Here is a 230,686-nt window from a genome sequence, read left to right as displayed (position 1 = left end):
ATTGATAAATCCCAAAAGATAATTAATATCATGTGATCCTTTTGGAAAGATTAGTGGAGCGTCATTGTCAAACATATTTCCTTCAGGTACATATCGGAAAGAGGCACCCTTCGAGCTTGATCCTGAGAAGTTCACACCTTCTTTTAAATACCCTTTTGTAGGTACTGAAGAGTTAGTTTCCAATACGTTAACTGTGGTCCACAAATTCCCAAACCATTTATTATGCGGGCCACCTTTACAGTACAGCACCCATTTACTATTCTCAGAATAACTAACTTTATTAGAGGCTATTTCCCACCAAAAGCGTAAGAATCTATTGTTATTGCCTGTTTGAAGGCCATTTTTTATATTGAAATATTTACCTAGTGAGTCAGCTCCAAACTTCTCTCTAAAATCATCTGAAATCCAATATATAAATGGCCAAGTCTCAATAACTTTTAATTTTGATTGCGGAATGCTATAAATATTAGAATTTCTAGTATTTTTAATTAAGCTATCATATGCCACAACAAAGCTGTCGTATCGAATTCCTTCATATATATTATTTAGTTTTATGAATCGTGACTCAGTATCACTCTTAACTTTATTCAAGATGTACATAACTGAATCTACACGTGCAGAAGGATGAAACATGTGAACCGCCCCGACTTTATCGGAGACTTATTTACTTGAGTCAGGCAGCTTCACCTGACAAGGTTAAATTATCATAATACCGCTTTTCAAACTCAAAGGGTGACACATATCCAATCGTGCTATGCAATCGTGTTCTATTAAACCAATCCACCCATTCAAGGGTTGCTAGTTCAACATCGTTCACACCAGTCCAGTTCTGTTTTAAATAATGAATCACCTCAGACTTATAAAGCCCGTTGACCGTTTCAGCTAATGCATTATCGTATGAATCGCCTGTCGTACCGACAGAAGCTATAACACCGCATGTAGCCATTTTATCAGTATAGCGAATGGATAAATACTGAACCCCTCGATCACTGTGATGAATCACATCTTTGGGATAGTTTCTATCTGCTATTGCTTGATTTAACGCCGCCATCACCATATCTGTGTTCATACGATTAGATACTTTCCAGCCCACAATAGCGCGAGCAAACACATCAATAATAAAAGCGGTATACACCCAGCCGCTTATCGTCTTGATATAAGTAAAGTCTGCCACCCAGAGCTGGTTAGGGCGATGAGCGCTAAAGTTACGATTGACTAGGTCATCAGCACGCTTTTGATCATCACGGCTGTGAGTTGTTATTTTACCCTTACCGCGCCAGACACCTTGTAGGCCATGCTGTCTCATTAAACGCTCTATGGTACAACGAGCAACCTTTAACCCGTCAGCTTTCATCTGCTGCCATACTTTACGAGCGCCATAGCGGCATTTGCTGTCCTGCCAGATGCGTTTAATCTCGCTGATGTAAAAGTCGTCATGTTGACTGCGCAGTGAGCATTTTTCAGGGTAGCTCTCCAAGTCTTTAGCACGGTGATAGGTTGATGGGGCAATCGGTAATACTCTACAGATCAGCTCGACCCCATAATTATTCTTATGATCGTCGATGAATTGAATCATGATTTTAGTCAGCGGTCGAGCTCCGCCTGGGCGAAAAAAGCGGCAGCCTTACGTATGATCTCATTGGCTTGCTTGAGCTCTCTGCATTCGCGTTCAAGCTCCTTGATGCGCTCTTTATCACTTTGCGCTTGCACCGATGCAGGAATAGTTTGATCGATGTGTTTTTTATGCCACGACCGCAGGGTTTCAGGCGTACAGCCAATCTTAGGGGCAATGGCTTGAATCGCTGACCATGTGGAGGGATAGTCGCCCAACGCTTCTATCAGCATGCGAACGGCGCGTTCTTTAATCTCAGGAGTGTAGTTTCGTGTTTTCATTGTCGTATTCTCTCAGAATGTTGAGTCTCCGACAATCCCGGGGCGGTTCAATGCCTAAGTAACCCCATTCTACGAATAAATCGAGATGAGTCTTTTCTACCATAAACTCTCGTACATCACTAAAAGTTTTAATGTACATAAATGTTTGAGGGTGAACTAAAGCTAGGACACCATAATCATTTGTAAGATCATAACAACGTTTAATAAAGGTTGCATATAAGTTAGTACTAAAGTTATAAGGTTTTTTATAATTATCGTTAACAAACTTCTTTAAGTCTGGTCCGAAGTCAGTACTGTCTGTATAAGGTGGATTTGCTGTAGCCACATCATATTTAGTCGTTAAAAGCTCAAGGAACGTAATGGCATCCTGAGTTTGACTGGTTAAAAAGGTATCACTGCTTGTACGTGCATACTGCTCGACGGCTTCAGACAAGTTCTTAAAGAAAGTTTCAGCAAAGCTTTGATGCTCAGCCAAGTCCGCTGCTGCAAACAGATCATCATGAGCTCGCTCTTCGACAGCTCGTAGCTGATCTTGTATCTGCTCATCAATTCTAACTAGAGAACCAAATTTATAAGCGTTCTGTAGGTCACTCCATACCTTCTCTATCAGCTCTTTTTGGTTTTTATTTAGTGTATTGCCTTGCTCGAATATTTGGCGGACACGATCATATTCAGGCAGGTAGAAATCAGATGAGACGACGTTATAGTTTATTTCACCAATACTGCTGCGCTTCTTCTTAGCTTTGATAAACAACCCAAGCTGAGCTAGCTGAATGGCTCGATCATCAAGATCAATACCATGCAGGTTGTTTTCTATAATAAGCTTGGCTATATCACTTTCTTCATAGTCAGCGCCATAGTTTTCTATCTGATCGATATATAGCTCGTAGAAGAAGTCAAAGGCGTACAGTAAAAAGTTACCTGAGCCACATGCTGGATCAATGATTTTGACTTCATGTAATGGCTTGGGAATGCGAGCCTGAGTAGAAGGTGCGTTGGCAATTTTATGATTGTCTTTAATCTCAGAATCTGGGTACATCTCGAGATACATCTTGCCTAGTGAGTTCTCGACGAGAAACTGTACTACCCAGCGCGGCGTATACACTTGCGATTGCAGTGAGACCTTGTGGTATTCGGTCTTATCTTTGCTGTCTTTGTGGGCTTGTTTCTTTTGATTGTTATAGCTCTCATACATCCAACCTAAGACATCATCACTGTTCCAAATACCTTCTACATATTCTTTAGTGATTTGTTCATCTATCTCGACTGCGTTAAACCGATCAATGATGTCGTTGAGACTGATAGTGTCTGGTAGTAATGCATAAGCGTACGCTTTACTATAGAGCGGTAGAGTCCCACCTAGCTCATCAAAGGCAAACTTAATATAGTCTCGGATTCCTTCAAGCTCTTCGTCACGCATGTGGGAATATATCTCTAGCCACATTTTATGACCAAGTGAGCGGTCTCCATGCTCTACCTGCTTGATTAGAACTGGTGGGAACAAGTTAGCCGCTTCCATGACTTTAATAGCAGCTAGGCGGTTAAACAGGGTAAAAGTTAGCTCATCTAACAGCTTTTCACGACCACTCTCGTAGCTACCTGTCTCACTGATATGATTATCCAGCATAGCGATAAAACGCTCACGCTTAGCTTTAATCTCGTCAGGTAGGTTGGCAACTTTGTCGTCGTCCATTTGCTTAGTCTTACCAAAGCCTAATCGAGCAAACTGTTTGTCAAAAGACGCTTCTATCAATTCTCTTATTTGCTCTACGTGATCAGCTAACTTCATTCCGTTTCTACCTTAGTCTTGTATTTCTATTTCGAGTTCAATTTCATCTTCGGGCTTTGCACTCGCCAATGCTCGCAGTTGATCACTTAAAAACGTCTTATAGTCCTGCACAGTCATTACTCGGCTAGGTATGTTAAAAGCAACCTTGCGAGGTTTTTTAGGTGCTGGTGGTGTGTATTGATCAGAGTCACTCTCGTTATTACTATCTATATTAGAGACAAGCTCTGAAACGTCTGGCTGTGGTGGCAACTCTTTAATAAAGCCACTCTTTAGGATCAGTAGCTCATTGTCTTTCAAAGGTGCTTGAATAGTGTAATTCAAAATATCAGATAACGAATAACCACTATTTGAGCAATTGGTACTATAGCCTAGAGCAGGTTCACCAACCACACGTTTGTCTACATAATTCTTTATTGAGTCTAATTGTTGCAGGTTTCGTTGATTAGGTTCAGCAGGATACTTTTGAAGCTCACGCTGCGCTTCGTCCACCTTACCTTGAAGTAATCTATACTCGTGGCTCATTGCTTCTGAAGCCGTTTTAACGAGCTTATAGTAAGCATCCTTCACTACCTGCACTTGTTGCTGGAGCTCACCGAAGTTTTTGACTATATCTTGCTTAAATAGACGATCAAAATTTTGAGACGAGTCTTCGATATCGACGTTCTTACGATCCGCTTTCTCAAGCTCTTGTTTGACATCATCAATAAACTGTTGGAAACCTTTTACTTTTGGGAGATTATTTTTGACAAACTTCTGCGTTTTTAAAATCGTTTTAATAGCATTACTAAACTCATCTTTATTACCTAAAAGCAATTCAACCTTATCGATATAGTTACTCTCTATCACCTTTCCAGAAAAGGGCTGTAATATGGTTTTTAGTTTAACTACTGCTGGGAAAAGCCCATCGAAATTATCTTCAGTACTATGAAGGCTGTTGATTGCGCCAATAAAATATGTTGCCAAAGCGCTGATACTTTCAGCTAAATCAAAGTCATTAATATTCCAGTCGACTTTCTTATCAATATAGTCCTGAGCTGATAGATCCATTAGCAACTGCACAGCTTGACTCTTTTGTGTGGCCGTTAAATTAGCGGTAATTGACTTAAAAGAAGCAGATTTAAACTTAGTGGTATTAGTAAAAGCCTCATGCACTGCTTTCTCATCGTGTGAAAAATAGGTATCGTTATTAAACTTAACAGACAAGCGGCCAGCACGAAGTAAAGCTGCAAGCGAAGCCGCTAAAGTACCATAGCTATAGCCCCACGGCGCTCCCGAAAATTCACTTTCTAAGGACTTGCCATCTATGTAACGAGCTTTGATTTTAGCGTTTAGCTCTTCAACAACTTTAAGATTATCACCAACGAAGTTACCGTTTTTATCAAAAAACTGAAAGTCGTTCGCTGTAAATAAATCGCTGATGCTTTCCTTGTGTGTACTAAATATTTTAGGGACTAAGTTTTCAGAAAGCTGATTAGATAAGCGCTTGGTAAAAACATTCTTCACTGCACTCTGTTGATTGGTATTTATAATACTTTTAAATCCATCGATATTTAGTAGCTCGTCACTGTACATATAAACCAAAGTGGCGTTGTAATAGGCATCCTCAATCAGCCCTCTTAAAGCTCTTTGTTTTTCTTCTCGAATAATTTGAAACTGTCGAACAATTTGGCGTTTGTTGATATCTTTTTCGTTTGAGTACTTATCTTCAATATGCTTATAACGCTCTACTTCACCTATTAACTTATCTATTTTAGAAAAGTCAGATGTTTTAGGTATCAGAGTAATAGTATCTTTTTGATATTGTGTATCTAACTTCAACTGCTCCACAACATCCTGTCTATCTTCATTGATATTGAATAAGCTATAAATAATGAGTTTTAGCGCTTTATCATTAGATGCAACTAACACTTCCCCAGAGTCTGTTTCTACATTGAACTTAAAGGAATCGCTACCGTCACTGTAAGATGCCACCGGACTAAATATTTTATAATCAATTAAGTGCTTAGTAAGCTCGCGTTTTTTTCTAAACAACTCGATATCAAAGCTATTCATCTCTTCTAACATCTTACCTTCAAGATCAGAGGTAATCTTGTAGTTATTATTAGAGGACAGTAGAACTTTCGCATCAAGCAATAGACCTAAAGCTGATTCAATTTTAGGCTTATAGTCGTAATAACTGGTTATATCCGAAATAAAGCTCTTGGTAATATTATCTAGGTTCGGTTCAACCACTTCTGAATCAGAGAGTAAATGTATGGTTTTTAGTAACTGTTCGCCATCAACTTCGATATCACTATTTCTAAGTGTCTTTTTCGCTGTATCGTATTTATTGACTAAATCAATTGGCGGTGCAGTTTGAGCCTGATCACAAATCTCAAACCCTCGAGTAAAAGCATACAACTCTTTATCTCGCATCTGCTTTCGTAATATGTCAAACGTAGTAATAATCATCCCACGAGCAGCGACCTGTGTGGCTACTAAAGCATTTGAACTGAACAGGAATTTTTGTAAGATATCAAATTGATACTTATGGAAAGGATAATAAATAGCGAAGTCATCGGCTGACTCTGTTATTGTTGGGAATGAAGACTTTAGGTTGGTAGCATCGCTAATAAGGCCCTCGTTTTTCTTATAGTAAGCAAGCAGGTCTGCATTAGCTTGCTCCGTTTTCTTTAGTAGGCGGCTTCGAATGATAATATCTACTTCGGTCGATTCCAGATGAATCTTGGTCTTAAAGCGATCCGTTACTTTTATTAAGTTACTTCGACTTATATTTGCGTTGTTAATAACGTCATCAAGCTTTTCTTGGGCAATAGCAATCGTCCAAACTTTATTACTAACACTTGAAAGCGCTTCACTAATACCCTCTAGGTCTAATAGTGTGAATTTTCTTTGACTAATAGCTTCACTGGCTTCATCAAAAATAAAAACCAAAGTCTCGTCAGAGTTAAATTTAAAATAACGGTTTAAAGCCTCTTTAAACTTACTGGCTGAGAAATCATCTATCGCAGCACTATATATATTTTTAGTATCTTCATAATCGTCCTCGCTATCACCCATTTCGATATAAGCTCTGCGCATGACTCCAGCAACTCTACGGTTGCTTTTTTTAAGCTCATCCCAAGGCTCTGACTCAAGCCTCTGTACTACAGCTTTAAGCTCATCGAGCTTACCATCAATCAGAAGATCAAACTCCATGTAGCCATAGATATCGTCTCTTAAACCCAAGTTCTTTAATAGATTAGCGAATAAGGTAAAAGCTAGACCACGCTCCGTATTTTGTTTTGCAACATCTAAAAAAACGACACGGCTATTAATCTTATCTAAGTTTCGAATGGAGTTCTCGATAAGACTCGCGTCAGTCACACCTTTTAGTCTAGGTATAAAACGCTCTCGTGCAGGGGTACCATTAATGATAGGGTTATCGATAATATAACCTAGCATCTTTCCGAAATAAGACTTACCAGAGCCATAGAAGCCCGATAACCAAACCCCCGTCTCTTTGATATTTGATGTGAACTCATCAGAAAACTCACCTAAATGCTTACCAATCCCTTCAGTAACAATATAAGACTCAATTTCTTGCTGGATCTCTGCCTCTGACCGATCCTCAAGATCAATAACGTTCTTAATATCTTCATTAAGATCTAATACAAGTATGTCTTTTATAGTTGTCATGTTTTTTCCTTACATTACCAAAGTGCAGCGGTACTTAGATGCTGGCTTAAAGTTTAAAAAGTGAATATTGTCTTCAGAAACTGCTGATGGATAAAATATGACTAAAGGATGCTGAAGGCTCATGACATCTCTGTGTTCCATAATATTTACGTTTTCAATTCCAGTACCATAGAGGCAGCCGCTCCGTATTAAAAACGGTATCCTACCATTAGCACTAGCTGTTTTAATCGCTTTTATAATCAAGTCAAACAGGTCTTCTTCTGGATCATCTGATTTAAAAACAATGTGGCTAGGCTTCATGTCATTATAGTAAGCGGAGAAATCCTCCCAACCATCCCTATCAATAAAAGTAACAAGCAGTTTACTAATATCGATAAACTCTACTTTGAACTCAGATTGATCACCACCATAGTGCTGTCTGGCACCTGAGATATACTCTTGCTCTTTTTCTGGGAGGTAAGAGAACAAGATGCTGTTGCCACCATTAGCCTTTCTAACGATTTGATCACTATTTCTAAGTGCATCGTCTAAGCTTGCAAATCTGGCTTGATAGTTACCCGTATAAGACATCAATTACTCTCTCAATATCATCATTCAATTTAAATGCTAAGGCTTCACCATTAAAGCTCATATCAAACAATCCATTTTTTGACAGTTTCTTATATTTATGAATCAAGTCATTTTGTGAGATGAAGCTTAGCTTTGCTAACTCATTGGATAAAACACTACTACTTCCAGACGGATAAAATCTAGAAAAATACAGTGCTATAACTTGTAGCTCAGGCGATAAAGTGGCATATACAAAAATTCTTTTTCTACCTTTTTTTTCTAAGAATCCAAATTTAGCCATCAGGTTAAGATATTTATTAGCTATTATTTTTATCGTGCTCTCAGACCAGTCTACTGTCTCATTTTTATTTTTAAGCTCTACAACATACCCTAAAACGTCATCTGTATCGATATGTACCCGACCTTCAAAATAATACTTAACAAACAGTCCCTTGGTTATCTCTCGAAAGAGTGGGTTTGTGACTAAAAGCTGCCAATACAATATAAATGACATATCGGCTTTATTAATATCTTTACTAAATATTTTATGAAAAAACTGTTCATGCTCCTCACTAACGAAAGACAAGAAAGCTTTTTTGACGCCATGCTCAACTCTTGAAATACTCTTTTCAGTTCTAATCCCAAGCTCTCGCTTAACCAGCTCTATATCCATGGTGTCTGGATATAACTCAGCTTTAATCAGATTAGAGATCGTATCTAGCTCTTTAATACTTCCTATGATATTTATAGAAGTATCATATTGCTGTTCGTAGCTATAAGATTCAGAATCCATATGCACCTTCACTTATTATTAGAATTCTATAAACTTTGTTATGAAAGCTGGCTGTAGATAATAATTCGGCTCATATCTTAACAGCATCTTAGAACGGAGCCTAATATATAGTCGCTGTTCCTTACTATTAAAGATTTAGAGTTTATCAGATAAGTAGTTCGGCACACCTAAAAAGTACCCCTTCATGCTCATTCTATCAAAGCTATAGACATGTGCATGAGGCGCTTCTCTACAGCGCCCTACTAGCGGCTGTTTTTGATCCGGCTTGCCATTAGCCAGCTCTATCAATCCTGAGCAAATTGGGCAAGTTGCAGTAAACTCTGTCACTCTAGCGACGTTCAGCCTGTTTTTGTCTCTGTACATTTCGATATCAGCATTATCAACATTCACGTTGGCAAAAAACATAGGCGCTTTAATCACACGATGATAAGGCAGCAAGTATAACGGCATGAAAAAGTAGCGCCAGCTGATATAAGCAAAAGGGATCATTGCACTAAATAAAATGGCCTGCCACAAGCTAATCGTAGGTAAGTCATCGAGCAGTAAAAGCACCAAAAAGGCGTATATCGCTATTAAAACATCGAATACGAATACTGCCATCAGTAGTAGCATAAGAAAGATTCCTTTCACGCTAAGTATTTTAAGCTCACCTTGATTAAAAAACAGCTTGGTAAATAGTGACGGCTTAACATCAGATGTGGCTTTACGCTCGTACGTAATAGTACTTAAGTCCTCATCCTCTTCAATATCGCTATCGGCTTCAACGGTAGCCAACTTATCTATCTGCTCTTGCTCTGACTGTTCACTATCGATAGTTTGAATATCCATCCATAGTAGCGTCTTATTTTTCGAGCCTCCTCCTGAAGCCGATGTGACAATTATTGGCTTATACCCTAAATTGATAAACGCCTTTTTACAGTCTGGATGATCATCAATAAATGCTTTTAAAGTTGCTTTTAACTTTGTCGTTTTAACCGCATTTTTGGCGGTTTGACTATCTACACTTTTTTCATCGATGTTTTTCGCTTTCGCATAAATTCTTTGTCTTGATAACTTTTCAGGCTTAAACCCATCGTCCGAATACTCAATTTTTCTAAGCTGCTCGCTGACGATAATGCTTAGATACTTATTCCAAAGCGTATCACGGGGATAATTTAATAGCTGATCATGCAGTTCACTGAATACTGCTAAGTGATTATTTTTCATATAAATTTACCGATTAAAACCCTATTAACATCCCTATAGCAGCCTGTTTCAAGATCAAATTTTATCGCATAGTTACCTCACTCCTAACCAACTAACAAAAGGATGGTAACTATGTCTATGTCAATTGCTGTTAATGAGCAGAAGCAAATCGTCAATGTTAAGCAAGTCGATCGAGGGCTGGCTTGTATGTGTTTTTGCTTTGAATGTGGCGAGCCTGTGGTGGCTCGTAAAGGTGAGAAAAATGAGCATCACTTCTCGCATCTAAGTAATAAAGAAAGCTGCACGATTCATCCTGAAAGTATCCTACACAAGTTTGCTAAGCAAGTCATTATGGAAGAGAAATATTTAACACTACCAGCATTACCTGATGATGAACACAATGAAGAAAAAACATGGCAGTTTGATCATCTGGTCGCAGAACAAGCTATCGGCTCTATACGACCTGATCTAGTAGCGACTATCGATGACGAAATAATGTTTATCGAAGTGGCAGTAACGTCATTTATCGATGCGGATAAATCTGCATTTATTAAGCAGCTCGGTATAAAGACGATAGAGATCGACTTGCGTGAGATTATTAAACAAGATATGGAGCTGCCAAGCACTGAAGCGAAAGACTACATTTTAAACTGTGTGAGTAATAAACAATGGGTGTTCCCTGAAGCAAGTACTTTAACAGCACCTACTCTATCAGTTGAACCTATCTATAACTGCCAAACAATCACTGAAGAGGATGATAATGAAAGCTTTGATAAGGGCTATAGCACTTATCGCTTTACGATCAAGCACAGTTGGGTAGATGTAAGAGTATTTAATTCAGGCATGGTGTCGGTAAAATGTGTGACCTATAACCACGATGTCATCGAAATATTAAAGCAGTGGCGTAACGAAGGCGGCGGTAAGTATAACCAAAAATACAAATCATGGAATTACTTTAAGCCGTTCTCAGATACTGTCTTTGCTCGATTGCAAGAAATGGATATGACGCCAAAGCAATAGCCAGATGCCTAGACACATTTACTATATTTTACTTAGGAACCGATTATGAACAATACTATTTTACTACTTATCATTCTTGTTGCTTTGGTTTTGCTGGTACTTGCCGTCCGAAAAATCTTAGCGCAAGACAAAACTATTTTACAGAACGAGCGTGATATCGCCAATATTCAAACCGCGATAACCCAGCAACAAGCTTATTTTGAAGTTGAGCTTGCTCAAAAAATTAAGGACGCTAAAAAGCGCTCTAATAACATGCAGCGTAATGTACTAAAGGGTCAAATCGGTGAACAGTTCACTCCCTTTATCGCTGATTTTCCTTACAATCCATCTGATTGCCGCTTCTTAGGAGAACCAATTGATTATATGATTTTTCAAAATCTTCATGCATGCTCAGAAGGGTTGGCTGATGTAGAAGATGTACAGATCATTATTGCTGAGGTAAAAACAGGTAATGCTAGATTAAATGTGCGTCAGAAAATTATTAAGCAAGCGATCGAAAATGGTCAAGTCAGTTTCAAGGAGCTTCGAATCAAGCATTGCAAGGACACTGAAAATATGACCATCTTGACAAGCTAAACTATACTACATGATCATTATTATGCTATCGTAGCCTATAAACCACAAAATATCGTTAAAAACGGTTGACTATGATCACTTATACTCGTTTCGATAATTTCTACTCTTACCCAGGATCAACGGAAGTATCGTTTACGCTAGGTAAGCAACCAACTGAGTCTAACTATGACTTTTACATCGATACCGCGCATGACCAGTATCGGCTCAATAAAGTCACAGCGATCTTAGGTGCGAATGGCTCTGGTAAGACACAGCTGCTCAAAGCAGTGTCGTTTTTGCGCTGGTTTATTTGTGGCTCTACTAGCAGCCTTGATTCAGAAGACAGTATCCCGTATAGCCCCTTTGCGCTGAACCAAAACAAACCTTCTGAATTTGAGATCGGTTTTTTACTCAAAAATGCTGATGGTGTTTATGAGGAGTATCGCTACGAGCTAACGCTTAGCCAAAGCCGCGTGATCAATGAAGCGCTATATAAAAAGACCAGTCGCTTATTTAGCTACGTTTTTAGCCGTCACTATGATGGTGATGAGATGGTTTATAAGCATCGCAGCTTTGTCATCCCATCACTTGCAGATGACGTGAAAAAAAACGCCTCTTTGATCAGTTATGCCAATTTGCTTGATGAACCACTGGCAGAAGCAATCATTGAGATGTTTGAAGGCTATAAAACCAATGTCGTCTCAATGGGTAGGCTTGGCAGTCTTAGCCAGTCTATACCTGAGATGACTGAATTGTTTGCTAAGGATGATGGTTTAAAACAAACCGCTGAAAAGCTACTTTGTCAGTTTGATACGGGCATCGATGAAATTAATATAAAAAGCGTTATGATGGTCAATGAAGGAAAGCAGCAAGAAGTACTGCTGCCCTTTGGTGTTCATAAAGTCGGTGATGACTCATTTGAGCTTATGATTTATGAAGAGTCTAATGGCACACAATCTGCTTATAGCTTGCTTGGCCTAATACTACCTGTGCTTAAAAATGGTGGCGTAGCTATTATCGATGAGCTTGATAACGACTTACACCCCCTACTATTACCCGCCATTTTTGATTTGTTTCGCTCATCGCATCATAACCCTCATAATGCTCAGCTTATTTTTAGTTGCCATACGCCCGAGGTGTTTAATTTGTTAAATAAGCATCAAATTTATTTGGTCGAAAAATACGAGCAGGCTTCAGAAGCTTGGCGGTTAGATGAGATGGAAGGGGTTCGTAATGACGATAACCTTTATGCGAAATATATGGCTGGCGCGTTTGACGCGATACCAAATCTATAAGGGGGTTGGGTTATGGCAAAGCGTAAACCTCGGTCAGTCAACAAAACTACCTTGCTTGTTATGGGTGAAGGTGAGCATGACAAAGCATTCTTGAGTCATATGAAAGGTATCTATCATGAAAGGCGCTCTGGTAGTAAAATCACTTTAGACTTTTCAAGTGGTGGATCTCCGCACGACATCATTAAAGACACCGTCAAAAAAAGCCGTCATGTTGGTTATGATAAAAAGTTCATTTTGATGGATAGCGACGTTCCTGTTAATCAACAAGATATTAAAGCCGCTAAAGATTCAGAAATTACCATCTTATATTCAAAGCCGTTATGCCTAGAAGGTATGTTGCTGAACGTGCTAGGCCAAAACACTCCCCATACTGCGCAAAAATGTAAAAGCTCGCTGCATCCGCAATTATCTGATAACCCTGCTCTACCAAAGAGCTATGAGCCTTTATTTGCAAAACCTGTACTTGATCAAAGCATTCATGCCACGATTAAACAGCTGCGCTTATTGCTTGGCAAAACACAAAAAAAATAACCGCTTTACCTTTGTATAAAGCGGTTATTTAAACGACTATATTCAAACGTTATTTACTAATTTCGTATCACAAACAGCGTATGATTAGACCACTATACAAAAAGGTTTTCGATAGCACATACTTTGTATAGCTCAAAACTATCTGTCTGTATAATAAGGGTCACTATAATCATGACCCATGCCTTCAACCACCCCACTATCTTCACCTTCATAATATTCTTCACCAGGGAGGGTATTGGGATTAGTTGGTACGTTGGAGTTATTGAGTTTTTCTGCATGCTCATTCAATTCAATATCACCGTCTTCATAAAGCAAGCTATGTCTATTATCGTCACGGACACTCTCTTCATCATCTTGGTTTCGACCATACAACTCATCAGTGGTCGGAACTTTTTTGCTAGGTTGCCATGCTTCAACAGGCTTAGATTGCGGAGTAGCTGACGCTTGATTTGCAAAAGAGAAAACATTGTCAACAAGCTCTATATAATAATCATCTCCTTGATCCGTAATAGTAATATCAATCTTTTTACCATTACTAAGGATGGCAGTAGCCGCATAAAGCTCGTCTGTTACTTCATGGTCAATATTTACTTTCACGCATGTAGCGGCAGATGATGATATATTTTCAGCGATAATATCTGTAACTACATTACAGTAACCATCATTTACTCTCTTATCAGAGCCATAGACAAGAAAGTTTACTACCAATAAAAGAGCGATCACACTAACGATCCAGTCTTCTGCATATCTTTTACGACTAGATAACTTTTTTGAACTATCCCATAAGTAGAGAGGAGGGATATAAATGTACCAATGCTTGGGTTTATTAAGATCATGATCTATAAGATACTGTCTGTCAAAATAGCATATAGCTATCGAAGGCATCAGATAAAGCGCAAATATTGACAAAAGCTCAATATGCAAGTTATACGTCAATATAGCGATGAACACGTACATTAACAGTGGATAAAGTTTTGCTAAAAACCATACATATTTATCCCTACTTTTCACTCGGCTATCTACAGATTTTTCATTACTAGCTTTATCAAGATTTGGTTTCATCAATGTAGCCTTACGATAATTTTATTTGAAAAATTCGTTCTGATAAAAGTATAAATTGCTGCACAATATTTCATAAAAACGATAAAAAAACAACAGTTAGCAAAAAATAAGTCACATTACGTGACTTATTTTCGTACCAACCTTAATTAATACGAGCAGCTATCTTACTCTCAATCCACTCTGCAATCTCGCTTGCTACCCACACGACCCTTACCTTCGTAAGTTGCACTTTTTTAGGGAACGTTGGATCGTAACGGTCAGATTCCTCATTGATCATCTCATAAATGGTCGAACGGCTAAGCCCAGTATAGTGCCCAACGTCTTTAATGCTTAGCAGTTGTGGAATGTGATTGCATTGCTCGATGGCTGGTTGTGTTGCGTTTAAATTTTCCATGATTATCTCCTTGTAAGTGAACGAGAGCATCACCTCTCATATACTTACCGAGTCCCATATTTTTTTATGGCATCCTATGCAGTCCGAGCGTTAGCCTTTGATGCAGGTAATAAAAAAAGGAGCTGATCTGATCAACTCCTTTTTATGCCATTATTTATCTGTCACGAGTTAGCTCACCGCTGTCACACTTTGGCGTAAGCCTTGCGCAATACTGCGTGTGTTTGGCTGCATCGCTTCCTCTACCTTGCTAGGCATTTGATTGCTGTCGTCTGCCACATCAGACATCTCATCGCCATCAACTTCAAAGCACGAATTGGCATAACCAAGCGTGGCAGCTTGCTCCAATGCCGCTTGATCAAAACCGTTCTCGCTAAGCTCACTATCAATTGCCTTAGCTTGCTGTACCGCATCTTTGAGTGTCACTCCATCACGCAGGGTTAAATCCACAAAGTAAATGGGTGTGCGATAGCTTTGCGTGGTACTTTTACCTCTAAGCGTTAATTGTAGTGGCAAGCATGACAGCTTATTACCTGACACTGCGGCAAAGTAGCTTAGCCGTGCTGCAAGCGTACGAATACTATTAAAGCCTGTGGTACGAAAGATAAACGTACCTAGCTCATCATCTTCACTTAAATTGACGTACAGTCTGCCATAAGGCTTACAAGCACCGCCTTGCGCGAGTGGGCAACGATCAGGCGATGGACAAGGTAGTTGCTCAACGCCATTATTGGTGCGACGCTGACAGTGTTCGCCATCGCCCACGCATAACGGTCGACCTGTCTGCCGATCAAATAATGTGTACTGCGCGCGCAAATTAAGATCAGGATCATTAAACAGCATGCGTACGGGTATTTGCCGAAGCTTACCTTCACTACGTGCGCGAAGCTTTTCATCAAGCGGATGATTGACCCAGCCGTCTTTATTTTGCACTTGGCTGGTAATGGTGAATTGATCGTCTTTGGCAGGTAGACGCTTGCCGTCCTTTTGGATGACGCAACCAATGCTGATACGACCTAAAACGGGCGGGGTAATAGTGAGACCTTTAATCATGATGATATTCCTTGTATGTTTAATAATTCGAATAAATCGACATAAAAAAGCCCACCTATCACAGGTGGGCTTTATGCGTTTGGTTAATGAGATTAGCTGTCTTGGTTTAATTATCATTTAAGATGACGAAGCGACGACTGCCTTGACGGGTTTTGCTAAACTTATCCATCAGCTCTGGATGGGCTTTAGTGACGGCTTTACTGTCTAAGCTCACGCTATCTTTAGAGCGCTTCCATGAGATCGCGCCTTTATCGAAAACAGCCACTTCATTGTCTTGAATCAAGCTTTGCAGTTGATGTTTGATTTGGTCATGCTGCTTTTGTAGCTCACTCATTGAGTCACGGTGATTCAGTAACTTAGTGAATAGCTTATTAGCCCCAGCGTCTTCGCTGAAATCGATTTTACTGGCAGGCTTAGGGTAAAGCTGCTTTAATGCGCGTGCGGCTGACTCTGAATGATCGGGCGTTGGCGGTGTATCCGTTTCCACATATTGCCAAAACAGACGCTCATGCTCCATGATAGACGCAATCAAGCGCTCATCGCGCTCAACCTTATAGATCTTTGCCTCATGTCCGCAAAGCAATACACAGATATGCGCGGCTTGTTTGCCTGTGACCGCCAGTTGATGCTGTACTTGGCACGTGACATATAACGGTACACCATGTTTCCAAAGCTTAGCGCCATGCTCTCCTGTAGTTTTGCATTCTAAAATCTGCACTTCATCGCTACCAGTGATTGCATAATCCAAGTTCGCCAACATAAAGTGCTGCTCAGGATCAGGGTGCTGCAAGATGGCATTGACGCGCCTGACTTTATTACCTGTGTGCTCTTGGTAGTATTTAGCCACCATTGGCTCTAAAGTGTTGCCCCAATACAGTGGTGAATACCCTTCGATACCCTCATCAAGGTTTGATTCCATACGCCCTGTTTTAATCATCCACAGCTCCAGCATCGATAGATACGGGTGAATACCGCAAGCGGCGGCAGCGTCACTACTACCAATGCCTTGCTTACGTATCTCAAGCCATTTGTCACGGCTGAGATGTTTCGTATTCACCAGACGTTTTGCTGTAGTTTTGACGACCTTGTCTTTCTTAGTGGTGTTTTTCTCGGTTGGCTGAATTTTCTTAGCGTTAATTTTAGCAGTCGGTTTGGTGTGTCTAGCTTGCAATGCTTTACGCTTACGACGTCTCGTTTGAGCGGTGTTGTTTAAAGCGATGGTTTCCATGATAAATTCCTTATAAATGGAGTAGTGAATGTGATTGGTTAAATAATCGGCATAAAAAAACCACGCCCTAAGACGTGGTTATTGTTGGTGTAATAAAACAACTAAGACCGCTAAGCGATTAAAGCTCGCGCATCTTGTAAGCCTTTCTCCTTCAGCTTAGCCCCAGCACCGAACCATGCTGAATTAAGTCGATTGTCGGTATTCATTGCACGGCGTTCATGATCGACGTATTCAGTGATACTACAGAGCAAACCATAAGCGGTGTCTTTAGCCGCATCGAGATCAGCACCGCGTCCTTGACCGTTAAACATCTGCATCACTTTATTCATTGCGCGAGCATTGGGCACAGCGTCTTTCTCTTTCTTAGCGCTATTAAATAAAATGATGTCATTGTCCTGATCGTTAAACACACGGCTTAGATAGTTAGCCGCTTCCGCTTGGGTCACACGGCGCTCAGATAACTGCTTCATCTCATAGATATGCTCATCCCACTGTTTAACCGACACGCCTAATTGCTGTTTGACCTTGTCCGCATCAAAGGAAGTGGAGTGCGGTACTTTCACCACGCCACCACTACCATCAGCGAGGCTTACCGCAAGCGTGTTATTACACACCACACGGATATTGGTAAACTGTGCTGTGGTCGCAAGCGTGCCATCACAAGCGGTAGCGAGCAATAAATAGCCGTGACTGACATCACCGCCACGTAAAGACGCTGATTGACCTGTACGAGCAAGCGCCCACAGCTTACGGCCACCCTTTAACACACCTGCTGTTTCAAGCTCAAAGTCTGCTTGCTCAGTGAGATCACGATAGAACTCTAGGATCTCTTCAGGTTGCACTTCTTGATAGCGCTGACTGACTACGGATAACGGATCAAAGGTATCTGAGCGATACAAGACCTTTTGCTCAGCAAAGGGCAAAATAAGGTTATGCCCTCGATCGTTCTCAGCCATGAAATTGACGTCTGATGATTCAATACGCCAATCCATTCCTGCCTCACGCGCCCATACCTCAAGCGGCTGTTTAGGGGATAGCTCACTGCCAAGGCCATGCCAAGGGGTTTCGCCAACGTATGCCATACTCTCGATTAAATGTGCCATGATAATTTTCCTTTTGTATTATGATTAAATTGAGTTTAAGTGAATGAGTGAAAGGTGGTGAAGACATGCGAGCAGTCATCACAGCGATATTGCTTATTGACCAGCATTGGCAGCGCTTGATGAGACTGAGTGATCTCAATAAGCGCTGCTACCGTTGTTCCTGCAACCACACCTATAGCAGGATGTACTTTAAGTGCTTTGCAAAGACTAACGCCAAGGCTGACTAATACCGCAGGGGATAACAGCTGATCAATAAGATTGATTTGACTACCATCAGTCATTTCGTAGACCAAAGATGACTGACAGCTAGGACATAGGGTTTTCATATATACTCCTAAATTTTGCGCATAAAAAAGGCCTGCTAGAAGCAGACCTTGTCACAGGATGAAAGCATGCACTGGTAGGCTATGCTCCATCTCGTGGTAATAGTATATATCTGAAATTATTTTGATATGGGCGGTAGTCCTCGGCGGTCGGATGTGCGGTATCGACCATGTGCAAAGGTGTTCATGTTTGGGAGCCATACTTTTAAGTGCTGATCTTCCTTGCTTGGCTTTGTTAGGTATAAAGCTGAATCTAAAGCATTTTCAACCTCTTGAGGTTCATTACGATGAATCATACCGATACCTAATTTACCGTTTCGCTCATAACCCTGCTTAGTCTCTTTATCGTGATAACTATAGCACTCGCCTAGACCACCAGTAATGACCTTCCACTTTTCACCAACCTCTTTTGCGATATACCAATCATTTTGTCTCTTATTACCGTCATATATCAGCAACAAATGACAATGTAATCCGCCCTCGATGCCTCCCTGCTCAAGCGCCCATGCATAACCTTGTAAGCATCTAAAGCAAGTGTCTTCATTTCTTATCATCTGACATAGCTTTTTTATATGGTCGTGAAAGTCTTCGATAGTAATCAAGTGGCTACAATCTTTAGCGTATTTGAGATCGACACGAACAAATATCAGCCGTGCATGATGATTGAATAATTGAGTGATGTACAGACCTAACGACTCCTTATTTTTCCCTTCTTCATATTTTAAAACACATTTCTCACGATTAATCTCTCTTTTATAGCAACGTAATCTATCGATCAGCTCAGCTACGTTGCTATTATCCCAAATCACTTCATTAGGATATTGATCACCGACAATAAGCTGCGTACTAATAAAAAAAGCGTTGATGGGCATCGAGTAAACCAGCTCAGTATCAGGCTCATAACAATACATGAATGGTTGATACAAGTTGTTCAGCTCATTAATGAACGAGTCAGAAATAATAGAGTCTGATTTAGCTCGACTGGAGATAATATTGATGACTAACTGATGGACTTTAGTCATTAGAAAATTTTGATTATGGTTACTGTATTTCATGATGTTTCTCCTATGTGGTTTGTCTTGCACATAGTAGAGCTACACCATATTTTTTTATTCTGACTACTGGTGGTTTAGTGTGAAGATAGTCAGCGTAGTGACGCTGCTACATATAATAATATAAATAACCTGCTAGTGGAGCATGTGAATACTAGCGGTATAGTCGATCCTATTTGTGTGAAATATACCGTGTATCAAGGTGTTATTCGAATCATGCATTTAACTGATATTTTTCGTAATCAAGGCACTAGAAATTATAAACAAAAGCTTTAGTGCATATAGAAGAATTCACAAGCATATCTGTGATAGGCGGCAGATGATAATAAAAACACCTGAACAAATATTCTTTATATTTATTATTTAATTTTCTTTATTTAACATACTAACGCTAATATACTACCCTACACTAGTAGTATCGAGGGTTTAGCTAAAATTTATTTATTAAATTATTACTATATTATTACTATAAATTTATTTAAATATTATTGTTAAATTATGGTATCGTTAGTAAAATATTACTTAAAATATTGAAGAGAAGATGTAAAATGACTGATACTAATGATGTGATTAAGCTTAATCCAGAAAAGAATATAAAGTTAAAATTAACTCAGAGGCAGGTTAATATTGCGTTAAACGAATTGATTTCAGATGGATATAACGTGGACCTTCCTAACGATTTAGAGTATCTAAACACTGCCTGTAATAGCCTTGAGTTAACAGAAAGTTATAGAGAATCACTTGCTATTTTTTCTAAAGCTAATGTGTTACCTGATGAGTCTATAGTTTGGCTACAAGATGATTTGAGAGCAGCATTATGGTTTGATCATTACTCGTATAAATATAAGCATAATCTTTCATTTTTCTGGGGAAATTACTCCGCTGACTTTCAAAACAACTTGATTACGTGTTTTGATTTGACAAACATAATTTCATTAGACAGGGATGGATCTGAGTATCATGATTATAATATTGAATGGAAAAGGAACTTTATGAACGAAGCTAAAAGCTTGTATAATAAAGTACTGACTACACCGCAAGACCTAGAATGGTTAGATAGAAAAAGTGAGAAACAAATTTTTTGGGCGCATAGCTACTTAAGTAAATATGGATATCTTATCGAGAACCCATTATTCCTAAGTAATGATCTGAGCACTTACTATATACAGATCTGCGCATCTCTAGACGCGCTAGATATTTTTGGTCATAGAAATAATCATCCATATAGGATGAGCCTACATAAAAAAGAAATAATCAGAAAAATGCGTAATGCATGGACTCAAAGAAGATTTCAAGGTAAGAGAGACGCCGAGACTGCTCAAGAGCACTTCTTAACCAGACGCCATATGAATAGGCTTAAAAAATTAGCTAGCGAGTATGGAGTAAGTAGCGCAGAGTATCTTCAGCAACTGATTGATGAAGCTTACAATAGTACTGAATAAAAAATAGTAGTAGTAATATGAAAAGTGAATTCCATGTACACTGCTATGTACACTAAACAACACTCAACTTAAAAATTTTAATAAAATCAATACCTTAATATACGTATATCGTTCCGGCTCCGGGTACCATTATAGAAGTACGAAAAACCGCAAACCAACTATGGTCTGCGGTTTTTTTGTGTCTGTTATTTTTTAAGCAGCCTTCTTAGAATGACGCTCCTCCCCTCCCTATACGTTAAGTCAGAAAACCTCTTTCTCCATGCGACGCTCAATGTCGGACACTGATACAATGGCGATAGACTAAAGCGTGTCAGTAAACTAATATAGTGCGCAAGATGCATTAAACCAATAACACGATAACTATCAGTTCCTACTACTATCAATCCTTCAACTATAAATCATAGACTCATTTAAGGAAACATCCTGACATGGCTGCAACTCCTATCTCCCCTATCAGTCAAGCTGAGATCAACAAAGCGGTTTGGAACGCCTGTGACACCTTTCGCGGTGTGATCAGCGCCGATACTTATAAAGACTTTATTTTGACCATGCTGTTTTTGAAGTATCTATCGGATGTGTACCGTGATGAATACAACAGCCTAATGGATGAGTATGGCGATGCCGATTTGGTCAAAGAGCTGATGAGCAACCAACGCTTCGTGTTGCCTGATGGTGCCAGCTTTTGGGATTTGTACGAGCAGCGTCATCAGCCCGGCAATGGTCAGCGTATCGATGAAGCGCTACACGCGATAGAGGAAGCCAACGGTAATAAGCTCAAAAACGTCTTCCAAGACATCAGCTTTAACACCGATCGCTTGGGCAATGAGAAAAAGAAAAACGAGCTGCTGCGGCATTTGCTTGAAGACTACGGTAAAGAGGTGATGAACCTTAGCCCGTCGCGGGTCGGTAGCTTGGATGTGATTGGTAATGCCTATGAGTATCTGATCAAGCACTTCGCGGCAGATGCGGGCGCCAGTGCGGGCGAGTTCTACACCCCGCCTGAGGTGTCGAGCCTGTTAGCGACTATTCTAAACCCTGTCGCTGGTGATGCGATATGTGACCCAGCTTGTGGCTCAGGCTCTCTGCTCATCAAATGCGGGGCGATGGCACGCAAAAACTCAGGCAGCAAAAACTATGAGCTGTTTGGGCAAGAGGCGATTGGCTCAACGTGGGCACTGGCGAAGATGAATATGTTTTTGCATGGTGAGGACAACCACCGTATCGAATGGGGCGATACCTTGCGTCATCCGCTGCTGCTTGATGATAAAGGCTCGCTACTGCGCTTTGATGTGGTGACTGCCAACCCGCCATTTTCGCTAAGTAAATGGGGTTATGAAGATGCCGCCGATGATGAGCATGGCCGCTTCCATCGTGGTCTACCGCCGAAGACCAAAGGCGACTATGCGTTTATCACCCATATGATTGAAACACTAAAGAATGACACCGGTCGTATGGGCGTGGTGGTGCCGCATGGCGTCTTGTTCCGTGGCTCAAGTGAGGGCAAAATCCGTCAGCAACTGATTGAGGAGAACCTGCTTGATACGGTGATTGGCTTGCCGGAAAAGCTGTTCTTTGGTACGGGGATTCCTGCGGCGATATTGGTGTTTAAAAAGAACAAAACCGACGATACGGTATTATTTATCGATGCCAGTCGTGAATATGAATCTGGCTCGAACCAAAACAAGCTGACGGATGAGAATTTGGCAAAAATCATTGAGACTTATAACAAGCGTGAGTTTGTCGATAAATATGCCTATGTTGCCAGCCTTGATGAGATTAAGGAAAACGACTTTAACCTCAATATTCCGCGTTATGTCGATACCTTTGAGCCTGAGGCAGAGATTGACCTTGTGGCGGTACGTGAAGAGCGTTTGGCACTCAAAGCAGAGCTTACCAGCTTAGAGTCTGAGATGGAAGGCTATCTTAAGGAGCTTGGTTATGGTGCCTAATGGATGGGAGAGACACTTAGTTGGTAAAATTTGTAGCTCGATAGTTCCCGGTAGAAACAAACCAAAGTCATTTGGTGGAGATATTGCATGGGTTACAGTTCCAGAGATTAAAAGTAGATATATCCCTTCAAATATTCAAGAAAATTATGTTAGCGAAGATGTAATTAATGAATGTGGTGGAAAAATTGTACCTGAAGGCGCTGTTGTAATGTCTGCCGTTGGCGACCTAGGCTTAGTTGCTATTACTAAAGAACAAGTTGTATTAAACCAACAGCTGCATGCATTCGTTTGCTCTCCTAAAATTGATAATGAGTATTTAGCATATTGGCTAGTGACTCAAAAACCTTTGATGGAAAGCATTGCATCTAGAACGACTATACTTTATTTAAATAAATCAAACTGTGAGAGTATTCCTGTTTTAGTCCCACCCCTACCCGAACAACAAAAAATCGCCAAAATCCTAACCACTTGGGATAAAGCGATTGATACCACTGAGCGTTTGATTGATAACAGCAAACAGCAGAAAAAAGCGTTGATGCAGCAGTTGCTGACCGGTAAAAAGCGTTTGCTTGATGACAATGGTGAGCGGTTTGAGGGTAAGTGGGAGGAAAAATCTTTATCAGAATTGGGCGTTGTCGTAACTGATGGAGACAGAGGTAAAGAGTATCCAAAATCTTCAGATTTGCTTACGAATGGATATTGTCTGTTTTTAAGTGCCAAAAATGTGACTAAAAGAGGGTTTGTTTTTGATGAAATTCAATTTATTACTAAAGAAAAGCATGAGAAACTAAGAAAAGGAGTTGTGAATAGAGGAGATATTATTCTAACAACTAGAGGTACTGTGGGTCAGACAGCTTATTACGATGACTCAATATCTTATGATTGCATTAGAGTTAACTCTGGCATGGTAACTCTGAACTGCTATAAGTCTAGTTTAGAAAGTGATTTTTTCTACAAGGTGACTAATTCATCATCATTTAAACAGCAAATTGAATCATTAACATTTGGTTCTGCTCAACCTCAATTAACTATTAAAATAATTAAAGCACTTAAAGTACCTACACCATCAAAACGCGAACAACAAAAAATCGCTGCGGTATTAACCAATGCTGATAAAGAAATCGAATTGCTCGAACAACAGCTTGCCGATTTACAGCAAGAGAAAAAGGCGTTGATGCAGCAGCTTTTGACGGGTAAGAAGCGGGTTTTGGTTGATGGGGGTACCGCATAGTGCTGGCATGGCTACTCAAGTTTTTTGTACCGCCCTTGGTAGGCGCGGTGTTTTTGGCGTTGGCTTATACTATCTTTACATTTGATACCGTGCTTTGGGGATATGCCACGCTGTTTGAAAATATCAGGATAGTTATAACTCTATTGGCAGGAACTATAGTGACCTTTTATGTTTATTACACCTTGGCCTATGTGGTATTTTTTATTTACCTCGTCATTTTACAAAAAATAGATAAACTGAGTTTATCCCTTGCCATGATCAGCGGTTTTTTGTATGGGCTGATACCACTCATGTTTGATCATAATACTTGGCTTTCTATCTGGATCAGCTTGGCAGTCGGTATCAGCGGTGCGGTGTGTGCAGGATGTTATTATTATTTGGATAGGCGACTTAAAGCGACAAACAATAACAGACTGTTATACTGACAAAGCACAAAGAACTTTATTGATCGGGTACACAAAAAAGCGACTGGATACACTCATGGATATAAAAAAACTTACGCTCAGTCATCTAGGACGCTTTGACAGCCTTGAGGTGGATGTTGCGCCCACGGCTGAGCATCCTTCAAACGTCACGATATTCATTGGTAACAATGGCGCTGGCAAGACCTCGATACTCGAGGCACTGGCAACATCGCTCAGCTGGTTTGTCGCGCGCTTACGAAATGAAAAAGGCAACGGCAATACGATTAATGAACTGTCTATCCTCGATAATGCACCCGCCGCTAGCATCACATTACAGCTATCCGATCAGGCTCAGAGCAGCAATGATAGCGAGCTGTCACTCTATGAGTGGACACTTGCCAAAGCACGTAAGGGTCGCAAGAGCGACAAATCTAGCGCTTTGAGTCAGCTCAATAAACTCGTAGACAGCTATCGGCAGCAGCTTACCGATAATGACAATGCCAGTCTGCCACTGATTGCGTACTACCCTGTTGAGCGTTCAGTTTTAGATATTCCCCTAAAGATCAGAAACAGGCATAATTTTGACCAAATAGACGGCTACGATAGTGCGCTCAATCAAGGTGTGGACTTTCGGCGGTTTTTTGAATGGTTCCGTGAGCGCGAAGATATTGAGAATGAGGAGCGGCTCAGGTATCGCGAAAACTCTTGGTCTGAACAGATACAAGAAGTTAAACGACAAGAAGAGCTGACAGAGATATATAAGAAAAAAGCGGAGGAGTTAAGAAAGCGTCAAGATGAAAATTTAAGTACTGAAGAAAGAATTAATAATTTAAAAGAGTTGACGAAATTCATTGAAGAAGTAACGACTTTTCGTGAAAATTTTAAAAATATAGATAAGATAAATGACAGTCGAATTGAAGACAAACAACTAACCGCTGTTAGAACTGCCATTAGCGCGTTTATGCCTGATCTCAGCAATATCCGCGTGCAGCGTAAACCGCGATTGCATATGGCAATCGATAAAGACGGCAAATCGCTAAACGTCATGCAGCTCTCGCAAGGTGAGAAATCACTCATGGCATTGGTGGGTGATATTGCTCGGCGTTTGGCGATGATGAATCCTGACTTGGAGGATCCGCTACAAGGCGATGGTATCATCTTAATCGATGAAGTGGACATGCACTTGCACCCCAGTTGGCAGCGTAATCTTGTACCACGCTTTACCGCTACTTTCCCCAATTGTCAGATTGTGCTTAGTACCCACTCGCCTTTGGTCATCAGTGATCAAAAAGACATCTTAGTCTATCTATTAGATGATGGTGAGATTGGTGCCTTGCCGCCTTTATATGGTGCAGACGTCAATACTGTACTGCTCGAGGCGATGGGCACAGACGTCCGTAACCCCGATATTAATGATCAGCTTAATGATTTATTAGATGCCATTCAAGATGGCGACGTCGATGACGCCAAGGCGCTTATGCAAACACTAGAGTGCGAGCTGCCAGCAGGCAATATGGGGCTTGCCAAAGCAAGATTACTGCTTCGTAAAAAGGAGCTACAGCTTGCGAAAAATAGATAAGCAGGCAGGTTTTGAGCCAACAAGCTTGCGTCAGTTTAAGCGTCGTCATAAACAAGGCAATTATAGCGATCTGACATCTGAGATAAGATAGGATATCCGTTTGGCCTGTACCACAGAGCAGTTTTATTTGTGTGCTTATTGCTGCAAGCCAATCTCTGGTGACAGTCGTGACACGATGAATGAGCATGTTGAAGCAAGAAGAATCGCTCCAAACAGAAGCCTTGATTACACCAATATCGTTGCCAGCTGCACAACGCCCAATCAGTGCGATGATGCCCATGGATCTCAACCACTGCCGTTAACGCCTTTTGACGCTGAGTGTGAGACGGACTTAGTGTTTAAGCTCAGTGGTAGAGTGACGGGTCTAACTGATGATGCCAAAGAGACTATTCGTGTTTTGAACTTAGATAATAAGTCTTTGATTGAACAAAGGAGTCAGTTTGTACAAGCTTTGCTATTAGGAGGAGGCGTTGATCCTGATGACGTCATAGATGATAGCGACTTGATTCAAATGGTTATTAATGATTTAGCACAGCCACAAGATGGCAAGCTTGAAGCCTTTACACCTGTGGTTATCAACATATTACGAGGGTGGTTAGATGACTAACAGTATTAATTTCGCCGAGGAATTTAGCGCAAAAATCCCCGCTCTTACCCTACTGATGAATTTGGGCTATCGCTATCTATCCCCGCAAGAGTGCTTACAGCTACGCAGTTCTAAAAGCTCAAGTCTACAGACATCAGCCAATAGCAGCAATCAAGTGATGCTATTGACTGTGCTGCGTGAGTTTTTAACCACTCAAACCTTTCCTTTTGAAGGTCAGCAGCATCATCTATCTGACGCTGGTATTGACAAGATCATCAGCGAGCTAAATCCTGCGATGAACCTAGGGCTCACTCGTGCTAACGAAAAGCTTTATGACGCCCTACTCTATGGCGTCAGCGTCACCGAATTTATCAATGGTAAAAAGGCCTCGCCGACTATTCAGCTGATCGACTGGCAGCATATCGAAAACAATGCCTATCACGTGACCGAAGAGATGGTCGTGCAAAACGCTGATGCGACTGGCAATGTCATCCCCGACATTGTCTGCTTTGTAAATGGCTTACCGCTAGTGGTCATAGAAGCCAAACGCCCCGACTCAAACAATCCGCATCAATCCACCAATAGCCAAGCCATCTCGCAGCACATCCGCAATCAAGGGCAAAAGTACATTCCGCATCTCTTTGCCTACAGTCAGCTGCTCCTTGCTATCAATGGCCACGAAGGTTTGTACGGTACTTGCGGCACCCCTGAAAAGTTCTGGTCTAAATGGATCGAAGAAGAAATCAGCGAGGCTGAGTTCCATCAATTAAAAAACCAACGCTTAGATGATCCTCAAATCGACCATTTGTTTGCACAGCGTAGCGCTGATGATAAACGTGCATATCAGTCGCTGCTTGCTGCAGGCTCGCTTGCCGTGACCGATCAAGACCGTTTGATTATCAGCCTGCTGCGTCCCGACCGACTGCTAGATATGACTCGCTACTACACGCTGTTTGATAGTAAAGCAGGTAAGATCGTGGCGCGCTATCAGCAAGTCTTCGGCATCAAAGCCTTAGTTAAGCGCATCAGTCATTTTGACGAGCAAGGAAGCCGTGAGGGTGGCGTGATTTGGCATACCACCGGTAGTGGTAAGTCCTTTACCATGGTATTTTTATCCAAAGCGCTGATTTGGCTTGAGGATCTTGCCAAATGCCGTGTGTTTGTCGTGACCGACCGAATAGACTTGGAAAACCAAATCGCCCGTACCTTTATCTCCGCCGGTGCGCTGAGTGATAAAGATCGCCGCCTAGCCAAAGCGCTCTCTGGGCGTGACCTAGCCAAAAAAATCGGCAAGAGTAACGAGCGTATTGTGTTCTCTATCATCAATAAGTTTGGTGCAGCGGCGCAGTACGATGAGTTTTATAACCCTAGCGAGAATATCATTGTCTTGGTTGATGAGGGTCACCGCAGTCAAAACGGTGAAAACAATATTCGTATGCAGCAGGCTCTGCCTAATGCCGCCTTTATCGCCTTTACGGGTACACCACTACTTAAAGACGATAAGACCGAAAACAAGTTTGGCACCATCATCCACTCCTATACCATGCAGCAAGCGGTAGCCGATAAAACCGTCACGCCCCTACTCTATGAAGAGCGCATCCCTGAGCTGAACACCAATGATGTCGCAATTGACAAATGGTTTGAGCGTATTACCCAAAAGCTCACCAGTGAGCAAAAAGCGGATCTTAAACGTAAGTTTTCCAAAAAAGGCCAAGTCTATCAAGTCGAAGGGCGTATAGAACTGATCGCCCATGATATCTCCGACCATTTTCAAAACTTCAAGCAGCAAGGCCTAAAAGGTCAGCTGGCTTGTGATTCTAAAGTATCTGCCATTCGCTACAAGCACGCTTTAGACGCTATTGGTAAGGTCAGCTCAGTCGTGGCTATGTCACCGCCTGACACCCGTGAAGGTCATGAAGTCGTCGACGCCGAGAGTAAAGACATCGTTCAAAACTGGTGGCAGGATAACGTCGCGCTCAAATACGGTATGGACGATACCCAATATACCAAAGACATCATTGACGCTTTTGGTGAGGATGCTGGTCCAGATATTATGATCGTGGTGGATAAGCTGTTGACGGGCTTTGATGAACCAAAAAACACCGTGCTATATATCGACAAACCGCTAAAGAGTCATAACTTGATTCAGGCCATTGCTCGCGTTAACCGCTTACATAACAAAAAGCAGTTCGGTTATTTGATTGATTATCGTGGCATCCTAAAGGAGCTCGATACCACGATTGAAAAATACCAAGATTTGGCTGAGCGTACCCAAGGTGGCTTTGACATTGAAGACTTGGCGGGTATGTACCATGCTATGGACTCTGAATACAAAAAACTGCCCATGCTACACAAAAAAGTCTGGGCGATTTTTGCTGATGTGGCCAACAAACAAGATGGCAATGCCCTGCGTCAGTCGTTATCACCTAAAATAGAAGAGCGAGAGGGCACATTCGTCGATACGCGCCTGAAAAAGCGTGATGATTTTTATGCCGCTTTGACTGAGTTTGCTAATGTGATGAAAGTCGCACTACAATCGGCCTCCTACTTTGAAGATAGCTTTTTTGAGGGTAAGCGAGAGCGTTATAAAAAAGACTTAAAGGCCTTTGTGGAGTTGCGTAAACAGGTACGTGAAGATGCCAATGAAACCGTCAACTTTGATGAATTTGAGGATGACATTCGTAGCCTGCTCAATAAGCATATCGCAGGTATAGAAGTCAGAGAGCCTAAAGGCGCTTATCTAGTCGGTAATATGGGTAAAGACATTAAGCCTGAAGCACTAAGTGATGACGAAGCGCGTAACCAAACGGACAAAATCACCAGCCGCGTCACTAAGATGATTGAATAGGATTTGGCTGACGACCCTTATGCGCAAGAGCACTTCTCCAAACTGCTAAAAAAAGCCATTGAGGACGCCAAAGCCATGTTTGATGCACCAGTCAAGCAGTACATGATGTTCGCAGACTTTGAGCAAGACGTTAAAGCTCGCAAAGTACCTGATGTGCCAAACGAGTTTATCGATGAGTCAGGTAAGCATAACAAACATGCACAAGCCTATTATGGACTGTTCAAGCACTTATTTGATCCAAGTCTTCTAGAAGAAAATGGCCTAGACAAGGACACACTCGTTAGCTTCGCTTACGCTATTGATGACGTTGTCGATAAAGCGGTAGCAGTCAACTCCTTAAACCCGTCACAGATGGAAAAAGACATCAAAGTTGGGCTACTAAAGCTACTGTTTAAAGCCATCGGTACCGACAATGCCAAGAAGCTGTCTGATGAAGTGATCCGTATCACTCGCCATGGTATCTCTCGGAGTCACTAGTCATGGCAAACCGATCAGAGCATAAGACAGTGAGCAATAATGGCGTGTCTGCTACTCGTGTGTCTAACCATAGCGCGCCTAGCAATAGTACGCTTACTAGAACTAATGATACACTGCATCACCTCTACTACGGTCAAGACAAAATCAGCTATGAAGTGATACGGAAAGACAAAGCTCGTAAGCTACGTATTAAGGTGCATCCTGATCAGCGTGTAGTGGTCAGTGTACCGATGCAGGTGACAGATGAGTTCATACATCAGTCAGTGCAAAAACGGGTGCGCTGGATATGGCAGCACCTGCAAGAGTTTGCCAAGCAAAAAACTGACGTGTTGCCAAAACGCTATGTCAGTGGTGAGCCTCAGTTTTATTTGGGTCGCAGATATGTGCTCAAAGTACTTGTCGACCCTGAGCAAGCTGCTAATGTAAAACTGATTCGTGGCAAGCTGACCGTGACTTTGACTCATAGTAGCAATGCTGCTGATGATACCGATGGTAGCGACCGAGCTACTAAAGTTAAGGCACTGTTAGATAGCTGGTATCATTCCAAGGCTAAAACAGTATTTGCAGAGCGCCTTGCCTCTGTACTGCCGCAAGCTAGTTGGGTAAATAGCTCCCCTACTTTCAAAATACTATCGATGAAAAAACAATGGGGCAGCTGCTCGGCTCAAGGCAACTTAGTCCTCAATCCACACTTGGTGAAAGCCCCTAAAGACTGTATCGACTACGTGATACTGCATGAGCTGTGTCATATCAAAGAGCACAACCACAGTGAGCGGTTTTGGCGACTGCTGTCGCAAGTTATGCCGCATTGGAAAGCGGTCAAAACTGAGCTTGATAGCATGGCTGAGCTTTATTTGAATGAGTGATAGCTTTGAAAATGCCCCCAATCATTATTATACTTATCTCAATAGTTAACTTTAATAGTAACTGTATCAGAGTAGTTGTCTGGTCTAAAATCAGCGCTCGGTACAGTAACAAATACCTCGTGTGATTTGGGTGATCCAGTACCAATACCTGCCACACCATTCCCTACCATAGTAGAGGTGGCAGTATTACCCCATATCGTGCCACCAATACCAGCACTAGAGCGCAATTGGTACGGCACCTTATCAGTATTGCCAGTAGTAAGCCCGCTCATAACTCCAGCACCATTTATATTATTGTTAGAAGGTTTTAAACCAATATAGTAAGAGCCACCATTAGTACAATTGACTGTAATTGCACTACTATTACTGTCAGTAATATTAGTCGCACTTGCTGATCGAGCTCCTAAGTTAACGTTGGAAGTAGCGGTGATCGTACAGCTGGGTTCAATAGCAGCTTGAACGATAAATGGAAATCGACCTAGCCCCTGTGATCCTGTTGCGCAGTTTAGACCAGCTGAGTTCTCGCTGGCTCTAAAGGTTAAGGCAGTATGGTTGCCATTGCCAAAGTTATTGGTATAGACTCCTTGTGTAGCATTATTATTATTCCTATTCATAGAGAAATTAATAACCTCACTACCTGTGATGGTTGAGTTTGCACCGATGGCGAGTTGTCCTGAATTATATTCTGAGCCAGCGGCACTACGAGTACCCCAAGTCTGCCCTCCAGACAAAGTCATAGTAAAATTAAGACGACGTCGGCTACTAAAGTCAAAAATCCCATTTCTCGGTCTTTCCATATAGCGTCTATCAACGGCGGTATTATTATATTCACCACCATCAGCTGCTAGGCAAACTGCCACATAGCCCGCGGTATCACCAGTGTTAGTACAACTATAGTTCAGCGTACCTTTAATATTCTCATTGTTGGCGTTAGCTGAATTGATTGTTCCAAAGTTCACGATGCCAGCACCTCCCGGTGCTGTATTCATACCTGCTTCGCATGTCACAGTTACTGCAGCCTGCGCATTAACTGCTGGTACCCATAACACCAGTAACATTAAGAGTGGGCTATATCGCCATTGAAAGATATTTATGTTCATTACTGTACCTTACGACAAATTAGCGGGCCAATAAGTGGAATATCATCACCTGATTTTTGATAATTAAAACTGACTTTGCATGCCTCACCAGAGGGCTTAATCACCTCTAGAGAGTTGTACTTATCGAGTGTATCTAGATAAACCTCACCATCAAATCCAACTACTGCTGCTGGCGTATCCTTTTTGCTGATTAAGCGTGCTTGGCTGCCTAACGGTATAAACTCATCGTTGCTGTCTTTTAAGATAACAGAGGCAGAGCGCGCTTCTGTAATGTCGAATGTCACCAAAGTACCAGCGCGGTCAGACGGTGTAGCGTCAAGAGCCACTTTGTCTATACGCAGGTCAGCGGGTAAGTCCATAGGATCAATACCAATCTTGTTCTCTTGATAAGCATTCAGCGGTGATATCAGCAATAGACCACGCTTATTAGTGGTACCAATAACATTGTTCTGTAGCAACACAGGTACATCGGCGACGCCATCAGTGGATACTACGGCAAAGCCATCATTAATTTGGCGTGCGGCAAATAAACCGCCACCCATCATAACTAGAGAGCCTGTGCCACTAGCAAAGGTAGAATGATTGCCATCGTAACTACTGATGCCTGCTTGTACCTGACCATAACGCCCAAGATAATTCAGTTCTGCTAATCCACCACTGCTAGTATTATCATTTATGCCGTTATCGATACTGTGCCTAGCCTGTGCTCGCCATCCGATACCACCTACGCTCGGAGCTGACTGTGATACATCAGCCACAAAATCATTACGATTGTCAGTATGCTGGAGACTGCTGTTGAGCGAAATATTACGATCTAGCGAGAATGAGGCACCGATTGTGGCACTGTTATTAGCAGAATTATTGAGGTCGTGGTTGTAGCTAGCATTTAGGCTGAGGCGTTGCCCCAAATACTTGCTCCAGTAGGCGCTGGCAAATTTTGCAGTATCTTCTTCAGCATAGTCCACTTCGTTATAACTTACTCCAAAACTACCTAGAGATTGCGTACTATAACCTGTTGAAAATTGATTGCTTTGACGTATGGGCGTTGATCCGTATTGAGTTGCTACATCACGGTAATGACCACTGGTACCTAAGGTGTTGAGACCGATATTAAAGCGATTGTTACTCCATGAGTAGCTGGCGCTATATTGTGATCCGCCTTTCCCTTGGCTTTCACTGCCTGCTAATGATGCAAACAAGACACCACCTTGCCCTCCTAATACCCATGTGCCGCCAATCCCTGCATTAGCAAGATCCTTAGTCACTTCGGCATGGGTCTCAGCGGTGAATCGGTTATTTATCCCATAACGCCAAGTGCCACTAGCAGCGATATCGCTGCCGTAATCGAAAGACTTTATACCATAGTTTTCACGCACAGCACCAAGCTCTACTGACCAATCAGAAAGACCTGGCTGTAATAATCGGTGAGTATCATAAATCGAGAAATTAACGGTGGAACTTTGACCTAATGCATCGGTCAATACAAGCTGAGCATTCCCTGCTCCACTGATGCTAGGGGCTGTATTTATCTCAAAAGGGCCAGCAGGCACGTCACCGCTATATTGCTTTAACCCATCGACATAGAGCTCTACTGCAGAGGGCAGAGTAGCTGAACCAAAAAATAACGGCAATGGAGTAGTCGTCATATAAGGTTGCAAATCAAAATTGCTACCAATCTGTAGACCACCCAAACGCGTAGACCGCGTCCATGACAGTGCCCCTGTAAGTATGTCACCAGCACGAACCGTAATTAACTTGTCAGGAAATGACTGACTCCAACTGGTATCTAGACGTACTGTACGACTATCCCAGTCTCGGTTTTTATCACCATTATTAGCACTGCTATTAGAAAAACGGTTACCTGTCGTCAGTGCAGTGGAGCTCAAGACACCACGGGAGTTGAAGGCGCGTACCTCAGTATAAGCGCTTAGATTGGTTGAACTATTCTCTGTTTGTGAGCCATAGAGATCATAATTCAATAATACCCCAGGCGAAGAGCTGGCTTGAGTGCGACGGTTATCGAGGGTATTTAACACCGTAGTGTTTAGATTAAGGATGCTTAAAGGGGCTACAATATTCACCGACTGCATGCGGGCGTTATAGTCTACTTTGATATTAGCGAAACTATTTAGTAGTACTGGGTCTGTAGTACCTGGCGGCACTATAAAACCGAGCTGCTGCAATACTGCAATACTTGCCCATAATTCGCCATCACGATAATCAAAGTGAGCTAAACCAACGTTAGCTCCGTTGAGGGTAACGTCTAAATATAAATCTAAGCCTTGTGCCCTACTTGCACCTTCATCGAGGTTGAGTTGGGTAGCTCTAGCATCAGAAGAGTTAGCTATGGTTTTCGTAGCAGGTGCGGTGGTAGACCTAGTGTCGTTAAAGGTGACAGCATGGCTCAATGAGACGGTTATACTCTGTAGTACAAGTACTTTAACGAGTGGAATTGTCCAACGTGACATCTTGCGTAGTCTGAGTTCCATTAATCATCACCTTGAATTTACCACTTGTCTTCATTGAAGATGGCAGTGTTTTCAGTGTCCAGTTCATGGTGGCGCCTGGTAAAACATAACCCAGCAATCCTTGATGTAAGTCAATACTATCGCCAGCATCATCTATAATGCTCAAATCAGCCAACTGGGCATGACCATTCCCACTATTGCTAACTCTTAAGTTTATCTGCTTCCCGTCTGGTTGTAGACTATAATTCCATTGCAATCTTGGAGTGGTTTTAGTAATCCCAACCGGATTTACAAACACAGGCAGCGAGTAGCTCAGCGCAAATTGTAGGCCACTTTTTTGTTCGGCAGATTTGATAGGCAGTTCATCAATCGATAGTCGATAGCTGCTTTCCACAGCTCCGACGCCGCTTGGCGGAGCGGATGCGCGGATAATCCGAATGAGCTGTTTTTCACCCGGCTGCAATTCAATCATTGGCGGACTTGCCAATAAGCCTCGTGATGTGGTGAGCTGATCGCCCTTTTCGTCCTGAGACCATTGGTACACACGCACTTGCGCATGTACCGCATTGTCACCAGTATTACTCAGGGTCAGTCCACTAGCATTTTGTTTGGCTTGTAAGCTGAGGGAAATGGGAGAGACCTGAAGGCCGCTCGCCATTGCCACACTACTAGACAGAAGCAAACCAGAAAAAATACCACGTATCGCCATGCGGCTTAGCAAGAGTCTTAACATTATTATTAGTAAGTTACTTTTACAGTTACGGTGTCTTTATAGATGCCAGGTGCAACGTCTGTGGCAGCAGCAGTAGCCGTTGCATATACAGTGTGAGTAATGGGACTATTTACACCTAGTCCAGTGCCAGCTATACCATTACCTTCTGTAGTTAGAGTTCCCTGACTACCCCACTCTTCTGCGGACTCACCTTCAGCTTTTCTAAGTTGATAAGGGATCAACGTAGTTCCGACTCCTAGGCCTTTCATTTCCCCTAAACCGTTTACGTTAGCATTTGATGGCGTTAAGTTGACGATATAAGGTGTGTCCTTAGAACAGCTTACGGTAAGCGGGGTGGCTGCCTGAGCTGTCGCCGCAGTACCCGCAACAACTTGACCAAAATTAACATCATTGGTACCTATAGTAGCATTTACAGTACACACAGACGTGATTTCAATTTTAACATCAAATTGTTTACTAACATCTGCAGCATTTGCAGAAACAGCAGTCAAACTAGCAATAGCAAATAAAGTAGCAGCCAATAGGTTTTCTTTGAATTGCATAATGATACTCCAATTATTTAAAATTTATATATGTTTCGATGGAAGAAATAGTGTGGACATATTTTAATATTGCTTAGGGCGTGTTGAACATTGGGTATAAATTGATGGCAAAAAAAAATAGCGAACGGTTAATCTTTAAGTTCTCACACAAAAAAGATATCGTTCGCTATGCCTCGCACCATGCTCAAAGATGAACACTGGACAAGACTGAAACCTATATTACTAGAACTTAATATCTATGACAAAGGAAATCTTAGACAAACGGTTGAAGGCGTGCTTTATCGCATGCGTGTTGGCTGTCCTTGGCGCGACCAAGATTCACTTAGCAGTAGATGCTCATGGCAATCCGATTACTTTTATCTTGTCAGATGGTACAACCCACGATGTTAAAGTCGCACCTGATTTAGTAGACAAGGTTGATTTGAGTGATACAGAGGTTTTATGTGCCGATAAAGGCTATGATTCTGATGCACTACGAGCCCATATTGAACAAGCAGGGACGCATGATAACATCCCTCGAAAATAAAACACCAAGTCTTCTAACGACCATATGGACTGGGACTTGTATAAAGCCAGGCATCTAGTAGAAAACGCTTTCGCTAAGCTAAAACAGTATAGGGCGGTTGCCATCAGATTTGATAAGCTCGAGCAGAGTTATGAAAATATGGTCGCTCTTGCTTGTGCTTATATCTGGCTCAAATTATGGATGTTCAACACGCCCTATATTACGTAAACACTACACTTAAGCAATCATGTTCCGATGAACAGCAATTTTAGATAGATGAACGGTTGAGCCTATCCCAGATTCTGTGTAATTGCCATTTAGATTAAATGCTTACTAATACGATTATCAAACATAATCATAAAGCGACTCAAAGCAGACGTCCAGTGTTGACTCGGCATCGACCACCTCGAAGATGCCTGCTGGGTGGCTAAGTACACCACTTTGAATGCTGCTTGATCAGAGGGGAATACTTTACGCTTATTCACCGCTGTCCGAATTACGCTGTTTAGCGACTCTATCGCATTGGTGGTATAAATCACTTTTCTGATGTCTTTAGGGTAGCCAAAGAACACCGTTAAGCCCTCCCAGTTATTACGCCAAGAGGTAACTGAGCTATGCTGAATAAACCGTAGAGATAAACTTGGTAAACTAAGCGTATTAATCGGAGTTTATCATGGTCAAGAAAATTAGAACTTATAGTGAAGAATTCAAAGCCGAAGCCGTCAAGAAGATGTCAGACAACAACGGCAATATTTCAGCGACCGCAAAGCAGCTTGGTATCGCCATGCAAACCTTATCGAACTGGAACAACAAAGCTAATCAAGGCAAACTTGTAGAAACAGCTCAATAAGATCCTGATCTTATGACGGCTCTTCAAGAAATAAAGCAGCTCAAGCGACAACTTAAAGTTGCCGAAGAGGAGCGCGAAATACTAAATGAGGAGGGATAAATCGAAGCACTGCTTCGCCCCGACGCAAGGGGAGAGCTATGCTCGAGTTGGCCACGGCGTACTTCGTCAATGAGGAACGTTAAGAAACAGTCTGGGAGACTGTTTTAGTGACGCAAGGCGAAGGGCTATGCCCGCAGTGACAGCTAGTAAAGTACGCCTTTATCAAAGACAACCAGCAAGTCTTTAGCATTAGTAGCATGTGCCGCGTACTAAAGGTCAAACCCTCAAGCTATTATGACTGGATAAATCGTGACATCAGCGAGCAACAGATACATCGCAACCAGTCTGAATTACTGGTTAAAGCCGCTCACAATGAAACGAAAGAACGTTATGGCGTAGATCGACTGTATGCTCATCTAAGCAAGGCCATGATATTAGCTTATACATGGTTAGAAGCATTAAAGAGGAACATGATATCAAATGTCGTCGTCATAAGCGCTTTAAAGTCACCACCGACTCTAATCACAACAAGCTGGTCTATCCGAATGTGCTGCATCAGCAGTTTGATGCCAATCGCCCTAACCAAGCATGGGTAAGCGATATTACTTATATCTGGTCACATGAGGGCTGGCTGTACTTAGCAGGCGTTAAAGACTTATACACCAAAGAGCTGGTCGGTTACGCCATTAATAAGCGCATGACCTCAGATTTAGTTTGCAATGCACTGAACATGGCAATCAAGAACAAACGACCTGCCAAAGGGCTAATAGTCCATTCTGACAGAGGCAGCCAGTATTGCAGCCATGCCTATCACAAGATCATCAAGCAGAATCAGTTTACAGGCTCAATGAGCGCTAAAGGCAATTGTTTCGACAATGCTCCAATAGAGAGCTTCTGGGGCACTTTAAAGAACGAGCTGGTATATCATCAAGACTATAAAACAAGGTTCACAGCCATCAATGATATTATCAGTTATATCGAGCTGTACTACAATCAGACGAGGATTCAAAAGGGTTTGGGCTATAAATCGCCAAGACAGGTGTGGTTTGATTATTATCGTCAGGCTGCGTAATTAAAATCTCCCAAGTTTATGTCTACGGATTTGACGGCAGGGGTCAAACAGATCGCCCTGCTCCCTCAATAACAGGCATGGGTATCAAAAAGTCGGTAGCTTGGTATGCGTAACCGTGTTGGCTTATTTTTACACATTCCCTTTGGTTTTTTGGCCGCCGCTGTAACAAAGTACCAAGCTGATTTATCACCTCGCGCACTACGACCTACTTGGCACGCAGGCCATGCAAGACAAAACCAAGGAAACGGTCGTCTGTCAGCCAATCATTTCAAAATCATGTCATAAAAAAAAGCCAGCTACCTAAGTGACTGACTTTCTTTAAAATATTTGGTGGAGATGGCGGAAACTAAACTATATTAGTAAACTGTTGATTAATATAGCTATTTAAAATTAAAAATAAGACAATACCAACCATAATACCAACAATCGTTTTTTATTTTGCTGTTATTTAGTGCATAACCTATCAATCAAAAATTATTTTGTAATTATTCACTGTTTACCGTTTCAACATTTCTCAACATGCAGACATTTCTATAATTAGTATTTTTTAGTATTAACCAATGGGTTATTTACTCTTAGGTTCATTCTATATATTCGGTTATCCAATTATTACTTAATCAATACTATGATGATCTTGCACTTTGTTTACATGGGGTTGTTTTGCTAATCAATGCATGCGCTCAATAATGGCACTTAAATGCGTGCGTTTTTAATGCGTTTTATTGCATCTGCTCGCATACTTGTTAAGAAACTAGCCTTTCATGGGATCATTTTCGATACATTGTTTTACCTGCCTCGCGATACCTGTGCAGAAAGTCCCTTATGCTGCCTCACGATACTTGTCTTGAAACTACCCATCATGGGCAAAATGTGCCCCGTGCGCGTACTGTTCCATTAACTACCCCCTAACGTGTCCAACAATTCATTTTTAGCCGCTGCTTAAGATGTCCGAAAAGTCCTTTTTATAGTGTAAAGATACTGCTTCTACGATGTCCAAAAACCTATCCCCGTTGATTTATAACAGTCCGAAAACAGTCCCTTTTTATGGACTCCAAAAACTACCCTCTACGATGTCCGAAAATCCCTTTTTTATAGTGTATGAAAACCCCTGTAATTTGGTTTTGAATATAAGGTTTTATCAGGTTTTGGCATTGGGTAATTCACATTTGATGTATCACCAATACGGACCGTAAAAGGACCGTCCTAACCTTAAGTTTTGTTAAGTCGCTACTGTCTGCCAATGTAGTGAAAAGTAGTAGTTTACCGCTATGCTGTTCTTGTTTGACGGCTCTATGCTGTTTTGATGGTGTTGTAAGGCTGTAGGCTATCAATGGCAAGGCGTGGGGCTGTTCTGTCTGCCATTCGTGTTTTGCGTTCTCGTATCATGTGGTATAACAAAAAGCATTTCTCAATAAACATTTATAAACATCAATATGCTTTTTTATACTTTGTTGGCTTACTACGGCAAGCATTTAAACTAACATTTACTAACATGCTGGCGCGGTGCTGGTCGGTTTTGAATGTCAAGTTTTGACAAGTTGGCGGCTGTGCTGAATAACAGGTTTTAACAGGTTCTAGTCTTGGGGTAATCTTGGGGTTTGACCTCATGTTGAGGTGTGAAGTTCTTAACGCCCAGCTTTGGGCAGTGGTTTTATTGGGTTTTGCTGGGTTCTAACGTGTCCGAAAACTAGCCGTAAAATAGCCGTTGTTCTCCTGCTCGTACTTGTTAAGAAATTACCCTTTGATATGCGATATAACCAAAATAGGATTTATCTATAATCCGATACAGCCCTACTATAATTTACCCCTAAAAATACCTTATAGCCCATGATTGGTAAACGTTTTCGGCTCATTCGCTTTTTGGCAATCCGTAAACACTGGTAAACCTAAATCATGCTTAATGCGTCCAAAAATGGACTTATCTATTTTACTTTGACGGCTCTATGCGGTTTTGGTGGCATCTCTAAGCTATAGGCTAATGATGGTCATGCTTTGGGCTAACGCTTACCCCATTGGGGGTTATGCAATCCGTATCGCTAAGTAAAGGTAATTATGCTTTTAAACCTTAACATTTATTAACATGCTGCCAGTGCTCAAACTGGTTTCAATGTCAACAAATGACAACATGCAGCCCGTGAATATTGAGCGCCTAACCTAAGGTTTCCATAAGGTTTTTTGCAGCCCATAAAAAAGGCAGACGATAAACGCCTACCTCTTAGAATAATAACCACTAAACAGTTAAGCCTCTAAAAAAGGTTCGGCTTTAGGGGTCAGGGTGACTTGTAAGCCCATGCCATCAATGATTTTTAGCATGGTGTCAAAACGGGGCTTTTCGGACTGTAGTGTTTTATAAAGACTTTCACGTCTTATGCCTGTCTTTTCTGCTAGCTCGTTCATGCCCTTTGCGCGTGCAACATCGTTTAATGCTTGGATAAAGTCACTAGGTGCGCCATCGCTCAACGCTTCATTCAAGTAAGCATTGATAAGGGTTTCATCTGTTAGGTACTCTGCTACGTCAAAACGGCTGATCTTAATATCGGTCATTGGGGGTGCTCCTGTGTTTCATTCTTTACTTGTTGCCATAGGGTGCAAGCCTTATCAATGTCGCTTGCTTGGCTGTCCTTGCTGCCTCCTATCAATAATAGATAGAGGGTATCGCCTTGCTGGGCATAATAGACACGGTAACCATTGCCTTTGAATATTCGCATCTCATAGATACCGTTTGTATTGGCTAATGGCTTATGGTCACCAAAATTGCCGCCTTGCGCTCGCTTGATACGTGCCAGTATGCCTACTTTGCCTAACGGGTCTTTGAGCTTGTGCAACCAGCGTCTAAATTGTTCGGTTTGGTTAATATCAATCATAGGGATAAATTATAAGAATACTTATAATTGATTGTAAACTTTTGGATAATAGATAACAAGTTACGATTGTATGTGGCACATATAGGAATGTAGGCAAAACAAAAAAGGCAGACGCGAACGGCTGCCAATATCACTTTATACCTAAGAAAACGTGCCTAAACTGCCTAATTAGCTTGTAAGCATTGCCACGTATAGCATTAAGCTAGTAATGCCCCCGTCCTAAGCGTGCCTAAATTGCCTTTATTGTGCCTAAATAGGCGTATTTTTAGTATGATTTAGGCAAAAAAGGCACGGTTAGGCAAATGCCTTTTCTAAGTAAAAGCCCCTAGCTGTATGGGCTAAGGGCTGTTTAGGCAAAAAAGGCACGTTTTCAGGTACACACGCTTATATAAATAACTTAGGGTTAATATATAGTCAGTTCAAAATAAAATTGTTATGCCTTGAACAAATATCATAAAACAATTTAGATAAATCATTCTCCATCCAGCCTTGGCGTAGAAACTTCACCTGAGCCCATTTTTTCTCGATAGGGTTCAAATCAGGGCTATAAGGTGGCAGCCATAGTATACGATGACCATGCCTGTTGAGTAGCTTTTGAACGCGTTTGTTTTTGTGAAATCGAGCATTATCCATCACAATCACGCATTTGGTTTTAAGACTTGGGATTAGCGTGTGTTTGCACCAGTTGTAGAATATGCTGCTGTTAATGTTGAGATTAAAGTAATCCAGTGCAAACAGCATTTTGTTATACAGAGCGCCGATAACGTTGGTTCGCTTTTTACCTTGCCAGTTGTAGCTATCGATACATGGCTTACCAATAGGCGCGTAACCATGAGAGCGGATGGTCTCGTGCTCAAAGCCGCTTTCATCCATATAGACGATGGGATAGCCTTGCTGCGTAAAGCGATCAAGCTTTCCCTGATACGCCGCTCTTTTGATCGGACAAGCTTTTGGATGTTCTAAGGTCTTTTTTTTGACTGATGCCAAGACGCTTTAGAGCATGATAAATGCCTGTTTTGCTACAGTTCAGACGACGCGCTCGCTCATACTGGTAATCATCGGGATGTTCTTTGACATCATTAAGTAGCACGTCATCTGGTATTTTAGTGGGTTTGGTTTGTCTGGTTGTTTTGCTATGAACACGCCGCTTCCAGTTTTGTATGGTGGTTGGGCTGAGGTTATAGAATTTAGCTGCCTCGGCAAAGGTCATACCCTCGTCTAAGCTTTTAAGAACTTGCATACGGAAATCTAGTGAGTAAGTCATGGTCTTTATAATAACAATTGGGTTTGATAATTAGTTTATAACACTTTTATATGGTCTTGACTATAAATCACTTTCTTTTTACCCTCCTGCATCTGTCTTATGTGCCCCATACTTTCTAAATTATCTAATTCATTTTGCAATGTCTTATTATTTTTACGCATTGGCTTAGGTGCACCATTGTAAGCATCAGTACGATTTAACATAGGCGGATTTTTACCCCTTGCTTTATCCACTAGCCAGCTGCTTAACTTCTCACTGTCGTTCTGTTCACCTGTGGGCGTTGCATCAAGATAGCGCAAGCGTTCGGCTGTGGAATACTCAACCAACATAAAAGCGCGTGTAATGTCATCAATGGTTATTATCTTACGTTCATCAAAGAACGCCATTAATGACGCTATGCGGCTGGCATTTTCTGCCATACGTGAGGCGTACGCTTTTAAATATTCCAATGTCTGCCCGTTGGCTTGGCGGTTCTCTATACCCTGCATGTGACTGCAAAATACTTGTTCTGCACCCTCTGCCCATTGCATTTTGATGCGCTGGGGTGTGCCTGTGCTACTTACTGGCTCTTTAGCTGGTAATGGGTCAAGTAAGGCATGACAGCGTGACCAGTAGGCAATTAGATCAGGATTATCATAGGGGCTATCATTCCTACGCTGTGGATTATCCCATACTCTATGACCGCGCAAGTCAGGGGGGCAAGCAATCAAGGCACGGGCTAAAAATCCTTGTCCATTCATCAGTGGGTCGGTCAATGCCTGTTCTAATACTACTCGTTGCCCCTGTAGTAATAGCGTCATGCGTACGCCATGCGCGTCTGTTTGCGGTGTGGCATAGGCAGACTTTTGCGAACGTAACCGCGATACCTCGCCATCACTCCATAGCTTTGTGAGTGCTGATAAGGCGCTGCCAGCGGTGTCACCTGTCATGGTGTGACCGTTAAAAAATTGCCCTGCTTCGTCTGTTGTCCATGATGCGTTATTCATCTCACCACTGATAAACCTATCGAGTATCGGCTCAATAGTCGCATCATCAAACAAGGTCTTAGGGTTTTGGGGCTTTGGGTTGTCCTCTAAAAACTGGGCTAACTCTTTACCTTTTAACCCTGCTTTTTCGCTGTCCCATGCTGCTAGATCGTCTAGGTAGTTGCCGTATTGCTGGCGTTCATATTCTTTGATTTTAAAGTGAGTTAAGCCCATTGCTTGCGTTTTACCGCTACCGCTTTCCCCCTCTGTGATTAGCATTAGACTGGTTGGCATGTGACCGTGCCCCATCGGTGCATCAATAAACCGCTGCCCCATGTGTGCCAGTGCGCCTAAAACGCATTGCCCTGCCATTGCATCAGGTACTTGTGAGTAATACGCTACTGCTTGAACAACATTCTTTAGCAGCCCCTTAAACGCATCTATGGGGTATGGTGTCGGCTTGCTTGGATCATTGGCTAAGGGTTCAGGTTCGCCCCATATTTCAGCCTGTAGATCGAGTATGGTTGTATCGTCATCGGCTAGAATATTGGCATAAGTAGAATGATTATCTAACTGTAGCAGCACATCAAAAACAGTAATAACCGCTTTGACGTTATGACCTGCCAGCGGCTTACATACCTTGTCTTTTTTATCTATGGTAGTAAAAATAGTTACGGGGTAAACTTCGGCAAAATGCTGTACCGTGCTATTGAATAGCAGACTATCAAGGCTTGCCAGTATCGTAACATTGTCATTTATTAAGCATTGAGCAAGCATTACCGCGTCATCTAAGTTATCAACCGCGATTAGCTCACGATCATGGCTTAACGTGCCAATGATTAAGGCAGATGGCTGCATGCGGTCGATAATTAACGGCTTTGTACTGCCATTAGGCGTGACACTGGCAAGGGTGACGGGTTCGTCTTGGTTACTGCTCAATACTAGCCCTATCGTGCCAGCGGTAGGCGCTCTCAATCCTGTATCAAAACCTGTGGTTATGGTAATATCACTATCAAGGTGCAATAGCTTATCTTGTATGCCTAACTGCTCACATAGGCTATATAAGTTTAGTAGCGTATTGTCATCTGCTAGCCCTTGCCGTGTGGCTGCATCAAATCGACTTATCATGTCTAAGCCTGTGCTAAATGCACGGGCTTTTTCATGGGCGGCTGTTTGTGGTGTGGTGGTCATCTAGTCCCCCTTGCTTGTGACTGGTTCGGCTTACGCTTGGCTTGATACTTCTTGTAGTAGCTTTTGCGCTTGGCGTGCTTACGGCTTTGCTTTGGTGGGTAGGTTTTCATCGTGCCACCTCCCTGTTATAGCCTGTCATCACTAAGGGTTCGTTGATTGCCTCTAATTGGTCGTTAAGTAGGGTTGCCCATGTATCGGTTGCATCGTGGGCTAAGCGTGCCATTGATATAACGCTATGCGGTTCTACTTTTTCATAGTGAATGAGTGCCAATAACTGACCAACATCATTCAATATGGTTATAGCTCCGCTAATGTCGCAAGCAATATGCGATAAATCATGTGACGATATTAAAATCACTTCTTTATCGTCTGCTTTGGTGGTGTCTATTACTTTGCGCTGGCTTGATTGGCTGCCACTGTATAGCGTGGCTATCGCTTGGCGGTTGGCTGTGGTGTCATGGAATAATGACGGGGCGGCATCATCGCGGCTTACCTTGCCGTCATTGCGGTAATGGTATGTTTTGCCGTTGAGGGTGAAGCCTAAACAATCATATTCTTTATCATTGAATAGCTTGTAAGCGCCATTGCCTACAGATGGGCATAGAACGCTATCACCTGCTTTGAATGTGGCTGGTGTGCTGTTAGTAGTGGTTTGAGTGTTTGAGGTCGTACGGATTGAATTAGGCATGATAGCCTCCTACTAATTTTTGAGTGAATGCCACGCTATACGGTAAAAGTATAGGGTGACGGGTCTTACTCTCGGTATTAGTAGCTACCGCCCTGCATATTCGCCTTTCGGCTGTTCTATTTTGCAGCGTCAACCCGTCATAGTCGGTTAGCAAGTGACTTGCTATAGATATGAGGGAATGCTCCCTTGATGCGCTTAACTGCGCGTTTGGGGCGGTGCTTGATGTCATAGTGACAGCTTGAGAGGCTGCGCTACTATCAGGCACAAAAAAAGCCAATGGTGTACGACTTGGCATGTCGCTACTAATTTTTGAGAGGTCTTTATAATAACCCCTGCTATCATCAGTTGCAATCTGTTTTGCATTGACTGGCTGGCAAGCGAACAATGATATTAGCAAGCCAATACCTGCAACCCATACCATGAATATGATAAAGCTAAGTAGTAAGCCGCGCTTATGTGGCTGTTTGCGATTGTGTGCCCCGTCACGGGCTTTTAGATTGGTTTTGGTATGATTATGCGTCATGATCGGTTGCCTCCGCTTGGTACGGTAATGCGTGTTCACAAAACATGTCGCTAACAATACCTGCCAGCTCACTACTGGCATAAAGTGCGGCTTTGACTGCCACAAGTACGCCTTGACTAACATCATCTTTTGTCTTGATAGCATCTAGCGCGGTGGCTAGGTGTTCGGTATCGTTGTAAATATCTTGTATGCGGTCATACATAAGCCGTAATTACAAACTATCTACGGTCACTAGGCGTTCGGCTGGGGTGTCGATTGATATGCTAGGGTGGTTATTCATTTAGTTCACCTCGCTGTTAGATAGTTCGCTTTCAAGTAATGTTGCTTCATCAAGCCAGTAGAGGGCAAAACGCTTGTCATTGTGCGTGACCATCTCACTTTGAATAACCAACCCTGTTAGGCGCAAGTCATGTATGCGCTGTGCTAGGCATGTGATTTGATAAAGGCGGTATGCGTCCCATGTGCTGATAGTTGCCCCTGTCATCAGGTGCGCTCGTATGGTGTCGATTTGGGTCTTGGGTGCTTGCTCATGGGTCACTGGGGCGGTAGCGGTAGTAGTCATGGTTCTATACCTCGCTAGTGTTTGAGGTGTGAGAATTAAGCCATTCGTGAACCTCTGCATAGCTCCATGCTGTCATGGTAGGGCTTAGCTTCTTGCCAGCTGGGAAACGTCCATCTTTTGACCATTCAAACAAGGTGGTTTTGCTAAAAGGTAGGAACGGCAAAATGTCCTTTGCTCTGCCCATGCCAGTAGTAGGCAGTTGCATAGCTGGATTGTTTGCGGTGGTTGGTTCGGTATCGTGCGAGGTGTCACCAGTAAAGGGAATTACTGGCGCGCTTTGGGTGGCTTGTTGCTTGTCCATGTGTGTAGCTCCATGATATGCCGTAACGGTGTGCTACGGCTTACATGGTTGCTATAATAGGAAGTGCTTAAGTTACTAAGTAGATAGACATTCTAGCAATTAGGGGGTAATTCTAGAATTTTAGGGTCATTATTTACAAATACTTCGAGTTTTCATTACTTAGCTCAACATATATCTTATTTTTAATCTTTTCACGCTCAATAGTTTCATGCTTTTTATTACCGTAATCATTTTGAGCACACCTATCAATAATTGCTTGTGGTACTGGGTAAAAATCTTTCAGCCATTTATCAACTTGTGGCACTCTCAATTCAAGGCTGGGTAAAAGCTCAACTACCAGTTCAGCTACCTGTTTACGCATCAATAAATTAGTATTTTTGTCATAGCTCCATATCTTTTCAACTAAAGGAAATACAATGCCCTGCATATCAAAGGTGTATTTTTGAATAGGTGTTAATGTTAGTGGATATTCGGGTTTTACCAAGTGATCGTTATCTCTCTTAGTAATTAAATTTGATGTTTTTACGTTTTTAAAAAATTGCGCTAGGGCATCGCTATGTGTAGATGTTGAATTATAAGCTTTTTCTTGTGCATCTAAATATTCGTATATTTTCATCATAGCTTGTTTTTGTATGCCCTCTACTTCTTCCAATCTTATCTTCTTATTAACCTCTACTTTTATAATTTGATTACAAGCGATTATTTCATTTATTCTCTGTTGTGGTAAACCTGATACAAGATCGCCCGACCTAAAAACACTACCAATAGAACCTTGACTGATATAACAAAAGCCCTTACCCATAGCCTCATGAGCTGCATATTTCTCCTTGAAATTAATTTGCTGTAAAGCTTGCGATTGGAATATCTCTAATAATGAAAAATAATACTCTTTATATTTCTCACGGGTCGGATAAGGAAACCCCATTATTATGCAGAAATCTGATATTTTTCCTATATCGTTAAGGAAGGTTCGAGTAGTTTCACAGTCATTTTTATCATCACCTTTAGAACTGATATAACCCAAGTTCTTCTTATATATTACTGTGGTAGATGAAAATAGACTTAGATTTAAATAAGTTGTTATCTCTTCTATAGTCACCTGACCACAAAAGTGTTATACACTAAATCAACTAAACGATTACCACAATAAATAACCATGACTTACTCCCTAGATTATCGCAAACAAGTCTTAAAAAGCTTAGATGAGGGCATGACCTTTGCCGAAGCTGCTGTTTTCTATGATATCAGTCCAACGACCATCCAGAAGTGGAAAAAGCGTCTCCACAGTAAAACCACTCGAGACATTAAGCCCTACAAAATAGAGGATGAAGCCTTAGCTCAAGATGTTAAGGATTACCCTGACGATTACCATTATGAGCGAGCCCAGCGTTTCAGATGTAGCCCAACAGGTATTAGTAAAGCCTTAAAGCGTATTGGTGTTAGCAAAAAAAAAGACACTTGAGCATCCCAAAGCCTGTCCTGTGAAAAGAGCGACTTATCTGGCCAAGCTTAATCACTACATTGCTCAAGGCTTTGCTATTGTCTATATGGACGAGAGTGGCTTTGAGAGTGAAACGATGCGTCCCTTTGGTTATGCACCCATTGGTAGCCCTTGCATTGACCGTTATAACTGGCAAGCCAAAGATCGAACCAACGTCATTGGTGCACTATATGGCAAAACGCTGTTTGCACTCGATTGCTTAAAGAACAACATTAATAAAAAGGTTTTCTATCACTGGTGCAAGTTCACGCTGATACCAAAGCTTAAGAGAAAATGTGTGATCGTTATGGATAATGCGGCCTTTCATAAGCGCGTTCAAAAGCTGCTTAACAGGCATGGTCACAAGCTATTATTCTTACCACCTTATAGTCCTGACTTAAATCCCATCGAGAAGAAGTGGGCTCAAGTGAAGTTTCTACGCCAAGGCTGGATGGAAAATGACTTATCTAAATTGTTTTACGATATTCATCCAAATCATAACTCTTTTGTAGTGCAGTGACTATAAGTTTGACTGCTCAAAATCAATAAGAAGTTCTAGAAAATCACAAATGTTTATGTACTGAGCTTCCGTATCTTCCTTATATGCTTCCAAGCATTCCTTAGCTGTCATTAAACTCACACTCACACCCCTACACCCTTAAATCAAAATAGGTGCAAGGCAGTGACAGCATAAGGGTGTGAACGGCTGGCTTTCGGGTAATTAATCCTAGCCTTGCATAGTTGGTTATTTGCTCAATTTATGACAAATATTCTTTAGGTTTTTAATGAAGTCCTGTGTGTCTAAAAAGTAGTTTGGGTAAGCCTTTTTAATATCCTTTAAGTTACCTGCCGCTATCAGTACCACTTCTATATTAGGCGTATGCTGGGTCGCTATTTCACGCATTTTATACAAGCTTTCGGCAACATCTAACTGTGACTTGGTAAAGGGAATTAGGCTTACCGCTGGGCTGTCCTTACTGGTATCTAGCTCCATTAGGTGGTATTCATCACTTTTGCTGCTACTGGTTTCAATGTGCTTAGCCGTAACAAGCAACCCTTTAAGCTTGGCATATATCTGTAGTTCTTGCTCCAGTGTGATTAGCTCGTCTGCCAGCTCATCAATGCTTTTATTTGCCAACTCCTCAATGATGGGCTGTTTTTCATGGTGAGCAAATAAGGCGCTTGCCAGCTTAAAAAAATGCTTAAATTCTTCTGCACCCTCACCTGTTTTAAATGATGACTTTTCAACCAGTCCTAGCGTTTCAACGGCGGTTGCCCATGAATGTTGTAGCTTGGTTCTTATCTGTAGCTCAATGAATAAGCCGTCCAATTTGGGCATATTAGGGTTTTTATACTTAAAGACTTGGTGCAAGCTCCTATAACCATCAGTTTTGGGCAACTGAATGTAATCATAAGGCGGCAATAAGGCTTCGTGCTCAAAGCGTCCTTTGCTCTTTACAATGTCATTATGCAAGCGGTAAACGTCACTGACGGTCGGTAATACGATGCGTATGCCGCCTATATCCTGCATACGTGACAAGCTCATAGTAGGGAAGCGGGTAAGCTTACGCACGATAGAGGGGGCACGCTTAAGGCGCTGGGCAACAATGGGCGATTTAAAGCCTAGCCGTTTTACTTTGCTCCTAAGCATGGCTTGAAAGGTGTTAATAGGGTAGCTGTGTAATGACCGCCATTGCGACATGACCGCCATTGCTTGCTCAAACTCTTCAGGGGTAGCATCAGTATTGATTAATACTTTACCTGCCTTTTTTACCTTTTCACGGCTTGGTACGTCATGTGCCATAGTCTTAGCCCTCATATCTGATTTTTATCAGCATTATTCAGCGTTGTATAGTAGGTATCAGCCTAGCTTTTGTTTTGATTTTTTGAAGTCTGCACGGATCACGTTATCCATCTTGCCAGCGTAAGCATCATCAATGAAGTTTGCCCACTGGTGCATCATATTAATTCTATATGGCAAGTGCTGCGCCCCGTTATAGGCTGCACTTATCTTGTTTTCTCTATCGTGTGCCAATTGCAGCTCTATAGCTTCGTGCATGTATTCCTGTTCATGTAACGTGGTACTGGCTAAACCCCTAAAGCCGTGCCCCGTCATCTCACCTTTATAGCCCATATTCCATAAGGCATTAATAAATGCGTTTTGACTGTATGGCTTGCGGGTTGAGGTATTAAAGAAAACGTACTGATCCGAAAAACCTAGCTCTTTGATCTGCTCTAATATTGCTAGTGCTTGCGGTGCTAATGGCACAATATGCAAGCGCCCTGCTTTCATCTTGTCAGCTGGTATCGTCCATAAGCCGCGCTTAAAATCTATATCTTGCCATTCCATGAAGCGGATCTCATTGGTACGTACAAACGTATAGCATAAGAACCATAAGCCCAGCTTCACCAGTACATCACCACCATAAGCATCAATGTCTTTTAGTAGCTTAGGTAGTTGCTGGCTAGTGATACGGTGGTGATTGGTCGTTTTGTGTGGTTTGATCGCTTCGGCTAGGTCGGTGGCTGGGTTGTGTGTGGCTAGTCCATTGCGTATGGCGTGCTTAAATATCTGCCCTACTTCTCTAATGGTACGCCTTGCCATTTCATTAGCGCCCCTCGCTTCTACTGCTTTGCCAATAGCCAGTATGTCAGGCGCGGTTATGTCGTTGATGCTCTTATGACCAATAGAGGGCTTTACATCGCGCATATAGGCGGAATAGTTACGGCTAAAGGTACTTTGTGCTAGGTAGGTTTTGCGCTCTGCATACCATGACTGGGCTATGTTATCGAAAACATTTAAACCATTTTGACTGGCTTGCTGCTCTTTTTTATGGTCTTTTGGGTTCACACCATCGGCTATTAAGCGTTTTATCTCAATATTGCGTTGCCTTGCATCTTGCAAGCTCATGACTGGATAAGTGCCAATAGTGAGGGTTTGCTGTTTGCCTTGCCAGCGATAAGCGCTGATCCATGACTTCACGCCCGTATATCTAACCCATAGTTGCAGCCCGTTACCGTCACTATGCTTGTCAGGTCGCTTGCTCTCGATAGCCTTTGCGCTAGGTTGTAGCTTATTGATGACCGTATGAGTTAAGGGCATTTGACTATCCTTTGTTGGTATTGAAAGCATGTATAAACTCTAATACCAACAATAATACCAACATTCTATATAGGACGCTATACCCCTATATGATACTCAATACTTGAAAAACGCCCAAAATAAAGGGCTGACGGTCTATGACGGTCAGCCCTTTATCAATGTTTGGTGGAGATGGCGGGAGTTGAACCCGCGTCCGCCAGCATTACGCTCATGAATCTACATGTTTAGTTTCTGTCTTTGGTTTTAATCCGCACCGATCCGACAGTCAGGATGGATTGGACGATTCTCTACTTTTGAACCCAAGCGATTGAGACAATCACTTGTGGCGAACCTATATGCGGACGCTTCAACTGGGCTAACCAACTATAGGTAATCGGCAGCGCAGTAAGCAGGGTTTAAGCTGCTAGAGCGTAAGTTTCGTCGTTTGCGACTATAACAATATATGTTTGATTAACGAGAGGACATACACTCTCGACATGCATCATTGAGTTTCATCACCAGCGTCGAAGCCAGAACATCCCCAATAAGACTGACTATTATATAGGATTTATTGATGGTTTTTCAACCTATACATAACCCTTATTACATTACGTTACAGCGAATCATCTTAAGCCAAGACGGTGTTTAGCCATTTGCCGATGTTTTGAATCTGCGGCATACAGACTTGATGTGCCATCGGATAAGTATGATATTCAACATTGTAGCCTTTGCTCGCTAATAACTGCTGCGCCTGCTCGCCTAGCATCACGGGTACGACTGGATCATGCGTACCATGCTCAATCAAAATCGGTAGGTCTCTATTGGCAGCACTATACTCAATATTGTCATTGGTTGCTAAGTAGGTAGAGAGCGTCATCAGACCCGCCAAGCGCTCTGGATGACTGAGTGCCACATGATAAGCGACCGCCCCGCCCTGCGAAAACCCAGCGATAACGATATGTTCGGGTTTGACACCGCGCTCAATCTCACGAGCAATCAAATCGCGAATCTGCTGCGAGGATGTCTCAATTTGTGCCACATCAACCTTGCGCTCAAGACTCATCTCCAAAATATCGTACCAAGCCGGCATCACCATCCCACCATTGACCGTGACAGGACGCTTGGGCGCATGCGGAAAGATAAACCGTACTGCCATGTCGTCAGCCAGTCCGAGCTGCGGCACCACAGGCTCGAAGTCATGACCGCTGGCCCCCAAGCCATGTAGCCAAATGACCGCTCTGTCTATCTTTTTTTGTGCCGGATTGTGCTCGGCGGTGACCACTTCTAGATACTTACTCATTATCGCTAGTTTCCTTTTATAAAGCATAAAATATGCATCAAATATAGAACTGATATGGCGTTTGTATCGCCTTTATCCCTATTATTTCCATCAATTTTTCACAGTGTTTTGCACTGACTGACAAACTCCAGCCACGCTTTTGTGCTACGATAATTATAGACTCTGCTCCTACTGATACCGATTGCTGCAGAGCAAGTACGACTGATATCAAACACTGCGCTCACTACTGTATGACGCCTTATTTATATTTTTCAATCTCATATCACCACTGCCCTATATAGCAGGCACCCTTTAATAAAGATATTACATTTATGACTCATATTTTACTGGTAGAAGACGATCCGGCGATTGCTATGTCGCTCAAAGTTACTTGCAAGCGTGAGGGCTGGCAGATGACGTGGCTCGATAACGCCAGTAGTGTATTGCCGATGCTACACAGTAATGAGGCGCAAGATTTATCGGCTATTATTCTAGATGTTGGGCTGCCCGATGGTGATGGGCTTAGTCTCTGCCAGCAGATACGCCATACACCGGATATCGGCCGATTAAAAGATATCCCTGTGGTGTTTTTGACCGCACGTAGCGATGAGGTTGATCGTATCTTGGGACTAGAGATGGGCGGCGATGACTACTGCGCCAAGCCTTTTAGCCCTCGTGAGCTGGTCGCACGCCTAAAAGCCATTTGGCGTCGTGAGCAGCTGCTCTTTGAGCAATCAGCGGCCACGGCGACTGTTACTGAGGCGGCTGAGAACGCCAATCAGCATGTATCTGCCCTTTCATCTGGCAGCACTCCTGCTCACCATCTATCAGGGCAAGCCTTGAGCTTTGAGTGTCAATCTGGCATCTGGTATTACCAGCCGCTCAATTACTCTTTGATGTGGCAAGATACAAAACTGGAGCTGAGTAATACCGAGCGTAAGATTTTATTAACCTTATTACAAGCGCCCAACCAAGTCTTTAGCCGTGAGCAGCTGCTAAATGCAGTAAGCGACTATCCTGATCATCGCCTCGCGCGGACGATAGACAGTCATATCAAATCCATCCGTAAGCAGCTGGCGATCGTCGATCCTAGCCGCGATGTTATCTACACGCATCGCGGTTTGGGGTATGCCTTATGTCCAGCTTAGCTCATCCGCTATACTCAATTTATGATATTACTAAAGTGCTAAAGACATGAACGCTCCTGATAAGAGTCATCGTCCCCTTGACAAAACACCTGCCAATCAGAGCAATTGGTATGCCAAACTGCACCCCATTGGAACCGCGCAACAAACCCGCAGTCCGAAACGCCTGCTAAATTTGAGCATATTTTTTCGGATTTGGCTTGCAGTCGCATTGGTGCTAAGCATTTGCGGTGTGGTCGCTTTCACACAGCTGTTTGGCTACGTCAAACCCACCGCCCAACAAGTCATCGAAGACACGTTGCTAGATACCAGTAAACTGCTGGCTGCAACGCTGCAGCTGCCATTGGCATCAGGGCAATTGTACGATGATACTTATCAAGCCACCCTTGATGCGACGCTCAAGCATACCTCAGCCGCGAGCTCTACCCTCGAGCTTACCCAAGCGCACTCAAACAATAGCAACTCTCGCGTTTATGTAACAGACGCAAATGGCGTGGTCATATACGACTCTCTACCTGCCCCGCTCAATGCCGAAGGTCAGGACTATAGCCGCTGGAATGATGTGTACCTTACGCTGCAAGGGCGCTACGGCGCGAGGAGCACGGCAGATATCGATAGCACTCGTGGTAGCTCTATTATGTATGTCGCGCAGCCTATCATCGATAGCAGGGGTGCCGTGATTGGTGTCGTCAGTGTTGGCAAACCGGTCGATAGCGTGCTGCCCTATCTTGATAATACCCGCAATCGCATGCTCATCACCGCGCTGCTGATGAGCATTGCCGCTCTTATCCTCGCAGGACTGGTGGCATGGTGGCTCAAACAGAGCATTACTTTGGTCACGCATTACACCAATGCCTTAGCTGAAGACACCAAAAAACCCTATTTTTATTTCGGTCATGAGCTCAACAGCTTGACAGATACGATCGAATCTATGAAACATCGGTTAGAAAATCGCGCCTATGTCACCGACTATGTCCATACCCTGACTCACGAGCTCAAAAGCCCGCTAACCGCCATTCGTGCTAGTAGCGAGCTATTAGAAGATGAGCAACTAGATGCAGAAGATCGGCAGATGTTAAACCACTCGGTCGCTGAACAAAGCATCAAAATGCAGCAACTGATTGATCGTTTATTACTACTGGCCAAGGTCGAGCAACCTACCTTTAAGCTCAATCGGCAGCTGACAGCTCTACTGCCAGTATTGCAAACTCTCACAAAAAACAACAGCGCCAAACTACAACAGCAAAACCTACCACCTATCAAGATTTATAGTGAGGATAAATGCGTGACTGACTTGGTTATCACCGAGGCTCCACTACAGGCCGATTCGTTGACAAACCCGCATGTCTTTGCTGATCCGTTTTGGTTGGTACAAGCGCTACAAAATGTGTTAGATAATGCCATTTACTTTGCCAACACTGAGGTCATACTTGCTGTGTATAGCCACGCTCACGATAGTAGCGACAAAACCGTGACCATTGATATCTTTAATGATGGCAAACCACTGCCCGAATACGCCCTCTCTAAAGCGTTTGATCGCTATTTTAGTCTCTCGCATCAAAGCTCGCAGACAGCGCCTGATCAGGCTAATACAGCCCTTAAAAAAGGCACGGGTCTGGGCCTCACCTTAGTCAAGCAAGTGATCGAACACCATGGCGGTCATGTAAATATCAGTAATGTCGGCACAGAGCAAGCCTTTATTAGACATGACAAAAGCCCAAAAGCTGGTGTCAGCGTACGCATTACCTTACCGCTGGCTTAAAACACACCCGTTATACCAATTCATAGATTTTTCATCAGAACTGCACAGGATTTCTACTCGCTTGTCTTACGATGACGTGATACACATTCATCACTTATCTTAGGAGTAGAGACCGCATGTCACAGTTATTAATGCATCCGTCTATTGTCAAAAACTTAGTGGGGCAAAGCCGTCAGTGCTGTGCTCAGACTTTATCCGGCCAAGGGATAGATAGTATCGCGTTTGGTCATTGGCTTGCCATACCCAGTCAGCAGCTACTATTGATATTTCGGCATCAGCAGTGCGTGGCGATTGATACCTATCCGCTGGCAGCGTAACTGATTGACCACTCACAAAAAAGCCCTTTAGCATTTTTAGTCATGGCATACTAAAGACGCTAAAGGGCTGATACGCTAGATAACTGATGCTATCTCACGATATTACGTAATTGAGGAGACCGGCGGCTCGACATCGGCGTTTTGACCACGGTGGCGCAGATAATGATCGAGTAACACAATCGCTAGCATCGCCTCGGCGATCGGGGTGGCACGTACTCCAACGCAAGGATCATGACGACCTTTGGTCAGCATGTCGACAGCTTCGCCTTGGGTATTGATGCTCTTGCCAGCCGTGGTGATACTAGAAGTTGGCTTGAGGGCGATGCTCACGCGGATATCTTGTCCTGATGAAATACCGCCCAAAATACCACCAGCATGATTGGCCGTAAAACCCTCTGGCGTCAGCTCATCACGAGAGCGATGACCGAACTGCCCTGCTACCGCCATGCCATCGCCAATCTCCACCCCTTTGACCGCATTGATACTCATCATGGCATGAGCGATATCCGCATCCAGACGGTCAAATACCGGCTCGCCCAGACCCACAGGCACCCCACTGGCGATCACTTCTAGACGCGCGCCGCAGCTGCTTCCTTCGCGGCGCAGACTGTCTATCAAAGCCTCAAACCGACCAATAGCGTCTTTATCCGCCGTAAAAAACGGATTGCTATTGACAAACTCCCAATCAATTTGGCTAGTATCAGTGACGCTGCTATATTGATCGCCTATCTGCGTCACATGGCCACGGATTTGCACGCCCAAGCGATCTTGCAGGTATCTTTTGGCGATAGCCCCAGCCGCTACCCGCATCGCCGTCTCACGCGCTGACGAGCGACCGCCGCCGCGATAATCGCGAAAACCATACTTCATACTATATGTATAGTCGGCATGACCGGGGCGAAAGGTATCTTTGATATCGCTATAATCTTTGGATTTTTGATTGGTATTTCGAATCAGCAGCCCGATCGAAGTGCCAGTGGTCTTACCTTCAAAGACGCCCGAGATAATCTCGACTTCATCGGCCTCACGGCGCTGGGTTGAGTATTTAGAGGTGCCTGGCTTGCGGCGATCCAGATCTACCTGCAAATCCTCTGCCGACAGTGCCAAACCAGGTGGCACGCCATCGACAATGGCCATCAATCCAGCGCCATGTGACTCACCGCACGTCGTGACGGTAAAAACCTGCCCAATACTATTGCCTGCCATATCTGTCCTTAAATCCGTAAAATCTATTGCGCGCTATCCTGTTGAGGTATTGACGCATGGTCGCCGCTTTTATTTGTCATCTAACAGCACCGCCTACATACGACTACTGCGCGCTATCCAATAACTGCACATAAGCGGCAAACAGCTCGCGGTTTGCCACCAGCTCATCATAAGTCATGGCAAATACCCCATGACCACCACGAGCAAATTTTAACCAGTCAAAACTGATATCAGGATAGGCTTGTTTTAGCGCCCATTCACTATCGCCCACCTCGCAGACCAGCAAGCCTTCAGGACTTAAGTAATCTGGCGCTTCAAATAAGATACGATGTACCAAGTCCAAACCGTCTTGACCTGCCGCCAATGCATGCTCAGGCTCATATAAAAACTCAGGCGGCAAATCAGCCATGATGGCAGCATCGACGTATGGCGGGTTGGTAACGATCAGCTCGTATTGGTTTTCAGCAGGTATCTTGGCAAACAAATCTGATTCAATGACATTGATTTGATGACCAAGCTCATGATGATCAACGTTGACCATCGCCACCTCTAGCGCCCCTTTATCGATATCGACTGCATCGACCAGCGCATCGACAAAACGGGTCGCAAGCGCAATGGCAATACAGCCAGAGCCTGTACATAGGTCTAAGATACGCTCAGGCTGTGATAGCTGTTTGACGTCCAAACCATGGTCATAAAATACCGAGGTTTGCTCATTGACATCGACGCCGAGCGGTTTGGCCAGCTCATTGACCTCAAAGTACGGATGAAACTGCTGGCGAATCAGCTCGGCGATGGGCGAGCGCGGGATGAGCACGCGCTCATCGACATAAAACGGTAAATCACAAAAGTACGATAAGTTGATTAAGTAGCTCAACGGTTTTCGCTCAGCGATACGCTCTTCTAATAAGCTCAGCACCAGCTGTTTTTCTGAAGACGTCAGGCGACAATCGAGGATCTGCTCATTGGCCGACCAGTCCAAAGACAAAGAATGTAAGACGATAGCAGAGGCTTCGGCAAACTCATCCGTGGTGCCTTGAGCGACGACCACATCATAATTGCGCAGCTGGGTGACCGAAAAACGGATAAAATCACGAATACTCACAAGCTGCTCACGTGCTTCTGCAAGCTCAGCATGTAAATTGGCAAATTGCTCATGCTCACCGAGCAGACCGGTCTCTAAATCATACGCCATATCATCTTCTGCGACCTGCGCGCCCTCTTCATTGAAGTACTGATTTTGAAACGCTTCTGCGCTCATTGTTTGCTCTTCTGACATATCGCACCTTGCTGATTGCATGCTTACGGATAGCATGCGGATGGATTAAATCGCCTGATAATAAAAGCCGATCTACTAAATAAAAATCTCGTTTACCATTATAGACGCAAACCGTAACTTGCGCCAATACTTGCATTTATACTGTCACATTTATCTTTATTTCTATTTACTTTTATATATCAGATTGCCTCAGCAGCTTACTTGGCCGTCTACACATTTTCACTATATTATTGCCCAACTGTAGTGAATACGTCAGCAGTTGACGTTTAGACGTCTTAAGATAGAAAAACATGTATCAAAAGTTTGCGAAGCGCCACAATTATGCGCATAATAACCTCATTAGTAGCAACCACAAGTAACGTCATATGATGAAAAAAAAGCCACTTATTACCGCTATCTCAATCGCTATCATTAGCGCCAGTGTTAGCGCGTTTGCCGCGCCCGATGAGACCGCGCGCACATTGCCAGTACGTACGGCTGAGACCCTACCAAGTCTTGCCCAAAAAGTCAGTCTTGATGTGCAAGAAAACCGGAGGCACGCGATTGAGCCGCGTGCGACTGAGGCGACGTCCAGCGTCAAGCCAAACAAATCCGCCTCAAGCGATAGCATGACGCAGCTGATTGACTCAAAACAAGCCTCAGATGCCGCCCCCAAGGCAAACACGGCTGATAATATGAGTGCCGCTGATCTGACTTTAAAGGATGAGCAGTCTGAGCGCACAGATGACATCAGTGAAGGCCAAGCCGTTGCTGCGCCCAGCAATATCGATGCTATCGACTCCTCTGACCCGTTGTCTTTTGAGCTACCAGACAACGAAAAACGCCAAGACTTCAGCGACGACCCTACCATCAAGAGCATCGAAGACAAAAACGGTAAGCGCTATACCACGCTAAACTTGTCAAGCTACGCCAAACAAGTCAACAACGCCGTTTGGTCGCCGAACATGAAAGTCAACTCAGCGATGACGATAAAAATGCAGGCACTGCTAGATTGGAACCATGCCTCTCCTGGTCCTATCGATGGTGGCTGGGGCATGAACAGCAAAAAAGCATTGACCAACTTTCAAACCATGAAAGGCTTGCCCGCCACCGGCAGGATGGATCAAAAAACGTGGAATGCCTTAACCAAAAACATCCCCGCCAACAAGCCGGTACTGGTGACTTATACGCTGACTGATGACGACATCAAAACCAACTTTGCCACTACACCTGCAGGCTCAGAAGCCAAGTCAAAAATGAAGGGCCTATACTACCAAGACATCAAAGAGATGCTGGCTGAGCGCTTTCATATGGACATTCGCTACTTGGACAAACTCAATAAAAACAAAACCTACAAAGCAGGCGAGACCATCACTGTCCTAAATACCCGCGACCCTCTCAACCAACGTATCAACCGCGTGGTCGCCAACAAAGCCGACAAAACACTGTATGCTTATAATGGTGACAAGCTTGTAGCCACTTATCCGACCACCGTAGGTAGTGACGCCACCCCGTCTCCACAAGGTACCTTCAAAATCATCAATAAGGTCAAGATGCCTTGGTACAAAGCGACTGTCGGTAAAGGCTCGCAGAAAAAAGTACACATGCTGCCACCAGGCCCAAACAACCCAGTCGGCGTCGTATGGATGGGTCTGTCTAAGCCATCATATGGTCTACATGGCTCGCCAAAGCCTGAAGGCATCAGCCGTCAAGCATCAGCAGGCTGTGTGCGTCTGACCAACTGGGATGTGCTCGAGGTATATGCCAATATCAAAAATGGCGCAACCGTCGAGTTAAAATAACTGTTTAACTGGTATTGTATACGCCAAAAAAAAGACCTTGCTTGCAAGGTCTTTTTTTTGGCGTATATAAAACAAGAGGCGTAAAGCAGTAGCTAGGTTTGACATACTCCCACCACTTTCGGCAAGCACAAGTGGGGATTCTAAAAGCAAATGCTCTTAGGCGACTTTCTCACGAAGGTCGCTTGTTTTCTGTTTCAACGGGCGACCTTTACTGCATCCTCCCTCCGCAGACAAAACGGCATGTCCTGCCGCTAATATGTTACGAGCCGCATTAAAATCAGCGTTTGCAACATACCTGCATTTGACGCACTCAAATTTAGATTGAGTTTGTCTGTTATCGACAGCGATATGCTTGCATTGAGAGCAGGTTTGGCTAGTGTAGCGTGGGTTTACCTTAACCAGTAACCCACCGCGCCATTGCTGCTTGTACTCAAGCATATTGACCATCATGCCCCAGCCTTGATCTAGAATGGATTTATTTAATCCTGACTTGGCTTTGACATGACGACCTTTGTTCTCCACCGTGCCACTGGCTGATTTCGACATATTGGCGACTTTTAAATCTTCACAAGCAATCATGGCGTGGCTTTTGCTGATGCTGGTGGTGATTTTATGCAAGTAGTCATGTCTGATATTGGCAATGTGGCTGTGGAGTTTTTGAATCTTGCGGTTTTGCTTTTTCCAGTTTTGGCTAAACAGAACCTTTCTGCTTAATTGACGCTGTAATTTGGCAAGTTTAACCTGATTGGCTTTAAAGCTGTTCTTAGGTTTAATATATTCACCGTTTGAGGTGGTGAGTAGTTTGCTGATACCCATATCCAAGCCAATGGCGGTTTTAGAAGGGTGGCGAGGGTTTTCAGTCAGTTCGCGCTCTGTGCCAAACGACACGTACCAGTGCCCCGATTTCTTGCTGATGGTGATGTTTTTAATCGTGCCGATGATGTCTTGCGATTTTCTGAATTTCACCAGACCAATGCCATTAGGCAGTTTTACTCGATTGCCCTCAACACGGCAGTATTTATCAAACTGAACTAGCCTGATTGAGTCGCGCCCATCGGATTTACGCTTAAATTGTGGCATCAACGGGCGTAGCTGGATTTCTGTGCCATCAGCCAGTTTAAAGAACTTGTGTTTGCGAGGTTTCTTTTTATTTTCTTTTAACCTGGCCTGTACTTTAGGATCAAAGAAACGTGACCAAGCTGATGCCAGATCACGTACTTTTTGTTGTAAAGACACAGCATTTGAGCTGGTTTTTAAGAACTCGAAATCAGGGTTATTCTTTAGATCTATAATTTTATTAACAAGGTTGGTGGCATTGATAAACTCATCTTTAGCAAACATCTCAAACGAGATTGCCAGCACTTGATTCCAAACAAAACGTGCAGAGCCAACAAGATTATTTAAAATAACCTCTTGCTCTGCATTAGGCTCAAGCCTAAATTTATACGCTTTGTTGATTTTCATAAATGCGTTCTTTATCAATGAGTGTGTGTTTGTTATTATGCTTATAATACTAGCATTTTAGGATATTTATTGCAATGAGTGAGATATATAAAAACCGCCATGCTGCCTTTAACCTCCACGTTCATTTGGTTTTTATCACTAAGTACCGAAAAAAAGTTTTAGGTGAGCTGCATCACGAGTATTTCAGTGAGTGTGCCGCTGAGGTGTGCAAGAGTTTTGATGCTGAGTTAAAAGAATGTAACGGTGAGGCAGATCATATCCACATGCTTATCCAGTACCCACCAACAGTCCAATTAAGCAAATTGGTTAATAACTTGAAGTCAGTCACAAGTAGACGAATGAGGGGTGATTTTATTGATTTAAGAGTAGCTTATTCCAAGCCTGTGCTTTGGTCACGCTCCTACTTTGCAAGTTCTTGTGGCGGTGCGCCATTAGGTATTATTAAGCAATACATTCAGTGCCAGCGAGGTTAGCCAGTGATGCGGAATTCACCTCCACCCTAATGTCGGGTGGAGTCCTCTTTCGCTTTTTGATAGGTTTGGCGCAAATCCAAAAACAGAAAGTCACCCATTCAGCTAAGATGCGATTACGTATTATAGCCTTCCTCATTACCCGTGATGCTGCCGACTTTTTTGGTAAAAAACAAACCTGCAGGAATAGAGAGCAAAAGACCGGCGACGACCGCGATTTGTACATGCAAAATTTGATTAAAACCTGTCACCAAAGCACCAATGATAAAGACACCGACTGTCACAGTCGCAGCGATTGAGTAAATAACAGAGAATAATGGCCAATTCATGAATTACTCCTTACTTTTTTTGTGGGTATAACTCCTTTATACACTAAATCCACAAAAAAAGTAAGTGTTTCTCGCAAACCTTCAGGCCAGTTATAGCAAGTAACAACGGGCAAAGACCTTGCTATTATTAAGGTTTTTATAATAAATCTCTTTATCATCATTGCTACATCATTTTTATACTACCGATTTTTCCTATTGCCGCGTCTCTGACTGAGTCCGCCGTCCGTAGTTCATAGCCATCAACCGTGTTGCGCTAAATAACCACCCATTACTACCTTCGGTGCTGCCTGCTCGATGACGACTCGCAAAAAACCCACACATCTGCGGCCATTTATCATTACAATAACGAGTGTCTTTTTTTGATAGAAAGCTACCTATTATGACGTCTGTTGATAAACAAAAAGCCCACCACTCATCCAGCCACACCGCTGATACAACGGCACCATCTCGTACGGATGAAAGCTTAGAGACGCCAACGACTAAGACAGACACTGATGTCGAACCTACTGTCACTGATGACGCCGAAATAGAAAATAGCGCTGATAACAGTAGAGGCAGTGACAATAGAAGTAATGATAATGGAGGTGATGATAACGATGACGATATGGCATGTGCCAAACCTCCTGATTCTAAGGTTAGCATGGAGTCCATCGCACCTGATGTCGTCGTTGCGACCTTAGAGACCACGGACCCCGATGCACCATCAGCAAACGACCAGCCAACCTCAGAATCAGAGCCTTTAAACCCTGATGCTGATGCTGAGCAAACGCCGACACAAACAGCCGAGCAAGCCTCTACACCCGTATCTCAGCAACAGACAGATACTAATGCCCTTGACCAAGAATATGATAAAGAAAATGACCAAGGACACGACAACAGCGAAGTAAATGAGGAGCAGCAAAACCCAGAGAATGCTGAGCAACAAACCAAAACTACCGACGCAGAGCAGCTAAAAGCGAGCAAAACAACAGACAAGCCAGCAACAGATGATAGCGACCAGCAAGAAGATGAGATAAAAGAAGAAAAAGAAGCCAAACTAGAGTCTTATAAGCAGTTTGCAGCGGAGCAGTTTAGCAACCAAAAGGTCGACTATCCTGAGGTGCGGGTGAAGATAGAGGCCAACGCCCTGCCCAGCAGGATGTATTTTATCATGAATATCCTCTCAGCCATCATCGCCAGCTATGGGCTGGTGACCAACTCAGCGGCGGTGGTGATTGGTGCGATGCTGGTAGCCATGATGCTCGGCCCCATCACGGGCGTGGCATTGGCCATTATCGATCACCGGATGCCGCTGCTGCGTAAGTCGCTGATTACGGTACTTTTGGGCATCACTTTGGTGCTGGTGGTTGGCTTTATCGTCGGCTGGCTGCACAAAGACCAACCTCTCACCGCCGAGATTTTATCGCGTACGCAGCCAACTTCTATGGATTTGATGATTGCCTTAGCAGGTGGCACAGCCGGCGCTTATGCCATGGTATCTCCGCATCTTTCGGTTGCCGTCGTTGGAGTGGCGGTGGCGACTGCTTTGGTACCACCACTGGCCGCCAGCGGGATTTTGTTTGCTAATGGTGAGATGCAGCTAGGCTTTGGCGCGCTGTTACTGGCAGTGACCAACATCATTGCGATTCAGTTTACCAACGCCTTAGTGCTGTGGGTGCTTGGGTTTCGGCGACTGGTCGATGACGACTACAAGTCCAGCAACTACCTGACTTTTTTGCAGCGTAACGCGGTGACGTTGTTATTGTTAGGCGGCCTCGGTACCTATCTCACCATCAACCTACAAACCAACGCCAAGCAGCAAGTGTTTGAAAGCAGTGTCAAAGAAGCCATCAATCACTATTTTATCGATAAAGGCAACGTGCTGACCAACACTCAGTTTGACACCACTGAGCAAAACCAAGTGGTCCGCGCTGTCATCCGCGGTGAGACGACACCGAGCGCTTATGACGTGCAGCAAATAGAAACCCGCATCACCCAAGATATGGCAAAAAACTTCCCTGATTATCTGCCGATAAAACTCCAGCTACGTTACCTGCCCGTACAGGTCATTGAGTCCAATCCGCTGACACAAAACAAACTCGACAAAACAGATGCCGCGATTTTGACCAATTCACGCTGAGGGCGTGTAAACCAAACGTATCGGCTGTACTCGATTGCTGACTTCCCAATACCGTGTTAGTATCTAGGCTTTTTTTACAGCCTTACTGCCATGCTCTTATTGTCTGACGTGCAGTCGTCTGTCAATAAAGCATTGAATACTATACTTTGCGCCACAGCAACAACTCAGGCAGATGAGCCTCACCAACCTAAACTTCAGGGATAGGAGTACATCATAGTGAACAAACAATCTTGGCAAATAGCCGCAGCCTATATGTCAGTAGTCGTTGGCGGTGGTTTTGCCTCTGGCCAAGAAGTCCTTCAGTTTTTTACCGGCTACGGGATGGCAAGTGTTATTGGCACGTTGGTTAGTGCCGCGCTGTTTGCTTTTTTGGGTATGCAAATTGCGCGCATGAGTTCGAATATGCAGGTCAACTCACACAAAAAAGTACTGTATACCTTATTTGGTACGCGCGCTGGGTTGGTTGTAGACGTGGTGTTATCGTTCTTTTTGTTTGGTGTGGGCGTGGTCATGCTGGCTGGTAGTGGTTCCATGTTTACGCAGCAATACGGTTGGCCACCACTGGTGGGCAGTATTTTTATGACGGTACTGGTCATCGCCACACTCTGCTTAAAAGTAAAAGGCATTATCAGGCTAATCAGTAGCATCATGCCTGTGCTGCTGCTATTGATATTAGCGATTACCACCTACTCATTTTTTAACAGCACCGCCTCAAGTGAGACGCTAAATAAGGTAGCGCAAGAAATACCCACTATCAGCTCAGACTGGCCGATCTCAAATTGGTTTTTTGGGGCGGTGCTTTATGCCTCATTTAATATCGCGGTTGGCTTTCCTATGCTGGCAGTCATTGGCGGTATGACTCGCTCCGAAAAAACAGCAGCCAGCGGTGGCGCGATGGGCGGGCTTGGCTTGGGCTTGTTAGTATTTTTACTCAATATTGGCCTTTTTGCTAACATCGACACACTCATCGGCGTTGAGATGCCTACTCTAGGGCTGGCTTCAAACATCTCACCCGTGTTAGCAATTATCATGTCAGCGACGCTTATTTGTATGATATACAGCACCGCCGTGGGTATGTTTTTTGCCTTTAGTACCCGCTTTGCAACACCAGGGACAAACCGCTTCAAAGCACTTAGCGCGTTTTTTGCTATCGTGGGTCTTGGGTTAAGCCAGCTCGGTTTTAGCACACTCATTGGCACCGTGTATCCCATGCTAGGCATTATTGGTCTCATCATGATCGTGGCTATTATTTGGGTGTGGGTACGCAACCGCAAGCAGCCAATACAAGCGCAAGCTCAAACATCAAGTTAGCAGTTGAACGACTCATGCCGTCATTTGCGGTAAGACCCGTTCACGCTGATTGTTTGTAAATGAAAGCCTCATTGACCTTGGCACAATACCCCAACAGTGATAACTCTTATACCAAGAGCTTGGGCGTTTGTGCTAAAATCGCTTGCAAAATTATTTTACTCAATTCTATCCGTCAGTAAGGAGCCGCTGTGAGCCAGCCATCTCAAACAGCCGATATTCGCCAAGCCTTTATCGATTTTTTTATCAGCAAGCAGCATACCCAAGTGCCATCCTCTAGCTTGATTCCGCACAATGACCCGACACTGTTATTTACCAACGCGGGCATGAATCAGTTTAAAGAAACCTTTTTGGGCATGGAAACGCGCGACTATACGCGTGCGGTGACCTCGCAAAAATGCGTGCGGGCTGGCGGCAAACACAATGATTTGGACAATGTAGGCTATACCGCGCGCCACCATACGTTTTTTGAGATGCTCGGTAACTTCTCGTTTGGCGATTACTTCAAAAAATCTGGTATCGAATATATCTGGGAGTTTTTGACCTCAAATGAGTGGTTGGCCATTGATAAAGACCGTCTGTATGTGACCATTTACGAAACGGATGATGAAGCGTTCGATATTTGGCACCATGACATCGGCATCCCAAGCGACCGTATTATCCGCATCGGTGATAATAAAGGTGCGCCTTATGCGTCAGATAACTTTTGGACGATGGGCGACACCGGCCCTTGTGGCCCATGTACCGAGGTCTTTTATGATCATGGTGCCGATGTCGAAGGCGGCCTGCCGGGTACCCCTGAAGAAGACGGCGACCGCTATATCGAGATTTGGAACTGCGTCTTTATGCAGTTTAATCGCCAAAAAGACGGCACCATGCTGCCGCTGCCTGCGCCAAGTGTCGATACGGGCATGGGGCTTGAGCGTATCAGCGCCATTATGCAAGGCGTCCATAGCAACTATGAGATAGATCTATTTGTACATCTAATGGATGCAGCGGCTGAGATTTTAGAGATTGACAATCAGCAGCAGTCATCACTCAAAGTCATCGCCGACCACATCCGTGCAGTGGCGTTTTTGATTGCAGATGGCGTCACACCAAGCAACGAAGGCCGCGGTTATGTACTGCGCCGTGTCATTCGCCGCGCGGTACGTCATGGCAACAAACTGGGCGCTGATAGTGAATTTTTCTATAAAATGGTCGCGCCTTTAGTAGCGGAGATGGGCGACGCTTATCCCGAGCTAAAAGACAAACAAAGCGCGATTGAGAGCGCCATTCAAAAAGAAGAAGCGCAGTTTGCTAAGACACTCGCGCAAGGTCTGCGCCTGCTCGCCTCTGAGCTTGAAGGCCTAAAAGATGGTGACATCCTCTCTGGCGAAGCAGCGTTTAAGCTTTATGATACCTACGGCTTCCCGCTTGATTTGACAGCTGACATCACACGCGAGCGCGGTATCGCCATCGATGAGGCTGAGTTCGATGAGCACATGCAAGCACAGCGCGAGCGGGCTCGGGATGCTGGTAAGTTTGATGTGGACTATAGCAGCGTCATTCAAGTTGAGAGTCCTACTGAGTTTATTGGTTATGAGCAGCTAGAAGAAGATGGCGTGAGCATCGATGCCCTTTATCAAGATGGCAACCCTGCTGAGCGTTTGGCTGAAGGGATGGAAGGCGTCGTGGTTCTTGATCGCACCCCGTTTTATGCTGAAGGCGGTGGTCAAGTTGGTGAGCTGGGCGAAATCCACACCGCAACGGGCGTGTTTGCCGTGCAAGACACCAAAAAATCTGGGCAAGCCATCATTCATCATGGTGTCGTGACCATGGGCGAGATTTGTAGCAAACAAACCGCCCATGCTCAAGTGCTCTCAAGCATCCGCGCGGCGAGTGCCAAAAACCACTCAGCCACTCACCTATTGCACGCCGCCCTAAGAGAAGTGCTGGGCGATGCGGTCACCCAAAAAGGCTCATTGGTATCCAGTGAGGTTTTGCGCTTTGACTTTGCTTACGACAAACCTGTCACGCCCGATGAGATTAGCCGTATTGAGCGCCTCGTCAATGAGCAAATTCAAGCCAACACCCCGACCCGTATCGAGCATATGTCCATCGATGAAGCCATGAACCAAGGGGCGATGGCGCTGTTTGGCGAGAAGTATGGCAGTGACGTCCGTGTATTGACGATGGGCACAGAGCGCATCATCGATAGTCAGCGCAAGCCCTTCTCTATCGAGCTGTGCGGCGGTCTGCATGTGCAGCGCACCGGTGATATAGGCCTGCTCAAAATTACCAGCGAATCCGGTATCGCCGCTGGTATCCGCCGTATTGAAGCCCTCACTGGCATGAACGCCATCAAAAACATACAGCAAGGCGAGCAGCAACTCAGCGAGCTGGCAAGTCAGCTAAAAGCCAAGCGCCCTGACGTGGCACAGCGTGTACGTACGATGGTCGACAAGCAGCGCGAGCTAGAAAAAGAGCTTGAGCGTTTGCAGCAAAAGATGGCCAGTGCCCAAGCAGCCAACCTACTCGATGAAGTACAGACCATCGCAGACACACCTGTACTCATCAGCACCCTAAGCGGTATCGATGGCAAATCCATCCGTACCCTGATGGATGATATCAAATCCAAACTGCCAGATAGCGTCATTGTCCTGATCGGTGATAAGAACGAGCAATTGGCATTGGCAGCCAGTGTGGCAAAATCTGTCACCGCCAAGATAAAGGCGGGCGATATCATTCGTCATCTAGCAGGCGAGCTGGGCGGTAAAGGCGGCGGCAAACCTGACTATGCGCAAGGCGGCGCACCAAAATCTGACAATGCCAAAGCCGTCATCGACGCACTACCCGCTTGGATTGCCGAGCAGTTAGGTTAGGGCATCTCGGGCATGGCGCTGGGACGAAAAACCCAACAAGCGCCACCTAACCCAAATGCTATCCAGCCTAAATGCTATCTGAGTGTCATAGAGCAATCCTTATCGCATGATGCAGGTTGGTTATGGCCTTCATAACCAACCTGCATGCATCTAAGCACTGCTGGCACTTAACGTTGCTCAGCAGATATGATATAAAGGTCAACGTTTGAACATATCGTTCATTCACTTGCTCAGCAGCACAACATAGCAAACAGCATAGGGCACAACTCTTATAATACGGCTTTATCTATGCAGACATTGATTGGGCGTCACATAGATGCACAGCGATGATAAAAAAGGCCATTATTGAATAATAGGTAGATTTTTATGGCGTTAATAGTACAAAAATATGGCGGCACCTCGATGGGCAGTATCGACCGCATAAAAAACGTCGCCAAACGAGTCAAACGCTGGCATGATAACGGTCACCAAGTGGTCGTCGTGGTCTCAGCCATGAGCGGCGAAACCAACCGTTTGATCGACTTGGCACGCCAAATCAGTACCCAACCTGACCCACGTGAATATGACCAAATGGTCTCAACAGGTGAGCAAGTCTCCATCTCATTGCTTGCGATGGCGCTAAAAGAGCTGGGCGTGGGGGCGCGCTCATTGACGGGTCGCCAAGTGGCGATCAAAACCGATAACGCGTATAACAAAGCCCGTATCGAGAGCATCGATGACGAAAACATCCGCGAACAGCTCGATGCTGGCAATGTCGTCATCGTCGCAGGCTTTCAGGGTATCGACGCAGAAGGCAACGCCACCACCCTAGGCCGCGGCGGCTCTGACACCACCGGCGTGGCGATTGCAGCAGCATTAGGCGCGGATGAGTGTCAAATCTATACCGACGTCGATGGCGTCTATACCACCGATCCACGCGTGACCTCGAAAGCCAAAAAGCTTGAAAAAATTACCTTTGAAGAAATGCTTGAGATGGCAAGCCTTGGCTCCAAAATCCTACAGATTCGTTCGGTAGAGTTCGCTGGTAAATATGGCGTGCCGTTGCGTGTGCTATCTAGCTTTGATGAAAATACTGACGGTAGCTTTGACCAAGAATTTCAAGACAATGTCGGCACCCTAATTACGATAGACGAAGGAGACAGTATGGAACAGGCAATCATCTCAGGTATCGCCTTTAACCGAGACGAAGCAAAAATTGTAGTGCGCGGCGTACCTGACCACCCTGGTATTGCCTCTGCTATTTTAAGCCCGATTGGACGTGCCAATATCGAAATCGATATGATTGTGCAAAACCTATCGGATCAAGGCACCACTGACTTCACCTTTACTGTAAACCGTACTGACTTAGATAAAGCCATGAAAGTGCTAAACGACGAGGTCAAAGACGACATCGGTGCCAAAGAAATCTTGGGTAACAGCGAAGTGGTCAAAGTATCTTTGGTCGGTGTGGGCATGCGCTCACACGCAGGGGTTGCAAGCTTGATGTTCCAAACCTTGGCCGAGCACAACATCAACATTCAGATGATCTCGACCAGTGAAATCAAAGTCTCTGTCTTGATTCAAGACCAGCATTTAGAAAAAGCGGTCAAGTCACTGCATACAGCGTTCGGTCTAGACCGAGACGATGGCGACAGTAAAATCGCTGGGTTATAATTGACTTCACCATTATTGATGAAACTGTCATTGATTTTAAACCATTAAACCTATCAACTTAGCATCAACGGTTATCAATTAAATCAGTATCAATTACTTTGTCTAATATATTTAATAAAATAGGGTCTTTTTAGATCCTATTTTTATTTTTTATTATTACTAGGCTGCGTATTTACCCAATAGTTTTGTGAAAACCCGTGACAGTAACTGTTATGCCCCCTATAATGGGGGTTTCATTTGGGCTAAATGAATCTACCTATCGTTGCCGTTATTGGCACAATCATTATGTTGTGATCAACACATGGTTTGTTTTGTGCTGCGGCGATGTCCTGCAATCGAGAAGTAATCTGATGAGTAATAATTTGTTGATGCGACATAAGGAGTGTGACGCATGTTAATTTTGACACGCCGCGTGGGCGAAACGCTAATGATTGGCGATGAGGTCAGTGTAACTGTCCTTGGTGTCAAAGGCAATCAAGTACGTATCGGTGTAAACGCACCCAAAGATATTGCCGTACACCGCGAAGAGATCTACCAACGTATTCAGCATGAGCGTTCTGTACAGTCGCAAATGCAACATCTTGAGCAAGGCAATTTTGCGCCTTCATTTGATGACGAAGACTATTTCAATCGTTGAGCCATAAAACTGGAACGATTAATCACGAATAATCATTGAGCATCTATTAGAAGTGTGTTTTTATAAATACGCTGTGTTTTTAGAAGTACTGTCGTTTTTATAATTATATAATCTAATAGGTTTATTTTTTAATCTGCTCTGAGGTCATTTATTTATGAGTATCCGCCAATCAGATGTATCGGCCCTACTTAATGGTTTGGACAAAAAAGCCATTGGATTCAATGATGTCATCAGTTTTATTGATGATTTTTATCGTTATGCGCCAGCGCCTTTTGTTAATGGTATGGTACATAATGCGGCTGGTGAAAACGAAGGCAGTGCCAAGATTTTTGGGTTTGCCAAACACCATGGCCTAAACCAATTAGACACGCTAAAACTGTTTGGCGAGCATTATGCCAAAGTCCTAGCGACGCCTAACGGCACAGATCATGCCAATATTCGCAACTTTTTACATTGGGGCTGGCAAGGGTTTTTGATGCAAAAAAACCCACTAACGGTTCGCCCTAGTGTGGATACCACTGCACTTTAAAACCTAATCTATCGAACCAAAAAAAGCCACGCTCATGAGCGTGGCTTTTTGCTGTGTACCCTCTCAGTCAACTCAATACGAAGATAACTTCAATACGCAATCAACTGAGCGCTTATATTGTTTATTACGGTTTGTTTATTGCTTATTGCGAAACTTCACAGGCTGTACCGCGCCTTTAGGATTGGGCATGTTTGGATAGTGATGCTCATGCTCGACATCACACTCTGCTCCAACGACTGAGCCATCGTCTTTTACTGGCTTATGAATATAGCCGGTACGCTCAGAGGGCGGCAGATGCTCGTGCTCCCATACCATCACCGCTTGCATGCAGGTCTCGCGCTGCTCCGTGCTTAGCTTACGACCATCTGGCCATTTACCCAGCTCAATCGCCATACGAAACTTATCGACTACCTCTGGCGTCAAACTCGCTAATATCGTTTCTTTATCCATCGTGCCTACTCTCACTATGTCTGACTGTGTTTTTTATCATCTAAGATATTTGTGTCTTAAAGACGCTTATTCATCGTCTATGATATCATCATCGACATCCAGACTGAATTCTTCAGCATGGACGTTCCAGTGTAGCTTGGTGCGACACGCCTCATAAAAATCAAAACCTGGCGGGTGCAGTAGCGTCAATTTGTCGGGATGCTTACGGATATACAGGCGCTGCTCTTGATCTAAGGGTACGCTTGGCTTGCCATCTGCGCTCACCATCGGCTGGGTGCGGTTGTCTTCATGTATGCGAATACACACCTCACTGTTTCCGCTCACCACAATCGGCCTGCTCGAGAGCGTATGAGGATGCATGGGCACCAGACAAATGGCATCCATACTTGGATGGATGATAGGGCCACCGCCTGATAGCGCGTACGCTGTAGAACCGGTCGGCGTCGCCGCGATCAAGCCATCACTATGCTGCCGATAGACATCTTGACCATCGATTTTCATCTGAAAGTCGATCATATGGACTGACTTACCGGCATGCAGCACCACGTCGTTGAGTGCCATGTCTTCATGAATGATGTTGCGCCCTTCTCGTATCTCCATGGTCAATAAAAACCGATGATCCAGCTGATAATTACCCATCAGTACTTGGCGCAGTTTAAAGGCCGCCTCATCTGGCTTTACGTCCGCCAAAAACCCAAGGCGACCACGGTTGACCCCAAGAACAGGCACACGGTAGCGTGCCAATGCCTCGGCCGCATGCAGGATAGAGCCATCCCCACCGACGACGATGACCAAATCACAAATCTCGCCGATCAAGCTGCGTTTGACGATTTTGACTTTTTCGATTTCGGTAAGGTTTAACGTCGGTAAATTGGCGGTTTGCACATCCATGATCAACGTCAAGTTCATGTCATTGATGGTTTGGGCAATTTGCACCAGACTTTGGGTCACACTGCGCTTGCCGGCACGCCCCATAAGGCCAATACGCCGAAACGCTGGGTTTTTGATGGCGTGAAACAGCTCTGATTCGTGTAAATGTGGCAATCTTGCAGACTGCGCTGAGTTTTCCATAAAAAGACTCGGTATAACGGTAAAATACCAGCTCATGATAGCGATAAATACGTGCTTAGACTAGCATGTTTATGCATTATCGTTGTTAACAGTCGTAATCGACCCCAGATAAAAACCAGCGCACGCTACCACTAAATGAGTTTGTAGCTGTACTTGTTTGGCTACCAAAATGCCGCCACCGCTGGGTGTTGATCAGCGCCTTATAACGCCGCGCAGCCTTGCTTTTCATCACGCAAACACAGTTGACAATGATGGCGGTTTTGCTAAAGTAGCTGGCATTACTATTTTTATATTTAATTAAGGACATATGTATGGCCAATCCTATTGTCAGTCGCGCAGAGCTTGCGATCGGCGGTAACCCAATGACGGTCAAGGGCGTGATTCAAAAGACCAGTCTGCTACTCGGGTTATCTGCCATCACTGGTGTGGGTTTTTTCTTTTATGCACTGATGGCAGGCCTATCACAAGGCTTTATCACGATGGCCGCCATGGTAAGTATGTTTGCCGCGTTTGGTCTTGCCATTTTTATTACCTTTAAACCACAAAAAGCCAAGACGTTTGCTGTCCCTTATGCTCTGTTAGAGGGTGTGTTTTTGGGCGGTATCTCGCTGTTTTTTATGCGCATGTACCCAAGCGTGCCGGTCACGGCGATGTGTGCGACATTTGTGACGGCAGCGGTGATGCTGGGGCTATACCGCTCAGGGCTGGTAAAGGTCACTGAAAAGTTCCGCTCTATCGTCACCTCAGCGGTCATTGCTATTATGCTTGTCTATGTCGCGCAGTGGGTGTTGTCGTTGGTATTTGGCTCGACCTTGCCTTTCTTGTTTGAGGGCGGCGCTATCGCTATTGGTTTTAGCCTATTTGTCATCGTCATTGCTTCTTTTACCTTGCTACTAGACTTCGATAATATCGATCGCGGTGTGGCAATGGGCGTATCAGAGGATTACGAGTGGTTATTTAGTATCGGCATTCTTGCCACGCTAGTCTGGATGTACATTGAGTTTATGCGCTTATTAAGCTACCTACAAGACTAAATGATACATACCGCTATCACCGTGAACAAAAACCGCCTTGATTAAGGCGGTTTTTTTATGCATAAGCTGATAGAATCGCAGTAACTAGATGCTTGATGGCAGCTACGCGCGCTTTAGACGCAGGGCGTTTAACACCACAAACAAAGAGCTAAGCGACATGCCAATGGCTGCTAACCATGGCGGTACATAACCGAGCGCCGCTGGTATCAGCACACTGCCATTATAAATAAGTGCCCAGCGAAAGTTTTGTTTGATGATGCGTTCGGTTTTATCAGCGATACGCTTGGCTGCGGTGATGGCTTCGATTTGACCGTCCAAAACAATACTATCACTTGATACCTGTGCTAAGTCTGCCGCGCCTGCTATCGAGGTTGACACATCGGCAGCAGCAAGCACTGGCGCATCATTGATGCCATCTCCGACCATCAGCACCACCGCCCCTTGTGCCTGTAGGCTTTGGATATGATCGACCTTATCTGTCGGCGACAAACCATTGTAGGCGGCCTGCATGCCCAAACTCTCAGCCATACGCAGCGCTTGCGGGCTTGGGTCACCTGTCAACATGACGGATTCGATACCCAGAGCCTTTAACGCATCGAGCATCGGCTTGGCACTATCACGCACTTTGTCATTAAAATAAAAGCAGGCCAACGCTTGCCATGACGCACCCACACTTTGCTGACAAGACAACACCACCGCCGAGCTTGCTCGCTCAGCCACCAAGTCAATATGTCGCCCATGATCTGTACTGTCTAAGGCAAAATCCACATGGCCAATACGATAGCGTACATCATCAATCACCGCCTCGACGCCGCCTGCAGGATAGTACTGCAACAACTGAGTGGTAGGCAGATGCAACTGATACGCTGCGGTCAACAGCGCATGGGCAATCGGGTGACGGCTACCGACTTCTAAAGCGGCGGCTATCGCCAGCACTTTGTCTTTTTGCTCAGCGCGCGTCTGCCCTGCTTGCGCGCTGTCTGGCAACAGAGTCATCAGCTCAATATTTAATAAGTTAGGCTTGCCGTACGTCAGGGTACCTGTTTTATCAAACGCCACATGAGTAATCTCTGCAAGCGTCTGTAGCGTATGTCCACGCGTGGTCAAAAACCCATAGCTTGCCAAACGGTTGGTCGAGACCGTCAAGGCAATGGGCGTGGCCAAAGATAGCGCGCAAGGACAAGTCGCCACTAACACCGCGACCGTTGCCCAAATCGCTTGGCTAGGATCAACGATATACCAGCCGACAAACACCAATACCGACAGTACTAAGATACGCGCCACAAACCAGCGTGCCAGCTTATCCGCTTGCTGAGCCAGTTTGGGTTTTTCGCTCATGGCGCGGTTCATCAGTCTATCGATCAAGCCGATTTGGCTGTCTTTTGGCAAGGCGGTAATCAGCATCTCAAACGGCTGACTGTCGTTTTGTGCGCCGCCGACGATATAGTCGCCTTGCTTTTTGAGAATCAAATCGCCCTCACCGGTCAACAAACTCTGCGAGACGGTGGCTGTCTGACTGAGCAATATCCCATCACTGATGATCTCAGAGCCCGCCTCTACCAAAATAATATCGCCCACTTGCAAGCTATGCGCAGTGACCATCTGCTTGTCTTCTGTATCGTATGCAGCGTTTGCGCGCTGTGCTTGCCACGCTTGCGCGATGCGCACTGTCAGCTGCTGCAGACTGGTATCCATACTTTGGGAAAAGTCCGCGATGGCGTCTGATGCGTCGCCTGTGTCTTTTTGGGCCGCTGCTGCGCTCGCGTCACCAAGTTTAGCAGCACTCGAGGGATTTTTCGCGCCATCTTGTATCGAGGGGCTTTGCTCAAAGTGCTGTAATATCTGTGCAGCGGCATCCTTGTTTTCAGCAATTTTTTGTACCAATACCGGCTCAACCACCACCAAGTCATTGGCCATGGTCGCCGCTTTTAGGCGAGCATTATGCTCGATATAACGCCCCGCCAATAAAAAGAAAATAAACATACTGACCGAATCATAGTATGTCTCACCTTGCCCAGTGACGGTGGCGTACAGACTGGCAAAAAAAGTGACAACCAGTGCGATACTGACGGGCACATCCATATTCACCTGACGGGCGCGAACCGCAGACCATGCCGAGGTAAAAAACGGAATACCTGCATAAAAGAAAACCGGCGTACTGACAAACAACGACACCCAGCGCAAAAAATCACGCTGAAATATCAGCATATCGCTGTATTCCCCAAAATAAATCGCAACGGCATACATCATCGCTTGCATCGAGCCCAGCGCTGCAATACCCAAGCGCAGGAGCATTTGATTATTATGACGTGCCAGCATCGCCTCGTGGGTGTCTTGACGGTATGGCTTGGCTTCGTAGCCGATCTCGTTGATGACTGCCAAAATACGGCTGATCGGTAGGCGGCTTTCATTCCAGATCACACGCATGCGCTGGTTGGTCAAGTTGACTTGGCATTTGCTAATGCCCTCTAGCTCATCTAAGCGCGACTCAATCAGCCAAGTACAGGCGGCGCAGCGCAGATTGTTGACCGATAGCTCAGCCACCGACATACCGTCTTGTGCGTAGACAAATTGTGATTTGATCTCTTCATGATCATAGGCTTCAAGACGCGTCAGCTGCGTAGGTAGGCTGGCAGTGCGGTTGATCTCTGAGCGGTCCAAATAATACTGCTCAAGCCCAGCCTCTACGATGCTCTCAGAGGCAAGCTGACACCCCATACAGCACATTTCACGCGATTGGCCCAATATCTCAGTATAAAATGGCGGCTCAGGCACAGGGTCTCCGCAGTGAAAACAGTGGCCTGCAAGAGGCAACACCAAACCTTCGGTGATAGAGCTATCTTCATAGCGTTGACTGGTAGATGCCGTTTGTGATGGAACACTAGACATAATCGCCCTTATTTCCTTTAGACAGGTTTGCTCGAACCTTATTTGCTTTAAATTTGCGTTACATAAACTGACTAGGTCGTGTCTGCATTGTAAAAATGCTAATAAAAATGAGATCAATGATCTGTTCAACACTGCCATCGAATACTGTCATCGAACACTATCGCCAAACAACGAAAGAGCGCAGATAATACCGAGATAATGGTGAGCTATCTGACGCCATATGACAATGTTTAGCCACTTTTAGCCCATTTAAATGACTATCGATTACATACCGATTGAGCTGAGGACACGCCCTAGCATTGACGATGCGAAACAGGATTAAAATAGCTGTTTTAACCCATGCTTTGCTCATATAAGTAGGCCACGCTGCCGCGGATTCATAAAAATTACATCATGGTCGCCTAGACAAACTGCTATCGTGTGTTAGCAGCTGACATGCTCTTTAGACTGCCCGTAAAATTCTGCTGGTGACGAGAGTATGATCTGTATCAGCTTGGAATCTATTAGCTTAGAATCTATCAACTTAGAATCACTGTGCAGTTTGACTATCGATTATACTATAAGCAGCTCCCTCAAGCAGCGGTAACTACTGACCGCTAAATACCCATGAATACTGTCGTTGACGATGATAGATTGAAAAAGTTGTCAATTTGCGTCATTATGAGGCAGTTTTTTTATCCCAAAACGGTGCGACATCAGTGCAAAAATCCAATTTTAAGCGTTCCACTACTTTGCCTCAGTCTTCTAGACCTGCTATCGGCACGCTGCCTTCACAGCAGCGTGGTATCGTCTTTAGTAGTCTGATTTTACTTGTTATCATCGCAGGCATGGTGTTGTTGGCGCTCTATTTGATCAAACTTGATCGCACTATTACTCATAAGTTTGAGGGTAAGCGCTGGGATATTCCGGCCAAAGTCTACTCGCAGCCGCTTGAGCTATACCAAGGGGCAAATGTCGATCGCGAAACGATGAAGACCTGGCTTGAGCTGCTCAATTATCAAAGCAACAAATCCTATGATCGCACAGGGACTTATCACCGCTCGGGCAATACTTATTTTATTCACACTCGCGGCTTTACCTACAGTGCCAATGACAAAGACGCCGAGCAAGTCATTAAAATGACTATTTCAGGCAATAAGATTGCGTCTATTCAAAGCACACTGCCAGCCAAAAGTGGCATCATTCGTTTGGAGCCAGTAAATATCGGCGGTATCTATCCAGACAGCAACGAAGATCGCTTGGTGGTGTCGTTAGATGAGGTGCCGCAGCCATTGATTGATGCGCTGATTGCCACCGAAGATCGGGCGTTTTATGAGCATAAAGGGGTCTCGATACGCGGTATCGCGCGCGCCGTGCTCAATAACTTCTCTGGCGGCTCGATGCAAGGCGGCTCGACCATCACCCAGCAGCTTATCAAAAACTTTTATCTCAACTCAGATCGCACGCTCAAACGTAAAGCCAACGAAGCGTTGATGGCGGTTTTATTGGAGCTGCACTACAGCAAAGATGAGATTTTGCAGACGTATCTTAATGAGATTTATTTGGGTCAAAACGGCAACCGCTCTATTAACGGCTTTGGGCTGGCGTCACAGTTTTATTTTGACAAACCCCTAAAAGAGCTGCGTATAGATCAGCAAGCCATGCTGGTCGGTATGGCAAAAGGCCCTAGTATCTATAATCCGCGCCGTCATCCAAACGACTCAAAAGCGCGCCGTGACGTCGTGCTAAACAATATGCTGGCGATGGGTACTTTGAGCCAAGAAGACTACGAAAAAGCTTTGGAACAGCCGCTGGGCGTGGTGGATAAGCCAGTTGAAGGCAAAAGCCAATTTCCCGACTTTTTAGATATCGTCAAGCGTGAGCTAAATACCGTTTATTATTCTGACGACCTCAAAAACGAAGGTTTGACCATTATCAGTACCTTAGACCCTATTGCTCAGTTGGCCGCTGACAAAGCGGTCGATAAAAAACTGAGCGAGCTGCGCCGTAATAGTAGCAAAACCAAAGATCTGCAAGGCGCTCTGGTCAGTGCCAACCCCGAAACAGGCGAGCTGGTCTCTGTGGTAGGCAGTGGCAGTGAGTTTACAGGCTTTAACCGTGCGGTCGACGCCAAACGTCAGGTCGGCTCTTTATTAAAACCAGTCATTTATATGACCGCGCTCGAAAGTGGCCGCTATAACTTGGCAAGTCCAGTAGATGATTCGCCAATTACCGTCACCCTAGGCGATGGCACCAAGTGGAATCCCAAAAACTACTCAAACCGTGATCATGGCTATGTCCCCTTGACCACCGCTCTTGCCAAGTCTTATAACCAAAGCACGGTACGTTTGGGCATGGAGTTTGGTGTCGACACTTTTGCCAGACAGTTGCGTCGTCTGGGTGTACAAGAAAAAATCCCGCCTTACCCTTCAGCATTATTGGGTTCTGTCAATCTAAGCCCCATGGATATGCTTGGTGTTTATCAAGTCTTTGCCACCGGCGGCTTTCGTACGCCCATTCATAGTATTCGTACGGTGATCGACAATCGTGGCCGGATTTTGCAGCGTACGGGGCTAAACACGCAGCGCAGCATCCCGCCTGAGACCAACTTTTTGACCAATTACGCCCTACAACAAGTGGTGTCAAACGGTACGGCCAGACGCGCCCAGTCGCTGGGTAGTCATTTAAATCTGGCGGGCAAGACGGGTACGACCAACAACTATCGCGACGCCTGGTTTGCCGGCTATAGTGGCAACTACGTCAGCGTGGTATGGGTTGGCCGTGATGACAACAAACCTATCGGCTTAAGCGGTGGTACTGGCGCACTACCCGTTTGGATTGACTACATGAAACGCCTGAAGCTGACGCCCGTGGCGCTACCGGAGCCTGAAGGCATCGAGTGGCTCTGGCTAGAAAACAACTCAGGCAAACTCTCTAATGAGCGCTGTGCCGATGCACGCTATTTGCCTGTCTTATCCGCGCACCTACCAAAAGAAGCCAGTGCCTGCGCCCTTGGATTATACCAGCAAGAGCGAGCGCGTGAGCAGCTGCAATGGCAAAGCCAGCAAGGCGTCATCAATCAACAACGTCGCCGCGAAGGTTTGGAGATTCCAAATGGCGAAGCGGTCGATTCTGATAATGATGAGGATCAAGCTGACAGCAATGATGCACAAAATCGTGCAGATACATGGTATGACCGCGCTGTTGAATGGTTTTAACATTTTGGTAATTTATAAAGGGGCTCTCTATGCTGTCATTGTTCAAACACACTGTCTTAGGTAACCATTGCCTGATGCAAACCTCTGCCAAAACCACATTGAGTACCGTTAAGTCCACACGCCGTTTGGTTTTTTCTGGCGCTGTGATAGGTATGCTGAGTTTGAGCGCTTGTCAAACGGTACCCAGCACGCCTGCTGGTGCGCACACTTCAGCTAAACAGACGCCATCAGGGGCATCAGGCACCGCCAGCCCTGCGCGACATGACACGGCCTATCCGGTGACACAAGCCCCCATTGTCAAACAAGACAGCACAGGCAGCGCTGGTGCTTACCCAAATGACGGCACTTCTGAGTCAGCAAACCCACTGACAAAAGATACGCCGCAGACCCACCTACCCAGTCAAGATCCCATCGTCAGTCAGCCAGATGTGGTCATTCTCACGCCTTCTCGTGAAGACTATATGATCTCTGAGCCTGCAGCACCCTCACACAATGAGCTGCTAGAGCGCGCTAGAAAAAACTCACAACAACGCGGCCAGAGTACCACCAGCAATAACAGCGACCTGCCTGCATTTCGCAATCTGATGCAAGCGGGTATCAGTCAGCTCAAAGCTGGCAGCCTGACCAATGCCGAAAACAGTTTTACCCGCGCCCAGCGCTTGGCACCCAGATCCTCTGCCGTCTATTTTTATCTGGCACAAGTTGCGCTAAAAAAGAACCAACCACGTAAAGCAGAAGCCATGGCGCGCCGCGGCCTTAGCGTTTCGCAAGACGCCAGTCGTAGACGTGCGCTATGGCAAGTCATCCTGCAATCAGGGCAAGCTCAGGGCAATGGGCGAGTGATTAACGAAGCAAAACGAGCACTGCGTTAATCTGGCGTCAACGTATGACCTCAGCAGCTAAAAGCACACGCGTAAAATATCGCGAATGAGGTAAAGCCAACCTATCTCAATGGATATCAAGTAGCCATCGTAGCAATACATGAGCTGCTTTTTCACTACTGTTTCTTGTTAAAATACGTATTTATTTTTCTCACTTTTTTCTTTTATTTAAGGGTATCGTTATGGCATGGCAACAACTACATTTACAATGCGAAAAGGCAAACGTTGATTTGGCCGAAGCGCTGCTATTAGAAGCAGGCGCGCTCTCAATAGCGCTCGATGACGCAGGCGATCAACCTTTATTTGAGCCTCTGCCTGGTGAGTCGCCGCTTTGGGACGAGGTTATTTTGACTGGGCTCTTTGATGCGAGCACTGATGACGGCAGTCGGCAGGCCGTCGAGCAGCTAAGCCACGAAATCGCCGCACAAGTACAAGCCAGCCGCATTTGGCTGACCGCTGTCGACGATAAAGACTGGGAACGCGAATGGATGAGCAACTACCAGCCGATAGAATGCGCTAACGATCTGTGGATTGTGCCCAACTGGCTTACGCCGCCGAGCCCTGAAGCGACCAACATCATTATGGACCCAGGTTTGGCGTTTGGTACTGGCTATCATGCCACCACGCGTTTATGCCTCGACTGGCTCACAGAGCAAGACCTAACAGACAAGGTAGTGATTGATTATGGCTGCGGCTCAGGTATTTTGGGCATCGCCGCCTTGCTGCTAGGCGCACGAAAAGTCTACGCTGTCGATATCGATCCACAAGCAGTGCTGGCCACCAATCAAAATGCAGAGCGCAACCAAGTTGGTGATCGTCTGCAAGCATTTTTGCCAGAAGCATTTAATGAATACTGTGCTGAGCATGAGGTTGTGCCAGTCGAAGTACTGGTCGCCAATATTTTGGCAAAACCCCTGATCGGCTTAGCCCCGTACTTTGCTACATTGGTCAAACCCAGCAGCCGTATCGTACTGGCAGGCTTGATTGAATCGCAAACCGACGACGTCGTCGCCGCCTATCAGCCTTACTTTGCTATGGATCCTAAGCATGCTTTTACTGACCAAGAAGACCAGCACTGGCAACGATTATCTGGTACATTTACAGGCTAGCAACATTTAATTACATCTGTTACGATAGAGGGCAGTCAAATGTTATGTGTTTGACGCCACTCTGTCCTTGCCCATGATTCATACATGAGATATTTTGTTAATGCGCAGTATATACCCCATAGGCAGCTGTTGGTGAGTGGAAAAGCGGTATTGATCACCATAATTTTTTGGACTCGACCCTATGACCACGCCCATAAAAACTCAGTGCCCCCATTGTCATGCTTACTCTAAAGTACAACAAACCCAATTAAACAAAGTAAACGCCACTGTCAACTGCGAGCAGTGTCATCAGAGCTTCTTAGTCAATCAGCACCTCATCGTCACCGCCGACACTACCCCCAGCCCTCACGCTGCAGCCCATACCGCCACTTCTACATCAAACAAAGCCGCCGCTCACAATGAGCTTATTCACGACGATTTGATTCATGATGACCTGATTGATGACGACCTCATCCACGATGAGCTGATTCATGATGACATGGATATAGGGGAGTCAGAAACCGACTTATTAGAGTACGATTCGCTCGACAGTATGGATGCATGGCTAACACAGGCGAGTCATCTCACCCATGCCTCAAACCAGCAGCCATCTGCAGCGCAGACAAGCCCGGACTCATCGGCACAAGCAGCGCTAAGCTCTGCCGCCGCCAATGATATTCATGCCAATGTCGATGACAATGCGGACAATGCTTGGCTTGAGGCGTTGTTGAAAGAAGAAAGCCAAAACACACACAAAACACCAGACAACACCGACCTATCACAAATCTTACAAAAAATGGGCGTGCCGTTTAGTGACGAAGAAAAAAGCCAAAACGCCCGTATAAAAGAGGCGCAAGCAAGGTTTTCACCAACGCCTGCGCGGCGCTCAGTGGCATCATTATTATGGACCCTTGGTTGCTTGGTATTGGCGCTGCTCTTATTGGCGCAATATGTCATCTTTAATATAGACACCTTGGTCAAAAACCCTGCTCATGCCGAGCGCCTACACCGCATCTGCTCTGTTGCCGTTTGTAGCTTGCCTAGTGCGGACTTAACAGCATTGAGCATTAGTCATATTACTCACCAAAAAAGCCGCATCAACACCACAGGCGCGTTTAGCGATGTCAGCGCCGCCCTTTACAATCAAAGCACCAAAGCGCAGCTCTATCCGAGCGTCAAGGTCAGCGTGTACGGCAAAGATAATACGATTGGTGAGTTTATCGCCGCGCCAGCAGATTACTTACTAGGCAAACAAAAACAACTCGCCGCCAATAGTCAGCAGCAGTTATTATTTACCATCCCTGTGGCCAATACTCAGATTCGCGACGTTCAGATAACGCCTTTGTATTAAGGCCTGTGTTTGTCAAATGGTTAGGGTATGTTTTGCCTATGCCGACAGATACTACAAAAAATAACGCTTCATTGAACGATTTGATGGTCATGTATTTGATGACTAGGCACTCGATGGTTGGATATCGGATATAACCTCGAATCTATCAGTGCCAAAGGCCATTAATTTGATATAATACCCTGATATCTGATGGTTTGATTTTCTCTAACCCAAGGACTTTATCTTATGGCACCTCATGCACAGCATAATGCCCACCATTTTGCTACCAGCTCTGAGCATCCTGCCGACTACTCCAAACCCCATACCCACACTGCTCATGAGCCGCTGCGTGTACATGTTGAGCGTGTGGTGCGCCAGTACTTTGCCTTGTTAGGTGATGAGGTGCCAACCGACTTATACGAGCTGATCTTAAGACAAGTTGAAGAACCGCTACTGTCGGTCGTCCTCGAACAAACGCGCGGCAATCAAACCAAATGCGCCCAAATCCTCGGGCTAAATCGCGGTACACTACGCAAAAAACTCAAAACTTATGACTTAATGTAGCACCAGCTATATGCGCCTATCTATTTTGATTGACAATCATTATGCAGGGCAATTGAGCGGTGATGATCTCAGTTTTTTTGAGGTTATCTGCCACCATTGTCGTTATCACCTTGCCAGACGTTGATGTCGGGCTTTTTTTATGGAAGTTTTTTTATGAGTACAACCCCACTCGCCTTATTATCAGTCTCTGATAAATCCAATATCGTTGAATTTGCTCAAGGTCTCATCAAGGCAGGCTTTGGTTTGTTATCTACTGGCGGTACGTATCGGCTACTCACCGAAAATGGCGTCGCTGTAACCGAGGTATCAGACTATACTGGCTTTCCTGAGATGATGGACGGCCGCGTCAAGACACTACATCCTAAAATCCATGGCGGTATCTTAGGTCGCCGCGGGACTGATGATGGCGTCATGAGTGACCATCAAATCGAGCGTATTGATCTGGTGGTGGTAAACTTATATCCATTTGCGCAAACCATCGCGCGCGCCGATGTGACCATGGCTGATGCTATCGAAAACATCGATATCGGTGGCCCTACTATGGTACGGGCAGCAGCAAAAAACCATGCCCATGTCGGTATCGTCACGGACCCTGCTGACTATGAGCGCGTCCTTACCGCTCTCGGCGACAGCACTGAGCTGACTTCGGCGCTGCGTTATGACTTAGCGGTCAAAGCTTTTGAGCATACCGCACAGTATGACGGTATGATTGCCAACTTCTTGGGGAGCCGCCTCAGCGCCACGCAAGAGCCAGAGAACTTCCCACGTACCTTTAACGTGCAGCTCGAAAAAGCACAAGACTTGCGTTATGGTGAAAACCCGCATCAAAACGCCGCTTTTTATGTCGAAAACCACCCATTAAAGAGCCAACAAGCCTCTATCGCGACCGCCACACAGTTGCAAGGCAAAGCACTATCGTACAACAACATCGCCGATACAGATGCCGCGCTTGAGTGTGTCAAAGCCTTTAGTGCGCCTGCTTGTGTGATCGTCAAACACGCCAACCCTTGCGGCGTGGCTGTGGATCAAGACCAAGTTGCTGCATACCAAACGGCCTTTAGTACCGACCCTGAGTCTTCTTTTGGTGGCATCATTGCCTTTAACCGTCCCTTGACGCTAGCCGCGGCTAAAGCCATCATTGATAATCAGTTCGTCGAAGTCATCATCGCACCAAGTATCGAAGAGGGCGTCCTCGACATCACAGCCAGCAAGAAAAATGTCCGCGTCTTGGTATGCGGCGAGCTGCCAGCACCAGACCAACGCGACGCTCAGCTTGACTATAAGCGCGTCAATGGTGGCCTACTCGTACAAGAACAAGACCTTGGCTTAATCACTGCCAATGATCTAAAAATTGTCACCGATGTACAGCCAACAGAGGCGCAAATTGCAGACTTGCTATTTAGCTGGAACGTTGCAAAATATGTCAAATCAAACGCCATCGTCTATGCCAAAGCTCAGCGCACCATCGGTGTTGGCGCCGGTCAAATGAGCCGTGTCAACTCAGCCCGTATCGCCGCCATCAAAGCTGAACACGCAGGACTTGCCACCGAAGGCGCCGTTATGGCCTCAGATGCTTTCTTCCCATTCCGTGATGGCATCGATAATGCAGCAGATGTCGGCATCTCTGCTATCATTCAGCCGGGTGGCTCGATGCGCGATGACGAAACCATCGCAGCGGCCAATGAGCATGGCATCGCCATGGTGTTCACAGGTATGCGTCACTTCCGCCACTAGTCTTATATAGTCTTTTGTAACTGAGCCGGCGCGCATGAGACGCGTCGGCTTTGATTGCTAAATTACAGGTCAAAAAAAAGCCACTGTCCTTGATACAGTGGCTTTTTTACGTCTTTATGTTCAAGCGGCTATCGTTATTTAGAGCCATCTAAGATAACTCAATTATCGATATTTAACGATCTGTATTTAACGACCTTGCGCGCTGGCCATATTGGTGTCGTTAATCTCAACCTGATACACCATCCGCAGATGCTCTAAGTAATCTTGCAGTTGATCTTGGCCTAAATTATCACGAATAATAGCTGCCGTTTGCGCTCTTTGTATATCAGACAATGGTGATTGCTGCTCCGTTTTGATACGGTCACCGACCAACAAGCTGGCACCCACTTCCGTCTCGCTTGCAATAGCTACCACAGCGTTATCATCAGCTTGCTGGCTAAAGGCCATACCACGCTCTTTTTCGGTCAATTGTGTCGTTTGACGATTGATCTGACCGAGCGCTTGCAGTGTTACAGGCTGCTTGCTGATATCTGCTGGCGTTTTGATACCAGCAGCAATGGCTTTGGCTTCTTTTAGGGCCAATGCTGTGGCTTTTTGGCGACGTAGTATCTGCGTGATTTTTGGCGTCGCCGCTGACAAAGACAAGGTTTTAGTAGGACGATAATTGCTCGGTTGTACCCACACCTTGCTGTTACCTACTTCGATACCTGCAGTTACTGCCTGATCTTGAATGGTAAATTCATCAAAGGCTTGTTTGAGCACAGCTGGCTGTGACAAAACCGATTGGTTGTTTTCTTTACGGTAGTCTTTGATGCGTTTTAGTGGGACGTTTTCTTGCTGAGCAATATCTTCGATACTAAAACCATCGGCCGCCAAATCATTAATGGCCGTGACTTTATCGGCATAAATCTCTTGACGCTTGTACTCTTTTGCTTTCGCCGTTAGCTCATCGCGCATGCTATCCAGACTTGGCACCTTGCTACCATTATCTTCAGTCACCATAAATATCTGATAGCCAAAGCTGGTTTTGATAGGTGCGGTGACATCCCCAACACTTAGGCCCTCAAGCGCTTTTTCGACCGCAGCAGCATCGCTACCAAATACCGAGGTATTCAGACGACCGATATCGCCGCCAGTCTCTCCTGACGGATTATCGGACTCGGCTTTGGCAAGCGCGGCAAACGACTCACCTTTGTCTAAACGTGCCTGAATTTTTTCGGCACGCGCCTTGGCGTTGTCACCTGTGAGAAGTATTTGGCTGATTCTACGCTCGTCTACCACCGCTTGGCTTTGCTTATACGCTTCATATTGCTGCTGCAGATCCGCTTTAGTGACCTCATCAACCTGAATGGCTTGCGGGTCTAGTTGAATATAAGCCAAATCCACCATCGCGGCACTTTTTAGTGTGTCTTTATTGGCATCATAATAAGCTTGAATGTCGCTTTTGCTGACCTCGACTTGATCGGCATAGTCTTGCCAATTAAACCGATGGAGCCAGATATTGCGCGACTCCATTTGCAAATCAATCAATTGACTGACCGCTTGCATCGGATAAATCGCAGTGCCGACGATACTGGCATTGAGCTGATCGAGGCTTAACTGATTGCGAAACTCAGCAAACAGCTGGTTTTTTGTCATACCGCGCTGGCGCAAAAAGTTTGCAAACTGCTCATTAGAAAAATTGCCGTCCGCATCCTTAAATACTTCTTCTTGACGCAGCAAACGGTTGATGGTGTCATCAGAGACCGTCATTCCAAGCTTACCTGCCTGCTGCTCTAACAATGTGCGATCTATAAGGCCTTTTAGCACCTGCTCGTGTAGCACATCCTCATTTAATAGGCTGGCATCATCAACTTGCTCTAAAATTTCGGTACGACGGTTATTTACCGCAGCTTGATACTCAGACAGCCCCACGCTTGCCTCACCTACCTGAGCGACTTGGTTTGGGTCGACACTACCGCCAAAGTAGCTTTCGACACCCAATAATGCAAGCGGTGACAGGCATAAAATCAATAAAATGCGACCTGGCCAGCTTTTTAAAAAATCGCGCAATTTATCCATAGTTATCTCTGCTTTATTAACCTATGTTGATGAAAAACCATTGTAATATGATGCCTATCGACGCTGTAGTAACGATGCTATCTAAGCCGGCAATGGTATGAGTAAGGGCGTGTGCGTTTTGGTGCAAAACCAAGAGATATCAATCAATCTTGATTTAGACAATGCATCTACAGCGCGCCCTATGATACGTGATTTTTGAGACAGACTCAAAATATTCATGATGTCTGATACAAACTATCGCAATAAAAAAAGCACCTAAATATTAGGTGCTTTTTACTATTTGGCTCATGACTTAAATAATAAGCAAATCCATGAGCGACCTTCTATCTTTTTACGGCCTACAGACACTGCATTTATACGTATCTTGTATCCAATTTTAGTCTCTGCCTAATAGGTGGCCGTAGTTTTATAGTGGTCTATACCTTATATAGTCTTAAAAAATACTATCTTAATAAAGGCTTAGTTTAAGCGCTCTTTTAAGTTTTTACCAGCTTTAAAGCTTGGTACTTTGCTTGCTGGGATGTTTAGCTCTTCACCAGTCTTAGGGTTACGGCCAGTACGTGCTTTGCGGTCTTTTACGCTAAAAGTACCAAAACCAACCAAAGAGATGCTGTCGCCAGCTTCTAAAGCTTCACCAACACTTTCCATAACAGCGTTTAGTGCATCGCCAGCTTGGGTTTTGTTCAGACCACTTTTTTCTGCGATGCTATCAATCAATTCTGACTTATTCATAAAATTTCCTTCAAGTTTAAGGGGGATAATACACGCTCACGCCAGGTATTGTAACGCTCTCATAGCACTTAAGCAATAAAAACTACCTGACTTGCGTATTAACAGGTTTCGCTTTGTTATCGTCTTTATATCAAGGCCGCATAAGGAGCGCAAGCGATTTTACATATTTTTGTGCCGCTTACTACGTATTTGACACTCAATGTTACGCAAAACCCCTGCAATTTTTTATCAATTCACTACTTTACCTTAGGCAGCTTGACTACCCAGTGTTTTGTCCAGTAAATTGCTCTCATTATAGTATTTGAACCTATCCTTAGCTTAAAAATACTAATGAGTCATCAACAAGCCACTACTGGCTCTAAGACAACAGGCAGCCAAAGCCGAAAATAGCACAAAAAATATCGACTTATCAATACACTTGACATAAAGGGTACTAAGAGTCAGAAACTTGCGTTACTTTTTATTATAAAGACGTTACTATAAGCAAAATATAATCGCATATTTTGGGTGTATCTTGATTTTTAAGTTGTTTTTTATTGATCAAATCCTCATTTTACGACACGTTACTAAAATAACCACGGATTATCTACATGAAGCGTTCTACGTTATCTCACTCTTTTCTCAATATCTTTTTGGTGTTCATCGAGTCAGCATTGACCTTACTGTTACGCCTAGATCCTGAATTACGTAAAGCAGCTTATCCTTTAGCCAAACAAGGTACTGTCGTCGCGCTGCGCTTGTACCTCCCCCATGTAGAAGTTTTTGCCACCTTTAGCACCAAAGGTGTGTTATTAGACGCGCAATTGCCGATAGGCCGTAGCGAGCCTGATGTCGTCATCAATGCCTATAGTATCCAAGTCATCAACGCCATCACCACTCACGACAGCGAAAGCACTGAAAAGCTACAAATGCGCGGGGAGTCAGTGCAAGTACAGTTGGTCAAGCAATTTATCATGCAATTGGGTCTAGGCAGCCTCATCCAAGGACTGGTGAAAAAGTTCAAAGGTGGTAAAGGCAAATCTAAGCCCACTGAAGCGGAGATGGCAGAAAAAAAAGAAAACTACAAACTGCGTATCAAAGAGCAGCAAACGCAAATCAACACCTTAACCATCAAAAACCGCGAGCTTGAAACCACGGTCAAAGAGCTACAAAGCAAACAAAAAACACTGACAATTGTGACTGTCGTCGCCCTGCTTGTCATGATTGGCGCGATTATCGCGTTATTAATAAATTAAACGAGTCCACTAAACGAAGCAATAAAATCGACAGGTATCATTGAGAAGTCTATTAGTCGCTCTATGGTGGCGTCTTTAACAGGCTACTGACCAGTCATCAAACAGTAGGGTGCGATATCAAAAGCACAGCCTAGATATCTATTGCTGTCACCCTACCTTCTCCTACCTTGCCTTTTATCAAGTATCGTTAATCCAAAACCAAAAAAATGCAGCAATGTCCGCATGCGATTGCTATCAACTTATCTGACGTGCTGCTTACTTTTGAGACTTTACGGCATTTATACCTATAACACTGGGTTTGTTTTATAGTGCATCGACTATATCTTTACTGCTCATTTGTTTTTACTCTCGATGTTTATTCATCATTGCTTTTATGCATCATTGTTTTTATCAATCATAGCCATCAGCTTGATTAACCATTCAACCACACTTTAATCTTGACTAAATTACTCAGGATTAAGTATAATTGGCTTAATCGTTGCACACATCGGGTTGACCATCTGTTGTTTAACGACGATAAGACACCACTTAGCAGATGACTTTTATTTGAGCATGGCAGAGGTTTTGCCTTTTTTATCTTTTGCTTTGGTAGAGAGTCTCTTACTAAGATCGTTGTTAAATAAAAATGATATATAAGTTTGGAGATAACACATGCGTTTGACTACTCGAGGCAGATACGCCGTGACCGCGTTGCTAGATTTGGCGCTACAAACCAGCCAACAGGACAGTGCGGTATCTTTATCTGATATCGCTAAACGGCAATCAATATCTATCTCTTATCTCGAACAGTTATTTTCCAAACTACGCAAACGTGGGCTTGTCACCAGTATACGCGGTGCCGCTGGTGGTTATTACTTAGCCAAACCGCTAAACGAGATAGATGTGATGAGCATCATATCTGCGGTCGATGAGTCGGTTAATGCGATGCAGTGTGAAGGACGCGGCGACTGCCAAGGTGGTACAATGTGCTTAACCCATGATCTATGGTGTGCATTGTCCAATCATATCGAGCAGTACTTGAAAAACATAACATTAGCGCAATTATTAGATATGGAAAATGTGCAGTCCGTCTCAGAGCGACAGCACACCTCCACCAAAGAAGTTTCTATAAAAGACATTAATACCATTACCCTATCGAACAGCGAGGCAAACCCAGCATGAGCCAACATAACAACCTTATATATTTAGATTATGCCGCCACCACGCCAGTTGCTAAATCAGTAGCTGCCAAGATGAGCGAGTATCTGACTGTAGATGGCATCTTTGGTAACCCAGCCTCGCGCTCGCACGGCTACGGCTGGCAAGCAGAAGAAGCCGTAGAAACCGCGCGTCAGCAAGTGGCTGAAGTCATCAACGCTGATCCGCGTGAAATCGTCTTTACCTCTGGTGCGACTGAATCTGACAACCTCGCCATCAAAGGTGCGGCGCATTTTTATCAATCGCGCGGCAAGCACATCATCACCAGTAAAATTGAGCACAAAGCGGTTTTAGATACCTGCCGTGAGCTTGAGCAAGAAGGTTTTGAGATTACTTACTTAGAGCCACAAGCCGGTACGGGTCTTATTTTGCCAGAGCAAGTAAAAGATGCATTACGTGACGATACGATTTTGGTATCACTGATGATGGTAAACAATGAGCTTGGTACCATCACCGATGTCGCAGCGATTGGTGAAATCACTCGTGACGCTGGCGTGATTTTCCACGTCGATGGCGCGCAGTCTGTCGGTAAAGTAAAAATCAATCTTGAAGAAATGAAAATCGATTTGATGAGTTTCTCAGGACACAAAGCCTATGGCCCTAAAGGTATCGGCGCATTGTTTGTCCGCCGTAAGCCGCGCATTCGCCTAAAAGCTGAGCAGCATGGCGGTGGTCATGAGCGTGGTATGCGCTCAGGTACATTACCGACGCATCAAATCGTAGGTCTAGGAGCGGCATTTGCTCTAGCCAATGAGCGCTTTGAAGAAGATCATGCTCACGTTGCCAAACTCCGCCAAAAACTATGGGATGGCCTGCAAGACATCGAAGAGATCTACCTAAACGGTGATTTAGACAATAGCGTGCCTAATATCGTCAATATCAGTTTTAACTTTGTAGAAGGCGAGTCATTGATGATGTCGCTAAAAGACTTAGCTGTTTCATCAGGCTCGGCCTGTACGTCTGCGACGCTTGAGCCATCATATGTATTACGTGCTATTGGTCGTCCAGATGAGCTGGCTCACAGCTCAATCCGCTTCAGCTTTGGCCGTTATACCACCGAAGAAGACATCGACCGTGTCATCAAACAAATGCACGAAGCGGTTGAGAAACTGCGCGCCCTATCACCACTTTGGGATATGTATCAAGAAGGTGTGGATTTAGATTCAGTAGAATGGGCTGAGCACTAACATTTACCAAACAAATCGCCTTTATGCGCTTTGTTTTAAATATTTATAAAACGATTGATCAGACAATTACAGTAAGCGTTTGACCCCAATTATCGATGAGCGACGGATACGTAGTAAACAATCTATCGCTCATCCCCTAACTAGGAGAAAACCCCATGGCCTATAGTGACCAAGTTATTGATCATTACGAAAACCCACGCAACGTCGGCAATCTTGACAAAAATGCCAAAAACGTTGGTACAGGTATGGTCGGTGCCCCAGCGTGTGGCGACGTGATGCGCCTACAGATTCAAGTAGATGACGCCGGTATCATCGAAGATGCACGTTTTAAAACGTATGGCTGCGGCTCAGCGATTGCCTCAAGCTCACTTGTCACCGAGTGGCTAAAAGGCAAAAGCTTGGACCAAGCTGGCGAGATTAAAAATATGGACATCGCTGAAGAGTTGGCTTTGCCACCTGTAAAAGTGCATTGCTCTGTACTCGCAGAAGACGCCATCAAAGCCGCTATTAGCGACTATAAAGGCAAGCATGGTACCGCTGAAGAAGCGACCAGCTAAGCTTATTGGCGTATGCACTGTTTTATCAGCAAGGCGTTAGTAGTGCTCTAATCGATTGCTACTGACGCCATAAAGGTGACAATAACGCTACTGTAATTGTCACCTTTTATTTTATAACTGGCGCAAACACATAAATCTGGTAGATACACTAGGTTGGCTGCCAGTCTCATATTCGTTATTGATAGCTACTATTAACAGTTGTTATGAATAACCGTCATTGATTTTATGGTCGATGACATCATATTGAAAGATATCTTTATTATTGATAGTCAATGGGAGTTGGCATGATTGAAATGACAGAACGCGCCGCTCAGCATGTTCGAGAGTTTTTGGACAATCGCGGCAAAGGCGAAGGTATCCGTGTGGGTATTCGCACCGCAGGCTGTTCAGGCTTGGCCTATGTCTTAGAGTTTGTAGATACACCTGATGACAATGACACACGCTACGAAAGCCGCGGTGTGAGCATCTTTATCGATCCGAAAAGCTTGGTCTATTTAGACGGCTTATTGATGGATTATGAAAAAGAAGGCTTAAATGAAGGCTTTAAGTTCACCAACCCCAACCAAAAAGGTGAATGTGGTTGCGGTGAGTCGTTTACTGTTTAAGATTGCCCGCCCCTATCCGTTGGCCATCGTTATGACTGAAGCCGTACTGGCCTTTAAGCATGATGTATTTTGATAAAAAATATTGTCTTGAACATTTTTCTTATTCAGTTGGTAGGCTATACATCACCCAATCTGGCGCTTGATAGCACACTGGATATGATAAGCGCTGGTATTTCAGATACTTTATAATAAATAAAAGCAAGGCGTATGATATGACAGACATCACCGCAGAAGCACAGTTTGATAATTTTTTTGCTCTATTTGAGCAGCCCGCTCAGTTTGAGATTGATCAGGCTCGTCTGGATCAGCAGTTACGTCTACTACAAAAACGCTATCATCCTGATAATCTGATGGTAGATAGCACAAAAGACGTGGGGAGTGTGACGGAGGCCAAGCAGCAATCAGAGCAAGCTTCAGCGCTGATAAATCAAGCATACCAAACCTTAAAGGCTCCTGATAGCCGCGCCGGCTACCTATTAGAGATGGCAAGTCAGGCTCATAATCTTGAGCACTCAATTGCCGATTTAGATTTTTTAGAAGACGCCATGCAGATGCGTATCGATCTAGATGAAGCGATCGAAGATAAGGATCGGACAACGCTTGCGCAGCTACAACCCCAGATTACCACTCGTCTGAGCAAACAGTCTGAGCGCTTTAGCAGCGCCTATCAAAAGCAAGACTGGCAGACCGCGATTGATGCCACCCAAAAGCTTAAGTTTTTGGTAAAACTCAATGCCGATGTGACGACTGGTCTCGATGAAGTCGCCAGTGCTGAGCACTCTGATGACGATGATTTATATGTTTAGGGTGTCTAGATAAACATACCTTCAATATGTAGATTTAAAGATTGATATTTATCATCATTCGTCATCATAATTGCGCCATTTCCTTTATTTATTTTATCTTTGAGTGATTTTATGTCTTTATTGCAAATTGCCGAACCCAATCAAAGTGCCCAACCTCATCAGCATCGTTTTGGTCTAGGTATCGACCTTGGCACCACACGCTCACTGGTCGCAGTCGTACGCTCAGGCAAATCGCAAGTCTTAGAGGCAGGCGCTGACAACGATACGTTGCTGCCCTCTGTCGTCTACTACCCCAGCACTGGCAAACCCATGGTAGGGTATGATGCCCTAGCGCATTTGGCCGATGACCCAAAAAACACCATCGTATCCGCCAAGCGCTTTATGGGTCGTAGTCAAGCAGATATTAAATTCTCTCATCCTTATGAGTTAAGCGGCAATGCAGACGACATGCCAGCTTTTGTCACTGCCCAAGGTAAGGTATCCCCTGTTGAAGTCTCAGCACGTATCCTAGCCGCCCTCGAGCAGCGCGCCGCAAGCGCATTACCTGCCGACAGCATCGAAGGGGCGGTGATCACTGTTCCCGCTTATTTTGATGAGGCGCAGCGCCAAGCAACCAAAGATGCTGCACAAGCTGCTGGTATCAATGTGCTACGTTTGTTAAATGAGCCCACGGCTGCCGCTGTCGCCTACGGCCTTGATAAGCCCAATCAAGATAACACGCAAAGCCATTACTTAATTTATGACTTGGGCGGTGGTACCTTTGATGTGTCTATCTTAAAGCTCACCGATGGGGTTTTTGAAGTCTTAGCAACTGGCGGCAACAGTGCACTAGGCGGTGATGATATCGACCGCTTGCTGACCAACTGGTTGATCAAACAATTAGGTATCGATCCAAAAGACGTCAGTCGGCATGACAAGTCAATTCTTGCCCAGCAAGCCAAAGCGTATAAGCAAGCTTTGACGGACGCCGAGCAGGTCGCTATCGACATTACGGTCAACGGCCACTCTTATCAAGGCACCTTGCACCGTGACGATTTGCTGACCATTGCTGAGCCTGTCAATCGCCGTACGCTTAGCGTCTGCGAGCAGGTATTACGCGATGCCAAGCTATCTATTGACGATTTAGATGAAGTCATTTTGGTGGGCGGCTCAACCCGTATGCCAGCTGTGCAACAAGTGGTGACCACGTTTTTTGGCAAGCAGCCGCTTTGCCGCTTAAACCCAGATGAAGTCGTTGCCCTAGGGGCTGCACAAACCGCGCACCAACTGGTCAATGGTGATAGTGACAATACACTTTTATTATTAGATGTCACTCCTTTGTCACTCGGCCTTGAGACTATGGGCGGCTTGGTTGAGGTGCTGATTCCCCGTAACACCCCTATCCCTGTCAAAAAACGCCAAGTATTTACCACCTATCAGGACGGTCAGACAGGCATGGTGATTCATGTGGTTCAAGGCGAGCGCGAAACTGTCGAAAACTGCCGTTCGCTTGGACGTTTTGAATTATATGGCATCCCACCGATGAAAGCAGGCTTTGCCCGTATCGAGGTCACCTTTAGCATTGATGCCAATGGACAGCTGACAGTCAGCGCGCAAGAAACCACGACTAAGACCGAAAGCAAAATCGAGATTGTACCCTCTTATGGCTTGTCTGATGAGCAAAAAGAGCAGCTACTGATGGCAGGGTTTGAGCATGCAGAAGCGGACAAAAACGCTCGCTCTTTGATTGAGACAAAAGTAGAGGCAGAACGCGAAGTGTTGGCGCTACAGTCTGCGTTGCAAGAGTTTGCAGCCCTACTGACCCCTGATGAGCAGCAAGCTCTAACACAGCAAATACAAGCGCTACAAACGGCACTAAACACCGATGACTTGACTCTCATTGAAGCCGAACAAGCCAAGCTCAAACCACATAGCGATGCATTTGCTGCTCGCATTATGAATCAAAGCGTCAAGGCTAGCATGGCAGGTACCAGCGCTCAAGATTGGTAAAAGCGCGTATAGAGTCTATCTATATACGGCTTAGCCATGATAGATGTGATGACCTGTAACAGACCTGATATATTTTTGAGTTTTTATTTTTTAATTGATTAGCACCGGATAGATAATTTATGCCAAAGATTACCGTATTACCTCATCATGAGATTTGCCCCGAAGGCACTGAAGTCGAGCTAGAAGCTGGCCAGAACCTATGCAAAGCCCTACTAGAAAAAGGCATTAAGATAGAACACGCGTGTGAGATGTCAAAAGCCTGTACTACCTGTCATGTGGTGGTGCGTAAAGGATTTAATAGCTTAGATGAGATGGACGATATCGAAGCAGACCTTTTAGACCGTGCTTGGGGTCTGGAGCCAGACTCACGTTTGTCTTGTCAGGTGATGCTCGAAGACGACGACTTGACCATCGAGATTCCCAAATACACGCTCAACCATGCTAAAGAAAACCACTGATAACATACTACTAATAACATATAGTCAAAGCCATCATAAAACGCCAACGATGACTGCATATCATGGTTGGCGTTTTTGTCTGCTCACGAATGTGCTGGCATATTAAATATGGTCATACAGATGTCAAATCAGTAAAAGATTCGCTATTAATCGTTGTGACGCTGGCTCTCTGCTGCAATAGTATTTGCTACCTTTTCTTGCTCTTGTTTGATACGCTCGAGAGCGAGGTTTAGACGTTCTCGGATGTCTTGATAGTCTTGATCTTTCATGTCTTTGAAGTTTAGATGCAAATTAAATCCTGGTAACGTATGGTCCACCCATTTTGATAGCTGACCTTTATTGGCATCAGGATCGAGGACTTGCCAAGCATTGACTTTTTCGTCGAAGCCTTTGAGCTGAAACGCACCTGCATGCTGACACTCATAATTGTGACAAACATAATCATAAGTACTTTCGCTGACCAGTATCTCATCTTTGCCTGCGCTACTCTCCAGCCGCGCCGCGAGATTGGCCTCTTTGCCAATCAATGTATAGCTCAAGCGATTATTGCTACCGAAGTTGCCGACATGGCAATAGCCTGTCGTGATACCAACGCGTATATACAGCCCTGCAAAACCCATTAGCCGCCACTTATGCCTCAGGGTACGCATCTCACGGCGCATGTCTAGTGCCATTGCCACACAGTCAAGCGCATCTTGACGCGCGCCTTGACTGCTAGGCTCTCCAAAAAAACACACCATCCCATCGCCGACGAACTTATCAAGCACAGCGCCATGCTTATTGGCGATGACCGTCATGCAGTGCATATAGGTATTTAAAATATCTGCCAGATTGTCCGAGCTTAAACTATCAGACAGCTCTGTAAAACCCACAATGTCCGAAAACATAATCGTCAGCTTGGCACGTTTGTTTGACACACTAACGGGCGCATCTGTTTTTACAATTGGCTCCCAAATCTGCGGTGGCACAAAACGGGTCAACTTATTGATGACTGAAACCATGGTACCCAAACGCCCTACCGCTTGCTGCGCACGCTGTTGGTGACCCATGTACTTTTGATACACATAGCGAAACTGACACAGCATCACCGCCATACTGGACAGTAGCACCACTGGCGGCAGCCAACTGTCATGGCAGTCCATCTGCGTGCTGTTTAAAATCACGCTGACATAATAAAAAACAATCACAGTCACTATCGAGACAATGACCAGTCTAATTTGGTTTTCAGGACTACTAATAATAATACGTAATGCAATCAAAGCTGCCAGACTGATCGACATGACCGTGCACAGCTGTATCGAGCCTATGACTGCAGACAGCAAAATAATGACGATATTGGAGGTCCAAAAACTGGTCTGACGGCGATAGTTATATATCAAAATCAGCAAGCTTGGCAGGCTAACGACGATCAGCAGTGCCATCGAGGTGGCACTAAAGTCAAAATGCAGGGCAAGAAGCACAACCGTTAGGATCAAGACAAACACTTCTGGATAGTCGAATCGACAGATACCATTCGTCTGTGATGGAAATTTCGGTCTCAACGTATCTAAAAGAGGCATATGAAGTGTTCGCTTAATAAAGCAGACAATCGATAAATATTAGGAGAAGGAAGATAGCACAGTAACAGTTAATTTCGTTATGAGCATACTATTTTCCAAACCCAAGCAACAGGCAGACAAACCCTTAGCCGACTACCGCAACTCGCCAGCACCAATGACACTTTAGATTTGGTATAAGGCAAGCTAAAAGACTATTATACGTTTTCATTTTTATAAAACATACGTTACTGATACGCAAAACCCTACCGTTGGTCACTTAATAAGCAAGCCATCATGAGCAAGTTTATAGCCTTACTTGATACTAGGCTGTCTTACTGCACCCTAAAGCTGCTTGAGGCGCCAGAATAAGGCTTAATTTTGCCTGTCCAGCCGCTCTTCCAGTCGCCAGCATGGGTTAGTCGATATGTCCCTGCTGGCGTATCGGCACGGATGCGCCAATCGATAATCGCTTTGCTATAGGCCGCCCCTTCTCGCTGCCACGTGTAGGTGGTCTCAAAGTCACGGTCGCTTAGATAGTCCACCCATTGACCATCTTGGTAACGCTGCACCTTAAGAAAGCTGTCTTCAGTACGTAGGTTGTTTTTGGGGTGCGCTGCGCGAAATACCGCCGTAGCGACCTCCCCGCTTTGGTAACTAGGGTTTGGCTGCGTGAGCACTTGCCCCCAACGTTGATGTATGGGTTTGTCATCGAATACCACGCCTGTACGCTCATGAAACGACTTATGTGAGCGATCAGGTGGTGCGGCACTGTCAGGCACGTCTGTACCGGTGCGTAGCGCTTCGGCTAACTGGCTATACTCCTGTATATACGCCGCCGTTTGATAAGGGCCATACTCCGTAGAGGCACCTTCATAATGCTGGGCGGCAAACTCCTCACGTGTACTCAAATAGCCGCTATAGTTATTGGCCAAGCCATTGACAATGACGGTATCGACCCCTGCGTCTTTTAGCTGGGCGAGTACAGCGGCTCGTATCCGCCGCCCCGCCATGGTGGTCGGCTCGCCAGGAATAGCCACAATAGCGATATTGCCGATACGCATGAGCTGGACAGGCTGCTCAGTATTTATCCAGCCCCACTTGCCAGTTGGCAATAGCACTTGTTTTTCTGCCTGACAGTCGTCTTGATTGACAGTTGAGACGATACCAAAGGCGCCGCGTGTCAAACTGGCCAAAAGCGACTGATCGACTTTATTGATATCATCATTGATCCGAAAGCTCGCGCGCGTCATGCCTTCGTATATGCCAGGGATATTTGATGGCCCGTTTTCGCCGCCTGCAGCAAAAGAATAACCTCGGGCAGGCGTACATAAGACTTTGTCACCCGCACCACTGGTGAACCTGCTCTCGACCTGATAGCCTTTTAGATCAACCCAGCGTGCGCGGACATCCACCGGCCCCGCGACAGGGGCACCTTGATGCCATAGTTCAGCAGCCTTATCAAGCTGCAGTTGCCCATCGCGTCGGACGTTTTCCCATTCGTCATCACTACCCTGAAAGCCGGGTTTTGAGTTGGCATTACCGCCTGCCGCCAATACGTCCCCTTCATCAGCATTGGCAAAGGCCGCGACAAAAGGTCTGTCCGCGTTGTTATTAAACAGCTTTTCGGCACCAAGCTGAGCATAGCCCTTGTTGTCCGCGCTAAGATGCATAAACTGATTGCTAAAGCTGGTCGGGTGCAGGGCAAACCAATTAATCAGTCCCATCGGTGTGCCATCGGTAGCATCTAGGCGCAGCTGAGTCATGGTCTCATTGACATTACTATCAAACTCTTGCGCATCGACATTGTTGTTATACGCAATCTGTGAGCGGTTAACAGTCGCTCCTTTTAACTTACCTTGTGCCACAGACAACGTCCCTGGCGTCAATGACTCATGAGCGCGTTTGATCGAAGTGACAATTCCGCCGACGATAGCGTTGAAGTTTTGCTGACTATAGCCCGCTAGTGTGTCGTCCGTGCTGGCGATTTGATACAGCTGCTGATGCGAATAGCCAGCATTTCCCACGTGAGTATGCGTGGCGGCAAGCATCACGTTATCGTCGTTATATAAGTCGCCAAAATCTGCTTGCAAGCGTTTGATGACCTCAAGCTTGACCGCGGTAAACATCGCGCCCATATCCGCTGAGACATAGACAACTCGGTTGCCTGCATTGCTATCCGCTTCGCCGACAATAAAAGCATGAGAATATAGACGATCATTGATACCCTGCACCACCTGACCTGCAGCATAGCCAAACATGCCCGTTTCGGCTGCAGCTCCTGTGATGTCGGCTTTACCAGTACCGACAAGGTAACGGTGCGCGACCGATTCAGCAACAGCGCTGGCGCTAAAGTTCGACGTAATAGAGCGGTTAGATGGGTCAGCATCAGTCGTGATGGTTTGTGTCGCCGCGGGCGACATGACGGTAGGCTCAGTAGAGTCTGTTTCACAGGCTGTCATACCCAGCAATGCGGTACAAATCGAGAGAAACAACATAGTAGGTCGTCGTGACGAGGGTGGTGAGATAGAGGAAGTAGCCATTTGTTGTCCTTAACATAGAGTGAAATCTTAAATCAAACAATCTTGATTTAAAATTGAATGGCTCAGCAATTTGTACCGCACCGCATCTACTCTGATGTGACGCAGCAAAGACACCGATCTGACAAGCTGGCTATATCCATTTAGCCAACTTACACTCTAATATAATGACTGACAGACAAATGTAAAATATTTTTCGTAAAGCCGTACAATAAACTCATTAACACAGAGAGCTATGCTTACAGACGACGCTCATGACTATGCGTATTTAACCGTTTATTACCAAAGGCTTATTGCTAAAAGACCTACTGCATCCGCCAATCAAACGGCATTTGATGATGACCACGCAGCGCCATCATCAAGGTTTGCTGCATCTGCGCCAGCACCTCTTTGGTGTAAGGTACAGCAGGGACGCCCCACACTGGGTTGGGCCACTGCATATCGTTTTGATAACGAACGATATGATGAAAATGAAGCTGCGGCACCTGATTGCCCAGCGCAGCCACGTTCATCTTGTCAGCCTGAAAAGTCTTGGCAAGTTGGCTGGACAACCAGCTCGACTCACGCAAAAACTGCGCTTGGTCGGCCTCAGACAGCTCATACAATTCTTTGATACCAGAGACACGTGGCACCAATATCAACCAAGGAAACTGACAATCATTGATTAAACGGCAGGTCGATAATGGGAAATCTCCCACCAAAAAACTGTCGGCTGCAAGTTTATGATGAAGTTGGAACATAATGACGGTTCTCTTGTTATGAAGGGGATAACGCTTAGATACTAAAAATAAGGGTGGCCAAGACCTATCGAACGCTATAGGCCATAGAGTAGACACAGAATATCTGCTATTTTATCAGTTATCCAGTAGATAAAATAGCGCCTTGATGGATTGGCTGCTGTTTTACTGTGTTGCTGCCTAGCTGCCTAATAGATGGGGCGCTTGGATATGATGATTGGCGTCACTCAAAGCGCTAAGCGGGCTCTGCTACCATATGCTCGCTAAAGTAGCGCAGCAACTCCTCAAGCACAGTCACGCGTTGCTGCGGCGTGGCCAGCTTATTGGCATCCTGATAGCGAATGCCAGAGGCACCATTCATCCGGTAGCGCTGTCCATCTTTTTGAATGAGCTGGATAATTGCCAAGGCGTCAACTGGCGTATCAGGGGCAAACTCTAACGTCATGCTGCTACTATTGGCATCGATTTTGTTGATCTTCAATGGCTCGGCCTGTATGCGCAGTCTATGGATGGCAAATAAATGCTTGGTCTGATCTGGCAGTGTGCCAAAACGATCAATCATTTCGGTACGGATATCGGTGAGCGCCTCAAAATCATCAGCATTACTGATGCGCTTATAAAATAGCAAACGCTGATGCACATCATGCAAGTATTCTTCTGGTATCAGCGCTGAGCTGTGCAGATTGATCTCACTGGTCAGTGACAATGGGGTATTCAAATCAGGCTCTTTGCCCGCCTTGATGGCCTTTGTCGCACGCTCTAGCATATCCATATACAAGCTAAAGCCAATGGCTTGCATGTTACCGCTTTGCTGCTTGCCCAGTATCTCACCTGCCCCGCGAATCTCCAAATCCTCACTCGCCAGCATAAAGCCTGCACCCAATGTATTGGCGCGTTCGATGGCGTGCAGACGGCGCTTGGCATCACCTTTTAAGCCTTTGATAGATGGCACGAGCAAGTAGCAATACGCCTGATGATGACTACGGCCTACGCGGCCTCGCAGCTGATGCAGCTGCGCCAAACCAAACTTATCCGCGCGCTCAATGATGATAGTATTGGCATTTGGTACGTCGATACCGGTCTCGATGATGGTCGAACACACCAGCACATTGAACTTTTTGTGATAAAACTGCTCCATAATCTGCTCAAGCTGTCGCTCTTGCATCTGCCCATGCGCGACCCCCACTCTAGCCTCGGGCACCAGCTCACGTATCGTCTCTGCCATGCGCTCAATGCTCGCCACATCATTATGCAGCAAGTAGACTTGCCCGCCGCGTAATAGCTCACGCAAGATAGCCTCTTTCATCAAGGCATCGGTCTTTTGCATGACAAAGGTTTTGATCGCCAGACGACGAGCAGGCGGCGTGGCGATAATCGACATATCACGCATGCCAGATAGTGCCATATTAAGCGTACGAGGAATCGGCGTCGCTGTCATCGACATACTGTCTACATCGGTCTGAATGGCTTTGATACGCTCTTTATGGCGCACACCAAAGCGATGCTCTTCATCAACGATCATCAGTCCCAAATTGGCAAACTTTACATCCGGTTGCAACAGTTTATGGGTACCGATGACGATATCCACCTTACCCGCGGCAAGGTCTGCCAATACCGTCTCTTGATGCTTTTTGCCACCAAAACGCGATAATGTCTCGATACGTACTGGCCAATCGGCAAAACGGTCGCGAAAATTGTCTTCGTGCTGACCTGCCAGCAGCGTCGTTGGCACCAATACCGCCACTTGATAACCGGCACTGACCGCAATGAACGCCGCGCGCATCGCCACTTCTGTCTTGCCAAAACCCACATCACCGCAAATGAGGCGATCCATCGGCTGGTTTTGTCTCATATCCTCTATCACCGCATGGATAGCATTGGCCTGATCGGCGGTCTCTTCAAAGGCAAACTGACTGGCAAACAGCTCGTATTGTGAAGGGTCAATCTTGAAATGAATACCGACTTTGGCCTCACGCCTTGCTTGCATATTGAGCAGCTCGGCGGCGACATCATGGATTTGCTCCAGCGCTTTTTGTTTGGCTTTGTCCCACTTGCCGCTACCTATTTTATGGAGTGGTGCAAGCGCGGGGTCACCACCGCTGTAGCGGCTGATCATTTGTAAATTGGCAACGGGTACATAAATACTGGCGTCGTCCGCGTATTTTAGATGAATAAACTCTTGCTCGCCATCGCCCACATCTAAGGTAATCAGCCCATTATAGCGCCCGATACCATGCTCGATATGCACCACTGGGCTGCCTTCGGTGATCTCTGTGACGCTTTTGACCAAAAACTCTTCTGACACCCCGCTTTGGCGGCGGCGACGTGTTTGTAGCACTTGCCTACCAAACAGCTGAGTCTCACTGATCACCACCAGGCGCTCAGGAATATACACCCCGCGCTCGATAGGCGCCACCGTCAGCCCTACCTGCGGCAAGTTATTGTCATTAAGGGTTGTGACCTTATCAGCGGCCAAAAATGCTTCAAAGCTATCATACGCTTTGGTATCTACCTTACCCTTAAACAGCTCTATCAAAATCTCACGGCGCCCTGCTGTTTCGGCAACGATCAGCACCGGCGTCGCTGTTTGTGCTTGCTGTAGCAAAAACTCTAGCAAATCAGCCAATGGCTCTGCTTTTTGGTGATTGACCGCCAGCTGCGGCGGCTGTTGCGCCGTGAGTGTGACCAGTCCTTGCCGACTAGAGTCAGTCTGTACGGTCGATGAGGCATCATTGTCTATCGCCGCACGCGTCTCATGCGCACTGAGTATCACCCGCGGATAGTGGTTAAGATGCTCGTTTAAGGTATTTGATAATAAATATAATAATTCTGGCGCGACAATGGGTTTGTCGATATCGTGCCGGCGCTCTTCATAACGGCGCTGAATCTGCGACCAATAATCCGCTTGTGTTTCGTGGATTCGCTCATCAATGATAAACAAAGCGTCATCTGGCAAATAAGCAAACAAGCTGCTTTCAGTTTGCCAGTCATCCAAATCAAAAAACAATGGCTGATAGTACTCAAGCCCGCTACTGGCGATACCCGCCATCACATCTTTATGCAGCTCAGACTTGCGACTGCTGGTATTGGGAAACATCGCTGCAAAGTTGGTCCGAAACGTCTCGCGCCCTTCATCGAGCGGAAACTCTTTGGCAGGTAGTATCTGAAACTGCTGAATAGGTTTTGAGATATCAGGCAGTTTATGCAGTAGCGACAGTGACTCTTTGCCGATGCTACTGTCGTTACCACTCATCATGTTTTTTAGATCATCGACGGTCAGCGTACGCTGCGTCTGCGGATTAAAAAAGCGAATGGTTTCGATTTCATCATCAAACAAGTCTAAACGTAGCGGAAATGGCTGCCCCATGGCAAAGATATCGACAATACTACCGCGTACCGCAAACTCGCCTGGCTCAAAGACGTTTTCGACCGCACGGTAGCCTGCCTTTGCAAGCAGCTCGCGCTGAGTATTGATATCAAATCGATCACCGACACTCAAATCAAAATGCTGCCCTATCAGCCAGCTTGGCGGTGCGACCCGATGCATGAGCGCCTGCACCGAGATGAGCAGCACGCCTTTAGTGGGCATATCGGTCAATAGGTTGATACGCTCGCTGACGATGTCTTGATGCGGGGACAGCTCATCGTAGGTCAGCGTCTCCCAATCAGGAAACACATAGGCATCGACGCCGCAGAACGCCAGTTCAGTCTCAATTTGATTGAGCTGATTTTGATCGCGCGTTACCACCACTTTTAGACGCTCGGATACGTCCCATACCAACGCTTGCATCAAGCTTGCCAGCCATAGACTACTGACCGCACCATAAACAGGAGTCAGCCAGCGCCGCTCGGCATGAGTGATAGGAAACAACTGCTGGTTAATAGGGTCAAACGCGTCAGTCAAAGCAGTGATAGGCATAGAGGATAAGATCAAAGTTAAGAGTCAGAAAACTATTATACGAATATTTATGCAATTACCAAAATTTATGCCGTAACGGTTTGTCACTCAGCACATCACGCACAAAAACCTCAACGTTCATTAAGCTGAGGTTTTATATTAATGGTTGGGCTAGGCTTGGTAGTAGGCTTAAAGCAGAGGCTTGTCGCTCGCGATAATACCGTTATTGTCTGCATAGACAAACATGCCTGAATTTAGGGTCAAATCCCCAAAGCTGATTTCGAGATCGGTTTGACCTTCATCACGGCGCGTTGATTTACGCGGGATACAGCCAAGCGCCATGACACCGATATCCATCTGTGCCATATCATCGACATCACGGACACAGCCATACACGATGACCCCAGCCCAACCATTATCAATCGCCGACTGAGCAATCATATCGCCGAGCAGCGCACAGCGCATCGAGCCACCACCATCGACCACCAGTACCTTTCCATTGCCCTTATTGTCTTTACCATCGCTGTTTAATAGCGATTTGACACGGCTGTTGTCTTCAAAACACTTAACCGTCACAATCTCACCGCAAAACCGATCTTTGCCACCAAAGCTATAAAACGACTTACCTTCGATATTTGGCAGACACACTTGCGACTCAGGATTGGCATCCAATAAATCACACGTCACAAAATTTTCTTGGTTCATGGTAGGCTCTGTTGGGGCGTTTGACATAGGTACACTCCTTGTTCGTTGTTGGCTAGGATTAAAGGGTATAAAAAATATGATTGGTATTTTTTACTTAGGCTATTTTTTGACTTTGGTCATTGCCAGCATTTGTTTATTTTCGATGATGTCTGTGGTGGTAATCGCAGGCTCACGGCGGTACTTACTACGCTCGTAGATATCATGGGCGCTCATGGCCATGGCGCTAGCGACACGTTTTGCAGAAATAGGATGCAGGGGTAATGACTCAGGCACCAAAGGCGAGATGAGCTTAAAGGCTTGTTGACCTAGGCTCTCAAGCGGGCGACCTTTGTGCTTACCGAGCAACAACGATGGCCGAAAAATTACCAAATGGGCAAAATTTAGCGCCATGATGGACTGCTCGGTCTCCGCCTTGACTCGATTGTACAAAAACCGACTGTCGATATCAGCATTCATCGCAGACAATAAAAAGAAGTTTTCTACCCCTTTCTCGCGGCACAGCTTAGCAAACGTCACATTGTAGTCATGATCCACTTTATGAAAAGCTTCATCACTGCCAGCTTGCTTTTTGGTCGTACCAAGACAGCTAAAAGCATCGGTGCTGCGATCAGCGCCGACACTGGCAAACACCTCAGCCAAGTTGTCAAAATCATTGACCTGATAAAACCTCATGCTAGCATTGATATAGCGTGGCGGACGCCGTGCAATCACAATCAACGTGTCATAAAGCTCACTTAGCTGCTTGACAAGATATTGTCCTACCAATCCTGTCGCGCCAATCACAATTGCTTTTCGCTGCATATCTTATCCATTCGTATTGTATGAGATATGAGAGCACTCTTATACAAAGCATTCTCTTTATTTATCGTATTCGCTTATCCGCCAGCATATCTGGCCGCTATTTTAACTTACCGCTTGCGTATCATACCTAAAATCACTCAGCGGTGAGGGTATTATAGCGAATTTATTGTAAGAGATTTTATCCGTCAAGCCTTTTACTGGCCGTACCCTTTGAGAGTAGATACATGAAAAAACCGAATATTGATAAAATAGCATAACTTCTTTACCGATTAACCATCAAATATATTGTCCTAAGCGCAATAATTTGCTAAGATAACCGGCTTTACACGTCAACGCTGTTTAATTATTCCAAACAGTTCTGACGCTTGCGATGACTACCGATATTAGATACTTTAGTATCGGACATCGACATCATGTTTGACGAGACGGCTGCTCGTCACCGATGATTGTTAAACCCATTATTGCAATCAACATTCATATTTTTATCTGTCTTTATCAAGGAGATACGCGTGGCTAATACTGCACAAGCTCGTAAACGCGCCCGTCAAAACACCAAACGTCGTCAGAACTCTGCGTCACAACGCTCTATGGTTCGTACTTACTTAAAACGTGTTGATGCGGCTATCGCAGCTAAAGATTATGACGCGGCTACCGAAGCTTACAAAAAAGCGGTACCTGTTCTTGATCGTATGGCTGACAAAGGTATTATTCATAAGAATAAAGCTGCTCGTCGTAAGAGCCGCTTAAACAAAACCATCAAAGGCTTACAAGCTTAAGATAGGTCGCGTTTAGACCGCATCACTCTGTTTGGGTGATGATCAAAACCTTGTCATTAGCTCTTATGCTGAGGCAAGGTTTTTTTATGCCCAAAAACCATAAAAATAACGCCTCGTTTATAGGGCGTGTTGAACATTCAACCATGGCACTGCTGATGCTAAGTTTAGTCCCACCTCACCTCTGGTGGCAACAGCAATGTATTTGGATGAAACCCTGCTGCACGGTACCCTTCTAACAACGTCGCAATCGGCCGTATATAGACCTCACCGCGCCAGACGAAGTGGGCACTGGCTTGTTTAAAAGGCTTATCATCAAACCACAAAAACACCCCTTCCATCATCTTTGGCCAATCATTCCAATCAATCTCTACCACATCAAACATCACCGCCAAAAATGCTGACAGCAACGTATCGTGACTGACCGCCAGCATAAGATGCCCAGACTGCGGCTGATGCTGATAAAAAAGCGACAAGATATCCAAGCCACCCTGATACGCATTTTTGGTGCCAGCAAGATTGCCTTGTAAAAAACGATTGATAAAGTTGAGCACGCCGATTTCTTTAAATACCGGAGTGGCAACCTCAGGGTCAGTGACGAGGCTACCAGGCTCTACCAACAGCGACTGGTGCATGATGTCACGCTGTAACCCTGCACCTGCTTGCATAAGCTGCGCGGTATCAATACAGCGGCCGATAGGGCTTGAGATGCTATCCACGTCTAGAGAGTATGGCAGATGACCTGCCAACCAGCGCCCCCAAGACTTGGCCAAGACGCGACCTTTGGGAGTCAATGGCAACTGATAACTGGCAAAGCCGTTACCATCAGAGCGCTCACGCAGTGAGTGTCTGGTAAATAAAATCAGGCGCTTGTCTTCAGGCAACAGGCTCACTGAAGAGATCATACTATCAGGCAGGTGCGACGGCGCGGGCGCGCTTGGCGTATGACTGGCACGCCTTTCTGCAGATAGTTTCGATAAAGTGTTGTGGAAGTATTTGCTCATGCCAGCAAGCGTAGCAGATTTTTTGTGAAGAATGAACAAAATATAAATTCAGTTGCAAATAAGCAAAATCGAAATGAAAACCGCCCAGCACTGCTACGCGCTTTATCTCAAGCAAGAGTATGCTATCTAATCAAGCTCAATCACTTTATCCCAAGCAAATGCGATCTCGGTACTACTGACTTCGTTGGGATACGCACGTGGATTGACAACCACTCGGGTACGACCAATACGATAATCAAAGGCTTCATGAGTATGGCCATGCACCCACAGCGCTGGCGCCCATTCCTCCTGCATCCAGCTTGACAAGTCACTCACAAACGCAGCATTACTGGGTAGATTGGCATATTTCTCAGATACCGACAACGGGCTGATGCTGTGGTGGCTCATGACGATGGTCTTTTTGCCAAGCGATTGAGCGGTTTTCAATGCTTGCTGTAGCCATTGACGCTGCTTAGCATGCAGTTGCATGGATAGCTCAGGGGAAAACAACTCGCTACCGGCATAGATTTGTTTATAATCACGCATAAAACACTTGGCAGCTGCCATGGTTTCTTCATTGGCCTGATACTGATAATCCGTCCATAAGGTGCAGCCCAAGATACGTACGTCTCCAATATCGATGTGTTGACACTGTAAAACCCGCACGCCTTGCTGCGACTTGGCATCATAGTTATCCCAAATGGCCAGCTTTTTATCAAAATGCAGCACGTCTTCATTGAAGTATTCATGATTGCCTGCAATGGTGATCAAAGGCACCTGCAGACGCGCCGCTTGCGCTTGTAACCACGGCATACCGCTGTCGCTATTGGCCGTATCGCCTGCGACCAGCACCACCTCGGCATCAGTCTTGGGGATATGCCCCATCGGATGCGACTGACGCGCATAGCTATCAATATGCAGGTCACTTAAAATCTGTAATTTCATATCTTCCAATAGTGTCTTAGGACATCACGGACAAAAATCGATCAGACGATGCGTAGAAGCATAGCGTGTTTTTCGTCATAGATATCAACATAAATTTTAAGTAGTGTAGCACCTTTTTATCTACCCGCAAAAAGCAAAAAGACAGCGGCTTAGGCTGTCTCTTTTCTTTGTTTTTGACTCAGGCTAGATACCCTCAAGTATCCGCTGCAGCTTGGCCGCTGGGTCAGCCGCCTGCGTGATAGAACGTCCGATCACCAGATAGTCAGCACCATCTTGTAGCGCTTGGTCAGGCGTACAGATGCGTTTTTGGTCGTCAGCATTGTCCTCAGCGAGGCGAATACCAGGCGTCACCAGCTTAAACTCCTGACCACATAGCGCTTTGAGGCTCTGGGCTTCTCGTGCTGAACAGACCACGCCATCGAGACCTGCTTGCTTGGTCAGCTGTGCTAGGCGACTGACTTGTGTATCCAGCCCATCGGTAATACCCGTCTGCGTCAATGCTTGATTGTCCATAGAAGTCAGTACCGTGACCGCAATCAGCAAGGTATCTAAGTTATTGTCCAACAAGCGCTGTTTGGCAAGCGACATCGCTTCTAAGCCTGCGCTCGCATGCACATTGACCATCCACACTCCCAAATCAGCCGCCGCGAGTACCGCCTGTGCCGTAGTATTAGGGATATCATGAAATTTAAGATCTAAAAACACTTCAAAATCACGTTGATGCAGTACCTTGATGATATCAGGGCCACAGCGCGTAAACAGCTCTTTACCTACCTTTAAACGGCACAGCGCTGGATCGAGCTTGTCAGCCAGCGCGAGCGACGCTTCCATTGTCATATTGTCTAAGGCGACAACGACAGGAGATTTGATTGCATTATTCATAGTGTTGCCACATTTATATCGAAGTTAAAAAAACCAAACAGCGACCAAACGGATGGCTATCAACTCACCTGTCTCGCAAGTTTGTATCATAAGGTGCCTAGCTGACGCTCTACTCAGACTTAGTCAGATTTAGTCACGTTTTTGTTTGGTCAGTGTCGCCGCTTCATCTTGAGCGGCGTGATTATCGTGCGCGTTGGTCGCTGTCGAACCATACACCGCCTCTTCTACTGAAGGCGCAGTCGCTTGACGATCGATGACCACATTGGCTTGAGTCAGTTGTTCTTGCAGGTTGTTATTGGCTTTTTGTAGACGAGAGATTTCCCATTTGTTTTGTAAAACACGAAAGAGCAGCAGCGCCAGTAGCATACCAATCACAATACCTAGTATCAGACACAGGATCAGCAATAAGCCCAAATTCATCGTCGGCGCTTGTGAAAACAGTAAGTTTACACCAACCTCGGTATTATTGGCCAATACCAACCCTAATGAATAAGCGAAGCTTAAAAACAGTAGTACAAACAGTAAAAAGCGCATAAGACATATACCTTGGTTTGATGGGTTGCAAAGGACTCAAAGACCACGTTTTGTCACAAACAGCGATGCTACTTTTTGACTGGCACGCTACTGTTAATGAATACTACCAAACGCTGCCATAATGATCGTATTACCTATCCATTAGCCACTTTGTCATTGACCGCTTCGCGCAGGGCTTTGCCTGGCTTGAAATGCGGAATGGCTTTGGCAGGTACTGGTACGCTCTCCCCAGTCTTAGGATTGCGGCCCATACGGGCACGGCGATGATGTAAACAAAAGCTACCAAACCCACGTACTTCTACTCGGCCATCATTGGCCAGTGTATCGGTCATTAAGTTTAATATTTCACGCACTGCATCATCGACCACGCTATCAGTCATATTGTCACAGTTCGCACTCAAATTACTAATAAATTCAGACTTATTAATCGCTTGCTGCATTGTTACGCTTGCCTTGTTAATTGATGGATAAGATGATTGTAAACCAAGTTACTATTTTTTAAAGGTTTTTAAAGGTTTTTAAAGGTTTTTAAAGGTTTTTAAAGGTTTTAACCCTTCATATAGCCGTATAAGACCATACTGAAAATCAAAACAAAAAGCAAAATACCGGTCAGAAGTTCTAATACGGCTCTCATCAGTAAGCAGTGATTTACATCTCGTTACTCAATGTTGCAAATGATAGCGGATATTACCATAAATGGAAATAAGAGTTTGCTTTGTTTTTCGCAAAAACCTTGAAGATGTAACGCATACCAAACGTCCAATCATAAAAAAAAGCGACCGAAGTCGCTTTTTTTATATTACTTTTAGATCAATAACTTGTCGCTTATTGCATTTGCTCTTTGATCAAATCACCAATGGTTTTTGGTTGAGCATCAGCTGCTTGTGGCGCATTGCTACCTAGATCTTTGATCGCTTGACGCTCTTCAGCTTCATCTTTTGCTTTGATAGACAAGTTGATGTTGCGAGTCTTACGATCCACACTGATAATCTTCGCTTCAACGTCATCACCAACGCTTAGATGCTTGGTGGCATCTTCGACACGGTCACGCTGAATCTCAGAGGCACGTAGGTACGCTTCAACTTCATCAGCAAGCTCGATAGTAGCGCCTTTAGCATCTACTTCTTTTACTTTACCATTAACGATAGCACCGCGGTCATTAGCGACTAGGTATTCGTTGAATGGATCTGAGCTTAACTGCTTCACGCCTAGGCTGATACGGTTCGCTTCTGCATCTACAGACAATACCATGGCTTCTACGGTGTCGCCTTTATTATAGTTGCGGATTGCTTCTTCGCCCGTTTCGTTCCAAGAGATATCAGACAAGTGAACCAGACCATCGATACCGCCGTCTAGACCGATAAAGATACCAAAGTCAGTGATTGACTTGATAGTACCAGTGATTTTATCGCCACGCTCATGTTTCTTATCGAACTCTTCCCATGGGTTTGCTAGGGTTTGCTTGATACCCAAGCTGATACGACGACGCTCTTCATCAATGTCTAGGATCATCACGTCAACTTCGTCACCCACTTGTACAACTTTTGATGGGTGGATGTTTTTGTTGGTGTGATCCATCTCTGATACGTGTACTAGACCTTCGATACCTTCAGAGATTTCAGCGAAGCAACCGTAATCAGTTAGGTTGGTAACGCGAGCTTTAACAATACTACCGACTGGGTAAGTACCGCCAACGTTGTCCCAAGGATCGGTACCAAGTTGTTTTAGACCTAGGCTTACGCGGTTGCGCTCACGGTCAAACTTCAATACTTTAACTTTTAGGTCTTGACCGACTTCAACCACCTCAGATGGGTGCTTGATACGGCGCCATGCCATGTCAGTGATGTGTAGCAGGCCATCGATACCACCAAGATCAACGAATGCACCGTAATCAGTTAGGTTCTTCACGATACCTTCGATCTCGATACCTTCTTCCAGCTTGTTCAATAGCTCTTCGCGCTCAGCTGAGTTTTCAGCTTCCATTACTGCGCGGCGGCTAACCACAACGTTGTTACGTTTTTGGTCAAGTTTGATGACTTTGAATTCTAGCTCTTTGCCTTCAAGATGTGTGGTGTCACGAATCGGACGTACATCAACCAATGAGCCTGGTAAGAACGCGCGTACTGAACCCACGTCTACAGTAAAACCACCTTTTACTTTGCTAGAAATGATACCTTTTACGATCTCATCATTATCATAGATTTTTTCAAGGACATTCCACGTCTCGACGCGCTTGGCTTTTTCGCGTGATAGTAGGGTTTGACCCATACCATTATCAACCGCTTCAACCACGACATCAACGCTATCGCCAACTTCAACTTCAAGTTCGCCTTCTTCGCTTAAAAACTCTTCACGAGCGACGATACCTTCAGATTTAAGACCAGTATCTACTGTGATCCAATCGCTATCGATGGCCACAACAGTACCTGTAATAACCGAGCCACGCTCGATATCCAGACCCTGCTCTTCAATGCTCGCTTCAAATAGTTCAGCAAATGATTCCATTATGTCTACCTTTGTATAGCCGTATCCTGTCCAGCACAGTACGGATCAAATTTATGATTGCATAAAACGAGAATACTGGTTTTATATCTTATGCAGTCATATAAAAAACCTTTGTTGCTAATAAGCGAGCATCTCATCACACTCATTAGCAACAACTGTCTTTACTGCCGGCTCACATTTTTACTCTTGGTTCAATGTTGGCTTTGGCTTATTGCACATCTCTACTTATACAATTTTATACTAAAACCAAAGCCTGTAGCAAATTTTTTGGTAGTGAGTTGGTAGTTACTGTATTGTTTTTATTAATTATTAAAACAAATGCCTTTGTCCTGACAGTATTTTTTGACTTGTGCATATACGCTGTCGGCATCCAAACATGAGCTGTCTAATAATAAAGCGTCTTTGGCAGGCTTCGACGGTGCTGTCGCGCGGTTTTCATCACGCTCGTCACGCGCTTTGATCGTTGCCAAAATCGCCTCAAAATCTGCGGTTTGCCCTGCATTCAGTAGCTGAGTCACACGGCGCTCAGCACGCGCTTTGGCACTGGCTGTCAAGTATACCTTAACATCCGCATCAGGGAATACCACAGTACCCATATCACGGCCATCAGCGACCAGCCCTGAGCGACTGGCCATTTTTTGCTGTAGCGTAAGCAGCGCCTGACGCACTTTAGGGAATACCGCGATCTTTGAGGCATAACCGCCAACGGTTTCGTTACGCACTTGCTCGCCTACGGCATCGCCATTGACGATGATATCTACGCGGCCTGATGCCTCATTGGGCACAAACACGATGTCCAAACCCTGGGTTAATGTCAGTACTGCCTGCTCATCAATGTCTTGACAACCGTCGGCACCGAGCAGTCCTGCTTCAAAGGCTTTGAGCCCGACGATGCGGTATAGCGCCCCTGAGTCTAATAACTGATAACCCAGTGCTTGCGCTAAGCGCCAGGTGACTGTGCCTTTACCCGCCCCGCTTGGACCATCAATACATATCACGGGATAACGCTGTACCGCTTGCTCAGAGGGATCACGGTCCTGTAAGGCATTATCAGGCGTAAAGTCAGGTGTAGAGACTGTCATCATGTTTACTCAATTATAAAAACAACATATATCGCCCACTGCTAGCAAGGACAGCGCAATATTCACCACCTTATCAAACGCTTAACAGCCATCTGATAATCGCAGCGCCAAATAGGGCGATATTATAGCAAGAAAACCCTATCATCACCATGACTGATGCTTATATTTGCAGGCAGTGCATTTTGTAGATAAGCAAAAGCCCTTATTTTTTAACATCTAATTTTTTTTGCTTGGCCAGCTGACGACGCGCTCGAAAAAACCGCTTAAGTAGCTGACTGCTATGCTCACTGCACAAACCCCGTTGTACAGTAATGGTATGATTATAAAAATCTTGTGCCGATAGATCCATCTGACTACCCACCATGCCAGCTCGCGGCTCATTTGCCGCATACACCAGCCGCGCCACTCGCGCATGGATTAGCGCGCCCATACACATGGTGCAAGGCTCTAAGGTCACGTACAAGGTGGTGTTTGATGGTAGGCGGTAGTTTTTTAGTTGGCGACAGGCATCTCTTAGAGCGACTATCTCGGCATGGGCGGTGGCATCATAGCGACCGATTGGCTCATTAAAGCCTTTACCAATCATCTGCTGCTCATGTACCAGTATCGCACCAACTGGCACCTCGCCCAGCTCAGCGCCATGCTGAGCCAATGCCAATGCTTGATACATCCACTGTACATCTTCTAGCGTCCAAAACTGCTGAGTGCTCAGCTCAAGCTGATGTCGAGCACGGCTACCAGCAGCGTCCGCAGACAAGCTATCAGGGCTTGAGTGGTAACTAATACCATCAGGCAGACAACAATGATGCGCCTGCAGTGTCTCTGCGGCAAAAAAAGGAATGGTCATAGATAGCTACTGTGGCAACTGCCAGTCGATGGGTGTACGGCCATGCTGCCGGAGATAATCATTGGTCTTCGAAAACGGCTTAGTACCAAAAAATCCACCACGGTTTGCCGCCAGCGGCGATGGATGGACAGCGGTTAAAATCAAATGTTTATCAGCATGGATGTATTTGCCTTTTTTCTGGGCTTTACTACCCCACAAAATAAACACCGTATGCTCTGTTTGTTCGTTGATCACATCGATCACTGCATCGGTAAATTGCTCCCAGCCTTGATTTTGATGACTGTTCGGCTCACCTTCTCGCACAGTCAACGCACTGTTTAGCAGTAATACACCTTGCTGCGCCCAATAGGTCAAGTCCCCATGCGCTGATGGCTGAACACCGATATCATCGGCCATCTCTTTTAGCAAATTATTGAGTGACGGCGGTTTTGGAATGGCTTTGGGTACCGAAAACGACAATCCCATGGCCTGACCTGGGCGATGATAAGGGTCTTGCCCTAAGATGACCACTTTAACGCGAGATAATGGCGTGAGATTAAAAGCATTAAACATCAGTGGCGCTGGTGGATAGATGCTATCTGGCGACTGATAAGCTTCCTTTAAAAAAGCCCGTAGGTTGTCCATATTCTCAGAAGTCAGCTCATCTGCCAAGGCCATCTTCCAGTCCTCTGGCAAACGTACTTTGTCTAAGATGGCTTTTTTTTGTGCGGCTGTTTTTGGCGCTTTTGCATCGAGAGGTTCCATACTGTGTCCTTTTTTAGTTGTTATATAGGGCGTGTCTTCAATTCAATCGATAGTTATCTAAATGGGTTCACTATCTATAAAATTTGGCTGGCCACTATTTACAAGACCCTTACTTTTAGTAAAGTCAATCAATATAAATAAAAATGAGATGATGAATTATAACAATAAAAAAAACGGCTACCGCACGAACATGGTAACCGTTCTTATTATATTAGTAGCAAAGCCTTAGCTGGCTAATGACTCAGAGTCTGGGTGTGGCTCATGCGTCTCCACCACCGTCAGCACGATACGACTGTCTGCTGAGCCTTTATTGGCGCTCTGACCTTTTTCTAATGCGACAGCGTTTTCGTCTGTTTCATCTTGTGCCTCAGGTGCCAAAATCAGATGTACGACCCCGCCATTGACCAAGTCACCAAACAAAATCATACTTGCGAGCGGCTTTTTGATTTCATCCTGTATCAAGCGCTGCATCGGACGCGCCCCCATTAGACGATCATAGCCTTTGTCCGCCAGATAGTCACGTACGTCATCGTCGATCTCTAATGTCACTTGTTTGTCATCGAGCTGTACTTGTAGCTCAACCAAGAACTTATCGACCACTGATACCACGACCGAGGTATCTAATGGGTTGAACTGAATAATCGCATCCAAACGGTTACGGAACTCAGGGGTAAAGACCCGTTTTAACGCCTCAGTATTGTCACGGCTATGATCTTGCTGGGTAAAGCCCATGGACGAGCGGCTGATACTCTCCGCACCGACGTTGGTCGTCATGATGATAATCACCTGCTTAAAGATAGCAACGCGGCCATTATTATCCGTCAACGTACCATGGTCCATCACCTGTAGTAGCAAGTTAAAGACATCAGGGTGGGCTTTTTCGATCTCATCTAGTAGCAGCACGCAATGCGGATGCTGATTGATTTTTTCGGTCAGCAAACCGCCCTGATCATAACCAACGTAGCCAGGAGGCGCGCCGATCAAACGTGATGCGGTGTGCGCTTCCATGTATTCTGACATGTCAAAACGTACCAGCTCCACGCCGAGCAGGTTGGCCAACTGACGCGATACCTCTGTCTTACCTACCCCTGTTGGGCCGGCAAACATAAACGAGCCAATCGGCTTATCTGGCGCTTTGAGCCCAGCTCGCGACAGCTTGATGGCATCTGCCAAAGTCGTGATGGCTTCATCCTGACCAAACACCAAGTGCTTGAGGTCACGGTCCAAGTGCTCCAAGATACTCTTATCATCACTGGACACCGATTTGGGCGGAATACGGGCAAGCTTAGCAATGATGGCTTCGATATCTGCCACATCGATTTTCATCGGTGCTTTTTTCACCTCAGTGGCTTGAGAGTCCTCATGAGACTTCTCGTTGGCGTGGGCTTGATCATCGGCTTTGGCAGTATTTGCCTCCGCTTGCATCTCGCTGCTATAGTCTGTCTCAGTATCGTCCTTTGCTGCAACTGGTGTATCAAAATCCTGCTCTAAATCAGCGATGAAGCTTTCTTCTGCTGCGACATCATCAGCATCAGGGACGACACCCAAACGCTTATAGGCACCTGCCTCATCGATGACATCTATCGCCTTGTCTGGCAAAAAACGCTCATGAATGTGCTTGGCTGACAATTGAACGGCTGTGACCAATGCTTCATCACTATACTCAACATTGTGAAACTCTTCGTAACGCGGTTTAAGCCCGCGCAAAATATCGATAGTATCGTCAACACTTGGCTCTTTTACGTCGATTTTTTGGAAACGACGAGAAAGAGCATGATCCTTTTCAAACACTTGACGATACTCGGTAAAGGTGGTCGAGCCGATACAGCGTAGCTCGCCGTTGGCAAGGGCCGGCTTGATCAGGTTTGAGACATCCATATTGCTACTCATCGATGACCCTGCACCGATAATCATATGAATCTCATCGATAAACAAAATCGCATTGGGCTTTTTCTTTAGTGCATCAAGCAAGGATTTCATGCGCTTCTCAAAATCACCGCGATACTTGGTGCCAGCGATGAGCGCGCCGATATCTAGACTATAAATCACGCAGCCGTTCAGTGGCTTTGGCGCTTTTTCGTTGATGATAAGCCACGCCAAACCTTCAGCGATAGAAGTTTTACCTACGCCTGGCTCGCCCACCAATAGCGGGTTGTTTTTGCGGCGACGGCATAGCACTTGTGCCGCCCGCTCAATTTCAGACGCGCGGCCGATAAGCGGATCGGTCTTACCTTCCGCGGCGCGCTGGTTTAGATTGGTAGCGAACTCGACTAGCGGATCTTTACTGGTCTTTTCTGAGGCACCGCGGCGCTCACCTGTCATCGATGCACGCGGCTCTGATGGTTCATCTTTATCTTGACCATGCGAGAGATACTGCGTCAGCTCAAGACGGCTGATGCCTTGCTTTTTGAGCAAATATACTGCATAGGTGTCGTGCTCTGAAAACATCGACACAAGAATATCCGAGCCTTCTACCAGACGGCCGCCGCCGATAGACTGTACGTGAAAGATAGCACGCTGCAAGATGCGATCAAAGCTTTGGGTTGGCTGCGGGGATTGTTCGGTATCAGCATCCACCGTCGGCGTGTGCTTATTAATATAAGCCTCAAGCTCGGTGCGTAGCGCTGAAACATTGGCATTACAAGCCGTTAGGGTGTTGGCGGCATGAGTGTTTTCTAGTAGCGCCAACAATAGATGCTCAACAGTGAGATACTCATGCGATTTTTGGCGCGCAAGCGTCATTGCTAAACGCAAAGAAACTTCAAGATGACGACTTAACATAAGGACTTCCTACGGTTGTACCTATCTTTATAATTGATAGCTTTATGAATGAGTTAGTAAGTAAATCAGGGCGATAGATGGATTGTTCAAGGGCAATGGCGGCATAATTGCTTGATATCAATCAATAAAGCGGACTATAACCTCCCTGTTTTGGATACCCTTACCGATAAAAAGAGTCATCTATCGACGATTAAGCCTGCGCCGAGCAGTCAAGTACAGGGCATTATGACTCATATTCGCTTTTCTTTATCTCAACACGATATTTACCCATAGTCAATCTATTAACATCGACTAAAATGTATCGAAGCATATTGCGTCAAGACAGTAAGATAGATAAACAGACAGAATGGAAAACAAACAACAAAGAGGCAGAAGTAAGGTGAAGAATGGGGACGTGATAGTGAATTGGTTATAAAAACAGTACAGTGAGATAAAACATCGTTTTATTATCTCACTGCTTCATGTTTTCACTGTTTTATTGAGCGACTTGTATGGTGATGGGGGAATGGCTGATAAACACCATCAACAACCAAACCTATTAATTTGAGGCTTCCGTAAAGGTGTGGGCATCAGACATCGCTATTATCCTTCCCCTTGATGTGGTTCGATTTGGGTCAATAACGGATACCCTTCGCGGTGAGCCAGACTGTTGACTTTTTTGGCCTTAGTTTCAGCAATATCTTTTGGGTAGATGCCCGCGATACCTTTGCTACTATTATGAATAGTCAGCATAATCTCCACAGCAGCATCCATACTATGACGAAACTCCGACTGCAGGACATACACCACAAACTCCATCGGTGTGTAGTTGTCGTTGTACATGACCACCGCATACATCGGCGGCTTAGCGATTTCTGGCTCAGCCACCAGTACGTCTGCTTGCGGTGAGGTTTCCTCTTCTGTATTACCATCTTGGGCACGGTGTGTGGGCAGGTTTGGAAAGTGCCAATCGCATACCGTTGGCGCATCTTGTAGTGTCGTTTGTTTTATCATAATCAAAGTATAATTATAAGGTAAGTTTGAAGTTATAGAAGTGATAAAGGTGGTAACAAGCAGGCAGACTATTATCGTCTGTTATTGATGTCGATCTGGATAGACAGACGGCCGCTAGTCGGTCGCACTCTTTGGCTCAATCGGACTTTCATCCACCTCAGGCAGATCCAATAAAGACAGCGGCATATTGTCCACTCTGTCGCCCAGCTTCCAGTCATACAGCTGTTCTACTTGCTGATCGCCTGCTTGCAAGCTGAGCTTGACTTGTAGAGGTTTAAAGCCTGATGGCATCATAAAGCGACCGCGAATACGTACGATACCTTCTATTATATGGTTTGCCGGCTCAAGTGGCACTTCAACCAGCTCGCCATCATTGAGCAAGGTCAAAGTCGGTCTTAGACGTTTGGCTGATCCATCCGCACTGAGCATACCAATATCAAACCCATACTCAAAAGCATTCTCAGGTAGTGGCTCAATCTTAGCCCCCAGTACTTTTAGTGGCATGCCGCCTTTTTCAGTGAGCGCCTCTGCATACACCTCATTTAGCTGCGTCAGTTGGCGATTTTCTACTGTCAGAGTTTGCTGGTTTTCACGCAGTTCATGCAAGTTTGCCAAGCTAATAGCCAGCTCTTGCTTGGCAGTGGCGGCTTGATTGGTCGCAATCTTATTACTTAGACGCAAATCCTCCAGCTCTTTACTGGCCTCTTTGCTATCAATGATCGCCTGCTTGGCTTCGTTTTGCATCGAGTGAGTACCGCGCTGATAGCCAAGCTTGTGACCAAACATCAGCCCCACAATCGCGGTGACCAGAATCACCACCACAAACAAAGCCAATACCAACGACGAAGCGCCTTGCTGCGTGCGCCCCATATTACTCGCTACGCTGTTTTTAAAAGACTGCTTCCTTTGCTCCATATCGCATGGAGCAAAGGCTTGGCATGGTACACATGCTGGCTGCGGGCTAAGGCGTAGTGCGATCTGAATACGCATTTAGACAGTATCTCTTAATAGTAAGGGCAAGTTAGTATAGCGGAATTTATAATCAATACCTAGCACCATAAATGTGAATGACAAGTTGAGAAAAAAGCGAACAAAACAACACCTTAAGGAACAATGGGTGCAAAATTCAATCCCAATGACTCCTCAAGCCCAAACATGACATTCATATTTTGTACCGCTTGTCCTGCTGCTCCTTTTACGAGGTTGTCCTGTACCACGATCACGGTCAGTTCAGCGCGCTCGTTGTCTTGATGTATCGCTATACGCAGACGGTTACTGGCGCGGACACTGCGGGTATCTGGATAATTGCCTTTGGGCATGACGTCGATAAATGGCTCGCTTGCATAAGCATTCTCGAATGCCTGCTGCCAGTCAATAGCCGTCCCAGCCTCTGTCATCTCCATATGAATGGAGCTGAGCATACCGCGTATCATCGGCACCAAATGGGGTAAAAAACGAATACGATGCGTAAACTGACTGCCTAGTAACTGCGCCACACCCTGCTCGATCTCAGGCAGATGACGATGCCCCTCAACGCCGTAAGCCTTAAAGTTGTCTGTCGTTTCGGCATAATTGAGCGCAAGTTTTGCCTGACGTCCAGCGCCCGAGATACCAGATTTTGCATCGATAACGATACGCGGCTCGATCAGTCTATCTGCTTGGGTGTTTTGTTTTTCGATAATGGGTTTGAGACCTAAAATCGCCGTGGTAGGATAGCAACCAGGGTTGCCCACGACCAGCGCCTCGGCAAGCTTGGCACGATTGACCTCAGGTAAGCCATAAACAGCCGTTTTTAGCAGCTCAGGGCAGGCATGCGACTGCTGATACCAGTGCTCAAAATCCGTCAAGGACTGTAAACGAAAATCAGCAGCCAAATCGATGACCTTAACGCCCGCTTGCGTGAGCGCCTCGGCCTGCTTCATCGCCACCCCATGAGGGGTCGCAAAAAATACCACATCGCACTTTTGTAACGCCCCAAGTGTATCTTCACCCAAATCACTAAAAACGATGTCTGATATACCGCGTAAGCTTGGGAATATCTCATCAGCGCGCGTACCCGCCTCGCTACGTGACGTTAGCAAATCAAGAGACACGTTGGGGTGGGCAGACAATAAGCGAATAAGCTCAATACCTGTATAGCCTGTACCGCCGACAATAGCTGCTGAAATCATAAGATATCCTTTTTTACTTGTTTTTTACTTGAGTAACATCATGCCTAAAAATAAAGTAGCCAGAAAATAAACGCAAGTATCGCTCTACTCTCATCAAGCTCGCTGACAGTACCCGTTGCAGGATTCGACAGGCGATAAGCATTTGCTCTCGCATCAAAGCATGGCTCATGCGCTATAAACTAAAGTTTATAGTCATGAACCGCATCAATAAACACCTTGGCATTGTCAGGGTTGACCCACTGCGTGATACCGTGACCTAAGTTTGCCACGTAGCCTGTTTTTTCGCCATCTGCGTAGGCTCTATCGAGCATCGCCGTTACTTCTGCGCGGATGGTGGCAGGCGAGCCGTACAAGGTTGCTGGATCTAAGTTGCCTTGTAGTGCTTTGCTGCTCTGTAGTTTTTTGTGCTGCTTGGTCAATTGACGCTGGCTCTCATTGAGCACTTGGCGCGCGCGATCTAGCGGCATGGTCCAGTCTAGCCCGAGTGCGTCCGCCTGACTGTCTGCTTGCACATCGAGCCACAGGCCACCGCCTTTGGTAAATAGCACCACTGGGATCTGCGGGTGACGAATCTTTAGCTCAGCGACGATACGCTTATTATAGGCATGAGAGAAGTCAACGAACTGACGATGACCAAGCGCGCCGCCCCAGCTATCAAATATCTGTAAAATCTGAGCACCAGCGATCACTTGAGCATCCAAATAATCTACCACTGCGCTAGCCAACTTATCCAATAACTGATGCAAAAACTCAGGATTGCTATACAAAAAACCTTTGGTATAACGATAGTCCTTTGAGCTGCCACCTTCGATCATATAAGTGGCTAGTGTCCAAGGGCTACCAGAAAACCCAAATAAGGGTACTTGGCCATTTAGCGCCTGACGAATACTGGTCACCGCACGCATGACATAATCAAGCGAGTCATTCATATCTAGCACTGGTAGTCTATCAAGGTCTGCCTGCTGACGAATCGGGTACTTGAACTTTGGGCCTTCGCCTGTCTCAAAGTACAAGCCCAAACCCATCGCATCAGGAATGGTCAAAATATCGCTAAATAAAATCGCCGCATCTAAATCGTAACGACGCAGTGGCTGCAAGGTGACCTCGGTGGCACGCGCAGTGTCTTTACACAAGCTCATAAAATCGCCAGCCTCTGCCCGCGTGGCTTTATATTCTGGTAAATAACGGCCAGCTTGACGCATCATCCAAACAGGGGTGGTATCAACAGGCTCAAAGCGTAAGGCACGTAGCAATCTATCGTTTTTTAACGGCGCAAACGTTTGCTGAGCCGAATGATTATTGTCTGAAGCACTCATGTACAAATCTCCAAAACCGCACAGTATTTATATCTCTTTGCATACTGTACTGGATAAATAAAGTGAATAAAAAATGATAAACGCTGATAACGTATAGATGGCGGCATATAAATACTAAAAACCGTCTCATGAGTTGATAGGAGCGCCCAAAGCTTAAGCTTAAATGCCATTTATTATTAGGGCGTGTCCCCAATCAAATATCTATCGCTAGATATTTATCGATAAAAATAAGGACACACCTTCGTCATTGAAAATAGCGATCAGACCGCTAAATAGGATCAGACAGTCAGTGCTAGGTTGTCTCGGTGCACCATGACCACGCGCTCTTCATGATTGCCAAGTATCTTATCAAACTCCTCAGTTCGCTCACGAGCCACACGGCACGCATCACGAGATGAAAAGTTGACTTGGCCGACCGCGATACGCTCGCCTGTGTCTTGGTGCACCACTTCTACCACATCGCCTTCATCAAAATCGCCGCGTACCTCTACCACCCCGACAGGCAATAAGCTCTTATGATGCTCGACCACTGCCTTGGCCGCTCCAGCATCGACGATCAGGGTGCCTGACATGCGTAGATGGGCGGCCAGCCACTGTTTGCGGGCGATGATTTTATCTTCATCATTGGTAGTCAATAGCGTACCCACCGCCTCGCCTGAGACCACTCGAGTGATGACATCATCGATCGCACCACTGACAATCACCGTCGGACAGCCGCCCATAGCAGCAAGGCGACCGGCGCGGATCTTAGTCAGCATACCGCCGCGCCCAAGCTTGCCGCCATCACCTGCGATATCAAACAAATAATCTGCCATCGCGCGCTCTTGGCGAATCATTTTGGCATTGGGGTTGTCACGCGGGTTGTCTGTAAAGACGCCTTCTTGGTCTGTGAGGATAATATACAAATCCGCATTGACCATCGCCGCTGCCATCGCGCCCAACGTGTCATTGTCACCAAACTTAATCTCGTCGATAGTGATGGTATCATTTTCATTGATGACCGGCAGGACGCGCCAGTCCAACAATTGGGTCAAGGCACCAGTAGTATTTAGGTAACGACTACGGTTGGACAAATCATCGTGCGTCAGCAAAAGCTGTGAGCTTTGGATACCGTGTTGAATCAAAGCCGACCACCAGGTCTCAATCAAACCCATCTGACCAATGGATGCACACGCTTGCAAGGCGGCAAGCTTGCGTGGGCGCTCCTCAAGGTTCATACGTACCACACCTTCGGCAACTGCACCAGAGGACACCAGCAGCACTTCCACGCCTTGCTTATGCAGCTTTGCAATTTGCTTGGCCCACTCGTAAATGGCAGTTCGATCCAGCCCTCGGCCGTTATTGGTTAATAACGATGAGCCAATCTTGACAATAACGCGCTGAATATCAAAGTTGCGAGTTTGCTTAATAAACCTTGCTTCTTCGGTCGTATTTGCTATGTCATCTGCCATATAAACTCCTGTGTCTTGTGTCAATTGATTACGGGGGTTGCTCTAAACATTTAAGTATATCAGCTTAAGCGTCATAGCTTAAGGCACATAAACCACCTCAACGCCATCTTCGTCGTCATCTAAACGATCGTCGTTGTTATCTATGCCTTCACGCGCAGCTCGGCGAGCGGCTCTATATGCTTCGCGCTGGGCTTCGGTATTTAGGCGGACTTCTTCTTCCAAACGCGCAAAACGCTCTTTTTGTGCTTCAGCAAAGATAGGGTCTTCTATCTCACGCTCGCGCTCACGCTCAATATCGTTCATTAGGTGGTATTTGACCGCGTCCACCCCTTCCCCAGTCAAGGTAGAGGTGCGAAAGACCATACCTGTCCAGCCAAGCTCGGCCACGATATGCGTACACAGCTCGTTTAAGTCTTCCTCAGCGACCTGATCGATTTTGTTGAGTACCAAAATCTGCGGGAGGTTGGCCAGCTCAGGAGAAAAACGCTCAAGCTCATTTAAGATCACGCGGGCATTTTCTACCGGATCACTACCATCGACAGGCTTGACATCAACTAAGTGTAGCAGACGACGCGTACGAGCCACGTGCTTTAAAAAGCGAATACCCAGCCCAGCCCCTTCGGATGCGCCTTCGATCAAGCCTGGGATATCTGCCATGACAAACGAGCGATGGCGACCGATATCGACGACGCCTAAGTTTGGCACCAACGTGGTAAAGGGATAATCCGCCACCTTTGGTTTGGCAGCCGAAACCTGACGGATAAAGGTGGATTTGCCCGCATTGGGCAAACCGACCAATCCCACATCAGCGACGACTTTTAGCTCAAACTTAAGTACTTTTAACTCGCCCTCAAAACCTGAAGTCGCCTTGCGCGGTGCTTGGTTGGTCGAGCTTTTGAAATGGGTATTGCCCAGACCACCATCGCCGCCCTTAGCAACCAATAGCGTCTGACCAATTTCGACCAAATCTCCTAATACTTCATCAGTCTCGGTATCGACCACCGTCGTACCGATCGGCACAGGCAGATAAATATCCTCTGAGCCTTTGCCTGAACAGTTTTTACTTTGTCCATTTTCACCGCGCTTTGCATCATAGCGCCGCGTATAGCGATAGTCCACTAGGGTGTTGGTGTTGTCATCAGCAATGACATAGACATCACCGCCGCTACCACCATCACCGCCATCAGGGCCACCACGTGGGACATATTTTTCTCGGCGAAAACTGGCGATTCCGTTACCACCGTCACCTGCTTTTACCGTTACGACGGCTTCATCAATAAATCGCATCTTACGTTCCTTAATTTACAATCCAGTCTATAACTGGCTACAACCAGCGGCTGTATTTTAGGTTTTTGCTAGGGGGTGTTGTCATGACGACTGCCAAAGTCCTATTGTTGGCGCTTAGCACTGAGTAGTTAGCACTTAGCATTTGGTAGTTAGCACTTAGCCTTCATGATGACAATAACACCCGATAACCAATCGGACTATCGGGTGCTTTATATTATATTTGAGTTTGCAGCGCTTAGCTTACGTTTTATGCAGGAATTTGCGTATAGCTAATACCAGCCATCTGGGTAGCCAAACGCAAGACTTGAGTACTGTAGCCTACTTCGTTGTCATACCAGATATATACGATAGCATGATTATCAGTCAAAATAGTTGCTTGCGCATCGACGATACCGACATGAGTGGTCCCAACAAAGTCGGTCGACACCGCTTCAGTCGAGTCTGTATAAGCGATTTGCGACTGCCAAGTGTGACTGTTGGCGATTTTGCGCATAAACGCATTTAACGCATCAGCGCTCTCTGGCGCGGTTTTTAGATTTAAGTTTAAAATCGCAAGACTCACGTTGGGGGTCGGAACGCGAATGGCGTTGCCAGTTAGCTTACCACTGAGCTCCGGTAATGCTTTACCAACTGCTTTTGCAGCACCTGTGCTGGTGATGACCATGTTCAATACTGCACTACGGCCGCGGCGGTCTGATTTGTGATAGTTATCAATTAGGTTTTGATCATTGGTAAATGAGTGAATGGTCTCGACGTGACCGTTTTCGATACCGTACTCATCGTTTAGTACTTTTAGCGTTGGGGTAATAGCGTTGGTGGTACAGCTGGCTGCACTAACGATAGTATCATCGCCGACTGTGTCATTGTTGACACCATACACGACGTTTTTGATATCGCCGCCTGCTGGTGCGGTTAAGAGTACTTTTTTGACACCAGTAGATTGCAAGTGTTTACCAAGGCCATCTTCGTCTTTCCAGATACCCGTGTTGTCGATCACCAACGCATTAGCGATGCCATAAGCGGTGTAATCGATGGTGCTTGGATCATTGGCATAAATCACTTGTACAAAGCGACCATTGATGATCAGGCCGTTGTTGTCTTCATCGACCGTCACGCCGCCAGCAAAACTACCATGGATAGAGTCGCGCTCTAACAACGACGCACGCTTGGCCAGATCGCCTGCTTTTGCAGGACGTACGACAATGGCTTTTAGCTGTAAGCCTTTGGCACTAGATGCTTGCGATAACAATAGGCGAGTCAAGATACGACCGATACGGCCAAAACCGTATAGTACCACGTCAGTGGCGCTGTTCATTGCCCCTTGCTCGTGATTGACGGCTTGCAGGGCAGCCTGTACGTCAGTGTCAGAGGCGATTAGCTGGCCGACATCGATACGAGCGGCTTGAAGGCCTTTATTTTCTGCCAAAGTTTTTACCATGGCCAAGGTGTCAGCGACCTGGATGGTCTTTGCGCCTTGCTCACGCAATGCTACTTTTTGATGCAGTGCCAATATTTGACCCACTGAGCTGGTATCTAGCGTTTCGCCGAACAAAGTCACTTGTACGTCTTGCTCATTATAAAGCTTATTTAGCAGCCCCATTAGCTCAATGGCTTGTTGCTCTTGGGTGTTGTAGTTGCTCAAGTGGTCTTGATGTAATTGGCGTAAGGTATCAGCGTTGCTCACGAGAAACATCCTTATGGTCAGTAATGTATGATCAGTAAAGTGTGAAGAAAAATAAATAGATGGGCAGTATAGGCTCTAAGCGTTGACACTTATGGAGTCATCAAGACTCTCGATTTTGGTTATTTGCGTTAGAGTATGTAGAGCGCCTAGATTTTAGCCTAAAACGCCCTATTTTGCCAGTCATTAACCACGCGAACGGTATTATGGGACCAAGTTGACCGTTTGTTTGGACTGCGGTGTCAGCTCAAATTCTTTTAAATCGTAGCCTTGTTGCTGGGCAATCTGACGATACTTGGCGTACGTTTCTTGAGCGATATCTGGTGAGCGTGCCAGTAACCAAAGATAGTCTTTGTCAGGCGTCCCTACCAAGGCAGTTTTATAATCGCCATCACGTGCCAGCACCCAATAGTCGGCACGGCCCACTGGCAGCCAGCGTATCCACGATGGCAAAAACGTAACCTTGAGTTTACTACCAGTGGCATCGGCAGGTTTAGCCAAACCTTCGGCAACGATCTCTGCGCCGTCACTATCCAAGCACTTGTTGGTGACGATAACGCCCGAGCCATCCGTCTTTTGCGTATAGTTGGCTGTCACATCGCCTGCACAGTTACGTTGAAAATACATCGGCAAACGACCTATCTCATACCACGTCCCCGCGTATTTGTTTAGATCCACACTATCGACTGTGGTCGGCGTGGTCGCAGATTTATGGATGATATCACTTGGCTGCACAGCTAGCGTCTCTGTCATTTCAGCACTGCTGGCCTTTGCCGCTGTGTTTGGCTCAGGCGAAGCAGCATAAGCAGAAAACGCGGCCAGAGGTATGATAATCGCTAATGCTATGCCTGTGTGCTTGATCAATCCATTCATAAATACGCGCTCCGGTATTTCGCTGTATGAGTCTGTATAAGACGTAGAGCCGTAGGATGTCTGTCCATCGGCTGTTGATGAGCTAGGCTTTGATGACGCGCCTACTTTATTAGACTTGTCGTAGGCATTGAGGGTACCTTGCTGCGCGGTATTGTCCGCAGGCGTTTGTCCATACCCCACTGAGTACCTTGATGTCGTGTGCGTATGTTTTGGCAGCGAGGTTGCTTGGATATCATCCATCATGGCAGATTCTTCTATCTTGGCAGGTTTTTTGCTCATCTTTTTATAACCAAAATAACTGTCTTGTAAAGACACCTGAGTGGGCGCTGGCTGTGAATACCTGCTGCTCGCTATCTCATCTACCAGACCATCACGATAGCTGGCATCATTGCTGGCAGCATGACTGACACTGTCTGTTTGCTGTGCGCTGTTTTTGGTCAATTCACTGTGTAAATAGCAGTCACTAAATGAGCTGCTCTGCTGAGATTGAGAACCAGCTTCCTGTGAATCAGACCAAGCTGATTTAGGTAACTTATTGGTTTTCATAGATATACCGTATTTATTATGTCTGTTAAATGTGCTTGATACACTGTCAATTTTATACATTATAGATAACACCTAATGGGTGTAACCGTGGTCTTACCCTAAGCTGATAAAGGCGTTGTTCTCTATCGCCCGGTTTTCTATGTATGATTAAGCTAAATGCCTGAAAATTTAGGTAAGCATCAACGCGCCTTTTTATTAAATACTATTTACTAAATGCTGTGTCTGCCATACTGTTTTTATAATAAGGTATCGTTAGATAAGCGATAAACAGTCAGCTGCCTAGACGCGTTTTAATCGGTATTTAATTGACTTTGTTAGACGGTATATATTAAGGCCAGCCACCCCACAAAAACAGTGTCGCAATGTAGGGAAACGCAACGGTTTGTAAGTAAATATGTGTTTATGATGCAATATAAATACATGTTTACCAAGCAGATAAATACGCTAGAAAATCAGTGGTTTAGCCGACTTAATATTTGTTGTGTTTTTGCTGTTTTGGGCCTATAAAAACTGACGAATACCCGCCACACTGACGCCGCCGTATTGCTTGGCCTTATCGATCATTGACGGCGATAATCCACCCAAACCAATGACGGGCATGTCAGCCAGTTTGGTCAGTGCAGACCATGCCTGCCAGCCAAGTGGCGCAGTATCAGGATGGGTTTGGGTAAACAGGACGGGCGATATAAAAATACCGATGACGGGCGGCAGTTGCTGCTCGATGCGCATGCGTGCCAGCTGATTGGCGGCGGCGATGCTCTCGGCATCATGACAGCTGACGATAAGTGGTTGCCCTGCGGGTATTGAGTCGGCAGCTGCCGCCTGACCATATTGGCTATGTTGCCAGCGCAGCAGCTCCGTGTGAGTCAGATGGTATGCGCTGATGGACTGGTGTACCATTAGCACCTGAGAAGTGGGCGTATCCCTAATCTCAGCGCTACTAAGGCTACCATCAGTTAATGGCAAAATAACCTGAATATCTGGTCGCTGCTGCATAAGCTGGGCAACTGTTCTGTCAGCGCGCGACACACTTGCGTCTTTGAGCCGTACATACACCCACGCACTGGGCAAAAGGTGCTGCTGGTGGTAGGCCAGCCATGCTGCCGCTGGATCGGTATGGCCGCCAAAATGCGCTAAGGGATAAGTGATGGCGATTGCAGGTGGCAGCTGCAGCCACTGTAGAATCGTACGATTGGCCGCTGGCAACGGGTACTCACCTGCCAGTAACGCTCGCCTATCCACCCACTTGAGCACCTGCCCTTCTAGACCATACTCAGCCAGTTTATGCTGCTCGTATTGCTCTGCTGTCAGCTCAACTTGATATACCTGCAAGCTGACCTGCTTATCACCATAGTCGTGATGGATACGGCCAAGCTTGACCATCAGGTTGTCAGCGACGTTGATGCCTGTCTCTTCGGCGACTTCTCGTATTAACGCCCGCTCGGCGCCCTCCTGTGCTTCGATCTTGCCACCGACAAACTCATAAAGATTGCCCTGATGCTGCGCGGCATGACGAAACCCAAGGAGATAGCAGTTTTTATAATAAATGACAGCCACGGCGACATTGACAACGTTGGCGCTAGCATTGGCTTTGGTGCTGGCAGGCATGTGGGCAGTGTTGGTAATGAGCGAAGGATGGTTTATGCGGGTCATGAGGGTCCTTGAGGGCATTAATAGCTACTTAAAAATAGTAATAATAGTAGTGATGAATGATATTGATGATGAAATACTGACTGCGATCTGACTGCCTTTAGTGATGCGCTGATTTTAGCAAACGGCTGGTTTTCTATATTCTGCGAACACAAAAAAGTGGTTGATGACAAGGGATTTATATAAGTTTACATAATAACTGCATTTTATTTTATCAATTGGCTTGCAAAACCATTAAATCTAAATGATAATTATTATCGTTAAAGGTAGTAGTTCTATTGCCACTTACTGTTTTATCACTTTATCAAAAGGAATTTATTATGAGCATGGTCATCTCTCGTTACTTAAACTGTCGCGAAAATCGTCTGCCTACTTTGCAGTCGCAGCACCTATTTGCCTTAACCAAAGAAGTCCGTATCGAACATGAAGGCGAAGAGTATCGCCTGCGCCTAACTCGTAATAACCGTTTGATTTTGACCAAATAAACTGGTACCTGCCTGTTATCAGACATCCCCGATAATAAAAAACGCCTTGTATCAAAGGCGTTTTTTATTGCAGCATGCCCCCATTTTAAAAATAGGGATAGCAGTGAGATAGATTGCAGCCAAATAAGAAAAATGTATACCAGCCGTGACTCTCAATCTATAACTGTTTTATGTTCAACTAACCATATCCCTTTTAGAACTGCCAACTATATACCACATCCACCGCGTTTTCTGCAGCTGAGGTAGCCTCGACGTAGATGCGCCGTGTCAGCTGATAACGAATAGACAAGCTGTTTTGGGCATTAAACACCCCCACGCCATAACGAATATACAGATCCGGTGTCACATAACCTGTGACATTGACATTAGTGTCTTCACTACTGCCTGAGGCATCTACGGTCAGACTTTGCAAACCAAACACCTGACCTATCTGGTTGGTCAGGCTGCGCGTGCCGCTAAGGCCAAAGCTCAAGCCAGCCGCCGCCAAGTTGTTGGTGACCTGCGACTTAAAGCCTTGCTCACTGATTTGGGTGGCGCTCTTGTTATTGATTCTACCGGTGACTAGAGCATTCATCGCTTGCTGCTGGGTGAGTCCTGCATTATTAAAGACGATGATATTTGGGTTTTCTGTATTACCCTTAACCCGTAAGCCTACCGTCTTACCACTGATGGTTTTGACCGCCTCGATACTAAGGTTGGGCTTCATCACATCGCCATTAAAGCGTACTTGCCCATAGTTTAGCTCCAGACTTTGACCAAAAGCGTTGATATTGGTGCGACGTGACACCTGAACGACCCCTTTTGCGCGCATGATACCAGTGCCATTTTGATTGATGTTAATCGCCCCAGCCAAAGGAATGACCGCACCAAAGCCGCGGAAGTTGATATCGTCACCCAAGTCGACACCGATATCGGCATTGATCGACCAAGGCTTGGAGACTGCTAATACCTCATCGATATTGCCAATCAAGCGGCGGTCAAGAACGACGGCATCTTCTGTCTGAGTGATGATATCTTCGCTGGCCTCTGGCGGACGGATGGTCGCTGACGGCACGCTCACTGCCCCTTTGATATCGACATAACGATCGCCTGGACGCACGATGATATCGATGTCAGGGTTGATCTCAGCGACGAGCAAAGGCGGCTGGGTGATGACCAAGCGCTCACCGACGACACTGAGCTTGGCTTGCAGTTTTTGCTGCCAATTCACCGTGCCTGTCAAAGTACCTGTGCCCGAACCGCTATTAAAGGTACCATCGATGGTCGCCTGGGTGCCGCGGATTTTGGCCTCAGTATTGACATTGGTCAGATTGACAGGCAAATCGAGCATGGCAATACGGCCATCTGCCAGTTTGACATCACCATAAAACTGCGGTTTATCCAATGTACCGCCCAGACCACCTGCCATCGTGACATTGCCCTCCAATACTCGCATGCCGGGGAAAAACGGCTTAAATATCGCTAAATTCAGCTCATTGAGTACCAGCGCGCCAGAGATTGGCTTGGGGGTCTTATAGGGGTCTACAACCACCTCAGCATAGCCACGGGCGCCGCGCCCTGTATTGATATCTGTGCGTATCTTGATACCCTCAGGCACCGACAGTGCAATCAAGGACACGCGTTTGTACGGTAATGTCACCGGCGCACTATCACCATCTTGAATCAAGCCGATTTTGCCATTGTCCGAGTATAGCGTGGTATTGATGGTCGGTGGACGACCGCGCTGCCAGCCAACGATAGCCTTACCATTTATCTTGCCATGCCAGTCAATATCTTTGGGCAAAAATACTGAAAACAGCGTGGTATCGAGGTTTTGTAAGGCGATATTGACTTCGCCTTTGTCTGGTGAGGCAATTAAGTTGTCGCGTAGGCACAGCTTGCCACTTTGGTCAGACGCTTGCCAGCAGTGTGCGGCCAGCTGTACTTTAAAGTCGTTGCGACTGCCGTTTTGCTCATGAGGCAAGTTGACAATCAGCTGAGCAGGCTGCAGCTGGTTTAGGGTGGCGTATTTAGACTTTATACGCCCTTTACCGATGACCCCTGACCAGACAAGCTTGTCACGATTAAAGCCGCCTTTGAGTCTAGCACCAATATCGAGCTGCTCATTAGCCACATCCAGATCGACCACATGGGCCTGCTCGGTGCCATTAAAGGACGCTTTGACACTTTTAAAGCTTTGCCCTGCCGCATCCAGACCTTCTGCCGTCACGATAAGCTGGCTTGGACTGTTTGCTAAATTGACAAGCTTGCCGCGCACTCGGCCTTGACGCAGGATAAATCCTGGCAGCGCGATGCGCTCACCGACCAAATCGACATAAATGGTGGGCAGAGCCTGTCCTGCTGGCTGCGATAAGGTTGCGCCGCCTGTGACTTTACCCGCAAATTTGTCTGATAGCTGATCAAGGCTTGTGATATTGATTTTGGTTTGCAGCTGCTGGGCGTTGCCATCAGCAGTGATGTAGTTGTCGCCCCAGCGTAGCACCAAATTATCGGCATTTAAGCTATCGATTAGCGCATTGACTTGTTTATATTGCGCTTGCGCATCCTGCGTTTGTAAGCGTTTAAAGTAGCTTGCTATATCTTTTGGCAACCGCATTTTCGCCGTCAAGCTGCCTTTGGCACTGAGCGGCTGGCCTTTTAGTCGACCACTTAAATCTACCTGTCTGATATTGACGGTTTGCTGGTTGTCCCCCCAGCGGCCGTCCGTATCGATCGTACCAGTGATGAGGCTTGGCGTATCTTTTAGGAAGTATCCGATATTAAAACGATCCATGACCGCCTTGATATCCCACGCGATGCCTTGACGTACATCAACCGTACCTGTTGCATCGATACTACCCGCAGCACCTATATGACGCAGACGCTTGATACGAATCAACTGAGCATCGCCGCTGGCATCTATCGTCAGCTGACCCGCTGGTAGCTGCTCGGCGTCTAACACGCCATCGAAGTTTATGGCAAAACGCTGCAACTTTCCTGAGGCGTTGGGGGTGTCTTTGGCGGCCGTTTGCCACACACCGCTGGTGGTCAAGTCGCCTGTGATAATCGCTGGATTATTGGGTAAAAAATATCCCACATTAAACTTGTCAAAACGACCATCTACTGTCCAGCCGATATGGTTGCGCAGGTCGATAACGCCCTTGGCATTGACCGCCCCTGCTTCACCGTTATAGGTTACGTTTCGAATGCTGATGAGTTTTGGCGTGCCCGCTGCGTCAATTGAGAGGCGACCTTTTGGTACATCAGCGGTATCGACCTGACCATCAAAACGAGCGTCAAATACCGACAGCTCACCTCCGACGATATCGACACTGGCATCGCCTGTGCCTGTCAGCCCAATACGACGGCCGTCTTGTGTGGCATCAAGCGCTGCTTGTAAGTCAGTATTGTTTAGGGTGACGATATGACGCTGGCCGCGCGCGCCGCCCTTGTTGATATTGAGCAAACGACCGCGCGCGCTGATACTGCCAGTGAGGCGCTCTAGCGGCAAATCGCTACGATACGCTTTTGGTAGCAAGCCATTGGTACGTGCATCTATCTGCCATGTCAGCGGACGGTTTTTGCGCGCCAACTGGATCTGGCCAGTACCAGACAAGTCGCCCACCACACCATTGTAGTTGAGGCGATTGATATTAATGACGTCGCCGACTTTACGCACGCGTACATCATAGTTGCCTTTAGGGGCAGCGTTTAGCTCATTGATGGTGGCATTGGCATCGACCGACAGGCGCGAGCCGCGGATGATGACGTCTGCTTGCCCACGTGGGCTGTCGATATTGCCGATGCTTGGTACATCACGGCGGATAAGGTTTTGCCAATTGGCATCGATATACCAAGGCGCAGCTTGTGTGGATTTGGCCGATGTTTTGCCACGAGCGATATTGGCGTTGACGTGCTCGCCATCACGCTGGCGCAAATCAGCATCTATCTGTAGATTACCATTACTGTCTTGATGCTGATAATGGACTGACAGTCTGCCATTTAATTTTTGCGGTGCATATGCTTTAAAGTCGGCGTAGTCATCTGGAATGGCACGGCGAATATCAAAGTTACTGCCAGTGGAGCGCACTTTGGCATCAAAGCTGTCTTGCCAGTCCAAGATGCCTTGTAACACAAGATGACCCGCGGGTACTTGAGCATCTAAGCGATCGACGCGCAGCTGACTATTGGCAATGATACCGCGGCCTTGATAATGCCCTGATGGGATGTCTTTGGCAGTCAGCTCGGTATTGATGCGCAGGCGTATCTCGGAGATGACGCCTGTAGCTGTCGCCGTACCGCTTTGCAGGCGGATGTTTTGGCTCTCAGCATACGGAATCAAGATATCATCCCATTGCAGTTTTGCCTGAAACGGCGAGCCATCATCTAAACCCTGAGCGACAAAACTACCGCTGACATCGCTGTCGTTATAGCGGCTACGCACTTTACCAACGGTGCGTTTTAGCGTACCTGTGGCTGTGACATCGAGCGGATCGATATAGGCTTTTTCTAGCGCGCTGACCTCTACGATAGCGCTCAAATCTAACGGGTAATCACCCTGCAGCTCAATCTCACCTTGCAATGCGCTGACTTTGACGATATCAGCATACTGTAAGTCGCCACGACCCACGGTGACCTGAGTACCAACCCATGTCAAATCACGGGCGGCGATATCATGCACCACGATAGGCTCTTTGGTCACTTGTTTATAAATGATGTTTTTTATTTTGGCCTGATCAAAACGCAGGTTCACTGGTAGTTGCAGGGTTTTATAATCAAATGGCTCGTCCGTTGGCGGCTGGTTATTGATGATCTCAATGGTATGAATGTCTGCATCGCGCAGATGCACTTCTTTGGCAAACACCGCACGCCAGCCTATTTTTACATACGCCTTATCGACCAATACCTCAAGGTCGTCAGTCGCGTTGATATCGATATCGCTGACCCAAATACCATCGCGCAGATTGCCACGGCCATATTTAAAATCAATGCCTGTCTCAGCACTGACTTTTTCTAAAATAAACTTCGTGCCCGAATCGGTTCCCGCAGCATAAAAAAACGCCACCAACATAATCGCCAAGACGATGGTGATGAGTACCAGCAGTTTGAGCAAAAAAGACAGCGGATACCAACGCCTGACAGCACGAGCATCGCGCTGTGCTGGATCTTCATCTGGTGCGTTATTGGGTGGGGTGTTTTTTGTCAGCATGACACTCAACTACGTTAAAGAATGATTACCAGCAATCGGTACGATAAATACGAAAAATGACAATAAATCTATAAGGGCGAGCCAATAAAGAAGTGCAGTCTAACCGGAATACTCTCCTCTGTCACACCCGCGGCGACATCCACCCGTACCACACCGACAGGGGAAGCCCAGCGGATACCGACACCGACGCCGACCTTGGTATCTGTCTCAAAGTCTTTGTCGTAGGCATTGCCCACATCCGTAAAGAAAGCACCGCGAAACCCTGGTCTAAACTCATAGTTATACTCAGCGCTACCGACTGCCAGCACCTGCCCGCCCGTCAAGTAGCCCTTATCCAGCGGGGATAAACTCTCATAGTCGTAGCCGCGAATGCTTTGGTCGCCGCCTGCAAAAAAACGCAGCTTATAAGGCACATCATAAAAATCATCTGCCCAAATATAGCCTGTATTGAGACTACCCAATACTTGATGTTTTTTATCATCGCCAAAGCTATAAATACCACTGACACCAGCGCGAACGATGGCCAAGTCGGTGTCGCTCAGCGCTTTGTCAGTCCCAGCTTCGAGCGAGTAATACTGGCGGATACCGCGAGTCGGGTTGGTCGTACTGTCCACGTCGGTTTTGTTCATGCCATAGCCAAACAGTAATGCTTGCTGCTTGGGCTTAGAAGACGTAAAGCGAATGGGCAGATCATCAAGCTCTGTCTCATCTACGCCCGTCTCTAGCTCATCTAAGCGATAACGCATAGAGTAGCTGCGGTTCCAGCCACTGTCACGGCGGATATTGCGGGCAATGGCCGCTTTTAGCGTTTTGGTGGACAAATCAAAGTTACCTTCGCCTTGATCAATGACCTCTTCTTCATAGGTCAGACGCCCATCTAACTTATCATTGAGCGGATGTTTCCAAGGCCTGCTGCCATAGACAGCGACATTTTTTGTGATTCTTGAAACTTCAGTTTCTGCGCCCGCTTGATAGCCTTGACGATTGAGCAAATTATAATCTATTTTGGCAGTGGCCCTGACACCTGTATCTGTCCCATAACCTAGACCGACTTGCGCATCACGCGGCTTGTTGGAGGACACAAAAACATACAGCGGTACTTTTTTGCTTTCAGCCACGTCTTGCGGGGTTTTACGTCCTGCCAGCGTGGGCGGCACAAAGTTTTCGTCGGCCAGTAAGTTTTTTTCGTCTGGAAATATCTTTTGCGCCACATTACTGATGGAGTCACTGATTTTACCCAAGATGCTGTCCGCCTCTTGGTCTTTTTCGTCGAGTACGCGATCGTTTGGCAAGCGGCTTAAGCGCTCAGCTTTTCGTTTGATGGCTTGTAGCTTATCTAGCGTGGCTTCGTCTGCCTCAAACTCAATGGCCGCGATATCGGCAGGGTCGACCGTCGCGCCGCTATTACTGGCCGAGCTTTCGCTTGCGACACCGCTGTTTTCTGCACTCATACGCCCGTCATTACTGGCTGTGCTGGCTGCCGTGGCGGCATTGTTGATCGCACCATTATTGACATCATTGTCCAATATCTCATCACCATTGGCAGTAGACGCAGTATTGGCAGTAGGCGCATTGTCAAAGGCCAACGTGCTCGCCTCGCTACTCTCATCAGGTGGCAAGATGGACTCTACGTTGACGGTGTTAAAATAACGGGTCGCCGACAAATCGTTACTAAACTTGGTCACCGCTGGCCGATAAAACTTGTCGCCCGGCTCAAAGCCGATGAGCTGCTGTAACAATGACATCTCAACTGGCAGCTTGTCAGGGTCTCGTGTCAGAGTATTGGTCGCTTCATCATAAGTAAAAAACACCACGTCATCAAACTCGTAACGATCGCCTGTGTTATAAACCAAGGCGACGTCAGCGGTGTTGTCTGGCAAGATGATATCGACCGATTTGTTTAGCCAATACTCATCAAAATAACCATAAGTGTTACTCAACGACTCCAAAGCTGCTTTGCTGTTTTTGTAGACACGGTGGTTAAAGACATCGCCCTCTTGTGGTGGCAAGTCCGCTTCGAGCGCAGCAAACTCCGGCTGCTCACCGCCTTCGCCGCGAATCTCGACGATGCGGCTATCCACACGCACAGGCTCTCCCAGATTTTCGATGATGACATCAATCCTATCTCTGTTAGGCTGACGCAAGCGCAGAGTCACATCATAATACCCCACCGCTTTTGCCGCATCTAATGCCGTCTGACGCAGGCGAGGCAAAGCTGCGGTAAAGTCAACGACTGACTGAACCGTCGTATCATCCAGCGCCGCTTTGATGTTTTTTATCGGTTGGGTATCGTCATCGGCTTTTTTGAGCTTTGGTTTGCCATCGTCTGTATCTGCTGCCTGCTGCAGATAGACAGTGGTGTCGACATGCGGCAACGCCCTCACCCCACCATTAAACAGCCGATTATAAAGGCGCTTGATGATATTGCCATTGTTACGGGCTAACGGTTTTTTTTCATCAGCTTGCTCGATACTTTGGCTAACTGCCTGCGTATCGGTTTGATAATCTGGCAAATAGTCATCAGGATTGATGTTCTGTGCTGCGGCACTTTCTCCATTAGCGGCGCTGGTATTGGCCACAATCTCGCTATCAGTCGCTTCATTAGTGCGGCCACTGCTGACCGAATCACTAACATCGATCGGACGCGACATCACTTCGTCTGTCTGCGCTTGTGTTGCCGCGCGCTCAGCTTTCTCATTTTTACCCAGCGTCTCCAAGTTACTTGGGACTGGCAAATTGGTGGCATCCAGTGCCACATCCAAACCCACGGGCGGAGTGGTATCGTCCAAACTGGCAATCGGAGCGTCAAAGTCTCTGTCATAGCGGCCAGCACCGTCAAGAGTACTGACATTGCTATTGCCAGTCACCGTGCTATTACTCTCTAGCATGTCATTATTTTGACGATTAATAGCTGCCAGCTCACGCTCTATCTGCTCAGGCGTCATCATCTGATAACCCTGCTGCTGTACCTCAGCGGCCTGCTGCAACAGATTGTCGTTCGTGCCTGTATTAGACATATCACTAGCCAGCGCATCATTACTTAGGGCATTGTCGTTAGGTGAATTGTCGTTAGGTGAATTGTCATTAAGTGAACTGTTATTCAGCGCATCGTTATCGATACCATCTATCATGCTGGCCTGATTTTTTTGATGACGGTCAGCGCCATTTGTGTTATTCGTCTGGTTATTCGATCGGTTTGAAGGGTCGTTAATTGAAGAGTTACTCTTTACAGTGTTTGATTTTTTAACGGTTGGTTTTTTAACGTCTGACTTTTTGAGGCCTAGGCTTTGCTCACTATACTCATCGAGCACAGATTGATCGACAATACCTTGCTCCACCGCTTTTTTTAGGCGTAGCGCATCTAGTGCGGCATCTATTTGCGAGTCGTCCTCTAACGGCTCACGCGGCGCTGGGCTAGCGCTTGAACGACTATTAGCAGACTGAGTGGCAGGATCTTTGATCATGACCGTAGGCGGCGCATCAGCCCACACCGTAGGCGCTACCCCAAAACCCACCAAGCTGGTCGTCAGCGCGGTAAATAATGCTGAGCGCGTAACGTGCGCGCACAAGGCGTGAGGTCGAGCGCTGTCATCAGAACGGATAATACTACGGGCAATCGCACTATGACCACAGGTATCCTGCGGCGTCAGCGATACGTTGTGCGTTAGAGTTGATGGCTGGTGCTTCATGATTGATTCCTATCAGCTCACGCGGTACCGTATCAACAACGATGGCCATTGTTCAGCATTACCGGTGAATAAACTTATCGCTGTGGTCTGAATTATCACTATATTTGGCAATATAGCCATATAAATTTACAAATCATAACTTAGATAATTATGAAATCATAGCGTTGTACGCATGTATTTTTGGCAAAGCCTTGCTATTATACGGCTTAATGGCTACAAGCCCCATGCTATATTTTTATAAGTTTTTGATATTAATAACAATCATAATCACCCGACTGTTTTATTTGACGGTTTTTTACTCAGCAACCGCGACCCATCGGTAGGAATTTTCATGGCCAATCAGTTTCAATTATTTAAGCATCGCCGTTTTAGTGCCATGTTTTTTACGCAGTTTTTGGGCGCCTTTAATGACAATATTTTTAAGCAAGCGCTGATATTGGTACTGACGTATACGGCGGCAAGCCAGCTGGGTATGGAAGTCAGTATCTTAAACAACTTGGCCGCCATGCTGTTTATTTTGCCTTATTTTTTATTTTCGGCATTGGCAGGCCAAATCGCTGATAAGTTTGAAAAATCCAAGCTAACGCAGTTTATTAAATTGCTTGAGCTGGTGATTATGGCGGTGGCAGCCGTGGGGTTTGTCTTTGAATGGTATGGTTTGCTGTTTGTGGCGCTGTTTTTGATGGGCACGCATTCGACGTTTTTTGGGCCAATCAAGTACGCTTATCTGCCACAAGCAATGAAAGAAAATGAGCTGGTCGGCGCTAATGGCTTGTTTCAGATGGGCACTTCACTGGCGATTTTACTGGGGATGATAGTCGCCGGGGTATTGACACAGCTCTCCGCATCGCTTTATTGGATCAGTGCGACGGTGCTGCTAGTGGCTATGCTAGGCTATTTGGCCGCACGCTTTATTCCGCTGATGCCTGCGATGCAGCCGGCGCTGACAATCAACTGGAATATCTTCACCACCAGTTTGAGTACAGTACGCTATCTATACTCCTTGCCGTTTTTGTTTTTTGTCATCCTTGGCAATAGCTGGTTTTGGTTTTATGGCGCGACGTTTTTGACGCAGACGCCAGAGTTTAGCAAGGTCATCTTGCACGGTGATGAGTCGGTGGTGATTTTTTTATTAACGCTGTTTTCAGTTGGCGTATCGATCGGTTCGCTGCTATGTAAGTCACTGACCAAAAACCAAGTCAGCTTACGGCTACTACCGTTTGGTATCGCAGGCTTGAGTATTTTTGCTGTCGACTTATATTGGTCCTTATCTAGCCTAAATATGGCTGTCGCTGATGGCACACTGCTGGGTATCGGTGAGTTGGTTGGGATGAGTGGCACGTGGCGCGTCTTTGCCGATTTATTCTTTTTGGGTTTTAGTGGCGGCTTGTACATCGTACCACTGTATGCGTCGATGCAGGCATATGCGCCAAAAAGCCATCGTGCTCGTATCGTGGGTGCCAACAATATCTTTAATGCGATATTTATGGTCACCTCAGCGATTTTTTCGATTGTGATTTTAAACGCCTTGGGTTTGACGCTACCGCAGTTGTTTTTGGTGACAGGCCTGCTAAATATCGCCTTTGGCGTGTTTTTGTACATCAAGCTGCATAAACATATCAAAGCGGCGGTCATCCAAACCCATGATGCGAGCGTTTTATAATACATTTCGCAGACGATATGTAGGCACGTGCATAATAAATAGTGGTGCTGATATTTTGGATTGTTTGCTATAGTAATGTTTGTTGTTTTTGATTATAAGTCATGAGGAGTGAATTATGGCCCCGCGTCCTTTGTCCAAAGTCGACCAGTTGTTAGTTGGGGTCGATAAGGCGTTACGAGCTGTCGTCCCACATTCAAATCCTAGCACGCGTCCCTTACCAGTGAGTAGTGATGAGATTCCTGAGCTGAGCATCACTGAGGCGCGTCATGTCGCAGGGCTGATGCGCATCAATCACACAGGCGAAGTATGCGCGCAAGGCCTGTACCACGGTCAAGCCTTTAGCGCAAAAGACGACGGCGTCAAACAAGCCATGCAGCAGTCTGCCGAAGAAGAAGTCGACCATCTGGTATGGTGTGAGACTCGGCTAGACGAGCTTGGTAGCCATGCCAGTATTTTTACGCCGCTGTGGTACGGCATGTCTTTCGGTCTGGGTGCGGTGGCAGGTGCTATCTCCAATGAGTTTAGCTTGGGGTTTGTCGCCGAGACAGAAGCGCAAGTCAGCGAGCATTTACAAGATCATATCACCCAGCTACCAGAGCAAGACCAGCGCTCAAAAGAGATATTGGCACAAATGGATATCGAAGAGCTGCATCACCGTGAGCTGGCGCTCGCAAATGGGGGTGCGGCGCTGTCACCCGCTGTACGCCAGACGATGCGCTGGATGGCCAACCGTATGAAGGCCTCCGCTTACCACTTATAAAAGCTATCGTATTAACAATCCTACTACTGATAGCGCTCAGTTTAATTTGCTAGGGTATGAAAAATTTGTACGATTTTGCCCTGAGATGTCTCAGGTATCTTCAGATGAGTAAATACTGCCCATCAGCTACATTATAAAATCATACAACAACCAACCTATGAATACTAATAAACACTAACTTACTAATATTGACTTACTAATAAGGTATCTATTTTTATGAAAACCACTACATTATCGACCAGCGTATCTCCCAAAGCGCCAGCGCTGGCAACTCTGACAGCTGTTGCTGCCGCTTGCGCCATGATGCTCTCTGCGCCTGCTCATGCAGCCGAAGCACAAGCTGCGAGCAGCGCGACTGATGCCTCTAACGCCTCTGTACCGAGCGCCATCGACTCAAGCAAACGTGTTATTCGTCTGGCTCAGCCAAAGGCGGATAACGCGGCTAGCACAAACAATGCACCAGCCCCTCAAGCTGCCGCGCCGCAAACCGTCACCGCACCGCAGCCACCCACCGTACAAAACCGCCCGCCGATGAGTACGTTGCAGCCACAAGACGTCAGACCACCAGCGACGCCTGAATTTACTGGTACCACACGTGTCTACGACCCAGGTCCGATGAGTGCCACTGGCATCGACCTTCGTAGTGGTCAGCTGACCAACATCCCCACTCCGCAAGTACAACTGTCTGATATCAGTTTTGTACCAACGGTACTGATTCCGCAGCAGACGGGCGATAATAATGACAAGCTTGATGTCAGCCTACTCGATGACTTTATCAAAGATGTCTCACCCAACGCTCGTCATTACCCACCCAACTTCCCTAACCGCTCACAGCGTCACTACACCCGCGAAAAAATCAAGGTGTTGGCAGAGTGGATTGAGCCTTATGCCAAAGCGCCGAACGCGTCTTATGATGTACTGATTCGAGCAGCGAAACTCAATGGCATGGGCCGCAACCTAGACTTGGGCTCGGACTATACCATCCGCGGTGGGCAGTATGTGGATCGCGCCATCAAAATTCAGCCAGACAGTGGCGAAGCCAACTTCTTGTATGGCATGATGCTCTCAGAAGGTGGCGGGTTTAAAGAAGGTCAAAAGTATTTAGACCGTGCCGTCTCGTTGGGCTATACCGAAGCAGAGCAAAGCTTGGCACAATCAGACCTTCTTAGCGATCGCCGTGACAAAGCCTTGGAGCGTCTGCGTCGCCTCGAAAGTCAGAACCCCGACAACGACATCATTCCTCAGCAAATCAAACTTATCGAAGAAGGTAAGTTTTATATCTGGGACATCCCTGCCCCTGACATCAATGTCAAACCAAGCGTCTAATCTGCTGTACATCAGCTTGTTTGACCGATAGCCCTTATAGCGCCTTCATTTTCTCACTAAAAATGAAGGCGTTTTTTTTGCTGGATAATAAATAGTCTAATCGCAAAAGTTACGCTACACTTATCTGCACGCCTGCCGGCACTCCTTCGCCTTTTTGATACTCATTTTTGGGATTGACTTATGACGCCGCTTAGCCTTATCAAACCGATGATGCACACCAATCAAAAAACGCGGTCGATGACCCTAGCAGTTTTGCTTGTCGCAGTAGCGCTACTGCCTGCCTGTAGCACGGTGTCTGTCAACAAACAAACCTCCGCCAAAACCATCGCCGACCAGCGCGGCAATATCGTCACTGACAAAAAACTGAGTAGTGACACCGCCTCAGCGCTGCTATCTGCAGGGCTAAACGAGCAAGCCTGTATGCAGCAGTTTGATCTGTGCTTGACGCAGCTGACCGATAGCATACTAAATAAACACTACCGCCCTGCTTTAGCGATTTTTGCCGAGCTACACTATGCCAAAGCCCGTCAGCTGGCACGCTCGCAAGCCTGCCGCGACGCCTTGTCTCGTCCGCCGCTTGATCCCTATTATGCCAATGCGCCGCTAAGTGCAGAAGACGCCAAAGCCCAGCAACAAAACACCAGTCGCTGTCTCAATGACTATCAAGAGCGGCTATTTGATGCGGTAAAATCGAGCTACACCTATTTGTTTTATGATGCGCTCATACACGATTTTGAGGGAGCGGATAAGGCCAGCGGGCAGTCGCAGCAACAAAACCGTATTCCCAATGATACGGATATTCAGACCCAAGACATATATAACGCGGCCAGCAACGATATCATCACTCAGCTGTATAAGTCCGCTGATGGCACGGACAAACTGATGGGCGAGGCACAGATAGAATACCTCCCCATCACCTCAAGCAAGCGTGATAGCAGCGAGCAAGCAGCCATCGCCAATTTATCACCGCTCACAGGCAAACCCACTGACCAAATCAAAGTGATGAAAATAGCCGTTGATGACTATCAGCTTGGCGTCTATCTGCCAAACGAAAACAGCTACTTACAAAATGCGCACAAGCAAGCCTCAGCACTTGCCGACCTAGTCTCCACTTACGAGCTGCGCCTCTCTGGCCTAAACTCTATCAGCAAACGCCCGGGGCTCGGCATCAGCCTAGTGGCATCGTTGGATGATCGTTATACCACGACGATTCGGCAACTATTGGCGTCGTCGTTGGCGGGGCGATTGTCCTATGAGCAAAACAGTGACAGCGTCAATGAGAATGAGAGTAACCCAAGCTCGCGTATCTATCCTACAGGCCATCTGTTATTGACCGGTCTTATCAAGCCCAGCGGCGATAGCGTTTTAGACGCGCTGAGCAGCCGCACGCTCGATATCCACCTCTATAACCCGTATCAAACAGAGCATGTCAATATCTTGGGTGATAACTACCCCATCGCGGCCAATTTTTCGGCAGGCTATGGTCTTTGGTTGGCAGAAAACCAGCTGGACGGTGTCGGTTATCTTAATCTCATCACTCGCCAGCCTGACGCCCGACTGCCCAAGCTGTTTATGCTCGAGCCCTATGACCCTGATAAGCGCGTGCTGATTATGCTGCACGGCCTTGCCTCTAGTCCTGCAACGTGGGTCAATTTGACCAACGATATCTTAAACGATGATAAGCTGCGCGATAACTATCAAGTCTGGCAGATATTTTATCCTACCAATCTACCAATCTTAGAAAACCGCTATCAAATCCAGCGCCTAATCAATAGCACTTATGCCCAAACCGACCCGCAAGGGCAGAACCGCGCCAGCAAAAACAGCGTGATTATCAGCCACAGCATGGGCGCTGTCATCGCCCGTATGATGCTATCAGACGACAATCTGGTCGAGGATTTAGACAGCTTAGACGATCAAAACCTGCTCTCTAATAGCGAAAAGCGGCAAATTCGTGATGCTCTTAAAGCCTCATTTGGTGAGACCGAGCTCAAAGAGCGCTTTGAGCTCACAACCTTACCGCAAGTGGATACGGCAGTGTTTTTATCAGCGCCGTTTCGCGGCACCGATTATGCAGACCGCTGGTTTACCCGTGCGCTGCGCCGCATTGTGTATCTGCCCGTTGGGCTGGTCAAGACGGTCACAGATAATCTGGCGACCATTGCCACCCAAGGCGACTTGGCACAAAACCCACTTGGCGCTCTATACCTACAAAACGGTGCCAGCCAATTGAGTGACAAATCCTCATTTATTCAATTGACCCGAGATATCTCCATCAATGACCGTATTACTTATCACTCCATCATCGCCAATAACGATTCAGATATCACCAAAGGGCTGGCACAGATGCAGCCAGGCAATGCCAAAATCGACTTGTCACAAGCCATAAAAGACGAGAAAGACAGTCACGCTACCAATACTAGCGCTACCGACGCTGCTAACGATAAAACATCGACACAGCCGCTGGTGGCCGCAGTCACCGTCGATAAAAACATCAGCCAAGCGTTGACTGAACGTCTATCAGACGGCATCGTGCCTTATACCAGTGCGCACTTAGACGGTGCAGCTTCTGAGACCATTATAAATGGGGGTCATAGTATTCAGAGCAACCCTCAGACTATCTTGACGCTACGGCGGATCTTGCACAAGCAATTGCAAAAATAACACTCAAGCCGTTGCCGGCAGATAATAAGGAGCTGACTGTAAGGAAATGTAGAAGCGCTACAAACTGATAACATGTTGCAGATTTGTACCCCGCTTGGTGATAGATAAGCTTGATAGGCGTCCTGATAGCAGCGCAGGGGTTTTATCATAAACCATTGTTTCTACTGTTATTTTTAGATAAATTAGCGGTTTTTTTACCCCAAATATTCGTGACTACTAGGTAGGTCGTTAGGGTGCTACATCGCTTGCGTGTGTACCGAGGGAGGCGCATAATATATTGACAGCACATAACAGTCATGTATTAATTTATAAGGATATAAATTACTTAATTCAGCTAAACAGTCGTTAGCTTAGCCACCATGTATCATTTAGGTCGCGCGCTAATCCATACTGAAACACAATCTGCCTATTGCCTATATATAAATAAAGACAGTATGCAGACTGTTATTTGAGCGTTTGAGGGAAGCCTGCGCTATTCAGCTAACAGATAAGGGTAACCGTTTATGTTCGCTACGTTTATGATTGACCAGCTCGATGCGCTGATGCTTGCGCGTATCCAATTCGCTTTTGTTATCTCATTTCATATTGTTTTTCCCGCCTTTTCTATTGGTCTGGCCAGCTGGCTGACGGTGCTTGAGTTCCGTTGGTTAAAGACCGGCGAGCCTATTTATGCTGAAGTCTATAAGCATTGGGTCAAAATATTTGCCGTGGTCTTTGGTATGGGGGTGGTCTCGGGCGTGGTGATGTCCTACCAGTTCGGTACCAACTGGGCGGTGTTTTCGGACAAAGCCGGTAACGTTTTAGGTCCTCTACTTGCCTATGAGGTATTGACCGCGTTTTTCTTAGAGGCGTCCTTTTTGGGGATTATGCTGTTTGGCTGGGGCCGCGTGAGTAAGCGGATGCACTTTGCTTCGACAGCCATCGTTGCCATCGGTACGCTAATTTCAGGATTTTGGATTTTGTCTGCCAACAGCTTTATGCAGACGCCGCAGGGCTTTATGCTGGGCGCGGATGGCATCTTATATCCTACCAACTGGTTTGAGATTATCTTTAACCCCTCCTTTCCTTACCGTTATGCCCATATGATGACGGCGGCGTTTTTGACCACCGCCTTTGTCGTTGGCGGTATCGGTGCTTACTATCTGCAATCTAAAAAGCACAAAGAGCACCGTCAGCATGGCCGTGTCATGTTAGGTATGGCGATGATTATGGCGATATTTGTCGCGCCAGCACAGGTGTTGATTGGTGATGAGCACGGTCTTAACACCTTAGAGCATCAGCCAGCCAAAATCGCTGCTATGGAAGGTATCTGGGAAGATGAGCGCGGCGCGGCGCTGCGCTTGTTTGCGTTGCCTGATCAAGAAAACCAAACCAATAAGTACGAGGTAGCCATCCCTTATGTTTCAGGCTTGATTCTCACCCATTCGTTTGATGGTGAGGTTAAGGGTCTCAAAAACTGGGCACCTGAAGATCAGCCCCCTGTGGCTATTGTATTTTGGGCGTTTCGTATTATGGTCGGTATTGGTATGCTTATGGTGCTGGTCGGCTTATTTAGTCTATATAAGTACTTTAAAAAACAACAGTATGACCCCCAAAGTGTCTGGTTTCACCGTGCGTGGATGATGATGACGCCGCTTGGTTTTATCGCACTGTTGGCTGGTTGGTTTGTTACCGAAACAGGACGTCAACCATGGACGGTATATGGCGTGATACGTACGGCCGAGAGTATGTCACCCCTCGCCGCTCAGCAAGTCGCCACGACACTGATTGGTTTTATTGTGCTTTATGTGTTTGTCTTTGGCGCAGGGAGTTTTTATATCTTGCGACTGATCGCTCAGGGGCCAAAACCGTTTGAAGATCCCGCTGAGGACAACTTCTATGAGCACTCAGTCACAGAGAGTCAAGGACGGACACTAAGCGGTGATAGCAGTCCTGATCAAAGTACAAAAGAAAATATCGATACACCTGCTGATGATGTCGATGATGGAGGGTTACGCTAATGTTTAACTACGGTGATGTATTAGACTTACCTTTGATCTGGGGCGGCTTGATTGCCTTATCTGTCTTTATTTATGTGTTGCTTGATGGTTTTGACTTGGGCTGCGGGATTTTATTTCCTTTTGCAGGCTCAGACAAAAACCGTAGCCGCATGATGAACTCTATCGCGCCTTTTTGGGATGGCAATGAGACGTGGCTGGTACTGGGCGGTGGCGGTTTATTCGCAGCTTTCCCAGTCGCTTATGGCATTATCATGACAGGATTGTATCTGCCGGTCATCTTTATGCTATTTGGCCTGATCATGCGCGGCGTGGCGTTTGAGTTTCGTTTTAAAGCCTCCTCACGTCGTCACGTATGGGACAGTTTTTTCTTTATTGGCTCCGTGGTGGCGACTTTTTGCCAAGGGCTGATGTTGGGCGCGTTGATACAAGGGATTGAGGCAAGCAATCGTCTCTATACAGGCGGGCCTTTTGATTGGTTCACACCTTTTTCTATCATTTGCGGTATTGCCATGATTATCGGCTATGCGCTCCTTGGCTCTACGTGGCTCATTATCAAAACCGAGCATACTTTACAAGTATGGGCACGCAAGGTTTCAGGCTGGATGCTATTGGCACTGATCATCGCAATGGTCGTCGTCACAGGCTTTATGTATTTTTCTGATATCAAGGCGCTTGAGGGCTGGTTTAGCTTCCCAGGCTTGCTATATTTGGCACCCATGCCGATTATCGTGCTGCTCTTGGCCTTTTTGATGCGTAAAGACCTAAAGACGGAGCGTGAATATCGCCCATTTCTCTTGACGGTGGCGTTATTTTTGATGGGTTATATCGGGGTCTGTTTTGCCGTTTTCCCTTATATCGTCCCGTATGAAATGACGATTTATGAAGCAGCAGCAGCGGACACCTCGCTATCCTTTATGCTGATTGGGGCCGCTATCATGCTACCGATTATCTTAAGTTATACCGCTTTTGCCTACTATACTTTTAAGGGCAAGACAGATCATGAGCATATGTACTAAGCATAGTATATGTGCTAAGTCAGCATAAGCAGTATGAGCAACAAGTAGCATCAGAGAAATGACAGCTAAAAAGTGACAGGCCACCGCAAAAGGTGGCGGTCACTACGCCCGCCCGTATGGCGTATCTATAAAAAGATAGGAGACGAATATGAAAAAGCTCAGTAAAAAGCAGTCACAATGGGCATGGTTTATTGGTCTATATATCGCGGGTTTTTTGGTGATTTTTACCATTGCCCAATTGATTAAGCTGGCTATGGGTGTCTAGCTCATGGCCGCCTAGCGTTGGGTAACTCACCCTTTATGGCTTATCGTGCCTTGCAAACCAAAAAGCAGCGCCACAAATGGTCGCTGCTTTTTTATTGTCCTATAGACAGTGAGCACTAAGCGCCTTGATGACTGGCGGCTCCTTTATCATCGATAAACTCATTGACTTGCGCCAAACGTTCAGGTGTGCCAACGTCTATCCAGTTATCTGCTATCACCTCGGCGGTGATTTGAAACTTCATCATCGCCTGCTTGAGCAGCGGCGCCAGTGCCGCTGGCTGACCTGAGGCCAACCCATCGACCAGTCTTGGCGACATCACGCTGATACCAGCAAAGGTATATTTATCTGCATTATCAATCGGCTGCTCGCTGGCAAGACCATTGTTAATGGCAAAATCCCCGCCACTATTGTGCTCTGGATTGTCAATCAGCAATAGATGCGCGCGCTGGTCCGCCCCCAGCTTATAATCAATCAATTGCGAAAAATCATAAGTCGTCCACACATCCGAGTTGACTAAAATAAACGGCTCATCTCGTAGCTTGGCTGCCTGCAGCGCCTGAAATATCCCACCTGCCGTCTCCAGTGGTTCATCGCTCTCGACCGACCAATGCAGAGTCACGCCATATTGCGTCCCGTCACCCAACCTCTCTATCAGGGTATCGGCGAGCCATGAGGCATTAATAGTGATGTCGGTAATACCAGCCGCTCGTAGTGCCTTGATATGCCAGACAATCAGCGGCTGACCACCCACCTCTACCAAAGGTTTGGGAGTCTCTAAGGTCAGCGGCCGCAGACGCGTACCCTTGCCAGCTGCCAAAATCATTGCTTGGGTAATCGTTGCTTGGTTGGTCTCAGACATGTGCGCTCCGTGTTTTTGTTTTTGTTATTGCTTTTTAAATACTGCTAAATACTGCCTAGGGTGTGCCTTCAATTCACTCGGTAGTTATCTAAACCGGTTAAAAATGGCCTAAATATATTGCTGCACAAACTGACGCTGATACGCTGGCAATATGTGCTCTCTTAGATAGTCATTGAAAGGTGCCACCGCTTGCTGCATCTGCAGGCTACCATGCGCCTCCAACCATTCTAGCTCAACCATAAAATCGCGCATCACTTTCGGAATATCGGCCAAATAGCGGTCTTTGCCATCACGCTGCGATAGGCGCACAAAGATTCCCAGTACCTTTAGATGGCGCTGGACACCCATAACATTCATATCGTTTTCAAACTGCGCGATATCGGCAGCTGTGCTCAAGCCTGCTTGCTTTTGTAATTGCCAAAAATCACGCGTCCATGCAGATATCTGCGGCTCAGACCACTCCACATAAGCATCACGCAGCAGCGATACCAAATCATAAGTATAAGCGCCAATCACCGCATCTTGAAAATCAATCACCCCCAAGCGTGAGTGATCGGCTTGATCTTGCATCAAGTTGCGGCTGTGATAATCACGATGGACGACGACTGCTGGCTGCTGCAAAATCTCTTGTATCAATACCGCTTTTAGCGCCCGCCACAGCTTTGGATCAACTGCCACGCCGATATATGGCATAAACCATTCACTAAACAAATCCATCTCTCGGTCTAGCAGTGCACTGTCATAATCAGGCAGCTGATGCTCAGATTTTGCTTGTTCAACAGAGAGTGTTTGTAATGCGACCAACGTCTGCATGGCCAGCTGATAATGGCGATCGACTTGCTCGGGCGTGGCTTTAACTAGTAAATGAGCAAACTCTACCGTACCAAAGTCTTGTAACACCAAAAAGCCTTTGGCCACATCCTGCGCAATCAGCGTTGGCACATTGATCACAGGTGCCATCAATTTGGCGACATTGATAAACTGACGCATGGCGTCTTGTTCATCAGCCGAATCCATGACAATATAACGTGCCGCTTGCGATTGGGGCGCTGTTGTCAGCTGCAGGCGATGATACTGACGCGCGCTGGCATCCCCTGGCAGACTCTGTAAATCAAAGGCCTGCTCTGTAAAGACTGCTTGTAGCCAGTCGTGCAATTGCTGTTGGCGGCTGTTGGGTAGCGGCTGGGTCATAGGGCTCTCTAAAATCGTATTATCGGTTATAAAAAAGTAAATGTCGGTGGTCAACAACTAAAGTAGTGATAAGTCTGGCAAAACCTTGCTAAAATAGTGACGCCTATCTTGGTCATCATCGCTCTTATCGGTAGATAAGCGCGCGTTTGGCACGATGGCTACTGCTGAGCATAAATGCAGCAGCCTGTGCTCATCTTATAATTTTTGGTAAATAGTGTAGCTGATTTGGTTTTTTTTGACTATGATTAGTCGTCATTATATGTAAAACCGCCTGACTGTTGACATCATTTAGCATAATAAGGTGAATCTGTCAGCGCTGATGTATGACAGTACCTAAAAGATACGGCCACTCAATTACGTATCGCAATCTAACCGGCTCTGCAATCATAGGTGTGCCCTTGCTATATTCTTCGCTCTACCAAAGCATTCGTTTGATCTTATTTGGCGCGTTAGGTTTATCGAGCCTTGCGGTCAATGCCGCACTCAGCGAGGCAGAACCACAGACACAAACGACCAAGCCACTGTCTGCGGATAGCGCGCACCGTCCTGCTTATCTGGCAGCGAATCAGTCTGCCAGTCGCGCGGCAAAGGACACCCACCATGCTTTTGACCAAGATATCCGTTATCCTCAAAGCGCTCTTACGCCCAGCGCAAAAAATCCGACTGTAAACAATACCCGTGCAAAAAATGCCCATACATCGAGCGATAGCGACAGTACGCCAAGCCCGTCACTGGGGGCAACAGCGTTCAATAACGACGGCAATAGCAATGACGACAGTAGCGTCTCAGGCTCTGCCTTGCCGCCAGCATTTGTGCCAGCCCCTGCGATACCCGACACGCTCGATGCGCAGTATGGCGGCGTTACATTTTTTGATGAGCCTACCGGCACCATTAATACCGACAATACCTCCATGCAAACGCCTGAGCAAGCGGTCAGCACTCTAGATATCGATACCACAGCCACTATGGCTCACCATGCCAATCCTGAGGTTGATACCAGTAACAGTGTCCATAACAACGCTGGCGCTGATACCTACAACGATAATAATAACAACACTGATATCCCTAACAGCGACGAGAGTATTCAAGACAGCCTCAAACGGTTGGCTGATTTTTATGAGCTTACACCTGAGACTGAAACAGCGACACCAAACACCAATAGCAGCATGAGTCTGCCAGACGATGAGACAAACGCGCTACCAGAGGCGCTCATGCCGAGTGCACAAACCATTCCAAAGGTTGGCCGCAATCTAGAGCTGCTGCCTAGAGCAATCGATAGTGCCCAGCGCTGTGAGGGTCAATGGGTCTATCCTAAACGCAACCCCAATTATCAGCGGGCAGTCAATGAAGCAGGCGGCATCAATGGACAAACCGCGCCGAATGTCAGTGAGGTACCAAACCAGCAAGCGCCGCTATTTTCAGAGTCAGACTACGGCTATTATGACAACGTCGACTATGCTGAGCTATCAGGCAATGTCATTATCAACCAAGGCACCCAGCATATCGAAGCTGACAAAGTATTGCTGGATTTAGGCAGCGGTGTGGCGGCAGCGCAAGGCAAAGTCATGTTTACGGACAAGGCAACTGGCAGGCGATCAGCGCAGCGCAAGGCAAACCAAACCCAAGTCAATTTGACAGACAAAGCGACGCAAGGCGGCCTCATCGGGGTGGCAGATAGCCTCAATTACAACACCGAAACAGGCCAGTCCACTGCCAAAGACGTGGCGTTCGCCAGTGTCGAGTTACAGGCTCACGGCTATGCCAAGCAGCTAAACAGACCCAATGAGACGCAGTATGAGCTCGATGAGGTGATGTTTAGCACCTGCCCACCGACCAATCGCAAATGGCAATTTGACGCCAAAAGCATCGATTTAGATACCGACACCGGTCGCGGCGAGGCATATAACACGACTTTTCGTGTCGCCGATGTGCCCGTATTTTACTTGCCTTATTTTAACTTTCCGATCGACAGTCGGCGTAGCAGCGGGTTTTTGTTACCCAGCGCCAGTGTCAGTAGTGAAAACGGCTTAGAAGTTGATGTGCCTTATTATTTTAACTTAGCGCCCAACTATGATGCCACGCTCAACACGCACATCTATACCGATCGCAACCCTATGCTATCAGGTGAGTTTCGTTATTTGACCGAAAACTACGGCGAAGGTATCTTTAATGGCTCTTATTTGCCAAGCGACCGAGAGTATGGTGATGAAGATCGCAGTAGCTTTTTTTATGATCATGCATGGTCTTCTAAGAGCATTCCGCGGTTGAGCGGCGATGCCAAATACAGCTACGTGTCAGACTCAGATTATCTCGATGATTTTGATACGCTTGGCTTATCTGATAGTACGGTAAACTTACCAAGACGGGCGCGCCTAAACTACTATAACGACTATGTCAGCGGCGAGCTAAAAGTTGAGACTTTTCAGACGCTCGATGCGTTCAATGGTGATGGCGAGGCGTTGCAAGATAAGGAAAAACCGTATTCACGCTTACCGCAGCTAAGCGTAAACTATCGCCTGCCCACCGCTAATAATTTTGATATAACTGGCGTCCATGACTCCGCTTATTTCAAAAAATCCATCGATGATGGCTCAGAAAACGAAAAAAGCGGCACACGTCTTTATAATAAAATCAGCGCCGTCTACCCTATCGAAAGCTCATGGGGCTATGTCAAACCCAAGCTCAGCCTCCAGCACCTGTATACGTCTTATGACGAAGACAGCTTGGCAGACAATCAGCTGAGTAAAGAAGATGGGAGCCAGTCAGTCTTTGTACCGCAGGCCAGTATCGACGCTGGACTGAACTTCTATCAAGCAGGCTCACCATTTGGCGCGTTTGATGAGACCATGGGCGGTTACCGTTTGCTCAGCCCGCGCTTAAAGTACACTTACTCGCCATACAAAGATCAAAACGATATCCCAAACTTCAACACCCGTATCGCCTCTATCAACTATGAACAGCTATTTTCTGACAGTTGGTTTTTAGGTCACGATCGTCTGCAAGATTTGCACGCCATCACACCGGGTATAAATTATCGTTACATCGATGCAACGGGTGTGACACGTTTTGATGGTAGCATTGCAGAGCAGTTTTATATCGACAATGGACGCGTAACCTTAGAGAATGAGCAGCCAGTCTTTACCTATTCGTCTTCAGGAATGGTGTGGAATACCAGTACGCAGCCTTATAACAACTTTTGGGTCGATGTCAGCGGCGCTTTGACCAATGACTATGACCTAAATTATGTGACCACTGAGCTGCGTTATCAGCCATCGGACAATAGTTTGTTTAACGTCGGGTTTGTCAAGCGTCAGCGTGACGAAAACACCGATCAGCTGCCATTGTCTGCCTTTACCGCCTCCGCCATTTTTCCTATCAACAATAATTGGCGAGTATTGGCACAGGGTCAATACGATTATAACCGTGATAAAATGCTCGACTCTTTAGTCGGTGTCGATTACGAAGACTGCTGTTTTGGTTTTGCAGTTTATGGTCGTCGTTACTATAATGACCTCAATGTAAAGGACGAGCCAACCCAAGCGGTGATGGCTGAGATTAGACTAAATGGTTTGGGCAGTGGTAGCAGCCGTTTGACCCGCCTGCTCTCTGATAAAATCTTAGGTTTTGAGCCTGTACAAAACGCTTGGAAAGACTAAGACATGATAGGTACTATGTGACGCAGCAATGATACTGTGGGGCAATGGTACCGATATTTATAACCCTGTATTTTTAGGCTTTTAGGGACAACCCTGTCTATTATTTGATTATTAAGTGTATTGGGTAGAGTTAACCGACTACCATCCGATGCGATGACATTGATGAGGAGCATCATGAGATTTTTTTCTGTACGTCAGACCAGCCGCGCGGTACTGCTATCTATGGGTGCCAGCCTTGCGCTCACTTTGGGTGCTCAAGCGGCAACCGTCAAGCCTGCGAGCGCCCAAGCTGCTGATCCAACCAGCACCAGTCGTTTAACACCAGCAAACAGTACCGACGGCATCATCGCTTTGGTCAATGAAAACGCTATCTTAAAAAGCGAATTGGTTGAGGCCATCCAGCAAACTCAGGCACGCGCCCAAGCCGCGGGCGAACCGATAGCCAACTCAGCACAGCTACAGTCTGAAGTACTAAACGCCCTTATCTTGCGTGAGTTGCAATTATCCATGGTCCAGCGTATCGGTCTAAACCCTGATGAAGCCGCTATCAATCAACGTCTTGGCCAAATCGCACAGGCGGAAGGTCTGAGTAGTGTATCAGCACTACAGCAGCGTCTAGATGCTGCCCAAGCTGGTAGCTATGCTGCTCTGCGCGCGCAACTGATCGAAGACGCCGCTATTCAGGCATTGCAGCAGCGCCAAATCAGTAGCCGCGTACGCATTAGTGAGCAAGACATTGATGCGTTTTTGGCCTCACCTGAAGCCAAACGTCTAAACCAAAGTGAATACCAAACCATTCATGTGCGCGTGCCTTATATGGACGACTATAGCCGCCTATCCGAGGCGCAGCGCGAAGAAGCGCTAAAAGTCGCTCAAGCCCTACGTACGCGCCTGCTTACGCCAAATGTCGATGTCACAGAGGCCATCGCCGCCAGTCAAGGCAGCTACCCCATCCCGCTTCAAGGTGGCGACATGGGCTTTCATAGAGCAGCATCTCTACCGACAGAGCTATCTAGCGAGATTACCAAACTCGATGTGGGCGCCGTCAGTGCACCGCTTATCACACCAGAGGGTATCGACATCATTAAACTGGCTGACAAAAAAGCCAGTGATACCATGCTAGTACCGCAGTGGCATACTCGTCATATCCTCGTCAAAGTCGATGAGCTACAGACAGACGCCCTCGCCGAACAAAAAATCAATGACTTATACGAGCAGCTACGCAGTGGCGCTGACTTTGCAAGCTTGGCCTCGACCTACTCAGATGATCCAGGCTCTGCCGGACGTGGTGGCGATTTGGACTGGATTAGTGAAGGCGATATGATAGGCCCATTTGAAGCCATGATGAAAAACACCACCGTGGGCGACTACTCTGCTCCTTTTAAAACGCAATTTGGCTGGCATATCCTGCAAGTCGAAGGCAAGCGTCAGCATGACGTCAGCGACGAATATCGCCGCAATATGGCACGTCAAGCCCTGTATCAACGCCTAGCGCCGCAAGCAAAAGAAGACTGGCTCCAAGAGCTACGCGCGGGCGCTTATATCCAAGTGCTTGGCTAAGTGCCTATCGGTATATAAGCATAAGCTGTCGTTTGACTTCCTCTCCGCCCTAAAGGAACAGGGATTCCTACTAAAGACGGCCAAGCCCGACCGCGAGAATGTTTTTTGCTCCATTAACATCTCTGCTATGGGTCGTTTTACAAGAACGACAAAACCATACTCTTATACCAAGACCTGATCTACCTTTCGGACTGTCTTGGCGAGAGCCGCAACACGAGCAGGTTTGGGTGGTGTACGCTTCATTGACTTCGATATAGTGGCAACCTGCGTTCGCGCATTTGTAGTCCAGTTGCCGCTTAACCTCAAACCAACCCGCGTCATAGACGGATTTGGCCAGTTTGGAGGAAGTGAATGATGTTGATTTTATTTTACCAACAACGATTAAGTTGTTGGCTTTGATAAGCTTTGATGTGAATTTATGAATTAAATCCTGGCGGGTATTTTTAATCTTGGCGTGTATCGCCTTAACTCGCTTTTTGTTTTTAGCACGTTGGGCGATGGCCAGTTTTTCGGCGTATTGATGGGTGACTTTGATTTGTAACTGATCACCATCACTACTGACCGCTGAATCCTTACAGCCTAGATCAATACCAACTTGGCCAGTGCCACACTTAGTCTTTGGAAATTCTTTAACGGTGACACAGGCATACCAGTGACCACGATTGTCTTGTACCAATTCGCAAGTGTTGATGTTGTAGAGCGAGAGGTTATAGCTATCCCATAGGTCTATTGTGAGCTTTTGACGGTTAGCTAAGCTAAATTGCAGGGTGCTTTTTAGAGACTTTTTACCGCTTTGGCGCGTACTGATATGCTTAATCGCGGTCTTTTTAAAGGGAATCCAGCCCAAGCTTCTTCTCTTGGCCTTTGGGTTATTGGTGCGCCAGCTGAGTTTGGCTTTTTTAAACTGTTTACGGGATTTAGCGTGAACCTCACTAATCGCTTGCAAGGTTTGGCTGTGCAGATTTAAATACTCGCCACTACCTTTGGTATAAGCGGCCAAGTCATAAGCTGAAAAGAATTTGCCAGTGCGCTGTAAATGTTTAAAACTGAGCTCATTGACGTAATTCCAGACAAAATTAACCGCTCCAGCCAAGATATTGAGCTGAGTGGCGTGTTTGTCTTTGATGCGTAGCTTGAGCGTTTTCATGGAATAATTATGATCTCAATGCAGTTGGGTATCAAGGTATTCGCAATATTGTACGACAATGACTGACGCCTTATATCCACGCCCTAGAAGGATGTGAATATAAGGCGCTGGTTGATAAACACGATTATAAAAACCTAACCAGCATATAAATCCCCATAGCGACCATCATGATGTTTTCGGTCAAAGACACAAAGCCAAGCGGTACATTTGAGTTACCGCCCACGCAAGCACACTTAAGCTCACGCTTGTCTATATAGACTGCTTTGAACACCGAGACGCCATTGATACCACCGATAACTATCGCAACGACAGCCGCTATGATACTCAGCCATGCCACACCTGCTAGCATGGCAATACCGACAAAAGCCTCGGCGAAGGGATAAACATACGCATAGCGCACGACTTTGCGTGCCAATAAATCATAGCCCAAAAACTGATTGGTAAAGCTTTCTAAATCTTGTAGCTTTTGAATGGCAAGCACAATCATCGATAAGGCGATAAACCAGATAAGCGTTTGTATCGTCAATAGCGTACCGCTCACGCCCCAAGTCAGCGAAAGGCTGGCCAGCGCGGTGGTGGCAAATATGGCAATCACTGGCGTGTAGCTAAAGCCCTCCTTTTGAGCAACCTTTTTACCAAAGTAGGCTTGCAGGTCATCATAGCCACCTACGCGCTCGCCATTAATAAGTATTTGCGGGGTGGTAGTGACATTGAATTTCTCTTTGACCGCTTGCGTCTCAGCATCATTGGTTAAAGGTTTGTCCTCAATCTCATAGCCTTTACGCTGTAACAAATCGAGCGCCTTTAGCCCAAAGGGGCAAACGTGATCGGCTTTTACCATACGGTAGACGGTTGCTGTTTTCATGCTCAATACTCCCTTTACTTTATCCTCACCGATAGCTCAGTGTGCAAACGTTGTAGTCAGTACGAATATGGACACATCAGCGGTCAAACCTGCTGCCTTTGCTCGACTACTCTAGCTCTTTTATCAGCTGCTGCATCTCACCGATTTCGCGCTTTTGCGCTTTGATGATGTCATCGGCAAGCTGGCGCACGCGCGGGTCATCGATATCGGCGCGCTCACTGGTCAAAATAGCAATAGAATGGTGAGGAATCATCGCTTGCATCCAGTCGACTTGATCGACGGTTTGCTGTGAGCGCACGCCCCAAAGACCAAAGGCAAATAGCACGACACTAAGACCATAAATCATAAGATTCACCTTGGTCTTTTTGTACATATTACCCATAAAGGCAAGCATAATGACTGCCATCATTGCGCCCATATATAGCGCCATATAGGCACGCGTTTCACTAAAATAAACGTGATCCCATTGATAAGTATTAAAGTACATCATGATGTACATGACGATAGTCGAGGTCAGAATCATCAGACCAAATTTGACGTAAGGATTCATTTTTTGTTTATTGTTCATATCACTATTCATGTGATTATTCCTTTTTTTATATTTATATTGTTAAGCCAATTTAAAATTGATCTATAGTTATTTAATAAAACTATTAATATACTTATTAAATTTAGCTAAATAAGAATTTAACAAAAAAGCTTTTGCTAAAAGGTGCTTGTTTAGTCGGTATCACGTTAGTAATAGTATCAAGGTTCATACTAACCTTAGTCTTAGCACTCTAAATAATTAGACATTTAGAACCAAAGCTCCACCCCTGCGGTGATGCTACTCGTGTCAACATCTTCGTTGTTTTGGCGACGTAAGTCTCTCGCATCTCCTAACGCTGTCTCATAGCTAAAGCCCACATAAGGGGACAGCTGACGACTGAGCATCTCATAAGTGAGCCGAACTTCAGTTTCTAACTCATTAAAGCCTTTGGTAATGTTATTGTCAGTATCATCCTTGCTAAATACCGTTAACTCAGCTTCAGGTATCACCACCCAATGCTGGTCTAAGCGCCATTCATACTCTGCACCAAGATCAAGCTGGACTTGACCGTCGGTATAAACATAGGCTCTAGCATCAGTCTCAATAAAGTAAGGCGCCGTGCCGGTAATACCAGCCATCAGTGCTGATTTGTCGTTTTCGGTATTATAAGCGGCGCCAACTTCGCCATTCCAAAATATACTGAGCGGCTGCCAATAAGCCAGCGAGCTTAGACTATCGATGGCTTTATCGTCTTTGGTCGCAGCGTGGCCTTCAGTACGCAACCTTACCCGATGACTATCGTCACCATACCAACCTTCGAGCTCAAAGTTGACAGCGTCCTCTTCAAACTGATAGCCCAAATCATCTACCGATATGCCCCAAGTCGGCAGGCTACCCATCATCACCGGCTTACCATACTCGCCATAGCCCATGCCGTTTGAATAATCAGGACTACGCGCATCAGCTGGCGGCTCACCGCCTTGCATACCAGACATATCCATATCGCCATGATCCATATCCGCCATATCATCTGTCATATCCATACCGCTATGGTTCATATTCGACATGTGCATGCTGCTGTGCTCCATATCTGACATGTTCATTTCGGCTGCTACTAAGGGTGACGCTAGCAATGCGAATGATGACACGCCGATGAATGGCAGACTTTTTTTAATGGTTTTCATAATGAGCCTCATATAGTCTATTTATTTTGAAAAAATACAGTGAGGCTGCTAGAAATTTTTGCAGCCTCTGTCTGCGTAGGCACAGCACGCAAGAAAATTTTTATCAGCCTCACGCCATGACTCTTACCTGTATATTCTTCAGATAAATTAAATTCCACCATTTCTATACAACAGCAACTTCTCTAAACATACCTGCTTCCATGTGATAGAGCAGATGGCAATGCCAAGCCCAGCGTCCCGCCTCGCCCGTCACATCAAAACTCACCTTTTGCGCAGGATGCACCAAGATAGTATGTTTACGGACTTGAAAGTCACCACTAGGCGCGCGCAAATCACTCCACATACCGTGCAGATGCATTGGGTGACTCATCATGGTGTCATTGACTAAAGTAATGCGCACGCGCTCACCCGGCCTAATATTGACAGGCGGCGCATCCTTAAACATGATGCCATCGAGCGCCCAGATATAGCGCTCCATGTTGCCTGTTAGATGAATCTCAATCTCACGCGTGGGTGTGCGCTGCTCGCTCATGATCTCATTGCCAACAGAACGCAGCTGGCTATACGTCAGCACCTCTCTGTCGATGTTACGCAGATTAATCCCAGGATCATTGAGATTCATCCGCGGACTATCGACGCGCATATCGGTCTTAAAGTCATACTCGGTCTTGGCATGGTGTGCGTCATAACCCTTGTCGCCCATCGCCCCCATCATATCGGCCATGGTGAGCCACTCGATACCATCCATCTGAGGCGTGGCAGCGCGAGCGCCTTTTTTAGTGGCTAAAGTTGCGGTCACATAATCGGTGCGATCGATGTTTTGCGCAAAGATAGTATGCGCGTCCTTAGTTGGCGTGACGATGACATCATAAGTCTCAGCGACGCCAATGCGAAAGTCATCGACCTCGACAGGCGCAACATCATTACCGTCAGCACCGACGACTTTTATCTTAAGACCCGGAATACGCACATCAAATATCGTCTGCGCAGAAGCATTGATAAAACGCAGCTTGACCGGCTGCCCTGCTTTGACCAGCTGCGCCCAATTAGCGGCAGTGGTTTTACCGTTAATCAGATAAGTAAAGGTTTTCTCACCCGATAAATCACTAAAATCAGTCGGCATCATACGCATCTGATTCCACATCTTGCGCTTATCAAAGGCCGCCTCTACATCGGTGGCAGCGATATCAGATAATAGTTTTTTAAAGTCTGGTAGATGATAGTTATCAAAGTCAGCGCGCTGCTTGAGTAGTTTCAGCAGAGTAGTAGGATCACGGTGCGTCCAATCACTGAGCAAAATCACATGATCCTCTGCCACCGGATAACGCTCAGCGGCTTTTGGCTCGATGACGATCGCGCCGCGCATACCCGTTTGCTCCTGAAAGCCTGTATGCGAGTGATACCAGTAAGTCCCTGATTGCTTAAGTTTAAATTTATAAGTAAAGGTACTGTTGGCAGGGATGCCATCGAAACTAACCCCCGGCACGCCGTCCATCTCGAATGGCACGAGCAGACCATGCCAATGAATAGAGGTCGGCTCATTCATCTGATTGTGCACGCGAATGATGACCGTATCGCCCTCTTGCATCTTCAGCGTTGGCGCAGGTAGTGAGTCATTAATCAGCGTCGCTATACTGGATTTTCCATTAACGATAACGGGCTTTTTGCTGATATACAGATCGAACTCATCACCCGACAAGATAGGCACTTGATGATCGGGTCTATCGCTGTTAATAACCGCCTTGTTTTGCGAGCCCGCAAGCGCACTATTTGCCATCGTTGGCAGGCCAGATAACATGGATGCCCCTACTAAGGCAGAGGAGCCTGTCAAAAAATGACGGCGGTTGAGCGTATTTTTATTATTCATAAGATGACTCGTAATAAGGAATTAATAAATACTAAAATCTCTAAAAACGCTTCAAATTATAGTTGCTGCTGCGGCGATTCAATCTGTGCATAAACCGTGCTGCTACCGTCTTTGTTAATTTGCATGATTTGATACGGATCAAATCTGTTTTGATACTCCATACCTGGACTGCCCATAGGCATACCCGGCACCGCAAGGCCGATAGCATCGGCAGGCGGATTAGCTAAAAACTGCGCCACATACTTGGCTGGTACATGACCTTCAAACACATAGCCATCACTCGTCACCGCAGTATGACAAGAGCGCATATTGTCAGGCACGCCGTAGCGCTGTTTAAACACCGCCAAGTCGCTGACATCTTGCCCGTCTGCCGTCATACCATGTTCCTCGGCATGACCGATCCATTCTTTACAGCAGCCACAATTGGCATCTTTGTAGACGGTGGCCGAGACGTTTTGTAAAATGGTGGATGACGGCTGCATGTCTGATGCCTTTGTATTTGACGCTGGGCTTATAGCCTCTGCTGGTACTTGCGTGCTCGCCGTCGTTTGCTTATCAGCCGCATCGACATCTGGCTGACTACAAGCCATCAGCCCAACGCTCGCCGTCAATAAAACAACGCCGCCCAACCACTTATGGTCTGTATTAAACATCATGCTTTTATCCTTTTTTATCCCATTGCCTTGTATCAGATAATACTGTAGAGCGGGCGGCCTTTCACTAAGTCAACAGCCGTTATAAATGCGGCGGCCGATACCGTCCATAGTTTATATATTAGCGACCCCATTCTGACCGGCAGATGACGTGCAGATGACAATCCTGTCATCTTTGCCACCATCGATGTTCATAGCAGACAGAATCCTTTAGTATGGCCTTATGCTATGAACCTAATCTGCGAGGTGGGATGATGAAGGTATTATTGGTAGAAGATGAGATCAAACTTGGCGAGTATATAAAAAAAGGACTAACAGAAGCGGGGTTTGTCGTTGAGCATCATACAACGGGTCTAGATGGCTATCATGCGCTCATGACCGATGAGTATAGCGTGGTGCTGATGGATGTCATGTTGCCTGATATCAGCGGCTTTGAGCTGATACGCAATTATCGCGCTGCCGGTAAGCAGACGCCTGTGCTGTTTTTGACCGCAAAAGACGAGTTGAGCGATCGAGTCAAAGGCATCGAGATCGGCGGCGATGATTATCTGACCAAACCTTTTGCCTTCGCCGAGCTGATCGTGCGTATAAAAAGCCTCTTGCGCCGCGCCAATCAAGCAGACTATAACAGCACGATATTACAGATAGCAGACCTACAGATGGATATCGCCAAGCGCACTGTGCATAGAGGCGATACAGCCATTAAGCTGACGGCCAAAGAGTTTGCTTTGTTGCAGTTTATGCTTGAGCGCCGAGGTGAGGTGCTCCCACGCTCTGTCATCGCCTCACAAGTATGGGACATGAATTTTGATAGTGATACCAATGTCATCGATGTTGCCATCAGACGCCTACGGCTCAAAATCGATGATGACTATGAGACCAAGCTTATTCATACCGTGCGCGGTATGGGATATCGCTTAGATGCGGCAGATACTGCCATAGCAGAGACGGATAACGCGCGATGAAATACCGCTTTGATAATCGGCGCTTACCACTATTATGGCGTACGATTTTTTTATTGACGATTTTTGTCGTCATCTCCCAAATCGTCATTTATATTTGGGTACAACGCTCGGTCAGCGGCCACTTTGAGCAAATGGACTCAGAGATCATCACACATGCTGCCTTTAATTTGCGCAAACGTGCCGATTATTTTAATGAACGCACGACGGCGACTTTGCCATTGTCCTCTACGCCTTCAGCGCCACTTTATCCTGATGACCTGCACGCCTCATGGTCAGACTATAATCTAAAAATCCTAGTGACTGACAGACAAGGGCATCAACTGTCCAGTGCGCCAAGTGGCTTTGCCCATGAGCTGCCAGCGGACTTTGACCTTTGGTCATTATGGCAAACGCATCACGAGCAGCAATTTGTCACCAAAATCAATGACCGAAACTACCGCGCGGTGCTCATCAAAGACGAGCAGATCCTGGCCTTGATTGCCTTACCAATCGATGTCCATCATCAGTACCTTTTACAGTTCAATCGTCAGCTAAGCCTGATTTTACTGGCAATTACGTTGTTACTGGTTTCTGTTGCGGCCTTGAGCGTCTATTGGGGATTTGCGCCTTTATCCACCATTGTACAAAAGATGCAAGGCATCAATCCAGAGCGCTTGGATGAAAGAGTGAGCGTCAGTGACATGCCGCGCGAGCTACGGCCTTTGGCCGAGTCTTACAACCTCATGATGAGTAAACTTGAGAGTAATTTTGCTTCATTACTGCGGTTTTCGGACAATATCGCCCACGAGCTGCGCACACCGCTAGCCACCCTTGGTACGCAAACCCAAGTCATGCTGAGTAAGACCCGAGATACTGAAGAGTACATCGAGCAGCTACACCATCAGCACGACACACTCCAGCAACTATCAAGCCTCATCAATAATATGCTGCTGCTTGCCAAAACTCAAAAAGGGCTACATGACTCACAGCTTGCGCCAGTGAATACAGAGGAGTTGATCATAAAACTGCTGGATTATTTTGAGCTGATAGCCGAAGACCGCCGCTTACTCTTTAAAAAAACAGGCAGTTTTGAGGTAGTATTGGGCGATGAAGGTCTGCTACAAAGACTGTTTGCCAACCTTATGTCAAACGCCATACATTACGCCGCCAGTGACAGCGTTATTAGCGTCGACGCTGCCATCGAAGACCCATCGCAGCTGCAACCTATCAAACCCTCTAACATCAGTACAGCTCATCGGTCAGCGCTCATCATTACCATTACCAATCGCATGGCGCAGCCTGTCAGTCAAGTAGACGCAAACAAGCTGTTCGAGCGCTTTCATCGTCATCATACCACTACCAACATGCATGCTGGATCGGGGCTGGGGCTATCTATCGTACAAGCCATCACCCAAGCTCATGACGGTACTGTCAGCATTCGCATCAGAGATCATGAGTACTTTGCCGTGAGTGTTAAGCTGTATCTGGCGCAAGTATAGTGGAGTCCAAATACACCAGCTATGGATACCTGTCTTCTACCAACAGATCTTCTACCAACAGATTTTGCAGACACAAAAAAACCCCAAACAATCTAATGCTTGAGGCGAAACTTGCTTAAACTCAAAGGTTTAAATTCGTTTTAAATATGGCGCAGCGGACGGGACTCGAACCCGCGACCCCCGGCGTGACAGGCTAGACCGACCATATTTCGTTAACCTATATTAAAGAACTTTAACCTACAAACCCTTATATATAAAGACGTGAGTAGAAAATATCCAAATGACGTTTAGCGTCATTTAACGTTATTTATCAAGTCAGATATACCAATTTTGGTCACATATAAGGTATAAAAATTATACTTTATAATGAAAAATAGGTATATATTTTATACATTAATTTTAGATCGGTATTGCTAAAAGCACCTCAATATACCTCCTTACTCCTCCAAAAATCGTATCCCACTGTTTCATTGTTAGCGAATGGCGACCGATCGCTAAGCTAGACGAGGTTTGATTTACTGTCAAGCGGCGAGATTAAGATCTCCCAAGTTTAGTTATACGGATTTGACGGCAGGGGTCATCGCCTAATTCTTTAAAATTGACATTGCCATAATCAACTTTAATCCTGTTTAAGCAAGCTTCGGTTGGATTTTTTTCACAAGCTTTAATCTCCTTATAATTGTCTTCAGACATTTTTGCCGCTAAAGCTCTAATTTCTCTCATTTTGGTGTCAAGTTCGCCACCTTTATATTTTGCTTTAGCAACATCTATCTGTCGTAGCAGCTCTTTAACATCTTTATTTTTTAAATTATTATCTTCAACCGCAACCTTACTCGTCTCAGCCGCATTGGCGACATCACTAGCGTTACCTGTTGTGAGACCAATACCAGCACCCAAAGCGCTAGTAATACTGCTAATCGTATCCTTTTGCTCAGCGGTCAATTTACTTGGATCACTAGTGCCATAGAGGAAATCAGAAATTAAAGGCGCAGCAGCTTCTCCTGTACCAGCAGATAGTCCGCCAGTCAGCGCATCATTCCCCGTAGCAGAACTAGTCGCAGCTCCCAATATACCATGCGCTAATATATGGCCTGCTTGTTGAGTACCAGTGAGATTGCCACCTTGTTCCTCTGCAAGCTCCTTGTAATACTGCCCAATCTGATTCGCTACAAAAGGACTTGCAGCTTTGGTAGCATATCCTACTGCTCCATTACTATTCGGCCCATAAATGGCACCAGAGATAGCATCAAACAGCAAACCTTGTGTTTCTAGCTTACCAGCAGCTAGAGCCTTTTCTTCTGCTAGGTCAAAATTCCCATTGTTAAACGCTTCTTCCGCTTCAGCTCTTAAGCCCTGTTCCTTTTGATTCAACTCAGTCTTAATCTTACGCCGCTCTTGATCAAAGGCTTGGGTGATCTCAACCTGCGCCCCAAGCTCCTCATTGACTCTTTGTTCATCAAACTCGTTTACAAGTATTCCTGCATACTCCGCTTGATTATCAGTAGTAATACCACTATTACCCGCTACTCCTGTGATACCTGCTTTTGTAATGCTACTATCACTGTCGCTGTCCGTGCCATAGCCAAGCCCGTTCATTTGCGCTTGCGGTTTGCCTGTGGTATTACCGAGACTAACACCAACTTGTATCGCATCACCCTCATAGCTGGTCGTGTTCTCAATATCTTGCGTAGTAATACCGCCACGGCTTTCGTATTTGTTGAGTCCTAGATCTAGGGCTTTGTCAGTCGTGGTAATCGCACCACCTATTAAGGTGGTTTTACCATCCACAGTGAGGTCGAAGCCGCCATCTTCCGTGAATATTCCAGACTGTTCACCCACGGCTTTATAGTCCGCATTAACGTCAGTCTTGCCGCCATTGACAGACAGACTGGATCCTGCACCTTTTAGGTCAACATCAAGGGTAAAGCCTGCATTCTTCTGATTGCTGTCATAAGTAGCGGTATCTTGTAGCGATTCAATGTTGACATCACCGCCGATCACGCCTTGTGCTCTATCAGTGTTAATGACGCCACCTTTGATATTGACATCATTACCGATATCGAAGGTGGTTGTACTACCAACGTTGATGTTGCTATTGGCATAAGTCACTGAATCACTGTTGGCATAGCCTTTGCCCTTGCTAGCACTGGCAGTAATGCCGACACCGCTACCTGTCGATGCATAACCGCCAATAGCGGCGCTTGAGCTTGAGTTATCACTACGAGTATTACTCTCTTGGGCGACGCCACTGACATTGAAGTCATTGTCGGCTTGGAATAGGGCATCATTGGTGACGTTGAGACTGCTGCCATTGATATTAATGTTGCTATCAGTGCCAGCACCTGTGGCGATGAGCGCTAGGTTGTTAGTATTAATATTTGAGCCTTGGTTAACCTCAGTGTAGCTTGAGCTATTTGATTGGCTCTTTTGACTACCGATAGTGGCTTGAATGCGAGTGTTGCCCATACCTTTTAGGCTATCTGCATTGATACCACCAGCTAGTCCTTTTGTAGCACTAGCAGCTTGTTTGGCTAAGGCTTTGACCTTTAATAAGCCTGCAGCACTTGCCATGCCTTTCATACGCACACTTTCGGTGTTACCTGCCGCTTCAGCTAGGTCGTCAATGGCACGAGCGCTATCGATGAGGCTATTAGAGACTGAGACAGTGAGACCTGTTTGTTTAAACTTACTCTCACTTTGGTTTTTATAAATATCTAAGGCGTTATCGATGTTAATATCTTGGGCGCGGACTACGGTATTGCCTCGGTTGGGGTCGTTAGCATCAGCATTGATGTCTTTGTCAGTGTCTGCACCCATTCCAGCGATTAGGTTGCTGCCTGTCTGCTGATAAGTGCCGCCTGCATTGATGATGACGTTGCCGTCGATTGCGCCGATATTACTAGCAGTGTGGGTCAGTGCGGTTTTGGTATTGCTGTCGTCGGTTTGCTGCTTACCAATAGTAAAGCCTATGCCGCCATCACTGCCAAACAGACCTGACTTTTTAGTTTGGCTAAAGGTGCTTTGGCTTGAGGTATTCTTAGCCGATAGGATATCGATGTCACCGTCAGCGCTAAGAGTAGTACCTGTATCACTAATGGCATTAGTGCCAGTGAAGCTGATGTCATTACCGGCTTGCATAGCGACTTTATTGCCTTCTATGTTGCTAGTAATGGCGTTATCACTTTGCGAATCAAATCTATCTTGGGTAGTCTCTTTACTTAAGAAGTCTTTACTAGTCGTTTTGGTCGCTGTGCTTAGGTTTTGGGTGTTACGACCTTCAGTAAAGGTAATGTCGTTGCCAGCTTTAATGCCAACTGTGCCGCTGTTGCTGTTGATCTGAGTAGCAGTGCCAGTAACGTTATTGCCGGCTTTGATGATGATGTCGCTGTTGCCGCGAAGCTGGCTACCTACATCGGTGGACTCGCCTTGCTTAAAGTAGTTGTTAGCATCCTCAATACTGTTGGTTTGGTAGCTGGTATTGACGGCATTAAGAGCAACATTTCCTTTGGTGTCAATAAGGCTGCTACCGCCTAGGTTATCCAATCGGCCTGCGGTGAAGGTGGTGTTGCCGCCCATATTAGCAACGAAGGTGGTGAGCGGGTTGCCATCAGCGTCTACTTGTCCTTTAAGGCCATCGCCGATATAGATGCTGGCTATTTGGGCGATGCCTGTGCGAGAGCCATTACTAGCGCCTTTGACAGCCTGGGTGTTGTAGGTAATGCTTTGGTTGTTAAGGTCACCGCCGACATTGAGCTGCATGGCGCTATTGGCAGCTAGGGTGCCGCCAAGGTTGTTCAGATCATTCTGCGTACCTATTTGAACATAGTCACCTGCAATCACGCCGCCATTTTGATTGGTCAAGCTATTGGCATTAATCTTAACCTGTTTATGACCAACGATATTGCCTTGGTTATCAAGGTCACCTGACAGCGACATGTCGATGTTATTAGCCGCGATTAGGTTACCAGTACCATCGATTTGAGAAGCGGCTTGACGGGTATAGACTTTAGGAACTAGGACGCTTTGGCTGCTGCCATCGGCTAGGGTGATGTTTTGCGCCACTAACCAAACGATGTCGGTGGTCAGTTTAGCGACTTGATTGTCGGTTAATGCGATACCTGGGCGTAGGTTTAATGTCTGCGCGGCTGTGATACCTGCATCCATTAGTGATTTATACTGCGTATCTTGATCGCCGTAGTTGCCCAAATAGTAGCGACCCGTTAGCATCATGATCTGATCACGGATGTACTGCTGCTCGTAGTAGCCATCACCCAAGCGCTTTTGGGTGACGCTAGGGTCGAGCTTGAGCCTATCGAGCATATAGCCAGACGACAGCCAGTTTTTATAATTGGCAAAGGCAGGATCGGTCTCGATGAGGTAGTCAGCGCTGCTGTCAGGATTTGTCCCAAATAGGCCACTGTTTGGCAGATCGATTTTATTACCACTTGTTCGGATCTCATCAGCAGCATAGTGATCAATTTGAGTGCTGATATTTTCAATCAAGTCTTTAACTTTCGCCGCATCAACCGGTTTGCCATTGTTTTGAGCAGCGATTAGATCTTGGATTTGCTGTTTTTGTGCGTCTGTTAATTGATTGTTTTCAGCTTTAGCAAACTTAGATAATAAATTAGTATAGTCAGTCTAGAATAAAAGAGATACAACCCATATCATGAAACAGCTTAGGTAGATTATTCTCCATCCAGCCTTGACGTAGAAATTTTGCCTGTGCCCACTTCTTTTCAATGGGGTTTAGATCAGGGCTGTAGGGTGGCAACCAAAGAATACGATGGCCATGTCTGTTCAGTAGTTTTTGAATGCATTTGTTCTTATGAAATCTAGCATTGTCCATCACGATCACACATTTTGTTTTAAGACTTGGTATTAGCGTGTGTTTGCACCAGTGGTAGAATATGCTGCTGTTAATATTTTGCTCAAAGTAATCTAAGGCAAATAACATTTTTTCATAGAGCGCACCAATAACGTTAGTGCGCTTTCTTGCTTGCCAGTTATAGCTGTCGATACAGGGTTTACCTATCGGTGCATAGCCATGAGAACGAATGGTTTCAGCCTCAAAGCCGCTTTCATCCATGTACACAATGGGATAGCCTTGCTGAATAAAACTATTGAGCTTACTCTGATACGCTGCTCTTTTTATTGGACACGCTTTTGGATGCTCTAAGGTCTTTTTTTTGACTGATACCAAGGCGCTTTAGGGCAATATCAATGCCTGACTTGCTACAGCCTAAACGTTGAGCTCGCTCGTACATGTAATCGTCTGGATACTGCGCGACGTCTTTGAGAAGTGCTTCATTTGGTATTTTACTGGGTGGCTTATCCCGAGTTTGTTTGATACTTGGATTTTTCAGCCAACGCTGTAAAGTGGTTTTGCTGATGTCATAGAAAATACAAGCTTGACGAATGCTCATGTCTTTGTCTTTGACGCTTTTTATATAGTCACCTGACCATAAAAGTGTTATAAAATAAATCAACTAAACGATTACCACAATAAATAACCATGACTTACTCCCTAGATTATCGCAAACAAGTCTTAAAAAGCTTAGATGAGGGCATGACCTTTGCCGAAGCTGCTGTTTTCTATGATATCAGTCCAACGACCATCCAGAAGTGGAAAAAGCGTCTCCACAGTAAAACCACTCGAGACATTAAGCCCTACAAAATAGAGGATGAAGCCTTAGCTCAAGATGTTAAGGATTACCCTGACGATTACCATTATGAGCGAGCCCAGCGTTTCAGATGTAGCCCAACAGGTATTAGTAAAGCCTTAAAGCGTATTGGTGTTAGCAAAAAAAAAGACACTTGAGCATCCCAAAGCCTGTCCTGTGAAAAGAGCGACTTATCTGGCCAAGCTTAATCACTACATTGCTCAAGGCTTTGCTATTGTCTATATGGACGAGAGTGGCTTTGAGAGTGAAACGATGCGTCCCTTTGGTTATGCACCCATTGGTAGCCCTTGCATTGACCGTTATAACTGGCAAGCCAAAGATCGAACCAACGTCATTGGTGCACTATATGGCAAAACGCTGTTTGCACTCGATTGCTTAAAGAACAACATTAATAAAAAGGTTTTCTATCACTGGTGCAAGTTCACGCTGATACCAAAGCTTAAGAGAAAATGTGTGATCGTTATGGATAATGCGGCCTTTCATAAGCGCGTTCAAAAGCTGCTTAACAGGCATGGTCACAAGCTATTATTCTTACCACCTTATAGTCCTGACTTAAATCCCATCGAGAAGAAGTGGGCTCAAGTGAAGTTTCTACGTCAAGGCTGGATGGAAAATGACTTATCTAAATTGTTTTATGATATTCATCCAGATCATAACTCTTTTGTAGTGCAGTGACTATAACTTGCGTTCGAAAGTCTGCTGAGTAAGTCATAATGATTATATCTTTCTCTTTATTTTAAAAGCATTGTATCTTATTTATAAAAGACTGACTATAGTATTATTTACTGTATGTGTCAAATTTCTATTAAAGCAATAATAAGCTTTGGAGCAATTAATAATGAATACTATAACTGAAGAATTTATTTGGAGTAGTTTGAAGAGTCTGTATAAAAAAAATAATAAAGACTTCATGGGCACAGGAATTATATTTTATACTGACTTATCCAATTTACCTTTCATCAGCTTAAACAAAAATACTGATGAAGATTCTTTATTAAATAAAAATTTTATAGAGCTAATTTATCGACTATCATTAAAACAATCACCATATCATGATGGTTTTCATTTCTTTAATATGGACCTAATGACTTTAACCCATATTTCTCAATATCTCGCTCCTGTAATTGAAATAAATGATACTAGCGTATTAGATGCTATTAGACCTTGCGGAGCTAGGGAAATGACTGCATACCTTACATCTCTTACTAAGGGAATAGTTAGTGTAGGGTTAGTCAGTCATGTTGATGGCATCAAGGTTTACCGAAATGGGAATTGTATTAGGGAGAGTTAGGTAAGTGAATTTTATAGTATTACAATTTAACGAATTAAAAAAAATTATTCTATTTTTCATTGGTTTAGTTGCGCTCGTCTTTAGTTTTATCTATGTTTTCCAATATTTATTAAGCACTATAAAATGGATCAAAACCAGTTTATCAGTTTGGAAGATTTTGAGTTTTTCTATCACTTCTTCGTTGCTTATTATTGGGGTTCTACTAAATAAATTTAGAATAAAATACCTTTGGTTAGGTAATCTTCTTAGTAAGCCATCTATTAATGGCTTGTGGAAAGGTAGCTTGATAAGCAGCTATAAAAGAGAAGTAGATGATGATCCCTTACCCCCAATTGAGATTTATTTCTATATCAAACAAACGTATTTTGCTATTAGTATTCAATCGTTTACTAAGAGTCAAAGGTCTGAATCAATTTTAGCGACAATCTACACTAACAATTTTTCTTCTTCAACAAAGTTTATGTATATTTATCAGTTGACTAGAACTAAAAATAGTGAAAATAAAATTACGCTTGGAAGTGGAGAGCTTCTAATCACTGATAATTGTAGCAAAATGGAAGGAGTTTATTGGACTAACTCTACAACACATGGCGAAATTGAGATGAATTTAGTTGATAGAAAAGCGTTATCAATTGATTCATTTATTTCTGCTGAAGCTCACGTTGATAGCCTGAATATTTCCTAAAAATTCTAATTCGAGGTTATATGTGGGCTGTCACAACCAACTCCTAACAACCTTGGTCACTAAATGGTCACCATTTGGTCACCGAGCAGTTGGTCACCGATTCTCGAAAATCAGAGTATGTGCGTACAGACTCATAGAAAATACATTATTAAAGAGTAGACTACTTCTTAAGGGTTATAGAGAAAGAATGACCAACCCTTACGGATAAAGGCTTTAAGCGGAAGTTTAGACACAAAAAAACCTCAAACAACTTAATGCTTGAGGCGAAACTTGCTTAAACCCAGAGGTCTAAATTCGTTTTAAATATGGCGCAGCGGACGGGACTCGAACCCGCGACCCCCGGCGTGACAGGCCGGTATTCTAACCAACTGAACTACCGCTGCTTAGGTCGTCTTAGCACTTTGCCTTTATAAGGGCCCACTTGCTAATAAGTGGTGGGTGATGACAGGCTCGAACTGCCGACATTCTGCGTGTAAGGCAGACGCTCTACCAACTGAGCTAATCACCCTGAGAAGCGTTAAAAATGGCATTGCAATTTTTGCTTCGCAAGAGAATCTTCCTTAAAGGGATTATTCTAACAGAAGCTGACTGACTAAAGCCTCGCTCTGTGGGTGTGTATTATATAGATTTACACATGGCTGTCAAACGGTATTTTGCCTTTTTTTTATAATTTTCTTTTATTTTTAAAAAATAATCAGCAAACCTATGTTTTTATTAATTTTATATTTCTTAAAATTTACAGATATTTCTTATATTGACGCATTTTGGATACACAGCTTGGCTCGCTATCCCATGTTATCTATGAAAAACCTGACCTTTATACTGCGGACACAACCCCTCTAGCCCTTCAAACTGCGGGGTAAATCGGCACTTGCTGGCCGCATTGACGACCAGCAAGACTTTTTTATATCAAAAAATGCGTGCGCGATGCCATTCATAAGCCCTGCGGTAAAATCACAAAAGCAGGTTATTTTGCAGATTTATCCAAATCAATAGAAACCGAGTTGATACAGTAGCGCATACCTGTCGTCTCACGCGGTCCATCAGGGAACACATGACCCAAGTGCGCGCCGCAGTTACTACAGGTCACCTCGGTACGGCGCATACCTAATGAGTTGTCTTCATGCTCATCGATAGCGGCATTGTCGATACCTTGATCAAAGCTTGGCCAGCCGCAGCCTGCATCAAACTTGTTGTCAGCATCGAATAACTTTGCACCGCAGCCTTTACAGCGGTAGATGCCTTCGTCATTGACATCATTATAAACGCCAGTAAACGGACGCTCTGTGCCTTTTTCGCGCATCACATGATACTCTTCGCTACTCAAACGCTCGCGCCAGTCAGCGTCGGTCAATTGACTGATTTCTTCTTTGCTAAGTTGGTTGTCTTGCATGGTTTATCCTTATTTATCGGTTTTGTCTGATTTTTTATGATTAATCGCTATAACATTATTTCGCTACAACACCATCTCGCTATAAACTACCAAAATACAGAGCCAGTTAAGCCCATGATAATAATAACGATACTGTGTATTTGTTGATACAACCAGCATTATTCAAGGTGTCTACTATAAGAATATCATTCTACCTCTCAAGTCTGATGAGCACTGTAATAAAAATGATAAGAAAGCAGCGCTTCTCCCTTTGGCAATTTATGAGCGTCTTATATAGTCAAATTGGTTAGGCGAATTGGTCATGCTTTAAAAACCGGATAGCTTGGCAAAAGCTACAGATATACTCAGGGCACCGCTTAAAGATATATTTTGCAAGTTATTCTTGCATTATAAAATAAACCAATAGATACGGCTTGCATTGATAGCTAAAATGCAATAATATCTTGCATTGGCGTTAAAAATTTATGCGCCGCAATCACAGATTTATTGATGCGTAAGACTCGCACTACCACATATATATAGGCTTAAATGTAATGGCTGATAACAATAAAAAGAGCACTCAGGCTGAGCGACTGGTGCAGCTGCGCCGTGATAAAGGGCTGACCGCCGAGCAGCTAGCCCAAGCGATGACTGCCGCTGGCGCTAAGGTCAGTCGCGGCGCTATCTCTAACTGGGAGCGTGGCACCAACGGTATCGTCTCATCCAAGCTGCCGACATTGGCACGTATTTTGGGCTGTAGCGAAGGATATCTGCTGCGCGGTGAGAGTGCAGCCGATACGGAGCTGCCACGCCCTAGCAGCGCCCCTGAGCTAGCGATAGCTCAAACCAGTGGCCAACATCGCGCGTTAGACGAGCATATCAGTCAATCCCAAAAACCAATCAGCCAAGCTGATGCAGCCATGACACAAGCTCCTTCACCAACCAACCAGACAAGCGATCTCTTTATGAATACAATAAAAAAGTCTGACAAATTACAAAACGTCTGCTACGACATTCGTGGCCCCCTACTTCAGACTGCCAATAAAATGGAAGCAGAAGGCAAACGTATTTTGAAGCTCAACGTTGGCAACCCTGCGCCCTTCGGTCTAGAGGCGCCGCATGAGATTTTGCGCGACGTATCAATGAACCTGCCAGAGGCGACTGGTTACTCAGACTCGCAAGGGATTTTTTCGGCGCGAAAGGCCGTGCTGCAATATTATCAATCAAAAGGACTCCTCTCTGCCGTCGATGTGCGCGACGTCTATCTGGGCAACGGCGTGTCTGAGCTGATTGTGATGACCATGCAGGCGCTGATGAATGATGGAGATGAAGTACTGATTCCGATGCCAGACTATCCACTGTGGACGGCTGCTGCAAATCTGGCTGGTGGCACTGCTGTCCATTATCGCTGTAATGAAGACGATAACTGGCACCCAGATATCGAAGACATCAAATCTAAAATCACGCCCAAAACCAAAGGCATCGTCGTGATCAACCCCAACAACCCCACAGGGGCGCTCTACAGCGACGAGCTGCTACGACAGATTATTGAAGTGGCCAAAGCGCATAATCTGATTATCATGGCTGATGAGATTTATGATCGTATTCTGTATGATGATACCGTGCATACACCGATGAGCACCTTGACGGATGACGTACTGGTACTCTCCTATAATGGTCTCTCAAAGTCGCACCGTATCGCAGGCTTTCGTGCCGGCTGGATGCTGGTTTCAGGGCAAAAGCAGCACGCCGCCGACTTTATCGAAGGCTTAGATATGCTGGCGTCCATGCGCTTGTGCTCCAACGTCCAAGGCCAGTACGCGATTCAAACGGCGATGGGCGGCTACCAAAGCATGAAAGAGCTGACCTCAAAGACGGGGCGCTTGTACAAGCAGCGTGAAATGGCCGTCACTCGCCTCAACGCCATTAAAGGTATTTCTTGCACCATGCCGCAGGGCGCGTTTTATTGTTTTCCCAAAATGGACCCTGAGGTTTACCCTATCGAAGACGACATGGCCTTTATGATGGATCTACTGGTAGAAGAAAATGTCCTGATGGTACAAGGCACCGGGTTTAACTGGGACAAACCTGACCACTTCCGCTTGGTGTTTTTGCCCAATATCCATGATCTAGAAAACGCCATGGATCGCTTGGATCGCTTTTTCGCCAAAAAGCGTCAGCAGTTTGGTACGGATTAGTCCCATCCACTGTCTGTGACTGAGCGCTAAGATAGGATAGGTTCTACATTTATAAAAAAACGCTTATCGGCATTAGGCTGATAAGCGTTTTTTATGAGAGTGTGCTCGTGTACAACACTGGCCACCTATCTGCATGCGTATCTTTGCATGATGGTTGCCGCTTTTGTTGGTTAAAAGATATTTTTTAGAACCACATAGCTTATCGCAGACATCGTAGCAGCAGCTGGCAAAGTGACAACCCACGCCAGACCAATTGGCTTCATCAGCGCCCAGTTGGTGTCTCTGTTGACAATACCAATCCCCAATACCGCACCGACCAACGTATGCGTACTCGATACTGGCAAGCCCATGGTCGAGGCGCCCATCACGACGGCAGCGGCGGCCAACTCTGCCGAAAAGCCAGAAGCGGGATGCATTTTTGCCAAATTGGTACCGACAGTTTGAATAACTTCCTTACCAATAAACCAAAGACCGACGATCAGCGCCACCCCAAACGTCAACATCACCGCTGGTGGCACTGCCGCTTGTGAGGCAATCTCATTGGTGCGGATGACATCCATAATGGCCGCAAACGGGCCGACGGCGTTGGCAATGTCGTTTGAGCCATGACTAAAGGCAAAAGCGGAGGCCGTAAATACTTGCATCCAGCTAAACATAATAAAGGTCGCTTTGGTCAAATCCTCTTTATGCTTACCGCGGATACTTTTGGTGTAGATAAAGGTGGCCAACCAGACAAGGGCAGCAATCATGCCCATGATCAAAAAACCTTGTAGCGTCGTCAGGCTATTATTGACGTTTTTAAGACCTTTAAACACCACCAAAGACGTCATAATCGCGCCGCCGAGCGCAGCAATCATCGGCACCCATTGCTTGAGTGCTTTTAGCGTATCTAGACTGCTACGCTCATTTTCGATCTCATACAGCTTTTTGTAATAGTCCGTTTCTAAATCTTCGACGACACAATCATCATCTTTGTAGATTTCTTGGTCGCGCAGCATCGCTGAGGTATAAGCCAGCTGCTCCGACTCGGTCAGACGCTCCAGATACTCTTTATGGTTTTGTTTTAAGACTTTTTTACTGGCTTTTAATTCACCAATATGAGCCTCGGTTCTATCGTTATACTCGATGATGTTTTTCTTGATTTGACCGTACAATATATAGGCCAAGATACCACCCAATAGAGGCGATAACACCCATGAGATGGCAATGGTACCAACCGTGCCCCAATCGACTGTCGAGAGTGCCGTCGCGCTGCCACCCAAATCAAAGCCCAACACGATAGAGCTACCAACTACCCCGCCGATGATAGAGTGCGTGGTCGATACTGGCAGGCCTTTGCGCGTGGCAAACAACAGCCAGAATGCGGCCGCAACCAAAGCTGAGAGCATGACGTAAATGAACTGGTTGGGCGTGACGGTCAGACCATCTAAGTCTACGATGCCTTTGCGGATAGTATCTGTCACTTCCCCGCCTGCCAGCACTGCGCCGGATACTTCAAATATCGCGGCAACCCCGAGCGCTTGCGGGATGGTCAACGTCCCTGCGCCCACCGAGGTGCCAAAGGAGTTGGCAACATCGTTACCACCGATATTAAATGCCATAAAGACACCAAAAGCGGTGGCGACAATAAATAGCGTCGTTTGTTGACGCATTGTGTAATCTAGACCCCACCATAAAAAGTAGGCGGTCATCGCAATCAGTAAAATGGCAAAAAATAGATTTATTCTCATAGAGCCGACTGATTTGGCGGGCCCTGTAGAGCTGCTGCTAATACCCATACGTTGATACGTCCTGCGTAAGCTGATTGAAATTATATGCGATTAAAGACAAGCGTGCCGAAGGTAAAACCCTTAATGCAACATGTCACAAAGCCGCAAGGGATATTGCTCAATCGTCTGATTACAGCATCTTGCGGCTTAGATTTTTGTGATGATAATGTTAGTACTTGATAACTACTAATTATGATAAGCGTTGTCAGAGCTGTGATGGTCGGTGTATTACCAAAGGCACCAATACAGGTCACAAGACTCTATTTGCTACGTTTTGTTGGGTGTAGCAAGAAACGTTACGCGCCTATTATATTCAATATAAGCACATAATGCATGATGATATTACAAGATTTGTAACTGCTCATGGTTAGGGCAGATGATACCGTGTTTACCTGCGCCATTATACGCTTATTTACGCCATACGCCTATAGCGACGATAGTTGTTCGATGGCATGATCCAAGACTTGCAAGCGCGCTTGGCGCTTTTCGTTGGTGGCAATGACGCACCATGGTGCCTTGTCTGTTTCTGTCCGTGCCAGCATATCAGCTGCCGCCTGTACATACCTCTCCCACTTATCGCGATTGCGCCAATCATCCTCCGTCAGCTTATACTGCTTGTGCGGTGTCTGCCGGCGTGCCTCAAAGCGCTGTAGCTGCTCTTTTTTGTCGATGGCCAGCCAGTATTTTATCACCAGCGTGCCTGCATCAGCTAGGTCGGCCTCAAAACGGTTGATTTCATCATAGGCACGCTGCCATGCCGCCGCGTCAGCAAAGCCTTCGATACGCTCAACCAACACTCGCCCGTACCAAGTCCGATCAAAGATAGCAATACGACTGATGCGGTCAGTGTGCTCGTTGGGCAGTTTATGCCAAAAGCGCCACAAATAAGGATGCTGCAGCTCATGAAGCATCGGTGCCCCGATATTATAGACCTGATACTCGCGCGGATCGAGCGGCGCTACTAGCCTTTTGATCGCCCCGCCCTTGCCAGCGGCATCCATGCCTTCAAAAGCAAAGACAACATGCCGACCGTTGCGTGCACGCAGTAGCGCAGCCAAACGCGCTTGCTTGGCTGCCAGCGCCTCTTTATAGTCAGACTTGTCTATTTTTGTGCTGGTGATTTCTTGTAGCTGATTGGGAATGGCGACTGGCACGAAGGTGCTGGGATAAGACTTTGCTTTAGTGTCATCCTTCGTCTTGCTACTTGCCAGCGCTTCTTGCATGGCGTGCAGCACCTCATGACAAAAATGATCGGCGGCAGCAGACTTGTCTTCCCCATCGATGATGACCCAGTCTGGTTGTTGTCTAAGCAGCGCGGTTGCCACCTCATTGAAGGTATCGACCACTTGTCTGTCGTGCCAGTCCATTTGATACAAAAACTGTGGGTCTGCTATTTTGTCAGTCAGGCGTTTTTGCAACGTATCGACATCGACATGGAACCAGCACTTAAGCAGTCGCGTTTGGTTGGCCGCCAAATCCTGCTCAAAAGCAGTTAATTTCGCCAGCTGCTGCTGTAGATAGTCTTGCCACTTGGTCGTCATACGAGACATCAAAGATGACGGCGCATCGTCTTGTCTGTTTTGACTCTTTGTCCCAGCGGCTGTTTCGGTAGTGTCTTTTGCGCAGGTCATACGCATGACGTCATACAGCAGGTCAGCATACCAATTCCCAAAATACACCATCACGTCACCGTGACGTGGCAACACGTTGGTATGCGTTTGCCAAATCGGCTGATAATCCAGTGGGCAGTCGCCAACGGTCGCCTCGACTTTTAGTAGCCGCGGATCTACCCAGCCTCTTAACTGCTTGACTGCGGTGCCTTTACCGGCTTGCTCCATCCCGTTGACCAGTACCAGCAGCCCTGTGGCTTTGTCATGGGTAGGCGAGCTTTGTTGCCGCGTTGCCCGCAGGGCGTATTGCGCCGTGACCAACGCCAGTCGCAGGGCATCTTTGTCCATAGAAAACTGGCTGAGCGGATTGGGTTTGAGACGCTGACTGATGACTTGTTTATCAGCTGGCGTGCGTCCAGCTGGTGCACTCTGCTCTGCGGCATGGTTATTTTTTGACATCACATCCTCCGTCCTAATTGGCTTTTTATAGGCTCATCCAATGCTGATTCATTGCATCAATCTTGCAAATTTTTGAGCCATTTTTATACTAGCACTCAGCCAATAGACTAAATAACGTTGCTGTGTAACCATTTGGGTAACAGTTTGGCATTTGTATTCTGTTTTGTTTTCTTTTAAGGTGAACACTTTTTACGATACGTCCGTTTGCTACAGGTTGTCTTTTAGAGATACGCAAGATATAGCTGCGTCTAAATAAATCAGATACATGGCTATAAAGCCGCTTCATAAAAAGTTGCACGTTGATATGAGCGTATCGATTTTATAGCGAATTGACCGTACTGCTTTTTGACCTTGTCTTTCTGACATTGTCGTTATAATGACGGTATTTTTATACGGTTTTTAAAATCTTTATAGCGTTTTAAAAATTATTTTGCGCACAAAACCATTAAAATATGTCATTGACAGATAGGTAACACCACGCCATTTATCAGCACTTTGATAATATTATTGATTTTATAGGATTGATTGCCATGGCCGCTTTAGCCAACTTACAACAACACTTGACCCGCTTTTGGGCGCTACCCTATCATCAAGACGATGCCCTAAACAATAAACTAAAAGACGTACAGTCATGGCAACAAACGCGCATCAAACACACGCACCATGAGCTGTTTTCTCAGCCCAAAAACCAACTGATGGCTGAGTATTTTTTGACCCAGCTATATGGCGGCGATGAGTTTAAGCTACTGGCCAAACAGTTGGAGCGCATTTTACCCAAAGCGCAAAAGCTTGAGCGCTTGGCAAAAGAGTCGGCACTGGAGGCTGGCAGTATGGGCATTCAAGCGGCGATTTTGGCGATTGAGCTGGATTTGCATTTGGCGCAGTGGTTACTGACCCAAGAATTGCCAGTGACCGAAGACAATATGCTGGCCGCCTATCGTGCTGTCGATGAAGCAGAAGCACGCCGCGTCCAAATCGCCAATCTCAAAGATGTCTGTTATCGCACAGACAAGCATTTAAACTCATTTATGCTCAAAAAAGCCTTTGCTTTAGCCAAAGGCACCGCCTATCGCTATAATTTTCAGCCACTGTATGATTTCATTGACACAGGCTTTCAGGCCATGAAACCACTCAAAAGCGTCAGTCATTTTATCGAGCCATTTTGCCAGCAGGAGCTTTTGATTATCGAGCAAGTGCATGCCGCGGATAATGACGGTAAGCCAATGAGGTTTGGTGTATCATAGACTGATAGTGTAGATTGGCTAATACCAACACGCCCTACCAAGAAAATCATAACAATAACGAATAGGACACAATGATGACCGACAGCACAGATAACGCCAACCGCGCCGCTAACATCCACGAGCCATCTAAGCAGGCCGAGCTGCAAGACAGTCTCGTCAAAGAAAGCATCCGTCATAACCAAGACATCACAGCGCAAGCGCAAGCGCGGCAGACAGATGCTCAGCGCAGCCAGCACCATGATTTTACCCAAGTCCAAGACTTACCCACCGGAACCCCACAAGGTCAACAAACCACTATGCCTAATACGATCAATGACAGTGCCGACCCTAGCGCTGCGCAAGCGCAAACTGCCAAGCAGACGCTATTTAATCAGCGCGATGACATCAACAACCCGCACACGCCTGAAACCGATGGCAATGAGCAGACACACTTTGGCTATAAGACAGTCAATAAAGCAGAAAAACAAGCACGTGTGGCTGATGTCTTTACTTCTGTTGCCAAAAAATATGACATCATGAACGACCTTATGTCATTTGGTATCCATCGTCTATGGAAGCGTTACGCGATTAGCTTATCAGGCGTGCGTGCCGGTCAGCAGGTACTCGATATCGCTGGCGGCACCGGCGACTTGGCCAAAGTGTTTAGCCGCGAAGTGGGTCGCAACGGCCATGTGGTACTATCAGACATCAACGCGGCCATGCTAGAGGTCGGCCGTGAGCGCCTGATCAATGCAGGCTGCAACAACGTAGACTTTGTATTGGCCAACGCTGAAACACTGGCACCGTTTGATGATGAAAGCTTTGATTTGGTGACCATCAGCTTTGGTCTACGCAACGTCACAGACAAAGACGCCGCGCTGCGAGCCATGTACCGCGTACTAAAGCCAGGTGGTCGCTTGTTGATTTTGGAGTTCTCAAAGCCGGTTTTTGAGCCACTGTCTAAAGCCTATGATCTGTATTCATTTACAGCGCTACCGATGATGGGTAAGCTGATTGCCAATGATTCTGAGAGTTACCAGTACTTGGCAGAGTCGATTCGTATGCATCCTGATCAGCAAACGCTAAAGCAAATGATGCAAAAAGCTGGCTTTGAAAACTGTGATTATCACAATCTCACCGCCGGTATCGTCGCGGTGCATCGCGGTTTTAAGGCGTAATATTGCTTAGCACTTAGTGTTTAGCGTTTAGTAAGTAGTACTTAACGCTGCGTCTTTCATACTGCATGATAGGACAACTAAGTAGTACTTAACGCTGCGTCTTTCATACTGCATGATAGGACAACGATGGTGATTATTGAGCCGCCACACTCTGTAATCGTTGATTATTATAAACTTAGCGCTGTTGTTAGGCGCTTCACCAAACACGCGAGAGCCTTATGCTGACTGTTTTACTTTTGGCTGGTGCCGAAAAGCTGATTAACCTTGCTATCGCTAGCGATGACATTACCAAAGCAGGATTGGCCCCGCTTGCTGGTAAAGTATTGCGGCTAGAGATGGCCGTGCCTGAGATTCATCTAGACGTGCTGTTTAGCCATGAGCGTTTGCGCTTTGAGCCTGTGACCACGGACAGTGTGTTTGAGCCAAGCGGCACTATGGATGAGCGGCAAAAAGCCAGTAGGCAGCGCGCGCGTATCGGTCACAGCCGACCAGATTGTACCATCACAGTCGACAATCCTGCCCAACTACTCAACCTGATGCGCGGCACCGAAGGCAACCTGCCTATCGCAGGCGACTATAAGGTACTTATGCAGCTAAAACAGCTGGTCGCAGGGTTTGACCCTGACGTGGCAGGACAGCTGGAGCCTTTCATCGGCAAGCCCATGGCCAGCCAATTACACCTGCTCATCTCTCAGCTAAAAAGCAGCTGGCGACATAGTGCCAAACGCGCATTTGATGACGTCAGCAATTGGGCCAATGATGTGGCAGGCAATGCCGCACCTGACCCCGCTGAGGTGGCAGAAGTTAATGACCTCAGGCAGCAGCTCCTCAAGCTACGTGCTGATGTGGCGCGCGAAGAAGCGAGACTTGCGGCCATCAAAGAAGAGCAATCACGTTTTCTTAACAACTCGTTTCATCAGTAACTGGTCTGGGGCGTGTTGAATATTTAACAAACCCTAAGCACCGCGCTACCCTATTTTTGAATTTTTTAGAGTGCTTATTTCTCATGCTACTATCTCACCGCGCCCGTTTATTTGAGCTTTGGCGTATCGCCGCCACTTATCGCATCGATACGCACCTGTCTTTAGAAGAGATGCCGCAGTTACAGCCTATCGCGCGCTTGATTCGTCTGCACCCTGCCGCGTGGGGCAAAAAACATCAGCCCAACGCCATTAAGTACGCCCTAGAAGACATGGGCACGCTGTTTTTAAAACTTGGCCAGCTGCTCTCTACGCGCCGTGATCTGGTGCCACCCGAAATCATCGAGCAGTTGGTGCAGCTACAAGACAAAGTCAAACCCTTCGACGCTGACGTTGCCATTGCTCAGATTCAGCACCCAAAACACGGCCTCGGTCAACCAATCACCACATTGTTTTCCCGCTTTGATGTCAAGCCACTAGCGGCGGCATCTATCGCCCAAGTACACACCGCGGCCTTGCATGATGGTCGTGAAGTGGTGGTAAAGGTGGTACGGCCTGATATTCGCGCCACCATCGTCTCTGACTTTGAACTACTGCGCGAGCTGGCCGGCTGGGCATCGGCGCGTATCGAAGCGGCGCGCGCGGTACATATCATCGATATCGTCGAAGACTATCGCCAAGTGATGCTCAATGAGCTGGACTTGACCTTGGAGGCGGACAATACCACGCAGATGCGTAATAATTTCTTAGGCTCGGCACTCATGTATGTGCCTGAAGTTTATGATGCCGCCAAAAACGTCATGGTCATGGAGCGCATCCAAGGCGTTCCTATCTCGCAGGTCGAGGTATTTGATAAGCTGGGCTATGACCGTGCGACACTGGCAGAAAAAGGCTTAACGATATTTTTTACCCAAGTGTTTCGCGATAACTTTTTTCATGCTGATATGCATCCAGGTAATGTCTTCGTTGAGACGCCACCTGTCAAGGATTTATACGATGATACGGCACAGCTTGGCCATGAGCCGCGCTATATCGGCCTTGATTGTGCCATCATGGGTACACTATCAAGAGACGATCAGCTGGTGGTAGCGCGGATGCTGCTGGCAGTGATGAATAACAACTTCACGGCCGTGGTAGATATTGTTAGCCGTGCAGGCTGGATACCGCCTAACGCCGACAAGCATGCGCTCATGCGTGACATGAAACGCACCGTCGGTCCGATGCTACAAAAATCCATTAACGACATCGATTTTGCTGGAGTATTGATGCAGATTTTGGATATTGCTCGTCGTCATCATATGAGTATTCCGCCACAGTTAATGCTACTGCTTAAAACCTTGGTACATGTCGAGGGGCTGGGGCGCGACCTATATCCTGAGCTTGATATTTGGTCGCTTGCCAAGCCCATCCTTAGCGGTTGGATCAAAGAGCAGCTCGACCCTGTGCGCAACTTACAACAGCTGCGCCAACAGTTGCCAGAGCTGTTATTATCGACCACGGATATCCCAAAACTACTCGACCAAGGCTTACAGAGCCTTGCCACGCAAGGGTCGCGGCAAGACAGTCAGCTCAGAGAAATACAGCAAATTCGAGCGGATATGCTCAATGACCGTCGCCGCGACTGGCTGGCACTCTCAGGCTTTGCTATCTTTATTGCGATTGCCACGCAAGTCGGCTTGTTTGCGCCTGTCTTTTATCTATTGGCCATCGTCGTGGTTGTTTGGCGGGTGCTGGCCTAATTGCTCTTTTAGCGCTCGTTATGCCATTGGCGTATATTATTTTAGGGCGTGTCCTCATTTTAGAAATGGCGATAAAAATGAGATAGATTGCCGCCAAACAAGGAAAATATCGCCGTTAATATCGAGATATTCGTCAGCTATTTAACACCGTTTGGCCAGATTTAGCCATTTTTAACCCATTTAGATAGCTATCGATTAGATTGAGAACACGCCCTAGTCTACATCCAAAAAAATAAAAACACATGCTGTCTAACAAATCATTTATGTAGGAGTCATCCATGTCTGCCCTATCCGCCTTACCCGCATCCGAGCCGTACGATAGCACTACGCCCGATCACAGTACGGCCATAGCTGCGCTACAGACGCGCTTTGGCAAACAGCTGAGTGTCAATAAAGCGGTACGCGAGCAGCATGGTCATACCATGACATGGCTTGCCAACCAGCCACCCGATGCGGTGCTGACCGTGCAGGATAAACATGAGGTCGCCGCGGCTATCGAGATTTGCAACCAGTATCAGATGCCAGTGATTGCTTTTGGTATAGGCTCATCCTTAGAAGGTCAGCTAAACGCGCCTTTTGGCGGGCTATGTATCGATATGCATGCGATGGATGCAATCTTACAAGTCAATAATGAAGATCTGACCGTGACCGTACAGCCTGGCGTCACACGCGAGCAGCTCAATCACTACCTGCGCGATACGGGGCTGTTTTTTCCGATAGACCCAGGCGCTAATGCCAGTATCGGTGGCATGGTGGCCACTCGCGCCTCTGGCACCAACGCTGTGCGCTACGGCACCATGAAAGATGTGGTGCTCGCTCTAGAAGTCGTGACCGCCAACGGGGAGATCGTACGTACAGGCACACGCGCCAAAAAGTCGGCCGCTGGATACGATCTAACACGGCTTATGATCGGCTCAGAAGGGACGCTAGGCATTGTCACCGAAGTCACGCTCAAGCTGTTTGGTATTAGCGAATGTATTGCTAGTGGCATCTGCCATTTCCCAACGATTGAGGACGCTTGTCAGGCGGTGATGCTTACCATCCAGATGTGCTTGCCAGTTGCCCGTATTGAGCTACTTGATGCCATGCAAATCAAAGCCTGTAATCAATATGCCAATCTAGACCTGACTGAGACGCCAACTTTGTTTGTGGAGTTTCATGGCACGGACGCGGGCGTGGCTGAGCAAGCAACAATCTTTACTGACATCATCGAAGAGTTTGGCGGTAGCGATTTTGCGTGGGACACGGACGAGGCCGAACGTAAGCGTCTGTGGCAAGCGCGGCATAATGCCTATCATGCCAGCTCTGCCCTACGGCCTGAAGCCAGCGCCTTATCGACCGATGCTTGTGTGCCTATTTCTCGCTTGGCAGAGTGCGTCAGCGCCACGGCAAAAGACATCGAGGCATCAGGAATGATTGGCCCTATCGTCGGTCATGTGGGTGATGGCAACTTTCATGTTTTATTATTGGTCGATACCGATAACCCTGAGGAAATCGCTACTGCCGATGGCATCATTAGCCGTCTGGCCATGCGCGCCATCGAGATGGATGGCACGTGCACAGGTGAGCATGGTATTGGTCAAGGCAAGCAAAAATACATGCAACAAGAGCATGGTAATGCCTTAGTATTGATGCAAACCATCAAATCAGCGCTCGACCCCAATAACATCCTTAATCCTGGAAAAATATGGCCAAAGACTGTGGTCGCAGATTAGCAGCCTACGCCGCCCGATATGACAGTTTTTCACTGAATGGCTTGATAGCGACGTCTCTGATTTAAACGAAGAAGCGCCGCCTTTTAATCAACCAAAAGGCGGCGCTTTTTGTATAAAGGTGTTTTGGCCAGTTTTATATCATCTCACATGACATAGCCTATAACATCTGGTCAATGGCCATCTGCGTCAATACGCGGCCACGAGCCGTACGTAACACGTAACCTTGCTGAATCAAATACGGCTCGATGACATCCTCAAGCGTGCCGCGATCCTCTGCCATTGCCGCCGCTACCGCCTCAACCCCTGCCGGCCCTCCATCAAAGCGCTCTTGCAATATCTCGATATAGCGTCTGTCCAAATGGTCAAGACCGCGCCTATCGACCGCCAGCATATCCAGCGCACTGCCTGCTATCGCGCCATTGATACGGCCATCGCCTTTGACCTCGGCATAATCACGTACACGGCGCAACAAACGGTTGGCAATCCTTGGGGTGCCGCGTGCACGGCGCGCAATCTCGACCGCACCGTCTTCACTCATCGGCACGCGCATCAAGCGCGCAGCCCGTGTCACAATAGTGGTCAAATCTGCGATATTATAAAACTCTAACCGCTGAACGATACCAAAACGATCTCGCAGTGGTGAAGTCAAAAGCCCTGCGCGCGTGGTCGCTGCTACTAGCGTAAATGGCGGCAAGTCCAGCTTGATAGAGCGCGCCGCTGGCCCTTCACCAATCATAATATCCAGCTGAAAATCTTCCATCGCAGGATAGAGTATCTCTTCGATGACGGAGCTTAACCGATGAATCTCATCGATAAACAGCACATCACCTTCCTCTAAGTTGGTCAACATAGCAGCCAAATCACCAGGTCGCTCAAGGACAGGCCCCGAGGTTGAACGCAGGTTACCACCCATTTCACGCGCGATGATATTGGCCAGAGTCGTCTTACCTAGCCCTGGTGGCCCAAAGATAAGCGTATGATCCAACGCTTCATCACGGCCGCGCGCCGCTCCGATAAATACTTCCATCTGCTCACGCACGACAGGCTGACCAATGTACTCTGCCAGTAGTGCTGGGCGAATATTGGCGTCAGGCGCATCACCGGCGCCCTCTAGCGGATTAATTAAACGATCTTGCGTCATAGTTTTTTCATTATATTAAAAAAGTGAAATCATACAAAACATCATAAAGCACCAGCGCACGAAAGCACAGACGTAAACAAAAATAAGCGACAATCGATGTCGCTTATCTTAAGTCAATTATGCTAGGTCGCTGTCAAGCATATTCGGCACGCTCTAGTCATCACTATCAATAATAAAAACTGCCTTAAAAGCCTGACAACTGCTGCAAAGTCACTTTTAGTAAGCTTTGCGTATCAGCAAACGTATCTCCACTACGCTTAGCCGCTTTAATCGCTTGCTGCGCTTCTTTTTCTTTGTAGCCTAGGCTGATAAGTGCGCCCTCGACCTCAGCGATGATGCTGCCTTCATGAGAGGCTGTGGTTACCTGCGTTGGCAGCTCTAACAAATCATTGTCGACTTCGATATTTTTTAGTTTGTCTTTGAGCTCAATTAATAAACGCTGCGCGGTTTTTTTGCCAATCCCTGGGATACGCGTCAGTGCGCTCTCCGACTCTTGCTCGACATGCATCTTAAGCTCAGCGGCCGACATAGCAGACAGCATCGCTAACGCCATTTTTGCCCCTACACCATTGATTTTGATAAGCTGACGAAACACTTCGCGCTCTTTGCGATCGATAAACCCATAAAGCAGCTGTGCGTCTTCGCGCACATGCAAATGCGTCCAGATGCGAGCCTGCTGATCCAGCTGTAACTGACAAAATGACGGCAATGGTAGCTCGATATCATACCCCACGCCAGATGCGGTCAAAATACATGCCGTTGGTGCCATCAGGTACGCGACCTGCCCTGTAATCAGTCCAATCATCATCCATTACCTATCATTATAAAAAATAAACCGCGCCATACTCTACGCTTAATACTCAATATTCTGGTTTAAAAATGCCTATACAAAAACGTACACGTAAACCTCTTGCGCTTACACCCAACCATTTAGAGAAAAAAAGGCGTTTGCATATCGATATGACAAACGCCTTCTTTGATAAGCTCAGCCCTACTTGTCAGACTTAGTTATAAAAATCAACCATACCTTCAAGACTGATTGGGCGAATCTTGTGCGCTTGACCAGCAGAACCAAAAGCCTCAAAGCGGTTGGTACAGATGTCAGACATCGCGACCATAGAGGCTTTGAAATATTTACGTGGATCAAACTCACTTGGGTTTTCTACCAAAAACTGGCGGATAGCGCCTGTGGAGGCCAACCGCAAATCGGTATCGATGTTTACTTTTCGCACACCGTGTTTGATGGCCTCGACGATTTGCTCAACTGGCACGCCGTATGTTTCACCGATATCACCGCCATTTTCATTGATGACTTTTAGCCACTCTTGCGGCACAGAGGACGAGCCATGCATGACCAAATGCGTGTTTGGGATACGGGCATGAATCTCTTTGACGCGCTCGATAGATAGGATATCGCCTGTCGGTGGACGTGTAAACTTATAAGCACCGTGACTGGTACCAATCGCAATGGCGAGGGCATCGACATTGGTATCTTTGACAAACTGCTCAGCTTCGTCCGCACTGGTCAATAGCTGTTCATGGTCCAACACGCCCTCTGCTCCTGAGCCGTCTTCTTCACCCGCCATGCCAGTCTCAAGGCTACCCAAACAGCCAATCTCACCTTCGACAGAAACGCCGCACGCATGCGCCATCTTGACCACTTCGCGTGTGACGTTAGCGTTATAATCGTAATCCATTGGGGTTTTGCCGTCTTCACCCAGTGAGCCGTCCATCATCACCGATGAAAAACCAAGCTGAATAGAGCGTTGACAAATGGCAGGCGACATGCCATGGTCTTGGTGCATCACTACAGGAATGTGCGGCCATTCTTCTATAGCAGCGATAATCAGATGACGCAAAAACGCCGAGCCTGCATATTTGCGAGCGCCAGCACTGGCTTGGACGATGACAGGTGAGTCGCAGGCGTCGGCCGCCATCATGATTGCACGCATCTGCTCTAAATTATTGACGTTAAAAGCAGGCACCCCGTAATTATGCTCGGCGGCGTGATCTAGAAGTTGACGTAAGGATATTAAGGCCATAAAACGCTCTCTGATTAGAATTTTGGATAGTATGTAAAATAGCTTTTGAAATGATAGCAGCAACACAGCGCTGCCTATATGACTCGCCCAAAGCTGTACACTCAATGAGGTCAAAACTGCCCGTCTGGCAAAACCATTGGCAACTGGCAATAATAGACGCTCATCATCGTGCGCTGATTATAGCAAAAATTGCCTTGTCTTCGTAGCGGTTGCCTGACTATTTATTTTATGACGGATTGACTATAAAGAAATGCTTGTAGTGTTTCGCCATCACCATACAAAAAGCCTTGGCAATCGCCAAGGCTTTTTTAGTATTTTGAGGGCTTATAAAGCAGCTGTTTTATGAGACAACCATTATAGGGCAGTCATAAAAAACTGCTTATTTAGCGAGCTGTACATCAATCCATTAGCAGTCAAACCGTGATAAACAAGGTTTGAACCGGTCAAACGATGTTTATTTACTAAGCGACTAGTTTTGACAAGCTACTGATTATCGAACCTATTAGTACTGCTGCTCAGCATCAACTGCGACATCATTTGCGCCGTCAGCCACTGCATTTGCGCCATCAGCTACCGCTTCGGCAGTGTTTGCTACTGCTTTGTTGGTACCATCAGCGATTGCATCACCTGTGTTTTCTAGAGCGTCTGTCGCAGCCGCGCCAGCAGTTTCAGCGCTTTCGGCAACTTCAGTGCCAGCATTTTGAGCAGCAACTTCTGCTTCAGCAGCAGCAGCTTCTGTCTCTACAGCGGCGGCTTCAGTGTTGGCTGCGACATCATCACCGGCAGACTCAACAGCAGCTTCAGTGTTCTCTTCTGTTTGTTGGCTACACGCAGTGATAGCAAAAGTACCAGCAAGTACGCTAGCAAGTAACAAATGACGTTTTAACATAATAAACCTCTCGTAAATAAAGCATGTCAAAATACATGGTTGCGCTATTTTATAGAGTGCAAATAAGACATGCAATAATAATTTTCAGTGTATAAACAAATAAATACGACTTAATAATAATCGGCGGCCATCAATACCGAAGTCTGTCATACAGAATACTATATTGATGGCCATCCTCTTATTTCCACAGCCTACCTTAGATGATTCATCATGGTTGTACGTCTAGTGTTACTAACGTACTAAGTAACGTTAAAGGTTTACGCGTCTATTTGCAGGGCAGCAACTGCAGGCAGCACCTTACCTTCGACGAACTCTAAGAAAGCGCCGCCTCCTGTAGACATATAACTGACGCCATCCGCCACTTGATATTTATCAATGGCAGCTAGCGTATCACCGCCGCCTGCGATAGAAAACCCAACACTGTCTTTGACCGCTGCGGCCAATATCTGCGTGCCCTGCCCAAAAGCATCCACTTCAAAAACTCCAACTGGACCATTCCATAAAATGGTCTTGGCATTGATGATAGCCTCAGCCAATTGCTCAGCGCTTTTTGGGGCGATATCCAATATCATGTCGTTGTCGCCGATAGCATCGACGAACTTAATGGTCGCAGTGGCTTGTTGTAATGAGCCAGTAAAGTCGGCAAAGTCGATATCGTCTTTATCGGCCACCACCACAAACTCAGGCAATAAAATCTCAGTTTTGCTCATGATGTCACGAGCGCTATCGATCAAATCCGCTTCATACAATGACGCACCAACGCTATGACCTTGCGCCGCCAAAAACGTATTGGCAATACCGCCACCAACGATGATTTGACTACATACCTCAGCTAAGCTATGCAGCACTTCAAGCTTGGTCGATACCTTTGAGCCACCCACGATAGCCAGCATCGGCTGAGCTGGTGTCTCTAACGCCAAACTTAGCGCATCAAGCTCTGCGGCCAACAACGGCCCTGCGCAGACCTTTTTGCCTGCTTGGCGCATGGCTTGAGTGACGCCCTCTGTCGATGCCTGCGCGCGATGCGCGGTACCAAAAGCATCCATCACAAACACATCGCACAAATCTGCGTATTTTTTTGCCAAAGCGGTTTCGTTTTTCTTCTCGCCTTTGTTAAAACGGACGTTTTCTAGTAGTACCACTTCACCCGCTTTGATAGACACGCCTTGAGTCAGATAGTCAGTGTCTAAACGCACAGGCGCAGCCAATTTGTCGCTCAGATAGTCAGCGACAGGTGCCAATGAATAAATGGCCTCAGGGCTACCTTCGGTTGGACGCCCAAGATGTGAGCAGACAATCACAGCCGCGCCTTTTTCTAGCGCCATCTTAATGGTAGGTAAGCTTGCTTGTAGGCGCGCATCACTGCTGACTTTGCCATCTTTGATTGGCACGTTTAAGTCTTCTCGAATCAAGACAACCTTATCCGTTAAGCTCAGCTCACTCATACGCAAAAAATTCATTAACTGCTCCTCTACATCATCTATTGTTAATCTACAGTGGACTGCTCGATAAGTCCTACTACCACATATTTATGGTCTATCCTAAATAAAACTGACACCATGGATACGATGCCGCCCGAGTGGTAGCGCTCAGGCCGATCAAAAACACTCTAGTAAGAATTTGTGGCGGTGTATTCTAGCAGTTTTCTGCCACGCTCTCCTATCAAAGCGTGGATTAAATATTACTCAGCAGACAATCACACAAAACCGGCTCGACAAACTGATGATAAAAATCAGCATTTTATAAAACCAGTAACATTTCGTGGTGGCACTCATGGATTGCGCTGTTTATGATAAATCTACACTACGATGACCTTAGGCTAGACCAGAATAAACGCAGGCTCTGCCAAACACAGGCGCTAGCCTAACTGATAAGTGAATAATAACAATAACCTACTAGGAGAAAACCATGAGTATCGATCTAAAGACAGCAAAACAAAACCTATTAAAACTCAAAGACGAGTACGAAACTCGCATCGACAAAATCGAAGAGCATATCCAAAACCCACAGGACGACCTCAACGAGCACTGGGAAGACCAAGCCATCTCCTACCGTCAAAACGACATGCGAAAAAACCTCATGGCTGAGGCGCGCCAAAGCCTAATCTATGTAGAAAACGCGCTAAGCCGTATCGAAAACGGCACTTATGGAGAGTGCGAAGTATGCGGCGAGGCAATCGAAGAGCAGCGCCTAGAAGCCCTGCCCTATGCTACGTTATGTATGCAGCATGCCAAATAGCGAATGGCTTTTGACTTATCCTTGTGGTTTATTTCGTCTTGTGGCTTATATAGTTAACCTACTTTAGGGCGACTTTATATTGGATTGACGATACTTGGCTATCAGGCCTTTACGTCACCAGCAGTGGCATGCCACTTTGCAAATGCTTGCTGCCACTGCTGACAACGAGGCGCTATCTGCGCAACAGGCAGATCCATAATGTCTCCAACGACAGCCACATATTTGATAGGCAGACCTGCCAGCGCGCCGACATTCTCAGCACTTAACCCGCCTATCACGCAGATATCGATGCCTTGCTGGCAGCCTTCTTTTAGCTGCTGGTACGAGATGGTATCGGCTTTGGGCTTGGTCGTAGAAGCAAAAACAGCACCCATGGCCGCATAGTCTGCGCCTTGCTGCTTAGCTTCTTTGACCAGCGCCACTTGTCCATGACACGTACGGCCGATAATCTGATCCGACCTTATTTGGCGCTTGGCATCGACCATCTTGCCATCTTGCTGACCTAGGTGTACCCCGACACCGAGCTTGGCCGCCAGCGCACTATCATCATTGATCACGACTGGTACCTGATATCTGCGTGCCAGCTCGACAATTTGCTTGGCTTCTGCCAACAGTGTGGCCGCGCCATCTGGCAATGCCGCTGTTTTTTTACGGCGTACTTGCAGCAGACCGACCAGCCCTGTTGCCAGCGCGGCCTCTAGCTTTTGATAGAGTCGCTCAAACTCATCGTCGTTCGTCAGTAAATAAAGCTGAGGTACGACAGCCGATTGCAAGTGATTCATACCACGAGTATCCTTTTTGATATAAAAAAGGCCGTTATATGATATAACAGCCCTTTGAATTATTTTACCTGTCTATTTTTAATCTATATACGTGCGTTTGTGCGTATGTGTGTTTGTATACTGACATCAGTGTCGGCCGCACTTATACAGTAATCTGCACTTACATGGTACTCCGCACTTATACAGTACGACGCGTGGCCAAGCTGTTTAAGATATTTTTGGCATCGCCCCAGCGCGTGGCTGAGCTGTTTGCGCCCAAAATAACAATAATAGCTGGGCGGTTATTGACCCTCGTTTCCATGACCACACAGCGCCCTGCTTCATTGATAAAGCCGGTCTTTGAGATACCAATAGGGTAGCCACCCTCACGTACTAAGCTGCTGGTATTGTTGGCTTTATATGTGCGGTTGCCACGAGAGTAATTTGATACAAAGAAGTCATAGCTTTTGGTGGTGGAGAAGCGGCGAATCACATCGTAGTTGCCCGCAGCGCGCACCATCTTGACCAAATCATTTGATGAAGCCACATTACGCTTGTCAAGACCCGTTGGATCACCAAAAAAGGCAGTCGTCATACCCAAATCTTGCGCTTTGCGGTTCATCGCTCGCATAAAGGCACTATATCCACCTGGATAGTTACGCGCCAGACTCTTTGCGGCTGGGTTTTCCGACTTCATCAAGGCCATGAGCAGCATTTCGGCACGGTTGAGACGATCCCCTACCTTTAGACGAGAGCTTGCGCGTTTGGGGCCGACGAAGTCTTCTGCGTCTAAGGTAATCTCTTCACGCATATCCAGACCGGCATCTAGTACCACCATCGCGGTCATGACCTTGGTGATACTGGCCATTGGACGGGCAATATCCGCGTCTTTTTCGTAGATAGACTCGCCTGTTTCAGCATCGATCACAGCCACACTACGCGAGTCTGTGCTGATCGGAATCATATCACTACTGCCAAAGGCGCCGCGATAGGTGGTGTTGTAGCGATTGCTACTGGTATAGCTATTATTGCTGCTGCCAAAACTGTTAGTATTGGTGATATTGGTGGTGCCATAACCGGTATCGACTTTTTTGATAGCAGAGCCTGTCGATTTGTACATAATCTTACGGGCTTCAGACAAGCTATCGGCACCGCCCCAGCTGATACGCGCGCTAGATTCTGTATCAGCGCTACCATTAATCGTAAGTGCAGCTTGTGCCACACCACCCAAACTCAGTGAAATCATGGCAGCGATCAGTTGCTGTTTGGTTAATGGTAGTTGCTTCATTGTGCCTCCTGCTGTCGCTATCACGCCAGATACATACGATCTGACGCCAAAAACGTTCATAGCGTTTATGAATAGGTTTGTAAGTACTCGTATAGAGTTTTTGTATTTTTAGTGTATCATGGTTTGCTTTTAAGTTTAATGTATCAAGCTGATTTAATGGTTTATTTTGTCCCAATTCAAATTTTGCTACAACCACTTTATATTATAGAAACATTGGTTCACATTTCAGCAATATATCTTAACCCAAAGCATGGCAATTATTCAAAATTTGATATATTAAACAACAACATCCACATAATATATTAGCAGTATTTTACATCGTCAAAAACTAAAAAATAACTTAGACAGTTTTTTGTCTGTGATTTATGCTAGGCAGTATCCCTTCTTCTGACAAATAGTAAAGAGTATAGTGATGATTAAAGTATTGGTAGTCGATGATCATGATTTGGTACGTATGGGTATCAGCCGTATGTTGTCAGACAGTGCGGATATTGAGGTGGTCGGTGAGGCCGATAGCGGCGACATGGCGATCAAAATGGCCAAACAGCTGCACCCTGATGTGGTATTACTCGATGTCAATATGCCCAATATTGGCGGGCTTGAAGCCACCAAACGTTTGGTTCAGCTAGACATGGGTATCAAGATTTTGGCGGTCAGCAGTATGTCGGCGCAGCCTTATCCTTCTATGCTGATCAAAGCTGGGGTCAACGGTTATATCACCAAAGGCACACCCTTAGACGAGATGATACGGGCAGTAAAAAAAGTCTATCAAGGGGGCCGCTATTTTAGCCAAGATGTCGCAGAGCAGCTAGCAGACGTCTTGCTATCAGACAATGCCAGCTCGCCCTTTGATTTGCTCAGTGATCGCGAAAAACAAGTAGCGATGATGGTCGTCAACTGCCAAAGCCCGCAGCAAATCGCGGATCAGCTGTTTGTCAGTGTCAAAACCATCAATACGTATCGCTACCGTATCTATGAAAAAGTCGGGGTCGATAGCGATGTCAAACTGACACATTTAGCGATTCGTCATGGTCTGATTCAGCCATAATCTTCGCCTACTTGCCTGCTCAGTAAGTCAACCAGCTAAGCCAGTCAGCACTGTAAGTCAGCAAGTAAGATTGTCCATGACGGTACATTTATGAAACCTGCTATTCGTTTTGTCTCGACCATCACCCGCTCAGCGCCCCCCAATGACACTCTGTCATTGTCGCAGCTGCGTAAATTAGGACTTATTTATAGCAGTTATCGCTTTGCTGTGAGCTTGTTTTCTATGCTCATGGTCTATATCACCGCGCGCGCTGATAGCGGCGCGTCTTTGCCCAGTTTTTTGCAACAAACCACCCTGAGCTTTTATGTACTGCTTAGCATGATATTGCTCGGTTTGTTTTATGTGGTCAACAAACACATGCGCCAGCAGCTGGCCTTTGGCTTGGCTTTGGATGTCATCATCTTAAGCTTGCTGCTTTATACCGCAGGTGCGCCTGATTTGCAGTTGACCATGCTATATATGGTAGTGGTAGCGGCAAGCTTTATGCTACTTCACAGCTCTCAAGCATTGATCATCACCTTACTGGCGATTATTTTTGTTATTTATCAGCAGTTTTTTTATGCCATTGCCAATAGTATGAGCTTGACCAACTTAGGCGATGCGCTGCTGATGTCTGCCAGTTTTTTGGCAGTGGGTGGCTTGAGCTGGTCTATCTCTCAGCGTTTGGTGCAGTTAGAAAAAGTGGCCGCCCGTCATGCCAAGGAAGTCGAGCGCCTAAATGTCATCAACCAAGAAGTCATCACTCAAATGGTCAATGGCGTTATTGTCATCGATCAGGCGCATATTGTGCTGGCAAATCTTGCCGCGTATCAGCTGCTCAGTATCCCTCATCATCCATCACTCACCTTACCTACTACCAGCAAAAGTCATACGCCAAACGATAGGCGCAGGCTCGATAGCGCATCTGCTGCCCAATTAGCAGATTTTGAAGAGCAATTTGACGAGCAGCATCCACAGCTGCTTCAAGCCTGCTTGACTGTCGCAGCAGGACAGTCGCGTACCTTTACTTATGACTTACCTGCCGTGGCCAATGTATCGGTGTTTGGCAAGCTACGTGTACAGATTATCCCTCTAAAAGACGGCAGTAAACTGGTCATGCTCGAAGATTTGCGCCGTGAGCAAGCCAACGCTCAGCAGCTAAAACTGGCGTCTTTAGGACAGCTGACGGCCAGTATTGCTCATGAGATTAGAAACCCGCTGGCCACCATCTCACAAGCCAGCCAGTTGCTCATGGAGGACGTCGTAGAAAGCTGTCATCCACCAGCAAATAACATGACAAGCCCTGCCCCTAATTATAGTGATGAACACATCGCAGCCAATCATGAGCTGTATAAAATGATATTTTCGCAGACCAAACGCGTCAATCGCATTATAGAAGACATTCTAAAGCTGTCGCGTCAGCAGCAAGCAAACCAGCAGCCCATCGTACTTGCCGAATGGATGCCTGCGTTTATAGAAAACCATTTTCAGGGGCATGACGTGTTTTTGCGCGTTAAGACCCAGCCGACCATCTCCTTTGATACCCACCAACTAGAGCAAGTGTTGATCAACTTAATCAACAATGGTTTGCGTCATAGTAGCTACGCCCACCCTCATGCCTTTGTGGAAATCGAGATTTATTGTGCAGATAACGATGTTATAATCGATATTTTAGATGGTGGTACTGGGGTCCGCGAGCATGACTTACCGCACCTGTTCAATCCGTTTTTTACCACAGATCAAGCAGGGACAGGACTTGGGTTGTATCTATCACAAGCCTTTTGCGAAGCCAATCAAGCTCGCTTGCTATATGTGCCTGAACACACAAAAACCTGCTTTCGCCTCATCGCACCTGCCATCAATGCCCGCACCCATGTATAAAATGCATTGGTACGACCTTACTATTTGTGTACCAATACCGCACTGATAAGCTGAGCATTTGTAAGTACTTAACTGCAATTGTGATAAATGCTTTGATAATTTTTCGCTACCGAATACGATGAGATGAATGTATGACAAAAACCGCGCTAGTCGTTGATGATGAAGTAGATCTGTGCCGATTAATGCAAATCACTTTAACCAAGATGGGCATCAAAAGTGATGTGGCTTATACATTGTCACAAGCAAGAGGCTACTGGCAAGAGCGCGAGTATGACTTTTGCTTAACGGATCTCAAGCTCCCTGACGGCTCAGGGCTGGAGCTGGTCAAAGAAATCAGTGGCAGCACCAACACGCCCATTGCCGTTATTACCGCGCACGGTAGTATGGATTTGGCCATCGAAGCCCTCAAGCTTGGCGCTTTTGATTTTGTCAATAAACCACTTGAGCTGCCGCGCCTGCGCCAACTGGTCGAAAACGCCCTCAAAGTCACTCACCAAGGTGACGACCCCGAGGCCGCGCCTGAGTGTACCCCTGAGCAAAAACTCCTCGATAGTAGGCTGATCGGCGACTCAGCGGTGATGCTACCACTGAAAAACACCATTTTAAAACTGGCGCGCTCGCAAGCACCGGTGTTTTTATCAGGGGCGTCGGGTACGGGTAAGGAAGTGGTCGCCAGACTGATTCATGATCTCAGTCCACGCCGTGATGGTAGCTTTGTACCTGTGAATTGCGGCGCCATACCCTCCGAGCTGATGGAGTCAGAGTTTTTTGGCCATAAAAAAGGCAGCTTCACGGGCGCGGTCGCTGACAAACAAGGCCTTTTTCAGCAAGCCAATGGCGGGACTTTATTTTTAGATGAAGTGGCTGACTTGCCGCTAGCGATGCAGGTCAAACTACTGCGCGCCATTCAAGAAAAAACGGTAAGAGCCATCGGTGATACCAAAGAGATACCTGTCGATATCCGCATATTGTCTGCAACTCATAAAGATTTATCCCAGCTGGTGCAGGCTGGCACGTTTCGCCAAGATCTCTACTACCGCATTAACGTCATTGAATTAAAACTACCGACGCTCAACGCGCGCCGTGATGACATACCTGTACTAGCGACACACTTTTTGGCCTTGATCGCTGAAGAGTGGCAATTGGAGACGCCGCCTTCACTGACGGCAGCCGCCTGTGAGCGTTTGCAACATCACGACTTTGCAGGCAACGTGCGCGAGCTGCGTAACCTACTTGAGCGTGCAGTAACCCTAGCAGAAACGCCAAATATCGATATAAACCATCTGGGCCTGCCAGCGTTGACGCCGGCGGATACAGAGCCGCAAGCGATGAGCTCAGTTATGCAAGACGCAGCACCAACAGCTGAAACACTTACCGCACCCACCCACCCTGCTTCAGCAGACACGCTTTTGCCAAACAGCCTATCTGGACAAATGGCGCCCATAGACAGCTCAGCAGCACGCGATGATAAGAGTCAACCTATCCAAGCCTCGACTTCGGCCAGCAACTTGCATCCTTATCGCACCCATACTCAGCACTACCCTTCTGTCATCAAAGGTGCGGCGGCCAATCACCCAAAAACGGCGCAGGGCGACAGCGCCGAAACCATAAAAACGGCCAATCAGGCCGCACAAGCGCCAAACGAGACAAAAAACATCAACAATGCAGGCTTACCCGCCCAAGGCTTAGAGCATTATTTACAAGCGCAAGAAAAACAGCTGATCATCACCGCACTAAAGCAAACAGGCTGGAATAAAACCCAAGCCGCTGAACTGCTGGGCACGACTTTTCGCTCTTTACGTTACCGCATGAAAAAACTAGAAATCGATGAAGACCAGCTTGAATAAGGACCAGAGACGATCTATGGCACGGGCGACCATTATATGATCTAGGTTGGTATTACTGAGCGCGGTTGGGCTTTCGGACAAAACGAACGCCTGACGTTAAGGCACGCTCTTTGACCAGCTCAAGAGCCTGCTGTCGCCACGTGCTCTCATTTCCAGAGAGCATCACATCAGGTGTCACCCCGATCTCATCTATCTTTTTACCCGTGGCGGTCATATAGTTGGCGACCGTCAGTTTGACCGCTTGCTCATCGTTTAGCGGAATCACCGACTGTACCGATCCTTTGCCATAGCTGACCTCCCCAAGGATAATGGCGCGCTGCTGCGCCTGCAGGCTACTGGCAAGCACCTCGGCCGCCGAAGCCGAGTAGCGATTTTGTAGCACTACCATAGGTAGAGGCTTAAGGATGGCCTCACCTGTCGTGGACAGCACGCGCGGCTCGTTTTGGCGCGCTTGTACCTGCACCACATCAGTATCATTCATAAACAGACTGGCGACATTCACCGCCGAGGTAAGCACGCCGCCTGGATTGTCACGTAGATCCAACAAAATGCCTGAAACCGGCGCGTCTAGATCGATCAAACCCTCAAGCAGCCTGTCACGACTATCGTTTTGAAAGGCTGGTAGCCTAACCACCGCAATACCATCGACCAGCTCTATCTCAATGGTTTGCGGATGGCTGTTATTTCGCTGCAAAGTAGTAATGTGTTTACGGCGACCCGCTTTAGAAGTCACCACATCTACTTGCGTGCCAGCGATACCCGTTAGCAGTTGCTCAACGTCGTTGGTTTGGCGATTTTCATCAAGCTTAAACTCGCCCACCTGATGCAAATAATCGCCGACTGCGATGCCTTTTTTGTCAGCAGGTGAGTCATCGATGACCTCTGTGATGACCCAGTAGCCTTCTTGTGGCTGATAGCTGACCTTGATACCGACATCGCCTACGTCGCCTTCGGTAAAGGCACGCAGGTTTTCATAAGCCTCGGCATCCAAAAACTCAGCATGACTATCGAGCTTGGTCAGCATACCGCTCATGGCATTATTAAACAGCGTCTCGTCGTTGACCGCATCGACATACTCACGGCGCACCAAATCGACCACAGCGACAAAGGTCTTGAGCGTCTCAGGAGAAATAGCATTCAATGATACATGCGCGACCTCCGGCGGTATCGCGGTATCGATTACCTCGGCCTCGTCATTGAGCACACTTTCATCGGCAACGCTATCTATCGAGTCATCGATATCGTCGGCGGCCTCTAGCATGTCGGCGATATCTGATAGATTGTCTTCTGCAGGGTCTATCTCATCCGTATTTAAGCCAATCAGTTGCAGCTTCTGCGCCGAATGATGACTGGGAGCCGCTGCCGCTTGAGAGATATTGACACCGACCAGCCCTAGCAGCGCTGCCATAAAGACAGGCTTACATACAGCAGGCGTGCTAGGTACACATCTGATATCGCGATTGATTTTTTTGATGAGAAAAGAGCGTATGGCATAAATAGGACGCATAAAATACTCGTGTTAATCATAAAATATCGTAATTTTTATTATAAAAATATCTGTGATAGCGACTTTATAAGATAGCATCAAGAGCAGAGCTAAGACTAGTAGTGTATTGCAAACCCTCAGTATGTAAATCGTTAACTGTCATTGGTAGACTGCGGTCGTGACAATAAAAAAACACCTAAAAATATCGCAAAAAAAAAGGAGAGACAATCATTATCTCTCCTTATAATATAACGGTACATCGTCTGTCTGTCCTCATCATACCATAGCCATATTACCGCTACAGCACAACTCACAGCATAGCCACAGTGTCGTCATTCATCGCAATACAGTGATACGCCGCCACTAATAAGGGTGGCGTATGATCATAAAACAGGCTTACGACGCTGGAACCAATAGGCTCTTACCTGTCATTTCAGCTGGTGCATCCACACTCATCAAGGTCAAAATTGTCGGAGCGATATCGCTGAGTTTACCCCCACTGCGCACCGTGAATTTTTGCTCGCCGATATAAATCAGGGGTACCAACTCGGTGGTATGCTGAGTATGCACCTGCCCACTTTCATAGTCCTGCATTTGCTCACAGTTGCCATGATCAGCGGTGATGAGCATATCGCCGCCAGCCGCGCGCACAGCAGTCTCAAGACGACCGATACAAACATCGAGCGCCTCTACCGCTTTTACCGCGGCATCAAAGATGCCCGTGTGCCCGACCATGTCACCATTGGCATAGTTGACCACTAACACATCATACTTGCCAGACTCAATCGCCTCGACCAGCTTATCCGTCACTTCAGGGGCGCTCATTTCAGGCTTCAGATCATAAGTGGCCACATCAGGTGATGGTACTAGGATACGGGTCTCGCCTTCATACTCCTTTTCGCGGCCACCACTAAAGAAAAATGTCACATGAGCGTATTTTTCTGTTTCGGCGATACGTAGCTGCGTTTTGCCAATGTTTTGCAGATACTCGCCAAGGGTGTTGGTCAATGAGGCGGGATGATAAGCGATGCTGGTGTGAGGATTGTCAGCCAGCACATCAGAGTATTTGGTCAGCATGACAAAGGCGGCCAGCTTTGGCTGCTTTTGACGGGCAAACCCTGAAAACTCATGATCTGGCAGCACAAACGCTTGGGTAAGCTCGCGAGCACGATCAGCTCGGAAGTTCATAAAGATCAGCGCGTCATTGTCTTCAACTGTATAAGGCATTTCATCACGGCCAATCACAGTCGTCGGACTGACAAACTCATCCGTCTCGCGCGCTTTATAAGCGGCTTGTACAGCACCATCGGCACGCGTTGCCAAGCGGTCAGCTTTGCCTTCAGTGATCAGCTCATAGGCTTTTTGGACGCGCTCCCAGCGATTGTCACGGTCCATGGCATAATAGCGCCCGATGATACTGGCAATCTGTACGCGGCCACCTTCGTAGTGGGCATTGAGCTTACCGATATGGTCACGCAAGCGATCGATATATTTGTCAGCCGACTTAGGCGGCGTATCGCGGCCATCTAGAAAACAATGCACAAAGACGTTTTTGGCACCATGTACCAGCGCTGAGTGACACATCGCTTCGATATGGTCTTGATGCGAGTGCACCCCACCATCAGAAAGCAAGCCCATGATATGCACATTACCGCCCAAGTCGTTTGCCGCTTTTACTGCATCGACCAGCGCTTGATTTTTATAAAACTCACGGTTGGCCAACTCATTTGAGATACGCGTTGAGTCTTGATAAAGGACGCGGCCAGCGCCGAGGTTCATATGTCCCACTTCTGAGTTGCCAAACTGACCATCGGGTAAGCCCACATCTTCTCCAGAGGCAGAGATCAGGCCATGTGGATATTGCTGATAGATTTTATCCAAGTTTGGCATATTGGCCGCAGCAATGGCATTGTCCTTATCTTCTTCACGATGACCAAAGCCGTCCAATATCATCAAAACATGCGGTGTTTTTTTATTTTTTCCGCCGTTTTTGTCATTAAGTTGTGCCTGATTGTCATCGATAGACTCTGATGGTTGCTGGTTCGTGGTCATATATTACCGCTCCTCAAGTGAATGAACGCCTATAATGCTGTCTTAGGGTGTTGAAAGCCCTCTATATTAGCACATATCTGAAAATTGCTGAAAAACTGACAAATTTTCACTACGTAGCAATCTGTAATTGCTACTTGCAATCACACTTTTCATTGGTTAAGATGAAACTATTCTGAAGTGTTGGCTAGTAGATGTTTATTCCCTGAGCCGATAATGCTTTACTAGGATGTGGTACCTATTGCCTCATTGTGTATGCCTGCACCGCTTGCGGTGTATCAGGAAACCTGCAGAGGCAGTGACGCATCCGCCCTGAACTTCACGGTTCATGGGTCACCATCTTGCGGCGGCACTTCGGTTGTTCTATTCGGTCTTCTCTTTATTTTATCGCTTGTAAAATACAAATGATAAATAAGCCATCAAGACCAACAAAAAGCCCCTTTCGTTCATCACGAAAGGGGCTTTTTGCTATCTGCTTTACGGCTTGCTATGATTCATCATTGGCAGACTTGGTGATTTTTTTCACATCTTTAGGCACGCTTTTGGCCGTACCATCTACGGTAGTATGCTGTTTAAAGACATCGCCAAACGGGTTTTGCGACTGCTGACCAAAGGGGTTTTGACCACCCATACCACCTGCACCGCCAAACGGGTTTTGGCCGCCCATGCCACCAAATGGGTTTTGACCGCCCATCTGTCCACCCATTTGTTTTGCCATCATTTCCATCATTTTTTGCTGGTTATTCATGACATAATTATTGGCCGCATCTTTCAGCTTTTTTTGTACAGGCGGCAACACAACCAATAACGCTAGTAAATCACTGAGCACCCCTGGTATCAGTAATAAAATACCGGCTGCCGCCATCGCCACACTCTTTAGCATGGTAGACTCTTGCGGGCGCATCGCTGGATTCATCATGCCACCTGCTTTCATCTGCTGCGCCATCGGGTTGAGCGCGGCCATGCCTTTGCGCATCAGTGACACACCGATGACAGCGGCGATGATAAACCACATAAATACCCACCAGCCACTCATAAACTGAGCAAGCAAATACCACAGCAGCATCTCAATAATAAACCAAACAATGGCGATACCAACGATCTGACCCATAAAGTGTCGTCCTATAAAATAAAAACCAATAAATAAAGCGCCATACAAATTAAGATGGCTAACATATGATGTATATGGGGATTGATTGCTATACTATCAAACTTATAGCGGATTTTTAAGATATAAAACAAAATGTAAGTAAGACGGAATACTATGGCAATTATTATTGGGATTGACCCAGGCTCGCGTATGACCGGTTATGGCATCGTGCAACAAACCGGCGACAAACTGACCTATATCGATGCAGGCACCATTCGCACAGATACTAAGGAGATGCCTGAGCGCTTAAAGCGTATTTTTAATGGGTTGACGCGTATTACTCAGCACCATCTAAAATATACTGACGAGCCAATTCATACGGCAATCGAACAAGTATTTATGGCCGAAAACCCAGACTCAGCGCTGAAGCTCGGTCAAGCCCGCGGTGCCGCCATCGCAGCGATGGTAGCACTAGACTTAGAGGTGTCGGAGTACACTGCTCGTCAGATCAAGCAGGCGGTTTGCGGCTATGGCGCAGCGGCCAAAGAGCAAGTACAGGAGATGGTATGCCGTATACTATCGTTAGACGTCGTGCCACAGCAAGATGCTGCCGACGGCCTTGCTTGTGCGATTTGTCATGCCCACTCTAGCCATTCGATGAACAAACTGATATTAAACAGCGCCATGCGCGGGCGCGGCAGCTCTAAGAAAAAAGGCCGCTGGCGGCTGACAGAAGAAGACTTGGGCAATTTACGCTAAGTCATCAAGCTATTTGTCTACAAACCATCAGACATAAAAAAACACGCGTCATTTGAACGCGTGTTTTTTTATGTCATTTTGGCTATCTAGCCCTCGTTTTAAATAACCAAAACGACCAACCAACTTACCTTAAAAGCCTCACTCTACCACGCTACTTTCTATCACGGCATCGAGTACATAAGCGTACTCTTCACCTGTTGATACTGCGTCTTCGGCATCCAGCTGATAGCGCTGGAGACGCAGCACTTCATCATGCTTACCGTCATGCTGATAGCCTTCGATTTCGCCCGTGAACGCAGCCCATTTACCTTCACTGGTCTTGATACCTTGATCATCATAAGTGATGGGTTTGACTTGTAAACACTGCTGCGTCCCCTCAGCGGTGCAAGGGGCTTTTTTGGCATTGACGGCCCAAAAGACGGTTTTTCCTTTGCTATTATATTTCGCCTGTGAGGTCAGCCGCCCTTTCCAAGTCAACGTCACCTCATCGCTGGTCACTTGCGTGAGTAAGGGCCGCTCCTCGGTCGTCACGCTCAGCTCACTCGTACCCTGCATCAATGTGTTCAGACGATTTTCAGCCTCATTGAGATCTTGGCAGAGCATTTGTGTACTCATGCTCTCTTCGGTGGTCAACGTATGACCTTGCAGCTGATAAACCGCGCTCATAGCATTGCAGCCAACGCTATAACTCAAAGTGTCTTGCCCTTGATTTTGGTTAAACAATAATGATACTTGGTCTTTGAGATCAGCCAGCATAGACACCGAGGGCCCACTGCCAGCATTCTGAATATCCGATAACGTCCAACGATAGCGCGATAGGTTTGCGATCATTTTTTGCTCTACCGTCAGCTTATCATCATGGCCATCGTCTGTATCCGTATTTTCTACATTCATCTCGTCTATTGGCGTATCGCCATCTGCTTCACTGGTTGCCCCCGCTTCATGACTATCCACCGTGTCACCATCAGCAGGCGCAGTGGATTTTTGACAAGCGCCCAGCGCTAGGCTTGCTACTAGCATGCTTGGTAATAGCAGCCATTTCGAAGCGGGTTTTGCGGTTTTACTTACCATACAACGTACCTCTTAGTAAGCTTGGTTTCTTTTCTTGTATAAAACAGATGTGGCCAAAAAACTGTCAAATATCATTTAAGCTCTATTACAAAGCTTTTTATGCAACGTTTGGAAACTTAAGATAGATTGCTCACTATAACGCTGAGTCTACTGCACTATGTAATAAAATGTTTATTTTTATTACATCTTTTAAAAATAGTTCCCAAGTCCATGTTTTAGTGCTAGTAGTCATGAGTTACTATCTTGCAGCTTCCATCTTGGCTTGATTATAACGCCTTATTAACACTGCATAAAAAAACAGCCAATCATGAGATAGGCTGTTTTAATTGAATATAAGCTGTCAGCAGTTGAAAGGTTAATTGAGCAGCTAATTAAGGTACACTTAATAAGTAAGCAGCCGACTACTTATCAATCTCTCGTGTCAATCTCTCGTCACTTACTGCCATCTACAGGCTTGGCTTTTGCCATATTTTTGATACTAAACTGTTCATTCATTTTTTGATAAAAACGCGCTAGGTTTTCACCTTGCTCGCTTGGGTCGACTTTAAGTATTTTGCCAAAATCCAACCCCAAATACAGCACAATATCAGCAAAGCTTAACTGCTCACCCACGAGATAGTCGCGACCTACTAAAGCGTTCTCAAAATAGCCCATGGCTTTGGTAGCACGGGTGATAGATGGCTGGACAAACTCAGGAACCTGCTCGACGCGCTGAGCCTTGGAAGGATGACTGTGCTGAAACGCCAGCATCAGGTTGTACAACACCTCAAACTCAGCGATGCGGCGCATGGAGCAAACTTGCGCGCGCTGTACCACATCATTCCCCATCACTGAGCGCTCGCCATAGACGCGGTCTAGATACTCACAGACCGCTTGTGAGTCATTAAGCACCGTCCCATCGTCTAAGGTCAAGACCGGTACCGTCTGCATCGGATTGATCTTGGTAAATTCCGCCGACATCTGCTCGTTGGCTGCAAAGTCGATATCTATCACATCGACGTCATCCATGTCATCGACATCAATCCCTTTTGACGCCAAGAGTATCAAAGCTTTACGCGGATTTGGGGCAGTACGAGTAACGTATAGTTTTTTCATAGTAAACTCCTTGTAAAATAAACAGATAACGATTCAGCCCTGCCAGCCATTATTATAATAAGTAATGAGCATTGCTGATTAATAAACGCATGGCTCTTTTATTTAGAATAGACTCTATACCATAGTTATAGCCTACTCGGGGCATCATAGCAAAGCTTTCTTGTTTTTTGCCAAAGCAGAGTCCTAAAGCAAGATAAATACGACGATTGAGATATAAAAAAAGCCTCACAACTTTACGTCGTGAGGCTTTGTATCATGCGACTTGCCATTCACTGACACTTATTTATTAGGGGCAGGTGTGGTACGTAGATAGGGCTTAATTTCTGTATGGCCTTTTGGATAGTTGGCAGGGATGTCTTCGTTTTTGACACTTGGCGGGATGATCACATCGTCGCCATCTTTCCAGTCGACTGGCGTGGCAACATTATACTCATCAGACAACTGTAGCGCATCGATGACCCGAACGATCTCATCAAAGTTACGCCCACAGCTGGCTGGATAGGTCAGGGTCAGACGTACTTTTTTGTTTGGATCAATGATAAACACGCTGCGAACTGTCGCGGTGTTATCAGCATTTGGGTGAATCATGTCATACAAATCCGCAACCGTGCGATCAGAGTCTGCAATGATAGGGAAATTCACCGCTGTGCCTTGTGTCTCTTCGATGTCGCCGACCCAGCCTTTGTGATCTTCTAAGCCGTCCACTGACAAAGCAATCGGCTTGACATTGCGTTTTTGGAACTCACCGCCCAATGCAGCGGTGCGGCCAAGCTCAGTAGTACAAACTGGCGTATAGTCGGCAGGATGCGAAAACAATACCACCCAGCTATCACCCGCCCAATCATAAAAATTAATATCACCCTCTGTGGTGGTTGCATCAAAGTTTGGTGCGGTGTCGCCTAAACGTAAATGTGCCATACTAAATTCCTTATTTATATGAATGATGAGCGCTGATCTTACTGTCTTATGCGCCCTATTATTATAAACCGATTATTGCAATGTGCGAGACGGTTTGATCATTTGCTTATCCCGTCTAGTGCATCAATAAAACTCACTTTATAGTACCAAACTGGTTATGAATGTCTTGTGAAGGATTGTAATTCGCTTATTCCATTTATCACTAAGCGAACCAATATATAGGTAGCATAGCGCATTAAACTACCATGCCTGTATACCACAAGCAAAGTTCATAAAAAACCCACCCCTAGCGCACTAGAGATGGGTCAGTATAAAAGAACAGTGACTTGACATAATAATTTGACATTAAACCCTAAGGGCACGCTCAAAGGCTATGCATTAAGTCGGCTTATAACTGTCGCGTAAGCTGACGATTTGGTTAAATACCGGCTTATAACTGGTGTGCTCTTCGCTATCGGCGATGAAGTAACCTTCACGCTCAAACTGAAAGCGCGTGCCCGCGTCGCTATTGGCAAGTGAGGGCTCAACCACTGCTGCAAGCTCAGTCAATGAGTTGGGATTGAGCACTTGATGCACATCACTGGCGCTACCTGGATCCTCGACACTAAATAGCTGCTCATACATGCGTACGGTCGCAGGGACGCCAAGGCTGGCTGACACCCAATGAATCACGCCTTTGACCTTGCGGCCTTCAGGGTTATTACCCAATGTCGCAGGATCAATCGTTGCTTTTAGCTCGGTCACATTGCCAGCATCGTCAGTAATATGCTCAGTCACGGCCAGCACATAGGTATTACGCAGGCGAATTTCTGGCTTTTCTGGTGACAGGCGCTTATAACCGGCTGGCGGCTCAATTTCATAGTCGCCTTGATCGATATAAAGGGTTTCGGTAAAGGGAATCTCACGCTCACCCATATCGACGTTAGGATGTTTTGGCTGCTTGAGCCATAGAGTCTGAGCATCTTCATCCCAGCGTGCATTGACGCTATCGGCCTTTTGTGACTCCCAGCTGCTGACCGCATCGCTAAAGTTCGTAATCGTCACTTTTAAAGGCTTGAGCACCGCCATACCGCGCGCAGTCGTCGTCTCGAGTGATTGACGGATACTGAATTCTAATAGACGAAAATCAACAACGCTATCGACTTTGGTCACGCCAACGCGCTCACAAAAATCGCGTAGACCCTCTGGCGTATAACCACGGCGGCGCATACCCGCGATGGTCGGCATACGCGGATCGTCCCAGCCGCTTACCACCCCGTCATCGACCAACTGTTTGAGCTTGCGCTTACTGGTCATGGTGTGATCAACGTTTAAGCGGCTAAACTCATACTGATGCGGCGGCACCTCAAAGCCGATTTTTTCTACCGCCCAATCATAAAACGGACGATGGTCTTCAAACTCCAGCGTACACAATGAATGGGTGATACCTTCGAGCGCATCAGAGAGCGGATGGGCAAAATCATACATCGGATAGATGCACCATTTATCGCCGGTTTGATGATGCGCTTGGTGCATGACGCGGTAGATGACAGGGTCACGCATATTCATATTAGGGCTTGCCATATCAATCTTGGCACGTAGCACCGCTTCGCCTTCGGCAAACTTGCCGTCTTTCATATCTTTAAAGCGCGCCAAGTTTTCTGCGACACTGGCATCACGCTGCGGTGATGGCGTGCCTGCCTCATTAAATGAGCCGCGGTTGTCGCGGATTTGTTCAGGCGACTGCAAATCCACATAAGCGTCGCCCTGCTCGATAAGCTGCACCGCCCACGCATAGAGCTGATCAAAATAACCTGAGGCATGATGCGCCTCGCCTGCCCACTCAAATCCTAACCATTTGACATCGTTTTCGATATTGTCGATGAAGTCTTGTTTTTCTGCGGTTGGGTTGGTGTCATCAAAACGCAAATTACAGACACCGCCAAACTCCTCAGCAATACCAAAGTTTAGACAGATTGATTTGACATGACCCAAGTGCAAATAGCCGTTTGGCTCAGGGGGAAATCTCGTTACAATTTGGGGGTGTTTTTGCGCATTGACATCATCACGAATGATATTACGAATAAAGTCGTTTTTTTGTGCATTATTGCTTGAGTGCTCACTCATTACTCATTGCTCCTAGCGCAAGTGTTCAGCGCGTGTTACCACGCTCAAAAATGATAAATTAAAAAAGACTGATAAAAGATAACGTTGCGTTATTCTATCAGGTTTCGCAAAGGCATTAACAGCCTGATACATGACAGACGACAAAAAAGCCGTTAGACTAGCCATAACTTTTAGTCACCAACTTTTAACCACCACTTGACAGCGTTATTTAAGGCGCTGCAATCAAAAAGGAATATCACATGGTAGACATGCCACCAGTAGTAGAGCTAGACACCAATATGGGTGCGATCGTCATCGAACTCAACGAAGAAAAAGCACCAAAAACCGTCGAAAACTTCTTAAACTACGTAAAATCTGGCCATTATGACGGCACGATTTTTCATCGCATCATCGATGGCTTTATGATTCAAGGCGGCGGCATGGACGCTGAGATGAATGAAAAAGCAACCAACGCTCCCATCGAAAACGAAGCGGACAATGGCCTAAAGAACGACAAGGGCACTATCGCCATGGCGCGTACGCAAGATCCACATTCAGCGACCAGCCAGTTCTTTATCAACGTCAAAGACAATGACTTCCTAAACCACTCTGGCAAAAACATGCAAGGCTGGGGCTACACGGTATTTGGTAAAGTCACCAGCGGTATGGACGTCATCGACAAAATGCGCGGCGTACCAACCGGTCGCTTCGGCATGCATGCTGATGTGCCAAAAGAGCCTGTCGTTATCAACTCTGCGACCATCGTTTCTCAGTAAGTCATATAAGCAAGTGTTACTGATAGTCTGATAATAGATGACAAGGATTATGATAAATGCAAACGTTTAATCATCTGATAACGACCCGCCCACATGAGGTGCGGCAAGTATTCATCAGCGATTTGCATTTATCGCCAGAGGAGCCTGCCTTAGTGCAGGCTTTTTTGGCACTGCTCGATGACTGTCTGGCCCTGCCCGTCCTCAAACGTTTATTTATCTTAGGCGATTGGTTTGAGGTCTGGATCGGTGATGACGCTTATTTGACGCTGTCAGATGACGCGCGCCAAACCCACTGGCTCACCCCGCTTATCGCTAAATTAAAACAACTGCGCATCAATGGCTGTGAGATATTGGTGATGCATGGCAATCGTGATTTTCTGCTGGGTCAGCCGTTTTGCAACCTATTTGGCGGGGAGCTGATTAATGAGCCGTATATGTTAACCATCGGGCAGCAACACTACCGTCTCGAGCATGGCGACGCGCTTTGTATTGATGATAAAAAATATCAGTTTTTTCGTAAAATCATGCGCAACCGTCTAACCCAGTGGTATCTGCTGAATAAATCCTTGGAAAAACGCTTGACCATCGCGGAAAAAATGCGCCAAAAAAGCCAACAAAACAATGCTAATAAAGCCGCTCACATTATGGATGTCAACGATGAGGCGGTAATACAAGCCGTGGCTAATAGCGATGCGTTGCTACATGGCCATACCCATCGTCCAGATATCCATCAAGCGACCATTAATAAAAAACGCTACGTGCTGGGTGACTGGCGCTTAATCAATAAAGAGAAGCGGCAACCAACCGTCAACGCAGTGATTGGTGTGATGATCACTAATGCACACTCAGATAGCAATAAAGCTAACTTTGAATTGGTTGAATTTAGCTCACTGGTCTAGCGTATTTTTTACAAACCAAACAATGTAATAAAAAGATGTAATAAAATAAAGGGTCTGCTAAATAGTTAGCAGACCCTTTATCTTATGGCTATTCACTTATCAAGTGTAGGCTCATTACTTATCGAGTTTAACTGATCAATCTTATTAAGGCATCAGTTTAAAAAAGTGCTGACGATAATGCTTTAGCTCACGAATAGAGTCGCGGATATCATCTAACGCAAGATGGCTGCCGCCTTTTTCAAAGTTTTTTAAGATATCGGGACGCCAGCGAAAGCACAGCTCTTTAATCGATGACACGTCAAGGTTGCGATAATGAAAGAACCGCTCCAGCTCTGGCATTTGCCGCGCCAAAAAGCGACGATCTTGACAGATCGAGTTACCGCACATCGGTGACTTACCGCTATCGACCCATTTATTCAAAAACTTGATGGTTTCCGCTTCAGCCTCTGCCAGCGTCACCTTACTACGGCGCACCCGATCGATCAGACCTGACTGACCATGCTGTTTGGTATTCCAGTCATCCATTTTATTTAACACCTGATCAGATACTTTAATCGCAAACACTGGCCCTTCTGCAAGGACGTTTAAATCCTCATCAGTGACGACAGTAGCAATCTCGATAATTTCATCGTTTAAGGTGTCAAGTCCGGTCATCTCTAAGTCAATCCATACCAGCCCTTTTTTGCCTTGATTTTTGATCTTAATTTTATTGGGATGGTCGCCGGTAGTCATAAAATATCCTATGGTCAATAATGTTTGAAGCAAGTTGTTATATAAAAAGTGCCGTTTTATCTACGGTGACAAGATGAGGGCATGGGATTTAACAGTGCCAAATCAGCCCTGGTATTACAAAACCACTATCTGCCACGGACGGTTTAGGCTGTATGTTAGCAAATTTTCACGCTACACTTAGCAATATTTTTATAATAGGTCAAAACCATGGCATTAATACGGCAACGCAAACTGACTAAACAACAGATTCGTCGCATTGACAAACAGCAGCTCGACAGTCAAGACAGCCTCGATGACAGTTTGATGGATGGCGTGGTCATGGCGCATTATGGCAAGCAGCTAGAAGTACAAATCACCAGCTTGCCTGCGGTGTTACCGGTGCAGCCAGAGATTGCGCCTGATGATCCTGAGCCATTTTGGCAAGCGCTGGAATTGGGCGATATCTGGCGCTGTCATGTGCGTACCAACCTGCCTATGCTGGCGGCAGGCGACCACGTACGCTGGACAGCTGACCCCAATACCGGCTTTGGCCGTATCGAGTCGGTCAAACCGCGTACCTCTCTTGTCTCGCGTCCTGATCGTTATCATAAGCTCAAACCTGTCGCTGCCAATATCGATATCTTGGCAATCGTGTTTGCGCCACTACCAGCGGCGGCGGCGTCCCTGATCGATCGCTATTTGGTGGTCTGTCATCACGCGGGCGTCAAGCCGCTATTGGTATTGAACAAAGCCGACCTACTCGCGCAAGAAGACGGCGTCGATACCAGTGAGATATTGGCACAATATGCGGCTCTTGGTTACGAGAGCGTACTGACGTCGGTTGACTGTCCTGAAAACATCGCTGGTAGCGACGCCCAAACAGGTCTTGATGAGCTAAAGCGTCATATAGATAAAAAACTGGTGATTTTTGCTGGACAGTCTGGCGTCGGTAAAAGCAGCCTTATCAATGCGCTACTGCCTGAGTCAGGGCAAATGGTCAACGTCATCTCCGAAAACTCAAAACTTGGCCAGCATACCACCACCACCAGTCGCTTATTGCCGTTTAATCCAGAGGACTTGACGGAGGGCGGTATCGTCGACACCCCTGGCATTCGTGAGTACGGGATTTGGCATCTGACCCCTGATGATATCATCTCAGGCTTTATTGAGCTTGCCCCGCTCGCTGGCGACTGTCAGTTCCGTGACTGTCGTCATACTCACAACAGCAAAGGCTGCGCGCTATGGCAAGCGGTAGCTGATGGTGATGTGCTACAGCGCCGAGTCGAAAACCTGGTGACCTTGAGCGAAGAGGCTGATACCAAGCCCTATTAACAACGCTATGTATCAAATCCGCATTATTAAACTGTAGGTTGCTCATCATACATTTACTATAGATGACCTAATCGGTATAATAGCGCCTTGTTCAAAATCATTGAGCTGTCTTCTCGGCTTAATAGAACACTTATTTTTTGGAGGTATGGTTTGGATCGTGCGCTAGAATTTGTGGGCAACCACCCGTTTTTGTTTGGTATATTAGCCGTACTTGCTGTGCTGTTTTTTACCATCGAAAACAAACGTAGCGGTAGAAAAATATCGCCCAACACGCTTGGTATGATGGTGAACTCGCAAAACGCGCAGCTGATCGATATTCGCGCCAAAAAGAAATTTTTGACCGGCTATATTCAAGGCAGCCGCAACATACCTTTTACTGAGCTAAAAGATCGCCTAGAAGAAATCCGCGCCATCCAGCAGCCAGTGGTCATCATCTGCGACATGGGCGTACAGGCAGGCGCAGCCATTCAAATGATTGGCAAAGATGACGTTTATCGCTTAGAAGGCGGCATTGGCGGCTGGCAGGCAGCTGGTATGCCACTCGTTGGCCTAAAAGATGCCAAGTCAAAAACCAAAGGCAAGGCCAAGCCGTCATTGCACAAATAGCTGGTGCTGCATTATTTAGTACCAGTAACCATCAAAAAGACACCGCATTTAGGTGTCTTTTTTTATGTGGTATAGTCATTTCACTATAACAATGTTATAGCAAGGCTGATAGAAATTTTTGCAGCATCGAGCGGTGTAGGTACAGTACACTAGAAAATTTTATCGGCCTTGCTGGTTAATAAACACATGACTTTTTTATTTAGAATCGATTATAGTTATACCGCTGCAGCGCCTTTTTGGCCCATCCTGCTTGAATTTGCCTGACACATCCCCACTGTACTAATAAGCCCGGCCCAATACCTCGCACGTTTACTTGTGAGTAACCGATGATCATCATTTTTATCACATGATTGTTTATCGTATTTTTTATAATAACTAGGGTCTGTTAAGCATTTCGTTTTTTATTCATATTTTTTATGCGTAGTTTTTTATAATAAAGTCATTACTGACGACCATACTGACCAATAAGGATTTATCATGACTGTATCTATCAAAGTTTATACCACGCCTATCTGTCCGTACTGCTCTAACGCCAAACAACTACTAAAAACCAAAGGCGTCGATTATGAAGAAATCGGTATGCACGATATGACGAGCGAAGAGCGCCGCGCATTGATGCAAAAGACCAATAACTATCGCACTGTGCCACAGATTTTTGTGGGTGATACCTTTGTCGGCGGTTTTGATGAGCTCAATCAACTGAACCAACAAGGCAAGCTTGACGAGCTATTGGCCGGTTAATTTACAAGTTTTTTGCAACCTTGTTTTGCGGTTTGTCATCAGCTGTGTAATGATAAGCAGCGGCAAAATAAAACACGGTATTATGCAATGTGTGTGATAAAACGGCGAGATTGATCTTTTTGATTCAATCTCGGCTACTATTACCATAAGGCTTTTATGACGACGCTTTTGTCATAGTATTTTTAACCACAGTATTTTTAATCATAACTTGCCCAATCATTTGATCTAATTTTAGAGGAATTATCATGGCTGAAGAACAAGCACAACCACAATTGGCGCTAGAGCGCATTTATGTAAAAGACATGTCACTTGAAGTGCCAGGCGCGAGTGTATTTACCAAAGAGTGGAACCCAGAGCTTGACATCAATCTCTCTAGCAACGCAGAAAAGCTAGACGACGATCATTATCAAATCGTCTTGACCGTCAGCGTGACTGCAAAAAACGCAGGCGAAGCCGCATTTATCGCTGAGGTACATCAAGCGGGTATTTTCTTATTAAAAGACATTCCAGAAGACCAAATCGGTCAAATTCTAGGTGCTTATTGCCCAAATGTGCTATTCCCCTATGCACGCGAAGTCATCAGCGACATCGTCACACGTGGTAGCTTCCCGCAGTTGCTACTCGCTCCTGTGAACTTTGACCAAGCCTACGCACAAAGCCAGCAGCAAGCACAAGTTGATGCGCAAGGTAATGCATAAGCGGTGATCTACTAAAGCAGAAAGCTGTTGTGTTAAATGCGTATTAAAAGCCGCTTATTTATCATAGGTAAGCGGTTTTTTTATGAATATGGTTGTGTGTGGGCAGGATTGTGCGGGCAAGGCTATATATATGAATGCGTATCAGCCACAAAAAAACCCTGCTAAGAAACAGGGCTTTCAATCACGGCATCGGTTATCTTATAACAAGATTAACCCTTGAGCGCCGTTAGGATTTGTTGTTTGACATCGTCGATCGCTTGCGTGCCGTCAAACTTATCGTAGTTCGGCGCATCACCACCTTCAGCCGCTTTGTTTTGATAAAAATCTACCAGCGCTGAGGTTTGCTGATGATATGTCGCTAGGCGATCACGAATGGTCGACTCTTGATCGTCCTCACGCTGGATCAGCGCTTCACCCGTCACATCATCGATACCTTCGACCTTTGGCGGATTGTGATCGACGTGGTAAACACGGCCTGAGCCTGGGTGCTGGCGACGGCCAGACAAACGCTTGACGATTTCGTCATCAGGTACGCTGATTTCGATGACATGGTCGATTGCAACATCCGCATCAGCCAGCGCTTGCGCTTGTGGAATCGTACGTGGAAAACCATCTAAGATACAACCATTGGCACAGTCAGGCTTGGCGATACGTTCTTTCACTAGGTTAATGATAAGGTCATCAGATACCAAACCACCAGCATTCATGATGTCTTTGGCTTGTTTGCCAAGCTCACTGCCTTCTTTGATTGCTGCACGCAACATATCGCCAGTTGAGATCTGCGGAATATCATACTCTTTAGAAATAAACTGGGCTTGGGTACCTTTACCGGCGCCTGGTGGACCTAGCAAAATAATACGCATCATTACACGACTCTCCTTAATAGGTAGGATTTTGGGACTAATAAATACTTAGGGATTGGTTGGTTGCTAAGCTACCTTACCTTGTGGCTTGACAAAGCTCAAGTATTTTCATTATCTGCAGTAAAAAGTCGCAATGACTTCTCTGTTCATATAATGCAGTTGCGCGCTGCTGTGACGACGACAGCGCGCTTACTGAGTGGGTAATAGTCGCTACTAACAACCGTTATAAATACTAGGGAATTTGTTGATTGATTTCAACATTGGCCTGATTTTGATCAGCACTAATGACCACAGGATTGCCAGATAAGTCGCCTGACTCAGCCGCCGCGGTGCCACTATGACTGATACGAGCGATCACTGCCAGCTGTACCTTGTCTGCACGCGCCGATTGCAAGGTGCGCTCAGGCATCATCGCATCGAGATCGCTTAGACTGATAGTGGCCTCGCCTTGTTTGATCACGCTGATCGGTAAGCGCTTGGCGGCAAATGGCGGCCCACCATTGACATCGCGTATCGCCACAAAAAGTACATCGTCTGCCTTGACAAGTGGCAACAGGCTGGCGCTGATTCTAATGCTTACCTCCACCCCTTCTGAGGCTTGCTGCTGCTGCGCGCTGACATTGGCGCTGAGCTCATCTAGGCTGGCTAAGGCTTTTGTATGGTCGCCCGGCTTAGCAGCGATACTGCTCCGCAGACGTTTAATCCAGCCTTGCGCCTCCTCAAAGTTATTACTACGCGCCTCGCCCATGGCCATCAGCATTTGCGCGCCTTCGTGGCGTGGGTTTTTGGCCAACACGTCCTGCAAGACGCGGCGACTGGTGGCGTCTAGTTGACCTTTATTGGCAAAGAAGCTGATCTGTGCATAGGTCGTCGCAATTTCCTCGTTATCAGGCGATAAGCGATAAGCACGTGACAATGCCTCTAGCGCCGAATCTGTCGCTTCTAATGACAAAAACAGCTCAGATAAACGCATCCAGCGATTGGGGTCATCAGCATGACGATAGACATTGGTCTGCATCGCGCTGATAAGCTGCTGGCCGTTTTCGATTGCCCATACAGGTGGCTGATCGATTTTGCCAGTCAACAAGTCATCAGCGACTTTTCCGACCTTGTCTTCAGCCGTCCACAGCTCAAACACAGGCGTTCGGTCACCCACCATCAGATACGCCAGCGCAGCCAATACAGGCACCCAAACCATGAGGATCAGGCGGCTTTTGATACCAGGGGTGACCATCGGCGTGACTTCACGCTGGGCATCCAATAGTTGCCGCTCAAGCTCGAGCTTTTGGTTTTGGTAGTGAGCATCATCGATGGTGCCACTATCTTTGTCTGTTTGTAGCTCTGCCAGACGCTCGCGAAACACCGCCACGTTGATATCTAGCAGCTGGTTGTCCACAGAGGTGCCTGATGTACGCGCGGCGCGCAGCCATGGCATGATGGTAATAACAGCAAGGAGTAAGGCAATCAGTAAGCTTAGAGCAATAAATAAGCCAGCAGTAGAGAATATGGTCATTTTTTGTCCTCGGGGCTTGTGGTGTCATGAGCGTCATTATCGGTGCTATTGGCACGCGATAGCAGACGATCAAGTTCGGCTTTTTCGGCGGCAGTCAGCTCCGAGGCGGTATTATCTACCGTCACTCTACTCTGACCGCTCGCTACCAGCTGGCGGCGACGGCTTTGCCAAAACCACCCTATCAATAATACAATCAGTAGCAATGGCGGAAAAAACCATAAAATCCATGTCGATGGACGTACAGGCGGCTTGTAGCTGATAAAGTCGCCGTAGCGCTCTTGCATATAAGCGCGAATCTCACCGTCACTACGACCGTCTTTTACCATATCGTAGGTTTTTTGCTTTAAATCTTGAGCGATCGGCGCATCAGAGCCGGCCAAGTTTTGGTTTTGACATTTCGGGCAACGCAGCTCTTCGATTAGCCCTCGGTATTGGGCTTCTTGTTGTACAGAGTCAAAATCATATACCTCTATCGCCGCGTAACTTACGCTACTGAGCAAGCACGCTAGGACAACGCCTGCTAGCTTCAGTATCAAAGTAGATAAGTGATTGGCCATCATTTACATGCCTCCGCAACCTGAGCTGGATCTGGGCTGATGTTTTTATCATTGGCGTCATTGAGCACCATAAGACAAGGGGTGATACGGCTTTGCCAATTGCTCTCGTTTACTTCGCCAATAATATGCTGGCGAATAACACCCTTCCCATCGACCACAAAGGTCTCAGGCGCACCGGTCAACCCCAAATCCAAAGCAAATTGACCAGATAAATCTTGAATAGACATCGAAAACGGATCGCCGCCGCGGTTGAGATAGCTGAGCGCATCACCGATATCGTCTTTGTAGTTGACGCCCACCAAGTTGACACCGCGCTCCTCTAGCTGCATCAAAAAAGGATGCTCGATGATACAAGTGGGACACCAAGAGCCCCAGACATTGAGCAAAAATGGCTGATCGGGCAAATTGTCATTGGTCATGATACGGCTGGTGTCTGACAATAATGGCAACTCAAAAGGCGGCACCGGACGCTCAAGCGCCGTATTGGTCACGATATCTGTGGGCTTACCCAGACGCATATACAGCATAACGAGTAAGCCGATAAACACAATCAGCGGAATCAAGAACCATACTTTTAACTGCTTTTTGTTCATGGTTTTAGGCCCCTGTACAGAGGTTTTTTGGGTGCTATTTTCAGAGGAATGGTTGGATGAGCTCATGTGTTTACGCCCCTCTCTTTGGTGCTGGTGTGTCCAAGTCGGCAACCGTGGCAAAGCCTGATTTTTTGGCAGCGACTTGCGCAGGTGTCTTGTCCTTATTAAAGCGATAACGCTTATCAAGCATACTGAGCAGCGCGCCTAAGGCCATGATGATTGCGCCTAGCCATATCCAGCGAATCAGTGGCTTCACATAGATACGAATTGCCCATTCGTTACTGTCAGCAGCGATAGGCTCACCAAGCGCCACATAGACGTCACGCATGAGGCTGGCATCAACGGCAGCTTCAGTCATTGGCATCATACTGATGATATAGTTACGTTTTTCAGGATACAAAGTCGTGACATCGCGCCCATCTTTGCTGACCAATACTTCAGCTTGAGTAGCATCAAAGTTACTGCCTTTGACGTCGCGAAAGTCCTTAACCGTAAAGTCATAGCCTTGGACATGGACGCTCTCGTTTGGCCCTAGTGCCACATCACGCTCGATGCTGAGCGTGCTGGTAAAGGCCACACCAATGACAGCAATGATGACACCAATATGCGCGGTTTGTTGTCCCCAATAGCTCAGACGTAGCTGGCGCAGCCCCTGCAGACGACTCGGGGCATTTTTGGTTTTGTCTTTGAAATCAACGACCATCCAAAACAACACCCAAAAACTGATCGCCAATGTCACGCCAATATTGAGCATGGCAGAGGGGCTAGCAAAGTAGGTGATAATCGCAGCCAGTACCAGACTACTTGCGGCAATCACCATGCCAGCGCCCAAGAGCGGACGGCTGTCTTTTTTCCAGCGAATGTTTGAGCCCATACCCATCGCGATGAGCAGCAGCCACGTCAGTGGCACAAACAGCGCGTTGAAGTACGGAGGGCCGACAGAGACCTGACCGAGATTAAAGGAATCAGCGATAATCGGATATAGCGTACCCAGCAATACCACCAAAGTGGCAATTAAGATAATAACGTTGTTAATCACCAAAAACGACTCTCGTGAGATCAGCTGATACTGACTCTCAACCGTCAAGCGCCAACCGCGCACTGCAAACATCAATAGCCCGCCGCCCACAACGATACCAAGAATCATCAAAACCACCAGCCCGCGCGTGGGGTCGGCAGCAAATGAGTGCACCGAGGTAATCACCCCTGAGCGCACCAAAAAAGTACCAAGCAAGCTCAGCGCAAAGGCAAAAATAGCCAGCATGATCGTCCAAGCCTTAAAGACCCCGCGTTTTTCGGTTACCGCCAGCGAATGCAGCAACGCCGTACCAGCCAGCCACGGCATGAGTGAGGCGTTTTCTACAGGATCCCAAAACCACCAGCCGCCCCAGCCAAGCTCGTAATACGCCCACCAAGAACCAAGAGCAATACCAACGGTCAAAAACCCCCAAGCCGCCAGCGCCCATGGACGCGACCAACGTGTCCATACTGCATCCAAGCGCCCTTCCCACAATGCTGCCATACAAAAAGCAAATGGCACCGCTAAGCCCACATAGCCCATATACAGCATCGGCGGGTGAATGATCAGCCCAAAATCCTGCAAAAGTGGGTTGAGATCTACCCCATCTACGGGCAGATTGGGCAAGGTACGATCAAATGGCGACGAGGTAAAAATCAGCATCGCCAGCATCATGACCTGCACACCGGCCAATATCACGAGTACCCGCGCGCGCATCGACAACGGCAAGCCACGGCTAAAATAGGAGACCAGCGCGCACCACGTGGCCATGATGGTCATCCACAACAAGAGCGAGCCTTCGTGCCCGCCCCATGTCGCCGAGAGTTTATAGTACCAAGGCAACAAAGTATTAGAGTGCTGCGTGACATAGACGAGACTAAAGTCATTGAAATAAAAGCCTGCCATCAACGCAACAAATGAAAAAATCATGGCAGCAAACTGTGCCCACGCGAGACTGGGCGCGAGACGCTGCCAAGCAACGTGATCGCGCATGACGCCAACGGTTGGTAATACCACCTGCAAAATCGCCAATATAAAGGCGGCCAGCAAGGCAAAATAACCCAATTCTGTGATTAACATACGGTCTAACCTTGTTTACCTTGGATACAATTAAGGATTCGCCAATAGCCTTTTGGCCACTGGCAAACGCGAAATAGTCCTTTATGCGGTCATAGTTTACGGTTAAAAACGGCGGTTTTAATGGCTATAGAAGCTGTAAAACTCGCTACTATTGTCGTGATGTATCAATAGGAATCATTGATACAAAAAACGTATCTGCTATTTATATTTATACTCAGCGATGCGCCCATGACAGATCACTGTACTGAAGGAAAAAACACCAAGACCAAATGCAGCCAGCCTGCCAAAAACCCTGTCAAACCACCAAGGATGATCAGCGTCATCTCGTCCTCTTTAAAGGCAGGACGCAGCAGGTTTTGAAACTCATTTGGCGTCAGTGCCCGAATCCGATCGCGAAACATCCCAAATATTTTACTGGCACGGCTCTCATTGAGCTCAGGATCACGCAGCGGCACCATCGTGGCCACGATTGACTTGTCAATAATGGTGTTTTTTAGCTGACCATACTCACGGCGGCCCAGCCCGACACGCAGCGTAGTACTGATCACAGGCGACTCTAACACCTGATACAAATGCGACTTCATCAAGTCACGCGTCTGCGGCGCGCGCACGCCATACATCATCTCATTCATGATGTTTTCTAACGTCACCAAGTCTCGCACCACAATCTCAGCAAACACCTCAGAGACCTCTTCTTGCCGCTTCATAAAACCGCCCTGCAAACGGTACTGGGCGATGTGCGGCATTTGCGGCTGAATAAACGGAAAGCGGCGCTGAACTGTAAAAAACTTCACATAAGGTATAAAACGCGGCTCAACAGGATTAAACACCATCCAAATCGCAATCCAATTGGTCAAAAAGCCCCAAATCGCCGCAAAAAACGGCACGGTCCAATGCTGCGGCACCACCAAAAAGATAAACATCTGGATAATACCAAAGACCAGCCCAATCAAAGCGCTGATATGCCAGATAAAATCTATTTCTTTTTGGCCAACTTTCAAAAACATATTGACCATCAAGCGGCGATCACTCTCCATTTTATTGACAATCATCTGACGCATATCGACGAGATCTTCGACATGGTACGTCAAATCCGTCACCAAGGACTGCATGATGCTTGGCAGCTCTTTGTGCGCTTGGGCATAGACGCGGCGCTTGACAGCATATGGCAAATTGCCCCATAAGGCTGGCGAATGATCGAGCATAATTTCATCAATCAACACCTCAAGGTTTTTATCGACCGTCTCCGTGATAAAGGCTGCCATCTGCTCAGGCTCCATCGCCTGAAAAAACTCATCAAGCGACCCAAGCTTTGATAATGTCTGATCGACGATAACCCCCGATATCTTACCGGCTTTACGCGGCACGATACCCTGCCAGCCAATACCTGGCAAACCAAAAAACGGAAAGTTTGGGATACGAATACCCCAAAACTTAATCGGATAAAACAGCATTTTGAGCGCCATCCACACATGTGCCCAAGTGACAAAGGCGGTCACCGGCGGGATGGTTAGCATGGCAAAAAACTCTGGATGCTCAGCGATTGTCTGCCACAATGAAGTTACGTCCATGATTTATCTGGTTCCTGACAGGTTGATTGTCGGTGCTAGTAAATGAGCGTTAGCAAACTTCGAGCGCGGCAAAAAGACGCGCGGCCATCATAACGACTATAAAACAAATCGCCTGATTTTAGCATACTTGCTATTTATTAGCACACGTCGCAGCGCGCAAGTTGTGACTCATCTGACAAATAACGGTGAGCCACTGCCAGCGCTGATACAGCTAACCCAACATAGCAATCGCGCCCTTTAGGTCGTGTCTACTGATATTCACTTTATATGAACCTGATGATGGTGGTCGGCCAGATAGCGCCTGACAGCAGATAATCGTAACAAACCCGCTGACGAGTACTGCGCCCGCGCATGGCTTCTGTTATAATTTGTCCACCAACCGCATAAGATATCAGCCAGTCAGTTGCTAAGATATCTTTTTGAGCAAAGACCATCTATGTGATTGAAACCCTTTGCATTATCCTTTATTCTTACCGCGCTTTGGCAAACCTGTCTATTTGTTTGCTTATTTTTTGTTATCCATGTTTTGCTGACTCAGCTTTATTGACTCGCTGACCGTTTGGGCTTTGATTTTTATGAATAAACCGCTGACTCCCAATACCGAACAGGTCAATCGTATTTTTACCAATCGCATTATCATCTTTGGCGCTATTATCCTCCTAGGATTGGGTGGTCTGATACTGCGTTATGGCTATCTGCAGGTCTATGCGCATGATAAATATACGACGCAAGCGGACAACAACCGTATCAAGCTGATTTCAGCGCCGCCGAGCCGTGGCTATATCTATGATCGCAACGGCATTATCTTGGCCGACAACCAACCTGTCTTTACCGCGATGCTCAGCCCTGATGAGGTCGAAAATCCTGAGCGCACCTTAAACTTACTGGCGCCTATTTTTGATCTGACAGAAACGGATATCACCGATATTTTGGCGCGTCTGAATAAAGCCAAAAACGATCCAGTCACCATCAAGATTGACCTAACCGAAGCACAGGTGGCGCAGTTTAGCGAGCGTAAACCGTTTTTTCGGGGCGTGACGATTCGAAGTAAGCTGACCCGCTCCTACCCTTATGATGAGCTATTTGCTCATGTCATTGGCTATGTCGGCCGTATTAATGACAAAGAAACCAAGCGTATCGACAAGGATCGTTATGCAGGCACTGACCTCATCGGTAAAATCGGTATCGAAGATTATTATGAAGACATCCTCTTAGGGCAGCCAGGCTATCAATCGGTTGAGACCGACGCACACGGCAATATCATTCGCCAACTAGACACCAAACCACCGATCGCGGGCAACGACATCACTTTGAGCTTAGATTATGGCCTACAAAAAGTCGCCCAGCAGCAGCTAGATGGCCGCCGCGGTGCCATTGTGGCCATCGACCCCAAAACAGGCGACGTACTGGCGTTTGTGAGCAACCCAAGCTACGACCCCAACCCCTTTATCTCTGGTATCTCCTTTAAAGATTATGGCGACCTGCGTGATGATCCAGATCAGCCGCTGTACAACCGTGCACTACAGGGCATGTACCCCCCTGCCTCTACCATCAAGCCCTTTGAAGGCTTGGGCGCGCTGCATTATGGCCTACGAGAGTGGGAGACCTCTATCTATGACCCAGGGTATTTTAGCTTGCCAGGCGACAGTCACCGTTTTCGTGACTGGAAACGCGGTGGTCATGGCTCAGTCGACCTCAAAAAATCGGTGGTGATGTCGGTGGACACTTATTACTATAAACTCGCCTATGAGATGGGTATTCAGCGCCTGCATGACTGGATGGTGCGCTTTGGTTTTGGAGAGCAGACGGGTATTGACTTGCCGCATGAGCGCTCAGGTATCATGCCATCGCCGAAGTGGAAAAAAGAAACTTATGATAAAGACTGGCTACCGGGTGAAACCATCTCAGTCAGTATCGGTCAAGGGTATTTTTTGGCGACGCCGCTACAGGTAGCCAACGCCACCGCCATGACGGCCAGCAAAGGGCAACATATCACCCCGCATTTACTCAAAAGTAGCGACGGCGCAGCGGATGTAAAGATCATCAGCAAACCTGATGGCAAAATCGACTACAATGGCAAGCCCTCAGACTGGCTACGCATGCATGACGCGATGGAGAGCGTGATAAAAAACGGCACCGGACGCCGTATTTATACCTCAGAATATCGCATCGCAGGCAAGACGGGTACCGCACAGGTCAAGTCCATCGCCCAAGGCAAGCGCTATGATAAGTCTGCGCTCGATAAGCGCCACTGGGACCACGCGTGGTTTAGTGGCTTTGCCCCTGTCGATGACCCACAAATCGCGCTGGCGGTGCTGGTCGAAAACGGTGGCGGCGGTAGTACCGTTGCCGCCCCAATTGGCCGCGCGCTCTTTGATTATTGGGTACTGCAGCGGCACGATGACCCTATCTTGCCACCGACAGCAGACGAGCTAAAAGCCATTAAACGTCAAAAAGCGTTTGACAAAGCCATGCGTGATGCGCTGCGTGATAAAGAAGAAAAAGCACAAGCAGAGCAAACTGCCAATGCAGCGGCACAATAGGATACATAGGAATAATAAGCAAAATAAAGACCACGATCAGACACGGTAACCCAAGCCATGACAAAAAAATCCTCAAGCAGACGCGCCGCTAAAAACCGCACACCCAAAACCAGCCATCTGGCAAAGAGTAGCTCTGCCGGAGATGTCCGCATCATCGGTGGTGAACACAAGCGCCGTATCGTCCGATTCGTCGACGCCGAAGGCTTGCGTCCGACGCCCGACCGCCTGCGCGAGACATTATTTAACTGGTTGCTGGCTGATATACACGGCGCTTATGTGCTCGACAGCTGTGCAGGCAGCGGGGTGTTGGGGTTTGAGGCACTGTCACGCGGCGCCGCGCACACTACCTTTATCGAGCCCAATCCTGCCCAATGCCGCTTACTTGAGCAAAGCGCCACGCAGCTACACTTAGAGACTCATCGTTATCAGATTATTCAAGGTACAGCCGAACACGTCCTGACGCACAATCAAACCTTGCAACATCACTTTGATATCGTCTTTATCGATCCGCCGTATGCGCAGGACTTATGGCAGCCTATCTTGACGACGCTCATCGAGCAGTCGCTGATCACAAGTGACACGCTGCTGTATCTTGAGGCGGACAAAGCACTAGAGGAACAATTGCAGCAGTTGGCCGATCACCTTAGCCAATCAACGACCTGCGTGGCGCAGACAGAGCCAACAAACGTCAGCTTTTATTGTCTAAAACAAACCAAAGTCGGCCAAGTTGTCGCTGGACTTTATCGGCTGGCACCGTCATAATTGCACCGTGCTTGCAAAAAGTGAGTGATGAGCAAATCGCTTTTCTTTGCCTCCCCGCTTTTAGCAAAATCACGCAACACCTACAAAATGTCTAAAACCGCTTAAAAACTGGCCAAACGCTGCAGTTTGATGCATAAAGGCAAAAATAAACCCCAATGCAGCTTGCAAGCGTAGGCGCTACTGCTTATAATGTGCAGTCTGTTTTTTGAGAGCCCCGTTCCCAGCTAAACTCTCAACGAATTCTAATTTTAAGGTTTTATCATGAAAACACTTAGTGCAAAACCAGCTGAAGTGACCCATGACTGGTATGTCGTAGATGCTGACGGCAAAACCCTTGGTCGCTTAGCCACTCAAATTGCTACTCGCTTACGTGGCAAGCATAAAACTTCTTATACTCCGCACGTAGATACTGGTGACTTCATCGTTGTCATCAACGCAGAAAAAATCGCGGTAACGGGTAAAAAAGCACAAGATAAAAAGTACTATCGTCACAGTGGCTACCCAGGTGGTATCAAAGAAACCAACTTCACCAAGCTGATTGCACATAAGCCTGAAGATGTTCTATACAAAGCTGTTAAGGGTATGCTTCCAAAAGGTCCTCTTGGCTATGCGATGATTAAGAAGCTAAAGCTATATGCCGGGGAAGAACATCCACATACTGCACAGCAACCTAAAGAACTAGACATCTAAGGAGTCACTTATGGAACGCAATTACGGAACTGGTCGCCGCAAGACGTCTACCGCTCGTGTCTTTTTAGCGAAAGGTACTGGTGCTATCGTTGTTAACGGTAAACCACTTGATGAATACTTCAGCCGTGAAACTTCACGCATGGTCGTTCGTCAGCCACTAGAGTTACTAGACTCTGCTAACGAATACGATCTATACGTAACCGTTGCAGGCGGTGGTATCAGTGGTCAAGCGGGCGCAATCCGCCACGGCATCACTCGTGCATTGATCGAAGCTGACGAAACATTAAAGCCTGCTCTAAAATCAGCTGGTTTTGTTACTCGTGATTCACGTCAAGTCGAACGTAAGAAATTGGGTCTACGTAAAGCACGTAAACGCCCACAATTCTCAAAACGTTAATCAAAGCTATCTCTTATCTTTTTGCGATTGGCCGCTTTATCTCAAAACAGCCCTATTTGCATTAAGCCAAAGAGTAGATTTGCAAAACCTTATAAGCTGGTCACAGCTTATAAGGTTTTTTTATGGCTATGTGTCTAAGACTATTCTACAAAAACCTGCTACACGCAAAAACCACCTTGCAAAGTATTCAGCACTACCCCATCATGATAGTAACTTTTATTACCTCATCCTTATTATGAAAGCGCCAGAACAATACGACCCCAGCAAGCACCCAAAGACTGATGTATCAGGCTCACGCCCTGCGTCGCCTAATCATATGGCCACAAACAACAGCAAATCCCCTGCCATCCCTGCCGGTACGCCGACCATCACACAAAACCACAAACGCACCGCACAAGCAGAAAAAAAGCCTTTTGAATGGCAGTTTTTGTTGCCCAAATACTGGGGCATTTGGCTATTATTCTTTTTTATATTACCGATGATATATCTACCGCTGCGTTGGCAGTTTTGGTTGGGCCGTAAGCTGGGTATTTTGGTTTATACCATAGCGGGCTCGCGTCGGCGTGATACGCTGATAAATCTTAGGCTGGCCTTTCCAGAAAAACCAGAAGCTGAGCGCGAGCTGATGGCAAAGCAAGTGTTTGTCAACCAGGGCATCGGGGTGTTTGAGACCTTGTGTGCTTGGTTTCGCCCCAATGTCTTTACTCGTACTGTCTCAATCTCAGGACTACAGCATTTGGTTAATGCGCAAAACGACAATCGCCCTGTGATTTTGTTGGGTGCTCATTACACCATGCTGGATTTGGGCGGCTTGCTAAGCGCGCAGTTTTTCCCTGTCGATTGTATGTATCGACCTCAAAACAATCCATTGCTCGATTGGTTTATCTACAACGGCCGCACCACTATCTTTGGTAAGCAAATCTCTAGCCGCGATATGCGCAGCTTGGTCACCTCAATCAAAGCCGGACACGTGATTTGGTACTCACCCGATCAGGATTATGGCCTCAAACAAGGGGTGATGGCACCGTTTTTTGGTGTACCAGCGGCCACCATTACCGCCGCCAGACGCATGGCAAAACTGGGTAACAAACAGCATCCACCTGCCCTCATGGCACTGCATACCTATCGGCAAACGCCTGATAACCTACCGCGAGGCAAACGTCCTCATTATCACCTGACCATTACCCCGGCGCTAGAAAACTATCCTAGTAATGATGAGGTTGCTGATGCAACACGTGTCAATGAGATATTAGAAGGACTGATTCGTATTGATCCGACTCAGTGGATGTGGTTCCATCGCCGCTTCAAAAACGGCCCTGATGGCCGTACAGATATTTATAAGTAGACATTGATACTCAAACAAAGCAGTAGCTAAATTTGTTATAATTTGCGCCATCAAATTGAGTCGTTGACGTCAATACCACTCTTTTACTTAAGTAAAAATACTAATATCACTCTAATAAATCAAAAAGCAAACCAACCACGGATTTTTCATGACTAATCAAACTGACGCCCCTAATAACGAACACAAACGCATCCTCACTGGCATCAAGCCGACAGGTATCCCGCATCTAGGTAACTATGTCGGTGCCATTCGTCCAGCGATTGAGTCGATCCAAAATAGTGACGATGAGGCGTTTTTCTTTTTGGCCGACTATCACGGCATCATCGGCTGCTACGATCCTGCCGTCATCCATGAGTCAACCAAAATCATTGCTGCGACGTGGATTGCTTGTGGTCTTGACCCTGAGCGTGTGACGTTTTATCGTCAGTCGGATGTGCCTGAGATACCAGAGCTGGCTTGGATTTTGAACTGCTCATGCGCCAAAGGTCTCATGAACCGTGCCCATGCCTATAAGGCGGCGGTCGATATCAATACAGAAAAAGCCGATGTCGATCCAGATCAAGGCATCAACATGGGGCTGTTTGGCTATCCTGTGCTCATGGCGGCGGATATTTTGATGTTCAACGCCACCCACGTCCCCGTAGGCCGTGACCAAGTACAGCACATCGAAATGGCGCGTGACATCGCTGGCACCTTTAACCATCGCTATAAACCGCTCTTTACCCTCCCCTCAGCGGTCGTTGATGAAGACATACCTCTGCTGACAGGGCTTGATGGTCGTAAGATGAGCAAAAGCTATAGCAACACCATTCCTCTATTTGGTGAGCCCAATCCACAAGTCAGCGCTGAAAAGCAAATGCACAAAGCCATCATGAAAATCGTCACCAACTCGC

Annotated in this window: 183 protein-coding genes, 2 tRNA genes, 2 other RNA genes, 6 pseudogenes and 1 other annotated feature (2 of these 194 only partly in view); of the genes and pseudogenes, 84 read left to right on the top strand and 109 right to left on the bottom strand. The window is 46.2% G+C overall.

Features of this window, described 5'->3' with window-relative positions; translation table 11 throughout:
* From AADH33_RS04585 to AADH33_RS04555, 7 genes are all read right to left on the bottom strand, one after another.
* A protein-coding gene (locus tag AADH33_RS04585) for a hypothetical protein (protein WP_348549717.1) crosses the window boundary here: on the bottom strand, positions 1-633 show its 5' end (the start). Its footprint begins 1,281 nt before the window's first position; only the first 633 of its 1,914 coding nucleotides appear in the window; the start codon lies at positions 631-633; its stop codon lies off the left edge, out of view.
* Between the two features lie 40 nt (positions 634-673).
* Positions 674-1,893 (bottom strand): IS3 family transposase gene (locus AADH33_RS04580; RefSeq protein WP_348548560.1). Its coding sequence is split into 2 segments (ribosomal slippage): positions 674-1,608 and positions 1,608-1,893, totalling 1,221 coding nucleotides; the frame shifts between segments, so codons are not numbered across the junction.
* Positions 1,502-1,618 (bottom strand) — a sequence feature (AL1L pseudoknot). Its footprint overlaps the gene before it by 117 nt.
* Complete coding sequence (locus AADH33_RS04575; RefSeq protein ID WP_348549716.1) at positions 1,868-3,682, bottom strand: Eco57I restriction-modification methylase domain-containing protein; 1,815 nt, start codon at positions 3,680-3,682, stop codon at positions 1,868-1,870. The genes AADH33_RS04580 and AADH33_RS04575 overlap by 26 nt, the downstream gene beginning before the upstream one ends.
* Before the next feature lie 12 nt (positions 3,683-3,694).
* The gene (brxC, locus tag AADH33_RS04570) at positions 3,695-7,360 is read right to left on the bottom strand and encodes a BREX system P-loop protein BrxC (protein ID WP_348549715.1); all 3,666 of its coding nucleotides are present in this window, start codon (positions 7,358-7,360) and stop codon (positions 3,695-3,697) included.
* A gap of 9 nt (positions 7,361-7,369) precedes the next feature.
* A complete protein-coding gene (locus AADH33_RS04565) occupies positions 7,370-7,930 on the bottom strand; it encodes a hypothetical protein (RefSeq protein WP_348549714.1) in 561 nt (186 codons plus the stop codon).
* The gene (locus AADH33_RS04560; protein ID WP_348549713.1) at positions 7,914-8,702 is read right to left on the bottom strand and encodes a BrxA family protein; all 789 of its coding nucleotides are present in this window, start codon (positions 8,700-8,702) and stop codon (positions 7,914-7,916) included. Before AADH33_RS04560 ends, AADH33_RS04565 begins: the two co-directional genes overlap by 17 nt.
* A gap of 135 nt (positions 8,703-8,837) precedes the next feature.
* Positions 8,838-9,908, bottom strand: coding sequence for a hypothetical protein (locus AADH33_RS04555; RefSeq protein WP_348549712.1), 1,071 nt, complete (start codon positions 9,906-9,908; stop codon positions 8,838-8,840).
* Positions 9,909-10,019: 111 nt separating this feature from the next.
* Between AADH33_RS04555 and AADH33_RS04550 the strand changes: the two genes are divergently transcribed.
* The 4 genes from AADH33_RS04550 (at position 10,020) to AADH33_RS04535 (ending at position 13,288) form a co-directional block, all read left to right on the top strand.
* A complete protein-coding gene (locus tag AADH33_RS04550; RefSeq protein ID WP_348549711.1) occupies positions 10,020-10,907 on the top strand; it encodes a competence protein CoiA family protein in 888 nt (295 codons plus the stop codon).
* 45 nt (positions 10,908-10,952) lie between these two features.
* A complete protein-coding gene (locus AADH33_RS04545) occupies positions 10,953-11,483 on the top strand; it encodes a Holliday junction resolvase-like protein (protein WP_348549710.1) in 531 nt (176 codons plus the stop codon).
* A 71-nt stretch (positions 11,484-11,554) separates the two neighbouring features.
* Complete coding sequence (locus AADH33_RS04540; RefSeq protein WP_348549709.1) at positions 11,555-12,757, top strand: AAA family ATPase; 1,203 nt, start codon at positions 11,555-11,557, stop codon at positions 12,755-12,757.
* Between the two features lie 12 nt (positions 12,758-12,769).
* Positions 12,770-13,288 (top strand): hypothetical protein, encoded by a 519-nt coding sequence (locus tag AADH33_RS04535; protein WP_348549708.1) that lies wholly within the window; start codon positions 12,770-12,772, stop codon positions 13,286-13,288.
* A 138-nt stretch (positions 13,289-13,426) separates the two neighbouring features.
* Here the strand turns inward: AADH33_RS04535 and AADH33_RS04530 are convergent, their stop codons facing one another.
* From AADH33_RS04530 to AADH33_RS04500, 7 genes are all read right to left on the bottom strand, one after another.
* A complete protein-coding gene (locus tag AADH33_RS04530; RefSeq protein ID WP_348549707.1) occupies positions 13,427-14,350 on the bottom strand; it encodes a hypothetical protein in 924 nt (307 codons plus the stop codon).
* Positions 14,351-14,492: 142 nt separating this feature from the next.
* Entirely contained in the window at positions 14,493-14,744 is a 252-nt protein-coding gene (locus AADH33_RS04525; RefSeq protein WP_348549706.1) for a helix-turn-helix transcriptional regulator, read from the bottom strand.
* A gap of 168 nt (positions 14,745-14,912) precedes the next feature.
* Complete coding sequence (locus AADH33_RS04520; RefSeq protein WP_348549705.1) at positions 14,913-15,794, bottom strand: recombination directionality factor; 882 nt, start codon at positions 15,792-15,794, stop codon at positions 14,913-14,915.
* A gap of 106 nt (positions 15,795-15,900) precedes the next feature.
* A complete protein-coding gene (locus AADH33_RS04515; protein ID WP_348549704.1) occupies positions 15,901-17,022 on the bottom strand; it encodes a YqaJ viral recombinase family nuclease in 1,122 nt (373 codons plus the stop codon).
* Between the two features lie 110 nt (positions 17,023-17,132).
* A complete protein-coding gene (locus tag AADH33_RS04510; RefSeq protein WP_348549703.1) occupies positions 17,133-18,125 on the bottom strand; it encodes a DUF932 domain-containing protein in 993 nt (330 codons plus the stop codon).
* 35 nt (positions 18,126-18,160) lie between these two features.
* The gene (locus AADH33_RS04505; protein WP_348549702.1) at positions 18,161-18,451 is read right to left on the bottom strand and encodes a hypothetical protein; all 291 of its coding nucleotides are present in this window, start codon (positions 18,449-18,451) and stop codon (positions 18,161-18,163) included.
* Positions 18,452-18,567: 116 nt separating this feature from the next.
* Positions 18,568-19,503, bottom strand: a complete 936-nt coding sequence (locus tag AADH33_RS04500) for a YagK/YfjJ domain-containing protein (RefSeq protein ID WP_348549701.1) — start codon at positions 19,501-19,503, stop codon at positions 18,568-18,570.
* A gap of 545 nt (positions 19,504-20,048) precedes the next feature.
* On the opposite strand from AADH33_RS04500, the gene AADH33_RS04495 reads away from it, so the two are divergent.
* The 8 genes from AADH33_RS04495 (at position 20,049) to AADH33_RS04460 (ending at position 30,882) form a co-directional block, all read left to right on the top strand.
* Positions 20,049-20,942 carry a hypothetical protein gene (locus AADH33_RS04495; protein ID WP_348549700.1) on the top strand — a complete coding sequence of 298 codons (894 nt, stop codon included), beginning with the start codon at positions 20,049-20,051 and terminating at the stop codon, positions 20,940-20,942.
* 428 nt (positions 20,943-21,370) lie between these two features.
* Positions 21,371-22,891 (top strand): type I restriction-modification system subunit M, encoded by a 1,521-nt coding sequence (locus AADH33_RS04490; protein ID WP_348549699.1) that lies wholly within the window; start codon positions 21,371-21,373, stop codon positions 22,889-22,891.
* Positions 22,881-24,122, top strand: a complete 1,242-nt coding sequence (locus tag AADH33_RS04485) for a restriction endonuclease subunit S (protein WP_348549698.1) — start codon at positions 22,881-22,883, stop codon at positions 24,120-24,122. The genes AADH33_RS04490 and AADH33_RS04485 overlap by 11 nt, the downstream gene beginning before the upstream one ends.
* Positions 24,123-24,602: 480 nt before the next feature.
* Complete coding sequence (locus tag AADH33_RS04480) at positions 24,603-26,105, top strand: AAA family ATPase (RefSeq protein WP_348549697.1); 1,503 nt, start codon at positions 24,603-24,605, stop codon at positions 26,103-26,105.
* Between the two features lie 100 nt (positions 26,106-26,205).
* A complete protein-coding gene (locus AADH33_RS04475; RefSeq protein WP_348549696.1) occupies positions 26,206-26,712 on the top strand; it encodes a hypothetical protein in 507 nt (168 codons plus the stop codon).
* Positions 26,705-29,539 (top strand): type I restriction endonuclease subunit R, encoded by a 2,835-nt coding sequence (locus AADH33_RS04470; RefSeq protein ID WP_348549695.1) that lies wholly within the window; start codon positions 26,705-26,707, stop codon positions 29,537-29,539. The genes AADH33_RS04475 and AADH33_RS04470 overlap by 8 nt, the downstream gene beginning before the upstream one ends.
* 3 nt (positions 29,540-29,542) lie before the next feature.
* Positions 29,543-30,016: a hypothetical protein gene (locus tag AADH33_RS04465; protein WP_348549694.1), complete on the top strand. Its 474-nt coding sequence runs from the start codon at positions 29,543-29,545 to the stop codon at positions 30,014-30,016.
* Positions 30,017-30,018: 2 nt separating this feature from the next.
* A complete protein-coding gene (locus AADH33_RS04460) occupies positions 30,019-30,882 on the top strand; it encodes a M48 family metallopeptidase (protein WP_348549693.1) in 864 nt (287 codons plus the stop codon).
* Positions 30,883-30,920: 38 nt separating this feature from the next.
* Here AADH33_RS04460 and AADH33_RS04455 read toward each other — a convergent pair whose 3' ends face one another.
* Genes AADH33_RS04455 through AADH33_RS04440 form a run of 4 tightly spaced genes read right to left on the bottom strand, consistent with a single transcriptional unit; the run spans position 30,921 to position 35,725 of the window.
* Positions 30,921-31,982 (bottom strand): Csu type fimbrial protein, encoded by a 1,062-nt coding sequence (locus AADH33_RS04455; RefSeq protein WP_348549692.1) that lies wholly within the window; start codon positions 31,980-31,982, stop codon positions 30,921-30,923.
* Positions 31,982-34,471, bottom strand: coding sequence for a fimbria/pilus outer membrane usher protein (locus AADH33_RS04450; protein WP_348549691.1), 2,490 nt, complete (start codon positions 34,469-34,471; stop codon positions 31,982-31,984). The genes AADH33_RS04455 and AADH33_RS04450 overlap by 1 nt, the downstream gene beginning before the upstream one ends.
* Entirely contained in the window at positions 34,422-35,159 is a 738-nt protein-coding gene (locus AADH33_RS04445) for a fimbrial biogenesis chaperone (protein ID WP_348549690.1), read from the bottom strand. The genes AADH33_RS04450 and AADH33_RS04445 overlap by 50 nt, the downstream gene beginning before the upstream one ends.
* A 29-nt stretch (positions 35,160-35,188) precedes the next feature.
* The gene (locus AADH33_RS04440; protein ID WP_348549689.1) at positions 35,189-35,725 is read right to left on the bottom strand and encodes a Csu type fimbrial protein; all 537 of its coding nucleotides are present in this window, start codon (positions 35,723-35,725) and stop codon (positions 35,189-35,191) included.
* Between the two features lie 168 nt (positions 35,726-35,893).
* On the opposite strand from AADH33_RS04440, the gene AADH33_RS13170 reads away from it, so the two are divergent.
* A complete protein-coding gene (locus AADH33_RS13170; RefSeq protein ID WP_350339867.1) occupies positions 35,894-36,115 on the top strand; it encodes a transposase in 222 nt (73 codons plus the stop codon).
* A pseudogene (locus AADH33_RS04435) lies at positions 36,015-36,458 on the top strand (IS5 family transposase). The gene AADH33_RS13170 and the pseudogene AADH33_RS04435 overlap by 101 nt, the downstream one beginning before the upstream one ends.
* 89 nt (positions 36,459-36,547) lie before the next feature.
* Here the strand turns inward: AADH33_RS04435 and AADH33_RS04430 are convergent.
* A pseudogene (locus tag AADH33_RS04430) lies at positions 36,548-36,832 on the bottom strand (transposase); the annotation flags it as partial.
* A 71-nt stretch (positions 36,833-36,903) separates the two neighbouring features.
* On the opposite strand from AADH33_RS04430, the pseudogene AADH33_RS04425 reads away from it, so the two are divergent.
* Together AADH33_RS04425 and AADH33_RS04420 are read left to right on the top strand one after the other, a co-directional pair.
* Positions 36,904-37,170: pseudogene (locus tag AADH33_RS04425) on the top strand (transposase); the annotation flags it as partial.
* A 113-nt stretch (positions 37,171-37,283) separates the two neighbouring features.
* Positions 37,284-38,191: pseudogene (locus tag AADH33_RS04420) on the top strand (IS3 family transposase); the annotation flags it as partial.
* A gap of 2,238 nt (positions 38,192-40,429) precedes the next feature.
* Here the strand turns inward: AADH33_RS04420 and AADH33_RS04415 are convergent.
* From AADH33_RS04415 to AADH33_RS04365, 11 genes are all read right to left on the bottom strand, one after another.
* A complete protein-coding gene (locus AADH33_RS04415) occupies positions 40,430-40,735 on the bottom strand; it encodes an addiction module antidote protein (protein ID WP_348549688.1) in 306 nt (101 codons plus the stop codon).
* Positions 40,732-41,055: a type II toxin-antitoxin system RelE/ParE family toxin gene (locus tag AADH33_RS04410; RefSeq protein ID WP_348549687.1), complete on the bottom strand. Its 324-nt coding sequence runs from the start codon at positions 41,053-41,055 to the stop codon at positions 40,732-40,734. The genes AADH33_RS04415 and AADH33_RS04410 overlap by 4 nt, the downstream gene beginning before the upstream one ends.
* 414 nt (positions 41,056-41,469) lie before the next feature.
* Positions 41,470-42,042 carry an IS630 family transposase gene (locus AADH33_RS04405; protein ID WP_348549152.1) on the bottom strand — a complete coding sequence of 191 codons (573 nt, stop codon included), beginning with the start codon at positions 42,040-42,042 and terminating at the stop codon, positions 41,470-41,472.
* Positions 41,963-42,319 carry an IS630 transposase-related protein gene (locus AADH33_RS04400; RefSeq protein WP_348549686.1) on the bottom strand — a complete coding sequence of 119 codons (357 nt, stop codon included), beginning with the start codon at positions 42,317-42,319 and terminating at the stop codon, positions 41,963-41,965. The genes AADH33_RS04405 and AADH33_RS04400 overlap by 80 nt, the downstream gene beginning before the upstream one ends.
* A gap of 35 nt (positions 42,320-42,354) precedes the next feature.
* The gene (locus AADH33_RS04395; protein WP_348549685.1) at positions 42,355-44,475 is read right to left on the bottom strand and encodes a DUF3987 domain-containing protein; all 2,121 of its coding nucleotides are present in this window, start codon (positions 44,473-44,475) and stop codon (positions 42,355-42,357) included.
* Positions 44,476-44,581: 106 nt separating this feature from the next.
* A complete protein-coding gene (locus tag AADH33_RS04390) occupies positions 44,582-45,163 on the bottom strand; it encodes a hypothetical protein (protein ID WP_348549684.1) in 582 nt (193 codons plus the stop codon).
* On the bottom strand, positions 45,156-45,686 hold the full coding sequence (locus tag AADH33_RS04385; protein WP_348549683.1) for a hypothetical protein: 531 nt from the start codon (positions 45,684-45,686) through the stop codon (positions 45,156-45,158). Before AADH33_RS04385 ends, AADH33_RS04390 begins: the two co-directional genes overlap by 8 nt.
* Positions 45,676-45,888: a hypothetical protein gene (locus AADH33_RS04380; RefSeq protein WP_348549682.1), complete on the bottom strand. Its 213-nt coding sequence runs from the start codon at positions 45,886-45,888 to the stop codon at positions 45,676-45,678. Before AADH33_RS04380 ends, AADH33_RS04385 begins: the two co-directional genes overlap by 11 nt.
* 78 nt (positions 45,889-45,966) lie before the next feature.
* Entirely contained in the window at positions 45,967-46,248 is a 282-nt protein-coding gene (locus AADH33_RS04375; RefSeq protein ID WP_348549681.1) for a helix-turn-helix domain-containing protein, read from the bottom strand.
* Positions 46,249-46,252: 4 nt separating this feature from the next.
* Positions 46,253-46,549, bottom strand: coding sequence for a helix-turn-helix transcriptional regulator (locus AADH33_RS04370; protein ID WP_348549680.1), 297 nt, complete (start codon positions 46,547-46,549; stop codon positions 46,253-46,255).
* 133 nt (positions 46,550-46,682) lie between these two features.
* Positions 46,683-47,573 (bottom strand): hypothetical protein, encoded by an 891-nt coding sequence (locus AADH33_RS04365; protein WP_348549679.1) that lies wholly within the window; start codon positions 47,571-47,573, stop codon positions 46,683-46,685.
* A gap of 132 nt (positions 47,574-47,705) precedes the next feature.
* Between AADH33_RS04365 and AADH33_RS04360 the strand changes: the two genes are divergently transcribed.
* The gene (locus AADH33_RS04360) at positions 47,706-48,011 is read left to right on the top strand and encodes an IS630 transposase-related protein (protein WP_348549620.1); all 306 of its coding nucleotides are present in this window, start codon (positions 47,706-47,708) and stop codon (positions 48,009-48,011) included.
* Entirely contained in the window at positions 47,986-48,549 is a 564-nt protein-coding gene (locus AADH33_RS04355; RefSeq protein WP_348549678.1) for a transposase, read from the top strand. Before AADH33_RS04360 ends, AADH33_RS04355 begins: the two co-directional genes overlap by 26 nt.
* 225 nt (positions 48,550-48,774) lie before the next feature.
* Here the strand turns inward: AADH33_RS04355 and AADH33_RS04350 are convergent, their stop codons facing one another.
* The 4 genes from AADH33_RS04350 to AADH33_RS04335 form a co-directional block, all read right to left on the bottom strand.
* On the bottom strand, positions 48,775-49,833 hold the full coding sequence (locus AADH33_RS04350; protein ID WP_348549677.1) for a RelA/SpoT domain-containing protein: 1,059 nt from the start codon (positions 49,831-49,833) through the stop codon (positions 48,775-48,777).
* 57 nt (positions 49,834-49,890) lie between these two features.
* The gene (locus AADH33_RS04345; protein ID WP_348549676.1) at positions 49,891-51,132 is read right to left on the bottom strand and encodes a tyrosine-type recombinase/integrase; all 1,242 of its coding nucleotides are present in this window, start codon (positions 51,130-51,132) and stop codon (positions 49,891-49,893) included.
* 163 nt (positions 51,133-51,295) lie between these two features.
* Positions 51,296-51,654, bottom strand: a transfer-messenger RNA (tmRNA) gene (ssrA, locus tag AADH33_RS04340).
* Positions 51,655-51,739: 85 nt separating this feature from the next.
* Positions 51,740-52,411 (bottom strand): alpha/beta hydrolase, encoded by a 672-nt coding sequence (locus tag AADH33_RS04335; RefSeq protein ID WP_348549675.1) that lies wholly within the window; start codon positions 52,409-52,411, stop codon positions 51,740-51,742.
* 311 nt (positions 52,412-52,722) lie between these two features.
* On the opposite strand from AADH33_RS04335, the gene AADH33_RS04330 reads away from it, so the two are divergent.
* The 3 genes from AADH33_RS04330 (at position 52,723) to AADH33_RS04320 (ending at position 55,614) form a co-directional block, all read left to right on the top strand.
* The gene (locus AADH33_RS04330; RefSeq protein ID WP_348549674.1) at positions 52,723-53,538 is read left to right on the top strand and encodes a response regulator; all 816 of its coding nucleotides are present in this window, start codon (positions 52,723-52,725) and stop codon (positions 53,536-53,538) included.
* A gap of 46 nt (positions 53,539-53,584) precedes the next feature.
* Positions 53,585-55,297 carry a two-component system sensor histidine kinase CreC gene (creC, locus tag AADH33_RS04325; RefSeq protein ID WP_348549673.1) on the top strand — a complete coding sequence of 571 codons (1,713 nt, stop codon included), beginning with the start codon at positions 53,585-53,587 and terminating at the stop codon, positions 55,295-55,297.
* Between the two features lie 116 nt (positions 55,298-55,413).
* Positions 55,414-55,614, top strand: a complete 201-nt coding sequence (locus tag AADH33_RS04320) for a hypothetical protein (RefSeq protein WP_348549672.1) — start codon at positions 55,414-55,416, stop codon at positions 55,612-55,614.
* A 102-nt stretch (positions 55,615-55,716) separates the two neighbouring features.
* Here AADH33_RS04320 and aroC read toward each other — a convergent pair whose 3' ends face one another.
* Positions 55,717-56,820 (bottom strand): chorismate synthase, encoded by a 1,104-nt coding sequence (gene aroC / locus AADH33_RS04315; protein ID WP_075101709.1) that lies wholly within the window; start codon positions 56,818-56,820, stop codon positions 55,717-55,719.
* Positions 56,821-56,923: 103 nt separating this feature from the next.
* Positions 56,924-58,099 (bottom strand): 50S ribosomal protein L3 N(5)-glutamine methyltransferase, encoded by a 1,176-nt coding sequence (gene prmB / locus AADH33_RS04310; protein ID WP_348549671.1) that lies wholly within the window; start codon positions 58,097-58,099, stop codon positions 56,924-56,926.
* A 365-nt stretch (positions 58,100-58,464) separates the two neighbouring features.
* Here prmB and AADH33_RS04305 point away from each other — a divergent pair, with 365 nt between their 5' ends.
* Positions 58,465-59,880, top strand: a complete 1,416-nt coding sequence (locus AADH33_RS04305; protein ID WP_348549670.1) for a L,D-transpeptidase family protein — start codon at positions 58,465-58,467, stop codon at positions 59,878-59,880.
* 156 nt (positions 59,881-60,036) lie between these two features.
* Here the strand turns inward: AADH33_RS04305 and AADH33_RS04300 are convergent, their stop codons facing one another.
* Entirely contained in the window at positions 60,037-61,344 is a 1,308-nt protein-coding gene (locus AADH33_RS04300; RefSeq protein ID WP_348549669.1) for an RNA-guided endonuclease InsQ/TnpB family protein, read from the bottom strand.
* A gap of 74 nt (positions 61,345-61,418) precedes the next feature.
* Between AADH33_RS04300 and tnpA the strand changes: the two genes are divergently transcribed.
* Positions 61,419-61,817: an IS200/IS605 family transposase gene (tnpA, locus tag AADH33_RS04295; protein WP_348549668.1), complete on the top strand. Its 399-nt coding sequence runs from the start codon at positions 61,419-61,421 to the stop codon at positions 61,815-61,817.
* A gap of 113 nt (positions 61,818-61,930) precedes the next feature.
* Here the strand turns inward: tnpA and AADH33_RS04290 are convergent, their stop codons facing one another.
* Complete coding sequence (locus tag AADH33_RS04290; protein ID WP_192994967.1) at positions 61,931-62,143, bottom strand: hypothetical protein; 213 nt, start codon at positions 62,141-62,143, stop codon at positions 61,931-61,933.
* 379 nt (positions 62,144-62,522) lie between these two features.
* Between AADH33_RS04290 and AADH33_RS04285 the strand changes: the two genes are divergently transcribed.
* From AADH33_RS04285 to AADH33_RS04260, 6 genes and pseudogenes are all read left to right on the top strand, one after another.
* Positions 62,523-64,262, top strand: a complete 1,740-nt coding sequence (locus AADH33_RS04285; RefSeq protein WP_348549667.1) for a TIGR00341 family protein — start codon at positions 62,523-62,525, stop codon at positions 64,260-64,262.
* A 216-nt stretch (positions 64,263-64,478) separates the two neighbouring features.
* Positions 64,479-65,573 (top strand): YkvI family membrane protein, encoded by a 1,095-nt coding sequence (locus AADH33_RS04280; protein WP_348549666.1) that lies wholly within the window; start codon positions 64,479-64,481, stop codon positions 65,571-65,573.
* A 188-nt stretch (positions 65,574-65,761) separates the two neighbouring features.
* The gene (alaS, locus tag AADH33_RS04275) at positions 65,762-68,434 is read left to right on the top strand and encodes an alanine--tRNA ligase (RefSeq protein ID WP_348549665.1); all 2,673 of its coding nucleotides are present in this window, start codon (positions 65,762-65,764) and stop codon (positions 68,432-68,434) included.
* 366 nt (positions 68,435-68,800) lie between these two features.
* Positions 68,801-70,087: an aspartate kinase gene (locus AADH33_RS04270; protein ID WP_317053592.1), complete on the top strand. Its 1,287-nt coding sequence runs from the start codon at positions 68,801-68,803 to the stop codon at positions 70,085-70,087.
* A 391-nt stretch (positions 70,088-70,478) separates the two neighbouring features.
* Positions 70,479-70,646: pseudogene (gene csrA, locus AADH33_RS04265) on the top strand (carbon storage regulator CsrA); the annotation flags it as partial.
* A 232-nt stretch (positions 70,647-70,878) separates the two neighbouring features.
* On the top strand, positions 70,879-71,253 hold the full coding sequence (locus tag AADH33_RS04260; RefSeq protein WP_075101716.1) for a HopJ type III effector protein: 375 nt from the start codon (positions 70,879-70,881) through the stop codon (positions 71,251-71,253).
* A 135-nt stretch (positions 71,254-71,388) separates the two neighbouring features.
* On the opposite strand, the gene AADH33_RS04255 is transcribed toward AADH33_RS04260, so the two are convergent.
* The 3 genes from AADH33_RS04255 to AADH33_RS04245 all read right to left on the bottom strand — a co-directional run bounded on the left by AADH33_RS04255 (position 71,389) and on the right by AADH33_RS04245 (position 73,081).
* Entirely contained in the window at positions 71,389-71,703 is a 315-nt protein-coding gene (locus AADH33_RS04255) for a YeaC family protein (RefSeq protein WP_348549664.1), read from the bottom strand.
* Positions 71,704-71,769: 66 nt separating this feature from the next.
* Positions 71,770-72,774 (bottom strand): NAD(+) kinase, encoded by a 1,005-nt coding sequence (locus tag AADH33_RS04250; protein WP_075102645.1) that lies wholly within the window; start codon positions 72,772-72,774, stop codon positions 71,770-71,772.
* Between the two features lie 85 nt (positions 72,775-72,859).
* Entirely contained in the window at positions 72,860-73,081 is a 222-nt protein-coding gene (locus AADH33_RS04245) for a hypothetical protein (protein WP_348549663.1), read from the bottom strand.
* A gap of 4 nt (positions 73,082-73,085) precedes the next feature.
* Between AADH33_RS04245 and AADH33_RS04240 the strand changes: the two genes are divergently transcribed.
* Positions 73,086-73,808: a Bax inhibitor-1/YccA family protein gene (locus AADH33_RS04240; RefSeq protein ID WP_075102647.1), complete on the top strand. Its 723-nt coding sequence runs from the start codon at positions 73,086-73,088 to the stop codon at positions 73,806-73,808.
* Between the two features lie 102 nt (positions 73,809-73,910).
* Here AADH33_RS04240 and AADH33_RS04235 read toward each other — a convergent pair whose 3' ends face one another.
* Positions 73,911-76,697, bottom strand: coding sequence for a heavy metal translocating P-type ATPase (locus AADH33_RS04235; protein WP_348549662.1), 2,787 nt, complete (start codon positions 76,695-76,697; stop codon positions 73,911-73,913).
* 698 nt (positions 76,698-77,395) lie between these two features.
* Between AADH33_RS04235 and mrcB the strand changes: the two genes are divergently transcribed.
* The 6 genes from mrcB (at position 77,396) to purH (ending at position 85,491) form a co-directional block, all read left to right on the top strand.
* Positions 77,396-79,894: a penicillin-binding protein 1B gene (mrcB, locus tag AADH33_RS04230; RefSeq protein ID WP_348549661.1), complete on the top strand. Its 2,499-nt coding sequence runs from the start codon at positions 77,396-77,398 to the stop codon at positions 79,892-79,894.
* Positions 79,895-79,923: 29 nt separating this feature from the next.
* Positions 79,924-80,766 (top strand): tetratricopeptide repeat protein, encoded by an 843-nt coding sequence (locus AADH33_RS04225; RefSeq protein ID WP_348549660.1) that lies wholly within the window; start codon positions 79,924-79,926, stop codon positions 80,764-80,766.
* A 191-nt stretch (positions 80,767-80,957) separates the two neighbouring features.
* A complete protein-coding gene (gene prmA / locus AADH33_RS04220; RefSeq protein WP_105243799.1) occupies positions 80,958-81,884 on the top strand; it encodes a 50S ribosomal protein L11 methyltransferase in 927 nt (308 codons plus the stop codon).
* 181 nt (positions 81,885-82,065) lie between these two features.
* Positions 82,066-83,214, top strand: coding sequence for a DUF3426 domain-containing protein (locus AADH33_RS04215; RefSeq protein WP_348549659.1), 1,149 nt, complete (start codon positions 82,066-82,068; stop codon positions 83,212-83,214).
* Positions 83,215-83,439: 225 nt separating this feature from the next.
* The gene (gene fis / locus AADH33_RS04210; protein ID WP_075102652.1) at positions 83,440-83,757 is read left to right on the top strand and encodes a DNA-binding transcriptional regulator Fis; all 318 of its coding nucleotides are present in this window, start codon (positions 83,440-83,442) and stop codon (positions 83,755-83,757) included.
* Positions 83,758-83,910: 153 nt separating this feature from the next.
* Positions 83,911-85,491: a bifunctional phosphoribosylaminoimidazolecarboxamide formyltransferase/IMP cyclohydrolase gene (gene purH, locus AADH33_RS04205; protein ID WP_348549658.1), complete on the top strand. Its 1,581-nt coding sequence runs from the start codon at positions 83,911-83,913 to the stop codon at positions 85,489-85,491.
* Between the two features lie 186 nt (positions 85,492-85,677).
* On the opposite strand, the gene AADH33_RS04200 is transcribed toward purH, so the two are convergent.
* Positions 85,678-87,552, bottom strand: coding sequence for a SurA N-terminal domain-containing protein (locus AADH33_RS04200; RefSeq protein ID WP_348549657.1), 1,875 nt, complete (start codon positions 87,550-87,552; stop codon positions 85,678-85,680).
* A gap of 459 nt (positions 87,553-88,011) precedes the next feature.
* Positions 88,012-88,284, bottom strand: coding sequence for an HU family DNA-binding protein (locus tag AADH33_RS04195; RefSeq protein ID WP_075100718.1), 273 nt, complete (start codon positions 88,282-88,284; stop codon positions 88,012-88,014).
* A 590-nt stretch (positions 88,285-88,874) separates the two neighbouring features.
* Here AADH33_RS04195 and AADH33_RS04190 point away from each other — a divergent pair.
* From AADH33_RS04190 to fdx, 8 genes are all read left to right on the top strand, one after another.
* Entirely contained in the window at positions 88,875-89,519 is a 645-nt protein-coding gene (locus tag AADH33_RS04190; protein WP_075100717.1) for a hypothetical protein, read from the top strand.
* Between the two features lie 651 nt (positions 89,520-90,170).
* On the top strand, positions 90,171-90,680 hold the full coding sequence (locus AADH33_RS04185) for an Rrf2 family transcriptional regulator (RefSeq protein WP_207968895.1): 510 nt from the start codon (positions 90,171-90,173) through the stop codon (positions 90,678-90,680).
* The gene (locus AADH33_RS04180) at positions 90,677-91,903 is read left to right on the top strand and encodes an IscS subfamily cysteine desulfurase (protein ID WP_207968896.1); all 1,227 of its coding nucleotides are present in this window, start codon (positions 90,677-90,679) and stop codon (positions 91,901-91,903) included. The genes AADH33_RS04185 and AADH33_RS04180 overlap by 4 nt, the downstream gene beginning before the upstream one ends.
* 155 nt (positions 91,904-92,058) lie before the next feature.
* A complete protein-coding gene (gene iscU, locus AADH33_RS04175; RefSeq protein WP_075100714.1) occupies positions 92,059-92,460 on the top strand; it encodes a Fe-S cluster assembly scaffold IscU in 402 nt (133 codons plus the stop codon).
* Positions 92,461-92,744: 284 nt separating this feature from the next.
* Positions 92,745-93,065 (top strand): iron-sulfur cluster assembly protein IscA, encoded by a 321-nt coding sequence (gene iscA / locus AADH33_RS04170; RefSeq protein ID WP_075100713.1) that lies wholly within the window; start codon positions 92,745-92,747, stop codon positions 93,063-93,065.
* Positions 93,066-93,277: 212 nt separating this feature from the next.
* Complete coding sequence (gene hscB / locus AADH33_RS04165) at positions 93,278-93,871, top strand: Fe-S protein assembly co-chaperone HscB (RefSeq protein ID WP_348549656.1); 594 nt, start codon at positions 93,278-93,280, stop codon at positions 93,869-93,871.
* Positions 93,872-93,982: 111 nt separating this feature from the next.
* On the top strand, positions 93,983-95,860 hold the full coding sequence (hscA, locus tag AADH33_RS04160) for a Fe-S protein assembly chaperone HscA (RefSeq protein ID WP_348549655.1): 1,878 nt from the start codon (positions 93,983-93,985) through the stop codon (positions 95,858-95,860).
* Positions 95,861-95,979: 119 nt separating this feature from the next.
* On the top strand, positions 95,980-96,318 hold the full coding sequence (gene fdx / locus AADH33_RS04155) for an ISC system 2Fe-2S type ferredoxin (protein WP_075100710.1): 339 nt from the start codon (positions 95,980-95,982) through the stop codon (positions 96,316-96,318).
* Between the two features lie 146 nt (positions 96,319-96,464).
* On the opposite strand, the gene AADH33_RS04150 is transcribed toward fdx, so the two are convergent.
* From AADH33_RS04150 to AADH33_RS04125, 6 genes are all read right to left on the bottom strand, one after another.
* Positions 96,465-97,877, bottom strand: coding sequence for an adenylate/guanylate cyclase domain-containing protein (locus AADH33_RS04150; RefSeq protein ID WP_348549654.1), 1,413 nt, complete (start codon positions 97,875-97,877; stop codon positions 96,465-96,467).
* Between the two features lie 311 nt (positions 97,878-98,188).
* The gene (locus tag AADH33_RS04145; RefSeq protein WP_348549653.1) at positions 98,189-100,396 is read right to left on the bottom strand and encodes a neutral/alkaline non-lysosomal ceramidase N-terminal domain-containing protein; all 2,208 of its coding nucleotides are present in this window, start codon (positions 100,394-100,396) and stop codon (positions 98,189-98,191) included.
* A gap of 302 nt (positions 100,397-100,698) precedes the next feature.
* Entirely contained in the window at positions 100,699-101,133 is a 435-nt protein-coding gene (locus AADH33_RS04140) for an HIT family protein (protein WP_348549652.1), read from the bottom strand.
* A 232-nt stretch (positions 101,134-101,365) separates the two neighbouring features.
* Positions 101,366-105,049: a transcription-repair coupling factor gene (mfd, locus tag AADH33_RS04135; protein ID WP_348549651.1), complete on the bottom strand. Its 3,684-nt coding sequence runs from the start codon at positions 105,047-105,049 to the stop codon at positions 101,366-101,368.
* A 168-nt stretch (positions 105,050-105,217) separates the two neighbouring features.
* On the bottom strand, positions 105,218-105,733 hold the full coding sequence (rraA, locus tag AADH33_RS04130; protein ID WP_207968932.1) for a ribonuclease E activity regulator RraA: 516 nt from the start codon (positions 105,731-105,733) through the stop codon (positions 105,218-105,220).
* Positions 105,734-105,832: 99 nt separating this feature from the next.
* Positions 105,833-106,534: an NAD-dependent epimerase/dehydratase family protein gene (locus AADH33_RS04125; RefSeq protein ID WP_348549650.1), complete on the bottom strand. Its 702-nt coding sequence runs from the start codon at positions 106,532-106,534 to the stop codon at positions 105,833-105,835.
* Between the two features lie 509 nt (positions 106,535-107,043).
* Between AADH33_RS04125 and rpsT the strand changes: the two genes are divergently transcribed.
* Entirely contained in the window at positions 107,044-107,310 is a 267-nt protein-coding gene (gene rpsT, locus AADH33_RS04120) for a 30S ribosomal protein S20 (protein WP_010200097.1), read from the top strand.
* Between the two features lie 164 nt (positions 107,311-107,474).
* Here rpsT and AADH33_RS04115 read toward each other — a convergent pair whose 3' ends face one another.
* The 19 genes from AADH33_RS04115 to AADH33_RS04025 form a co-directional block, all read right to left on the bottom strand.
* On the bottom strand, positions 107,475-108,311 hold the full coding sequence (locus AADH33_RS04115) for a histidine phosphatase family protein (protein ID WP_348549949.1): 837 nt from the start codon (positions 108,309-108,311) through the stop codon (positions 107,475-107,477).
* Between the two features lie 126 nt (positions 108,312-108,437).
* Positions 108,438-109,235 carry a metallophosphoesterase gene (locus AADH33_RS04110; protein ID WP_348549649.1) on the bottom strand — a complete coding sequence of 266 codons (798 nt, stop codon included), beginning with the start codon at positions 109,233-109,235 and terminating at the stop codon, positions 108,438-108,440.
* 183 nt (positions 109,236-109,418) lie between these two features.
* Positions 109,419-110,117 carry an orotidine-5'-phosphate decarboxylase gene (gene pyrF / locus AADH33_RS04105; RefSeq protein ID WP_348549648.1) on the bottom strand — a complete coding sequence of 233 codons (699 nt, stop codon included), beginning with the start codon at positions 110,115-110,117 and terminating at the stop codon, positions 109,419-109,421.
* Between the two features lie 129 nt (positions 110,118-110,246).
* Positions 110,247-110,651: a lipopolysaccharide assembly protein LapA domain-containing protein gene (locus AADH33_RS04100; protein ID WP_348549647.1), complete on the bottom strand. Its 405-nt coding sequence runs from the start codon at positions 110,649-110,651 to the stop codon at positions 110,247-110,249.
* Positions 110,652-110,785: 134 nt separating this feature from the next.
* A complete protein-coding gene (locus AADH33_RS04095) occupies positions 110,786-111,091 on the bottom strand; it encodes an integration host factor subunit beta (RefSeq protein WP_075100701.1) in 306 nt (101 codons plus the stop codon).
* 385 nt (positions 111,092-111,476) lie between these two features.
* Positions 111,477-113,156: a 30S ribosomal protein S1 gene (gene rpsA / locus AADH33_RS04090; RefSeq protein ID WP_075100700.1), complete on the bottom strand. Its 1,680-nt coding sequence runs from the start codon at positions 113,154-113,156 to the stop codon at positions 111,477-111,479.
* Between the two features lie 302 nt (positions 113,157-113,458).
* Positions 113,459-114,238 carry a (d)CMP kinase gene (gene cmk, locus AADH33_RS04085; RefSeq protein ID WP_348549948.1) on the bottom strand — a complete coding sequence of 260 codons (780 nt, stop codon included), beginning with the start codon at positions 114,236-114,238 and terminating at the stop codon, positions 113,459-113,461.
* Between the two features lie 202 nt (positions 114,239-114,440).
* Positions 114,441-115,085 carry a tRNA adenosine(34) deaminase TadA gene (tadA, locus tag AADH33_RS04080; RefSeq protein ID WP_348549646.1) on the bottom strand — a complete coding sequence of 215 codons (645 nt, stop codon included), beginning with the start codon at positions 115,083-115,085 and terminating at the stop codon, positions 114,441-114,443.
* A 6-nt stretch (positions 115,086-115,091) separates the two neighbouring features.
* Positions 115,092-115,829: a uracil-DNA glycosylase gene (locus AADH33_RS04075; RefSeq protein WP_100749879.1), complete on the bottom strand. Its 738-nt coding sequence runs from the start codon at positions 115,827-115,829 to the stop codon at positions 115,092-115,094.
* A gap of 225 nt (positions 115,830-116,054) precedes the next feature.
* A complete protein-coding gene (clpA, locus tag AADH33_RS04070) occupies positions 116,055-118,610 on the bottom strand; it encodes an ATP-dependent Clp protease ATP-binding subunit ClpA (RefSeq protein WP_348549645.1) in 2,556 nt (851 codons plus the stop codon).
* A 582-nt stretch (positions 118,611-119,192) separates the two neighbouring features.
* The gene (locus AADH33_RS04065) at positions 119,193-119,603 is read right to left on the bottom strand and encodes an ATP-dependent Clp protease adaptor ClpS (protein ID WP_348549644.1); all 411 of its coding nucleotides are present in this window, start codon (positions 119,601-119,603) and stop codon (positions 119,193-119,195) included.
* Between the two features lie 114 nt (positions 119,604-119,717).
* Complete coding sequence (locus AADH33_RS04060) at positions 119,718-120,593, bottom strand: hypothetical protein (RefSeq protein WP_348549643.1); 876 nt, start codon at positions 120,591-120,593, stop codon at positions 119,718-119,720.
* Between the two features lie 113 nt (positions 120,594-120,706).
* A complete protein-coding gene (gene argC, locus AADH33_RS04055; protein WP_348549642.1) occupies positions 120,707-121,774 on the bottom strand; it encodes an N-acetyl-gamma-glutamyl-phosphate reductase in 1,068 nt (355 codons plus the stop codon).
* 179 nt (positions 121,775-121,953) lie between these two features.
* Positions 121,954-123,090, bottom strand: coding sequence for a uroporphyrinogen decarboxylase (gene hemE / locus AADH33_RS04050; protein WP_075100694.1), 1,137 nt, complete (start codon positions 123,088-123,090; stop codon positions 121,954-121,956).
* 278 nt (positions 123,091-123,368) lie between these two features.
* Positions 123,369-124,541, bottom strand: a complete 1,173-nt coding sequence (gene proB, locus AADH33_RS04045; RefSeq protein ID WP_075100693.1) for a glutamate 5-kinase — start codon at positions 124,539-124,541, stop codon at positions 123,369-123,371.
* 78 nt (positions 124,542-124,619) lie between these two features.
* The gene (gene cgtA / locus AADH33_RS04040; RefSeq protein ID WP_075100692.1) at positions 124,620-125,828 is read right to left on the bottom strand and encodes an Obg family GTPase CgtA; all 1,209 of its coding nucleotides are present in this window, start codon (positions 125,826-125,828) and stop codon (positions 124,620-124,622) included.
* 247 nt (positions 125,829-126,075) lie between these two features.
* Complete coding sequence (locus AADH33_RS04035) at positions 126,076-127,521, bottom strand: glyceraldehyde-3-phosphate dehydrogenase (protein ID WP_348549641.1); 1,446 nt, start codon at positions 127,519-127,521, stop codon at positions 126,076-126,078.
* A gap of 192 nt (positions 127,522-127,713) precedes the next feature.
* Entirely contained in the window at positions 127,714-128,928 is a 1,215-nt protein-coding gene (locus AADH33_RS04030; RefSeq protein ID WP_348549640.1) for a lipocalin family protein, read from the bottom strand.
* Positions 128,929-129,429: 501 nt separating this feature from the next.
* On the bottom strand, positions 129,430-130,581 hold the full coding sequence (locus tag AADH33_RS04025; protein ID WP_348549639.1) for an NUDIX domain-containing protein: 1,152 nt from the start codon (positions 130,579-130,581) through the stop codon (positions 129,430-129,432).
* A 317-nt stretch (positions 130,582-130,898) separates the two neighbouring features.
* Between AADH33_RS04025 and AADH33_RS04020 the strand changes: the two genes are divergently transcribed.
* Positions 130,899-131,063, top strand: coding sequence for a hemin uptake protein HemP (locus AADH33_RS04020; RefSeq protein WP_010200173.1), 165 nt, complete (start codon positions 130,899-130,901; stop codon positions 131,061-131,063).
* Positions 131,064-131,256: 193 nt separating this feature from the next.
* Here AADH33_RS04020 and AADH33_RS04015 read toward each other — a convergent pair whose 3' ends face one another.
* Positions 131,257-136,251: a translocation/assembly module TamB domain-containing protein gene (locus tag AADH33_RS04015; RefSeq protein ID WP_348549638.1), complete on the bottom strand. Its 4,995-nt coding sequence runs from the start codon at positions 136,249-136,251 to the stop codon at positions 131,257-131,259.
* Positions 136,252-136,319: 68 nt separating this feature from the next.
* The gene (locus AADH33_RS04010; RefSeq protein WP_348549637.1) at positions 136,320-139,940 is read right to left on the bottom strand and encodes an autotransporter assembly complex protein TamA; all 3,621 of its coding nucleotides are present in this window, start codon (positions 139,938-139,940) and stop codon (positions 136,320-136,322) included.
* A 331-nt stretch (positions 139,941-140,271) separates the two neighbouring features.
* Between AADH33_RS04010 and AADH33_RS04005 the strand changes: the two genes are divergently transcribed.
* The 6 genes from AADH33_RS04005 (at position 140,272) to cydB (ending at position 149,369) form a co-directional block, all read left to right on the top strand.
* A complete protein-coding gene (locus AADH33_RS04005) occupies positions 140,272-141,603 on the top strand; it encodes an MFS transporter (RefSeq protein ID WP_317053558.1) in 1,332 nt (443 codons plus the stop codon).
* Between the two features lie 115 nt (positions 141,604-141,718).
* The gene (coq7, locus tag AADH33_RS04000; RefSeq protein ID WP_348549636.1) at positions 141,719-142,363 is read left to right on the top strand and encodes a 2-polyprenyl-3-methyl-6-methoxy-1,4-benzoquinone monooxygenase; all 645 of its coding nucleotides are present in this window, start codon (positions 141,719-141,721) and stop codon (positions 142,361-142,363) included.
* A 216-nt stretch (positions 142,364-142,579) separates the two neighbouring features.
* Positions 142,580-143,689: a tetratricopeptide repeat protein gene (locus tag AADH33_RS03995; protein ID WP_348549635.1), complete on the top strand. Its 1,110-nt coding sequence runs from the start codon at positions 142,580-142,582 to the stop codon at positions 143,687-143,689.
* Between the two features lie 180 nt (positions 143,690-143,869).
* Positions 143,870-146,353 (top strand): esterase/lipase family protein, encoded by a 2,484-nt coding sequence (locus AADH33_RS03990; protein WP_348549634.1) that lies wholly within the window; start codon positions 143,870-143,872, stop codon positions 146,351-146,353.
* Positions 146,354-146,871: 518 nt separating this feature from the next.
* The gene (locus tag AADH33_RS03985; protein WP_198411628.1) at positions 146,872-148,353 is read left to right on the top strand and encodes a cytochrome ubiquinol oxidase subunit I; all 1,482 of its coding nucleotides are present in this window, start codon (positions 146,872-146,874) and stop codon (positions 148,351-148,353) included.
* Positions 148,353-149,369: a cytochrome d ubiquinol oxidase subunit II gene (gene cydB, locus AADH33_RS03980; protein ID WP_075100684.1), complete on the top strand. Its 1,017-nt coding sequence runs from the start codon at positions 148,353-148,355 to the stop codon at positions 149,367-149,369. The genes AADH33_RS03985 and cydB overlap by 1 nt, the downstream gene beginning before the upstream one ends.
* A 380-nt stretch (positions 149,370-149,749) precedes the next feature.
* Here the strand turns inward: cydB and murU are convergent, their stop codons facing one another.
* On the bottom strand, positions 149,750-150,493 hold the full coding sequence (murU, locus tag AADH33_RS03975) for an N-acetylmuramate alpha-1-phosphate uridylyltransferase MurU (RefSeq protein ID WP_348549633.1): 744 nt from the start codon (positions 150,491-150,493) through the stop codon (positions 149,750-149,752).
* Between the two features lie 108 nt (positions 150,494-150,601).
* The gene (locus AADH33_RS03970; RefSeq protein ID WP_348549632.1) at positions 150,602-151,684 is read right to left on the bottom strand and encodes an aminoglycoside phosphotransferase family protein; all 1,083 of its coding nucleotides are present in this window, start codon (positions 151,682-151,684) and stop codon (positions 150,602-150,604) included.
* Between the two features lie 398 nt (positions 151,685-152,082).
* Here AADH33_RS03970 and lptD point away from each other — a divergent pair, with 398 nt between their 5' ends.
* Together lptD and AADH33_RS03960 are read left to right on the top strand one after the other, a co-directional pair.
* Positions 152,083-155,340, top strand: coding sequence for an LPS-assembly protein LptD (gene lptD, locus AADH33_RS03965; RefSeq protein ID WP_348549631.1), 3,258 nt, complete (start codon positions 152,083-152,085; stop codon positions 155,338-155,340).
* 174 nt (positions 155,341-155,514) lie between these two features.
* Entirely contained in the window at positions 155,515-156,900 is a 1,386-nt protein-coding gene (locus tag AADH33_RS03960; RefSeq protein WP_348549630.1) for a peptidylprolyl isomerase, read from the top strand.
* 70 nt (positions 156,901-156,970) lie between these two features.
* Here AADH33_RS03960 and AADH33_RS03955 read toward each other — a convergent pair whose 3' ends face one another.
* The 6 genes from AADH33_RS03955 to AADH33_RS03930 all read right to left on the bottom strand — a co-directional run bounded on the left by AADH33_RS03955 (position 156,971) and on the right by AADH33_RS03930 (position 163,148).
* The gene (locus AADH33_RS03955; RefSeq protein WP_348549629.1) at positions 156,971-158,047 is read right to left on the bottom strand and encodes an RNA-guided endonuclease InsQ/TnpB family protein; all 1,077 of its coding nucleotides are present in this window, start codon (positions 158,045-158,047) and stop codon (positions 156,971-156,973) included.
* Between the two features lie 124 nt (positions 158,048-158,171).
* The gene (locus tag AADH33_RS03950; protein WP_348549628.1) at positions 158,172-158,912 is read right to left on the bottom strand and encodes a MauE/DoxX family redox-associated membrane protein; all 741 of its coding nucleotides are present in this window, start codon (positions 158,910-158,912) and stop codon (positions 158,172-158,174) included.
* Between the two features lie 106 nt (positions 158,913-159,018).
* Complete coding sequence (locus tag AADH33_RS03945) at positions 159,019-159,492, bottom strand: DUF305 domain-containing protein (protein WP_348549627.1); 474 nt, start codon at positions 159,490-159,492, stop codon at positions 159,019-159,021.
* Between the two features lie 215 nt (positions 159,493-159,707).
* Positions 159,708-160,625, bottom strand: coding sequence for a copper resistance protein B (locus tag AADH33_RS03940; protein ID WP_348549626.1), 918 nt, complete (start codon positions 160,623-160,625; stop codon positions 159,708-159,710).
* 163 nt (positions 160,626-160,788) lie between these two features.
* Positions 160,789-162,492, bottom strand: a complete 1,704-nt coding sequence (locus AADH33_RS03935; RefSeq protein ID WP_348549625.1) for a copper resistance system multicopper oxidase — start codon at positions 162,490-162,492, stop codon at positions 160,789-160,791.
* A 56-nt stretch (positions 162,493-162,548) separates the two neighbouring features.
* The gene (locus tag AADH33_RS03930) at positions 162,549-163,148 is read right to left on the bottom strand and encodes a DUF411 domain-containing protein (protein WP_348549624.1); all 600 of its coding nucleotides are present in this window, start codon (positions 163,146-163,148) and stop codon (positions 162,549-162,551) included.
* Positions 163,149-163,399: 251 nt separating this feature from the next.
* Here AADH33_RS03930 and AADH33_RS03925 point away from each other — a divergent pair, with 251 nt between their 5' ends.
* Positions 163,400-164,110, top strand: coding sequence for a heavy metal response regulator transcription factor (locus AADH33_RS03925; protein ID WP_348549947.1), 711 nt, complete (start codon positions 163,400-163,402; stop codon positions 164,108-164,110).
* Positions 164,107-165,588: an ATP-binding protein gene (locus AADH33_RS03920; RefSeq protein ID WP_348549623.1), complete on the top strand. Its 1,482-nt coding sequence runs from the start codon at positions 164,107-164,109 to the stop codon at positions 165,586-165,588. Before AADH33_RS03925 ends, AADH33_RS03920 begins: the two co-directional genes overlap by 4 nt.
* A gap of 534 nt (positions 165,589-166,122) precedes the next feature.
* Here the strand turns inward: AADH33_RS03920 and AADH33_RS03915 are convergent.
* From AADH33_RS03915 to AADH33_RS03905, 3 genes are all read right to left on the bottom strand, one after another.
* A complete protein-coding gene (locus tag AADH33_RS03915; protein WP_348549622.1) occupies positions 166,123-170,091 on the bottom strand; it encodes a hemagglutinin repeat-containing protein in 3,969 nt (1,322 codons plus the stop codon).
* Between the two features lie 133 nt (positions 170,092-170,224).
* A complete protein-coding gene (locus AADH33_RS03910) occupies positions 170,225-170,791 on the bottom strand; it encodes an IS630 family transposase (RefSeq protein ID WP_348548344.1) in 567 nt (188 codons plus the stop codon).
* Positions 170,718-171,014, bottom strand: a complete 297-nt coding sequence (locus tag AADH33_RS03905) for an IS630 transposase-related protein (protein ID WP_348549621.1) — start codon at positions 171,012-171,014, stop codon at positions 170,718-170,720. The genes AADH33_RS03910 and AADH33_RS03905 overlap by 74 nt, the downstream gene beginning before the upstream one ends.
* 89 nt (positions 171,015-171,103) lie before the next feature.
* Here AADH33_RS03905 and AADH33_RS03900 point away from each other — a divergent pair, with 89 nt between their 5' ends.
* From AADH33_RS03900 to AADH33_RS03885, 4 genes are all read left to right on the top strand, one after another.
* Positions 171,104-171,409, top strand: a complete 306-nt coding sequence (locus tag AADH33_RS03900) for an IS630 transposase-related protein (protein ID WP_348549620.1) — start codon at positions 171,104-171,106, stop codon at positions 171,407-171,409.
* Positions 171,384-171,947, top strand: a complete 564-nt coding sequence (locus AADH33_RS03895) for a transposase (protein WP_348549619.1) — start codon at positions 171,384-171,386, stop codon at positions 171,945-171,947. The genes AADH33_RS03900 and AADH33_RS03895 overlap by 26 nt, the downstream gene beginning before the upstream one ends.
* Positions 171,948-172,110: 163 nt before the next feature.
* Positions 172,111-172,563: a hypothetical protein gene (locus tag AADH33_RS03890; RefSeq protein ID WP_348549618.1), complete on the top strand. Its 453-nt coding sequence runs from the start codon at positions 172,111-172,113 to the stop codon at positions 172,561-172,563.
* Positions 172,564-172,567: 4 nt separating this feature from the next.
* The gene (locus tag AADH33_RS03885; protein WP_348549617.1) at positions 172,568-173,248 is read left to right on the top strand and encodes a Cap15 family cyclic dinucleotide receptor domain-containing protein; all 681 of its coding nucleotides are present in this window, start codon (positions 172,568-172,570) and stop codon (positions 173,246-173,248) included.
* 306 nt (positions 173,249-173,554) lie between these two features.
* Here the strand turns inward: AADH33_RS03885 and AADH33_RS03880 are convergent.
* From AADH33_RS03880 to msrB, 4 genes and pseudogenes are all read right to left on the bottom strand, one after another.
* Positions 173,555-173,631 (bottom strand) — tRNA-Asp (locus AADH33_RS03880).
* A gap of 49 nt (positions 173,632-173,680) precedes the next feature.
* Positions 173,681-173,756, bottom strand: a tRNA-Val gene (locus tag AADH33_RS03875).
* Positions 173,757-174,058: 302 nt separating this feature from the next.
* Positions 174,059-174,186: pseudogene (locus AADH33_RS03870) on the bottom strand (glutathione peroxidase); the annotation flags it as partial.
* 29 nt (positions 174,187-174,215) lie between these two features.
* A complete protein-coding gene (gene msrB, locus AADH33_RS03865) occupies positions 174,216-174,641 on the bottom strand; it encodes a peptide-methionine (R)-S-oxide reductase MsrB (RefSeq protein ID WP_100749890.1) in 426 nt (141 codons plus the stop codon).
* Positions 174,642-175,174: 533 nt separating this feature from the next.
* On the opposite strand from msrB, the gene AADH33_RS03860 reads away from it, so the two are divergent.
* Positions 175,175-176,818 (top strand): aminotransferase class I/II-fold pyridoxal phosphate-dependent enzyme, encoded by a 1,644-nt coding sequence (locus tag AADH33_RS03860; protein WP_348549616.1) that lies wholly within the window; start codon positions 175,175-175,177, stop codon positions 176,816-176,818.
* Positions 176,819-176,988: 170 nt separating this feature from the next.
* On the opposite strand, the gene AADH33_RS03855 is transcribed toward AADH33_RS03860, so the two are convergent.
* Both AADH33_RS03855 and AADH33_RS03850 read right to left on the bottom strand, forming a co-directional pair.
* Positions 176,989-178,596: an inorganic phosphate transporter gene (locus AADH33_RS03855; protein ID WP_075100670.1), complete on the bottom strand. Its 1,608-nt coding sequence runs from the start codon at positions 178,594-178,596 to the stop codon at positions 176,989-176,991.
* A gap of 416 nt (positions 178,597-179,012) precedes the next feature.
* A complete protein-coding gene (locus AADH33_RS03850) occupies positions 179,013-180,656 on the bottom strand; it encodes an ATPase (RefSeq protein WP_348549615.1) in 1,644 nt (547 codons plus the stop codon).
* A 530-nt stretch (positions 180,657-181,186) separates the two neighbouring features.
* Between AADH33_RS03850 and AADH33_RS03845 the strand changes: the two genes are divergently transcribed.
* The 5 genes from AADH33_RS03845 to AADH33_RS03825 all read left to right on the top strand — a co-directional run bounded on the left by AADH33_RS03845 (position 181,187) and on the right by AADH33_RS03825 (position 187,431).
* Positions 181,187-181,900 carry an FFLEELY motif protein gene (locus tag AADH33_RS03845; protein ID WP_198336594.1) on the top strand — a complete coding sequence of 238 codons (714 nt, stop codon included), beginning with the start codon at positions 181,187-181,189 and terminating at the stop codon, positions 181,898-181,900.
* A 74-nt stretch (positions 181,901-181,974) separates the two neighbouring features.
* On the top strand, positions 181,975-183,057 hold the full coding sequence (gene ubiE / locus AADH33_RS03840) for a bifunctional demethylmenaquinone methyltransferase/2-methoxy-6-polyprenyl-1,4-benzoquinol methylase UbiE (protein ID WP_348549946.1): 1,083 nt from the start codon (positions 181,975-181,977) through the stop codon (positions 183,055-183,057).
* 218 nt (positions 183,058-183,275) lie between these two features.
* Positions 183,276-183,980: a ubiquinone biosynthesis accessory factor UbiJ gene (locus AADH33_RS03835; protein ID WP_288996640.1), complete on the top strand. Its 705-nt coding sequence runs from the start codon at positions 183,276-183,278 to the stop codon at positions 183,978-183,980.
* Between the two features lie 83 nt (positions 183,981-184,063).
* Complete coding sequence (locus tag AADH33_RS03830; RefSeq protein WP_348549614.1) at positions 184,064-185,716, top strand: ABC1 kinase family protein; 1,653 nt, start codon at positions 184,064-184,066, stop codon at positions 185,714-185,716.
* 278 nt (positions 185,717-185,994) lie between these two features.
* Positions 185,995-187,431, top strand: a complete 1,437-nt coding sequence (locus tag AADH33_RS03825; protein WP_348549613.1) for an FAD-binding oxidoreductase — start codon at positions 185,995-185,997, stop codon at positions 187,429-187,431.
* 157 nt (positions 187,432-187,588) lie between these two features.
* On the opposite strand, the gene ruvB is transcribed toward AADH33_RS03825, so the two are convergent.
* From ruvB to AADH33_RS03800, 5 genes are all read right to left on the bottom strand, one after another.
* Entirely contained in the window at positions 187,589-188,572 is a 984-nt protein-coding gene (gene ruvB / locus AADH33_RS03820; RefSeq protein ID WP_317053535.1) for a Holliday junction branch migration DNA helicase RuvB, read from the bottom strand.
* 184 nt (positions 188,573-188,756) lie between these two features.
* Positions 188,757-189,377, bottom strand: a complete 621-nt coding sequence (gene ruvA, locus AADH33_RS03815) for a Holliday junction branch migration protein RuvA (RefSeq protein ID WP_348549945.1) — start codon at positions 189,375-189,377, stop codon at positions 188,757-188,759.
* A gap of 199 nt (positions 189,378-189,576) precedes the next feature.
* Entirely contained in the window at positions 189,577-190,614 is a 1,038-nt protein-coding gene (gene fba / locus AADH33_RS03810) for a class II fructose-bisphosphate aldolase (RefSeq protein WP_348549612.1), read from the bottom strand.
* A gap of 502 nt (positions 190,615-191,116) precedes the next feature.
* Positions 191,117-191,503, bottom strand: a complete 387-nt coding sequence (locus tag AADH33_RS03805) for a hypothetical protein (RefSeq protein WP_075100663.1) — start codon at positions 191,501-191,503, stop codon at positions 191,117-191,119.
* Positions 191,504-191,760: 257 nt separating this feature from the next.
* Positions 191,761-192,963 carry a phosphoglycerate kinase gene (locus AADH33_RS03800; protein WP_348549611.1) on the bottom strand — a complete coding sequence of 401 codons (1,203 nt, stop codon included), beginning with the start codon at positions 192,961-192,963 and terminating at the stop codon, positions 191,761-191,763.
* 448 nt (positions 192,964-193,411) lie between these two features.
* On the opposite strand from AADH33_RS03800, the gene AADH33_RS03795 reads away from it, so the two are divergent.
* Positions 193,412-193,741, top strand: a complete 330-nt coding sequence (locus AADH33_RS03795) for a TraR/DksA family transcriptional regulator (protein ID WP_348549610.1) — start codon at positions 193,412-193,414, stop codon at positions 193,739-193,741.
* A 101-nt stretch (positions 193,742-193,842) separates the two neighbouring features.
* On the opposite strand, the gene AADH33_RS03790 is transcribed toward AADH33_RS03795, so the two are convergent.
* Together AADH33_RS03790 and AADH33_RS03785 are read right to left on the bottom strand one after the other, a co-directional pair.
* On the bottom strand, positions 193,843-194,523 hold the full coding sequence (locus tag AADH33_RS03790) for a thiamine phosphate synthase (protein WP_348549609.1): 681 nt from the start codon (positions 194,521-194,523) through the stop codon (positions 193,843-193,845).
* 178 nt (positions 194,524-194,701) lie between these two features.
* On the bottom strand, positions 194,702-195,790 hold the full coding sequence (locus AADH33_RS03785) for a serine hydrolase (RefSeq protein WP_348549608.1): 1,089 nt from the start codon (positions 195,788-195,790) through the stop codon (positions 194,702-194,704).
* A 412-nt stretch (positions 195,791-196,202) separates the two neighbouring features.
* On the opposite strand from AADH33_RS03785, the gene AADH33_RS03780 reads away from it, so the two are divergent.
* The 3 genes from AADH33_RS03780 (at position 196,203) to AADH33_RS03770 (ending at position 200,545) form a co-directional block, all read left to right on the top strand.
* A complete protein-coding gene (locus AADH33_RS03780) occupies positions 196,203-196,838 on the top strand; it encodes a response regulator (RefSeq protein WP_075100658.1) in 636 nt (211 codons plus the stop codon).
* A gap of 90 nt (positions 196,839-196,928) precedes the next feature.
* Positions 196,929-198,698 carry a sensor histidine kinase gene (locus tag AADH33_RS03775; RefSeq protein WP_348549607.1) on the top strand — a complete coding sequence of 590 codons (1,770 nt, stop codon included), beginning with the start codon at positions 196,929-196,931 and terminating at the stop codon, positions 198,696-198,698.
* 131 nt (positions 198,699-198,829) lie between these two features.
* Positions 198,830-200,545: a sigma-54 dependent transcriptional regulator gene (locus AADH33_RS03770; RefSeq protein ID WP_348549606.1), complete on the top strand. Its 1,716-nt coding sequence runs from the start codon at positions 198,830-198,832 to the stop codon at positions 200,543-200,545.
* A 52-nt stretch (positions 200,546-200,597) separates the two neighbouring features.
* Here the strand turns inward: AADH33_RS03770 and AADH33_RS03765 are convergent, their stop codons facing one another.
* Both AADH33_RS03765 and gpmI read right to left on the bottom strand, forming a co-directional pair.
* Entirely contained in the window at positions 200,598-202,052 is a 1,455-nt protein-coding gene (locus AADH33_RS03765; protein WP_348549605.1) for a S41 family peptidase, read from the bottom strand.
* 375 nt (positions 202,053-202,427) lie between these two features.
* The gene (gpmI, locus tag AADH33_RS03760; protein ID WP_348549604.1) at positions 202,428-204,083 is read right to left on the bottom strand and encodes a 2,3-bisphosphoglycerate-independent phosphoglycerate mutase; all 1,656 of its coding nucleotides are present in this window, start codon (positions 204,081-204,083) and stop codon (positions 202,428-202,430) included.
* Between the two features lie 166 nt (positions 204,084-204,249).
* Here gpmI and ssrS point away from each other — a divergent pair.
* Positions 204,250-204,445: non-coding RNA, 6S RNA (ssrS, locus tag AADH33_RS03755), on the top strand.
* 122 nt (positions 204,446-204,567) lie between these two features.
* Here ssrS and AADH33_RS03750 read toward each other — a convergent pair.
* A complete protein-coding gene (locus AADH33_RS03750) occupies positions 204,568-205,191 on the bottom strand; it encodes an FxsA family protein (protein WP_075100654.1) in 624 nt (207 codons plus the stop codon).
* Between the two features lie 153 nt (positions 205,192-205,344).
* On the opposite strand from AADH33_RS03750, the gene ruvC reads away from it, so the two are divergent.
* Positions 205,345-205,929 carry a crossover junction endodeoxyribonuclease RuvC gene (gene ruvC / locus AADH33_RS03745; RefSeq protein ID WP_075100653.1) on the top strand — a complete coding sequence of 195 codons (585 nt, stop codon included), beginning with the start codon at positions 205,345-205,347 and terminating at the stop codon, positions 205,927-205,929.
* Positions 205,930-206,067: 138 nt separating this feature from the next.
* On the opposite strand, the gene AADH33_RS03740 is transcribed toward ruvC, so the two are convergent.
* From AADH33_RS03740 to AADH33_RS03725, 4 genes are all read right to left on the bottom strand, one after another.
* The gene (locus AADH33_RS03740) at positions 206,068-207,000 is read right to left on the bottom strand and encodes an META domain-containing protein (RefSeq protein ID WP_348549603.1); all 933 of its coding nucleotides are present in this window, start codon (positions 206,998-207,000) and stop codon (positions 206,068-206,070) included.
* A gap of 432 nt (positions 207,001-207,432) precedes the next feature.
* A complete protein-coding gene (locus AADH33_RS03735; protein WP_207969646.1) occupies positions 207,433-208,095 on the bottom strand; it encodes a glutathione S-transferase family protein in 663 nt (220 codons plus the stop codon).
* A 279-nt stretch (positions 208,096-208,374) separates the two neighbouring features.
* Entirely contained in the window at positions 208,375-209,013 is a 639-nt protein-coding gene (locus AADH33_RS03730) for a peroxiredoxin (RefSeq protein ID WP_075100650.1), read from the bottom strand.
* Between the two features lie 378 nt (positions 209,014-209,391).
* Positions 209,392-211,119, bottom strand: coding sequence for a glutamine--tRNA ligase/YqeY domain fusion protein (locus tag AADH33_RS03725; protein WP_348549602.1), 1,728 nt, complete (start codon positions 211,117-211,119; stop codon positions 209,392-209,394).
* Between the two features lie 239 nt (positions 211,120-211,358).
* On the opposite strand from AADH33_RS03725, the gene AADH33_RS03720 reads away from it, so the two are divergent.
* A complete protein-coding gene (locus tag AADH33_RS03720; RefSeq protein WP_075103604.1) occupies positions 211,359-211,874 on the top strand; it encodes a peptidylprolyl isomerase in 516 nt (171 codons plus the stop codon).
* Positions 211,875-211,930: 56 nt separating this feature from the next.
* Positions 211,931-212,773 carry a UDP-2,3-diacylglucosamine diphosphatase gene (locus AADH33_RS03715; protein ID WP_348549601.1) on the top strand — a complete coding sequence of 281 codons (843 nt, stop codon included), beginning with the start codon at positions 211,931-211,933 and terminating at the stop codon, positions 212,771-212,773.
* Positions 212,774-212,917: 144 nt separating this feature from the next.
* Here the strand turns inward: AADH33_RS03715 and orn are convergent, their stop codons facing one another.
* Positions 212,918-213,505 carry an oligoribonuclease gene (gene orn / locus AADH33_RS03710; protein ID WP_075100646.1) on the bottom strand — a complete coding sequence of 196 codons (588 nt, stop codon included), beginning with the start codon at positions 213,503-213,505 and terminating at the stop codon, positions 212,918-212,920.
* Between the two features lie 207 nt (positions 213,506-213,712).
* Between orn and rsgA the strand changes: the two genes are divergently transcribed.
* The 4 genes from rsgA to secB all read left to right on the top strand — a co-directional run bounded on the left by rsgA (position 213,713) and on the right by secB (position 216,861).
* Positions 213,713-214,816 (top strand): ribosome small subunit-dependent GTPase A, encoded by a 1,104-nt coding sequence (gene rsgA / locus AADH33_RS03705; protein WP_207969649.1) that lies wholly within the window; start codon positions 213,713-213,715, stop codon positions 214,814-214,816.
* A 150-nt stretch (positions 214,817-214,966) separates the two neighbouring features.
* Positions 214,967-215,422: a rhodanese-like domain-containing protein gene (locus AADH33_RS03700; protein ID WP_093068718.1), complete on the top strand. Its 456-nt coding sequence runs from the start codon at positions 214,967-214,969 to the stop codon at positions 215,420-215,422.
* 477 nt (positions 215,423-215,899) lie between these two features.
* The gene (grxC, locus tag AADH33_RS03695) at positions 215,900-216,163 is read left to right on the top strand and encodes a glutaredoxin 3 (protein ID WP_348549600.1); all 264 of its coding nucleotides are present in this window, start codon (positions 215,900-215,902) and stop codon (positions 216,161-216,163) included.
* A 245-nt stretch (positions 216,164-216,408) separates the two neighbouring features.
* Entirely contained in the window at positions 216,409-216,861 is a 453-nt protein-coding gene (secB, locus tag AADH33_RS03690) for a protein-export chaperone SecB (protein ID WP_075100642.1), read from the top strand.
* 209 nt (positions 216,862-217,070) lie between these two features.
* Here secB and adk read toward each other — a convergent pair whose 3' ends face one another.
* The 6 genes from adk to AADH33_RS03660 all read right to left on the bottom strand — a co-directional run bounded on the left by adk (position 217,071) and on the right by AADH33_RS03660 (position 224,056).
* Positions 217,071-217,724: an adenylate kinase gene (gene adk / locus AADH33_RS03685; RefSeq protein WP_172953130.1), complete on the bottom strand. Its 654-nt coding sequence runs from the start codon at positions 217,722-217,724 to the stop codon at positions 217,071-217,073.
* Positions 217,725-217,956: 232 nt separating this feature from the next.
* Complete coding sequence (gene ccmI, locus AADH33_RS03680; RefSeq protein ID WP_207969650.1) at positions 217,957-219,237, bottom strand: c-type cytochrome biogenesis protein CcmI; 1,281 nt, start codon at positions 219,235-219,237, stop codon at positions 217,957-217,959.
* A complete protein-coding gene (locus AADH33_RS03675; RefSeq protein ID WP_348549944.1) occupies positions 219,234-219,794 on the bottom strand; it encodes a cytochrome c-type biogenesis protein in 561 nt (186 codons plus the stop codon). Before AADH33_RS03675 ends, ccmI begins: the two co-directional genes overlap by 4 nt.
* Complete coding sequence (locus tag AADH33_RS03670; RefSeq protein WP_100749915.1) at positions 219,794-220,453, bottom strand: DsbE family thiol:disulfide interchange protein; 660 nt, start codon at positions 220,451-220,453, stop codon at positions 219,794-219,796. Before AADH33_RS03670 ends, AADH33_RS03675 begins: the two co-directional genes overlap by 1 nt.
* 4 nt (positions 220,454-220,457) lie before the next feature.
* Entirely contained in the window at positions 220,458-222,485 is a 2,028-nt protein-coding gene (locus tag AADH33_RS03665) for a heme lyase CcmF/NrfE family subunit (protein ID WP_348549599.1), read from the bottom strand.
* A 236-nt stretch (positions 222,486-222,721) separates the two neighbouring features.
* Complete coding sequence (locus AADH33_RS03660) at positions 222,722-224,056, bottom strand: hypothetical protein (RefSeq protein ID WP_075100635.1); 1,335 nt, start codon at positions 224,054-224,056, stop codon at positions 222,722-222,724.
* Positions 224,057-224,631: 575 nt separating this feature from the next.
* Here AADH33_RS03660 and mrdA point away from each other — a divergent pair.
* From mrdA to AADH33_RS03630, 6 genes are all read left to right on the top strand, one after another.
* Entirely contained in the window at positions 224,632-226,599 is a 1,968-nt protein-coding gene (mrdA, locus tag AADH33_RS03655) for a penicillin-binding protein 2 (protein WP_348549598.1), read from the top strand.
* A 57-nt stretch (positions 226,600-226,656) separates the two neighbouring features.
* Entirely contained in the window at positions 226,657-227,361 is a 705-nt protein-coding gene (gene rsmD / locus AADH33_RS03650) for a 16S rRNA (guanine(966)-N(2))-methyltransferase RsmD (protein WP_348549597.1), read from the top strand.
* A gap of 261 nt (positions 227,362-227,622) precedes the next feature.
* Complete coding sequence (rplM, locus tag AADH33_RS03645) at positions 227,623-228,051, top strand: 50S ribosomal protein L13 (protein ID WP_075100632.1); 429 nt, start codon at positions 227,623-227,625, stop codon at positions 228,049-228,051.
* Positions 228,052-228,061: 10 nt separating this feature from the next.
* Positions 228,062-228,448, top strand: coding sequence for a 30S ribosomal protein S9 (rpsI, locus tag AADH33_RS03640; RefSeq protein WP_075100631.1), 387 nt, complete (start codon positions 228,062-228,064; stop codon positions 228,446-228,448).
* A gap of 316 nt (positions 228,449-228,764) precedes the next feature.
* On the top strand, positions 228,765-229,793 hold the full coding sequence (locus AADH33_RS03635; protein WP_348549943.1) for a lysophospholipid acyltransferase family protein: 1,029 nt from the start codon (positions 228,765-228,767) through the stop codon (positions 229,791-229,793).
* 148 nt (positions 229,794-229,941) lie between these two features.
* On the top strand, positions 229,942-230,686 hold the 5' portion of the coding sequence (locus AADH33_RS03630) for a tryptophan--tRNA ligase (RefSeq protein ID WP_348549596.1). It continues 323 nt past the right edge of the window; the window shows 745 of its 1,068 coding nt (coding positions 1-745); it begins with the start codon at positions 229,942-229,944; its stop codon lies off the right edge, out of view.

This window comes from Psychrobacter sp. KFRI-CH2-11, assembly GCF_038239325.1.
Taxonomy (GTDB): Bacteria; Pseudomonadota; Gammaproteobacteria; order Pseudomonadales; family Moraxellaceae; genus Psychrobacter; species Psychrobacter celer.
The sequence above is the reverse complement of the archived record's forward strand: the minus strand, read 5'-3'. Positions and strand labels throughout refer to the sequence as shown.

Excerpts from the sequence above, each read along its gene's own strand:
- AADH33_RS03740 (WP_348549603.1), bottom strand. The coding sequence starts at position 207,000 with ATGGTAAGTAAAACCGCAAAACCCGCTTCGAAATGGCTGCTATTACCA.
- rplM (WP_075100632.1), top strand. The coding sequence starts at position 227,623 with ATGAAAACACTTAGTGCAAAACCAGCTGAAGTGACCCATGACTGGTAT.
- AADH33_RS04370 (WP_348549680.1), bottom strand. The coding sequence starts at position 46,549 with ATGGACAAGCAACAAGCCACCCAAAGCGCGCCAGTAATTCCCTTTACT.
- AADH33_RS04485 (WP_348549698.1), top strand. The coding sequence starts at position 22,881 with ATGGTGCCTAATGGATGGGAGAGACACTTAGTTGGTAAAATTTGTAGC.
- AADH33_RS04545 (WP_348549710.1), top strand. The coding sequence starts at position 10,953 with ATGAACAATACTATTTTACTACTTATCATTCTTGTTGCTTTGGTTTTG.
- AADH33_RS04035 (WP_348549641.1), bottom strand. The coding sequence starts at position 127,521 with ATGTTTCTCGTGAGCAACGCTGATACCTTACGCCAATTACATCAAGAC.
- AADH33_RS03905 (WP_348549621.1), bottom strand. The coding sequence starts at position 171,014 with ATGAGCATTCGTCAAGCTTGTATTTTCTATGACATCAGCAAAACCACT.
- AADH33_RS04305 (WP_348549670.1), top strand. The coding sequence starts at position 58,465 with ATGATGAAAAAAAAGCCACTTATTACCGCTATCTCAATCGCTATCATT.
- AADH33_RS04490 (WP_348549699.1), top strand. The coding sequence starts at position 21,371 with ATGGCTGCAACTCCTATCTCCCCTATCAGTCAAGCTGAGATCAACAAA.
- AADH33_RS04195 (WP_075100718.1), bottom strand. The coding sequence starts at position 88,284 with ATGAATAAGTCAGAATTGATTGATAGCATCGCAGAAAAAAGTGGTCTG.
- rraA (WP_207968932.1), bottom strand. The coding sequence starts at position 105,733 with ATGAACCAAGAAAATTTTGTGACGTGTGATTTATTGGATGCCAATCCT.
- AADH33_RS03855 (WP_075100670.1), bottom strand. The coding sequence starts at position 178,596 with ATGGGTATTAGCAGCAGCTCTACAGGGCCCGCCAAATCAGTCGGCTCT.
- AADH33_RS04115 (WP_348549949.1), bottom strand. The coding sequence starts at position 108,311 with ATGAGCAAATACTTCCACAACACTTTATCGAAACTATCTGCAGAAAGG.
- AADH33_RS03790 (WP_348549609.1), bottom strand. The coding sequence starts at position 194,523 with ATGAATCACTTGCAATCGGCTGTCGTACCTCAGCTTTATTTACTGACG.
- mfd (WP_348549651.1), bottom strand. The coding sequence starts at position 105,049 with ATGCCTATCACTGCTTTGACTGACGCGTTTGACCCTATTAACCAGCAG.
- rsgA (WP_207969649.1), top strand. The coding sequence starts at position 213,713 with ATGGCATTAATACGGCAACGCAAACTGACTAAACAACAGATTCGTCGC.
- AADH33_RS04240 (WP_075102647.1), top strand. The coding sequence starts at position 73,086 with ATGGCCAATCCTATTGTCAGTCGCGCAGAGCTTGCGATCGGCGGTAAC.
- clpA (WP_348549645.1), bottom strand. The coding sequence starts at position 118,610 with ATGTTAAGTCGTCATCTTGAAGTTTCTTTGCGTTTAGCAATGACGCTT.
- ruvC (WP_075100653.1), top strand. The coding sequence starts at position 205,345 with ATGGCAATTATTATTGGGATTGACCCAGGCTCGCGTATGACCGGTTAT.
- AADH33_RS03730 (WP_075100650.1), bottom strand. The coding sequence starts at position 209,013 with ATGGCACATTTACGTTTAGGCGACACCGCACCAAACTTTGATGCAACC.
- AADH33_RS04025 (WP_348549639.1), bottom strand. The coding sequence starts at position 130,581 with ATGACCCGCATAAACCATCCTTCGCTCATTACCAACACTGCCCACATG.
- fdx (WP_075100710.1), top strand. The coding sequence starts at position 95,980 with ATGCCAAAGATTACCGTATTACCTCATCATGAGATTTGCCCCGAAGGC.
- AADH33_RS04185 (WP_207968895.1), top strand. The coding sequence starts at position 90,171 with ATGCGTTTGACTACTCGAGGCAGATACGCCGTGACCGCGTTGCTAGAT.
- AADH33_RS04005 (WP_317053558.1), top strand. The coding sequence starts at position 140,272 with ATGGCCAATCAGTTTCAATTATTTAAGCATCGCCGTTTTAGTGCCATG.
- hscA (WP_348549655.1), top strand. The coding sequence starts at position 93,983 with ATGTCTTTATTGCAAATTGCCGAACCCAATCAAAGTGCCCAACCTCAT.
- AADH33_RS03845 (WP_198336594.1), top strand. The coding sequence starts at position 181,187 with ATGGCCGCTTTAGCCAACTTACAACAACACTTGACCCGCTTTTGGGCG.
- AADH33_RS04390 (WP_348549684.1), bottom strand. The coding sequence starts at position 45,163 with ATGCCTAATTCAATCCGTACGACCTCAAACACTCAAACCACTACTAAC.
- AADH33_RS04360 (WP_348549620.1), top strand. The coding sequence starts at position 47,706 with ATGACTTACTCCCTAGATTATCGCAAACAAGTCTTAAAAAGCTTAGAT.
- AADH33_RS04125 (WP_348549650.1), bottom strand. The coding sequence starts at position 106,534 with ATGCAGCGAAAAGCAATTGTGATTGGCGCGACAGGATTGGTAGGACAA.
- fba (WP_348549612.1), bottom strand. The coding sequence starts at position 190,614 with ATGGCCTTAATATCCTTACGTCAACTTCTAGATCACGCCGCCGAGCAT.
- AADH33_RS03825 (WP_348549613.1), top strand. The coding sequence starts at position 185,995 with ATGTCTGCCCTATCCGCCTTACCCGCATCCGAGCCGTACGATAGCACT.
- AADH33_RS03750 (WP_075100654.1), bottom strand. The coding sequence starts at position 205,191 with ATGGGTCAGATCGTTGGTATCGCCATTGTTTGGTTTATTATTGAGATG.
- msrB (WP_100749890.1), bottom strand. The coding sequence starts at position 174,641 with ATGCAAGACAACCAACTTAGCAAAGAAGAAATCAGTCAATTGACCGAC.
- iscA (WP_075100713.1), top strand. The coding sequence starts at position 92,745 with ATGATTGAAATGACAGAACGCGCCGCTCAGCATGTTCGAGAGTTTTTG.
- AADH33_RS03765 (WP_348549605.1), bottom strand. The coding sequence starts at position 202,052 with ATGCGTCCTATTTATGCCATACGCTCTTTTCTCATCAAAAAAATCAAT.
- AADH33_RS03995 (WP_348549635.1), top strand. The coding sequence starts at position 142,580 with ATGAAAACCACTACATTATCGACCAGCGTATCTCCCAAAGCGCCAGCG.
- AADH33_RS03830 (WP_348549614.1), top strand. The coding sequence starts at position 184,064 with ATGCTACTATCTCACCGCGCCCGTTTATTTGAGCTTTGGCGTATCGCC.
- fis (WP_075102652.1), top strand. The coding sequence starts at position 83,440 with ATGGCACCTCATGCACAGCATAATGCCCACCATTTTGCTACCAGCTCT.
- AADH33_RS03935 (WP_348549625.1), bottom strand. The coding sequence starts at position 162,492 with ATGAATAATAAAAATACGCTCAACCGCCGTCATTTTTTGACAGGCTCC.
- AADH33_RS04510 (WP_348549703.1), bottom strand. The coding sequence starts at position 18,125 with ATGGCACATTTAATCGAGAGTATGGCATACGTTGGCGAAACCCCTTGG.
- AADH33_RS04380 (WP_348549682.1), bottom strand. The coding sequence starts at position 45,888 with ATGTATGACCGCATACAAGATATTTACAACGATACCGAACACCTAGCC.
- AADH33_RS04300 (WP_348549669.1), bottom strand. The coding sequence starts at position 61,344 with ATGAAAATCAACAAAGCGTATAAATTTAGGCTTGAGCCTAATGCAGAG.
- ruvA (WP_348549945.1), bottom strand. The coding sequence starts at position 189,377 with ATGATTGGACTGATTACAGGGCAGGTCGCGTACCTGATGGCACCAACG.
- ccmI (WP_207969650.1), bottom strand. The coding sequence starts at position 219,237 with ATGACCATATTCTCTACTGCTGGCTTATTTATTGCTCTAAGCTTACTG.
- AADH33_RS04285 (WP_348549667.1), top strand. The coding sequence starts at position 62,523 with ATGACGTCTGTTGATAAACAAAAAGCCCACCACTCATCCAGCCACACC.
- AADH33_RS04500 (WP_348549701.1), bottom strand. The coding sequence starts at position 19,503 with ATGAAATACAGTAACCATAATCAAAATTTTCTAATGACTAAAGTCCAT.
- secB (WP_075100642.1), top strand. The coding sequence starts at position 216,409 with ATGGCTGAAGAACAAGCACAACCACAATTGGCGCTAGAGCGCATTTAT.
- AADH33_RS03785 (WP_348549608.1), bottom strand. The coding sequence starts at position 195,790 with ATGAAGCAACTACCATTAACCAAACAGCAACTGATCGCTGCCATGATT.
- AADH33_RS03725 (WP_348549602.1), bottom strand. The coding sequence starts at position 211,119 with ATGAGTGAGCACTCAAGCAATAATGCACAAAAAAACGACTTTATTCGT.
- AADH33_RS04575 (WP_348549716.1), bottom strand. The coding sequence starts at position 3,682 with ATGAAGTTAGCTGATCACGTAGAGCAAATAAGAGAATTGATAGAAGCG.
- AADH33_RS03715 (WP_348549601.1), top strand. The coding sequence starts at position 211,931 with ATGCAAACGTTTAATCATCTGATAACGACCCGCCCACATGAGGTGCGG.
- argC (WP_348549642.1), bottom strand. The coding sequence starts at position 121,774 with ATGATTTCAGCAGCTATTGTCGGCGGTACAGGCTATACAGGTATTGAG.
- AADH33_RS13170 (WP_350339867.1), top strand. The coding sequence starts at position 35,894 with ATGCCTCGCACCATGCTCAAAGATGAACACTGGACAAGACTGAAACCT.
- iscU (WP_075100714.1), top strand. The coding sequence starts at position 92,059 with ATGGCCTATAGTGACCAAGTTATTGATCATTACGAAAACCCACGCAAC.
- AADH33_RS03665 (WP_348549599.1), bottom strand. The coding sequence starts at position 222,485 with ATGTTAATCACAGAATTGGGTTATTTTGCCTTGCTGGCCGCCTTTATA.
- AADH33_RS04180 (WP_207968896.1), top strand. The coding sequence starts at position 90,677 with ATGAGCCAACATAACAACCTTATATATTTAGATTATGCCGCCACCACG.
- AADH33_RS03720 (WP_075103604.1), top strand. The coding sequence starts at position 211,359 with ATGGTAGACATGCCACCAGTAGTAGAGCTAGACACCAATATGGGTGCG.
- AADH33_RS04060 (WP_348549643.1), bottom strand. The coding sequence starts at position 120,593 with ATGCGTATTCAGATCGCACTACGCCTTAGCCCGCAGCCAGCATGTGTA.
- AADH33_RS03890 (WP_348549618.1), top strand. The coding sequence starts at position 172,111 with ATGAATACTATAACTGAAGAATTTATTTGGAGTAGTTTGAAGAGTCTG.
- AADH33_RS03780 (WP_075100658.1), top strand. The coding sequence starts at position 196,203 with ATGATTAAAGTATTGGTAGTCGATGATCATGATTTGGTACGTATGGGT.
- AADH33_RS04150 (WP_348549654.1), bottom strand. The coding sequence starts at position 97,877 with ATGCCTCTTTTAGATACGTTGAGACCGAAATTTCCATCACAGACGAAT.
- rpsA (WP_075100700.1), bottom strand. The coding sequence starts at position 113,156 with ATGGAATCATTTGCTGAACTATTTGAAGCGAGCATTGAAGAGCAGGGT.
- AADH33_RS03860 (WP_348549616.1), top strand. The coding sequence starts at position 175,175 with ATGGCTGATAACAATAAAAAGAGCACTCAGGCTGAGCGACTGGTGCAG.
- brxC (WP_348549715.1), bottom strand. The coding sequence starts at position 7,360 with ATGACAACTATAAAAGACATACTTGTATTAGATCTTAATGAAGATATT.
- AADH33_RS04375 (WP_348549681.1), bottom strand. The coding sequence starts at position 46,248 with ATGACTACTACCGCTACCGCCCCAGTGACCCATGAGCAAGCACCCAAG.
- AADH33_RS04535 (WP_348549708.1), top strand. The coding sequence starts at position 12,770 with ATGGCAAAGCGTAAACCTCGGTCAGTCAACAAAACTACCTTGCTTGTT.
- AADH33_RS03800 (WP_348549611.1), bottom strand. The coding sequence starts at position 192,963 with ATGAATTTTTTGCGTATGAGTGAGCTGAGCTTAACGGATAAGGTTGTC.
- AADH33_RS04110 (WP_348549649.1), bottom strand. The coding sequence starts at position 109,235 with ATGAAATTACAGATTTTAAGTGACCTGCATATTGATAGCTATGCGCGT.
- AADH33_RS04345 (WP_348549676.1), bottom strand. The coding sequence starts at position 51,132 with ATGCCCTTAACTCATACGGTCATCAATAAGCTACAACCTAGCGCAAAG.
- AADH33_RS04020 (WP_010200173.1), top strand. The coding sequence starts at position 130,899 with ATGAGCATGGTCATCTCTCGTTACTTAAACTGTCGCGAAAATCGTCTG.
- AADH33_RS04440 (WP_348549689.1), bottom strand. The coding sequence starts at position 35,725 with ATGCAATTCAAAGAAAACCTATTGGCTGCTACTTTATTTGCTATTGCT.
- rsmD (WP_348549597.1), top strand. The coding sequence starts at position 226,657 with ATGACAAAAAAATCCTCAAGCAGACGCGCCGCTAAAAACCGCACACCC.
- gpmI (WP_348549604.1), bottom strand. The coding sequence starts at position 204,083 with ATGACCACGAACCAGCAACCATCAGAGTCTATCGATGACAATCAGGCA.
- AADH33_RS04445 (WP_348549690.1), bottom strand. The coding sequence starts at position 35,159 with ATGGCGATACGTGGTATTTTTTCTGGTTTGCTTCTGTCTAGTAGTGTG.
- grxC (WP_348549600.1), top strand. The coding sequence starts at position 215,900 with ATGACTGTATCTATCAAAGTTTATACCACGCCTATCTGTCCGTACTGC.
- AADH33_RS03940 (WP_348549626.1), bottom strand. The coding sequence starts at position 160,625 with ATGAAAACCATTAAAAAAAGTCTGCCATTCATCGGCGTGTCATCATTC.
- cgtA (WP_075100692.1), bottom strand. The coding sequence starts at position 125,828 with ATGCGATTTATTGATGAAGCCGTCGTAACGGTAAAAGCAGGTGACGGT.
- AADH33_RS04190 (WP_075100717.1), top strand. The coding sequence starts at position 88,875 with ATGAAGCGTTCTACGTTATCTCACTCTTTTCTCAATATCTTTTTGGTG.
- tnpA (WP_348549668.1), top strand. The coding sequence starts at position 61,419 with ATGAGTGAGATATATAAAAACCGCCATGCTGCCTTTAACCTCCACGTT.
- pyrF (WP_348549648.1), bottom strand. The coding sequence starts at position 110,117 with ATGAATAATGCAATCAAATCTCCTGTCGTTGTCGCCTTAGACAATATG.
- AADH33_RS04250 (WP_075102645.1), bottom strand. The coding sequence starts at position 72,774 with ATGGAAAACTCAGCGCAGTCTGCAAGATTGCCACATTTACACGAATCA.
- AADH33_RS04540 (WP_348549709.1), top strand. The coding sequence starts at position 11,555 with ATGATCACTTATACTCGTTTCGATAATTTCTACTCTTACCCAGGATCA.
- AADH33_RS03795 (WP_348549610.1), top strand. The coding sequence starts at position 193,412 with ATGAGTATCGATCTAAAGACAGCAAAACAAAACCTATTAAAACTCAAA.
- AADH33_RS04520 (WP_348549705.1), bottom strand. The coding sequence starts at position 15,794 with ATGATTAAAGGTCTCACTATTACCCCGCCCGTTTTAGGTCGTATCAGC.
- AADH33_RS04505 (WP_348549702.1), bottom strand. The coding sequence starts at position 18,451 with ATGAAAACCCTATGTCCTAGCTGTCAGTCATCTTTGGTCTACGAAATG.
- AADH33_RS04015 (WP_348549638.1), bottom strand. The coding sequence starts at position 136,251 with ATGCTGACAAAAAACACCCCACCCAATAACGCACCAGATGAAGATCCA.
- AADH33_RS04565 (WP_348549714.1), bottom strand. The coding sequence starts at position 7,930 with ATGTCTTATACGGGTAACTATCAAGCCAGATTTGCAAGCTTAGACGAT.
- AADH33_RS04145 (WP_348549653.1), bottom strand. The coding sequence starts at position 100,396 with ATGGCTACTTCCTCTATCTCACCACCCTCGTCACGACGACCTACTATG.
- AADH33_RS03675 (WP_348549944.1), bottom strand. The coding sequence starts at position 219,794 with ATGGCCAATCACTTATCTACTTTGATACTGAAGCTAGCAGGCGTTGTC.
- AADH33_RS04030 (WP_348549640.1), bottom strand. The coding sequence starts at position 128,928 with ATGAAAACCAATAAGTTACCTAAATCAGCTTGGTCTGATTCACAGGAA.
- AADH33_RS03920 (WP_348549623.1), top strand. The coding sequence starts at position 164,107 with ATGAAATACCGCTTTGATAATCGGCGCTTACCACTATTATGGCGTACG.
- AADH33_RS04350 (WP_348549677.1), bottom strand. The coding sequence starts at position 49,833 with ATGGCACATGACGTACCAAGCCGTGAAAAGGTAAAAAAGGCAGGTAAA.
- tadA (WP_348549646.1), bottom strand. The coding sequence starts at position 115,085 with ATGACCATTCCTTTTTTTGCCGCAGAGACACTGCAGGCGCATCATTGT.
- AADH33_RS04460 (WP_348549693.1), top strand. The coding sequence starts at position 30,019 with ATGGCAAACCGATCAGAGCATAAGACAGTGAGCAATAATGGCGTGTCT.
- aroC (WP_075101709.1), bottom strand. The coding sequence starts at position 56,820 with ATGGCAGGCAATAGTATTGGGCAGGTTTTTACCGTCACGACGTGCGGT.
- AADH33_RS03950 (WP_348549628.1), bottom strand. The coding sequence starts at position 158,912 with ATGAAAACAGCAACCGTCTACCGTATGGTAAAAGCCGATCACGTTTGC.
- AADH33_RS04330 (WP_348549674.1), top strand. The coding sequence starts at position 52,723 with ATGACTCATATTTTACTGGTAGAAGACGATCCGGCGATTGCTATGTCG.
- AADH33_RS03635 (WP_348549943.1), top strand. The coding sequence starts at position 228,765 with ATGGCCACAAACAACAGCAAATCCCCTGCCATCCCTGCCGGTACGCCG.
- AADH33_RS04525 (WP_348549706.1), bottom strand. The coding sequence starts at position 14,744 with ATGGAAAATTTAAACGCAACACAACCAGCCATCGAGCAATGCAATCAC.
- AADH33_RS04215 (WP_348549659.1), top strand. The coding sequence starts at position 82,066 with ATGACCACGCCCATAAAAACTCAGTGCCCCCATTGTCATGCTTACTCT.
- creC (WP_348549673.1), top strand. The coding sequence starts at position 53,585 with ATGAACGCTCCTGATAAGAGTCATCGTCCCCTTGACAAAACACCTGCC.
- AADH33_RS03970 (WP_348549632.1), bottom strand. The coding sequence starts at position 151,684 with ATGACCCAGCCGCTACCCAACAGCCGCCAACAGCAATTGCACGACTGG.
- AADH33_RS03960 (WP_348549630.1), top strand. The coding sequence starts at position 155,515 with ATGAGATTTTTTTCTGTACGTCAGACCAGCCGCGCGGTACTGCTATCT.
- AADH33_RS04255 (WP_348549664.1), bottom strand. The coding sequence starts at position 71,703 with ATGGATAAAGAAACGATATTAGCGAGTTTGACGCCAGAGGTAGTCGAT.
- AADH33_RS04320 (WP_348549672.1), top strand. The coding sequence starts at position 55,414 with ATGTCACAGTTATTAATGCATCCGTCTATTGTCAAAAACTTAGTGGGG.
- AADH33_RS04010 (WP_348549637.1), bottom strand. The coding sequence starts at position 139,940 with ATGAAGCACCAGCCATCAACTCTAACGCACAACGTATCGCTGACGCCG.
- AADH33_RS04415 (WP_348549688.1), bottom strand. The coding sequence starts at position 40,735 with ATGACCGATATTAAGATCAGCCGTTTTGACGTAGCAGAGTACCTAACA.
- AADH33_RS04400 (WP_348549686.1), bottom strand. The coding sequence starts at position 42,319 with ATGACTTACTCACTAGATTTCCGTATGCAAGTTCTTAAAAGCTTAGAC.
- coq7 (WP_348549636.1), top strand. The coding sequence starts at position 141,719 with ATGGCCCCGCGTCCTTTGTCCAAAGTCGACCAGTTGTTAGTTGGGGTC.
- cmk (WP_348549948.1), bottom strand. The coding sequence starts at position 114,238 with ATGACAGTCTCTACACCTGACTTTACGCCTGATAATGCCTTACAGGAC.
- AADH33_RS04200 (WP_348549657.1), bottom strand. The coding sequence starts at position 87,552 with ATGGATAAATTGCGCGATTTTTTAAAAAGCTGGCCAGGTCGCATTTTA.
- AADH33_RS03955 (WP_348549629.1), bottom strand. The coding sequence starts at position 158,047 with ATGAAAACGCTCAAGCTACGCATCAAAGACAAACACGCCACTCAGCTC.
- murU (WP_348549633.1), bottom strand. The coding sequence starts at position 150,493 with ATGTCTGAGACCAACCAAGCAACGATTACCCAAGCAATGATTTTGGCA.
- hscB (WP_348549656.1), top strand. The coding sequence starts at position 93,278 with ATGACAGACATCACCGCAGAAGCACAGTTTGATAATTTTTTTGCTCTA.
- AADH33_RS04100 (WP_348549647.1), bottom strand. The coding sequence starts at position 110,651 with ATGCGCTTTTTACTGTTTGTACTACTGTTTTTAAGCTTCGCTTATTCA.
- AADH33_RS04385 (WP_348549683.1), bottom strand. The coding sequence starts at position 45,686 with ATGACGCATAATCATACCAAAACCAATCTAAAAGCCCGTGACGGGGCA.
- prmB (WP_348549671.1), bottom strand. The coding sequence starts at position 58,099 with ATGTCAGAAGAGCAAACAATGAGCGCAGAAGCGTTTCAAAATCAGTAC.
- AADH33_RS04225 (WP_348549660.1), top strand. The coding sequence starts at position 79,924 with ATGCTGTCATTGTTCAAACACACTGTCTTAGGTAACCATTGCCTGATG.
- AADH33_RS03660 (WP_075100635.1), bottom strand. The coding sequence starts at position 224,056 with ATGGACGTAACTTCATTGTGGCAGACAATCGCTGAGCATCCAGAGTTT.
- AADH33_RS03670 (WP_100749915.1), bottom strand. The coding sequence starts at position 220,453 with ATGAGCTCATCCAACCATTCCTCTGAAAATAGCACCCAAAAAACCTCT.
- rpsI (WP_075100631.1), top strand. The coding sequence starts at position 228,062 with ATGGAACGCAATTACGGAACTGGTCGCCGCAAGACGTCTACCGCTCGT.
- AADH33_RS03945 (WP_348549627.1), bottom strand. The coding sequence starts at position 159,492 with ATGAATAGTGATATGAACAATAAACAAAAAATGAATCCTTACGTCAAA.
- AADH33_RS04555 (WP_348549712.1), bottom strand. The coding sequence starts at position 9,908 with ATGAAAAATAATCACTTAGCAGTATTCAGTGAACTGCATGATCAGCTA.
- AADH33_RS04480 (WP_348549697.1), top strand. The coding sequence starts at position 24,603 with ATGGATATAAAAAAACTTACGCTCAGTCATCTAGGACGCTTTGACAGC.
- AADH33_RS04245 (WP_348549663.1), bottom strand. The coding sequence starts at position 73,081 with ATGTCCTTAATTAAATATAAAAATAGTAATGCCAGCTACTTTAGCAAA.
- prmA (WP_105243799.1), top strand. The coding sequence starts at position 80,958 with ATGGCATGGCAACAACTACATTTACAATGCGAAAAGGCAAACGTTGAT.
- cydB (WP_075100684.1), top strand. The coding sequence starts at position 148,353 with ATGTTTAACTACGGTGATGTATTAGACTTACCTTTGATCTGGGGCGGC.
- AADH33_RS03835 (WP_288996640.1), top strand. The coding sequence starts at position 183,276 with ATGCTGACTGTTTTACTTTTGGCTGGTGCCGAAAAGCTGATTAACCTT.
- AADH33_RS04235 (WP_348549662.1), bottom strand. The coding sequence starts at position 76,697 with ATGTCTAGTGTTCCATCACAAACGGCATCTACCAGTCAACGCTATGAA.
- AADH33_RS04560 (WP_348549713.1), bottom strand. The coding sequence starts at position 8,702 with ATGGATTCTGAATCTTATAGCTACGAACAGCAATATGATACTTCTATA.
- hemE (WP_075100694.1), bottom strand. The coding sequence starts at position 123,090 with ATGAGTGCTTCAGACAATAATCATTCGGCTCAGCAAACGTTTGCGCCG.
- AADH33_RS04530 (WP_348549707.1), bottom strand. The coding sequence starts at position 14,350 with ATGAAACCAAATCTTGATAAAGCTAGTAATGAAAAATCTGTAGATAGC.
- orn (WP_075100646.1), bottom strand. The coding sequence starts at position 213,505 with ATGACTACCGGCGACCATCCCAATAAAATTAAGATCAAAAATCAAGGC.
- AADH33_RS04075 (WP_100749879.1), bottom strand. The coding sequence starts at position 115,829 with ATGGAACCTCTCGATGCAAAAGCGCCAAAAACAGCCGCACAAAAAAAA.
- AADH33_RS03990 (WP_348549634.1), top strand. The coding sequence starts at position 143,870 with ATGACGCCGCTTAGCCTTATCAAACCGATGATGCACACCAATCAAAAA.
- AADH33_RS04270 (WP_317053592.1), top strand. The coding sequence starts at position 68,801 with ATGGCGTTAATAGTACAAAAATATGGCGGCACCTCGATGGGCAGTATC.
- AADH33_RS03770 (WP_348549606.1), top strand. The coding sequence starts at position 198,830 with ATGACAAAAACCGCGCTAGTCGTTGATGATGAAGTAGATCTGTGCCGA.
- purH (WP_348549658.1), top strand. The coding sequence starts at position 83,911 with ATGAGTACAACCCCACTCGCCTTATTATCAGTCTCTGATAAATCCAAT.
- AADH33_RS03930 (WP_348549624.1), bottom strand. The coding sequence starts at position 163,148 with ATGATGTTTAATACAGACCATAAGTGGTTGGGCGGCGTTGTTTTATTG.
- AADH33_RS03925 (WP_348549947.1), top strand. The coding sequence starts at position 163,400 with ATGAAGGTATTATTGGTAGAAGATGAGATCAAACTTGGCGAGTATATA.
- adk (WP_172953130.1), bottom strand. The coding sequence starts at position 217,724 with ATGCGTATTATTTTGCTAGGTCCACCAGGCGCCGGTAAAGGTACCCAA.
- AADH33_RS04395 (WP_348549685.1), bottom strand. The coding sequence starts at position 44,475 with ATGACCACCACACCACAAACAGCCGCCCATGAAAAAGCCCGTGCATTT.
- AADH33_RS04260 (WP_075101716.1), top strand. The coding sequence starts at position 70,879 with ATGAGTATCCGCCAATCAGATGTATCGGCCCTACTTAATGGTTTGGAC.
- AADH33_RS03985 (WP_198411628.1), top strand. The coding sequence starts at position 146,872 with ATGATTGACCAGCTCGATGCGCTGATGCTTGCGCGTATCCAATTCGCT.
- AADH33_RS03735 (WP_207969646.1), bottom strand. The coding sequence starts at position 208,095 with ATGAAAAAACTATACGTTACTCGTACTGCCCCAAATCCGCGTAAAGCT.
- AADH33_RS04140 (WP_348549652.1), bottom strand. The coding sequence starts at position 101,133 with ATGTTCCAACTTCATCATAAACTTGCAGCCGACAGTTTTTTGGTGGGA.
- AADH33_RS04470 (WP_348549695.1), top strand. The coding sequence starts at position 26,705 with ATGACTAACAGTATTAATTTCGCCGAGGAATTTAGCGCAAAAATCCCC.
- AADH33_RS04335 (WP_348549675.1), bottom strand. The coding sequence starts at position 52,411 with ATGAGTAAGTATCTAGAAGTGGTCACCGCCGAGCACAATCCGGCACAA.
- AADH33_RS03850 (WP_348549615.1), bottom strand. The coding sequence starts at position 180,656 with ATGTCAAAAAATAACCATGCCGCAGAGCAGAGTGCACCAGCTGGACGC.
- AADH33_RS04515 (WP_348549704.1), bottom strand. The coding sequence starts at position 17,022 with ATGGAAACCATCGCTTTAAACAACACCGCTCAAACGAGACGTCGTAAG.
- AADH33_RS04095 (WP_075100701.1), bottom strand. The coding sequence starts at position 111,091 with ATGCAGCAAGCGATTAATAAGTCTGAATTTATTAGTAATTTGAGTGCG.
- proB (WP_075100693.1), bottom strand. The coding sequence starts at position 124,541 with ATGGCAGATGACATAGCAAATACGACCGAAGAAGCAAGGTTTATTAAG.
- AADH33_RS04550 (WP_348549711.1), top strand. The coding sequence starts at position 10,020 with ATGTCTATGTCAATTGCTGTTAATGAGCAGAAGCAAATCGTCAATGTT.
- AADH33_RS04290 (WP_192994967.1), bottom strand. The coding sequence starts at position 62,143 with ATGAATTGGCCATTATTCTCTGTTATTTACTCAATCGCTGCGACTGTG.
- AADH33_RS04410 (WP_348549687.1), bottom strand. The coding sequence starts at position 41,055 with ATGATTGATATTAACCAAACCGAACAATTTAGACGCTGGTTGCACAAG.
- mrdA (WP_348549598.1), top strand. The coding sequence starts at position 224,632 with ATGAATAAACCGCTGACTCCCAATACCGAACAGGTCAATCGTATTTTT.
- AADH33_RS04455 (WP_348549692.1), bottom strand. The coding sequence starts at position 31,982 with ATGAACATAAATATCTTTCAATGGCGATATAGCCCACTCTTAATGTTA.
- AADH33_RS03805 (WP_075100663.1), bottom strand. The coding sequence starts at position 191,503 with ATGTTAAAACGTCATTTGTTACTTGCTAGCGTACTTGCTGGTACTTTT.
- AADH33_RS04065 (WP_348549644.1), bottom strand. The coding sequence starts at position 119,603 with ATGATAAAACAAACGACACTACAAGATGCGCCAACGGTATGCGATTGG.
- AADH33_RS03775 (WP_348549607.1), top strand. The coding sequence starts at position 196,929 with ATGAAACCTGCTATTCGTTTTGTCTCGACCATCACCCGCTCAGCGCCC.
- ubiE (WP_348549946.1), top strand. The coding sequence starts at position 181,975 with ATGACCGACAGCACAGATAACGCCAACCGCGCCGCTAACATCCACGAG.
- ruvB (WP_317053535.1), bottom strand. The coding sequence starts at position 188,572 with ATGACGCAAGATCGTTTAATTAATCCGCTAGAGGGCGCCGGTGATGCG.
- AADH33_RS03900 (WP_348549620.1), top strand. The coding sequence starts at position 171,104 with ATGACTTACTCCCTAGATTATCGCAAACAAGTCTTAAAAAGCTTAGAT.
- AADH33_RS04495 (WP_348549700.1), top strand. The coding sequence starts at position 20,049 with ATGACTGATACTAATGATGTGATTAAGCTTAATCCAGAAAAGAATATA.
- AADH33_RS04450 (WP_348549691.1), bottom strand. The coding sequence starts at position 34,471 with ATGGAACTCAGACTACGCAAGATGTCACGTTGGACAATTCCACTCGTT.